154 protein-coding genes (2 of these 154 only partly in view) are annotated in these 230,686 nt (G+C 44.0%); 56 read left to right on the top strand and 98 right to left on the bottom strand.

Going from position 1 to position 230,686, the window contains the following annotated elements; genetic code table 11:
* Positions 1-831 carry the 5' portion of a GntR family transcriptional regulator gene (locus C5749_RS12030; RefSeq protein WP_245893746.1) on the bottom strand. The gene continues 234 nt to the left of window position 1, outside the view, so only the first 831 of its 1,065 coding nucleotides appear in the window; its start codon is at positions 829-831; its stop codon lies off the left edge, out of view.
* Between the two features lie 392 nt (positions 832-1,223).
* Here C5749_RS12030 and C5749_RS19545 point away from each other — a divergent pair, with 392 nt between their 5' ends.
* The 3 genes from C5749_RS19545 to C5749_RS12015 all read left to right on the top strand — a co-directional run bounded on the left by C5749_RS19545 (position 1,224) and on the right by C5749_RS12015 (position 6,857).
* Positions 1,224-1,460, top strand: a complete 237-nt coding sequence (locus tag C5749_RS19545) for a hypothetical protein (RefSeq protein WP_146113747.1) — start codon at positions 1,224-1,226, stop codon at positions 1,458-1,460.
* A 203-nt stretch (positions 1,461-1,663) separates the two neighbouring features.
* Positions 1,664-5,368: a hybrid sensor histidine kinase/response regulator transcription factor gene (locus tag C5749_RS12020; protein WP_181151383.1), complete on the top strand. Its 3,705-nt coding sequence runs from the start codon at positions 1,664-1,666 to the stop codon at positions 5,366-5,368.
* Positions 5,369-5,423: 55 nt separating this feature from the next.
* Positions 5,424-6,857 (top strand): glycoside hydrolase family 28 protein, encoded by a 1,434-nt coding sequence (locus C5749_RS12015; RefSeq protein WP_245893745.1) that lies wholly within the window; start codon positions 5,424-5,426, stop codon positions 6,855-6,857.
* Positions 6,858-6,918: 61 nt separating this feature from the next.
* Here C5749_RS12015 and C5749_RS12010 read toward each other — a convergent pair whose 3' ends face one another.
* The 19 genes from C5749_RS12010 to C5749_RS11920 all read right to left on the bottom strand — a co-directional run bounded on the left by C5749_RS12010 (position 6,919) and on the right by C5749_RS11920 (position 41,510).
* Positions 6,919-8,265, bottom strand: a complete 1,347-nt coding sequence (locus C5749_RS12010) for an FGGY-family carbohydrate kinase (protein WP_105726348.1) — start codon at positions 8,263-8,265, stop codon at positions 6,919-6,921.
* Between the two features lie 82 nt (positions 8,266-8,347).
* Positions 8,348-9,622, bottom strand: coding sequence for a sugar isomerase (locus tag C5749_RS12005; RefSeq protein WP_105726346.1), 1,275 nt, complete (start codon positions 9,620-9,622; stop codon positions 8,348-8,350).
* 26 nt (positions 9,623-9,648) lie between these two features.
* Positions 9,649-11,757, bottom strand: a complete 2,109-nt coding sequence (locus tag C5749_RS12000; protein ID WP_105726344.1) for a bifunctional aldolase/short-chain dehydrogenase — start codon at positions 11,755-11,757, stop codon at positions 9,649-9,651.
* 28 nt (positions 11,758-11,785) lie between these two features.
* Positions 11,786-12,859 (bottom strand): L-rhamnose/proton symporter RhaT, encoded by a 1,074-nt coding sequence (gene rhaT / locus C5749_RS11995; RefSeq protein ID WP_105726341.1) that lies wholly within the window; start codon positions 12,857-12,859, stop codon positions 11,786-11,788.
* Between the two features lie 163 nt (positions 12,860-13,022).
* Positions 13,023-15,359, bottom strand: a complete 2,337-nt coding sequence (locus tag C5749_RS11990; RefSeq protein ID WP_105726339.1) for a DUF5703 domain-containing protein — start codon at positions 15,357-15,359, stop codon at positions 13,023-13,025.
* A gap of 297 nt (positions 15,360-15,656) precedes the next feature.
* Positions 15,657-17,072, bottom strand: coding sequence for a sialate O-acetylesterase (locus C5749_RS11985; protein WP_105726337.1), 1,416 nt, complete (start codon positions 17,070-17,072; stop codon positions 15,657-15,659).
* A 14-nt stretch (positions 17,073-17,086) separates the two neighbouring features.
* A complete protein-coding gene (locus C5749_RS11980; protein WP_105726335.1) occupies positions 17,087-19,108 on the bottom strand; it encodes an aceric acid hydrolase in 2,022 nt (673 codons plus the stop codon).
* Between the two features lies 1 nt (position 19,109).
* Positions 19,110-22,505: a glycosyl hydrolase gene (locus C5749_RS11975; RefSeq protein WP_105726333.1), complete on the bottom strand. Its 3,396-nt coding sequence runs from the start codon at positions 22,503-22,505 to the stop codon at positions 19,110-19,112.
* 24 nt (positions 22,506-22,529) lie between these two features.
* Positions 22,530-25,817 (bottom strand): glycoside hydrolase family 2 TIM barrel-domain containing protein, encoded by a 3,288-nt coding sequence (locus tag C5749_RS11970; protein ID WP_245893744.1) that lies wholly within the window; start codon positions 25,815-25,817, stop codon positions 22,530-22,532.
* The gene (locus C5749_RS11965) at positions 25,795-27,954 is read right to left on the bottom strand and encodes an alpha-L-rhamnosidase-related protein (protein ID WP_105727021.1); all 2,160 of its coding nucleotides are present in this window, start codon (positions 27,952-27,954) and stop codon (positions 25,795-25,797) included. The genes C5749_RS11970 and C5749_RS11965 overlap by 23 nt, the downstream gene beginning before the upstream one ends.
* 1,264 nt (positions 27,955-29,218) lie before the next feature.
* Complete coding sequence (gene fucP, locus C5749_RS11960) at positions 29,219-30,508, bottom strand: L-fucose:H+ symporter permease (RefSeq protein ID WP_105726329.1); 1,290 nt, start codon at positions 30,506-30,508, stop codon at positions 29,219-29,221.
* 12 nt (positions 30,509-30,520) lie between these two features.
* Complete coding sequence (locus tag C5749_RS11955; protein WP_105726327.1) at positions 30,521-30,973, bottom strand: MaoC/PaaZ C-terminal domain-containing protein; 453 nt, start codon at positions 30,971-30,973, stop codon at positions 30,521-30,523.
* A 40-nt stretch (positions 30,974-31,013) separates the two neighbouring features.
* Positions 31,014-32,102 carry a Gfo/Idh/MocA family protein gene (locus tag C5749_RS11950; RefSeq protein WP_245893743.1) on the bottom strand — a complete coding sequence of 363 codons (1,089 nt, stop codon included), beginning with the start codon at positions 32,100-32,102 and terminating at the stop codon, positions 31,014-31,016.
* The gene (locus C5749_RS11945) at positions 32,093-33,316 is read right to left on the bottom strand and encodes an extracellular solute-binding protein (RefSeq protein WP_105726325.1); all 1,224 of its coding nucleotides are present in this window, start codon (positions 33,314-33,316) and stop codon (positions 32,093-32,095) included. Before C5749_RS11945 ends, C5749_RS11950 begins: the two co-directional genes overlap by 10 nt.
* Positions 33,309-34,451 (bottom strand): CaiB/BaiF CoA transferase family protein, encoded by a 1,143-nt coding sequence (locus tag C5749_RS11940; protein ID WP_105726323.1) that lies wholly within the window; start codon positions 34,449-34,451, stop codon positions 33,309-33,311. The genes C5749_RS11945 and C5749_RS11940 overlap by 8 nt, the downstream gene beginning before the upstream one ends.
* Positions 34,452-34,453: 2 nt before the next feature.
* Positions 34,454-35,605, bottom strand: a complete 1,152-nt coding sequence (locus tag C5749_RS11935) for a CaiB/BaiF CoA transferase family protein (RefSeq protein WP_105726321.1) — start codon at positions 35,603-35,605, stop codon at positions 34,454-34,456.
* Positions 35,598-36,764 carry an ABC transporter substrate-binding protein gene (locus C5749_RS11930; RefSeq protein WP_105726319.1) on the bottom strand — a complete coding sequence of 389 codons (1,167 nt, stop codon included), beginning with the start codon at positions 36,762-36,764 and terminating at the stop codon, positions 35,598-35,600. Before C5749_RS11930 ends, C5749_RS11935 begins: the two co-directional genes overlap by 8 nt.
* A gap of 38 nt (positions 36,765-36,802) precedes the next feature.
* Positions 36,803-38,356 carry a RagB/SusD family nutrient uptake outer membrane protein gene (locus C5749_RS11925; RefSeq protein ID WP_181151381.1) on the bottom strand — a complete coding sequence of 518 codons (1,554 nt, stop codon included), beginning with the start codon at positions 38,354-38,356 and terminating at the stop codon, positions 36,803-36,805.
* A gap of 31 nt (positions 38,357-38,387) precedes the next feature.
* Complete coding sequence (locus C5749_RS11920) at positions 38,388-41,510, bottom strand: SusC/RagA family TonB-linked outer membrane protein (protein ID WP_105726315.1); 3,123 nt, start codon at positions 41,508-41,510, stop codon at positions 38,388-38,390.
* Positions 41,511-41,832: 322 nt separating this feature from the next.
* Here C5749_RS11920 and C5749_RS11915 point away from each other — a divergent pair, with 322 nt between their 5' ends.
* Positions 41,833-42,618, top strand: coding sequence for an IclR family transcriptional regulator (locus C5749_RS11915; RefSeq protein ID WP_181151378.1), 786 nt, complete (start codon positions 41,833-41,835; stop codon positions 42,616-42,618).
* Here the strand turns inward: C5749_RS11915 and C5749_RS11910 are convergent.
* From C5749_RS11910 to C5749_RS11670, 49 genes are all read right to left on the bottom strand, one after another.
* Positions 42,615-43,988, bottom strand: coding sequence for a glycoside hydrolase family 88/105 protein (locus tag C5749_RS11910; RefSeq protein ID WP_219847973.1), 1,374 nt, complete (start codon positions 43,986-43,988; stop codon positions 42,615-42,617). The genes C5749_RS11915 and C5749_RS11910 overlap by 4 nt on opposite strands.
* Positions 43,989-44,017: 29 nt before the next feature.
* Positions 44,018-45,598: an SLC5 family protein gene (locus C5749_RS11905; protein ID WP_105726311.1), complete on the bottom strand. Its 1,581-nt coding sequence runs from the start codon at positions 45,596-45,598 to the stop codon at positions 44,018-44,020.
* Between the two features lie 7 nt (positions 45,599-45,605).
* The gene (locus C5749_RS11900) at positions 45,606-46,679 is read right to left on the bottom strand and encodes a Gfo/Idh/MocA family protein (RefSeq protein ID WP_105726309.1); all 1,074 of its coding nucleotides are present in this window, start codon (positions 46,677-46,679) and stop codon (positions 45,606-45,608) included.
* A 9-nt stretch (positions 46,680-46,688) separates the two neighbouring features.
* Entirely contained in the window at positions 46,689-49,199 is a 2,511-nt protein-coding gene (locus tag C5749_RS11895) for an L-rhamnose mutarotase (RefSeq protein WP_105726307.1), read from the bottom strand.
* Between the two features lie 62 nt (positions 49,200-49,261).
* Positions 49,262-51,598 carry a glycoside hydrolase family 2 TIM barrel-domain containing protein gene (locus C5749_RS11890; protein ID WP_181151376.1) on the bottom strand — a complete coding sequence of 779 codons (2,337 nt, stop codon included), beginning with the start codon at positions 51,596-51,598 and terminating at the stop codon, positions 49,262-49,264.
* A 76-nt stretch (positions 51,599-51,674) separates the two neighbouring features.
* Positions 51,675-52,775, bottom strand: a complete 1,101-nt coding sequence (locus C5749_RS11885; RefSeq protein ID WP_105726303.1) for a glycoside hydrolase family protein — start codon at positions 52,773-52,775, stop codon at positions 51,675-51,677.
* A gap of 7 nt (positions 52,776-52,782) precedes the next feature.
* Positions 52,783-55,416: a family 78 glycoside hydrolase catalytic domain gene (locus C5749_RS11880; RefSeq protein WP_181151374.1), complete on the bottom strand. Its 2,634-nt coding sequence runs from the start codon at positions 55,414-55,416 to the stop codon at positions 52,783-52,785.
* 274 nt (positions 55,417-55,690) lie between these two features.
* The gene (locus C5749_RS11875; RefSeq protein ID WP_105726299.1) at positions 55,691-57,193 is read right to left on the bottom strand and encodes a RagB/SusD family nutrient uptake outer membrane protein; all 1,503 of its coding nucleotides are present in this window, start codon (positions 57,191-57,193) and stop codon (positions 55,691-55,693) included.
* A gap of 37 nt (positions 57,194-57,230) precedes the next feature.
* Entirely contained in the window at positions 57,231-60,179 is a 2,949-nt protein-coding gene (locus C5749_RS11870; protein ID WP_105726297.1) for a SusC/RagA family TonB-linked outer membrane protein, read from the bottom strand.
* 43 nt (positions 60,180-60,222) lie between these two features.
* On the bottom strand, positions 60,223-61,602 hold the full coding sequence (locus tag C5749_RS11865; protein WP_105726295.1) for a four-carbon acid sugar kinase family protein: 1,380 nt from the start codon (positions 61,600-61,602) through the stop codon (positions 60,223-60,225).
* 10 nt (positions 61,603-61,612) lie between these two features.
* On the bottom strand, positions 61,613-62,863 hold the full coding sequence (locus C5749_RS11860) for a ribulose-bisphosphate carboxylase large subunit family protein (protein ID WP_105726293.1): 1,251 nt from the start codon (positions 62,861-62,863) through the stop codon (positions 61,613-61,615).
* Complete coding sequence (locus tag C5749_RS11855; protein ID WP_105727018.1) at positions 62,856-64,202, bottom strand: bile acid:sodium symporter family protein; 1,347 nt, start codon at positions 64,200-64,202, stop codon at positions 62,856-62,858. Before C5749_RS11855 ends, C5749_RS11860 begins: the two co-directional genes overlap by 8 nt.
* Positions 64,203-64,212: 10 nt before the next feature.
* Complete coding sequence (locus C5749_RS11850; protein WP_105726291.1) at positions 64,213-64,875, bottom strand: aspartate/glutamate racemase family protein; 663 nt, start codon at positions 64,873-64,875, stop codon at positions 64,213-64,215.
* A gap of 34 nt (positions 64,876-64,909) precedes the next feature.
* The gene (locus C5749_RS11845; RefSeq protein ID WP_105726290.1) at positions 64,910-66,409 is read right to left on the bottom strand and encodes an FGGY family carbohydrate kinase; all 1,500 of its coding nucleotides are present in this window, start codon (positions 66,407-66,409) and stop codon (positions 64,910-64,912) included.
* 1 nt (position 66,410) lies between these two features.
* Positions 66,411-67,394 carry an ABC transporter permease gene (locus C5749_RS11840; protein WP_105726288.1) on the bottom strand — a complete coding sequence of 328 codons (984 nt, stop codon included), beginning with the start codon at positions 67,392-67,394 and terminating at the stop codon, positions 66,411-66,413.
* An 8-nt stretch (positions 67,395-67,402) separates the two neighbouring features.
* A complete protein-coding gene (locus C5749_RS11835) occupies positions 67,403-68,908 on the bottom strand; it encodes a sugar ABC transporter ATP-binding protein (RefSeq protein WP_105726286.1) in 1,506 nt (501 codons plus the stop codon).
* A 1-nt stretch (position 68,909) separates the two neighbouring features.
* Positions 68,910-69,569: a DUF2291 family protein gene (locus C5749_RS11830; RefSeq protein WP_105726284.1), complete on the bottom strand. Its 660-nt coding sequence runs from the start codon at positions 69,567-69,569 to the stop codon at positions 68,910-68,912.
* Positions 69,556-70,503 carry a D-ribose ABC transporter substrate-binding protein gene (locus C5749_RS11825; RefSeq protein WP_105726282.1) on the bottom strand — a complete coding sequence of 316 codons (948 nt, stop codon included), beginning with the start codon at positions 70,501-70,503 and terminating at the stop codon, positions 69,556-69,558. Before C5749_RS11825 ends, C5749_RS11830 begins: the two co-directional genes overlap by 14 nt.
* Positions 70,504-70,556: 53 nt before the next feature.
* Positions 70,557-71,519 (bottom strand): transketolase family protein, encoded by a 963-nt coding sequence (locus C5749_RS11820; RefSeq protein ID WP_245893741.1) that lies wholly within the window; start codon positions 71,517-71,519, stop codon positions 70,557-70,559.
* 18 nt (positions 71,520-71,537) lie between these two features.
* The gene (locus tag C5749_RS11815) at positions 71,538-72,374 is read right to left on the bottom strand and encodes a transketolase (protein ID WP_245893739.1); all 837 of its coding nucleotides are present in this window, start codon (positions 72,372-72,374) and stop codon (positions 71,538-71,540) included.
* Positions 72,361-73,773, bottom strand: coding sequence for an L-fucose/L-arabinose isomerase family protein (locus tag C5749_RS11810; RefSeq protein ID WP_105726278.1), 1,413 nt, complete (start codon positions 73,771-73,773; stop codon positions 72,361-72,363). The genes C5749_RS11815 and C5749_RS11810 overlap by 14 nt, the downstream gene beginning before the upstream one ends.
* Positions 73,774-73,815: 42 nt before the next feature.
* Entirely contained in the window at positions 73,816-74,586 is a 771-nt protein-coding gene (locus C5749_RS11805; protein ID WP_105726276.1) for a DeoR/GlpR family DNA-binding transcription regulator, read from the bottom strand.
* A 90-nt stretch (positions 74,587-74,676) separates the two neighbouring features.
* Positions 74,677-76,131 (bottom strand): glycoside hydrolase family 28 protein, encoded by a 1,455-nt coding sequence (locus tag C5749_RS11800; RefSeq protein WP_105726274.1) that lies wholly within the window; start codon positions 76,129-76,131, stop codon positions 74,677-74,679.
* Positions 76,132-76,162: 31 nt separating this feature from the next.
* Positions 76,163-77,059, bottom strand: coding sequence for a sugar phosphate isomerase/epimerase family protein (locus C5749_RS11795; RefSeq protein WP_105726272.1), 897 nt, complete (start codon positions 77,057-77,059; stop codon positions 76,163-76,165).
* A 1-nt stretch (position 77,060) separates the two neighbouring features.
* Positions 77,061-78,449 carry an alpha/beta hydrolase family protein gene (locus C5749_RS11790; RefSeq protein WP_105726270.1) on the bottom strand — a complete coding sequence of 463 codons (1,389 nt, stop codon included), beginning with the start codon at positions 78,447-78,449 and terminating at the stop codon, positions 77,061-77,063.
* On the bottom strand, positions 78,446-80,008 hold the full coding sequence (locus C5749_RS11785; protein WP_105726268.1) for a sodium:solute symporter family protein: 1,563 nt from the start codon (positions 80,006-80,008) through the stop codon (positions 78,446-78,448). The genes C5749_RS11790 and C5749_RS11785 overlap by 4 nt, the downstream gene beginning before the upstream one ends.
* Positions 80,009-80,047: 39 nt before the next feature.
* Complete coding sequence (locus C5749_RS11780; protein ID WP_105726266.1) at positions 80,048-81,157, bottom strand: four-carbon acid sugar kinase family protein; 1,110 nt, start codon at positions 81,155-81,157, stop codon at positions 80,048-80,050.
* Between the two features lie 6 nt (positions 81,158-81,163).
* On the bottom strand, positions 81,164-82,189 hold the full coding sequence (pdxA, locus tag C5749_RS11775) for a 4-hydroxythreonine-4-phosphate dehydrogenase PdxA (protein WP_105726264.1): 1,026 nt from the start codon (positions 82,187-82,189) through the stop codon (positions 81,164-81,166).
* The gene (locus C5749_RS11770) at positions 82,182-83,120 is read right to left on the bottom strand and encodes a dihydrodipicolinate synthase family protein (RefSeq protein ID WP_105726262.1); all 939 of its coding nucleotides are present in this window, start codon (positions 83,118-83,120) and stop codon (positions 82,182-82,184) included. The genes pdxA and C5749_RS11770 overlap by 8 nt, the downstream gene beginning before the upstream one ends.
* Positions 83,121-83,123: 3 nt before the next feature.
* The gene (locus C5749_RS11765; protein WP_105726260.1) at positions 83,124-84,275 is read right to left on the bottom strand and encodes an iron-containing alcohol dehydrogenase; all 1,152 of its coding nucleotides are present in this window, start codon (positions 84,273-84,275) and stop codon (positions 83,124-83,126) included.
* 17 nt (positions 84,276-84,292) lie between these two features.
* The gene (locus C5749_RS11760) at positions 84,293-85,444 is read right to left on the bottom strand and encodes a sialidase family protein (protein ID WP_105726258.1); all 1,152 of its coding nucleotides are present in this window, start codon (positions 85,442-85,444) and stop codon (positions 84,293-84,295) included.
* Positions 85,434-86,078 (bottom strand): DUF3826 domain-containing protein, encoded by a 645-nt coding sequence (locus tag C5749_RS11755; protein ID WP_105726256.1) that lies wholly within the window; start codon positions 86,076-86,078, stop codon positions 85,434-85,436. The genes C5749_RS11760 and C5749_RS11755 overlap by 11 nt, the downstream gene beginning before the upstream one ends.
* A gap of 4 nt (positions 86,079-86,082) precedes the next feature.
* Positions 86,083-88,824, bottom strand: a complete 2,742-nt coding sequence (locus tag C5749_RS11750; protein ID WP_105726254.1) for an alpha-L-rhamnosidase — start codon at positions 88,822-88,824, stop codon at positions 86,083-86,085.
* A gap of 111 nt (positions 88,825-88,935) precedes the next feature.
* Positions 88,936-91,707, bottom strand: coding sequence for a glycoside hydrolase family 2 protein (locus C5749_RS11745; protein WP_105726252.1), 2,772 nt, complete (start codon positions 91,705-91,707; stop codon positions 88,936-88,938).
* A gap of 12 nt (positions 91,708-91,719) precedes the next feature.
* Entirely contained in the window at positions 91,720-93,162 is a 1,443-nt protein-coding gene (locus tag C5749_RS11740; RefSeq protein ID WP_245893737.1) for a sialate O-acetylesterase, read from the bottom strand.
* Positions 93,163-93,187: 25 nt separating this feature from the next.
* Positions 93,188-95,011: an exo-alpha-sialidase gene (locus C5749_RS11735; RefSeq protein ID WP_105727015.1), complete on the bottom strand. Its 1,824-nt coding sequence runs from the start codon at positions 95,009-95,011 to the stop codon at positions 93,188-93,190.
* A gap of 21 nt (positions 95,012-95,032) precedes the next feature.
* Entirely contained in the window at positions 95,033-95,947 is a 915-nt protein-coding gene (locus tag C5749_RS11730; RefSeq protein WP_105726250.1) for a glycoside hydrolase family 43 protein, read from the bottom strand.
* On the bottom strand, positions 95,947-97,365 hold the full coding sequence (locus tag C5749_RS11725) for a glycoside hydrolase family 140 protein (protein ID WP_245893735.1): 1,419 nt from the start codon (positions 97,363-97,365) through the stop codon (positions 95,947-95,949). The genes C5749_RS11730 and C5749_RS11725 overlap by 1 nt, the downstream gene beginning before the upstream one ends.
* Position 97,366: 1 nt before the next feature.
* A complete protein-coding gene (locus C5749_RS11720) occupies positions 97,367-100,498 on the bottom strand; it encodes a DUF6298 domain-containing protein (RefSeq protein WP_245893734.1) in 3,132 nt (1,043 codons plus the stop codon).
* 247 nt (positions 100,499-100,745) lie between these two features.
* Positions 100,746-102,302, bottom strand: a complete 1,557-nt coding sequence (locus C5749_RS11715; protein ID WP_105726246.1) for a pectate lyase family protein — start codon at positions 102,300-102,302, stop codon at positions 100,746-100,748.
* 159 nt (positions 102,303-102,461) lie between these two features.
* On the bottom strand, positions 102,462-104,360 hold the full coding sequence (locus tag C5749_RS11710; RefSeq protein ID WP_181151371.1) for a RagB/SusD family nutrient uptake outer membrane protein: 1,899 nt from the start codon (positions 104,358-104,360) through the stop codon (positions 102,462-102,464).
* A gap of 42 nt (positions 104,361-104,402) precedes the next feature.
* Positions 104,403-107,528 carry a SusC/RagA family TonB-linked outer membrane protein gene (locus tag C5749_RS11705; RefSeq protein ID WP_181151369.1) on the bottom strand — a complete coding sequence of 1,042 codons (3,126 nt, stop codon included), beginning with the start codon at positions 107,526-107,528 and terminating at the stop codon, positions 104,403-104,405.
* A 203-nt stretch (positions 107,529-107,731) separates the two neighbouring features.
* Positions 107,732-108,685, bottom strand: a complete 954-nt coding sequence (locus C5749_RS11700) for a hypothetical protein (protein WP_146113745.1) — start codon at positions 108,683-108,685, stop codon at positions 107,732-107,734.
* Between the two features lie 46 nt (positions 108,686-108,731).
* A complete protein-coding gene (locus tag C5749_RS11695; protein ID WP_105726238.1) occupies positions 108,732-110,639 on the bottom strand; it encodes a RagB/SusD family nutrient uptake outer membrane protein in 1,908 nt (635 codons plus the stop codon).
* Between the two features lie 17 nt (positions 110,640-110,656).
* Positions 110,657-113,869, bottom strand: coding sequence for a SusC/RagA family TonB-linked outer membrane protein (locus C5749_RS11690; protein ID WP_181151368.1), 3,213 nt, complete (start codon positions 113,867-113,869; stop codon positions 110,657-110,659).
* Between the two features lie 62 nt (positions 113,870-113,931).
* Complete coding sequence (locus C5749_RS11685) at positions 113,932-115,551, bottom strand: DUF4957 domain-containing protein (RefSeq protein ID WP_105726235.1); 1,620 nt, start codon at positions 115,549-115,551, stop codon at positions 113,932-113,934.
* A gap of 548 nt (positions 115,552-116,099) precedes the next feature.
* Positions 116,100-116,390 carry a hypothetical protein gene (locus tag C5749_RS11680; protein WP_146113744.1) on the bottom strand — a complete coding sequence of 97 codons (291 nt, stop codon included), beginning with the start codon at positions 116,388-116,390 and terminating at the stop codon, positions 116,100-116,102.
* A 266-nt stretch (positions 116,391-116,656) separates the two neighbouring features.
* A complete protein-coding gene (locus C5749_RS11675; protein WP_105726231.1) occupies positions 116,657-116,977 on the bottom strand; it encodes a Bor/Iss family lipoprotein in 321 nt (106 codons plus the stop codon).
* Positions 116,978-116,999: 22 nt separating this feature from the next.
* The gene (locus C5749_RS11670; protein ID WP_105726229.1) at positions 117,000-117,644 is read right to left on the bottom strand and encodes a hypothetical protein; all 645 of its coding nucleotides are present in this window, start codon (positions 117,642-117,644) and stop codon (positions 117,000-117,002) included.
* Positions 117,645-117,871: 227 nt separating this feature from the next.
* On the opposite strand from C5749_RS11670, the gene C5749_RS11665 reads away from it, so the two are divergent.
* Entirely contained in the window at positions 117,872-119,788 is a 1,917-nt protein-coding gene (locus C5749_RS11665) for an ATP-binding protein (protein WP_105726227.1), read from the top strand.
* Positions 119,789-119,882: 94 nt separating this feature from the next.
* Entirely contained in the window at positions 119,883-120,512 is a 630-nt protein-coding gene (locus C5749_RS11660; RefSeq protein ID WP_105726225.1) for a response regulator, read from the top strand.
* Here the strand turns inward: C5749_RS11660 and C5749_RS11655 are convergent.
* A complete protein-coding gene (locus C5749_RS11655) occupies positions 120,509-121,105 on the bottom strand; it encodes a Crp/Fnr family transcriptional regulator (RefSeq protein WP_105726223.1) in 597 nt (198 codons plus the stop codon). The two genes, C5749_RS11660 and C5749_RS11655, sit on opposite strands and share 4 nt — an antisense overlap.
* Before the next feature lie 130 nt (positions 121,106-121,235).
* Between C5749_RS11655 and C5749_RS11650 the strand changes: the two genes are divergently transcribed.
* A complete protein-coding gene (locus C5749_RS11650; RefSeq protein WP_105726221.1) occupies positions 121,236-121,958 on the top strand; it encodes a LytR/AlgR family response regulator transcription factor in 723 nt (240 codons plus the stop codon).
* Positions 121,959-121,969: 11 nt separating this feature from the next.
* On the opposite strand, the gene C5749_RS11645 is transcribed toward C5749_RS11650, so the two are convergent.
* Together C5749_RS11645 and C5749_RS11640 are read right to left on the bottom strand one after the other, a co-directional pair.
* Positions 121,970-122,773, bottom strand: a complete 804-nt coding sequence (locus C5749_RS11645) for a hypothetical protein (protein WP_105726219.1) — start codon at positions 122,771-122,773, stop codon at positions 121,970-121,972.
* 2 nt (positions 122,774-122,775) lie between these two features.
* Positions 122,776-123,471: a carboxypeptidase-like regulatory domain-containing protein gene (locus tag C5749_RS11640; protein WP_105726217.1), complete on the bottom strand. Its 696-nt coding sequence runs from the start codon at positions 123,469-123,471 to the stop codon at positions 122,776-122,778.
* Between the two features lie 174 nt (positions 123,472-123,645).
* Here C5749_RS11640 and C5749_RS11635 point away from each other — a divergent pair, with 174 nt between their 5' ends.
* Complete coding sequence (locus C5749_RS11635) at positions 123,646-124,161, top strand: hypothetical protein (protein ID WP_105726215.1); 516 nt, start codon at positions 123,646-123,648, stop codon at positions 124,159-124,161.
* A 130-nt stretch (positions 124,162-124,291) separates the two neighbouring features.
* Complete coding sequence (locus C5749_RS11630; RefSeq protein WP_105726213.1) at positions 124,292-125,611, top strand: OmpA family protein; 1,320 nt, start codon at positions 124,292-124,294, stop codon at positions 125,609-125,611.
* A gap of 120 nt (positions 125,612-125,731) precedes the next feature.
* Here C5749_RS11630 and C5749_RS11625 read toward each other — a convergent pair whose 3' ends face one another.
* From C5749_RS11625 to C5749_RS11595, 7 genes are all read right to left on the bottom strand, one after another.
* A complete protein-coding gene (locus C5749_RS11625; RefSeq protein ID WP_105726211.1) occupies positions 125,732-127,348 on the bottom strand; it encodes a polysaccharide lyase in 1,617 nt (538 codons plus the stop codon).
* A 3-nt stretch (positions 127,349-127,351) separates the two neighbouring features.
* The gene (locus C5749_RS11620; RefSeq protein WP_105727013.1) at positions 127,352-128,989 is read right to left on the bottom strand and encodes a polysaccharide lyase; all 1,638 of its coding nucleotides are present in this window, start codon (positions 128,987-128,989) and stop codon (positions 127,352-127,354) included.
* Positions 128,990-129,180: 191 nt separating this feature from the next.
* The gene (locus C5749_RS11615) at positions 129,181-130,824 is read right to left on the bottom strand and encodes a polysaccharide lyase (protein ID WP_105726209.1); all 1,644 of its coding nucleotides are present in this window, start codon (positions 130,822-130,824) and stop codon (positions 129,181-129,183) included.
* Positions 130,825-130,944: 120 nt separating this feature from the next.
* On the bottom strand, positions 130,945-132,120 hold the full coding sequence (locus tag C5749_RS11610; RefSeq protein ID WP_105726207.1) for a DUF3826 domain-containing protein: 1,176 nt from the start codon (positions 132,118-132,120) through the stop codon (positions 130,945-130,947).
* Between the two features lie 166 nt (positions 132,121-132,286).
* Complete coding sequence (locus C5749_RS11605; protein ID WP_105726205.1) at positions 132,287-134,320, bottom strand: RagB/SusD family nutrient uptake outer membrane protein; 2,034 nt, start codon at positions 134,318-134,320, stop codon at positions 132,287-132,289.
* 19 nt (positions 134,321-134,339) lie between these two features.
* A complete protein-coding gene (locus C5749_RS11600) occupies positions 134,340-137,609 on the bottom strand; it encodes a SusC/RagA family TonB-linked outer membrane protein (protein WP_105726203.1) in 3,270 nt (1,089 codons plus the stop codon).
* Between the two features lie 89 nt (positions 137,610-137,698).
* On the bottom strand, positions 137,699-138,364 hold the full coding sequence (locus C5749_RS11595; RefSeq protein ID WP_219847971.1) for a DUF3826 domain-containing protein: 666 nt from the start codon (positions 138,362-138,364) through the stop codon (positions 137,699-137,701).
* A 578-nt stretch (positions 138,365-138,942) separates the two neighbouring features.
* Between C5749_RS11595 and C5749_RS11590 the strand changes: the two genes are divergently transcribed.
* Positions 138,943-139,818: an AraC family transcriptional regulator gene (locus C5749_RS11590; RefSeq protein WP_105726199.1), complete on the top strand. Its 876-nt coding sequence runs from the start codon at positions 138,943-138,945 to the stop codon at positions 139,816-139,818.
* Positions 139,819-140,219: 401 nt separating this feature from the next.
* On the opposite strand, the gene C5749_RS11585 is transcribed toward C5749_RS11590, so the two are convergent.
* From C5749_RS11585 to C5749_RS11565, 5 genes are read right to left on the bottom strand one after another with little or no spacing between them, the layout of a single operon-like run.
* Entirely contained in the window at positions 140,220-143,711 is a 3,492-nt protein-coding gene (locus tag C5749_RS11585; protein ID WP_105726197.1) for a malectin domain-containing carbohydrate-binding protein, read from the bottom strand.
* Positions 143,711-146,503, bottom strand: a complete 2,793-nt coding sequence (locus C5749_RS11580; protein WP_105726195.1) for a glycoside hydrolase family 95 protein — start codon at positions 146,501-146,503, stop codon at positions 143,711-143,713. The genes C5749_RS11585 and C5749_RS11580 overlap by 1 nt, the downstream gene beginning before the upstream one ends.
* Before the next feature lie 6 nt (positions 146,504-146,509).
* Positions 146,510-148,093, bottom strand: coding sequence for a glycoside hydrolase family 28 protein (locus tag C5749_RS11575; protein ID WP_105726193.1), 1,584 nt, complete (start codon positions 148,091-148,093; stop codon positions 146,510-146,512).
* Positions 148,090-149,631 (bottom strand): MGH1-like glycoside hydrolase domain-containing protein, encoded by a 1,542-nt coding sequence (locus tag C5749_RS11570; protein ID WP_219847970.1) that lies wholly within the window; start codon positions 149,629-149,631, stop codon positions 148,090-148,092. The genes C5749_RS11575 and C5749_RS11570 overlap by 4 nt, the downstream gene beginning before the upstream one ends.
* 14 nt (positions 149,632-149,645) lie before the next feature.
* Positions 149,646-152,396 (bottom strand): alpha-d-galacturonidase, encoded by a 2,751-nt coding sequence (locus C5749_RS11565; protein WP_105726191.1) that lies wholly within the window; start codon positions 152,394-152,396, stop codon positions 149,646-149,648.
* A gap of 312 nt (positions 152,397-152,708) precedes the next feature.
* Between C5749_RS11565 and C5749_RS11555 the strand changes: the two genes are divergently transcribed.
* The 21 genes from C5749_RS11555 to ilvA all read left to right on the top strand — a co-directional run bounded on the left by C5749_RS11555 (position 152,709) and on the right by ilvA (position 180,490).
* Positions 152,709-153,305: a hypothetical protein gene (locus C5749_RS11555; protein WP_146113743.1), complete on the top strand. Its 597-nt coding sequence runs from the start codon at positions 152,709-152,711 to the stop codon at positions 153,303-153,305.
* Between the two features lie 495 nt (positions 153,306-153,800).
* A complete protein-coding gene (locus C5749_RS11550) occupies positions 153,801-157,052 on the top strand; it encodes a SusC/RagA family TonB-linked outer membrane protein (RefSeq protein WP_245893733.1) in 3,252 nt (1,083 codons plus the stop codon).
* Between the two features lie 11 nt (positions 157,053-157,063).
* Positions 157,064-158,533 (top strand): SusD/RagB family nutrient-binding outer membrane lipoprotein, encoded by a 1,470-nt coding sequence (locus tag C5749_RS11545; RefSeq protein WP_105726185.1) that lies wholly within the window; start codon positions 157,064-157,066, stop codon positions 158,531-158,533.
* A 25-nt stretch (positions 158,534-158,558) separates the two neighbouring features.
* Complete coding sequence (locus C5749_RS11540) at positions 158,559-160,106, top strand: DUF5689 domain-containing protein (RefSeq protein ID WP_105726183.1); 1,548 nt, start codon at positions 158,559-158,561, stop codon at positions 160,104-160,106.
* A 100-nt stretch (positions 160,107-160,206) separates the two neighbouring features.
* Positions 160,207-162,204 (top strand): calcineurin-like phosphoesterase C-terminal domain-containing protein, encoded by a 1,998-nt coding sequence (locus C5749_RS11535; RefSeq protein WP_105726181.1) that lies wholly within the window; start codon positions 160,207-160,209, stop codon positions 162,202-162,204.
* A gap of 30 nt (positions 162,205-162,234) precedes the next feature.
* Positions 162,235-163,644 carry a calcineurin-like phosphoesterase C-terminal domain-containing protein gene (locus C5749_RS11530; protein ID WP_105726179.1) on the top strand — a complete coding sequence of 470 codons (1,410 nt, stop codon included), beginning with the start codon at positions 162,235-162,237 and terminating at the stop codon, positions 163,642-163,644.
* A 318-nt stretch (positions 163,645-163,962) separates the two neighbouring features.
* The gene (atpD, locus tag C5749_RS11525) at positions 163,963-165,465 is read left to right on the top strand and encodes a F0F1 ATP synthase subunit beta (RefSeq protein ID WP_105726177.1); all 1,503 of its coding nucleotides are present in this window, start codon (positions 163,963-163,965) and stop codon (positions 165,463-165,465) included.
* Positions 165,466-165,499: 34 nt separating this feature from the next.
* Complete coding sequence (gene atpC, locus C5749_RS11520; protein ID WP_105726176.1) at positions 165,500-165,748, top strand: ATP synthase F1 subunit epsilon; 249 nt, start codon at positions 165,500-165,502, stop codon at positions 165,746-165,748.
* Positions 165,749-166,069: 321 nt separating this feature from the next.
* Positions 166,070-166,960 (top strand): branched-chain amino acid transaminase, encoded by an 891-nt coding sequence (locus tag C5749_RS11515; protein ID WP_105727010.1) that lies wholly within the window; start codon positions 166,070-166,072, stop codon positions 166,958-166,960.
* On the top strand, positions 166,944-168,644 hold the full coding sequence (gene ilvD / locus C5749_RS11510) for a dihydroxy-acid dehydratase (RefSeq protein WP_105726174.1): 1,701 nt from the start codon (positions 166,944-166,946) through the stop codon (positions 168,642-168,644). Before C5749_RS11515 ends, ilvD begins: the two co-directional genes overlap by 17 nt.
* Before the next feature lie 24 nt (positions 168,645-168,668).
* Positions 168,669-170,411 carry a biosynthetic-type acetolactate synthase large subunit gene (ilvB, locus tag C5749_RS11505; RefSeq protein ID WP_105726172.1) on the top strand — a complete coding sequence of 581 codons (1,743 nt, stop codon included), beginning with the start codon at positions 168,669-168,671 and terminating at the stop codon, positions 170,409-170,411.
* 11 nt (positions 170,412-170,422) lie between these two features.
* Entirely contained in the window at positions 170,423-171,013 is a 591-nt protein-coding gene (gene ilvN, locus C5749_RS11500) for an acetolactate synthase small subunit (protein ID WP_105726170.1), read from the top strand.
* 7 nt (positions 171,014-171,020) lie between these two features.
* The gene (locus tag C5749_RS11495; protein WP_105726168.1) at positions 171,021-171,488 is read left to right on the top strand and encodes a DinB family protein; all 468 of its coding nucleotides are present in this window, start codon (positions 171,021-171,023) and stop codon (positions 171,486-171,488) included.
* A 37-nt stretch (positions 171,489-171,525) separates the two neighbouring features.
* On the top strand, positions 171,526-173,007 hold the full coding sequence (gene ilvC, locus C5749_RS11490; RefSeq protein WP_105726166.1) for a ketol-acid reductoisomerase: 1,482 nt from the start codon (positions 171,526-171,528) through the stop codon (positions 173,005-173,007).
* An 88-nt stretch (positions 173,008-173,095) separates the two neighbouring features.
* Positions 173,096-174,493: a 3-isopropylmalate dehydratase large subunit gene (gene leuC, locus C5749_RS11485; protein ID WP_105726164.1), complete on the top strand. Its 1,398-nt coding sequence runs from the start codon at positions 173,096-173,098 to the stop codon at positions 174,491-174,493.
* A 10-nt stretch (positions 174,494-174,503) separates the two neighbouring features.
* The gene (gene leuD / locus C5749_RS11480) at positions 174,504-175,088 is read left to right on the top strand and encodes a 3-isopropylmalate dehydratase small subunit (protein WP_105726162.1); all 585 of its coding nucleotides are present in this window, start codon (positions 174,504-174,506) and stop codon (positions 175,086-175,088) included.
* Complete coding sequence (locus C5749_RS11475; protein ID WP_105726160.1) at positions 175,088-176,539, top strand: ATP-binding cassette domain-containing protein; 1,452 nt, start codon at positions 175,088-175,090, stop codon at positions 176,537-176,539. The genes leuD and C5749_RS11475 overlap by 1 nt, the downstream gene beginning before the upstream one ends.
* Positions 176,540-176,552: 13 nt before the next feature.
* Positions 176,553-177,626, top strand: coding sequence for a 3-isopropylmalate dehydrogenase (gene leuB / locus C5749_RS11470; RefSeq protein WP_105726158.1), 1,074 nt, complete (start codon positions 176,553-176,555; stop codon positions 177,624-177,626).
* A gap of 98 nt (positions 177,627-177,724) precedes the next feature.
* Complete coding sequence (locus C5749_RS11465; protein WP_105726156.1) at positions 177,725-178,879, top strand: 2-isopropylmalate synthase; 1,155 nt, start codon at positions 177,725-177,727, stop codon at positions 178,877-178,879.
* 3 nt (positions 178,880-178,882) lie between these two features.
* A complete protein-coding gene (locus tag C5749_RS11460; RefSeq protein WP_105726154.1) occupies positions 178,883-179,248 on the top strand; it encodes a YraN family protein in 366 nt (121 codons plus the stop codon).
* Between the two features lie 3 nt (positions 179,249-179,251).
* Positions 179,252-180,490, top strand: a complete 1,239-nt coding sequence (ilvA, locus tag C5749_RS11455) for a threonine ammonia-lyase IlvA (RefSeq protein ID WP_105726152.1) — start codon at positions 179,252-179,254, stop codon at positions 180,488-180,490.
* A 2-nt stretch (positions 180,491-180,492) separates the two neighbouring features.
* On the opposite strand, the gene C5749_RS11450 is transcribed toward ilvA, so the two are convergent.
* From C5749_RS11450 to C5749_RS11435, 4 genes are all read right to left on the bottom strand, one after another.
* Positions 180,493-182,898 (bottom strand): S9 family peptidase, encoded by a 2,406-nt coding sequence (locus tag C5749_RS11450; protein ID WP_105726150.1) that lies wholly within the window; start codon positions 182,896-182,898, stop codon positions 180,493-180,495.
* 40 nt (positions 182,899-182,938) lie between these two features.
* Positions 182,939-184,408, bottom strand: a complete 1,470-nt coding sequence (locus tag C5749_RS11445) for a S41 family peptidase (protein WP_105726148.1) — start codon at positions 184,406-184,408, stop codon at positions 182,939-182,941.
* Between the two features lie 169 nt (positions 184,409-184,577).
* On the bottom strand, positions 184,578-186,074 hold the full coding sequence (locus tag C5749_RS11440) for a RagB/SusD family nutrient uptake outer membrane protein (protein WP_105726147.1): 1,497 nt from the start codon (positions 186,072-186,074) through the stop codon (positions 184,578-184,580).
* Between the two features lie 5 nt (positions 186,075-186,079).
* Entirely contained in the window at positions 186,080-189,250 is a 3,171-nt protein-coding gene (locus C5749_RS11435; protein WP_105726145.1) for a SusC/RagA family TonB-linked outer membrane protein, read from the bottom strand.
* Between the two features lie 633 nt (positions 189,251-189,883).
* Here C5749_RS11435 and C5749_RS11430 point away from each other — a divergent pair.
* The 4 genes from C5749_RS11430 to nrdF all read left to right on the top strand — a co-directional run bounded on the left by C5749_RS11430 (position 189,884) and on the right by nrdF (position 193,680).
* Complete coding sequence (locus C5749_RS11430) at positions 189,884-190,117, top strand: glutaredoxin family protein (protein ID WP_105726143.1); 234 nt, start codon at positions 189,884-189,886, stop codon at positions 190,115-190,117.
* Between the two features lie 25 nt (positions 190,118-190,142).
* Entirely contained in the window at positions 190,143-190,550 is a 408-nt protein-coding gene (gene nrdI, locus C5749_RS11425) for a class Ib ribonucleoside-diphosphate reductase assembly flavoprotein NrdI (RefSeq protein WP_105715188.1), read from the top strand.
* Positions 190,510-192,615: a class 1b ribonucleoside-diphosphate reductase subunit alpha gene (gene nrdE, locus C5749_RS11420; RefSeq protein WP_105726141.1), complete on the top strand. Its 2,106-nt coding sequence runs from the start codon at positions 190,510-190,512 to the stop codon at positions 192,613-192,615. The genes nrdI and nrdE overlap by 41 nt, the downstream gene beginning before the upstream one ends.
* A gap of 81 nt (positions 192,616-192,696) precedes the next feature.
* Positions 192,697-193,680, top strand: a complete 984-nt coding sequence (nrdF, locus tag C5749_RS11415; protein WP_105726139.1) for a class 1b ribonucleoside-diphosphate reductase subunit beta — start codon at positions 192,697-192,699, stop codon at positions 193,678-193,680.
* 74 nt (positions 193,681-193,754) lie between these two features.
* Here nrdF and C5749_RS11410 read toward each other — a convergent pair whose 3' ends face one another.
* Entirely contained in the window at positions 193,755-194,393 is a 639-nt protein-coding gene (locus C5749_RS11410) for a hypothetical protein (RefSeq protein WP_146113742.1), read from the bottom strand.
* 450 nt (positions 194,394-194,843) lie between these two features.
* Between C5749_RS11410 and C5749_RS11405 the strand changes: the two genes are divergently transcribed.
* Genes C5749_RS11405 through C5749_RS11385 form a run of 5 tightly spaced genes read left to right on the top strand, consistent with a single transcriptional unit; the run spans position 194,844 to position 200,138 of the window.
* The gene (locus C5749_RS11405; protein ID WP_105726135.1) at positions 194,844-195,455 is read left to right on the top strand and encodes a fumarylacetoacetate hydrolase family protein; all 612 of its coding nucleotides are present in this window, start codon (positions 194,844-194,846) and stop codon (positions 195,453-195,455) included.
* A gap of 10 nt (positions 195,456-195,465) precedes the next feature.
* Positions 195,466-197,196, top strand: a complete 1,731-nt coding sequence (locus tag C5749_RS11400; RefSeq protein WP_245893732.1) for a M23 family metallopeptidase — start codon at positions 195,466-195,468, stop codon at positions 197,194-197,196.
* A gap of 5 nt (positions 197,197-197,201) precedes the next feature.
* Positions 197,202-197,669 carry a thioredoxin-dependent thiol peroxidase gene (gene bcp, locus C5749_RS11395; RefSeq protein ID WP_105726133.1) on the top strand — a complete coding sequence of 156 codons (468 nt, stop codon included), beginning with the start codon at positions 197,202-197,204 and terminating at the stop codon, positions 197,667-197,669.
* A 46-nt stretch (positions 197,670-197,715) separates the two neighbouring features.
* A complete protein-coding gene (locus tag C5749_RS11390; protein WP_105726131.1) occupies positions 197,716-199,185 on the top strand; it encodes a glycine--tRNA ligase in 1,470 nt (489 codons plus the stop codon).
* Complete coding sequence (locus tag C5749_RS11385; protein ID WP_105726129.1) at positions 199,185-200,138, top strand: D-2-hydroxyacid dehydrogenase; 954 nt, start codon at positions 199,185-199,187, stop codon at positions 200,136-200,138. The genes C5749_RS11390 and C5749_RS11385 overlap by 1 nt, the downstream gene beginning before the upstream one ends.
* 104 nt (positions 200,139-200,242) lie before the next feature.
* Here C5749_RS11385 and C5749_RS11380 read toward each other — a convergent pair whose 3' ends face one another.
* Entirely contained in the window at positions 200,243-201,721 is a 1,479-nt protein-coding gene (locus tag C5749_RS11380; protein ID WP_105726127.1) for a meiotic nuclear division 1 family protein, read from the bottom strand.
* A 115-nt stretch (positions 201,722-201,836) separates the two neighbouring features.
* A complete protein-coding gene (locus tag C5749_RS11375; RefSeq protein WP_105726125.1) occupies positions 201,837-203,735 on the bottom strand; it encodes an alpha-L-fucosidase in 1,899 nt (632 codons plus the stop codon).
* Between the two features lie 115 nt (positions 203,736-203,850).
* On the opposite strand from C5749_RS11375, the gene tpx reads away from it, so the two are divergent.
* Positions 203,851-204,348 carry a thiol peroxidase gene (gene tpx / locus C5749_RS11370; protein ID WP_105726123.1) on the top strand — a complete coding sequence of 166 codons (498 nt, stop codon included), beginning with the start codon at positions 203,851-203,853 and terminating at the stop codon, positions 204,346-204,348.
* Positions 204,349-204,412: 64 nt separating this feature from the next.
* On the opposite strand, the gene C5749_RS11365 is transcribed toward tpx, so the two are convergent.
* On the bottom strand, positions 204,413-205,597 hold the full coding sequence (locus tag C5749_RS11365) for a trans-sulfuration enzyme family protein (protein ID WP_105727008.1): 1,185 nt from the start codon (positions 205,595-205,597) through the stop codon (positions 204,413-204,415).
* A gap of 209 nt (positions 205,598-205,806) precedes the next feature.
* Here C5749_RS11365 and C5749_RS11360 point away from each other — a divergent pair, with 209 nt between their 5' ends.
* The 3 genes from C5749_RS11360 (at position 205,807) to C5749_RS11350 (ending at position 208,839) form a co-directional block, all read left to right on the top strand.
* Positions 205,807-207,033, top strand: coding sequence for an OmpP1/FadL family transporter (locus C5749_RS11360; RefSeq protein ID WP_245893731.1), 1,227 nt, complete (start codon positions 205,807-205,809; stop codon positions 207,031-207,033).
* Between the two features lie 5 nt (positions 207,034-207,038).
* Positions 207,039-208,340 carry an SGNH/GDSL hydrolase family protein gene (locus tag C5749_RS11355; protein WP_245893730.1) on the top strand — a complete coding sequence of 434 codons (1,302 nt, stop codon included), beginning with the start codon at positions 207,039-207,041 and terminating at the stop codon, positions 208,338-208,340.
* Between the two features lie 82 nt (positions 208,341-208,422).
* The gene (locus C5749_RS11350) at positions 208,423-208,839 is read left to right on the top strand and encodes an OsmC family protein (RefSeq protein ID WP_105726119.1); all 417 of its coding nucleotides are present in this window, start codon (positions 208,423-208,425) and stop codon (positions 208,837-208,839) included.
* Here the strand turns inward: C5749_RS11350 and C5749_RS11345 are convergent.
* The 3 genes from C5749_RS11345 to C5749_RS11335 are packed head-to-tail and all read right to left on the bottom strand — an operon-like array spanning position 208,836 to position 211,157.
* Positions 208,836-209,774 carry a hypothetical protein gene (locus tag C5749_RS11345; RefSeq protein WP_146113741.1) on the bottom strand — a complete coding sequence of 313 codons (939 nt, stop codon included), beginning with the start codon at positions 209,772-209,774 and terminating at the stop codon, positions 208,836-208,838. The two genes, C5749_RS11350 and C5749_RS11345, sit on opposite strands and share 4 nt — an antisense overlap.
* A 16-nt stretch (positions 209,775-209,790) precedes the next feature.
* On the bottom strand, positions 209,791-210,060 hold the full coding sequence (locus C5749_RS11340) for a PqqD family protein (protein WP_105726115.1): 270 nt from the start codon (positions 210,058-210,060) through the stop codon (positions 209,791-209,793).
* 56 nt (positions 210,061-210,116) lie between these two features.
* The gene (locus C5749_RS11335; protein ID WP_105726113.1) at positions 210,117-211,157 is read right to left on the bottom strand and encodes a DUF2157 domain-containing protein; all 1,041 of its coding nucleotides are present in this window, start codon (positions 211,155-211,157) and stop codon (positions 210,117-210,119) included.
* A 140-nt stretch (positions 211,158-211,297) separates the two neighbouring features.
* On the opposite strand from C5749_RS11335, the gene uvrA reads away from it, so the two are divergent.
* Complete coding sequence (gene uvrA / locus C5749_RS11330) at positions 211,298-214,147, top strand: excinuclease ABC subunit UvrA (RefSeq protein WP_105726111.1); 2,850 nt, start codon at positions 211,298-211,300, stop codon at positions 214,145-214,147.
* A 3-nt stretch (positions 214,148-214,150) separates the two neighbouring features.
* Here uvrA and C5749_RS19540 read toward each other — a convergent pair whose 3' ends face one another.
* Positions 214,151-215,674 carry a TPM domain-containing protein gene (locus C5749_RS19540; protein ID WP_146113740.1) on the bottom strand — a complete coding sequence of 508 codons (1,524 nt, stop codon included), beginning with the start codon at positions 215,672-215,674 and terminating at the stop codon, positions 214,151-214,153.
* A gap of 149 nt (positions 215,675-215,823) precedes the next feature.
* On the opposite strand from C5749_RS19540, the gene mutL reads away from it, so the two are divergent.
* The 5 genes from mutL (at position 215,824) to C5749_RS11300 (ending at position 222,505) form a co-directional block, all read left to right on the top strand.
* On the top strand, positions 215,824-217,713 hold the full coding sequence (mutL, locus tag C5749_RS11320) for a DNA mismatch repair endonuclease MutL (protein ID WP_105726109.1): 1,890 nt from the start codon (positions 215,824-215,826) through the stop codon (positions 217,711-217,713).
* Positions 217,714-217,738: 25 nt separating this feature from the next.
* Positions 217,739-218,455 (top strand): rhomboid family intramembrane serine protease, encoded by a 717-nt coding sequence (locus C5749_RS11315; RefSeq protein WP_105726108.1) that lies wholly within the window; start codon positions 217,739-217,741, stop codon positions 218,453-218,455.
* 15 nt (positions 218,456-218,470) lie between these two features.
* The gene (locus tag C5749_RS11310; RefSeq protein WP_105726106.1) at positions 218,471-219,355 is read left to right on the top strand and encodes a rhomboid family intramembrane serine protease; all 885 of its coding nucleotides are present in this window, start codon (positions 218,471-218,473) and stop codon (positions 219,353-219,355) included.
* A gap of 2 nt (positions 219,356-219,357) precedes the next feature.
* The gene (locus C5749_RS11305; protein ID WP_105726104.1) at positions 219,358-220,467 is read left to right on the top strand and encodes an endonuclease/exonuclease/phosphatase family protein; all 1,110 of its coding nucleotides are present in this window, start codon (positions 219,358-219,360) and stop codon (positions 220,465-220,467) included.
* Between the two features lie 88 nt (positions 220,468-220,555).
* Positions 220,556-222,505: a tetratricopeptide repeat-containing sensor histidine kinase gene (locus tag C5749_RS11300; RefSeq protein ID WP_181151366.1), complete on the top strand. Its 1,950-nt coding sequence runs from the start codon at positions 220,556-220,558 to the stop codon at positions 222,503-222,505.
* Between the two features lie 5 nt (positions 222,506-222,510).
* Here the strand turns inward: C5749_RS11300 and C5749_RS11295 are convergent, their stop codons facing one another.
* Positions 222,511-223,137, bottom strand: a complete 627-nt coding sequence (locus C5749_RS11295; RefSeq protein WP_105726100.1) for a response regulator transcription factor — start codon at positions 223,135-223,137, stop codon at positions 222,511-222,513.
* A gap of 279 nt (positions 223,138-223,416) precedes the next feature.
* Between C5749_RS11295 and C5749_RS11290 the strand changes: the two genes are divergently transcribed.
* The 6 genes from C5749_RS11290 (at position 223,417) to C5749_RS11260 (ending at position 229,466) form a co-directional block, all read left to right on the top strand.
* Positions 223,417-223,599 carry a hypothetical protein gene (locus C5749_RS11290; RefSeq protein WP_105726098.1) on the top strand — a complete coding sequence of 61 codons (183 nt, stop codon included), beginning with the start codon at positions 223,417-223,419 and terminating at the stop codon, positions 223,597-223,599.
* Positions 223,600-223,665: 66 nt separating this feature from the next.
* On the top strand, positions 223,666-225,249 hold the full coding sequence (locus C5749_RS11285; RefSeq protein WP_105726096.1) for a fimbrillin family protein: 1,584 nt from the start codon (positions 223,666-223,668) through the stop codon (positions 225,247-225,249).
* Between the two features lie 297 nt (positions 225,250-225,546).
* Positions 225,547-225,744, top strand: a complete 198-nt coding sequence (locus C5749_RS11275) for a hypothetical protein (protein WP_105726092.1) — start codon at positions 225,547-225,549, stop codon at positions 225,742-225,744.
* Positions 225,745-225,804: 60 nt separating this feature from the next.
* Entirely contained in the window at positions 225,805-227,361 is a 1,557-nt protein-coding gene (locus C5749_RS11270; RefSeq protein ID WP_105726090.1) for a fimbrillin family protein, read from the top strand.
* Positions 227,362-227,545: 184 nt separating this feature from the next.
* Positions 227,546-229,069, top strand: a complete 1,524-nt coding sequence (locus C5749_RS19755) for a tetratricopeptide repeat protein (RefSeq protein ID WP_219847969.1) — start codon at positions 227,546-227,548, stop codon at positions 229,067-229,069.
* A 1-nt stretch (position 229,070) separates the two neighbouring features.
* Positions 229,071-229,466 carry a hypothetical protein gene (locus C5749_RS11260; RefSeq protein WP_105726088.1) on the top strand — a complete coding sequence of 132 codons (396 nt, stop codon included), beginning with the start codon at positions 229,071-229,073 and terminating at the stop codon, positions 229,464-229,466.
* A 35-nt stretch (positions 229,467-229,501) separates the two neighbouring features.
* On the opposite strand, the gene C5749_RS11255 is transcribed toward C5749_RS11260, so the two are convergent.
* On the bottom strand, positions 229,502-230,686 hold the 3' portion of the coding sequence (locus C5749_RS11255) for a S41 family peptidase (protein WP_105726086.1). It continues 426 nt past the right edge of the window; the window shows 1,185 of its 1,611 coding nt (coding positions 427-1,611); its start codon lies off the right edge, out of view; the stop codon is at positions 229,502-229,504.

Below are 230,686 nucleotides of genomic sequence, written 5' to 3'. Positions count from 1 at the left end.
TTCGGCCAAGTTGATATAACATGTTCCTTTTTTTATTTGCTCTTCTTGCAAATCGCCGACCAATAGGTGATCAAACGCGTATTCTTGGCAGAATTTATAAAAGCCCTTAATGATAGCTTTCGGATAGTCGCTATTATCCGGAAATACCAATTTAAGCATACTATATTTGGAGAGCGGCTCCCGAATCGATTCTAGGGCATCGTATATATCTCTCTCGTGATTTTCACAAACAATCGGAAAATCTCCTTGGACACCTTCAACATCCCGCCCCAACAATAACAGCTTGTCGGTTGGGATAACAGACAGTACTTCTGCCGCTTTTTCTCTCCCCTCCTTAAAGTAGGGAAAAATCACATAATAATCATACGGCTGCGATAGGTTTTGCAATAGCGTACGTAACTGAGTAATATCACTATTGTATACAAAGAGATCTATAGAAGCTTCGTTTCCTAATTTGGTTGCTAATGCATCGTAAACAATCTTCTTGTGTGCGCTTAACTTGTTTAAAAACACAGCTGTCCGCAAGCGAAAAGATTGTTCTTTAGCAACAAAATAGCCCTTCCCCGGAGAAGATTTAATGATCTCTTCCTGACGTAGTTTACGGTATCCTTTCTCTACCGTATCCCGTGCAATTTGCAGTTGATAACTTAAATCATTAATAGACGGAAGTGCATCCCCAATTTCAACCACCTTTTGCTTAATAGCCTCGACAATAGCATCGGCTACCTGCACGTATTTAGGTGTCGCAGAAAAATCGTTGATCTTAATCATCTTAATGAGTGCGGCATTTATGGTACCGCGTGCACGCGAAGAAATATATAATGTTTCCATGTTACTATAATTTAAGGTTGGTTAACAAATCCTATTACTTTATTTACATGATGTTTAGCTTACAGTTTATATATTAGGCCATTCTATACCGTTACATTTACACATGTAAAGTTGCCGTTAGCTTAAAGCAACCGGTATGGTGATCAGCGTATTACAAAGCTATCGCAGTCCGTGAAGCCTAGGCAGTAAAAATTGCTCAAATTCCCGGTAAAAACGTCTCAAATACCACAAAACAGTCTTTAACGTGAAAAAAGAAGGTTTTCTTTATGCAACTTTTTTTAGAAAAAAGTTGCTCAAAAAAGCGTCGCTGAAAACCTTTGGCATTTGGGATAGTGCTAAAAAGGGTATTCTTACAGTTGCCAAAGCTTTTGAGGCGACATCAAGGGTTAAGGATGGATTGGTACAATCTTGCCAGCGGTTTGGATTCCGGTCGGTTATTGCTAGCGTGCGGAACGGCATCAAGGTCTCCTTCCCAGTGGCGGGCAGACAGGGACAATGCTTGGGGTTTTGAGCGAGGGGTAAGGCATGACAATCATGATCGAAACCCATCCCAAAGAGTTTCGATCGCGATTATAGCCTTGACAGGCATTTTCCCGGTGTGGGATGGGCTTGTGCGACAGGCCACCTGAAGGAGACGAAGAGTTTTTGCCTCCTTTTTGCTCTCAAAAAGGAGGGCCATGCCCTGGCAAAGGGCAACCGAGTATGCGTCAGCCAGTAGTCCAGACAGGACGGGACGGAGTTATTATGCTTTTTTTGTACTTTAGATTATTATATTGAGGCAATGCTAACCGAAGGTATCACCATTATCAAAACAATTGTATTTGTGCTCCTGATGAGCATAAGATTACCTAGCTATGCACAATTTCTGCAACTTAAGTTTGACCACATTACATCCGAAAACGGCCTACCTCAAAGTACTATACACGGCATTGCAAAGGATAAACATGGTTTTATGTGGTTTGGAACCTGGTCAGGACTTTGCCGATACGACGGGTACAATATACGTGTCTATCGGTATGACGCCCATAACCCAAAGAGCTTAATCAACAATCGTATACACAATATTTTAGCTGACAAAAACGGTGATTTATGGATCTCGACGTTCGATGAGCAGTACCTCTGCCGTTACCGTTATGAGACCGATGATTTTGAGCGTCTCCCCATAACAGATTGTCCGCCGGAATTAAAAGATAAAATAAACCGGCGTAACCACCGTCTTCAGGTTAGCTTCAGCTACCAAAAAACGCGGTGGCATTTGGATAACCTCTCTACCACATTAGTGGAAACACATCTTCCCTCAGGAAAGCAGAAAACCTACACGGTTGACGCGGGGAATCCTTGGTCTATAAATGATGCTTATGTCAGCGATATTTTTTTAGACGACCAACAGGTTATCTGGTTAGGGACCTATAGCAACGGTATCAACCGCAGCTATCTTGATGCCAGCCCCTTCCATTACCTTTATCATTATCCCGACCGTGCCAATTCCCTTGCCGAAAACATTGTGCGATCTATATGTGAAGATCAACAGGGAAATCTCTGGGTGGGGACGCGCAGTAAAGGTGTGACGCTGATCAGGAAAGACGGGAAATACCAACATTTTCAACATGACCCTGCGTCCTCACACGCCATTCAAAGTAATTATATCAAGAAAGTATTCTGTGATTCGGATGGCTATATCTGGATCGGAAGCCAAAGTGGGTTAGATCGTTACGATCCTCGTGGGGAAATCATCGAGCGAATCGGACTTTCAGCCACATTAAATGCTGGTGTATATGGCATGGCGGAAGATGCTGATGGGGATATATGGTTAGCAACCTGGAATGGCATTTCCAAATTCGATCGCCACAATCACAAAATAGAGACGTTCGATCTCGGCAGCGTCCTTACAGAGCAACACGTATGGACTATCTTTATCGACAGTAAAGGACAAATTTGGGCGGGGACAGAAGGAGCAGGTATATTTATTTTTCGAGAAACAACCGACGGAAAGCTGAAACTTAGCCGGGCGCTAAATCATGGAAATCCGACTTCTACTCCTTTAAGTGATAACCGTATATACAGTATATTTGAAGACAAAGAAAATCGTATATGGATTGGGACGGGTAATGGACTCGATTTTTATGACCCTAAAACGGGAGGGGTGAATCAGCTTTCTCAGCTTGGAGATCTTTGGCCGAAAGGGACCATAGCTGGCGTTACCGAAGACAATAACGGCTTTATTTGGGCTAGTCACAAGCAAGGCATATCGCGAATAAATAAAAAGACGCTCGATATTCGTACATTCTCAAAGCAAGACGGCTTACAAAGTAACGAGTTTTCGGACGGCGCCGTGTACAGAAGCCTTCAAGAAAACAGGCTCTATTTTGGAGGCAACAAGGGGATAAATCATTTCTGTCCGGATAGTATACGCACCAATAAGACGCCGCCTAAAGTTGTCTTAACCGAACTTCGCATTCTTAACCAACCGGTAGAGGTTAACCAGCAAATCAATGGCCGAGTGGTGCTGCAGCAGCCCCTTTACCTGAGTCCGTCCATTACACTTACCTATGAAGATAAAAGTATCAGTATTGAATTTGCAGCGTTACATTTTGTTAACCCTGCGGGGAATCAATATGCCTATATGTTGGAAGGCTTTGATAAGGATTGGATATACAGCGATGCCAATAAAAGAGTAGCCAGCTATTCCAACTTGGCTCCCGGGAATTATACTTTCAAAGTAAAAGCATCTAACAGCGACGGCGTATGGTCTACTACTCCAACTGAACTGTTTATTTCCGTTGCCCCCGCTTTCTGGGCTAGCACAGAAGCTTATATCGTTTATGCACTCATCTTCCTGTTATTATTGTACATGTTTTATTATTACATTACCCGATATGCAAAACTAAAATCGAAACTCAATTATGAAGCGATTCTCCACGAAAAAGAGCGAGAACTCCACGAAAGCAAGGTGCAGTTTTTTACAAATATCTCCCACGAGATAAAAACGCCGCTTACCTTAATACTTTCCCCGATACAGCAACTAAAAACCTGGACAGAACAAGATTTTCAGATTCAAGAGCAGCTCCAAACGATGGAAACGAATGGTCAACACCTTTTAAAAACGGTCAATCAATTATTAGATATACGTCGTTTTGAAACAGGAAACGAAGAGCTCCATATTGAACAAACGGAGCTTCTCTCCTTGGTACAAAAAGTGGTCAATTCGTTTTCCCAGCAAGCCCGTCAAAAGAAAATCCGGTTGAGGGTGGTTTCGTCAAAACCAGAAATCTATGCGACACTCGACACTGATAAAATGGAGAAAGTACTTTACAACCTCTTATCAAATGCCCTTAAATTTACCGACAGCGGCGGTATGATCAAAGTCCGTGTCCAGCAAGATGATGAACATTTACGCATAGACGTTATAGACAACGGGAAAGGTATTTCTCCCGAGGATCTCGATCGTATTTTTAAACCTTTCCTTCAGGGTCGATCTACCGTTCCGGGGGGTACCGGACTCGGACTAAGCTACAGCAAAACGCTGGTAGAAATGCACGGGGGGAGGCTGATCGCACAAAGCCGTACCAATACCAAGCGAAATAATTTGACGATATTTCGTATTATGTTACCTATCGTGCAAGATAGTACGAGTACGAATGCGGCAGTGACAGAAAAGGCCCCTCCTACACATGGTAATGGCCCTGCTCCTACAATATCGACGGAACTATCGAAAGACAACTTAGAACAACTTCCGCTATTACCACGAAAATGCACGTTACTTCTAGTAGAAGATAACGACCAAATGCGGGGCTATTTAGCGAAATTCTTTCGTCAGGATTATGACATACTGGAGGCAACCAACGGTGAGCAGGGGCTAAAGCTCGCCAAAAGACATGTGCCTGACTTGATTATCAGCGATGTCATGATGCCCAAGATCGACGGCATATCCTTTACACGCCAGGTAAAGTCTGACATTTTGCTGCGGCATATTCCGGTTATCCTCCTCACTGCCCGGACTTGGGTCGAATATGAGGTGGAAGGATTGGAAACAGGAGCAGATGATTATATGGTCAAACCATTTCACTTGCCCATCCTTGCATTAAAAGTACGGAACCAACTCTTAACACGTTTTCATATACAAGAAAAGTTCAAACAACAGGTTACTATTGAACCAACAAAAATAAATCCTCGATCGCCTGATGAAGTACTGCTTCAAAAGGTGTTGCTCTATATAGAAGCACATGTACAGGATTCCGATTTAAAAATTGATGATGTTTGCCAAGCAATCGGGCTGAGTAGGGCACAGCTTTACCGTAAGATGAAGGCGTTGACAGGTTATAGCATGAACGATTTAATCAAAGAGATCCGATTGAATCGTGCACAACAATTGCTACAAGACCAGAAATTTCAGATCAATGAAATCGCTTATATGGTTGGGTTTAATGACCCTGAGTATTTTAGAAAAACCTTTAAAGCAAAACACGGATGCTCCCCGAGTGCATATGCCAAACAACATTATTCAATTTCAAGCGATTTCCCACAGGACGGCACATAACGCGTTTAAGCAAATAATCTTATAAATTGCACATTCAACTCGTTATATATCGTCTATGATGAAACCTGCATATATTTTTCTTCTGCCGTTTTTTATTACACTGCTTGGCTTCTCAACGGTTGTCGGCCAACATGCAATATTTCCAGATTGGCATACTAAGGTGGGTGCCCAATCAAAACCATCAAAAACAAAGGAGTTTGTTGTTAACGATTACGGAGGACAACACGACGGTATTACGCTAAATACAGAAGCCATTCAGGCAGCCATCGACGACTGCGCAAAAGCAGGTGGAGGTATCGTGCGCTTCCAACCGGGTTCTTACCTTACCGGATCCATATTTGTAAAGAGTAATGTTCATCTTATCATAGACAGCAATGTTACCCTTTTAGGGAGTCAAGATATCCATGATTATATGGTCATTGATACACGTGTAGCCGGCATTGAGATGGAATGGCCTGCAGCGTTAATCAATGTGTTGAATCAGGAAAATGCTGCCATCAGTGGAACAGGCCTTATCCATGCACAGGGAAAACCATTTTGGGAGCAATATTGGCGCATGCGAACCGAGGAATATGAACCAAAAGGTTTACGTTGGATTGTTGATTACGACGCGCGCCGGCCGCGCACTATTCTCGTATCCAACGCAAAAAACGTAACGTTAAAAGGCCTAGAGATACAACAAGCAGGCTTTTGGACGGTCCAGGTTTTATATTCCACTTACATTACGATCGATGGCCTAACCATTAACAATAACGTGGACGGTCATGGGCCTAGTACCGATGGTATTGATATAGATTCATCTTCCTGGATTCTGGTACAGCATACCGATATTGATTGCAACGACGACAATTTTTGTATCAAAGCCGGGCGCGATGCTGACGGTTTAAGGGTTAATAGACCGGCTGAATACATTGTTATTCGGGATTGCTTTGCTCGTCGGGGGGCAGGCCTGCTTACATTAGGGAGTGAGACCTCTGGCGGTATCCGTCATGTTTACGCTACCAATATTCAAGGTTCCGGCACGAAGAATTGTCTAAATATCAAATCCGCAACGACGCGCGGTGGTACCGTGGAGCATATTGTATTGGAAAATGTGAAGATGGATAGCGTCGGAGTAGTGTTGCAAGTAAACATGAACTGGAACCCGAGCTATAGCTACTCCAAATTACCCGAAGGCTATCATTACAACGAAATACCAAAACATTGGAAAACACTATTACAACCTGTTGAACCTGCCGAACGGGGTATTCCGATTTTTCGGAATATCACCATGCGCAACATACAGATTAAGGGTGCCAACAGAGCGATCAATGTTGAAGGGCTTCCCTCATCGTGGGTAGAACAGATCACATTGCAAAATGTGTCGATTCAAGCAAAAGAAGCTGGAAAAATTCGCTACAGTAAAAACTGGGAAGTGCTCGATTTTAAACTCGATGTTAAAGATGGGTCACCCGTTGAAAAACGACATACAGCAAATATCTCATTATAAAAAAGCGCATAGACCTTACATCTATACGCTCTCCTAAACACAGTATGAATATTAGATTTTATTAAGCGCGATAATAGCGTAGTTCGATAATATCGCTTGGCACAGGTTGCGTATTCCATTGGTCGTGAATCACCAATGCAGCACCGATAGCCGTAGCCTGCGCCATAGAAGCTGCGTATATTTCGATATTACCAAACGTTCTAGCAAGCAAATTCATAAAAATACTGTTTTTGCTAAACCCACCGTCCACAAAAATGCGCTTGATTCTCTTTTCAGCCAAAATAAGACGAGTAGAAGCGACTTGCGCTGCCACTAGGTAAATTATAAATGCATGATAGGCTTCAATATAATCAGCGTAGCTATTCAAATCTACCTGACCGAATGCATCTAGATTGACTGGAATTTCTTTTCCGGTGCTTAACTTGTCGATGATCTTCCAGTCTATCTCTATATGCTTAAAACGGCCGGTCGTTACCTGAAAATGTTCTGCAATACGTTTTGTCTGAACTTCATGCTCATAACCCGCAAACAAGCGGGACGCCTTAACGGGTGTGCCCGCATAGGTCATATAGAATAGACAGTCTTTTTCCAACTCCTCTTTCGTTAGGTTCTCGTCATTAAAGGGGTTTAATGAAATACACCAAGTACCCGTAGAAATTAAAATAAAGGGTTCATGGAAATTCAGTAAATACGGAATGAGCGCCGAGGAACTATCGTGCAATCCCACACCCACTTTGTAAGTGCTTCCCGGGAATGCTGCTGAAAACACTTCGTCTCCTTTTACAATGGGTGCCAACTTTTTTTCAATACCTGTTTCTTTTACCCAATGGTGGTATGCATTCTTTGAAAAATCCCAAAGCGCCGTATGGCAGCCTATACTTGTCATATCCGAATATACCTGGCCCGAAACCAAAAAACTGAGATATTGCGGAAGATGTACGGCGTATTTCACTTTTTCGTATACGTCCGGTTTCTCCTGTTGCAAACGATATAGTTGCAATCCTGAGTTCAAACTTCCTAATGCCGGAGAGGCTGTAGCAAGAGAAAAGGCTTCTACCCCGCCATATGCGCTATGCAAACGCTCTTCCAATGTTTTGGGATAGGCTTTGAGGTAATTATATAAAGGCGTTAATGGTCGCCCACTTTCATCTAGATACACAAAACTGGCGCCGTAGGAAGTAAAGTTGATCGCTTTGATATCAAACTCACCCAAACGAAAAACTTCATGAAGAGAATCGAATACAGAAAGTCGAAGACTCTCCAAGTTTTCACACGGATCCCCGTCTTCGTCCACTGTTTCTAAAAATCTGGCGGAACGCTCAAAAACAATGTCGTAATGTTCATCAAACAAAAACAATTTTTTATTTGTCTTCCCTACATCGAAAATAGCGACAACTGGCGTACGCATTTTAAAAATTTAAATTAGCTAAGATGATCCGCCAGCTGGCGGATCAGTTGAAAAAATCGTAAATTTATTGTTCGTGATTAAACTATAATCCCGTCGCTACCGTATTGCTACCGCGCTCTTCGATCAGCTTATTCCGAATATCCAATTCACGGAATAACGCGACCGGATTTATGGCAGCCCCCTGACGTAAACGTGCTTCAGCTACCAATGGACGTACATCGGTACGGAAGGCGTCTTGTAGAATTTCCTGTGCACGCACGATGTTGTTTTGTTGTTGCGCCTCTTTTAACGCTTTACGATCCACCAATAAGGCCTGTGCGTACGCAATTTTAATAGCTTCTACCGATTGTAACAAGTCCACCAATGGATCTTTTAAGTTATGTGATGCGTCGATCATCCAACCCAAGCCAGTAGCGTGCTCGATTCCACGAACATCCATTCCCTCCACCAGTTCACTGAAAATCAAGAACAATTGATAAGGCTTGATGCTACCAGCCGTCAAATCATCATCAGCATACTTACTATCGTTAAAATGGAAACCACCTAGTTTGCCTTCCATCAACAACAAGGAAACAATTTGCTCTATATTCGCATTAGGCAAGTGATGTCCTAAATCCACTAGCGTATAAGCCTTGTCGCCCAACTTACTGGCTAGTAATAATGATTGCCCCCAGTCTGCAATCGTCGTCGAATAGAAGTTTGGTTCAAAGGCCTTGTATTCGACAAACATTTTCCAATCGTCCGGCAAATGGTTGTAAATCTCTTTCAAACTTTCTAAAGTATTTTGGAAAGCCTCGCGGAAATTAAGCTGTCCGGGAAAGGAAGAACCGTCAGCCAACCAAACGGTCAATGCCTTTGATCCTAGCGCTATACCATGTTTAATAACGTCGATATTATGATCGACTGCTTGTTTACGTACCTTGGGGTCTACGTGGTGCAAGGAACCAAATTTATAGCTATGTTCTTGTCCGGGTTGATCTTGAAATGTATTGGAATTGACCGCATCAAAACCTAACCCATGGGAAGCGGCAAGCTCCTTAATCTTCTCCGCATCGTCTGGGATATCCCAAGGAATATGGAGGGAAATAGCGCCACTGGAACGGTTCAACGCATGCAACAAACCGACATCCTCAATCTTCTGCTCCAGTGTACCCGGTTCGCCTTTGCCCGAAAAACGGCCAAAGCGCGTCCCACCTGTCCCTAATGCCCAACTTGGAATAGCAATCTGGAACTGTTGCAGTTTATCCAATAGCTCTTCGACATTCGCTATATTTTCGGCTGTATAGGAGAAAGCACGTTGGTGCTTCTCCACAAATTGCCGATTATGTTGTTCTATCGTCTGATTATCTAGTTTCATCGCTGTCTATAAAGTTAATCAAAAATTTACCGTACAAATGCCATTGCAACACCGCCATCGACGTTGAGCACATTACCGGTTGATTTGTTCAGGTTACCACCAACAAAAGCGAAGCAAGCATTGGCAATATCATCCGGCAAAATAATTTCGTTTAGTAAGGTACGTTTTGCATAATAAGCTGGTAACTCCTCGACGGTAACACCGTATGCTTTGGCACGGCCTTCCGCCCATCCGCCTGCCCAAATGTTGCTATCAGAGATAACCGCATCTGGATTCACTACATTCACGCGAATCTTCGCCGCTCCCAATTCAGCTGCATTCAAGCGGCTGAGGTGAAGTTGCGCAGCTTTCGCACTACCGTAGCCGGCATTGTTTGGCCCGCTTACCAGCGCATTCTTGCTTACAATATTGATAATATCGCCACCGATACTTTGTGCTTTTAAAACTTTAGTAGTCCCTTGCGTTACTAAGAACTGGCCTTTTACCAATACATCGTACAATAAGTTCCAGTCTTTTTGTGTGTGGTCTTCGATCGATTTAGAAATAGATAAACCGGCATTATTCACAACGATGTCCACGCCGCCGAATGCTAACGCAGCTTCTTTTAATGCTTCCTCTATTTGCTCTTGATTGGTAACATCGAGCACTGCAGTAGCCACTGCATCCTTCCCAAACAAATCGATAAACTCTTGCTTCGCCCCTTCGAGACGTTCTGCGTTCAAATCGTTCAATAATACTACGGCACCTTCATTTGCGAATCTCTTTGCAATCGCTTTACCGATTCCACCTGCGCTTCCCGTAACCAACGCGATCTTGCCAGATAGCGCCTTCGGTTTTGGCATACGTTGTAATTTCGCCTCCTCCAGTAACCAGTATTCAATATTGAAAGCTTCTTGACGAGGCAAAGAAGTGTACTCACTAACAGCCTCTGATCCCTTCATCACGTTGATCGCGTTGATGTAAAATTCCGCTGCCACCCGTGCGGTTTGTTTGTCTTTCGCAAAAGCAAACATCCCCACGCCAGGGTACAGAATGATCACTGGATTTCTATCGCGAATAGCCGGGCTGTTATCGTGTTTACAGGTTTCATAGTATTCGGTATACATCGCTCTGTAGTCTTCAAACAACGGCTCTAACTGCGTCTTTACGGCTTCAATATCGCTCAAGTCAGCATCTTTATCCAAGTTTAGGATAAGCGGTTGAATCTTAGTCCGTAAGAAGTGGTCTGGACAACTCGTGCCTAGCGGAGCCAAACGCTCCAAATCGTTAGAATTAATATATTCCAGTACTTTGTCATCATCGGTAAAATGGCCGATCATATGGCGTTCGCTGGAGCAGAATCCTCTTAACACAGGAGCTAGTTGTGCTGCTTGCTCCCGACGCGCGTCTGCTGATAAGCTTTCTATCTTTTGTCCGCCGAAAACGGGTCTATTTTTGCCATAGTTCTGCGCTAAGTATTCCGCACAGGTTTCAATAACATCTAATGAGTTGACATAACTCTCATAAGCCGTATCACCCCAAGTGAACAGTCCATGCGAACCTAACATGATGCCGCGAATACCTGGATTTTCGTCCAGACAAGCCCGCAATTGCAATCCGAGATCAAAGCCAGGCTTCTGCCATTCTACCCAACCAATCGTACCATTGAACAGTTCTTGCGTAATTTGTTTACCATCTTTTGCTGCGGCAATAGCGATAGCAGCATCAGGATGCAAATGGTCGATATGCTTAAATGGAAGAAAACCATGCAATGGCGTATCAATAGATGGCGCTTTAGAACTTAAGTCAAAGATACAATGGTTAAACAGTTCCACCATCTCGTCTTCGTGTTCAATACCACGGTAAACATTTTCCAAGTTACGCAAGCGCTCCACATAAAGCGCTGCCAATCCGGATTTCTTCAATGTACCAATATCTCCACCGGAGCCTTTAATCCACATGACTTCCACCTCTTCTCCAGTCAACGGATCTTTATCAATTGTTTTACACGATGTATTACCACCGCCATAATTTGTAATTCGCAAATCTGACCCCAATAAATTGGAGCGATACAACAACAGAGCAACTTCATCACCTTCTAATGATTTTGCTTTTTGTTCATCCCATAGATAGTTTACATGCTTGTATTCTTTCACGGCTGTATAAATTTTGATGTTATTTTTATTATTCTAATGTTTTCGCAAATCCGACAATACAAATAGAGAGGATAATGGTCACGATACCCGCGATAATAGCGGTATAGGTCGATTTATTTACCCCCTTCCATTCTTTCAGTACCACGCCCCAGGCATTGGCTATCAAGATGATAAATGCCATGTGCAATATCCAGGAACTTGCTCCGTTCCCAAGACGGCTTTCCCCCATACCATAAAAGAAAAATTGCAGATACCAGGTTGTTCCAGCTAAGGCACACAGCAAAAGATTCTTTCGCAGTGGCGCGGTTTTCTTCGTATAATCTGAAAATGTTTTGTTTTTGGCCAATAGGTAGAGACACCAGATGACATTGGTCGTAAAACCTCCCCATAGGATAACGACATAGCTCACGTTGTTTTGGTAGAGGAATTCCCCCTCATTAGGATTCGCCGCCTTCCATATCTGATTAGCAACATCTGCCATCGGTTTCCCAGCTTCGATCCCAAAGTTAAAACAGGCACTCAATACACCCGAAACGATTGCCACCACAATGCCTACCCCAAAATTATAACCTGATTTTGCCTCAGCAGAGAGGGTGGCTAAGCTTCTTTCTTTTAGAAAACCGGCTCGACCGCAGAGGTATATCCCAACGATACACACCACAAGACCAATCATCACACAAATTCCTGCATTCGTTGTAAAGAAATAATCAATACTATGCTTTCCCGGGGATTGATTGAAAAAATAATAAATAGCAGGCATTAACGAACCAAATACCATGCTCAAACCCAGCATAACGCTACTTCCTAACGAAACGCCGAGGTAACGGACACCGAGTCCATAAGTCAGACCACCGATTCCCCAAAGCAACCCAAACAGGTAAGTATAGCCAAGTGTTGAAGTTCCCGCTTCGCGGATAATATCGCCAAAATTCGGAATAGTGAGCCATGCCGCTAATGGCGGAACGATAATCCAGGAAAAGAGTCCGCCTAGAATCCACATGGACTCCCATGACCAACCTTTTACTTTTTTATACGGGACATAGAAACTTCCCGACGCGAATCCACCGATAAAGTGAAACAAAACACCTGCTAATGCATTCATAAATTATGTATAAATAATAATTAGATATTCAAAACATTGTTCTAAGATAAAGGGATTATTATAGAAAACTGTTATGTTCTGTCATGTATTGATCTGATCCATAACGCGGGGTTACCTTCGACAAGCCCTCCAGGGCTCGGCGTTCGCAACTGACGATTCTTTATCAATCGTCAGTTAACATATTCACCACATCCTTTGCCCGTTCTTTCGGGAGCACCTGCAAATCGACTAACTTGCCGTTTCGTAGTTTACCTTCTACCGTTGTTTGCTTCGGTGCATGAAGTTTGAAATCAACATCCCATTCTGCTGGCCACGCAGGAAAAAGATAAAGCTTGTCGTCAACAGCTTGCAACAGCATTTCTTGCAGGCCGATCATACCTGAGCCTCCCCAATTGTGGTCGGGAACCCAATCGAAACCCGGTCCCCAAAAAGTGGGAAAACGTCGGTCAGCATTCTTTAATTTAAGTGTCGTATATTTTTTAGCTTCTTCGGTTAAACCTAAACGTGCCGCGAAAATATTATCCTGCTTCCAGCCTACATGGCTTCTAAATTTTAATACATCGGGATCGTGATGAAAGGTATTGAGCGCCAAATTTATATCAGGTCTTCCCACGCCGTAAATTCCCCATGGATATACGCCATACAGTTGTGGTGCTTCGGTATTGTTGATCCGAGACCATATTTCTGCCGGGGCCAGCATCTTTTTCCCATCCAACTCCCGCGTAGGCAGCGGTGGGATTTTTTGTTGAAATTCTTCTAGATAGGTTCGTAAAGAGTCATTCACTTCGGCAGAAGAAAGTGACAACATACGGCGCGTAACTTCTTGCAACGCAGCCACCGTAGTGGAGGCGTTGTATGCCATTTTATAGGTTTCCGCAGAAGATCCAGGATAAAATATCAAATGTCCGTTTTGATCCAGTATTTTACTACCAAGTTGCTTTGCTCGATATTGGTAATGTTCATCAAAGAAACGCAGACAACTCTCTATAAACGGAATATAGGGGCGAATATCGGCATCACTATAATTTGCTGTTTCCAGCATCATCATACAAAACTCCAATACCGTGTCCCATTGGTGCTCCAGCCAAGCGTTGTACTGTAATCCTTTGTCGTGACTTTCTGGTCGTTTCCAATTATATTCTGCTGGATTAGGCAAGCCGAAATTTTCGATCTGTTCGGTGAAACTTGCTCCTACATGCCCCCAATAGACTTTAGAGCGCCATTCCGCATTGCCTTGTATCCGTTGGTAAAATTTAAATTGGGCAGGCAGCATATCGAAATCGCCACTTTTTAACATCGGCCAATATACCAAACGTTGGTTCTGTGCCGTGTGTGTTCCTCCGCCCCAATTTCGAAAATCGGGCGTAAAATTCATGGTGCTGTCAATGGACGATGGATCGTACGTGAACAATCCGCCGTTAAACTTTGTCGGATATTCACCATAAGCATTCGCCGCCAGCATAAAACGGAAAAGCTGATAATTACGCCCCACCTGCCAACTTTCATCGTGTTGGTTAGGGTTAGCCGGCTGTATACGAATGTAGCTTCTGTTCCAAAAGGCACGCCACCAGTCTAGGTTTCGGTTCTTGATGCGTGTTTTGGGTTCGCGCGGGCTAGACAACGTATTCAATTGTTGTTGCCATGTGGCGACAGAAACCGGCCCTGCGACATGTAGTGAGGCTTGCAGCGTGTGTTTAGTAGCCGGTTTCTTACTTTTCAGCACCCAAGCCTTGTAATCGGTGTCCATGTATTTGCCGAAGCGTTCTTCGATAAAATGAAAATGCTGACCTTGCAACACACCTCCTGATATCAGGTCTGCCAGCGGATTATACAAAGAGTCCTTAACCGCTTCCATATCTTGTTGCCGTACGACGATGTCAAACACCGTACTATCGGTATTTTGGTGAAAGAAGACAACTTTATCATCTGCAGCATGGACACTATCACGCTTGGTCACCACCTCGTGGGGAGGTGCCCATTTCCAGGAGTTAGCGTTATTTTCGCGCTTCTTCGGGTAAAGCTCCTTATACCGCCAATTTTCATAGGAAGCTTCCACATCAATCTTTTTATTCGCTTGCACGTCCACATAGATATTTGGATGTTCTACATCTACCCATAAGGACACTTCAGCCTTTACGCCGTTACCTTCTCCCGAAATAACAACCTGTCCCTTGTCTACTTGCAATTGCTGCTTGAATGCGGTACCTTCAAACGGATTAGGGTAAAGTTGCAGCCGTACCCTACCCAATTTTAATAAGGTGTTGTTTTCATCAAAAGCACCCGATTTGCCTAAATAAAAAAGAATATCGCCATTTTCCACCCATACGTTTAGACCGACATCCCCTCCACCCAACGGCATAGACTCTCCGGAATGTTTACTCGGTTTATCCCAGGTGATATAATAATCTTCCCACTTAAACTCCTGTGCATGTACCGTCGTGCTAAGCTGCATACAGCCGATCAATAATACTATCGCAGTATAGGTTAATCTATTATTCATCCTTATTTCATTTTTCGAGTCTGTTCGCTCTATTTATTACACGTCACGAATTGTACTTCCTTCATTTTTTTCTTAATAAAAATGGACGCAAAAAAGCGCAAGGTCGTTTTAACCCGCATAACGGTGAGGCAATATTGATCGCGTTTATTTACACCTATGCACCTGCCCCTCCTTACCCTTTGATGTCGCCTTGGAACTTTGACAATTGCAGAAATCCTTTCTTTGCACGAACTCTCCTGTCAAAGATTCCCAGCGACGAGTTTTTTGTTTCTTTTTTACGGAAAAAAAGAAATAATCTCACCAATCATCCGTGCGGAATGAACTTACCGGAAGTCCATTGACACCAAACAAATCTCCCACCACAAAATCTTTAAAGGCATAACGCACAGCAACAGGTTGCGAAACCTGCGGTGAGGAAATCACAACGGTTTTGCCTTTTACAATTGCACTTGCCGGGCGGAAGACTTTGTCTTCCCCAGCAATTTCAAACGTGTTGATTTCTTTTCCAAAGGATGTTAGCCCCAAAGGCGCATCATCAAAATGTACGACAACAGTGCTTCCCTGTATCTCTATATTTTTGTAGCAAGGGCTTCTATGATTCAGTCCATTTATACCATAAGTATCGCCTAATGCCAATAGTGCCAAGCGGTCGGCTCCTTCTCTTTTTCTCGCCGGATGTATACAATTGACCTCTCCCAAGTCCATCGTAACCGCCATGCCCGAATGCGGTATTTTCGCTAGGGATTTCCGCTGGGCATCCCTTATAAAAGCGGAATTATATTTCCCACCGACATGGTACGGCGGTAGGGACGCATAGTCAAAGGGTGCAATTTGTGTATAATAAAAAGACAAGCTATCATCCTGCCACAATTCACGGTACTTCGCTACCATAAGCGGGAATAATGTTTCATACTGATCAGGCCTTTCGTAGTTAGATTCGCCCTGATACCAGATGACGCCGTTTATACCATAACCTGCTATGGGGTTGATCATACCATTGTATAGCATCGTCGGTTGCCTATTCTTATCTTTAAGCCCTTCTTCATCTGGAATGTCAACACCTTCCATATCTTTCAGCCAAGCAGCGTCCATCCAGGCTTCTACATTAGAGCCTCCATAACTGCTATGGATAAGCCCAACGGGCACCTTTAATATTTTCCGTAGTCGTCGCCCAAAGAAATAGGCTGTTGCACTGAAATTAGCAACATTTTCCGGAGCAGCTTTCTTCCATGCCGAGGGTTTACTATCATCCGCTGGCTGTAGTAAAGGATTCCGCGGCACGGTATATAAGCGTAACTGTTCATCTGACGATTCTAGAATCGCCGTCGTACTTCCCATGATTGGCTGCGACGGATAACCTTTCATTGGCATTTCCATATTGGATTGCCCTGAACACAACCAAACCTCGCCAATCAATACGTCGTTTAGCACTACCGTATTCTCTTCAGAAATTGTAATATTATAGGGTCCGCCTGCTGCGGGTGTTTGGATAAACAAACGCCAAGCGCCTTTTGCATTGGCCTTTACCTCATATCCCTTCTTATCCCAAGAAGTTTCTACGCGTACGATAGCGCCATTTCTAGCCCATCCCCAGATCGGTACGCTCTTTTGCTGCTGCAGTACGATTCCATCGGTAAAAATAGCGGAAAGGCGAATCTCTGCTCGCAAGCTTAAAGAGGCGGATAATAATAAAAAGACAATTAAATATTTCATTATGCTTTCCAATATTAATTTTTACGCGGTAGCCAAACGGCCATATCACCGAATGTCCGATTTCCCCACGCAAAATAGGGAACAAGACGAATAGCCACCTCCTTTTGATCCTGGGCGGTTACTTTTCGATACAAGGAATCCCATTGCTCCGTATTATCGGTATATGCGTTTCCCTTAAGGAAAACAATAGATTGTCCTAGCACCGATTCTTGCACAGGTTCGAAGTTATCAGCGGCTTTTACTTTTAAATCAAATAAATCGAGATCCGCCGGGATATCTTCTTTTTCCAGACAATAAACAACTGGACCACGCATTACTGCGATCTCGTTACGTGCTTCCTCGACTAGAGGGTTTGCTTCCATAAATGTCACTTGCATGGGTAAACGCAACGTGATACGGTCTCCTTTTTTAAACGATCCCGCTAATTTAGCATATCCCTTTTCTAGCTGAAAGTTTACCTTTTTATTGTTTCGCATGATTTCCGCATCCTCGGCCCAACCGGGTATACGCAACTTCAATGTATAGTTCGCTGGCAACTCCTCAATAACAAACGAAGCATCTCCGTCCCAAGGGTAATTGGATTCTTGCGTCAATTTAATTTTCTTCCCTTTATATTCCGTATCCAAGACATTTCCCCCAAACAGGTTTACCCATACGGCATCGTCCGAAACACTATAGGCATAACTGCTAACCTCAGCAATGGTACGTACCACATTGGGCGGGCAGCAATTGGATAAGGAAATATACGGGACACGTTTTTTTGACCAACGTTGTTGAAAAGGCAAATTAGACGAATAACTTAATGGGTTGGTATACAAAAATTTGTCACCGTCTAAACTAATTCCCGACAGCACACTATTATAAAGCGCCAATTCAAGTACGTCTATATACTTCGCATCACCCGTGAAGGTTGCCATACGCCAGTTCCATAACATATTGCCAATATTTGCACAAGTTTCGTTATGAGCCGTCAAGTTTGGTAGTTGATAGTCTCTTCCAAATGCCTGGTGTATCTTTTGTACATCAGCGGGGTTGTAAGACGTTCCATCTGGTGAGGTACCATCATACAACGAGCCTAGCCCGCCGGTAATATACATCTTGTGTTTTACGACATCATCCCAAATAGCAAAAAGCCGGTTGCTTAACGTCGTGTCCTGTATTTCTGTAACCAAGTCCGTAACGCCCGCGTAAAGGTAACTCGCTCTTACTGCATGCCCGATTGCCTTATTTTGTTCGCGGAACGGCACGCGGTCCTGGTTATCATCTGTACCGTCTTCAATTTCTCCCTTTATATCGATCAAATGTTGTGCTAACTCCAAATACTTCGGGTTCTTTGTGGTCCGATATAGCTCTATCGTACCCATGTAATGGGATGGACAAATAGCGTTTCTGGCGAGGGTTGGATTTGATTTTTTATAGAAACCGTACAAGTAGTCTGCGGCTTTGATCGCTATATCTAATAGATTCTTGCTTCCTGTTACCCGATTGTGAATACATGCGGCAGTCATTAAATGGCCGATATTATAAGCTTCAAAGCTTAAGCGATCCTGAAACTCGATATTTTCCCCCGAATTGCGCTGATCGATTGTCGCCTTTGTATAGATATAACCATCTGCACGTTGGGATTTCGCGATCACAGGGGTTACCTCATCGATCATCTGGAGGAGTCGTTTGTCTTTTGTTTGTGCATACAAAGCACATACCGCTTCTAGCGTTTTATAAAAATCGCCGTCGTGAAAAGAAGGCCCCTTATGTTCCCCTTTCTCTAGTCCCGCGGCAATTTCGAAATTTCGGTATGCATGACTGATATCTGCACTCGTGTAGACGTCCCACAAATGGGGTACCATACGCTCATAACAAACCGTTGTTCGTTCTGCCCAGAACCCTTTCGTCCAAGAGACATCGCCCATATCTACCGCCTTTTGGACAGCAAAAGGGCTCTCACCCGTATTCGTAATCGCTTTTTCCTGTGCTGCTATCTGTCCAACAAACAGCGCAGACACCGCCACTAGCAATAGGTTATTTTTTGTCTTCATCTTACTTCATTTTTTGGTACCATATCAATTTGACATCACCTTGTAATCCCGACTCCTGCGGATCTTTCAAGAATTTTGGCGTTGCCGTGGTTTTGATTATTTTCTCGTTGGGCTCTTTGTGTGTCTCGTACCAGAAACGATTGCCCCAAGTGTTGTATACCTTTATTTCCAGCTGGTTTTCTCCTGACTTTAAATAGTCAGTTACGTCAATCGCCAACGGATATGTCCATATCACACCAACTTCTTTTCCATTTAGTACTATTTCCGCCAAGCTCTCTACTTTGTCAAGTTTCAACTTAACGCGCTGCCCATTTATTTGTTGAGGTTGGTCAAAAGTGAGCGAGTAGGTCCCTACTCCAGAATGGTACCGCACCTCGTCTACTTCCGAAACTGTCCAAAAATCGGGCTTATGCTGTACGATCGGTTCATGCTTTACATCGGTCAGTTGTAGATTCCAATTACCCTTTAACGTCTCTGTTTTTATCATCTCCCAATGGGGGATATAGATTTTATTTTCGCTAAAAAGCACAAAGAACGACTGAAAAGGCTCAAATGTCAGGTTCAATTCTGTACGTTTATTTTTCTGTATCGAAGAAATGGGCAATAATCTGTCCTGCAACACATCGTACAGGTAGGTATATGGTGCCGTCGTTCGGAAGGAGAAATGTGCGTCCTGTTGTATACTATCTTGATTGGCCACGAAATAACTGTCTCCCCCGTCAAAATTTCGGTGATTCCAGGAAATGGCGGCATTGCTCTTGTTGTTCACGATCACGTCTTCTTCAATTCCCAATGCAGCGAAGCTCTCCGCATGATAAGTTCCTAAATATACCCTACCTTTTCCAAACGATTTATACTGTAGGCCACCGGACGTTTGCATATTGCCAAAAAGGTCATTAACCAGTGCTTGAAAAACCAGTGAGTCCTGCCTCGTGCCAATACCATGTAAATCTGTGGGCTTATCATTGAACAAAACAGTCGCACCCTGCTCCACTAAATCAGCAAACTTCTTCAATGTCGCCAATGAAAAATGAGTGGGCGTCGGATTCATAAGATGCTGTCCTGGCACAACCAACAAGCGGTATGCAATATGATCGGCGAATATGACCGCTCCGTTTTCCACTTTCGCTTGATGGAGCAAAACATCGGGATTAAAGGAGTCATAGGCGTATCCCCGTAACGGGTCAACCCACTCAGCAGGATTATACATATTCGCGCTCGTTGTCACACTAGCTACTTTCTGTCGCGGCCAGCCTTCATTACGCATCAACGAATCTGTTCGCTCGACTCGTGCCTGTCCTATAATACCCGGCAGTGTTTTTGTCAAACGGTCGGGCAATATTGACCGTCTCGGCATTTCCTCACCGATAAAAACGGCTATATCACGTACCGGTTTCCCGTTTTGCAACAACTGTTGTGCGCGTATGGCATAATCAACCCAAGACTTTCCGGGTTTCCACCAGGTTTGATCACGTTGAAAATAAAGTCCAATTCCATCTAGGGTCATGCCCGGTTTACGGTCTAACCAAGGATTATGTACGTAAACATGATATACCAAACTATTAATGCCCAAAGCAAAATTCCTGTCTTGAAGAGACTTCAACAAACGCGGATGTTCGTCCCACTCCATGCGGATCTGCGTGAAAGCTTCCGCCATGATATTATTCTTTCCGTAGACATGGCCGCCCGAAATAGCGTCCAAAATATCGTTGGGCTTATCATGCGAGGGACTTCTAAACCAAAATTCCCCCATTGGTCTGTGCGTCCATCCGAAATGTTCCATACCGTCACTCAGCATGATGGGAGCCGTCATTTCCGCGGTGAACTCCACACCATATTCGTCTGATTTTTTGCGGAGTGTTTGAAAACCTTTTTCTTGCAATAGTTCCGAGATTGTCCCCCGGAAATCATGCAGAAAAGCTTCTGACTCTTCCACGCTGTTGACGATATAACCTGCCAAAACCGGTAGGTAGGGTACTATTTCATATCCTCTCCGTGCTTTGAATTCTGCTGGCATTTGTTTCGTCCAATTTTGGCTACCCGATTCCCAAGAATCAATATGATAAACGGTCAGTACATCCTTGGCTAATTCCGGTCCCACCATTTCATAAGCTTTTCCAAACCACTGCTCGAACTGGAAAGCAACCGTTTCGGCATTCAGTTTATCACACTCCAATCCCTTTCCTGCTCCTGCTGTCTCATTTTTATGTCCTGTGGTCGTATGTCCAATTCGCAGGATTTTCCAGCTACCTTTTGGCAACGCCGTCGAGAGTTCATCTCCACGGATAGCCGCTGGGTTCAGTGCTATTGCTCGTTTGCCATCTATAACATACGCAGAATTAACGTCTTCTTCGTTGGTAGGCAGCGAAACTCGCCAAATCTCGCCCGTCTTACCTTCGTACTGATGGACGCGCGGTTCTTCAAATAAAGTAATCCCTAAAAGATTAATCGAAGGCTTCCATTTCGCGGCGTCTAGGTCTTCTGCTCCCGGTTCAAAATTCGCAGGATCAAATACAAATCGGAAGTATTTTGCTTCTGTATAGGGAATGGTATGCGTGACACCGTTGTCCCAATCCAGCCAGCCTGTTCGTGGAGACTTTAGCTGCGTTAATTCGTCAAAGTTAACCCCGTCGTTACTCACCAATATTTTCAATCTATCCGCACCATAATTGTTTGCCCGACGCTCCACTTTCAATGCATTGCAAGGGAAACGCTGCTCAAACGTATATTGAATCCACCCGGGTTGGGATGTCGCAAAACGCTTATCATTACCCTTTTGTGCTAAATATTGTAGATCTTCCTCATAGCTACTGGTAACCATAGGGGATTCCTCATCACTACGTCTATATTTTTTGGATACCGGAATAGCAAAAAGCTGGATATCTTCATAATAGTTGTAACGCTTTTCCGGTTGTGGCAAACGAATATGAACTTTACCCCGACGATTGACCGTTATGGTCGTATCGGCATAAACCACTTTTTGCATCGATTTTTCCGGTGTGATCCAAGGACCACCAGCGGTAGCAAATCCATCATTGGGAAACATCGCGATCTGTATACCATATTTCTTGGCTTCCGCTACCAGATGCCGAAACATTTCCCACCATTCCGGTGTTAATGTTTCCGCTGCCGGCTCAAACAACGGCGGATCTGTCTTTGCTTTGATTGGCGTAAAATAGGCTCCGGCGATATTATTTTCTGCCATCGCTTTTAGATCGGCTGTGATCCCTTCTTTTGAATAACTAGCATGCATAAAGTACCACACCACCCACGGTTTCGCTTTTTCATAGGAATCTGTTGCAAGCGGAACAATGTGGCCGGGAATACCTTTTATTTGGGCATGCCCTACAAGCCAGCTACATAATATACCTATACTGATATAAAACCTTAATTTCATATTTTCTTTTTAAATCTCCCGTCGCTACTTTATATATTGCTTTACGTCTGCTTCTGCATCCATAGGTATCAGATGAAACGAATAACGGTAGTTTTGTGCTGGAATTTGATATTTTTCTAATGGCGCAGATACATCTGTCCAACTGTCATTTCCGCCTACCCCCATTTGTTTCAAGTCCACGTTCAACGTTATTTTATCTTCTTTTTTCAGCTTGAACCAATGTTTGCTTTCTTCTATTGCTTGTTGCGAGAAGGGCCATGCACTCATGTACAATGGCTGATCGCCTATAACCAAAAGGCCTGCGTTTTTCTTGTTCTGCAATTGAAACCAACGTACATCCATCCGATTACCGTTTTCCTGTGGAACCAAATATGGCTCCATAAATTCTTCGATATCCATGGCGTATACACCTAAATCAAATCCGTAAGCCCTATCGGGATAATTTTCCATAAAGCCTAGTCCATAATATTGAATCTGCTCGAACGTGGGGTTGACACCTAGCTGTAAACCTACTTTAGGAATGTTTGGCAAACCGTCTTTTACCTCCAACTGGAAATTGACAGACACGATACCCTGCGGGTTGACAGCATAACTGACCGTCACGTTGGCCGAATCGCCGGGCAATGCATAACGAGACTCTATATGTATGGCATCTGCCTCTTCTCGCATGCTCATGTTGACTAATTTTTCCTCGTGATACCAGTACTTCAATTTTCTGTCTGGTTTCCATCCTCTGCGGTCGTTCTCCGTTGCCGGACGCACGAAATTCGGCAATACGGCCTCATTGATGATTTCCTCACCGTTGTATGCCAATCGTTGTAACGCACCCGAAGATTTACCAAAAACCGCTTCAAATGCGGTTCCGGCAACGCGGTATTCCGTCTCGTTTTCTTGTACTTTTAAGGCCTTCCCGGTAGGTTTCAATGGCTTCATTACGCTCCCTAACTCCTGCCACCGCACCTGTGAGGAAGAAACGACAAAACCTTCAGGCGCCCAAAGTTCGTCCGCCTTTAAACGAAACTGTATATCCAGTTGATATTCTTTTTCTTTTTTCGGTTTGACCGGAATATAGGAGAGCAAATCCATTTCCGTGGAATCACCCGCAACCAGATCGATATCGGGTAATACCACTTCGCGCACTACTTCTCCATTTTCTCTGATCAGCATGAAAGGCTGATAGTAATTCAGATTACGTTCTACAGCACGGTTCTTTATCCTAACCCGTGCTGTTTTCCTGTCTAATAAGGTAATCTCTGCCGACTGATAAATCCGTTTATTGTCATACATCGCGGCCTTTGGACGGTTCCAAGGGTCCACAATGCCATTTAAGTTAAAGGCTCCGTTATGAATCTTTTCTCCAAAATCCCCGCCATAAGCCAAGACTTTACCGTATACGGAGTCTTGCCGTATAAGTCCCTGATCTTTATAATCCCAAATAAAACCGCCAATTAGCCGCGGATGTGCGCGGAAGATATCCCAGAAATCTTTCATGTTTCCGGTTGAATTTCCCATAGAATGGGAATATTCTACAAAAAGAATCGGGCGGTTATCTCCGTTATCCTGTTCCAACAACAGCTTCGGCGTAAAAATGCCTGGGTAAAACCTTGATACCATATCGACATAATACTGATCCCGCACGTTCTGCAACCGATAAGCGTGTGCATTCGATTTGGGATAACGTGGGTCGGAAGGATCTATATAGCCCGGCAGCTGATGACTTCCCATCGCCGGCTCATAATGCAATGGCCGTGTAGTATCGAAATCATGTATCCACGCCGCCATCGCTGCTGTCGTTGGCCCTCTACCCGATTCATTTCCTAATGACCAAATGACGATCGAGGGATGATTCTTATCACGCTCGACCATCCGGGTGACGCGCTCCATGTGGGCCGCTAACCAAGCTGGATCGTTCATCAGTTTTCCGCCTAAACCATGCGATTCCATGTTTGCCTCATCCATCACCATGATGCCATATTGATCACACAGTTCATAAATGTAGGGGTCGTTCGGATAGTGCGACGTGCGTATGGCGTTAAAGTTAAACTGTTTAATCTGTCGGATATCGGCTTCCATATCCGCTCGTGTCAATGCTTTTCCTCGTTCAGGATGGTGGTCGTGCCGGTTAACGCCGTAGAGCTTTGTCAATTTTCCATTGACTAAAAAGGCACCCGTTTCTTTAGAAATTTCGATACTTCGGAAGCCCACGTTACAGCTCTTCGCTTCCAACAATTGACCTTGTTTATCATACAAAGTAATAACTAATCGATATAAATTGGGATCTTCTACCGACCATTTTCTGGGATTGGGAATATGAGTTTCTAACAGTCCGAATTTTACATTATCCAATCGAGGATATATCTCATCGAAAATCTCTCCTGCATCTCGATGCATCTCTTTTGAGAGAACGGGATTATTATGCTCGTCATATAATTGTGCCTTCACTGTAAACCCATTAATGCTATCTCCTGAAAAGTTGTCGATCTTTGGTCTTAAAGAAAACTTAGCATCTTGATAAGCGGAGTCAAGCGTAGCTTGCCAATGGAAATCTGCAAGACGTACCGTTGGTTCGGCCATTAAAAACACATCGCGATGTATACCACTCAGCCGCCAGTGATCCTGATCCTCTAAGTAGGATGCATCGCTCCAACGAATGACTTGTACCGAAATACGGTTCTTGCCGGGTTGTAAATAAGGCGTTGCGTTAAACTCTGAAGGCAAATGCGAGTCCTCGGCATAACCGACATATCGATCATTTATCCACAGGTGATAAGCTGACGAAACCGCACCGAAATGCAACGTGACATTCATACCGTCCCAATCGGTCGGCAAGTCGAATGTCCGCTGATAAGAACCGACGGCATTGTAATCGGTCGGTATACGTGGCGGATCGATCGGTAGAAAAGGATATACTGCCGAACGGTAAATCGGAATATCGTATCCCTTCATCTCCCAATTTGAAGGCACCGAAATCTTATCCCAACCGTTTACCTCCGAAAGATGAAAATCCTTCGGTGCATCCGAAGGCTTAATAGCAAATTTAAAATTCCACTCGCCATTCAGGAATAAAAGACGTTTGTTTGCTTCACGGTCGTTTTTCAATGCTTCCGCTACCGAAGCATAGGAATAAGCCGTTGCACGAGCCGGTTCCCTATTGATTGCTGTTATGGTCGGATCTTCCCATGCGGAGGCGATCTTGCCATCTGGGATCGGCGGAATGACAGCAGGCTTCCCGTCTACGGTCTGCCCCTGTACATGCACAGAATATAACAATAGCAATAAGCCTAAAGCACTACCCCTCATATTCCACTTCATAATCAATTCCTTTTTCCAGTTCCAACGTATAGGTATTTTCAGACACTTTTTTTATTTCCCCATGGTTTGTCTGTGGCAACGATTTACTGACGATCTTCAGTGTACCGCTGCCAATAGGAGATTTCACTTTGATATTCTTTTTCGATACAAAGAGTTCTATTTCGCCAAGTGGCGTCGGTACTTTTCCCTCCATCCATTCCTGCGAAGCCAAATACGGCGCTACCGTGTACGTTTCATAACCCGCAGACGTTGGTTCTACGCCTAAATAATATTTTCCTAACAAATAAATTGGACTTGCTCCCCAAGAGTGGCAAAGGCTCTTGCCGAATTCCCGACCATACATGGTGTAATGTTCTGCGCCTTGCTTTTCGGGGTTATATTCTTCCCAAAAGGTTGTTGCTCCCAACTTAAGCATGCCACCCCAATAGCTTTTCATTTCATCCATCACATAATCTTTCTCTCCCAATGCACAAAGTGCCTCTAGCTCGTAATAACGCATATAGGGGGTCACGATCTTTTTGATATTATCGTTGAGGAGCACGTTCTTTTTAACCCCTTGCTGCTGCTCTGCGGATAGGTAATCGAAAAAGATCGCAAACATATTCGTGTAGCGCGTTACCTCTTCCGTTTGTTTTCCGTCGATGCGGCTGTGGACAAATGCAGTTTTTTGATCATTCCAATAATAGTCGAAAAATTTCTGTTTTAATACATCGGCTTCTTTCGCATAAAAACTTTTGTCTTCCGGTATCTGCAGCAAATCCGCGCATAACGCCATCGTCTCCAGGCTCCGGCATAACAGCAGTTGCTCAAAGCTGACCTCTCCTTTTTTACTCAATCCTTCCGCCCAATCGATAAAGACCCAATCGCCAGCCAAACCTTCCATTAAACCAGCTTGATTTCTTCTGTTTAGACAAAATTCCATCAAGGTTTGCATTCTTGGGTATACCGATTCGATAAACTCCTTGTCGCCTGTATAGTGGTAATAATCGTATATACTCAAAAACCAATAGAACGTGTAATCCATAATGGTGTTGATATGACTAATGGTAGGTTCTTTTCCACGTAGTGCTAAGATGGTACGCTTCACCGTCTCGGAATCAAATCCCAGATAATAGTTCATGGCATACGACTGGTAGGCATCACCACTCCATATCCAACGGTCGCGTTTGATACCATCAATATAAAACTCCCGGGATGTCAATTCCATCGTATATTTCGCGACTTCCCATATTTTATTCAATTCTTCATCAGAACTCCGGAATGTACCTCTGTCTTCCACTGGCAAGTACTCGTATTGCATCGAAACCTGATCAAACTGTACATTTCCTTGCGGTTCGATATAGACGTACCGGAATGCTTTAGAAAGATCCAATGTGCTATCTTGGGCAGTCGACAGTGCCACATCTAATATATCCAGCGTTTCACAGGTCGTTGTTGCCAACGCTTCCTCTTTCGATTCACCATAATAAATGGCTACGTTTCCTTCTCCCTGTAGCTTGTGCAATGTTAGAAAACCAAATGTATTCTTGCCGAAATCTACCAGGAAGCCGTTATCATGGGCAGTTTTACGCAACGCTTGTTCAGGTCGGGTAGGCAGTTTAAATTGAGATGGCTTTTCATTTGGATCGTCCATATTCCAATAGCCTGCTTTAACATACGTGGTCCCCGATTGGTCAGAAGCTTTTCCGGTTTCATCAATCCACTCCTTGTCCTCGAATGTTACTAGCCATTCTTTGTCTGTATGGACATGCTTACCGGTAACATACAATGCGGGTACGTGGGCCTGATTGTATACTTTGATATTAATCTGTTGCTTTCCTTTCTCCAACTTTACTGTGGAAGGCATGCCGGGCAACATCTTACCGTTCACTTTTACATTATATTTTCCTTCAGCATGAATCGTAATTTCATCGGCTTCTGGCAAATCGAATTGCTTGCTAAACTCAACTAGTACATAATGGCTGTCCATCTTCCAAAAGGGAGGAAAAAAGGTACCCCGCTCCGTCCTGCGATTTTGCATATCGTTACTAAGCCAGACCTCAAAATCTCCCGGATACCAAATCCAAGTACTCGCCTGTTGCGCAAATGATGTGACTGCTGCAACTAAACAGCCTACAATTAAAATTAATTTCTTCATCCTATTCTTTATACTGGTTGAAAACGCATTTATGCTAATATCGTATAGGGCATTACAGCTTGTTACAACGTTGACTAGATACAATACCATTATCTTTTGGCACATTTAGCACCAATTACAAACATACCTTAAAAGTAGGCGGAGACCTTATAATATTTTCTCTAGGTATTATATTATGTTAGCTTATTGTCTATTGAATCCCATTTTATTAGAAGCATTATCTTCTCGAATATTTAAATTCTATGAATGCGATAACAAAAACCCCTCCCATTTCCCCTTACAAAAAGATCTTCGGCTAAGAGAAATAAACCTCCCCATCTCCCTTAGTTACCATGCTTCCGGACTCAAGGTAAAGGACATTGCCGGTTCGGTGGGATCAGGCTGCACTGCTAACCTCGCCGGCAAGATAGTCCAGCGTCAAGCCCAGTGCCGAAGTGATTTTCTTTGCCGCCTCGATGGAGGGTACGGCCTCACCGCGCTCCTACTTGCCGACCATTTCCCTTAATACACCCAGGGGGGTACTGCGGTTACGGATTACGGAACCAATGTCCTAAAGAAACCAATGATCTTTACACGGGGTATCTTGTACGGTCATCGTTCAGCTACTGCTAATCGTACTACAGATAGTGAAAAAATTAGTGAAAGCCGCAAATATAGGAAGGTGCGTCTCCTAAGAAGGGGGCTATTTGGGTCAATTTCGCATCCAACACCGGATAGTTGTGACGCGATTAGCCCCCTTGGAGCAAGTTTTAGCTAAAAAACCGGGTTTACAGCCTGTGAACGCCTGTTTTTAGGTAAGTGATCACTAACCAATGTGTCGTAACTTTGCGTCAAAAGCAATTACTTTTGATGTAAAAGCGATTACTTTTCGACCATCTGTATATCAAGATGACGCATTTGTCATAACAGTTGGGATAAATGCATATACGTTTGGCTGACAAGTGAATACTTTTCGACTATTTGCATATCAAAATGACGTATCGGCATATACTTATAACGCAGCAGTAAGACGGAATGGCCTATCTGTATGACAAGCCGGATCAAAAGTAATAGCCTATGGGCCAAAATATATACAGAATGCGACAAAAGTATGTACGAATGAACCAACTACATATACAGTTGCGTCAACTACATATGCTACTGGGATAAAAGTATGTCGCGCTGCCTCAGAAGACCCGCTCACCTAACACGATATAAGTTTTCCGATGAAGCATTTTTTGCTTTCTTTAATATTGCAATCCCTGTTACAGTAATACACATTGCGTTACGATGGCGTTTTATATCCCCGTAATCCAAACCATAGAATAATGAGGTAGCAGACGAAAGGTACAACATACCCAAATTGCGCATTGTCACCGGCGATATCAATAATTCCTCCTGTAATGTAAGGAAAGATCGCTCCACCGACAATCGCCATGATCAACCAAGACGAAGCCTGCTTGGTATCTCTACCTAATCCTACAATTCCTAACGAAAAGATAGTAGGAAACATAATCGACATAAAGAACCCTAAGCCTCCCAATGCGTATAACACAACCATACCAGAGCCCAAAATCGCGACCCCAGCCAATACAGTACATACTAAGGCGTATAATGCTAACAAGCGATTCGCCGTCGTATAGCGCAGCAGGAATGTTCCTACGAATCTACCTACCATAAAGAGCAATCCGTATACGCCTAAATAATAACCTGCGGTTTTCTCATCGACCCCGGCACCTTGTTGCGCCATACGAATAAAAAAGCTTGTTACACAAACCTGCGCACCAACATAAAAAAACTGCGCGATGACTGCAAAAGCCAAATGTTTATGCCTCAACACGGAAAAAAGACCAATTTTAGTGGCTTCTTCGGAATTTGTTTCATCTTCCTTAATCTCCGGCAGCTTTACAAAAATAAACACCACCGCTACAAGCAACAGAATCAGTCCTAAAACCAGATAAGGTGCTTTGACGGTAGATGCCTCCTCCATAAGATAGGCCGTTCTTTCCACCTCAGCCATGGAGCTCAGTTCTAACTCAGAAAAACTTTTGCCAGATAGAATAAATGTCGTTCCAATGATTGGTGCAACCATAGCCGCCAGACCATTAAATGATGCCGCAAGATTAAGGCGATGTGTCGCCGCTTCGGGTTTACCCAAAATAGCGGCATACGGATTAGCTGCTGTCTCGAGCACCGCCAGTCCACATCCGATGATAAACAGAGCCAACAGAAACAGCTCGTACATGCGGTGGTCTGCTGCAGGTATAAATAAGAATGCTCCTATAGAAAAAGCAATCAATCCTAAGATGATGGACAGTTTATATCCCCACCGTCGAAGCAGATACCCGGCCGGCAATGCCATGATAAAATAGGCTAGAAAAACAGAAGTATCTACTAATGCCGATTGACTGTTGTCCAACTGACAGGCTTTTTTCAAATGCGGAATCAAAACGCCATTTAAATTATGCGCCATCCCCCATAAAAAAAACAAACTGACAATCAGAATAAAAGGAAACAGATAACCTTTAGATCCTCCGTTGGTTAATGTTATATTTTTTTTTGTACCGAGTTCCATGAGGTAAATAAATTACGTAGTGGCTTCTTTACGTTTAGCAAGTAAAATATGGTCTGCCACCAAAACCACTTCACCGTGTTGGTTGATGATCTCCACATGCTCTACGACCGTTCCAAATTCCGGCTTTTTGGCATCGGATTTTTCGGAAATCGTCACTTCTGCATGTATTGTATCGCCAATAAAAACAGGCTTCACAAAACGCAGGCGGTCGTACCCCTTCGAAAATGCCTCCGGGTTGATAACAGACGCCGTAAGGCCTATTCCGATAGCGAAAATCATAGTACCATGAGCAATCCGCTGGCCGAACGGCTGTGTCTTACACCACTCGGCATCCATATGGTGCGGAAAGAAATCTCCGGTGTGTCCGGCATGTACGACAAAATCCGTTTCTGTAATCGTACGACCTAATGTCGTCCGTTTATCTTCTAATGTATAATCTTCGAAAAAAATAGATTCAAAATGCATGTCTTAAGATATAAGTGATGAATTATGAGTGATGAGTTATTTATCCTTGTTTTCTGTAGTCGATGGGTTGTCCTCCGGCTTCGCTACTCTGATAAGCTGCTTCAACCACGGCCATGGTGTTGATAACATCCTCCACAGCGGCAGGCAAAATATCTATTTCGCCAAGCTTATACCGCATGAGGCTACCCATACTGCCGATGAACGCATCGGGGAACCAAGTGCCTTCAATAGGGTATTTAACCCATTCTGGCGTACTACCATCTTCCGGTCTAATACAGTATTCAAATACATCGGGCACGCCGTGTGGGTAATCCTGCAACAGTCCCATGGTCGCCTTTATTGCGCCTTTGGTTCCTTCCCATTTGATATAACTTTCTTCGTGATGTGGTCCGAACTCATGGTCGTGGTTGGTGTTGACCACTGCATGCATGGTATCACCGTAATCAAACAAGAGCGTTGTCCGGCTCGAAGATAGGGCTTTCGCTGGGTGTTTCAATGTTTTGGCGTATATCGACTGTGGATCGCCTAAAAAGGATCGGATCAAGTCGATATAATGCACACTGTGATACAATATCTCCAATCGCGGGTGTACCATCACATGAGGAAACAACTGCCAAGGTGTGTGTACTGTTACACGGACTTCCATATCATATAACTCACCAATATATCCTTGTTCGATTAGCCAGCGCGCTGCGTTTACAAAAGGTGCCTGCCGGAGCTGGCAGTTGATAGCTGCCACTAAACCCTTGCGTTGGCAAACTTCCAAAATGGCTTTACTTTCGGGATAATAATCACCCATGGGTTTCTGGATCAATACCGCAGCGCCGTCAGGCAACGCTTCCAATGTCTCGATAAATTTATTGGGCATAATCGTGATATCGTATACGGTTTCTGCAGGTGCGTTCAATACCGCATCCTCAACCGTATCATATACGTGAGGAATATCAAACTCCTGAGCCAGCATTTCTGCTTTAGACTTCGTACGGTTCACAATGCCATGTACGTTAAAGCCCGCTTTGCGGTATGCCGGCAGGTGGGCATCTTTCACAATGCCCCCCGCTCCGATGATAACGATGGGCAAAGCGGTTTTGGGCAATATGGTTTTATATTGAATGTCTATCATATCCATGCATTTATTTTTTGTTGTGCCTTCGCAAGCAGCGAAAAACTATCTTCTTCCGTTTTAATTGCTGTCGAAACCGCTTCATCTATAATATGGGCAATTTGCGTCCAGTTAGCTAACCTAGGGAGCGTACGAGCTGTTTCATGCAATTCGCCAAGTTTATTATAAAAGGGTATAGAAGCATTAATGTCTGCGTCGTGCCAGGTAGAATACCGGCACCCTACACCGCCTGCTAAAGTCAGCCTTTTATCGTTTATCTTGTTCACTGCAAAACGGATAAAATCGTAGGCCAATGCTTTATGACGGCTGCCTTCCGGGATAGCGTATAACCAGTAAACATTCAGTGAGGGGGATAACCCCTCCTTGGTGGACGGAATAGACGCTATATCCACTTTTCCCTGTACAGCAGACGCATCGTCGATCTGTGCCCAAGAAGCGAACCCAAACCAATTGACCATCATCGCCACTTCGCCACGGGCAAACGCCGCACCGGCCTGAACAGACTCATAAGCGGTCGATTTTGGATGTAAGCCTGTAGGCTCTCGAAACAAACGCCGATAAAAATCCAAGGCCTCTACAGCAAGTGATTGATCCAGCTTGACCGGGATTCCATCGTGGGATAGATCACCTCCTCGAGACCAAAGCTGAATGCAGAAGTCAAATACGGCATTATGTCCATCAGGATAGCCGGCAAAGACCGTACCGTACAAGTTATCATCCGGTCGGGTAAAAAATTCGGCAATCTCGACAAAATCGCTCCATGTTTTCGGCGGCACCAAGGCTTTACCATAACGTTCTTGAAAGCGTGTCTGCTCGTCCTTATCTTCGAACAAATCTTTACGCAAGACTAAACATTCCGGCCCATCGTGAAAAGGAAGTCCATAGGTATGTCCATCAAAAAGTTGCAAATCTTTCAAGCTAGCCGGCCAAGCGTCACCAGCATCTTCAGGTGGATTTCGGGCAAGCAAATCATCCAGCGCAAACAAACCCTTTGTTTCATAAGCGCGTGTCACCCAATCCGTATTAATATGCACAATATCCCAATCACCGTTATAAAGCCCTTTATTGTCAAAAAAAGCCTCCGTCAACTCTTCCAAATCCAACGGCACAAATTCTATCGCTATCTCCGAAGGATATTGTGTTTGATAGGCTGTCCAACATTGTTCCATCGCCCGCTCAAAGGGGTCAAATTTGCGAACGGCAAAACGTAACTTAGCCATATAACTCCTCCAATATTTTTTTCGTATGCTCTCCTAATTTCGGTGAGCCTTTTGTAGATGTTAGTAATTCCCCGTCTATGCGGATCGGACAGCGTGTAGTTTCGTAGCGGAAGTCATCTCCCATGGACACTTCCTGCATCATATTCAAGACCTTAAAACCATCGTGCTCTGTGAGGCGACGCCAGTCTAAAACGTCAGCGCACCATATATCGGCCGCTTCGAGAATCGCCAACCAGTGCGACGTTGACCTAGCGGCTAGGTGTTTCGCTAGAATGGCTTTAATGGCATCTCGTTCTAGGAACGCCTGTTCGCCATCTGCGAAATTTTCGAGTTCAGCACAATCCAACAACTTTCCTAGGTAGGGGATTGACCCCATCGCCAAAGCCAAAAAGCCATCGTCTGTACGATACACACCGTAGGGCGCCGCTAAATAAGCATGGGCATTGTTCACTGCACTCCGCTGCGGCAATAACTTTCCGTCTCTAAAATAGGTTGTTACTGTTTCGAACTGTATATCTACAGCCGAATCAAGCATACTTACGTGTACATGTGCGCCAATCTCTTGTACAGCACGACGGTATAAACAAGCTAGTATTCCACTACAAAGATTTGATCCGGCAAACATGTCTACAATAGAAAGTCCCATCGGAACCGGTCCATTCGAGGCATTTCCATTAAGCCAAGTCATCCCCGTAAGGGATTGTAACAGCAAATCCTGTCCCGGTTTAGTAACCCAAGGCCCTGTTTTTCCGTAACCTGAAATCTCCCCGTAAATAACCGTCGGATTGATCTCACGAACAGCCGCATAATCGAAGCCTAGACGTTCCATTACCCCCGGACGAAAATTATGCATGACCACGTCGGCTTTGCCCAACAAGTCCCATATCACTTGTCTATCGGCATCTTTTTTTATATCCAACACCACACTTTCCTTATTTCGGTTGATCGCATGAAAGACGGTGGATGTACCGTTTAAAACGGTATCCGACGTATACAACTGTCGGCAGATATCGCCCGTTTCGGGCTTTTCTATTTTGATTACCCGCGCCCCAAGATCAGCTAAGCGAAGACTTGCTAACGGTCCTGAAAGGAATTGGCTAAAATCTATAACGGTATAACCTGCTAATGGTAACATATTTAATCTACTAAGTAATCGTTCACAATTTTTTCATTATCCTGCCCTACTTTGGGTGCCGGCTTATCGGCATACAACGGCGCTCCATCGATATAATAAACGCTACGCGTAGTTTTTAACTTCGTTCCATCTTGCAACGCAACCTCCTGCGTCATACCTGCATGCAGAAAGCCCTCTTCTTGAAAAAAGCGGTGATAATCGTTTACTGGTCCGCACCAGATACCTACTGCTTCCAGAATTCCCGTCCATTCGTCGGTTGTTTTCTGAAGCAAAACGTCGTTAAATTCCTGTAGTATTTGATCTCGTTTTGAAAACCAAGCGGATGCATCGCGATATCGTTCGCTGGGTAACCCGATAGCCCCTGCTATTTTTTCGACATTCCCCATGGCCAACGCCAAGTAGCCGTCTGCGGTTTTATATACGCCATAAGGGGCGCTTAAATAGGCGTGTGCACCACCACGAACGGCGGATCGTTGCGGTAATTTTCGGCCATCATTGAAATGCGTAGTTAGCACCTCGAATTGCATATCCAGTACCGATTCCAAGAGACTGACTTCTACCAATACACTTTGCTGCGTACGCGAACGCTTTAACAATGCGGCTAAAATGCCTTGTGTCAGGTGCGTCGCGCAATACATATCCACTACTGCCAAACCAAACGGTACCGGTCCATCACCCTCACTTCCAGACAGCCAAGAAAGGCCGGATAAAGACTGTACTAACAAGTCTTGCCCAGGCTTTTTGGCCCAAGGTCCATCGTTTCCGTAGCCGGTAACCGTCGCATAGATAATCTTTGGATTAAGCGATTTTACACTTTCGTAATCCAATCCTATCTTTTCCATCACACCGGGCCGGAAATTATGGGTAATGACGTCCGCTTTTTGAATTAGTGCCTTGATATCCTCCAGATCTGCTTCATTCTTTAAGTCTGCTGCGTACGATTCCTTATTTCGGTTTATCGTATGAAAAACCAAACTACTCTCGTCGACAAAAATATTTTTAATGGCAATCTGACGCCCTCCCTCGCCCTTCTCCGGACGCTCAATCTTAACAACACGAGCGCCCAGATCCGCTAAACGCAAACCAGCTGTAGGGCCTGCCATAAACTGGGAAAACTCCAGCACCAATAATCCGGCTAACGGTTTCTTATCCATGTGCCTTTTCCCCTACTAATGATTCCCGATACATGCGATTTAATTCATCCAATACGATCTTTTCACTGCCTCCATGCTTTAAATAATTCACCACCACATCGCCTGCATGATCTTGAAAATGAAGGTGTCCGTCGTAGCGCGGGCGCAGATAGGCCCGTTCAAAAGCAGGTAGGGTGTTTTTAAAATAGTCGGCGGTATAGGCGTTCACCTTATCACTTTTCCAAGCTCTTAAGTGCCCCGGTTGTCCACCGTTTTCGGTATACAAGGTTTCTTGAATTTCGGGCGACGCCACAAAACGCGCGTAGTCCATGGCCACATCGATATGCTTACCCTGTGAGGAAACGGCTAGACCAGCGCCACCCAAGGTACTAACCAGCGGTTGGTTGTTCAACAACACCAAATCGTGAAAATGCAAGACCTTGCGGGCATAGCCTTCCCTAGCGTAGTTCGAGTAACCATAAGCGAACGGACAGTATACGATCTGGTCACGTTGGGTCATTTCTTCGAATACCTTGAAAGGGTTCTTTTCGTAAAAAGCAGGATCCAGCTCATCGGCTAGCGTCTTTAACAGTTGCAAAACTTGTGTTCCCACCGCGTCACTGATGACCTTATCGTCCTGTTGGCATGGCTCTTCGCCCAGGGAGCAGCAGAAACCGTAGAAACTCATTAATACATCGATCGGTAATAAGGAAAATCCAACACGGCCTTTTTTCGCAAGCGCGAGAAGGTCATCAAAGGTACGCGGAAGTGCTAAGCCCATTTCTTGTAAAAGGTCAGGGCGACTTGCCGCCACGGGTGTTGCCGCATCCGTGGGAAGGGCCCACTGTTTCCCTTCAAAATTATAGCTCGCGTACGATTGCCCTACACTATTAACCCGTTGGTCTGCCAAAAAATCCGCTGGCAAAAAATCATCAAAAGGCGCAAGCATACCTTTTGCAGCTGCGTGTCCGGTCCATGGATGGTCAATGACCATGAGGTCGTATTCTTTCGCCAAATCCGTAACCGACTTATCCGCAAACTCTTGCAATGTACGCTTCTTCCAAACGATTTCGACTTCTGGGTGTAACTCTTCAAAACGTTGCGCAGTAGCAACCATCGGCACAAATCCTCTCGTATGCCCCCATGTAATCCCTTTCAGTTGGATTTTCTCTTTCTTCATGTATTAAAATTATTATTTTTTTGTACTACAACAGGATATTACTTGTATCCGTCATTTTGTTCTAGTTGCGGGTTGTTATCCAACTCTGTAATGCTAAACGGCAGTCGATAATTATGTTCTCTAAACACATAAGATACACCAGACGGATTTTTCAACGTTGGTAATAAGGTGTGAGCTATTTTCCAACGTTTCAAATCGTTATATCGATGTCCTTCCAAGGCAAATTCGATACGGCGCTCGTGCCGGATGTAATCGCGTAGATTGTCTTGCGAACTATATTTTGCTCTATCCACATCAGGCAAGTCCACGCCACTTCGTCCCCGAACCAGATTAAGTTGATTATACACCACTTCCACAGGACCGTCCAATTCATTCACAGCCTCAGCATACATCAATAAAATATCCGCATAACGGAGATGGATATAGTCTTGATCCGATTGACGGGCCGTCTCATTTACGAACGGCAGACGACGCAAATCTACCCATTTTTTTGTATGAAATCCCGTATATGTATTGTAAATCTCACCGGTTTCCCCGGTAACCGGGTTTACCCACTCATCACTTGGTAACTTGACCGTAGCGTATAGTCGCGGATCTCTATTTCGGTAGGGGTTTTCGGCATCATAATACGTAGATTCTTCCGGGCGTTTACCGTCTTTCATTTCGTAATCGTCCACAAGGTTTTTGTACGGCTGCATCAAGGCAAACCAACCCAGTTCGATGTCTAGTCCACCCGCGCCTGGACGAAGGCGGTGTACGCTATTCGGTGCCAAATATTGCGTAGCAAACATAATCTCCCGGTTCACAGAAGCTTTCGCCTGCCCATCCGTCGTGAACAGATCTTCATAGCTGTCTGCCAATGAAAATGTATTATCAGCAATGATTTCTTCTAGGAGCGAGCGGGCTGCTCCCCAATTTTGCTGGGTCATATAGACACGTGCTTTGATACCTTGTGCGCTGGCTTTCACGGCATGTCCTTTATAAAGCCCTGTCGGTAAATGTGCTATGGCAAAGTCTAAATCTTCATGAATAAACGAGTAGACTTCTTCCTCGGAGGATTTTTGGATGCGTATGTCTTCCAACTTCGTTAGAAAATTACGGTACACTACTACACCACCAAAAGACTGTACCAGATCAAAATATGCTAACGCACGGAGGAACCGGGCCTCCGCTTTATACACATTAACAAGCTGTTCTGCGAGCGGCGCTCTATCCACATTATCGAGGAAATAGTTGGCACTAGAAATTAATTTGTAAGGCGTGCTATATATATTGGGTAACGCACCTCCCAGTCCCGGTGAAATGCCGCCCGTAGTCATGACACTTAGATTCGGCTGTGTGTTGTTGCCAGGATCTGCAAAAGCGTTGTCCGTAAGAGCATCAAGATACACTCGCTCATAGCCCAGAAAATTTTCCTGCAAACGATAATACACTCCCGCCAATGCCGTTTCTACATCTTTTTGGCTCGTCCAAAAAACCTCACTTGACACACTATTTTTAGGATTCTTATCCAAAAAATCCTTATTACAGCTTCCTCCGAATAACATAAAGGAGGCGACCGTTGCTAATGTTAATATTTTAAAACCTTTCATGGTTAAATTCATTTGAGTAAATACTTTTTTACTAAAACCTGATATTAGCCCCGATATTAAAAATTCGAGCCTGTGGATATTGGGCAAAATTACCTGAAGTCGAGGAACGTTCGGGATCGGCGCCCTTATAATCAGTAATGGTAAAGACATTATCTGCCGATACATAGATCTGTGCACCCTTTAATTTTGCCGACTGCAACCAGTTCGATGGTACGTCGTAGGATAGCATCACGTTCTTTAACCGCAGGTAAGATGCATCGCGTAAATAATAGGTAGAGCCCTTATAAGCTGCCACGCCATTATATCCAGCTACATAAACCGCGGGTAATTCGTTGCTTCTATTCTCCGCTGTCCACGCATTCCGCCATTCGGTCGTCGGCGCAGTTCCCTGCATAAACGGATCAATACCCCAGTTCTCTACTCTGTTTTTTAATCCATCAACACCCTGAAAAAATGCACTTAAATTGAAATTTTTATACCCGACATTCAAACCAAAAGAATACATGTAGTTCGGATAAGCGCCATCTACAACGACCCGATCATTGGCGTCGACTACCCCATCGCCGTTGATATCTTTCATTTTTAGATCTCCGGCTTGCGGGTTAGGGTTTAACTCGTGTGCCGGTACGTCGGCACCGGGTAAAACATCTTCTTCCTGGAAAATACCATCCCATACGTACAGGTAATGTGCATCATATGCATGACCAATCTCCCGAATACGCGTTCCATAATTGGGCACGCGAATATGTAACAATTCATTGCGCGCCGTAGAGATCATACCGTTCACACTATAGGATACTTCTCCGATACGGTTGTGGTGCGCTAAAGCAAGTTCGACACCTCGATTTCGCATTTTCCCGTCATTGGTTACAGGACTCTCCAATCCAAGACTTGCCGGTACTGGTTGTCGAGCCAAAATATCATAGGCAGTTTTGTTAAACCAATCAAAGTTTATTTCCAATAATCGGTTTCTTGTTGCAAAGTCAAAGCCGAAATTAAATACGTTTGTCGATTCCCACTTAAGGCTTTCATCATTAAATACGTTAACTACTGCTCCAGAACTTAGTTGTTCATTATCGAACGAATAATAAATATCCCTGAGAGTAAGGTTATTGTGATAAGCGTAGGCTCCGATATCTTGATTACCAAGAATACCATATGAAGTCCGCAGTTTCAACTGTGACACCCACGGCAAAGCTTCTTGGACAAAGTCTTCGTGAGAAACCATCCATGCACCCGAGAAAGACGGGAACACTCCCCAGCGATATCCAGGAGACACTTTGGATGTTCCATCGTAGCGTAGGTTAGACTCTATAAAATACTTTTCTTTGTAGTTGTAACCCACCCGGCCAAAGAAAGACTGCAAGGCCCATTCTGAAGGTGTAATCACACCCGGCAAGCGCGGGTGGTTAAAGTATAATGTCTCCCCAGAAGGTAGATAGCCCGTCAGATCATCTAAATCAGGGTAAACGCCCGAAATCCTCCGTCCCCTCAGGCTCTGCGTTCGATACGAAATCTGCTCATAACCCGCTAAAGCAGAGAAATTGTGGTCACTCCCAAATGTTGTATTGTAGTTTAAAACCGAATAAATGGTGGGAGTCAATGTTTTTGCATATTGATCGGTCACGCCTAATATATCGGGACCAAAAGTGGACCGTCTGTAATCTCCTGTCTGTGGATCGCGCTCCTGCAACAGGAATGCATCGTAAGGAACTTGATGCATCTTGTAAAATTGGTCTTCATAATTTAATGCAAATTTTGTTGTCCACACCAAGTTTTTAAAAGGTGTTACATCGATAAAGGCTTGCGCATTCACGTTATAATCTCTTGTGAGTTGGTTGCCCATCGCATAATATTCTTGAGGGTTACGGTTTCTACCTTCACGTTCATATGCTCTGGAAACTACCCGACCACTCCCATCCGGTAAAAATGGACCGTATAACGGCCCCGACGCATAAATGGATAAAGCCATATTTTCTCCGGTGAATGGGGGTTCCCGTCTGTCACGATACGTGGCGTTTACGATGGTTCCAACTTTAACATAGTCCGAAAGTTCATTCGTATAATTCAACAGGGCATTGTAGCGTTTAAAGTCATATCCTTTAATCATCGCTTTCTGGTCAAGATAGCCCAAAGAAAGATTAAAGGTGTTTTTCTCAGCGCCACCACTTATAGAAAGGTTATGATTATGTGTGGTAGCCGGATTGATATAATAGTCTACCGCATCGAAATTTGGATACTGTTCTCTATCTGTTGCATTCCGATAAGCTTCTATCCATTCTGGTTCAAAGTTAAATTCTATTCCTGAACGTTCCGCCGCTTGATTATACATTTCCATATATTCCGCTGAATTGGTAATGAAGTCTGGCAGTGCCGTGGGGGTATGCCGCGCTACATTCACGCGGTAACTCACCGTAGTCGCTCCTTTTTTGCCGGCTTTGGTGGTGACCAGAATGACACCATTTGCCGCTCTCGATCCATAGATCGCTGCTGAAGACGCGTCTTTTAGTACCGTTATATTTTCAATATCGTCTGGCGATAGCGTATTTAAGGATCCTGCTACACCATCGATTAAAACCAACGGGGCCGTACTTCCGCCAAACGATCCCCGTCCGCGTATCAATAAATTGGGGTTATCCCGACCTGGTTCCCCAGAAGGCTGGGTTACCTGTAAACCCGGAATCCTACCCTGTAGCATATTGGCAGCATTAGGTACGGGTCGTTCCGTAAGCGTTTTCCCATCGACGGTCGCAAGTGCCCCAGAGACGTGGGATCGGCGTTGTACACCATAGCCAACCACAACTACTTCGTCCAACGTCGCTCCATCCTCCTCTAACACCACCGTCAATTCCGCATCTTCTGTTACGGACACCGTCTTAGACGTATGTCCAATTGCCGAAAACACAACATTTCCCGGCGTCGTTAAACGAACGCTAAATCGACCGTCCTGACCAGCAGATGTTTCCGCACCCCCGTAATGAATGGTTGCACCTGCGACCACACCTCCCGAGGAAGACAATACCTGCCCGCTTACATTAATAAAATCTTGTGTTTGCACGGTAGATGTCTTAGCCATACCGAGCATAGGGACAGCAACGCTCCATACCGTAGCACATGTCGCATAAAAAAGCCATCTTCTTGTTGATGTTACCATAATTAAATTGTGTTTATAATTTTTACTCCCCTTGTTTTCGAGACGTTAGCTACATCAGAAAACACGATTTATAATATTCAAATATAAATACAATATTTGAATATAAAAACACATTGCCTAATTTTCCAGAATGATCTAGGTTCGTAACGTACTCTTTTCTACATAACATGGAGGCAAACGCAACGTACATCACTGAAAATTTGCTGACTTGCATAAAGTCTACATGCGCTGTGCGCCTCCATCAGGGATATACGCTTTTTACACATAGGAAGTAGGCTTTTTTTTATATCTTTAACACTATCCGATAATCATGCAACAGATTATGTCATCAAACAATGTCGATAAGTACAAAGCACCAGCTCTTGAAAAAGGGCTCGCCATCATAGAATACCTCGCACTCCAACCTGCTGCCCAATCGCAATCGGAAATTGCTATTGGCTTGGACAAAAGCCCAAACGAGATTTATCGTATGCTTGCTTCTTTGGAAAGCCGGGGATACATACAGCGCGACACCATTTCTTCGAAATATTCCCTCACGCTCAAACTTTATTATTTATCTCACCGGCATTCTTTAGTAGAAAGACTGCGTTCGGCGGCATTGCAACCAATGAGGCAGGCCTCTGCTGTCATACAGCAGCCTTGCCACCTTTCGGTGTTATTTAATGATAAGGTTTTGGTAGTGGCCTACAGTAAAAGCCCTCGCCCAATAGCGGTAATGATTGAGGAAGGTAATTTATACAATGTTTTGAGTACAGCTTCGGGAAAAACTTTGCTTAGTTTTTTAGATGACAGTAGTAGAGATCAGCTATTGCAGCAGGATTCGAATTATCAAAAACTATCCAAAGCCCAAAAAAGAGATTTCCAAAAAGAACTCATACACATCAGGAAGCAGGGCTACACAGCAATGCCCAGTTCATATGCACAAGGAATCGTCGATTTTTCTGTTCCCATAGGTCACACGTCATCCGACATTACGGCTTGCCTCACGGTTTCTAAGCTGCTCACGCTAGCGGATGAAAATGAGCCTTCACACGATGACATTATTCAAGCATTACACACCTGTAAAAAAGAAATTGAAAGCAATCTCGGGTTGGTGTCTCTGCCTTAACGATCGTTATCATTCAACCGTTCATATTCAAGAGAAGCGAGGATAAATGTTCCTATGGCTTTTCCCTCATTTTCCACAATGGTGACATCCTTTCCGGCAAGGTAATAGTTAATTGTTCCTGTCCGAGATGGATCTTTAGCTGGCCCTAATCCGGCGGAAGCACAGCTTTGCACAATATCAATCTTTGAGCTGTTTGGCTGTTCCTTAATAAAGGTTTCCAATATACCATGATAAGCTTTTTCCGCGGTAGGGAGATAAATCGCTTTATCCAGTATCCCTAACCGAATACCTTTGAGATAGGCGTACGTAAAAATACTAGAGGCCGATGATTCGAGATAATTTGGTGCATTTCCGATGTTATAAACTTCTCCAACAACAGTATCCCCTTTGCCATCTGCAGTCATACTGGCATCGTATTGTAACAACTGATACCAGAGCCCCGACCCATCGTCTTGCCAACGTTTTAGTCCAGTAGCGACCTGATTAGCTATATCTACGATTTCGGGGTAGGAAGAATGATTTTTCGGCATAAATTCAAGCACATCGATCAACGCTGCAAAATACCACCCCATGCCGCGTGCCCAAAACTCTTGGCTACAACCAATGAAAGGATCTCGCTGATTCGCCCAGAAAGAATTAGAGTCTGCAGGTGTCGCTGACCAAGCATGGTAATTCAGTTGCTTATCTGCATTATACGTTTTCTGATGAATGGTTTTAAATTGCAGGGCGATATCATTCCAGCTTGCCTTATTTTCTACAGAATCAGTTATTCCAAACGTACTTTCCCACTGTGCGTAGATCGGAGAGCCCATATACAGCCCATCAAGCCACATCTGATTGGGATATACGGCCTTGTGAAAGAAACCTCCTGCTCCCGGTAATCCCGTTGCGATCCGGGAATGGTCGTATTTTAACGTATTCCGGATCAGATCCACTGCATTGCGATAGCGTTCAGCATCCTTGGTATTACCTTTACGCAATTCTTCTTCATACAAGGTAAAGTAGATACGACCAGCTGGAAGATCATCGATATTACTAGGACGAAGTGCAGAGCCGCCTTTGCTGTTCATAATCATGGTACCATCTTCATTTAAATTCAAATCGGCAAAAGCTTTTACAGATCGGTAGTATTCTTCTTTTTCCGGATACTGCTTCCATGTTTCCAGCACAGCACCAGCCACTAGCCCCGATACATAATCCCACCCTGTCGAATCCAATTTGGACTGATAATGCCTATTGCAGTAAAAATCACCCAAACCATGTGAATCGACCATTTTATGCGACCACAACGTGGCTTTACTATCCTGATGTTGACGACAAGCCGTGAAGAGCAAAGGTAGTAAAGCAAATATTATATATTTTTTCATCATCTATTTTTCAAACAAGCTACTACATTACATTAACTAAAAACCAAATATAACAATACCATCACAGCGAACAATATGCCCCAAGCCCATTTTACTTTAGCGGTTGGCTTTTCCATCTGAAAGCGAAAAGCCATTTCATTTTCTTTTTCATACACCGATTTTGGAACCGTCAACGATAGGATGACACCCAGTATCAGTAAAGCTAAGAATAGGTAAAACGAAAGCAACAGGTAGTGTGGCCAAAAGGTGTAGACATCTTTTGGAAAAATCCAGAGATAAGCGACACCCGTTCCAAGGCTTAACACCGCACCAAAAGTCAGCAGGGTATTTACGGCCATTTTGTTCGTTCTCTTCCAGAGAACAGCCATCAAAAAAATGACGGCAAGAGGAGGCGCGATAAACCCTAAGATAGACTGAAACACATCAAAGAGGTTCAAGCCCTTTATTTGGTCAATAGCTATTGCAACTAAAACAGAGATAAAGCAGCCTACAATAATCGTATAACGTCCGACTTGTGTTACCCGGCGGCTATCTGCATCAGGATTGATATGTTTCAAATAGATATCCATCGTATAGACAGTACTCAGGGAATTGAGGGAGGAACCAATCGTACCAACTAATACAGCTATTAGCACTACAATCACCAATCCGTTCAGACCTGTCGGAAAAAGATTCGTTACCATCGTCATATAAGCGAGCGACGGATCATCCAATCCAGGAAAAAGGATATAACAGATAATGCCGGTCAGAATGAAGAGTGGTAAAGAAAGAATTTTCAACCATGCTATAAAATTCACCCCGAGCTGCCCTTGCTCCAGGTTTTTAGCGCCTAAAACGGACTGTACCATGGCTTGGTCTGTACAGAAAAACGCAATGGCAGCGACAGGATACCCCAACGCAATAGCATACCAGGGATAATCTGGGTCGTTTGCAGGCTTGATCAGCGACCAATAACCATCCGGCGTCCTATCTGTCAATGCCTGTAACCCGCCTATCTCCGATAGCCCCAGGAACGTCAGCAAAGCAGAGACCCCTATTAACAATATCATCTGGAAAATATTGATTTTCGCGACCGTGCGCAATCCTCCCGTATAGGCAAACACACCGGCCAAAGCGACTAGCACAATGACGGACTGCCACATGGGGATACCCAATATCTGTCGAACGAGGAACCCGCCAGCAAACAAACTTAGCGACAGCCACGATATCATCATTTTGACCAAAGAGTACCATGCCAGAATCGTTTGGGTCCCTGGTCCGTATCGTTTTCCCATAAATTCCGGAAGCGTGCGCACGCCTGATGCCAAATACCGTGGAGCAAAAACTACAGCCAACAGAAAAAGGTATACAAAGGCATACCAATCGAAATTAACGGCAACAATCCCCGTGGTATAACCAACCGTGGCAAACGCCAACAACATCGATGGACCGACATTTGTTGCCCACATATTGAAACCTATACTGTACCAACTTAACGATTTCCCTGCTAAAAAATGCGCAGCCCCTTGTTCTTTTGTACGGGATGAAAGCAGACCGATAACAATTAAAGTAACGAGGTATACGACTACGATTCCATAATCGTATATCGTCAATTTGTCCATGAGGTTATTCATGTGCTTATTACAAGTTTACGCTATAGGTTGTTAATAAATCTTTTGGACGAATCGGTTTGCCTGTGCTTAGTGATTCATCCATGGCCTGCAATAGCGCAATCGTACCAATTCCTTCTTTCATATCCGGATATGCCGGCGTATCCTCGCGAATCGCTTTGGCAAAATGCTCCAGATAGTTTTGATATTCGCCAGCATGGTGGCTCTTGCCTTCGAAGCGAAAATAATGCTTCAGTTTATGCTCCCAAGTTAACATTCTTTCCTCCCCGGTACGATCCGTGATGGCATAACGCAAATCCATATAATCTGCCTGACTACATCCTTCAGTGCCTCGCAGGATACAGCTCATCTCGCTATCGCGGGTTACAGGTTGTACCGGTCCGGTATAAGCGCCGCTTACACGGGCTACCCGACCATCGGCAGCTTTAAAAATAAAATGCATCGTGTCGGCATTTTGCAACCCGCCCTTTCGGCCGTTGGCACTCAACATGCCATACCCCATCACTTCCTCAATATCAGGGAGGTACCAACGAATAAAGTCCACGGGATGGCTGAGTCCTCCATACAACCATTTGAAGGATGACTGTAAAGACCAAGGTTTCTCTAAAAACCAGCGATGGTCGGCATGATAATAGCCTTCGATGGTGATTAAATCTCCAATCAAGCCTGCCTCAAAATCGGCACGTTGCTTTTTCATCGGTTCGAAAAAGCGGGAACTCTGTCCGACGAAAACTCGTTTTCCAGTCTGTTTAGCCAAAGCCAGCAGTTCGTTCGCGTCCGCTAGGTTGTCAATAAAGGGTTTAGTGCAAATGACATGTTTACCATGCTCCAAGGCCTGCTTGATGTGTGTGGCATGCAGATGATCTGGCGTATAGATAGCGACGGCCTCTAGGTCAGGGTTTTCTAACAAATCTTCGTAGCGTTTAGTATACGCATGGAAATCGAATTCCTTCATGCGCTTGCGTCCGAGTTCTTCATTCAAATCGCAAACTTGCACTAATTCTATATGTTCACTTTGTAAAGCCGCAGACATGGTGCTCCTTCCTTCACCAAGGCCTAGAATACCTAATCTTAATTTCTCCATTTTTGTATCTTATCTCTTATAAAAAATCCACGTTTCGTTTGCGGCTGTGCCCGGAACACCTTCTTGATAAGTGCTCATCAGTTGGTTCCACTTCACTACCCTAGGATTATCTTTGGTCGTCAATGTATCAATCTCGGCAAAGTCTTTTCCTTTGGGAAAAGAAATATATAGTAACAGCTGCCTTCCGCTTCGGTATAACAATACCTCCTGAAAGTCCGCCTGACAAAAACCCGCCGCTACTTCCGGCCATTCTTCGAATTGCTTTTCATGATATTCGAAGTATTCCTTTTGCTTATTTTCATCCTCTACCAATTGCGCTGTCAAAAGTACAAAATCGACCTCTTCCGCCTCTTCCTGATTTTCACAATATTGGCGGTCAAAGGTATAAAATACATCGTTGAACATGTTGACCGTTAGCTGGGGATAATTCGCCAACATGGCGCTTGTCAGTTTTTTTGCGTGTTCGTCATCCGTTTTTAACAACATATAATCGCCCCATGCATATATTTGTGGATGTGCTATCCCCTGCGTCTTAGCAAACGATGCTAATCCATCTTTCGAGAGTGATTGCTGCTTATCGTGCACTTGAACAAAAACAGGTTTCGTAAACGGAACGTACTGGTTAAATGTATAGCCATCTTTAACCGTTTCTTTCCATTTAAGCAGGTCCCGAAACGGCTTTTCCAAACCTGTGTTAAATGCTGTTCTATCTGCTTCAGGACCGTTATTTTCCCAAATGACACCGGGACCATTTGCATTTTTTAGAATCTTATTTTCAGGAAACCAGTTATCGGACACATCCATGTAAGCAGATCCTTCGTCGGTATATAAATAAAACCAATGGTCTGGGATATGCGCGTAGGGTGATACATATATACTGTCTATTTCATTCTCTCTTATTTTGGTGCCCGGCTGTGCTGAAAGCGTATAAATCCCGGCGACATCATACATAAACTTGCCATACCGTGTTATTCTATTCCGCTCCACCGTATTGTTCTTCATCACATTTACAGTTGGCGTCCATCCCCATCCCAAACTGATTCCTGAATAGGCGATATCACTGATATCATTATGAGAAATATCCACGCCCTGCACAAATCCCGCTCCTATACCCACGGCACCCCAATCTTCATTTGCCGTGTTATGAATGAGATTATTTCGAACCACAATTTCACGTGTAACCTCTCGTTCATCTTGTGGTTCATAGGGTAGATGTGCTTCAAATTGATCGTCCGAAAATTTCCCGATAAGCACTGCATTCCCACCGATATCATAAAAGATATTACCCTCTAGACGGTCACGAAAATTGCCTTCATAAAAGTCAAATCCTGTCGACGCTAAACGGCTAAAGGTACATCGCTGAAACTGTACATAACTTGTATTTTTGAGTACGACAGCGCTTGCAGGCCGTCCTACCCACGCCTGATTTTCCAGTCCGGCTTTATCCGGTGTACCCGGCCTGTCCAATTTGTATGCTTCGTGAAAATACATCCCTGCCTGCAACGCAACATGACCATGTGTATTGGGTCGGAACCATGCGGCATGAGAAAAAGACACACCCTCAACCTGTATATGAGAAACTGGATCTTCTAATGTACCTTCCAACTGCACGATAGTCTCTAGATAGGGGAAAATCACCTGTGCTTGTTCCATATCCTCATCGTCGCGTTTATAATAATATACTTTCTCTTCGTCTTCATCCAAAAACCATTCACCTGGTTTATCCAAAAACTGCAACGCATTAACCAAACGAAAAGCTGAATTTCCTGATTCTTTCGATAGCCATGGTTTAGGCCAAGGATGTTCACTTTGGATTTTGCTCTCCGGTTGATGAAAATAGACTTCAATACTATCCTTATGCACTACAGCATTTTTTACGCGCAGCTGTGCAATAGCCCACCACTGATGAATAAAAAACTCCATCCCTTCCGTCAATTTGAACCCGTTAAATACGTTCGGAATAATAGCAGTTTGTTTATCAAAATCCCAATTCAAGATACGCGGCAGCTCCAAATCACCGTGACTTTCTGCGCGGATAGCTTTTTTGTCGTTCACCCATAGCTGACGGAAGTTAACACGTTTCCCTCCTACTTTCGGTGCATCTGCCACGTAAATATGCCGGGCAACTGCCGATGGGATGTCCCGGTGTTTACCCAGCTTCGTCCAGCCCGATATTTTTCTTCCACCAGAGAACACCACCTTATCGCCTGCTATGGAGCGTATCCGTGTAGGGCTTTCCGGTGTGCCACTGTCTTCGGGACGAAGTCGAATCGTTTGTGCAGGAAAATAGATTCCTTTCTTAATCCAGATATTGATTCCCTCGGAGATGCTAGGATCATTCAATCGACGAAGCTCCCTAGCGTGGCGTATGGCGTCTTCTAATGCGTTATAAGGACGCTCCATAGAGCCGTTGCCAGTAATATTATTGCTGTTTTGCTCCACGTAAATATCTGCAGCGTGCAACGAAACAGCAACACAGAGCATACACGTTAACCAAATGATCTTCTTGCTTATATTCATATTTTCAATATCCTGTATTTTGATCAGATCATGTAGAATAGCGATAAAGGCCGCTTGAAAACCTACTTAATTACTATTTCTTTTATAATTGTATTGGCTTTGACGATTATCTTTGCCTCTTTTTCCAAGCTATTTTTTTGAGCCATTGCTATGGCCAAACCTTTATACGTTTTTCGTTTGGGGCTACTTAGCGAATTCAAGTCAGCTTGATAACCATTATCGGTACCTCTGATCGTTAGATTTTCTTGAGGCAAAAAAGACACCTCCACATCACTATCCGGCACAATAGTACCATTTTTGTCTACTAAGGACACCGTCAGAAAATGCAAATCTGTTGATCCATCTACGGCATAACGATCATGCTCGACATCAACAACGATATCGACAGGTTTACCTGCTGTTTTTTTCACAGCCTCTTGTACCACTTTCCCGTCCTTGATCTTCACTACTTTTAATTCGCCTTTCTCAAATGGCACATTCCAGCTCGCATGCAATACCTCGTCAGTTTTTGACCGGCGACCAAGACTACGACCGTTCAAAAATAACTCGACCTCATCCGCATTGTTATAGTAACACCACACATCCACTTCCTCCCCTTCTTTCCAATTCCAGTGCGGCAAAAGATGCAACACTTCCGTATCTGTCCACTCTGATTGGTACATATAATACACGTCCTTAGGCAGTCCAGCTAAATCTACGATACCGTAATAAGAACTACGCGCCGGATACGGATAAGGTACAGGTTCCCCAAGATAATCAAAACCAGTCCATACGAAAATACCACCTAAGAAATCGCGTTTCTTCACCTCCAGCCAAGCTCGCTCGTGGCTCGTCCCCCAATAGGCTGCTACGTTATCATAGGCGGAAACGGTAAAATCAGGATTGCCGTTGGTCACGAACTTATCCGCAGACGAAGCCGGCCATAACTGGATGGTATCGTGTAAGGCGTCATACACCCCTCGAGTTTGCAGCGCAGAAGTCGTTTCGGAAGCAATCAACGGGACCCCTTTAAATTCCGTCGGCAACTTATCATAATCGAAATATTTATAATTGAAGCCTAACACATCCAATACGCCTGCTTGCGCAATAAAGTTTTTTTCATAGTTGGTTTCGGTTAATGCAGCAGTTACCGGACGCGTCGGGTCTAGTTTCTTCACCACTTCTGTCATCCCTTTTGTGAGTTCAATCCCTGTATCGTCAAATTGTTCGCGGATCTCGTTTCCGATACTCCACATAAAAACAGAAGGATGATTACGGTCACGCTTCACCAAGGTAATGAGGTCAACTATATGATGTTCTTTGAAATCGATGTGATAGTCAAATTTGTTCTTACGTTTTGCCCACATATCGTAAGCTTCATTCTGCACCAAAAAGCCCAATTCGTCACACAGGTCCAAAAATTCTTCCGCAAATGGATTATGGGCGGTACGAATAGCGTTTACGCCCATGTCTTTCATGATCAACAATTGTCTTTTAGCCGCCGATTTGTTGAATGCCGCGCCCAACGCACCTAAATCATGGTGAAGACAGACGCCTAACAGCTTAAATGGCTCGCCGTTCAAAGCAAACCCATTTTCGTCAAAGTGAAAATACCGGAACCCCACTTTATACTTTAATTCATCCAATAGCTTGTTTGTATTATCCAGCACAGTAATGCTCAGCTCGTATAAGGTTGGATTATCAGGAGACCACAACGTAACCCCACCTACTTGCAATTCGTCATCAATTTGGCTATCGGAAAACAACACTGTCTTTTCGGCAATAGTCATCTTATTTTTATCCCGCAATTTCAGCACCACCCTTCCTGCTTTTCCAGACGCAGCCTGGCTGAGCACCGATTGCACACGTACGGAGCTTTTCTCCGTTGACACCTTAGGCGTTGTTATATATGTTTCTGCGGGTAGCAAATGAACAGGGGCGCGTTTCTCCAGCCGAACATCTCGATATATACCCGAACCAGTATACCAGCGGGAATTGGGTTGCATGCTATTATCTACACGAACGGCGATGACATTTTGCTCATTTCCATACCGTAAATAGGGCGTCAAATCACGTTCAAATGAAAGGTACCCATTGCTATTTTTTCCTAAATACTGATCATTCAACCAGACTTCGGCATACCGATACACACCGCCGAAATATATCGTATAATGGCTGCCTTTGTCATTTTCCGACAACTGGAAGGTTTTTCTATACCAGCCTACACCACCAGGAAGCGCACCACCGGCATTACCTGCAGGATATTCTTCACCGAAATCGAAGCCTATACTCCAATCGTGCGGCAATGAAACCTTTTTCCAATTTACGGGAGAAAAGGTTGCTCGTCTGAACTGTAAATCATCTTCTAACGTGAAAGACCAATCTCCATTAAAATTAATTACTTCCCGTGGCTGTGCCATGCTGGACAGGACGGTAACAAACAAAACTAGAAAACACACGAACTTACTAAACATGGGTATTATGATAAGATGTTATTTAATTCGATTCAAACTTTACTTTACTTTTCCCTTTATCTTTAGACGTTGCCAGCGCGATGCCGCGGTTTCCGTCCTTATCAACTGCACAGTAATAGTGATAAACGACTCCTTTATGCTTAATGACAAAGGATTTATGGGCATACTGATTATCAAAGTCTTCAGACGACTCAATGAGGTTATCACCCTGCCAGTCGGTCCAATGGATCAAGTCCTTAGAGGCGGCAAATCGATTGAATGCACCTTCCCGATCTTTCCAAAACGCACCAAAATAAAACATCACCCACGTATTATTGATGCGCTGAATCATGGGATCACCAGTAATTCCCTGCGGATGATGCACAACAGGTTCTTCTAGATAGCGTTTCCAATTTTTCATGTCGTCAGAAACGGCCATACCGATACGTTCGTACCAACGTGTAGGTTTGTTGTTCTCCAGCGAGTCACCTACGGCATTATAATACATAATAAAGCGGTGTCCCGTATTTCTCTTCTTATCTTCCATCACATAACTTTTAAAAAGTTTATGTCGGTTTTCCCACCAACGGACATCCTCATCCTCACTGGTCAAAACAGGTTTATCCAATCGCAACCACTCCATGGGTTTTGTGGGCTTCTCAGCGGTATAGGCCATTCCGATTGCTAAGGGCTCTGGTTCGTACCCAACAGAAGATCCTCCGAAATAGGACATCCAATATTTTCCTTCGTACTTATGGAGTTTATAGCTCCCGCCCCACTTTGTATCGATTAAAGCATTGTATCCCGCACGTTGCATGCTATCCCATTTATCACCGCTCTCTTTTGACATTTGTTTGCCGAGCACTTTCCAGTCCAATAAATCGGCACTCTCAGCCAACCATGTTTCGTATCCCTCTCCATCAAAGACGATATAGGTCATATACCATTTCTTTCCTTGCCGATACACAGTTGGACAATCCATCAAGTCTCCTTTTTGGTTGGGTGTCAAGACCAGACCATACTTATAAGGCGTCTTCACTTCTTGATAAATCTTTTCCATCTCCGTTTCAGAAATTGTTCCGGGCTGTGCCGCCCCCATATTTCCGATCCATACTAGACACAGCAATAGCCATATTTTTCTCATTACCGTATTATTTTATATCATATTTTCCTGAACCCAACTGAATTTCAACCCCAGCATCTGTCAACCGATATTCATAAGCGTCTAATTTCTCTCCATTGATGCGATAATCGACAGATTTCGGGAGCACCAATGTACATCTACTGTTTGCCGGGATATCGACATGGAAGCGTTCCCCATCATGCTCAAACATCACCGACCCGTATGGACTTTCGTATGTTACTGCCCGCTGTTTAACCACGTCGAGCATTTTAGGCGCTATACGTATATGTTTATAAGCAATCGATCCCGTCTCCTGTCCGAGGCCTCCTAGTCGGGTATGAAACCATTCCATCAGATGTCCGAGCATAAAATGATTATTCGATACCGTTGGCAAAGCTGCCCAAGATTCAGTCAAGGCTGTTGCACCCTGACGTATCTGGTAGCCATACCCCGGTCGGGTATCATCCCTGTGCATCGCGTAAATCAAATCGTCTCGTCCTGCTTGCTGTAAAGTCTGCAAGAGATATCGGTGACCAATATCCCCTGCTGTGAAGCTTGTATCCCTATCGGCAATATCTTTTATGAGATTCGCCAACACCTTATCCTTATTCGCTTCGTCTACCAGTCCCACATATAAAGGCATAGCTAACGCCGTCTGGCTTCCGGAGCCATACACCGCATCACGCTCGTTATAAAACTTTTCATTAAATGCCTGATAAACTTTATTTTGAAGTGAATCAGCGTAGCTTTTATATTCATTATCCCCCAACAGCGCAGCAATCTGACTCAAAATCTTCAAATTATAATAGTAGATAGCGGTGGCGGTAATACCCGGAGTGGTTAGCTGAGAAAAACCGGGCCGCTCTGGTCCGAGATCGTACCAATCGCCTAAGCCATGATAAAGGACATTATCTTTCGCTTTTCCTTGAAGATAATGCATATACTTTTTCATCATTTCATAGTTATCCGTCAGGAAGGCTTTATTTCCATACCATTGATAAGCATACCATGCCAATATAATCGAACTCGACCCCCACTCCGGCGAATCACGGAACACATCGCCGCCCCAATCGAAATGAACATACTCCGGTGCCGTTTCGGGCACCAGCCCTTCTTCCGTTTGCGACTGGCGCATATCAGCCAATGATTTGGCAAATAACCGCTCTACATCAAAATTGTATTGTACAGAAGGTCCCATGAGGTGCAGTTGTTCCAGCCAACCTAGTTTTTCACGATGTGGGCAATCTGTGAAAACGCTGACCATATTGCTCTTTATTCCCCAATTAATCAACGTGTGTATTTGGTTAAACAGCGTGTCGGAAGACTGAAAGCTGCCGACCTGTTGTGCACCGTTCCGAATATGTTCAGCCGTGATCTTCTGTATTTCTATTTCTTTGTTTCCGGCGGGCATCAACCTAACCTCGGCATATCGAAACCCGTAATAGGTGAAACGGGGACGCCAACTGATTTCACCATCTTGCGCAAATATATACTGATAGTAATACGGACTTCCTGAATGCTTTTGGTTCGCACGTCCTTCGTCATTCAGGAGCTCTGCAGGATAGATCCGCACTGTATCTCCCTGATTGCCTTTCATCTCCACATGTACGATACCTGATGCGTTCTGTCCAAAATCATATACCCGTGTGCGTTCGTCGATACGGTCTACAGCTTGTGATTCAAATCGCTCCATAATACGAACTGGCTCCGTCTCCTGCGCACGCAGGGGGGGACCTTCCACCAACAACACGTTACCCCAAGCTGTATCGTCATATTCTGGCTGGCTCCATGATGTTGGCAAAACATGCTCATCATAGTCTTCGCCACCATACATACTCGAAAATGTTATTGGCGATTGGTGTACTTTCCAAGTACTGTCACTGTCGATTGTTTCTTTACTGCCATCGTCGTAGGTATTGACGACTTTCATTTTCAGCTTCGGTAGTCCAAAGGCCACTTTATGTTTTTGGTAACGTCCCTTAATAGGAGGGATATAGTAGAACCCGTTTCCGAGTAACACACCAATCGTATTCTTTCCTTGCTGCCAGCGGTCTGTCAGGTCGTAGACGACATAGTAAGCTTCTTTATCATACTTTGTCCAACCCGGTTGCAGCATGGCACTATCTACCGGCTGGCCATTCAGCAGCAGCTCGTAGTGACCCAAACCGGAAATATAGGCTATAGACGACGCCACTTTTTTATCGACATTTACATTCTTCCGAAATACAGGTAAATCGTAATTTTTATCGATGCGCAGTTTGCTCGAGCTTAACGGCAAAGGGTTTATCAGAGAATCTGGCAATTTTTCTTTTGTGATCCATTGTGCCCTCCCCCAATCCGCTTCCGAGAGCAGTCCGGTATGAAAGCTTTGTACAGTACTCTCGGCAACATTTCCTTGGTTATCTTTTACCGCTACGCGCGCATAATAGGTTGTCCCTCCGTCGAGATCCTTTCCGTTATAAATATTATATAAGGACTGATCTGTAGACACCCAATCCGAATCCCATACGATCTCTTGTAGTTTTGACAAATCCGCATCTGTACTCACCGTGATTCTATAATCGGTCTGCGTCACGTTATGCCCGTCGCTCCGGAGTTGCCAACTAAATGAGGGTGTGAGGGTATTCATGCCCAATGGGTTCACCCGTCCTTCTATCAACACGTTTTCAACGTATAATTTCTTTGATGCAAAACAACCTGACAGCCCTGTCAAAATAAAGGTGACAAATATGTAAAAAAATACGCTTCGATAATTTTTAACCCCCTTCATTTTATATAAAATTTTCATTTATCTATATCATCTTATCACGCTTTCCAGAGTCTAGGAAAATAAACGTCAGATTCCGGTGAAAGTATCAAAAGGCATGTATATCGCCATCCTGTAGCGTCCTGTTTGTTACAAACGAAGGGATCGGCCTAAGTGTTGACCATCTAAATCAAAAGTCCGGATTTTGTGTCAGATTGTCGTTTGCTAAAACATCTGCAGGCGGGATAGGGTATAGTAAATATCGTACATCGCTCGCCGGCTTAAGATGCCATTCATTTAAAAATTTTCCGTAGCGAATCAGATCCTGACGTCTATGACCTTCCCAAAAAAGCTCCCTTCCTCTTTCCTCCAAAAGATTGTCTAAAGTTAAAAAATTAAATGGCGAAGCCAGCCGGCTTTCTCGTATTTTATTAACGTACAGTAGGGCATCTGTTTCTCTCCCTATACGCATTAATGCTTCCGCTTTCATCAATAGCACGTCGGCATAGCGTATCAAGACAATATCATTGTCTGCGTTAGCATTCCGGTTGCCATAATCAGGGATATATTTTACGGGTCGATAACCGTCGTATGATCCCGCGCCGACTAAAGTGGATATCTCCTTTCGGAATACAACGCCATTTAAAGGACTGCCGTCAGGTCCGTATTGTTGTCCGGTAAGAAAGCCAGCGTTATACCCGTGCGGCCTAGTAAGCGGATGCGCATAGTACCGTCGGATGTCACTCTCCTCGAATAAATCGTACAAGTCGCCCACGGCAGCGAAGCCATTCCATCCACCACCCGTAGGTAAATTAATTTCCGCCGGAAAAATGGCATGCAGCCATACCCAAAGCGAATGAGAACGCACGCCTCCCCGCCCCTCAACGGTGAAAAGTAGCTCAGAAGATGCTTCGTTATTGTTCGGCACAAAGTTATCCCAATAAAAATCGATTTCCTTTCCGCTAATCTCGTCCGCATATTGGATGACCTTCTCCATATCTTCGGTCGCAAATTGCGGTCGCGCGCGGTCCGCATATACCCCTCGGTTCAGATAAAGTCGTGCAAGGAAGCCGCGTGCGCCATTTTTAGATGCACGATAGGCCGGATTATTGTCTGGCAAGTCCGTCAGTGCCGCCTCAACTTCCTTGATGATAAAGTCAATAGCCTCCTTCCCTACGAAAACCGTAGGCGGCTCTAACAAGTTGTCTCCAGGATTGCGAAACGGCACCTGGTTATATAAATCCAAGATGGCAAACATAAAATAAGCTCTTAGAAACCTAGCCTCAGCAGCGACATCCGGCGACGGGTTAAACCCCAGTACATTGGTTGAATTGAAGACACCTCGATTCAAATTTCTCCACACCGATTGGACGTAGTTATTCTCGGGGACCCAACGATGCGCATGAAGCTGCCGGTATAGCCCCCCATTGTCCCATCCCGAGGGCCGGGACGGAACGATAGCTCCATCCGCACTCACTTCCTGCAGCAACCATACGCTCCCTTCATGTTGCAAAAACACGTTGTCGAAATCACGATAGGCACGCTCCAACAACGTCGAAACGTCCGTATTCTCATTTAAGAACTCTTGAGCTTGCTCTTTCGTCAGATCTGAATTCAGTTCTTCATTAAGGTTTGTGCAAGACATAGCAAGCACACCTATGGCAAGCAGATTAAGGATATATTGGCTTTTCATTGTAATAAATTGTTCTTTAATGGTTGCGTTTTATGTTTTAAAAAGATGCCGTTAACCCGAGCATAAATGTTCTCGCTGTAGGATAAGGTATGTACTCTATACCTAGAGAGGGCACACCATTCACACCCTTGTTCGTATTCACTTCCGGATCAAAACCGGTGTACTTAGTCATGACAAACAAGTTTTGGCCGGTAAGAGATAACCTGACATTCTCGACCCAATCCCTATAAGACCCTAAGTTATAGGACACAGACACGTTCTGAAGGCGAAGGTAATTGCCACTTTCCAAGAAACGGGTAGACATGACGTTGCCATTCGCGACGCTTTCATTGCCCAGACCAATGGTGGGCGATGTATTTCTGCCCAATCCGAGGTTCGCCGCCGTAACGATAGCATTAGCGGTGTTATTGTAAAGCTGGTGACCAAATACGCCGTTGAAGCTTGCCGAAAATGACAATTTCTTATAATCCACAGATGTCGAAAGCCCCATCAAGAAGTTCGGATTGGGATCGCCGACGATTTCGGAAGTTTCACTGTGGCGAGACAGTCCGTTGTCGTCGAGTCCCTCAAACCGAGGCATATAAAAGACAAATAGCGGTTGGTTATTGAGCAGCTGCTGCGAATAATTACCAGGTAGGCCGCTACCATGAATCTGCCCAGTTAAAATAGGCGCTCCAGCGTAGCCGCTGAAGCGGTTTTGTAACACTGTCGCATTGGCTCCGATATCCCAGACCACATTTTCATTCCGGATGGCCGTATAATTTAGCGTGAGCTCCGCACCACTATTTCGAATGGTTGCTGGCAAATTCGTCCAGAACTGCGCAGCGGGGGCTGGTTGTAATGCTGGGAGCTGGAACAATAGGTCATGGGTACGCTTATCAAAGTATTCGATGGAACCATTTAAACGGCTTTCAAATAAAGCGAAATCAAGCCCGATGTTATAGGTTTCGGTTGTTTCCCATCTTAAGTCCGGATTTGCTACATTATTTAACGAGATTTGCTGCAAACCGAAGGAGTAGCGTTCTTGCGAAGCTCCCGCCGGAAATTCTTGGTTTCCCGTGCGGCCCCATCCCAGACGAAGTTTCAGATGATTTAGCCCCTTGGCGGCCTTAAATAGTGATTCTTCCGACAGGACCCATGCCGCTGCCAACGAAGGAAAATAGCCATACTTGTTATTTGCACCGAACTTGGTGGAACCATCAGCGCGCATGGTCGCTGTTAGGAGGTACTTATTGGAAAAGGCCATATTTAAACGTCCGAAATACGATTGCAACTGATTGGTAGGGTCTTTGAAGGAACTAACTCTGATATTGTCACGAGAAGGGTTTTGGAGAATATTCGATCCTTTGATTTCAAAGGATGAGAACCCCGTTGCCTCAATATTGGTATACCTATTTTTATAATCTTGGAATTCATAACCAACCAAGGCATTCAGTCGCACACGATTAAATTCTTTTTCATAATTCAACGTATGAGTTAGGGTCCGGCTGTCGAGCTGACTATTGCTGACGACGGTCTGCCCGAGATCTGTCACCAGATTTAAAAATAAGTCGCCAGAAATATCAACAGCGCGATCACCTTTGGCATGGTTGATACCTAAGCCAAATTTATAATTTAAGCCATCCATAATACGGAACGTTACGCCCATGCTCCCCAAGATATTGGTCACGTTTGCTTTGTCACTGTAGTAGTTAATTAGTGCTAAGGGATTAGTCGGCAAGCCGGGCACACTTTCGTATTGCCGCTGTACATAGTTGCCCTCCGCATTTTGTAGCGGTACGGTCGGATTCCACTCCAGCGCATTACTCACCAAGCTACCATAAACATTCGAGGTCTCCGCAATAGGAGCACCCGATTCGGCTGTATTAGAAGCCATTAAATTAACATCCAACGTGAGTCGATCCTCCGGCAGGAACTTATAACTGGACGTATAGTTACCCGTATACTTACGTAATCCGGAGTTCTGGATGATACCCTCTTGATCGTGATAGCCAGCGGATAAGCGATAATTCCCCTTTTCATTTCCGCCACCTACAGACATATTGACGATATTGGTTTTGGCTACCCGCGTTACGGATTTCATGGCATCCACATTTGCCCCTCCGTCATACTGCGAAAGCTGCCGATTTGCTAGCGCATTCCTGAAGCTGCTGGCATCCATCATCTCTGGCACACGGAAAATGCTGCTGACACCGGTTTGTGCGTCCACTATCAGGCTTGGTGCGCCCGACTTTCCTTTTTTTGTCGTGATGATCACCACACCGTTGGCTCCCCTGGAACCATAAATAGCCGTAGCTGAAGCGTCCTTCAGGACATCGATACTGGCGATATCGTTTGGATTGATAAAGTTCAAAGGATTGGACGCCTCAGCATCGCCCAAACTTGCGGTAAATGCACCCGGCTTCGTGGATCGACCATCAATGGGGACTCCGTCAATAACAAAAAGAGGTTGATTCCCCGAACGAACAGAAGAGTTGCCCCGAATCCGGAACGTGACACCACCTCCAGGCGAACCGCTGTTGTTTACGATGTCGACACCCGCCGCCTTTCCTTGGATCAGCTGGTCTGGGGATGTCATCACACCACGGTTGAAATCATCCTCTCCAACTCGCGCAACAGAACCTGTTAAATCGCGTACGCGACTTGTACCATAACCAACCACGACGACGGCATCTAACTGTCCTACATCTTTAACCAAGGCGACGTCTACCTGTGATCGCTGCTGCACGTCTACATCTAAAGCTTCGTAACCAACATAGCTGAACCGAAGTGCCTGTCCACTTTCTTCAAGCTTCATGGTAAATTGTCCATTTCCATCGGTATAGGTTTGGTGATTGGTGCCAATCACGGAAACACTGACGCCCACAAGCGACGTCCCCGTTTCCGAATCCGTTACCTTCCCGGTCACCGTTCCATTTTGCGCACGCGAGGGCGTACAAAAACATGCCAAAAACACTAATGGCATAAAAAAACGAATAATATGCATAATTAAGATCTATATATGTTTATAACTATCTTGGTTATTCTCGTTAGGATGTTCCCCGTTCTAACTGAAGAAAATAATCCAGATTCCCAACCTGTCCGCCTTTAAAATTAATGGTGATACCGTTTATGTATTCTTTTTTTGCGTGTATACGGCAAAGGGGGGCACCAGGTACAATTGGTGACACCATTTCTACAGCATCGATACCCAGATGACGGGCAAATAAACTGGATGTATCGCCTCCTGCAACGACCAGGCGCTCGAGTGCGAAGGATTTTGCGATATGATCGGCAATCTGTGCCAGTGCTTTACCGTATAAGGCAGCAGTATAACTGTTAATTTGCTGCGTGCTAAATCCGCGTTGCACAAGGATATCCCGTGTCCGTGTTATCCGTGGATCGTCCGGCCCGATACTGGTATGCACGACCACACTTCTCCCCTGTCGCATATTATCCAGCACCTGTTGGGTTATCGCAGCAATATGGGCACTGGCGATGTCCGATAAAAGTTGTTCCCCATCCACGGCAACATCCGCAAAACCGTGTTTCAGCGCATGCGTAATTTGCCTACCGGATACCAATGCACCACTCCCAGAAAGCACCAACAAAGGTTTCGCGCGGTTAATTGCCGGCCAATCCGTACGTGGTGTAAGCATACCATTTTTTTTCCATTCCGCACATAGCGCTTTGGACACCGCGGAGGAGCCTACGGAAAACAAAGGCTGTAGATTCGTGGATAAGCCCTCCAAAACCGCACCTATCTTTTCCAGATGCTCTTCCGTCATCACGTCAAATAGTACGACCGTTTTGACGTTATCCCGGTTTTCTTCAATCCAATCGAGTATATCGGCTACCGGCTGTTCAAGCTGCGTTACATCGACGAGTATACTCTTTTGGCCTGTCTGTCGCGCTAAATGTCGGCGCAGATCACTTTCTTCCGCAGGCGTAACTGGATGCTTAGACATACTAGGGTGTCTGTCTAGACGAAAAACCTCGCCCGTTTTACCTGTTCCCATACGCGCAAACAAATTGCCAAAAGCACAGAACCTCCCCAGATAGGGCGCGCCCACGACCAAAGGAACCACCTCGCTGGAAAATGCAGCTGTTCCAAGATCCACGGCCTTACCGATACTTCCTACCTCTGGGGATGAGTCGAACGTGGAACATACTTTATAGTGGAAATGCCGTACATCCATTTCCGAAAATCGGGCAAACACCTGCTGAAGTTCCGTTTCTACTTCTGCCGTCGCCATAGTCCGGGTCATTCCAGCAACACCTATAGCTTGCTTGTTTCCAAACGCTGCCAACTGTTCCGAAGTTGGCACTTCGGTAAACAGCACCGCTTGGAGTCCCATTTCTTCCAATGTTTCCAAGGCATCAGTCGATCCGGTAAAATCATCTCCGTAAAAAGCTATTTTATATGCCATATGCTTATTACTACTTGGACTTTCCAAATTTCTCCACTGCCTGTTGCACTGCCGGATACTTTTGTGCCGCTTCGGCTAAGGTCAATCCTGTTACCGCCGCTTCCCAAGCCTGCTTAATAGCAGTTACGCCACCGTTAATGCCGCCGGGATGTGCCATAATACCGCCACCCGCTAGATACAAATAATCGGTTGTCCGGGTGAGCTTGTAGGTGTCTATCGCCTGACCGCCCCATTGTCCCGAAGACAGAACCGGCAAAGCCGGCAATATGCCTTTCATAGGTGTCAAACACGCTTTTATGGAGTTTATGACCGATTCATCAGATTCCCAGAATTTATTGCGGATGCCATTAACGTGTAATTGATCCACGCCCGCCAGACGCCATAGCTTTTGATACGCCGAAAACGTCACGCCTAACAACGGATGCCGATTTAACATCCCCCATCCATTGCGATGTCCATGTATAGTCAGTTGTCCAATATCTGCAATACGTTTTACGGCAGTTAATCCGGCACTATACAAACTAACCATTGCACAACTCCCTCCTGCATTGACTATCGTGTCATAGTTTCGGAGCATATTATCCATTTCATCACTGATGTTGAACGCGTACATCACTTTTTTTCCGGTTTTATCCTGATGCTTGTTCAGCACATCCATAACAGCCTGAACCCGGCCCTTAAACGGCGAATTAGCTGCGGAGCCCATGAGCTCGTCATCCTTAATGAAATCAATGCCCGCTTCGACAAGCTTCCTGACAATCTCCGCTGTATCGGTAATCGATAAACCCACACTCGGTTTAATAATCGTACCGATCAACGGGGGTTTAGCTTCCGGTGAGATTAGGGCAGCGGTTCCGCTAATACCAAACTTAGGACCGCGGAACTGCTGTGTATAACTATCAGGAAGTTGTATATCAATCAACTTGAGACCAGTAAACTGCCGCAATTCATATAGATTACCCATCAGCGTAGAACATAACACCGGCAGATTTGCTCCAAAATTGGAAAACGACCAGGAAAGCGTAATCTTCCCCCGATAATACTTTTCAAAAGGTAACTGCTCAGCGGATAACGATGGGGCTGTCGCGGTTTCTAATTCCTCAACATGTTCCACACGCGCAGCATATTGTAATTTTAATTCTTCTGTTTCGCCCGGTATAGCCACAAATGTACCCGACGATTGCTCGCCCGCCATCACCGCTGCGGCATCCGCTAGCGGGTAGGGTGTTTCTACGTAATAAGTTGCTTCAATCCTATCCATTATCTTCTTTTAATTCTATTCGTTTATAGTCGCTTTTTATTTCTTTATCTGATTGCTTAGTCTGCAAAGCTATCCGCTCCTGCTTTCTTCTCCAATAATTAGCCAATATGGACCCCGAGATATTCATCCAGGGACTAAATACCGCAGCAGCTAAGCCAAGTGTTCCTAACTTGCCCATGCTCCCTGCCAATCCGCTGGCCATGCCACCATTCTGCAGACCAACCTCCAGCGCCATAGCACGCGCCGAATAGGCATTCAACCCAAATAGCCGACTGAACCAATAGCCAAAGAAGTAGCCTGCAGCATTATGGATAACCGCAGCCAAGAACAATAAAAAACCTATTTGCATCAAATATTGCTGTCCTGCAGCGGTCGTCACTGCTGTAAAATAAACAATTCCAAACATAGAAAAATACGGCATTTTCTTGTCCAAAAAAGGCCATTTACGTGTAAGCACGTGATATCCAAAACCAACTGGTATAGCGCCCAATAAAAAGAGCAGCCCCTCTATAATGGCCACACCAGTAGACGTAAAGCCGCTGATAAAGAATGGCCAAAGGTAACCGATATTAATCAACAGCAGCAACACGATAAATACGGATGTCATCCCTATAGTACGATACATAGACCGAGGTGCTGTTTTCAGGTAATCGTGTAATAATCCCGCCCCAATGGGCACGATCATAATCTTTATAATTTCCATTGCCATACTCAAGACACTGACTTCCACCATCGTCCCAGCGTAAACCTTCATCATCAGCGGCGTCATCAGTGGTGCGGCTAGTGTTGTCAAGGCCGTTACGGTCACCGACAACACCAGATTGGCTTTCGCAATGTAAGCCATAACGTTTGACGCTAAACCGCTAGAACAACAGCCTATTAAAATGACACCCGCTGCGATTTCCGGTTCAAAGCCAAACCCTCTTGTCAAAAGAAATCCGATTAGGGGCATGATCGTAAATTGCGTCACTAAACCTATTGCAACCCCCTTTCCAGACGCTCCGATACGTGTAAAATCTCGTAATCTCATCTGTATTCCCATACCGAACATGACGAGCTGAACGACCACGAGAATCAGCCACTTGTTGCGCATGTCAAATTCACCTACGTGCAATATACGATCAGGAAAGGTCATCCCAGCCACCACTGCCACCACAATCCACATCGTGTATTGGTAACCTTTGGTCGCACTGAACGCGCCCATTCCAATTGCACCCAACATAGCGGCCAAGAGCAACGCATGCCGGCAGTAGAAAAAACCTTCTACAAAGAAACCAATAGCAGCCACCGCTAATACGACACCCGATGCCACCAAGCTCCATCCCTTCATTTTATGCATAATAGCACGATTAGGATTGTTCACATAGTGCCACTACGTGATCTACCGCGATACCCGGACTACTGAATATCGGCACCTTCCGTTCATGCGCAGGCATCTGATCCACTACGCGTGCCATGGAAGCCTGTGCCAATAGAATCACATCAACCTGATCGGATAGTTCGCGAAGTGCTTGCATAACCATTTGGTCATGTTTGGCAGCATCTCCACCCATCAGGGCTTCAAAAGCACCTTCACATAGCCTACTCACGAGCTCCACATCCTTCCCCGCTTTTTCCGCCCTGCGCAACACCAAATCGCTTGTGGGTTCTAAGGTGGTGGGCAATGTTGCTACCACACCTATCCGTTTCCCTTCAGCAACGGCACGGTCCGCCATAGGTTGATCCACACGAATAACAGGCACACCAGCCTTCTGTGCTGCTTGCTCTACTGCTCGACCGATAGAAGAGCATGTCACCATAATCAACTCGGCTCCGGCATCCTCGGCTGATGCCACGTAATTCATGACACGCTCCGCGGTTTTATCTTCTAGCCGTCCTTTTGCAATGACGTCCTTAATCAAGCTATCATCAACAATATTAAAAACTTCTGCTTGGACTTTTTTTTCTTGAAACAACTGTTGAAATACCGGCACGAGTGTCGCCGAAGTATGAACTAATCCTATCTTCTTCATATCTATTTATTATTTTATTGTGTGTTTCTGGACGCTATGTCAGGTTAACAAAATGATTGACATGGTCCAGCCAGTTCTTATAATTTTTCTCTACAGTCTCCCTAGAAGCGCTAGGGTAGTAAATGTTTGTGTTGCCGTCATCCTGTGGCAAAATGGCATTTACCGGTTTATCCCATACACTTATAGCAGCTAAGCGTGCACATCCTAACGCCGAAGCATCTGGCATAGCGCTGCACAGCACAGGTTTGTTCAACACGTCCGCTAACAACTGTACTACGAAAGCGTTCTCCGACATCCCGCCATTAACCACTAATTGGGATAAGCTGAGTTGGTGTTCGCTCTCCGTTGCCATGATGACATCCTTTATTTGAAAGCACACCGATTCCAGGGCGGCACGTATCAGATGAGACCGATTGCTAGCAAATGTCAAGCCTAGGATAGTGGCCTTCGCGTCTTTTTTCCAATAAGGCGTCCCCATACCGCTAAAGGCGGGTATCACGGTGACCCCGTGGTCCGCTGGCACCCCACGTGCGATCTGCTCCAATTCCCGCTCATCTGCAAATAACCCCAGCTGCTCTTTCAACCAGGTTATCGTTGCCCCGCAGGAAACAATAATGCCCTCCGCGGCATACACCACGCCTTTTTCCGTACTGTAATAGATGGCATCAACGGTGTTTTCGCCCTTATACCTCAACGCTGCCCCTACAGCCATCATGATGGAGCTCCCTGTACCTAATGTTGCTTTGGCTTCTCCTCTTTGAAAACATCCTGCGCCCAATGCGGCCGCCTGCGAATCACCGACGACAGCAGAAATGGGTAATGGCTCGGAAAATAGTCCTTCAAAAGTGGACCTCGTGTATTCATGGGCCGAAGGTTGTACCTCTGGAAGCTTTAAGCCCCGCAGTCCAAATTGTTCTAATAGTACATCATCCCACGCCAATTCATAAATATTGAATAACATGGTTCGGGAGGCATTGGTATGATCGGTCTTATAGCATTTGCCGCCGGTCAACCGATATAATATCCAGGTATCTATGGTTCCGAAAAAGACATTTCCCTGTGCTAATTCAGCCGCAATGGCCGGTACATTTTCAACTAACCACATCAGCTTGGTTGCCGAAAAATAGGGATCAATAAGCAGTCCGGTTTTCGCCTTCACCAACGCCTCTTTTCCTTCTTCTTTTAGGCGATCACAAATAGCCGACGACCGCTTACATTGCCAGGACACGGCGTCGTACAATACTTTCCCCTCCCTATCCCAGAGCACGAATGTTTCCCGTTGATTAGTTAAGCCAACAGCCACAACCTGGCTTGGCGATACGCCTAGTTGTTGCAAACCATCGCGACAAGTCGCGATGGATTGTAACACGCTGCGATAAAGCTCCTCTGGGCATTGCTCTACAAAGTTATCTTTATAATGGATATCAAGCTTAGCGCTACCCCGTGCAACCACACGTCCGTCTTTGTCAAACGCCAGCGTCTTTGTACTGCTCGTGCCTTGATCGATCGCCAGTATATACTGTTTACTGTCCATCTTATTTTTTGTCTTTATGCTGTGAGCGGTCAATAATGACCGCAATCAAAATTACTGTTCCTTTCACCACTTGCTGCCAAAAAGGTGAAACGCCAAGTAGCACCAAACCGTTGTTTAGTACACCAATGATAACGGCCCCCAAAACAGTCCCCATAATGAGCCCGCGTCCACCCGATAAAGATGTTCCGCCGATCACTACAGCTGCGATCGCATCCAATTCATATCCTTCGCCAGCATTAGGCTGTGCTGAATCTAAACGGGAGGTAACCAATATACCACCGACTGCCGCCAACATGCCCGATAATACGTAAACTAGTGTCTTTACCCGATTGACTTTGATACCGGACAGGCGTGCTGCACGTTCGTTTCCGCCAATAGCGTAGATATAACGACCAAACCGTGTCTTCTTCATGACAAAGACCGCTAAAGCGGTCACGGCCGCGGCGATCCATACAGGGATAGGCACGCCTAGAAACCATCCGGTACCTAGGCCCGCGAAATCGTCGCCCAGCGAGCTAATAGGATAACCCTGTGTCCATAGCATTGTCAGCCCGCGCGCAATAGTAAGCATAGCCAATGTGGCGACAAAAGGCTGCACCCTAAAATAGGTGATTACCCATCCATTAATCCAGCCTAAGGCACCTCCCATCAGTATTCCTATCAATATCGCACCCACAGGTGTAACACTTAGATATACCCCGAAAACGGGAATTTCAGCTCCCATACTCAAAAACGAGGCTGTAACGGCGCCTGCAAAAGCCAAAATAGAGCCCACGGAAAGATCTATGCCAGCGGAGATGATAACTAAAGTCATCCCGACGGAAATACAGATATTGACTGATATCTGGCGCATGACATTCCAAAGGTTAGTCATAGACAAAAAACGATCGGAAAAAATAGCGATGACCAAGCACAATAAAAACAATGCAATCAAGGGTTGCAGCTGCTGTAAACGCTTCTTATATGCTAATACGGAGATGTTCATATACAATATTATTTATCGGGCAATGCTGCCTGTAGTATAGCTTCTTCTGTAGCTTCCTCTGTTTTAAATTCTTGGGTGATACGACCGTCGCACATGACAAGAAGACGATCTGCAATGGCAAACAACTCGGGCAGTTCGGACGATACCACAATGACGCCCAATCCCGCCGTGGCCTGCTCCCGGATTAAATCATAGATTTCGCCTTTGGCATACACGTCGATTCCGCGGGTTGGCTCATCCAACATCAGCACTTTCGGATGCGTCGCCAGGTATTTGGCCAATACGACCTTTTGTTGGTTTCCGCCGCTCAAACTACCGACCTGCTGTTGGTCATTTGCAGCCTTGATACGCAGCCTATCCACATATTGTTGGCAGAGCTCCTTCTCCTGTACGTCCGCCAACACACCCAATGTTTCCAGACTCGACAGTACGGACAGGCTTAGGTTCGAGCGTACATCCATACCCAACACCAAACCGTCTGACTTTCTATCTTCTGGCACGAGCGCTAAACCGCAACGGAGTGCTTCGTTAGGTGAGCTGAAAAAAGGGGTACCTTCCCCATCGAACGTAAAATCACCCAAAGCCGGTTTACCACGCAGACCAAACAAGGTTTCCAACAATTCCGTTCTACCCGCACCCATAAGTCCGAAGATGCCCAATATTTCCCCTTTGCAGAGCGCAAACGATACCTGATCGAGCAACATGGCATCTTTTTCAGGATGTGTCAGTGATAGGTTATGCACTTGCAGCACTTTCTCTTCTGTCGTGCGGCAAGGACATTTCGTTCGTTCCCCCAAGGCTCTTCCCACCATCATATTGACGAGTTGCTGTTCATCAACTTCCGCTATCTGCCCTTGTCGAACCAGCTGTCCGTCCCGCAACACGACATATTCATCCGCCAGCGTAAAAATTTCCTTCATTTTATGCGAGATGTAGATAACCGTGGTACCCGACGCTTTTAAGTCGCGTATGATATCGTACAGGGCATAAACCTCGGACTCACTAATAGCCGAAGTCGGTTCATCCATGATCACCACATCACTTTCCACCAACAACGCCTTCGCAATCTCGATCAACTGACATTCGCCAACTTTCAATTGCGAAACCGGTGCGTCGAGATTCAGCGTTAACTTCAGGCGGGCGAGTAACTTTTTAGCGATAGCTTTCATCTCCGTCCTGTCCAACGCCCCCCAAGTCGTGACCAGCTCTCTTCCTAAGAAAATATTCTCCACTACACTCAGATGCGGAATAAGGTTTAGTTCTTGATGGATAATCGCGATACCTTGATCCTGCGCGTCGCGTGGTCTTTGAAAACGAACCGACTTGCCTTTATATAAAAGCTCTCCCTCATAGTCGGGATAAACGCCGCTTAGGATATTCATCAGCGTGGACTTCCCCGCACCATTTTCCCCAATCAAAGCAACCACTTTCCCTGCTGGAAAATCGATACTAACATCGCGGAGCGCGTATACGCCATTAAACGTTTTTGATATGTTTTTTAATGAGACCACCATATTAATCTATAAACTGTAATCGTATAGGTTTAATCTCCACATCGGGATCCCAGCCTAATCGTCTATTCAGCGCAAAAGCACCTTGCATCTGTATAGTCTTACCCACTTTTACAGTCTTCAAGAAAGGCGCCACTACTTGCGTGCGCACACGTTCGTTGATCGACTCCGATAGGCTATTAAACGTAGGTAAGCTGCCAACTTCCTTGAGCTGTAATTTTCCGGACGCATCCCGGATTTCATTACCGAAGATGTAAACCGTCGAAATACGGAATGTACATTCCGCATCTCCCTCACCGAAAGTCACGGTGATAAAATCGTCTTGTACCGTCCTTATCCGTCCTTGACCACTGACTAAAAAATAGTATCTGTTCCCGATAGCGTTTTGCTGCCCATATTTCTCCCAACCGCTGCTATCCTCTGTTTTCAGCATCTTCGATAAGCTGCAGGGCTCAGGCGCATCCAACATCACCGCCGGCAGGGTTTCTTCAAAGTAGACCGCTACCATTTCGGCGACCTCCTCGCCCGCGTTCGTTTCTGCTCGCTCGTCCAACGGCACGATATCGAAAGACAAATACAATAACACCAAGCCAATCAATGCGGATATCCCGTACATGAGTGGCTTTCGTTTCTTAGGCGATCTATATGTTTCATTCTTTACCATAGCTCGTATATCTATCTACGTTGGTGGGTGTTACCAGTTCAACATCGACCAATGTTTTTTGTTGGAACTCGGTCTTTCCCTTAAAATATTCGTCCGAAAATGCGACTGCGGTTTCGGCAATCTTTTGTGGAAACTGCATGACCGTCGCATCCAATCCGCCGGCCTGCACGGATCGTACCGCATCTTCCGACCCATCGAAGCCGTAAACACGGATCGCTTTGTCTTTCCCCGCAGCGACCAATGCTTGCTGAGCGCCCATAGCCATCGCATCGTTTCCGCAAAACACGGCGTCTACATCGGGATGTGCCTGCAAGATCGACTCCAATACTTCCATCGCTTTGTTCCGATCAAAGTCCGCACTTTGCTGCGCCACCATCTCCATTTCGGGAAACTGATCAACAACGGCATGGAAACCCTTCGATCGGTTCCAGGTATTATTGTCACCCACCAATCCAAGCAATTCGACATACTTTCCCTTTCGTTTTAGGGAACGAACGAATAAACCGCCCAGTTCGACACAGCCAGAATAACTATCGGATACAATCTGCGAAGTCGCAGCATCGGGATTATTCAGCTCCCTGTCCATGCAAAACACCGGAATACCAGCTTCCATCGCTTTTTTTGCATTCGCCACTGATCCGTCGGAATCTGTGGCATTCAGTAATATGGCATCGTATCCCAGCGCCACGGCATTTTCAAAATGATTTGATTCCAATGAAGTATTGTTCTGTGAATCGAAAATACGGGCGACATACCCTCGGTTTTCTGCCTCTTCTTTAGCCGTTTCAGCCAGAAATACGAACCAGGGATTATTGAGGGTAGACACAATAATCGCAATCTGCTTAGCTTTACCCTTCTCCGACTCGTTGGAGCCGCAGGAAAAGCATAGCAACAGGACCAAGCATACGCATAAACATCTGCCAATGATATACATCGTGTATTCGGTTTATTTTTTGTTTATAATGGCGCACTAAAAGCACGCGTATTTTATGCCTTTTCGGCGGCATTCAAAAGCTCCAAGGCTGCTGTCGCGATTCCCGCACCATGGATGCCGTAATGATCGAAGATATACTGCTGCGAACCGGTGACGGTATATTCATCAGGAATCCCCATGATGTGGAAGGCATTGTGATGGCGTCCTTGTAGTAAGAATGCCGCACAGGCTTCCCCCAGACCACCGTTCACACTATGCTCCTCTACGGTAAGTATAGGCATTCCTTTTTTTCCCAGCTCGGTGAGCAACGTCGTATCCAGCGGCTTTACCGTGTGCATACTGACGACCATGGCTTCCAAGCCTTCAGACTCCTGGAGCATTGCTGCAGCATCCATCGCCGGGTGTACCGTTTCACCGGTAGCCAAAATAGCCATATCCTTGCCTTCGCGCAGTACCCGACCTTTACCAAACGTAAACGGCACATCCTCTCGAAGTATGGGCATCGGTCGCTTGCCAAAACGTATATACACTGGGTGGTCAGACGCTGCGGCTTGTTGCACCGCTTCTCGGGTCTCCACATTATCTGCCGGTGCGCAAACCACCATATTGTGAATTGCTCGCAGTGCAGCATAATCGTGTAGACTATGGTGTGTAGAGCCTAATGCGCCGTAGCTGACCCCTGCGCTTATCCCAACCAACGTAACCGGATTGTCCGAATACGCCACATCGTTCTTGATCTGCTCCAACGATCTTGCTGTCAAAAAACACGCTGGCGATACGGCAAACACCTGTTTTCCTGTAGATGCCAAACCGGCGGATATTCCCACCAGATTCTGCTCCGCAATGCCCACCTCGACCAGCTGGCGTGGAAAGCGTTGCGCAAAGGGCACTAGTTTTCCCGATCCTCTGGAGTCACTTGTAACCACCAACAGTTCCTTATTTGTTTCTGCAATCTGTTGCAACGTCTCCGAAAACACCTCCAGATTCGCTTTTCCCATTTTAATCTCCTTGTTCATATCCAAGCCCATTTTTAATTAAAGCGCCAAAAGAGCGTCATCCAATTCCTTTTGTGCCTGTTCATATTCTTGTTCACTTGGCACACCGTGGTGCCATTTCAGTACATTTTCCATGTAACTGATACCTTTACCTTTGATCGTATGTGCGATAACCAGACTAGGTTTTCCAGCGGTTAGCGGGAGTGAACGAAACGTTTCCTCCAATACATCAACATCATGTCCATCCACTTCGATCACCTCCCAGCCAAAACTTTTAAACTTATCAGCTACTGGGTCTGTATTACACACCTCTCGTGTGGGGGCCGAAATCTGCAACTGATTATAATCTATGATCGCACAAAGGTTATCCAATTTATAATGCGCAGCGGTCAGCGCGGCCTCCCAGTTCGATCCTTCTGCCAGTTCGCCATCACCCATTAGGGTGAATACTTTATAATCTTTGGCGTCGAGTTTTCCGGCAATTGCCATGCCGACACTCAAGGAAAGACCGTGTCCTAGCGCTCCAGTATTCTGCTCTACACCCGGCACCTTTCGTGTGGGATGCCCGATGAAATGAGAACCTCCTTGACAAAGATTTTCCAGTTCGGCTTCGGGAAAGAAACCCTGATCGGCCAGTACAACAAAAAGCGCCTCCACACAATGCCCTTTGCTCTGGACATAACGGTCCCGATCGGGACTATCAAAGTTTGAAGGTCCTACATGCATAACCCTATTATAGAGCACATTCAATATATCTACGCAGGATAGACTTCCCCCTGTATGCCCTGCTTTTGCTTTATAAATATATTTTAGAATACGCTTTCGGTATTCAATAGATTTTTTTTCTAACGATTCCATCACCTTATCCTTTATCATGGTTATAGACTTCCCAATCGAAGTAATTCCCTAATGCTTCTTCCAATATCTTCGCTGTTCGAGAGGCATTCATGACCACATGATGCTCGAAGCCATTACGGCATACGTACTGCATCAGCCCCTGTAGATCCGGAATGCGTGCCACGGCACGGTTACCGAACGTATTTAATTCATCGTCCGTAAGTTCCCCTTCACCTATATACACTTTGATCTTGCCTTGCATATCGTCGGTACTGATTCGTCCATACGTTAATGGCGATGCCGGCGTACGTCCGTCCAATGCCCCCCACGTATTTTCTACACCCAAGGACGATCCTAAAATGGGTGCGTTGCTGATTTCTATATCCGGTAAGAATGCCTTTGCCCAATTCCCACAGTGAAACAATACGGTTTTATTTGGGTCGTCGGCATAGTTATTATTCCAATCCACCAACGCACTTGGCGAACCAGACGCCAATTGCATAGCGTACATGGTCAAGGTGCCGGTAACATCAACTTCACAAGCGCTTGGAAGCATATTTTCACTCATCATGCTCATGGAAGTACATACATTACAACCAAAGTTTTGTTGCAACGAGGTCCAACATTGCAATGCCGTAGCATCCAAGGCATGTTCTTCGACGAACTCCTGCAGCACAAAATCCAACTTGGCCATCTGCACCAACGATTCATCCGGCGTCAGTCCACGCTTAGCATAATTGGTTATCGCTTCTATCCGTTGCTTCACAATCGTATCATCATCTTTGATTCGGTTTGCACGACCCAATATTTCGGAGAGATCGGCCGTTACAACGGTGATGCCGTTGCGCTGCAATATCTTTTCACTGTAGCGTACGGTATTGAAACCGCCCGGACGGGCGCCGATTGCTCCGATACGCATACCTTTCATGCCCCTAACGACGCGACATACGGCCGCGAAGTCGCTTACTTCTCGTTCGAAACCCGCGTTATCCGGACGAATAACATGTTGGTCCGTTAAACTGTATTTTATGCCGTACTGGTATAGGTTGTTGCAAACGGAAATCTTCCCACACCAGGCGTCGCGCCGACGGGCAACATCCAGTTTGTCAAGATCGTCTGGATATGCTTGCACGAGCACGGGCACATCTAGCCCCGACAGTCGAATGGTTTCTGCCATTCCGCGTTCGTCGCCAAAATTGGGTAATATCACTAATATCCCCATAATCTCCTCGCGATGGGCTTTAAAAAGGTTAGCACATTGCTGGGCGTCAGCGAAGGTTTCCACTCCGCCTAATTTCGTATCAGACTCCGCTAACATAACATAGCCCAAACCGAGCTCATCCAACACCGCTTTCACCTCTTTTCGTGCGGTTCCCACCAGATGGTCCGGAAAAAAATCACGATTTCCAAAAACGACACCAAAAACTCCTGTATTCATTTGCTCTCTCTATTTGAATTTATAATGTATAACCAGCTACACCTAACCGCCGGCGATAATAATATCAATCTCGTGGTCCCGAAACATATTTTTATGTAGCTCATCAATTTCGGAATCCGTTACCAAAAAATTAACAAGGGACATCGCGCCCAAACTGGCAAACGATGTCTTGCCGATTTTGGTTGAATCTGCAACCAAGTAGGTGGTTTGCGCAGCGTCCACCATCGCCTTTTTTACGATAATATCACTAATACTTGGGTAGGTGAGGCCGGCTTTCAGCGACACACCTGCCGTAGCTAAAAAAAGCTTCTGTACATTGATCCCCTTAAAAAAATCGGAGGCCTTCTGGCCAGTCAGAGACAAGGTAGGAGGTTTGAACTCTCCCCCCGTCATGATGACTTCAATACCCGGCTCGGCACCAAGCATCAGGGCAATGTTAAGTGCATTGGTAATCACGGTCAGATTTTTTACGCCCTTGATCTTGCGGGCAATCGCTGTGGTAGTAGACCCGGAATCCAAAATAATCGTATCCCCATCTTCGATAAGTTCTACGCATTTTAATGCAATCTGTTCTTTTTTAGTGATGTTTTCGTATTGATTGGCAAGCGAAAAATTCCGTACCTGATCTTCGATATTGCGTAAATAAGCTCCCCCATGATCCCGGGATATGAGTCCTTCTTTCTCTAGCTTCTCTAAATCCTGCCGGATGGTTGCTTCAGTCACCTTAAAGAGTGCTGCTAAATCGATTACTTTCGCTGCCCCATCCTCTTTTAGCAAAGCCAATATTTTTTCTCGTCGTTGTATTGGAAGCATAATAACTTAGTATTATAATATTATAGCTTCGTTAAATATCGAAAATAAAACGCAATAAACAAAGAAAAAAGAAAATAAATGAAAATCAACTTACCGTTGTACTACCTGCACTCGCTCCGTTTTAAAGCCCGAGACATGAACGCTATCGACCGCACATTCTTCGCAATGTACTTCACTATCTTTTAGGACGAAATTATCGACGTCGTTTAGCGTGAGGTAATTCTTGCCGGTTGCGTGGAGGTTGGTTATTTCCACATGCTTCAACGTTGATTCGGGGATGCCTTCCACGTTGATGCAGTTTTCTGATGATTCGATTAATACATCGCTGATCTTAATGTTGGAAAATTCCGGCGTCAGCTCATTGATAGCAACCTCAAAATCCCGACTTGCTTGCGCCCCAACATGCGTGGCGCTTCCCAGCATATCCCAGCGCAAAGCCGAATGGACAACGTGCATACGGATATTTTCGAAAGTAATGTCTTGTCCGCCACCACCGCGCGGGCGACGCGTTTTAAAGCGAATGCCTACGTCGGTTCCGTCGAAAGCACAATCGTGTACATATAAGTTTTTGATCATGCCCGCCGTTTCGCTGCCTAGCGTTAAACCACCATGCCCCGTACCCGCTAGGCAGTAACGTACCACAATATTTTCAGAAGGCTTGTTAACCCGTAGCCCGTCATATCCCCGGCCCGCCTTAATAGCAATACAATCGTCGCCGGTATACAGGCTACAGTATTCTACCAGTACATTTTTAGAGGATTCAATATCAATTCCGTCACCACGCTGTATACCTTCCGAATACACCTTTATGCCACGGATAACAACATCTTCACAATAGGTGGGCACAACGTTCCAAAAGGCCGAACGCTCCAGCGTCACCCCCTCGATAAATACCTTTTTACAGTTGATCGGCGCAATCAAGGCCGGCGGGAATATAAAAGATGCCGTTTCCCCATCGTAGATACGCTCGTTGACCGGAAGGTCTAAATTGACCACCTTTTCGATGACCTCATGTGTCATGGTCAGGTCGCGCACCGAGCCTTCTCCGGGACCTACTAATTTACCTTTTCCTGTAACAGCAATATTTTCGGCATCGCGCGCATAGATACAGGCGCCCAGCGAATAAAGCTCTATCCCTTCGTTTCGAGTAAACACCACCGGCAGGAAATCCGCTAGTTCGCTTTTAAAGGTAATCACCGCCCCCTCTTGCAGATGTAGATTGATATTTGATTTTAATTCTATTCTCCCCGACAAATAGTCACCTTCGGTCAACACCAAGGTTCCACCTCCGGCCACGGCCAATCGATCAATACCTTCCTGGATAACATCCACGCCAGGGAATACGGAATCCGTGCGACTGGGGAACGTTGGTCGTTTAAAATCATAGTCAAAATAAGGTGATCGAATGGGAGCAATCGTATCGGGCATTACATCTGCTCCTACCTCGTCATATTGCGGCAATGCCGCGTCTAATCGTTCTTGCAGAGAGGTTGACGCGCATGCGCAACACAAAAGCGCAACCAAGCTGATCCATATTGCTTTCATCTGTTTATTTTTTTAAACGACAATGAAGTCATTATCCTTGAAAAATAGATTTTACGTATCTGGTATTTGCGCCAAAGTTTTCTTTCACCATACGTGGCGATATACTCGCGTCTCTTGATCGCTCAATAACCAGCCAGCCTCTCCATCTCATTTTGTCTAGCGTTTCTTTCACTTTTGGCATGTCTAAACGGGTATTGTTTTCCAACCACACACCGTCTTCGTCTGTGCAGTGGATCTGCGCAATGCGCTTTTTACCAAGAATTTGTATTTCTTTGATCAGATCACGGCCCTCCTTCAATGGATTCGAGAAATTGAAATAAATCTGGATATTTTTGGAACCGATTTCGTTCAGCAGTTCGACCTCTCCGCGAGCGTCCAATGCCGTCTCAATACCGATGATAACTCCTGCCTTCCTCGCCATTTTTCCGACTTCCTTTAAACGTTCCACAATTGCAGGACGCAATTCAGGGTTCTTCACCAAGTCTCCTTGCACACCCAAAGGCAAAAACGCGACCCTTGCGCCTAGCAATTGACAAGTCTTTAAACAATCGTCGACCATTTGCTTGTAGGTAGGTCTTGTTGCAAAAGATTGCGCATAGAAACCGGTCATGGCTACTGAAGCCACTTCTATCCGGTGCTCTTTCAAGGCGTTAATATAATCCGTCCGAAATTCTTCATCAAAAAACTTATTATCGAAGGTATCCCGGTTACCCAGTCCCCCCATATCGATCTCCAGTCCGTCTGCACCAATTTCACTGGCCAGTTTAACCGCACTTAGTTTTTGTCTTTTTAAGATCATCAAATCAATGACCGCTACTTTATAGCGCTGTTCTTGCCCCTTCCATGCCCAAGTTGATTTCGGCAACATCAAGGTCGTTGCGCCAAGTACAGCGGTCGTGATAAATGCTCTTCTATTAATTACCTTCATGCTATTCGTCTTTAAATAGTTTTTCTAAATTTTCATAACCATGTATCGCATTAGATGGCAGATTCTCCCCATGGGGTCCAAAAGCGTACAATGCATTTTCTTCTTCTATGACACAGCCTGACTCATCATAATCACCTGTTGCATTTTTAAGCCCTTTCGTATCCAGATTAAAATGCTTGCTGATAAAATCATAAACAGGTTTGCGTTTGGAATAACCGAAATCGTGACCATCCTCCGGAAGGTGAACATTTTCAACCAATTCGGTTTTCCCGTAGTAGCCATATATTTTCTGGAGATAAGGGAAATCATGTTGGGGCATGTGTGCCGTCCAATCTTTGCCGTCTGAGATTACCAACTGCGGTCTGGGCGCTGCCATAGCAGCCAGTTCGACATTATTTGTCCCACCAGCACTCGCATGTATCGGCATCCCGCTCTCGCATGGGCATCCCCCGTAGAAATAGGAAGATAGCGAAACGACCGGAATGCTCAACGTGATACGGTCATCCAACGCGGTCATCAGTACCGTTTGGCTTCCGCCACCGGAACCTCCGCAAATACCCACGCGTGCCGCATCGATCTGGCTATCTTGTAACATCCAATCCAGTATGCGTATAGCCCCCAATGTTTGAACGGTCAACGACAAGCTCTTGCGATGGTCGCTATACTGAAATTGTAAACCAGACTCCCCCCAACCAAAAAGATCGTAGCTCACGGCAACCGCACCCATTTGCGCGGTCATTGCGCACCGAATCTGCGCGTCCTCACGGAAACGATGACCAGCCCAGTGTCCGTCTGGACTCAACATCAGCGGCACTTTACCTTTTGATTTCAAGGGTCTGTATATGGAACCGTTAACATACAAGCCGGGCATGATCTCCAAAGCAAAATTCTCCACGGTATAGTTCTTAAACTTCCGTTTTTTTGTAACCAAAGGTGCAGACTGCGGTCTTGGGGGTAAAGGGGACAGCTTCAACGCTTTGTACAAACCCGGACGAATCTGCTGCTTCCGTTGCTCCCAGCTGTCCTCATCCTGATATTGCAAAGCCAGTTTATCGAGGTAATCCCATCCATCCTGGGGCTCCCATCGGTAATATTCATATTCTTTGAGCTTATATTTACCTTCCCCTTCTTTATTCACCTTTAAATCTAGTGGGGCCAATAAATTGCGAAGGGTCTCATCCACATCTGCACGGAAACGCCAGGCGGCGTAATTCAGCGATTTACCCGCTACAAGTTTTTGATCATACTTGATGTGAATACCGTATCGCTCTTCCACGATATGTATAACATCCTCTAATGGCATTCGATATCTGTCATCCGAATTTTGTGCCCCACTAAAGTGGATAAAACAGCACAGGTATACCAAAATAATAACAAAGATTCTTCTCATGATTCTATTCCCCTTTCTCGGTCAAGTTTGCGATTTCTTTTCCACCCTTTATAGTATAGATTGGAATCTAATACGGGTTTTGGAAAAAATAAACTAGCCAAATAGCCAACACCAATAACGACCAAATGGCTATATACCCCCAGCATCATTTTATGATGCGTAAAATTATATTCACCCAAATCCAACAAAAGAAACGTATTTCCTCCAAATTCAATCTCGGTACTGGTTAAAAATGCGTAAGCAGTAAACAGCACACACACCGCAATCGCAATATTTATCCCTTGGCTATTCGCGCGTTCGGTGAAAATACCCAATAAGAAAATACCGACGATACCGCCCGAAAATATCGCGTATAGTGTAAAGATGATACCCAAAATACTTTCGCTACCTAGTTCCACGTATATAAAACCAATAATCATGGAAATGACTCCCGCAATGGCGACCATCCAACGACTAGCACGGAGATATTCATTATCCACGCGCTCGGGGCGTAGTTTTTTATAGTAATCTTCGATGCCCACTGCTGCTAACGAGTTGAGGTCAGCACTAAGGCTACAAATAGCCGCGGAAATCATCGCCGCCAGGATAAATCCGACCACGCCCACAGGCAATTGAGTCATGATGAAATAAGGAAACACACTATTGGGACCGACATTATCGGGTAATGGTTGCTGCATATAGTATACAAAAAGCGCTGTACCAATAAACATAAAAAGAGACCATACCGGGACCGTTAGTAAAATTCCCATTAACGAAGCACGGATCGCCGATTTATCTGAACGTGCGGTTAGATATCGCTGAATGACGGTTTGATCTGTCCCATACTTTTGGATTGCATAAAACATGCCGTTGATGGCCATCACCACAAAAGTCAGTCGTGTAAAATCCAGATCATACGGCCCGAATCCTGTCCTCCCGCTTTCGGAGGCTACCCGCCACACTTCCGGAAAACCACCATTCACGGAGAAGATAATAACGAGCAAACATAAAATTCCACTGGCGAAAAGCATGAATCCCTGAAATACATCGAGCCAGATGACCGCCTCAATACCACCAAGCAAGTTCACGATAACAATGATACTTCCCACTACGAGGATAATCCAATACGTGTTGATGTTCGTCATGCTCGATAGTGCCACCGCGAGAAGATATAGCACCGTTCCCATTCCAGAGAACTGACGCAGGACAAACGCAATGGAGCTATAATAGCGCGCAACATTGCCAAAACGCTTCTCAAAATACTCATAGGTACTCAATCCAATTACCTTTCGGTACAACGGTACAATAAACCATACGGTACCCATCAATACAATAGGCACCATCAGCCCTTGAACCAGTAATATCCAATTATTAGCGTACCCTTCGGCGGGATACCCTAGAAAAGTGACACTACTAATCAAAGTTGCCAACAACGACATACCTATCGCCCAAGACGGCACACGCCCTTTGGCTGAAAAATAGGCTTCGGTAGACTTCTGATTTTTTGCATATCGAAGTCCAAAGTATAAGGTAATCAATAAAACGGCTATAATTATTCCGTAATCAAATATGCTCAACATAAGGTTTATCTATCATTATTCGACATTACATCGATTGGGCTAAAATACCCATAATTCTTCTGTCCACGGATAACTTCCTGGCTTCAATGTTACCGTCAATGCTACTTCCGGCACATGATTCCGAATAACGCCCTGCCCATATTCCCATATGGGCACGAGTGTGTCAATACCTAACACTTCCAATATTGCCCGAGCTGTTGCACCTCCCTCAATGATCAGCTCATGCAACGCATATTCCTGATAAAGAATAGCGAGCACTTGTGCAATATGCTCCCGGACTATCGCTGCATCGCAACGCACCGTGGGAGCTACGGCTAGTATCACTTTGCCATATTTATCCATCTTACGACGAATAGTTTTTGCCACTTCTTCTTCTTCACCAATATGTGCCCAATATACCACTTTATCAGTATTAACCGTCGCAATACGTTCGATACTGCTTTCATGACGGGAACCACACACATATAATACAGGCGTTTGCGGCAGGGGGGCCAAATTATTCGATACCGGACGCCGCTCTATCTGCCGACGAAGCAAGGCGTCAAAGAAAGCAGCACCTCCAGCACAGATCCCAAAAGATATTCCTATAGAAGCCCAACTATTCAAACCCGCCTCGTCTTTGACTGCGGGGACTATGTATGATGGCTTCGCTGTCGATAATGTCTTTACATCGTCCGCCATATGCCAAGATTTGGCATCAAGAACCTCCAATATATGACTTTTTGTTATCGGAAATTCTGGATCTTGTGCGAAGTCGGTTTCCGCAATAGGCCTGCCATTAACCCAATACACGCCATCTTCAATGATACGTCCTAATGCCGGATTAACGGGACAAAAGATCACATTATCCTTTTGGAAAATTGTTCGATAAAAGGATATCTCTTCTTTGATATGCCCACGGAGTGCTGAGTCAAACTTGAGGTATATCCAATCCCATTTGAAGCCTTGGTCTACCAGAAATACCCCTTGCAGGTGGAGAAGCGCTTCATCCGCTTTTAGCGACCGTGTATTGGTATTCAGAATTCGAACATCTTTACTTATTGGTAATGTTAATGTATGCACGATTTCTACCGATAACCCGTAACGCAAGACCATTCCGCCTATTTCGGCAGCACCAGTCAAATCATCCGCAATTACCAATATCGCCATTAGGTTTTATTTATTTAAAGCCAATTGTACGGCCGACTCAATGGCTAACACCATGGCATCTGGACTCGCCACGCCTTTGCCTGCAATTTCAAATGCTGTTCCGTGGTCGACGGACGTCCGAATAATAGGCAGCCCCATCGTAATGTTCACACCTTTCACACTATCCATTTGTTTTTTCTCCGCATTCCATTTAAAACCCGTTAACTTAAATGGAATATGTCCCTGATCATGATACATCGCAACAATTCCCCCGAAATATCCGGTTGCCGCTTTGGAGAAAAGCGTATCCGCAGGTACGGGTCCTTCTACGTCATATCCCCTTTTACGTGCTTCTTCTACAGCCGGTACAATTTCCTCATCGTCTTCCGTACCGAATAACCCTGAATCTCCAGCGTGTGGATTAAGCCCCGCTATACCTATTTTGAGGTTAGTTTCTCCCAGACTTACCAATCCTTGATGCAGTAATTCCGTGACCTCCACAATACGGTCTTTCTTCACCAAATCACAAGCTTCGCGCAGCGGCACATGCGTGGACACGTGAATAACTTTCATATTTTCTTCCACGAGAAGCATCGCATATTTCTTTGTCTGGGTGTAATGGGCATAAATCTCTGTATGACCCGCAAAATGATGGCCTGCTTCGTTTACAGATTTCTTATTTATCGGCCCGGTTACAGTGGCATCTATTTCTTTTTTCAGGGCTAAATCTATCACCTTTGTGACCGCTTGAAACGAAGCACTTCCCGCTTCCGCCGATATCTCTCCAAACGTTATTTTAGCTAAATCCGTGTTCTTCAAGTCCAATACATCCGCCTCTCCCAGAGCAAATTGAGCGTCCGAAACCTGATCAATGGCGTGAACGTTGATAGGTAGCTGCAGTTGCGATATGATTTGTTGAAAAACAGCCGCATCGCCCACCAAAATAGGTCTACAAATATCCTGCACACGTGTATCCAACAATGCTTTTAATGCGATTTCGGGACCAATGCTTGCCGGATCTCCCATGGTAATCCCAATAATTGGCTTATACATGACTAATTAAATTCAGTTTAATGTTATCTTTTGTTATCAAAGCTTGAAAAGCTTCCACAATATGCGTTTCTTCTTGTTCGCTCAAAGTGTATAAAGGGGGCATCATAAACGATTCACATAAACCCAATTGTTTCATTAGTACCTTAAGTGCCCACAACGATTCTCCCAAAGACTTATTTGACTGATATAGCGCTCCTAGATCATCCGATTGCTTTTGTAAAGCGTAAGCACTCTCCAAATCACCTTGTTCCGCTGCGCGGCACATATCTCGGTATATCGCAGGAGCGAAATTCGCTGAACTCGGCACTACGCCATCACTACCGTTAATTAGAGAATGTGCAGATGCTCCCGCCCAGCCCATATAGTGTTTGAAATCCGTCCGATCACGCCATAAATCCAATGATTGGTCTATTCTTTCCATATTACGCTCCGAATCTTTCACCGCAACAATTTTGGGATGATGGCTCAGTCGTTCTAACAGATTCAGCGGAATAGACATGTGTGTCGTCGCAGGAATATTATAGGCGATCAAGTTGGGTTCAATAGCCTCCGCTAAATCTAAGTAATATTTCTCAATCTGTACATCCGATAGTTTATAATAGGTGGGCAATGTTGCCGCTACTTCGGAAACGCCTAATTCGAACGCCAAATTGGCGAAGGAAATAGAGTCTTCGAGAATATTAGATGAGATACCCACATACAGTTTTTCCCCTTCGGGTCTATTAACAACAGCTGATCTTAAATATTCTTCTTTAAAGGTGTTAGACAACGATGCTGATTCGCCGGTAGTACCTAAGATAAAAGGCGTGGCTCCATTCGCATACAAATAGGAAAATATACGGGATACCGCATCTTCATCTAAACTTAAATCTTGTTTCAACGGTGCAACCACCGGAACAATAGTTTCTTTTCTTGTTCTTATTTCTTTCATTTTTTAATAGGCAGCATTAAATATTGATATGGCATCTTGCAATGTAATCTCTCTAGGGTTGTTGACTAACAACCTCGTAATCTTCATGGCGTCCTCCGCCATTTTGGGAATAGCTTCTTTCGGTATTTCTACATCGCGCAGTCGAGCAGGGACGCCGCAAGCATCGATTAGTGTCCTGACTCGTTCGATGCCCGCCCGAGCGGTCTCTTCGTCGGTAGCTAAACGGCTGCATCCTAAAGCAACCGCCACTTCGGCATATTTTTTAGGTGATGCCACGTAATTATATTCCATAATATAAGGCAGTAAAAGGGCGTTGGAAAGGCCATGCGCCAAGTGAAACATGCTTCCCAACGGATAAGACAAAGCATGAACCGCTGCCGTATTCACCGGACCTAAACAGAAGCCCCCCAGCATACTTCCCATCGCAACATGATATCTCGCTTCTTCGTTCTTTCCGTTATGAACAGCTTCTTCCAGGTTCTCCGCTATCAAGCGCATGCCCTCATAAGCGTACATATCGACAAAAGGTTGTGAAAATTTATTGGTATAGGCTTCCAAGCAGTGCGTCAAGGCATCCAAACCCGTCGCTGCGGTAATAGCCGGTGGCACACCAATCGTAAGCAACGGATCTACATACACCTTATCCGGAACCAAATAAGGACTGATGATTCCTTTTTTCTGATTTTCGTCATCCACCAGAATCGCATTCGGGGAAACCTCGCTTCCCGTTCCAGCGGTAGTCGGTACACAAATAAGACCTTTATTCCGGCCTTTTACTAGATCTTTTCCGACAATCTCTTCCAACGATTGTGTACTGCCTAATTGCGCCGCAACCAACTTTGCTACGTCTAATACACTTCCACCACCGATACCGATAACCGCATCCGCCGGTACCGCTGAAAGTTGCTGCAATACCTTCTTCACATCTGAAAAGGCAGGTTCTTGTTCAATACTGGTATCTATCGACACGTCTATCTTATTCCGTTCCAATATGGCTACAAAATCAGCTAGCTGCCCTAAAAGTGGCTTAATTGTCATGATAATGACAGCTTTATACCCCTGCGCCACAACATCTTCGGCTAGCTGCTTCAGTACACCATTTCCAAAAACCAAGCTCCCCGGAAAGCTAACCCTTGTTATCCGATCTATTGACATATTATTTCGACAATTAATTATTCTTCTTCTGCTTTATAAGTTTCTAACGTTGGTAACTCATAACCCTTCACTTCAGGCCAAGCACCGTCCTTTATCACTCTTTTCTTTAATTTTTTCGGGTTGACGACCACATGTTTCATTTTTTGTCTCCTCCAAGTATAAGCGAAATGCAGTAAACCATCACTTGTTTGTATAACTGCCGGGTAAGAGTACTGACTGATCGGCGAATCTTCTAAGATCAATACGGCATCCCATTTCTTACCATCTTTCGATATGGAAACATTTAACGGGGTTCGCGGCCCTTTCGGATTCTCCGGCGGTGGCAATACGTGATTGTACACCAACACATGTGTTCCGTTTTTCATCGTAACAGCATCCGTGCCCGAGTTATTATTAGGCAAACCTGTTTTACGTAATGGCGACCAAGTTTCACCATAGTCATCTGACCATGATTCCACCAGCGCCCAGTTACGGCTTCTTGCCAAAATCTGCAGTTTGCCGTTTCCGTGATCTAAAACACTGGGTTGAATCGCCTGGAGGTTATCTTCTCCCGTTGCGATCGGTCCGACCTTGCGCCAAGTCTTCCCGAAGTCGGGTGTAATTTCAAAATGAATATTCCAACCATTTCCTTCCGTACTGCTTGGACAAATCAAGTTGCCATTGCTCAGCAAAACAGGTTTATTCTTAATGGGTCCAAGAAATCCTTCGGGTAATTTTTCTGCGTCCGACCATGTTTTTCCACCATCAGTTGAGCGTTTCAACATGCCCCACCATTCGGATGGTTTGGGTCCCACTTTATAAAACAGTAGTAAATCGCCATCGGGAATCTGATACAGTACCGGGTTCCAGGTAGGCAAGCGGCTTCCGTCTTCCTGCACACCGTCAGCAACAGATTGTGGCCCTGTCCACTGGCCGTTTTCATACCGGCAGATATAGATTTCTACGTCGGGATTACGTTCCCTCGTTCCGCCAAAAAGGGCGTACACCAAGTTGCCTGCCGTCGTTTCCACGATACTCGCCGAATGACAAGAAGGAAAACTGGCTTTATCATAGATAAACTCATCGGTCACCATACCTTTTTGCCATTTGTGTAGCGCATTTTGCTGTGCTTGTGTCCCAACGAGAAACAAAAAACTGATAATAACGGATAGACCTATTTTATTTTTCATTTGATTTTCTTGCTTTTTCGGCTTTAGCCTTATTCACGTAATCTTTATATAACTGCCTCCAACTTCTGCCGTTGGCGTTCAAATATTGCTCTGATTTGGTTTTATAAATCTCGAAAATGGCAGAGATCTGCTTCATGTTTTTGTAGTCGATCGCCATTTCCCTCGCCTCTTCCAAATTAGCTCTGATCACTTTTTCCTCTTCCGTGGTTAAATCGGGCACAATGGCTTTATAACCCTTCATTGTAAAATCAACCTTACCAATGGTGTATTTGTCTAATATAAAAGTCACTTGAGCAGTATCCAATTCTTCGCTTAAACCATCCATTAAGGTTTTATGAACGGTCTCTGGCATAGCCGAGTCGGCAATAATGGTTCTATCGAGCTCACTCAATTTCTGACCGGTTAAAGGATTAATTCCTGCTGGAACAGTGCTTGCTGGATGACTATTATGCCAATCTTTAACGGCAACCAGATGGTTAAAGATTAACGTCTTTACCCGCTCTTCTTTTCTAGTGTCGTTAAGTTCAAGCGCGGCACTCCACTCAGCAGCCCGTTTCTGTTCTCCTGTATTATCCTGGGCCTGTAAATTCACGGCTAAAAAGCTCAGAAGAAAAATAATAAATATCTTTTTCATGTGTTTATAATTTAGTTTTGAATTGATAAGTTCCCGACCCGATCGCTATCTTCACCCTATCCGCATCCGCTGACAGTATGTTGATATCTTTATGCGTACTTAATTTTTTGTTGCCTTCGGTAATCGACGATATTTCTTTTGCAGGTAGATACACCACGGCTTTCGCGTTTTCTGGAATGACGATCTTCCATTCAAAGGCAGATTTATGTTTTGTCCAGTTTGAGGCAATTTCGCCATATAAGCTCTTGTACCTAGCATCCACATGATCCAAGCCGGCAATCAGCTCCGGTTTCATCACGATGGCTTGGAACCCATTTTCTTCGGATTTAATACCAGCCAGGTTTTCGTAATACCACACAATCAAATCACCCAGCATCATGACGTGGTTTTGCGAGTTCATTCTTGGATGGGCTGTATTGCCATTCCATAGTTCCCAAATCGTTGTCGCACCGTGTTCAATCATATAACCCCACGACGGATAGGACGTATTGGTGGCTAGTTTATACGCCAAATCGGAACGTCCCATATCGGTCAACGTGCGCATAATCCATTGTGTTCCCACCACGCCTGTACTCAAGTGTCCGTTATTTTCCTTTTCGATAATCGTTACAATCCTATCAGCCAGCTTTTCCTTATTCTCGTCTTCTACCAAGCCGAAGTACATCGCCAATAAATTCTCAGTCAGCGTATTTTTGCCGTAATAGCCCGCCGCGTGGTAAAACCGCTTATTAAAATTTTCTTTCATTTTTTCGGCGGCCTGCTCGAAGGCTACTCGGTCCTGTCCGTTTTCGTTAAGTTCCGAAAAGCGCGCCATCATGTTCAACAAATGATAGTAGTATGCTGTTGACAAGAGTGGGTTTGGATACTTCTTGTCTGCACTCTTCCCGCGTCCTTCGTCTATGGTTGCAGGCGGCGCACACCAGTCTCCGTAGCTATCCTTGGTGATAATCCCTTCATCGTCCATATAACGCGCCTGCATATAATGCATCCAGCGTTTCATGGCCGGATAATGGTCTTGCAACACGCGTATATCTCCAGTCTGTTGATAAAGCATATCTGCTATAATCAGATACGTCCCCGGCCAAGTCATATTATCACTATAATACCGCCAGAAAGCCGGCGCGACATCCGGTATTGCACCATCTTCCTTTTGAGAGAGCCGAATATCTTCTAACCATTTGAAATAGAAATTCGCATTATCGAACATGAAATTTTCTCCGTAAGCGCTGATTGGACGGTCGCCAAGCCAAGCTTGGCGTTCGTTCCGTTGCGGACAGTCTACCGGAATACTTTTGTAATTGGAAGCGATTCCCCACCAAGCGTTGGTATATATCTGATTCAATAATCCATTGGATGAGCTAAACGATCCCACGGTCTCCATTTCATCGTATACCAAACGTCCTACAAAATTGTCCGTAAGTGCCTCTCCGGGGTACCCCTCTACCTCCACATACCGGAACCCGTGATAAGTAAAGCGAGGTTCCCATTCTTCTACGCCGTCGCCTTTTAAAACGTAGACATCCGTTGCCTTTGCAGCCCGCAGGTTGTCGCGAAACAGCGTACCATCTTCATTTAATGATTCGGCAAAGCGCAAGGTCACTTTCGCTCCGCTTTCACCCTGCACACGCATCTTCACCCATCCCGAGAAATTCTGTCCGTAATCAATAATATACTTACCATCCCCTTTTGTTGTGATAGAGACCGCTTTGAGATCTTGCATCACTTTCATGTTCCGATTTAGCTGTGCTTCGTAGTTCCCTCCGGGTTCTTGTACGTATTCCGCTGTTCTCCATGCACCGTCATCATAACCCACCGTTGCCCAATCTCGTAATTCCTTACGTGCGTCATAAATCTCCCCATCGTATTCGTTATTGGACAGGATCGGTCCTTCCGTCGTACCTTTCCACGTATCATCGGTATGTATCGTCTGCTGTGATCCGTCGGTATACGTAACCCGAATCTGCATCTGCATTTTTGGGAACCCAAAGTTTTTCACTTTATACGGCTTTTCCTGTCGTATCGCATAGTAGCGTCCGTTTCCTAATATCACGCCCAATGCGTGTTCCTCGCCGCGAAGTGATTCCGTAACATCGAACACGTTGTATTTGACATTTTTGGTATAATCGGTTAAACCCGGTGCTAGCACCTGATCGCCTATCTTCTTGCCATCGATATACAGCTCGTATAAGCCGAGCCCCATGATGTAGGCTGTTGCTTGCTGCACTTCTTTTGTTAGAGAAATCTCCTTTCTGAAATAGCGTGCACTAAGGTAACCAGCGTCTTTGTCATCACTGTCGAAGTATCCATCAAACCCGATCCACCGTCGATTCCAATCCTTATAATACAATAGCCCTACCCGCCATGACGCTGGTGCCGACCACTCGGATTCTCCTTGATTGGTGGAGACTTTTACTTTCCAAAAAACCTCCGTGTCACTCTTTAATGCTTTCCCATCATAGAACACGGAAATAGAATTATCGGATATTTGTTTACCTGAATCCCATAGGTCGCCGATATGCTGTGCCAGTTTTTCAGGAGAAGATGCCACCAGAATATGATATGCCGTCTGGACAACATTTCGTTCATCCGCACGAATTTGCCAGCTTAACCTGGGGTTTGTCTTATCTATACCAATTGGATTGGTCAACAGTTCACACCGCAGTACGTCCACACGGGGTTGGGCAAAAGCTGCTAAGCTTAAACACAACCAAACGAGCATCCCTGTTATCTTGACTATTCCTTTCATCTGTTATTTTTCGTTTTTATCTGTCAGATGGAGCCTTTGACGATTAAAATAATCATTCCCATAAGCGTTTAATGATTATTTTGATCATGTGGGGTTCATTACGTTATTTCTTTACTTTTGGACCGAGAAATCAAAATACAGCACCATATGTAAGGCACGGATCGGCTCTTTCTCAAAATCATAATACACGTGCTTCATACCCATTGGTCCCGTCGTCTCCGGCTTTTGCGTCTTCGTACCGATTGCAGAAATACCATTCATAAAAGAGATGTCTCCGTTCGGAAAAGTCGGCTCCATGTTCTTCCAGTCGGTGTCTTGTTGCTCCCGTGGCGTAAACAACCGTAAGAATACATCTTCTCTATCGGTGAATACCAAAAACGACTGCTCATCCGTAATGAACTTCGTCCAATACATATTACTGTGGTATCCTTTGAATTCCGGATATTCAAACGGGATCTCACCCGTTGCCGCGTCATTATAATCTTTCTTCCATACGCCAAACTGATTGCCTTTCATCCGATTTTTCCACACCCGGTAAGGCCCCATGCCCATGTATTCCACACCTTTCATTTTATCCTCGGGAAACGAGAAATTGACTCCCACGAATTTGGTAAAGTATTCTTGCGGAAAGTACTGTACATGCATTTTCACTTGTCCCGATGCGTAAATCTCCCATGTCAATGTATTATAGCTTTCTTTCTTATCGAACGTTGACGCAATCACTACTTTATCGTCCTCTTGCTTAACCGTGAAATTCTTGAAATTGGTGACAGCTTCCTGTATAGTAGGCCCGTTGTTAAAAGGGATGGTACCTTTCGCATTTCTGACCTCTTCCAATAAGCCATTTTCTTTATTGATGCGTACCGTAACACCGTTTGCAGAAACCACAAAATTGGAAGCTGTTTCTTCCACGTTTACCGCGTCTCCGGTTGTTTGCAGAAAATTCGCTGCCACTTGGTTCGGACGACTTATCGGAAAACTCCATGTATAAATTTCCAGACCGTTTACATCTTTTGCTGTAATGTACAACACGTCGTAATCTTGCCAGTCTGCCGGAAAGTCCAGCTTTAAAACACCTCGATGATACGGCTCGATAGCTGGAGCAGGGATTGTTCCGGTTTGACTTCCTTTGCTTTCCCCATATTGTCCTAGCTTCTTTAATTCGTAACTGAACGAACATTGGTTGGTATTCGTAAAAGCGTATCGGTTCTCGATATGAAATGCACCATCAAAGCCGGCGGTCATTTCCCTCTTTTCGAAGAAAATAGGACTCCAGACTTCCTTGATGGTATAGAAACTACCCTCTTTTTCATAATAAGGCCCCACGATACCGTCAGCACCGTGGTTGCCATCGGTATCGATGATATTGTCTTTATCCGTTCTTACTAGACCCTGATCTTGAAAATCCCAAAGGAAGCCTCCGGCAGATAAGGGGTTCGCCCACATCGCTTTCCAATAATCTTCGATTCCTGCACCGTGACCGCCGTCCCACATACCGTGTAAAAATTCGGTCGGCATAACAATATTACGACCGTGGTCATAAGTTCCTATCCCGTAATTATATTCCCGGTAGTGCGTTGTTTCGAAACCACCGTATACCGCCCAAGGATAGATCAATGGGCGTTTTTGAATATCATTGGTAAAAAAGATACTGTCCAACTCCGGATTGTGTCCCCCCTCATTCCCGTTCGCCCAAAAAATAATCGAAGGATGGTTTTCCGATACCACCATCATCTCTGTCAGAAGCTTTGTGCCTGTTGGTGTATCGTAATGGCCATGCCAACCGCCAAGCTCATTCATTACATACAAACCCAAAGAATCACACACTTCTAGAAAATGATTGTCGGGCGGGTAGTGTGCCATCCGGACGGCATTCATATTCATTTCCTTGATCAGCTTCACATCGTGAATGCTGATTGCTTTGCTTGTTGTTCGGCCTGATTCAGGATGAAAGGAATGCCTGTTTACCCCCTTAAATTTAATTTTTACACCATTGATATACACACCGTCGCGTTCTTTCACTTCGACCGTCCTAAAACCAAATTTCTGTATCTTTTCATGTACTTTCTTTCCTTTTCTCCACAATGAAATATGCGCTTGATAAAGATTAGGAAATTCGGAAGACCATAAATCGGGATCGGAAAACTGACCTTTCAGTTCGGTTTTATCCTCTTGAAAACGTGCGGATAGCTTATCGCCATAGGGCCGACCATTCGAATCGGTTATTTGGATTTGAATTTCGTCTGCTTCACCACTTCTTTCTACCATACTACGAAACTGGCCGTCTGCTTTCGCGTCGATCGATACCCGGTGTATATGACTTTGTGGTAGTGCTTCCAAATAAACCGGACGATAAATACCGCCAAATATCCAATAGTCCGCTTCCCGTTCTGCCGCATTCACCGACTTATTCTCCGAATGCTTCGCTACGGTCACTTCCAACAGATTCTCTCCTTTGTAGTTTAATAGTTTCGAAACATCGTATTTAAATACATAGAAAGATCCCTGATGAATCTCTCCTGCCGACGTTCCATTTACCTTCACTTCCGCATCAGTCATCACGCCTTCGAAGACCAGGTTCACCACCTGTCCTTTCCATGCTTTATCTACGGTAAATGTATATTTATAAAGCCCTTTCTCTTTCCCTTTTTTTTCTTCTTTGTCAAACCCATAATTGTATTTGCCAAAACCATGCAGTTCCCAATTGGAGGGCACTGGAATTTTCGACCATTTTCCCGCCTTCATACCATCCGTAACAAAAAAATCCCACAATACGGTGTCATCTTTTCCGGTACCAGAAAGGTATTTCCGAGCCGTTTCCTGTGCATGTATCGTCAGATGTGCAAAAAATGTCAATAATATGGTGGATATGTATAATTTCATGGTGTTTTCGCGTTAATTTAATTTCAGTTTTTGGTACGGATTATTGCTACGGAAAGATAGAGCCGGAAGTCCGGCCTCATTAACTAGATTAGGCTGCGCCGCTTCGTCCCAAGCAAAACGTATTTCGGTAATTTTTTTTATAGAAGGGGCGGTTAGCTCGACCATGTCTCCTTTAAGCTTGGCCGCTGCGTTCACGAAAATACCATCCTTACCTGCGACCTCAAAACACGACAACGACTTGCCATCACGTGCATGTAGGCCTTTGGCATGATCAAAATAGACGTGCGCTTTGCCCCCTTTTAGACGTACTTTCTGAAAAGTCGGTCCGTCTGCTTCTATCGGCTTATGACAGGTTTTTGCCAAAGCTTGCAAAGCCAGCCGACGACCAATTTCCCATTTGTAAGACGGATGCAGATCGGTAATATGATCCACTAGGTCGGTTGTTGTGACACGTCCGGTATGTGGTAACTGGAGCAGGAGGCTCTGTGCTTCCCAAAATTCGGGTAATACCGTGCGCGCCATGCGTTCTTTTCCTTGTTCATCCAAGGAATATAGGAAAGGAACAATCTGCGTAAAATAAAACGGCAGGTTGTTGTCATTCCAAAGCTTGCGCCAACTTTCAATCAACACTTTCTGTTTGTAGGCATAGCTGATATTCTCCTGGAGAAAAACATTCGATTCCCCTTGATACCAAAGAAAACCTTTCATAGTATACGGTGCGAGGGGGGCAATCATCGTATCAAAAAACTTACCCGGGTCTCCTGTTAATTCTTTTCCGTGAAAATACGGTTCTTCGCGCAGCGCCTGCTCAGGCAGCCAAGGTTCAATACGGCTTCCGCTCTGCGAAGAAGAAATAACACCTACCGGCACATCCAGCTCCTCCTGTAGGTTTTTCGCAAAGAAGTAACCTACGGCAGAAAACTGGCGTAATGCAGCACCTTGCGCTACCGCCCAGCCATTATATTGCCCATTTGGTCTTGCTAGGGATTTCCGACGAACGAGAAAGAGCCGTATATTTGGATTATTCGCTTCCTCCACCGCATTCTTCGGGAAATAAGCATCCTTTTCCGGAGCCGATAGTTTAGCCAATTTCCGCATCTGGTATTCCATATTGGATTGCCCCGAGCATAGCCAAACCTCACCTACCAGTACATCGTGCAAGGTGATGGTATTTTCTCCGGCAATTACAAGATCCTGTCCTACGGCGTTTGCTGCCATCGGTTTTAGCGAAACCTTCCAGTTTCCCTGCGCATCAGCCATCGTGCGCAGCACCTGCCTATCAAAGCTAACCGTGATCTTTTCCCCTTGGCTAGCTGTACCGAAAATAACTACAGGTTGATTACGTTGCAAAACCATGTGATGTGCAAAAATATTCGGCAGCAGGACCTCCGCGAAGGACGGCTGCAGTATCAGCACCCACAAACAACAAACAAATAGTAATTTTCTTATCAACATACCCTACAGTCTCTGCATATGATTATTAATCTAACGTCTCTGCACTAAAGGAAGTAATCCCGTAAGCAGCCTCTTTATCTACGCCATCAGCATCTTCCACATCAAAATCCTGATCCGTTGGTGTATCGGCATCTGGGTAACGGCGGACATCTCCTGTCCGAAACGATACGCGACTAATCTCACTAACCGGCTGGAAAAACAAACGCGTTCCTTTTTCTGTTCCGTTGATGTTAACTTGATAGGAACGTGTCTGTACATCTACCGTCAACTCGATATGATAGGTTTTTCCGGCGTCATAAGGTTGTAAGCCAGACATCCGATAACCGGCCTTGTTTTTAATCTGTCCATCTGCATCAAACACCATACGGGCCGCCGCTTGTCCTAAATCATTGACAAGCTCGATCTGCAAGCTGCCGTGATCCGCCTGTTGCGGTATAACCGTAAAAGCAATTTTTACTTTTTCCGAAGATGCAATTACCCGTTCAGCTTTCGCATAGTCAAACTTATCTCTGTCCCGTAGCATCAAAGCATCGTCTTCTAACTTGGCTGATGCCCATAGGGGGCTATATATATTCCATTGGTTGAATATCTCGGTTGCATTTTTCGAAAAATCGTCATGTACATTATCCTTAACGACGGCAGTAATCGGTACCGGCACTTTCGATACCCACATATCTTCTTTGTTTATGCTGTACGTCACCCACATATTACCGTCTGGCGGCACGCCGTTTCCCTCCTGTATACCTCTCGGGTACTGTGGTCCATACGACTTATAGTTACCGCCGTAGCGCATGGTGGTGATTTCACCGTTGATCAATAGCAAATCGGTATAGGTCAAGCCGTCGTTGCTTGTGGATACTGCTAAAGGCCAACGAAACTCCGATGGGTTGTAAACAGTGGCAAAGCGATTATCGGATGTCCGTTGGCCCCATATTTTAGCGTTACTGTTTACAAAACCTGGTGCACGCAAAGGATTGTACGCCCAAGTTTTGCCTTTATCTTTACTTACCGATGTCAGCGCATGCTTCCACATACCCACCACATCGCCGTTATCCAACGTATAATAAGCAAACGCCTTTAGCGGACGATTGTAAGGAATCAAAGGATCGTCACGATCGGCCTCTTCTACCCACTGTTGCATTTGCAGGGGTTGCTCCATCAGCTCTTTGCATGCCTGCACAAATGCCTTGTCTTTACTCTTGGTATACAGGGGGTATATTGCTAACTTTTGGTCAAACGAAGAATTAAAACGAATGAAATAAATAGGCCCGAACGAACCGTCTTTCTTAATTTCTCGGACGACGCGTCCCACGCCATGTCCGTCGTTGGGGCTATCTTTTGCATCGAGCGCTACCCCGTAATATCCAATAGTTAACAGTTTGCCATTTTTAGCGGTATAAAAACCCATACGCTGATGCATAATTGCATACAAGTCCTTCCCAGCTTTATCAGTTCTGCCCGGTTTGCTAAAACCTTCCGGCACCGGATAAGGTGGAAAAAGCTCGACAGGATCCGACCAGTTATAGCCATCCTTGGAGGTTTGGAGTACGGATTTACCTTTGCCGATATGCTCCCCTACAGGGTTACCTAAAAACTGTAAATAATACGTTTCATTCCAGTACGCTAAAAACGGCTGATGATTATAGGTGAAATCGTGTCCGCCCGCTCGTTCGGGATACGCTCTGCTTGCTCGGAAAGTCTGTATATTGTGTGTTCCCACAACGGGTTTCAATTGCCCGTGGTGATAGTCTACGTTTGACAGGGTCTTTCCTACGTATTTCATCGTATCTTGTGCCATGGCACCATACGACGCACATAACAAGGTAATTCCTAATATCGCTGCTCTCATCTTTTTATCACTCATAACTTATCACTTATCCAACAACCTTTTCAAATCCTTTTTGGAAGCTTTGAAGATCGTTCCGTGTTTATGTCCTTCTGGGACACTAATCTTATCGTTAGCTTTTTTGAACGTTTTAAAATCTGTGGTTGACACCGCTTCATAGCTTTTGCTACCATAGGAGTCAAAATAGATCAACCACTCATCCCCCAATTTGATCACACTCGGCCCTTCTGTTTTAAAATCAGAATACGGTTCCGACACATTTTCGTATGGACCAAGAGGATTATCCGAAAAAGCAACTTTCAAATTCCGATTCGGACGTGTATTGTCTTTTAATACCAATACATAATCGTTCTTATCTTTCTTTACAATCACCGCATCAATGATGCTGAAACCCGGATCCGCAAATAGTTTGGTTTCTGTAAACGTTTCGAAATCCTTGGTTGTCGTGTAGTACATCCGATGGTTATTTCTTTCTTCCTCTTCCCCTTTCGGAAAACGTTCTGGAATAGTGGATGCCCAAATAATTATAAATCGATTTTCATCTTCATCGTAGAACAGTTCAGGCGCCCATATATTCACGGTCGTAGCTTCGTGTTCCATAACGGGCACAATCTTTTTGTTTTCCCAATGGATAAGATCTTTAGATGAAGCATATCCGATACCTTCATTTCCTTGCCAACCGATTGTCCAGACCAAATGATAGATACCTTTATCATCGCGCACCATGGACGGGTCACGCATAATCTGCTGTTCGCCTAATTCGGGTTTCAGAAAGATACCATCAATTGCCGTCCAGGAATAGCCATCTTCACTATATAGATAGCGTAGCCCTTCATCGGCGGGTTCACGAAAAGAAGTGAACATGTAAACATCCCTCTGGCACGAAGCCAAAAGGGATGCCGCTAACACAACAACTAAAAGATTTAATTTCGTTCTCATTATAAACTATCTAAAATCAGCACCCAATCATTCCCATCTTTTGCTTCACCCGCTGGTTTGAATGTTTGTACACCTGTATTTTCTACCTCACCAATAACGGTCTCTTCGCCATTTCGCGGATTGAACCAAGAGGCTTTCACTTTGTCTCCTTTAATTTTACCCATATTGATTTTCATTTCTCTACCGTTGTAGTTGTAGATAAATGCATAATTATCCGTACGGGTTGCTAACAATCGGTTATATTTTTCACCATTTTCAGCAATCAACGTCTGGTCCGGAACGCGCTCAAAATAGGCATCTCTAGACAACATCAGATCTTTTAAATACTGCATTTGCGATGCTCCCGGTGCATTTAGTCCTTCCGTCCAGAGCTCCGACGAGCCGTAAGCTGTTGTCGAATCGGTTGCCGAGTGCATCTGCATAACCGAATTCTGTCCATAAGTATATCCAAACGCGCCCGCAAATACAGACCAATATCCATAGCGGCGCACATCGTGGTCTTGCCAACGCGGTTCTTTAATATCATGCAAACCTTGCGGGATTCCCTCATACGACGGTTCACCATCAATGGTCGGCTTTACAGGACTTAACGCCCAGTCGACCTCCATAAACTTCCAATTGTCCTCGCCATAGTGTTTGTTTTCATTGCTGGAGGTATCTTGATCGTAACGTCGGTGCCCAGATTGCACCATATTAAAATCTAACCACGGTTCGTTGTGAAACCAATCCGAAGAAGCCGTTCTGCCCCGTGGATGAAAAGTCATGAGGTGGTTATGATCAATCGCCTTAATGGTTTTTCCCAACTCCAACCAAGCGGCGGTGGAATCCGAACCGTGGATATCGCCCCCGTTCAACCAAATAATATTCGATTTATCTTTCCAGCGTTCGGCTAAAAACGTGCCGTATTCAGTAGCCTGTTTTACCGACATCATTCCAGCTTTTACGGGCGATCCCCATACCGGTACGACAGCCATGTAAATACCTTTTTCTGCTGCTTTATCAATAATATAATCGACGTGATCCCAATAGTCATATTCTTCGTCCACATCCGGGTTGTTCCCTTCTGTCACGAGTGGACGAGCAATATCCTTATTCACAACCGACGAATCACCATAGACATTTACTGAGGGAACCGTATGTAATACCATCGCCTGTACCACATTGAACCCTTTTTGTTTTCTATCGTCCAGATACTGTTCTGCCTCATCCCTGTTCAGTTTGTTAAACAGCAACCAACCTGTATCGCCAAGCCAAAAGAAAGGTTTACCATCGTCAGTGGTCAGGTACCTTCCGTTTTCCGACACCTTTAACGCAGGCATTCCGGTAGACGATATCTCTTGATTAGAAGAAGAAGTGCAGGACGAAAAAAGAGCTCCCGCGCATAAAAATGGTAATAATTTTTTACGAATAGACATCATATTACTGCTTAGTTATCCAGATAATTTCTGGGCTATTTTTAAACGTTTTTAAGGCGACGCGCGTTCCGGTTTTTACACGTTCCGATCCCAAAATTGCGCCGGTTTTTGGATGGATATGATACGCTTTATAATTTCCTTTCCATGCAGGCAAATCCACATCGAGTGATCCTTTACCGACATTATAAAAAATGGCAGCGTCGGCTCCTTGTAAGCACCACACACTGTCTTGCATCTTAGTTTCCATACCGGACGCTTCTTTATAAAAATCCGCGTGTGCCACCCTTGGTACGTTCGCCATCGATCCGCCGGCCATAAATACCGCCCATGCGTGTTCAGGATAACTGCTACTATGATAAACGACAGCTTTATCGGGAAATTTGGTGCGGTATTCGGAAACTGCACGATATACCTGCTCCGACGTAGTACCACCTCCCCTCATTTTCCGGGAATGTTGCCGCGGCGCCAAGTTCTTGCCACCTTCTGGTGCGTAGACCGTTCCATCTTTTCGATAATACCAATACCGGATATCGATTACTTGAATCTCGCTGGCACGCTCCGCATCCGCTAAGATAGCATCCTGCACATCTTTGGTAGCGCTGAGTCCGATCATGGGATTGTACCCCGTTTCGGCCTTCCATTCCTTGATCACATCTATCCAAAACTGAACGAAATGTAATGGCCCGGTATATTCCGCACTGATCAATTGGATGACACCTGTATTGTCTTTGAAGTTTTCTAAACATTGGCGGATATACGCTCTATGCAATTCGCGACGCGCAAGATGGGTAACATCATAAAATTGTTCCGCCATAAAAATCCGCTTATCGCCGGCATACGGTACAGGTTCTGGGAAACCTACATTGTTGATGTTATTTGCCGTCCGCCAAGGGGAATCCGTGTAATGTGCCCCTGCTTCCAAAATATTGTGTTGAAAATAGTTCTGGTGCAACAGTACCAGTCCATTTTGATCTGCTAAATCTGCGAATTGTTTAAGGCGACCCCAATAGAAAGGGTTGTATTTTGTTAAATCATATTTCGATAAACCATCATACGCCAGTCCCTGCCCACTTCGGGCAAAAGGCAATTCATAGAACGGAGGCCATACTTCGCCATCCATCCGGCGTATCCGCTCGTGGTCATCCCGACGGCGATCATACCATAAACCATAGTTATGATCTATACTCAAGACATGGTTCACCAACATGCTATCCACCACTTGTTGGAGATCATCCGTCAGACCGGTTCCGGTCTCTCCGGGAACATAGCGGGTAATATGCGGCTTAGCATCCTTCAGTCCACGCGGACGAATATTGCCATTCCACCATTGAATATCGTGTTTACGCCCCACGAGCACCTCATCACCACGTACCAACCAGCCATTTTTGATGGTCATATCGGGTGTTTTTACCACATTCTTTTTCTGCGGGACATCCTTCTCTGTTAATATCCTTATACCGGCAACGTCTATGTCCAATGGTTGGCGTTCCGATACATTGGTTATCAAATCTTTCAGTTGCAAAGCGGGTTCTTTCGCCATTTCAGTCAATTCCTGAGCCTCAGCTATCGTCGGGCTCGTGGATGCCTCAGTCGTCATCGGCAACAGCACCGTCCTTTCTTTAGCGGACTCTCCTACTCGCTCTTGCAGTTGCGCATAATACAAGCTCCGCGGATTAATATGGCTATTTGATTCCGCCCAATAGGCGTCCCCCTGAAACTGCGCCCAGAGACCGAATCCCCAGTTCTGTGCAGTCGGCGGCTGTACACTTTCTATCAGTGCTGCCGTAGATTGCCACAAAACGCTATTTGCAGCTGTCCAGCCAGCACCTTTCCCATCTTGTCCGCGGTTACCATAACGCAGCGCTTGTGCATCGATATCCACAATATCAAATAATACACCAGAAGCCCAGCTGTCGATCGCACCACTAAAACTGTACGGTTCTACCGCCTGACATTGTACAAAAGCATTCGGACCGGCAGCTACAAAACCTACTGCGAAATCATGATAACCTTTTTCCGAATACAGTCGCTGGAACAACGTCTGTTGGCCTCGGGTATAAAAGGTATATCTTCGCTGTCCGCCGATTTCCGAAACGGGATCTCTCGATATACAATCTTCGACGGTCAGCTTACTGGAAGTTTCTTTTGCGTACACGGCTGATCCCGCAAAGTAGCGGAACTGCATACGCCTAACCCATACATTCGTTGCATTTTCAACCGTAATAGCCATCCATCGATGGTCTTCATCTTTTGGATTCGACGCGTTAAAAGTCGATTCCAGCTGTATATTTTCAATACCGACCTGCTCAATCCGGCCGTTCCAAGTATACTTCTCCACCGTAGCACCACCATAACGTTCGTCTATAGCTATCGTGAGAGGAACATTTACCTCAACTAAGTCTCCTTCGATACGAACGACTGTCCGATCCCAAGTTGTATTCCAGTAACCTGGCTTCCAGCCCAAGAACGACATCCCACCTCCAAACTCTTCCGCTTTCAGCGTCTTAATCCATGCGTCTGTTGACGGACGGGTAATCATAATGCGGTCGCCCGTCCGCAAATCGCCAGCATTATCCACATGGAACGTCCGCGCATTTACAGGAACATAAGCGTCCCGAACCTGTCGTTTTTTTCCACGGACGATATCATTCTGTCCTGCTACACGGATTAACGTTTCTCTGGTTGTGCCTTCACCTATCAATAAGGTGCCGTTTTCTGTAAAACCGGAACCTCTCAACACTACACCGGAAGTATGCAGCTTCAAAGAACCCGATAGACGGTATTCTCCCGATTGCAACAGCACTGCTCCACGTAATCCTTGCTCATCCACAGGTAATTGCGACACATAATCAATCGCGGCTTGGATACGTGCCGTAGCGTCGCCCCCTTGTATTGGTACAACCATTTTCACTGGTACCTCGGGAATAGCTTTGTTACCACCCGCATAGCCTGCATGCGAAAAATCAGGGATACGGTTGCCCAGTGAGTCTGGTTGGTAGACTAATTTTCCTTCCTTCCAGACTAAAGGTTTAGTGGCATCTTGGGCATATCCTACAAAACAGCCGACGAAAAACAACGCGAATCCCAGCAATAATCTACTCGGAACCCATGTACAAAATGTATGTTTATTATTCAACTTCAATACCGTTTAAAAAAGATCTACAACGCTTTAAATAAATCAGTTAGACATCTCGACCATAACCTGAATATTTTATGTGTAAGCTTACTTATCGTTTATACAAACATAGCGAAAAGGCCGTAGTCATGTTTATAGTATTTTCTCTAGCTATTGTATCATTTTGTCGGCGGACGGGAGAATTGTGAAATAACACAAACGCTCGTCTACTTGCCGTAGACGAGCGTTTCGTTAGGGTAATTGTGTGCTAACTTATGGTATCCACGTTGTTACCAAGATTCCGGTAATCGATTTTCTCTTTCGGATTCGTTCCGTTCAGATACTCCTCCACATTGGTATATCCATCGCCGTCGGCGTCCTTAGCACCATCCGAGGGATCGTTTGGATCCAAACCATATTTTATTTCCCATTCATCCGGCATACCGTCGCCATCGGTGTCAACAAGCACTTCCGCGGGGTCGTAAGTTAACTCCGGGTAACCGCCCACTTCATCCACAGTCTTGATAATGCCTGTTTTGGTTGTTGGCTTTCCCGTACGCACCGTTTCCACTACGCGAGCATCAACCACATCTCTTTTTGGCAGGGTGGCTCCTGCTTTCGCCAATACGGCTTCGAAAGCATTTTCCGCCGTTTGATGTGGTGCCACCGGCCACCCCTCAAATGGCGTGTACACACGCGCGTACTTTTCTCCTTCGCTTTCATTGGGAATAATCGATCCTTTTGTTTCTTTCATACGCATACCCGCCCAATTGTTTTGGGTAACCTCTTCGTTGTCGTGCATGACATTACCGGCCACGTACCATTTTCCTGGACGGTTTACCTCTTTCGGATACCAATCACCTGCTGCCCATGCATTGCCAGGTGAGTACATACTACGTTGTTCAATACGCGCTATGATACCACGCATATTATCATTCGTCGCCGGACCCGGCTTGAAATAGTTATTAATGATATTTATCATCGACGTCTCATCGCCACCGTCTATCGTCCGATGACGCCAGTTGAAAAGCACATTATATCGAAAATCAAACGCGCCCGACATACCAATAGATGGGTTTCGCGCCGTATTGCTCGCAAAGAGATTATGATGAAATGTAGACGGTGTCCCTCCCCAGGTCGCTCCAAAAGCATGTCCTTTAGCATCTAGTGCCTCGCTAGAAATCGTCCATTGAATAGTAATATGCTCCGCGGGATCTTTAATCTGCGTGGTTCCGTCTGCCGACGGACGCATGTGTCGATATAAGGAAATATTTTCGTCCATCCCCCAACTCGTTGAACAATGGTCAATGATAATATGATGATGTGGATTTCCGCCGATGTTGTCATCGCCCTGTCCTCCAACCGGAACGCCTCGACGTACCCGTAGATGCCGAACAATAACATTGTGTGTATTGATGTTTAAGGTTCCGGCAACACAAATTCCGTCACCGGGTGCAGATTGCCCTGCAATGGTAATATCGGGATGATCGATATTTAGGTCTCCATCCACTTTGATCGTACCGGCGACGCGAAAAACAACAATACGCGGTCCCTTTGCTTCTAAAGCAGCACGTAAGCTACCCTCGCCGCTATCGTTGAGATTCGTCACTGCGATTACTTTTCCTCCGCGGCCTCCTGTCGTAAACATCCCCCCGCCCCAAGCTCCGGGAAATGCCGGAATAACCTCTTCGGGTAATCTTGGAGGATGTGGAGGGATTTGTCCGCGCTCGGGCTGTCCTGCTTGTTGCGCATGAGCACCTGCTCCAGCGGATAACAATGCTATCAAAAGCAAGCCCTTTATTGATCTGTGTGAAAATGTCTTCATATCCAAAGTTGATTTAGTTATTCATTTACGCTAAACAAACATAATAAAAAGAGCCGGACCATGCTTATAACATATTTTCCGGCTCTTGTATTATGTTAGCGGTTGATCTCAGGGATTACCTTCGGTGAGATCTCGTATTCGATACGTTTCTTGGCTCAATCAATAATTCGGATTTTGTCCGAATTCCTGTGGATTTGCAATAGCATCCATAAAGGACTGCGGAATTGGGCGTACCGTGTGTTTATTAGCATCGAAAAATCGAATATCCGGATTCGTCGTCTGCAAATAATCAGCAGTTAGTTTTCCCATTCGTTTTAGATCATACCACCGTATTTGTTCTCCTGCCAATTCGCGACCTCTTTCAGCTAATATAAAATCTAGTGTCACCTCTCCAGCACCCACCTCCATTTCACTTTGTCTTGACGTAACCGCCGCTCTTCGGCGAAGTTCATTGACGTATCCCTGCGCTTTACTCGCATCTCCGTTAGCTAGCAGAGCAGCTTCCGCAGCAATCAAGTATACTTCGCCCAAACGGATAATTGGGATGTCGCCCAGCCAGTATTGCCGATCATACACATATTCCAAACTCGAAAATTTCTTCAAAGAGGGATAAATTTCGCGGGTATAAGTCGCCATACTATTACTTTCCGGCTGTACCCATCTCCCGTCAGCCTGAAACCAGTCCGAAGGATCGACGATCCAGAACGGAAGATCTCTTTTCTCGGCCGCCGACATCACCCAATTCGGTGTAAATACGGACAAACCGTCCAACCACCCGTCCTTGTCTTCATCCGTCATATTTACCAGCCCCATGTGGTTGATACCACGACCTCCCTGTACCAAGCTGGAACCGGTTGCTGCTGTATTTTTTATCACATGGCCTACTAAATTCGGATTTTTTCCATACTGTGTCACCATACCTTGATCAATCGTTTTGTCCACCCAGGTCGCATTATAGTACTCGTAGAAAAATGTCTCCTTAAAACGCGTATCTGCAGGATCGGCAACAGGTTCGAACAGTTCCGTCAACAAGTATTTTGTTGGCTTGAAGTTACGGCTGTTAGCCCGCCCTAGCCAAGCATCATTTTCCTGTGTACCCCACGGTGCCCCGGTCGTACGTGCATCCATCAAATAATACTGTCGTGTTCGTCCACGGTTCCACCCTTCTGGATTTCTTCCTTCGGTATGGTCCACTGCTTCGATGAACAAAAATTCGCTATTATTTTTATTGTTGGCGCCACTCCAAAGCTTGCCGAAACCAGATTGCTCGTCGTCGCTCTGGTACAAAGAAACACCATAGGTACTCCCGTTGGTTATCAGCTCTTCAGCTGCTTCCAAAGCCAAGCGGGCATTTTCCTGCACATCGCCTAGACGCGTACGTTGCAAATAAGCCTTCGCCAACATCGCATAAGCTGCCTTTTTGGTCACGCGTCCTCTTTCCCCCTCTGGTCTATCGGGCAAATGTTCCGTTGCAAATATTAAATCCGAAATAATGAGATCGTAGAACGCTTGTTCGCTTGCTCTGACAGGACTATTGACCGGACCGGTTTCCGTGGAAGGAATAGTCGTCAGCGATACACCGCCAAATTGCTCCACTAAGTGCCAGTTCGCCCAACCCCGCAGGAAATATGCTTCAGCTACTTTTGCATTTCGTTCTCCTTCTGATCCATAACCCTCCACCTGATCGGCATAATAGATCGCGGTATTGCAGTAATTCACTGTCGCATACATGCCGTTCCAGATCGTTGCTAGTGTTCCTAGCTGCGCGTTCATATTACTATTGTACAGAATAAAACCTGTCTCAGCATTAGCCACATTCGCCCAAAGGTCGGTCCCCATTTCCATGGCGCCGATACCATCTATCTTCCCATAGAAATAATATAGGCCGTCGTAGCAGTAATTGACCAAACTCTCGTACCCGTCTCTATATTTATAGCCTGTCTCTACGTCCACAGTAGAAGGATTCCATTCATCCAGTGTACAAGAACTGATTCCTACCGCCATCAACAGTCCGAAAGAAATTTTATATCCTAATCTTTTCATTGTCGTATTTTTCATCTGATTAACTTTTTTGTTGATTATCCCCATGCGGTTCTCCTTTTAGAAAGACATGTTCACGCCGAAAACCATTTGTCTATACAACGGAAAAGAGTCTGACGCTCCTGTTTCGGGATCCATCCCGCTCAGCAGATGGCTTCGGGTAAAGATAATCGGATTATGCATCGTCGCATATACGCGGAATCTGGAGAGCTTGATGTTATTGCTTACATTTTCAGGTAAGGTATAACCTAGCGTAATATTCTTGATTTTAATGAAGGAAGCATCGACCACATTCATACCTAGCAACGGATTACTGTGATTTGCCGACGTCCTGTTGATATACGGCCGTGGGTAATCATTGGTCGGATTGTCCGGTGTCCAGTAATCGTATACCGCCGGAATATTTCTCGCGCCATAACTATTCATGTAACCCAATAATTCCGCATCAATATGATGTCCCCAGCGCGCAATTGCAAAAATATTTAGGTCAAATCCTTTGTACTGAAACGTGTTCTGCCAGCCCGCTGTCCACTTCGGCGTTCCCTGTCCGAGGATGACGCGATCGTCGGGCGAAATCGAATAGGGGTTCTCTGCAGAATACTCCACGCCTTCTTCATCCACCCAAACGCCATCGCTTACCTTAGTGAGGTTGGACTGCGTTTTTACGTCTCCCGGCAATAGCCCGAAAGCCGCAGCATCCGCCATTTCTTCGGTTTGCCAAATACCCAGTTTTTTATAACCAAATAAGGTATTGCTTGGTCTCCCCATGAATAATCCCAATGAAATCAGATCGTCTACGCTGGTACCGCTGCCTAGGTCAATGGAGCGAACCTGCTCATTGTTATGGGCAAAGGTCACCGTGGAGTTCCATTTGAACGCATTGCCATTCAGTATATTATTACCGTTTAAAGTCACTTCGACGCCGCGGTTATTCATGCGCGCAATATTGTCGGTCATCCGATATGGAATCTTCGGGGTGAAACCACCACTAGAGAAGGGTAAATTACGTGCGTACAATACATCACGTGTATCTGTATCATACCATTCAATAGCACCCGTTAAGCGATTGTTGAATAACCCAAAATCTAAACCTAGATTAAAATTGTATGATTTTTCCCATGTCAATAAGGGATTACCTACCGCTTGGGTTAATACACTGACGGGCAAAACCCCTCCACCAAGGTTTATTTGGTCCAGGCCTGTACTGGTCACCTCTGTCAATGTGGAATATGGATCAATTCCCGAATTCCCCGAAACACCGTACGAGGCTCGGAACTTCAGTTCATTAAGAACATCCCGTGTACCGTCCATAAAGCTTTCGTCACTTATACGCCATGCACCGGCTGCAGCCATAAAGGTATCCCATCGACGTGCTAGTTGCGATACTCCATCGGTACGTTGGGTCAATGTCAACAAGTAGCGTCCTTTATAGCCATAATTAATCCGCGAGGCAACGGACATCCGTTTGCCCATGGTATAGCCTGTTCCTACGAAGGGCACCGTCCCCGATCCCAAACTATAGTATAGATATTCATCATATAAGAACCCTTGATTGCTCGAGTTCGAATTCTCATTTTGCGTGTGCGCCCAGGAAGAAACTAGCGTAGCAGATAGATCGTGGTCCTGTGCAAAGGTTGTTTGATAATTTAAGATATTCTCCCACACGTAGCTGTATCCGAGCCGTGTCTGATAGTTTGCAGTACGCTCCTGCGCACCGCTTCCGGATAATTTCATATACGTCCGTTCACTTTCAAACTGTCCCGTTCTACCGCTACTCAATGTAGCGCCTAATATGGAACGGAATGTCAAACCCTTCATGATGTCTACATCAATATGGGGGTTGACGGTCAGATTTAGCTGCTTCGAATTGTTCCGTAAAGTATTCGGAATCTCATCGGCTAATAAGCTCGGCTCTGTCAATCCTTCGATTGGCCACACATTGATATTTCCAAACTCATCATAAACTTGTCCGACGGGAGCAATACTGAACGTATTGTTCAAACGGCTTGGACGGGTTTCGTTGTCTCTCCAGGTCAAGTTGGTCACAATACCTCCCTTAAACCATTCGGTGATTTTATTGGTTGCACCGGTACGAACAGTAAACAAATCCGATTGGTCGTTCCGGTATATCCCTTTCGTCGAGTTATAGCCCATCGAGAAAAAGCCTTGCGTCTTCTCGGTTCCACCGTTTACAGACAGCGTATAATTTTGTTGCACTCCCGTCCGCAAAGTTTCATCTACCCAGTTAATCCATTGGCCGTTGTCGATGTAGGGATTAATCTGCTCTGGGTTCAGATTCCAAGCACTTAGCAATTCATTTCGATCGGCGGGTGCTTTATTAAAGGATGCCACAAAAGCATCTTCAAGATACCGCAGCCAGTCATTTTGTTGTAAAGCGGATGGGTACCTAGCGTTGGAGTTAATTCCCGCATAGGCATCTAAGTTCACCGAGATCCTGCCCGCCTTAGCCTGTTTTGTGGTAATAATAAACACCCCATTTGCACCGGCAGAACCATAAATAGCCGTAGAAGCGGCATCTTTCAGGATGTCGATCGTTTCGATATCATTTGGGTTGAGATTCGTGATGTTCCCCGGAATACCGTCAATAATGTATAAAGGCTGACTACCGGCCGTCAACGATCTATTACCGCGTAGCAAGATACTGGAGTTCGAATTTGCTCGCCCCGACTCACGGGCAATATCCAATCCTGCCACGCGTCCTTGCAATGCTTCAATTGGATTGGCTACAGGCGCCATCATGATTTCTTCCGACTTGACAGAAGCGACTGCCCCTGTTAGGTCTTTTCTTTTCACCGATCCATAACCGATAACGACCACTTCTTCCAATGTGGATTCTCCAGCCTGCAACACGACATTAAGCACGGTGTCCTTCGTCGCCGTTATCGTTTGTGGCAAGTACCCGATAGCAGAAATCAACACCGCTTGGCCACTTTTCGTCCGGATATCGAATCTTCCCTCATTATCTGCAGATGTTTCGCCGCCACCATAATCTATCGTAGCGCCCGCGACCCCCTCTCCTTGCGAAGATTGGATTTGTCCCCTTATTTGAATTGTGTTTTGCGTTTGTTCGGCTTGTGCCTGTGCCTTTCCGGATATCGGCCGTCCTATAAATAGGGCTGATACACACAACGTACACAAAAGACTTTTTTTAATTGAAATTACCATAGTTAATACATGATTTATAACTACTTGCATTCACCCGGCAGCACCCTGTGCCGGATTAGCTAGCGTATAGCTTACAAAGGTAAAAAGGGCAAATACAGTATATTTATACTGTATTGCCCTTTAATTATAAAATGTTATCAGCGATTTATGGTAAACGCTGTGTTAAGGATTTGTTATTTTTTTTTTATAGATTTCGCTGCACTTTATTTCTGGATTTTTATGTCTACGCTCACATACTGTCTATTTTGTTGGTCGCGTGTCGCTTGATTCACATACATCGCTCCGTATTTCCCTTCCGGGGTTCGGAAATAAATCAGACGCGCTGCCGCTAGACCTTCACCGGATAGGATTCCATCCGTCTGTTCTTTATCAATCGTTTGATTTTTTGCTATCTCCTCAATTTTGCTCGAAGACACTAATGTACGGGTAAACGTATTGTAGGAACCCGAAGCTGACATCGGTGCGCTGAACTTCGTTTCCCGTTTTGTCCATCCGGAAACATCGTAGTAGGGAACTGGATACTCATCCACTGTTAACGCATACAAATTATATGCGAAGTTGCTCTCGTAACCTGCCCGAGTATCTGCAATGGTATCAATCCCAAAATCAATTTGATCGGAAACATTTGCAGCGTTACTATAACTATACGTTTTTCCCGTAGTGAGTGACAAAAAGCTCGGATTGTCTTCGCCCTCAACAGGCGCATACAAACGTCTGTCTGGAAAAAGTGTGTAGCTCGGAGCTCCCTCCACTGTTATTGAAGTATAGCCATCACCTATATACACATTGTTATCGTTCAATGCATAAAATCGGAAGTTCATTTTTCCATCACGTTGCATTTTAAACTTGACGACACCCGAATAGGCACGACGATCGGGTCCTGTCACCTCTATTTCTCGTCGCGACCAAGTCCCGGTACCATTGGTGCTGTCTACGACCACAGTCATCATATCCTCTTTCGCTGAGGTTATAGTAAAGTAGATATGTACACTATCACCATCATTAACTATTGCATCTTCCACAATAGCATACTCACTATCTTTTTGGAAGGTTACTTTTACGTCGTCAAACATCGTAAATATATTCTCCGACTCCACCTTGCAGGCGCTGAACGCCAGGAGCATCGATAAAAGAGAGATCAATTTTGTTATTTTCATTTTCGTTTTTGTTAAAATAATCTTACAACGGTTTCCACCCCCAGACTTAATCGTCTAACGGATCAAAGGTTCCGCCTTCCCATCCGATAGTCGTCTCGATATTTACGCCTCTGCGCACGAAATCGTTGTGGAAAGTATAGAAATTATGATATTCAGGAATATTCATCGCCCTAAAGCCCGTTTCTTGAGGTCGGACTACGTGGGGACGAAAGTATTCTAGGTAGACGTCACGGTTATTTATATCCAGCGTTTCACGGAACGCCTTACCCGTGTTTGGATCAATAGCTTCCAGTTTCCCAATAGTGCTCCGTCGCGCGTCATCATTATCTCCTACCACTAACAGCTGATAGGTTTCTAAAAATTCACCTGTTAACTTATGCCAGTTTCGCGTACGTCGCAGGTCGGCATTGCGTTTATTTTCAAAAGCAAATTCCACCATGCGTTCATTGAGCAACAATGCACGCATCTGTACTGCACTAGCGATGTTTCCCAAGCCGTAATCATTGCTCCCTTGCTCAATACCAGCACGCTGACGGATTTGACGAACCATCTCTTTAGCAGTAGCAAGGTCGCCAGATTCGTTCGCACAATCAGCATAGTTGAGCATTACCTCTGCAAAGCGCATCTCAATCCAATCCATACCATTACCGCCTATTCCGTCGGAATATGCGGTACTCGATTCCGATAAGCTCGGTATACTGAATTTCTTACAATAGACTGCCCAGTTTGCACTTTCTTCGCGTCCGTTGTTTCTTGCTCCTTCATAGTTCCACTGGCGTCGCCCCTCTTTTCCACTCAACTCCCATATGCTGCCATTATACGCCATAGTAGCTTCGAAACGTGGATCCCGATCTTTCCAGAACAGCAACTCATCATAAGTGTAATCACCGCCTTCATCTATGCGATTGCCATCTTTCATAGGATAGGCACGGAGCAACTTCACGGTAGCACGATAACCATTGTGTGGCGATGCATTTCCATTTTCGGAGCGCGGACGCGATTTTCGTTCTTCATCATGGCCTCGTCTCGATATTGAGCTAGAATACGGACGAGAGATCACTGCTTCTAGGTTTTTATTACCATCAGTCTGAAAAATCATACCATAGTCTTCTACCAAACGGTGGCCGGCCGCCAAACAAATATCATAGGCTTCTTTATTCGCTACGAGTGCCTCTTGCCAGCGTGACGCATCATGGGGATGTTTCGGGTCATCCAGTGGGTTAAACTGTGGACTTGCCCAATACAGCAACGCCTTTCCTTTTAGCGCCGCAGCCGCGGCATAAGTAATCCGTCCCCAGTTATCCGCAGACCAAGTTACGTCTTCTAAATATTGCATCGCATGATCGAGGTCATCTATGATCTGTGCAAAACAGGCTCGGGCACTGGAGCGGCCGTCCGTCATCACATCATCAGGGTCCTGCGGTTCCAACACCAAAGGCACCCCTCCGTAGACTTTTACCAATTCTAAATAGACCATCGCCCGCAAGGCGTAATATTGTCCCAACATGGGGTATTTAACCTCATCCGGAATTATACTTTCGGGCAAATATTTAATTCCGTTATTACAACGAGCAATATCCATATAACGGTTGTCTAGATAATTTTGGTTATAACTATTTCCTGTATAACGTATATCGTGGTTATTCAGCGGGTTGCCAGCAATTCCTAAAGCTTGGGCACCATACGATCCGTTCGAAGCAAAAAAATGTTCATCGCTGACCAAGTGGATATCAAACCGAGAGGGTACCGTCTGCCAAGGAAATCTCGGGATAATCAGCTCATAGGCTTTATTCAGGTGCATGTTCACCGCCCCTTCTATATTCCATAAATCAGCATCCAGCCCTCCTCTATCCGGCAAGATAAAGAAGTCGTCATTATTACAGGAAATCAGCATTGCAGAAGACAGTGCGACCATTAGCCCATTCCTAATCCTTGTATATAAATTCTTTTTCATCTTTGTTGGTATTAATCTTATAAACTAGCACTTAAGCCCACCGATATCGTCCGTACTGTTGGATAATTATACACGATAGACGTATAAGGGTCCTTGTAATTGAACGGATTCACCAAGGTCCAGAGGTTGTTACCCGTCAACAAAATTCGACCGTTTGCCAGGCCGATACGACGAGTCACATCGGAAGGGATGTTATAGCTCACGGTCATATTATTCACCCGGATGGTTGTACCGTTTAATGCCCAAATATCAGCTGCATCGTTAACATATGGATCGTCTGCCCGCGGATATTTGCCGTTCATCGGGTCTTCCGGTGTCCAGCGATCACGCCAAAAAATCGGTACATTGGTCTCAAAATCTGGTTTGGTTCGTGCTCTACTATCCACAAAGACCTTCCCTCCAAAACGTGCCATAATGTTTGTTCGTAAGCTAAACGATTTATAGCTCACACCCAAATTGATACCCGTCGAAAAGACGGCGTCTGTGCGATCGAATAGAATAACTTTATCGAAGTGGTTAATTACCCCATCATCGTTTGTGTCTTCATAAATCATCCAGCCCACTTGCGGCACGTTACCGTTAATCGTATAGTTTGGGTTTTCAGCCAAGAAAGCGTCCACCTGTTCCTGCGTACGAAACATACCCTGCGTGCGATATCCAATGTTAGAACTGTTGTAACGTCGCGGATCAACACCAAACTTGGTTCCTAACCAATCGCCATCTGTACGATCCCTTTCCAAAAAAGCGTTATGGTTATAAATCATCTTAGTCACGACAGAATTACCCCAACCGAAGTTCATTCCTGCGTTGATTCTCCAGTCCTCCGCGACTCTGGTATTATAACCAATTGAGAACTCTGAACCCCAATTGTACACTTCACGATAATTGACGGCTGGCGCTACAAGACCGGAATATAGCGGATTCATTTCATTTACCCCTTTGTCGAACCCGTCGTAGGTCTTATTCTGAAAAAATTCTACGCCTATGTTCAAGCGATTATTCCACATGGTTGACTCGACCCCGAAGTTAATAGAACGCTTTTTCTCCCATGTTATATTCAAATTGGGATACGTACTCGGATTGAGACCAACACCATATTTGTCTTCACCAAACATGTAACCATTATTAGCATCTATCAAATAACGTTCCTGCCAAAGCCGTTCATTCACCCGGTCATCACCGGTAATCCCCCAATTTGCTTTCAACTTCAAGTGGTTCACAAAAGTGACATTATCTTTAAAGAAATTCTCCTGGCTAACAATCCAACCAGCCCCAACACTAGGCGACCAGCCCCAACGGTTACCTCTGGCAAAGTTAGAGGATGCATCCAAACGTGTTACTATCTGTAAAAGGTATTTCTTTTTATAATCATAGCTGAGGCGTCCGAAAGCTGATCGCTTGGTTGTTTTATAGATAACTCGTGTCGGACGATCGGTCCGATTTTGGTCAAAAGCCCAATAATCCATGGATTCCGGAATCAATTGATTTATCCACCGAACGCCCATATTTTCATTGTCTGAAACTGTTTGCTCTGCACCCACAACCACATCGAGGCTATGATCTGCAAAGGAACTATTGTAATTTAAAGTCACGAATCCCTGATAACCGCCATTTTTCCCCAGCGTTGACGACAATGTGGCACTCTCTCGTGTTCTCCCCCATATAAAGGGTTCATCCGCAACTATCAAGCTGTTACTATATAACTTATCATTGTTGCCCATCCGTGCAAAGTCCCAAAGTTGATAGGGCGGTTGATAAGTCTCATTGCTAGAATTTCCTCCTCTTTGCGAAACCTGAAGCTTCGCCGAAAATCCTTTCAAGAAAGAAGGCGAATAAGTCAGACTGGCATTTATACTATAGTCTTGATATTTCTGTGTTTCTAAATACCCAGAGTTCAATATAGCTAACGGATTGCTGCCCCCACCACCTGAATTAACCGGGAGCCCGTCAATATACATCGGAACCCAATCCGGCGTAGATATTATCCGTTCAAAAAACGATGCGTCCGTTTGATTACCGAGCTGATTCTGACTTTCACGGAGGTTGTGATTAAGGTTAAAGTTTATATCGGCCTTTAGACCTTCGATGATTGTTGTGGTCAGACCACTACGCAGCGAATACTTATCCTCTTTCATACCAGCATAGTTCGCGTTCTGGTTTTGAAAGCTGCCCCCAACAAAGAAAGTCGTCCGCTCTCCTCCACCAGAGATACTTAGATTATGACGTTGCATAACCGCGGGCTGCCAGAGTTGGTCATACCAGCTATCCACATCCAATCCCCTCAGATAAGCTAAATCTGCATCGGAGAACATATCGCTTTCGGGTTTATTGCCCATGAAAGCACTTTCGTTAAGGAATTCTGCGAGTTCGTATGCTGAGAGAAAATCCGGTTTTCTGGCAGCGTCAGTTATCCCCAAATAACCATTGTACGATATGGTTGGCTTTCCCTGCTTACCACGCTTTGTGGTAATAAGCACAACCCCTTTAGCCCCGGCAGCACCGTAAATCGCTGCTGATGCATCTTTCAGGAAGGTGATTTCTTCAACCATAGACGGGTCAAGGGCGTCAAAGACATCACTTGACACCGTAATTCCATCCACAATATAAAGCGGTTCAGACGTTGCTCCCATACCCGCGCCTTGCTCACTGGTAGAAGCACCACGAATGTTCAGAGATATTCTCGCGCCGGGACGTCCGGAGGCTTCGCTCACGCCTACACCGGCTATTTGATTACGTAAAGCCCCGGCAATATTTGGCGCCGGAATATCCATGAGCTCCTCTCCCTTTATCGTAGCTACCGATCCCACAATTTCGGAACGCTTCTGCGTGCCGTATCCTGTTACAACGACTTCTTCAATCGCATCGCTGGATTCCAGCGTAATGATAATGCTGGTCATCCCCCCTACGTTGACTTCCTGTACCTTATAGCCGACAAAGCTCACTACCAATTGTGTGTTTCCTTCAGGCAGGTTTATTCTAAACATTCCGTCTTTATCGGTCTGCACACCAGACTTTGTTCCTTTCACCAACACGGTGGCGCCCACAACCGGATTTCCATCCTGATCGATGACTTTTCCTGTTATATTGACAAGTTTCTCGATTTTCGTCAGCTCCCGAGCGGGTGTCTCGGCTGCTTCCACTCCCACGAAAGGAGCGACGAGCAAACAAGCCAACAACACATTCCGTGTTCCCCTTAGAAAAGTTAGGGGCATATCAGCACGACTCTTCATATATCTTATTTTAAGTTTATTCATTCTAAAAATAGGTTTCATCTCCATTGTTCTCCTCTCACTTATGGTCTCCAACGTGGGTCGCCGACAGTAAACAACGCTGCATCGATAATGGTCAAATCGCTATTGGCATAGTTGGTCTTATCCGGGTTAGCAAATACTTGTTCTGAGGTTCGTCCATAAGCGATTACACCTTCTATCATCCTTTGTTGCGTATTTGATCCCCAAGTAATGTCAGAAGTTGCATAACTATTCGACACGGTAATCGAATTCGGCATCACGCGATTAAAGGAACGCCCGCCCGATGTATAACCGATGAGTGTATTACGAACCGTTAGGCTGCCAATCTCACCACGGCTAGCATCAATGATGTGGCGGTTGTCGCTTGGCGAATGGTACAACGTGGTATTTTCGATGAGCATGGAATTCAGACTAGCATTCACCGAACCACCATGACGCAGCAGGTATTGCAAATTGATGAAGGTTGAGTTTGTCCACCTGATATCACGCACACTCGCGTCGTTATGATCTATCGTGAGCGCATTGTAATTCCCAATATTCTGCACGATGGAGTTGTTAATCACATATTCATTCACCGTTTTCGCCCCTTCGGACTGCAGTCGCATCACACCGCGTAGCTCGGACATTCTACAAGCTTCAAATTCAATTTTGTTAATCGCAGCAACTCTACTGATGTTAAACACATAACTACCTCCGATATCGCCAGTAAAATGTACATCTTCGAACTTAATCAGGTTGATCGTTCCTTCTACATTAAAGGAAGAGGACATCTCAATACGGGCTTGCGGTCCGAAGCCTGGTTCGGATACCAAGGTTACGCCACGATCCAACGTAAAGCCGCCCATAGTATACGTCATACCGCGTTTTAGGGCGATGACACTTCCATCAGGTACCGTATTCAAGGTGTTTTGCAGAATTTGCGGGTCGGAACTTCCTCTGAGGTCAATATAACCCGCCTCCTCTACGGTTGGCTTGGTAGTGAACGTCAGTTCTCCCAAAGAACGGTCATCGTGACGAAAAAGCCGGGCGACATAATTGGTGTTCGAGGTCAGTCCGTCCAATTGCAAGGAAATCAAGTCATCAGGTGACACATTGAATTCCTGGGAATCGGTCCCATCTGCTTTTTCTACTACCATTTTTGTCAGTTCGCCATGCCTTCCGAAGTTCAGCACTACCGCTTCATGCGATAACTTCCATACCTTAATGGGCGTAAACAGCTCGATTGGCCTCACTTGGAAACGTGAAGTACGCATCCAAGGAGAATATCCTGTTCCGGTACTTGAGACCGTGCGCACCCGAGCAAAATACGGCTCCAACGGCGTAAGCTCTTGATCACTCAAGAAAAGTGAGGTAGAATCGGTGACAAAATCGAATACATTCTGAGTCGCATCGTTAAAGGTGGAATCTGATGACACTTGCACCTCATAAGATACTTCAGCTCGCCGATTATCCCCTTCCCAGGCAGCTAGCCCCGGACTCCATGACAAGACAAGCGAGGTATCGGCATGCGCGATATCAATATTACTACCCATCTCCGTCAAACTCGTTGGCGGCCCTTGCACCGCATCCTTATTGCACGCGTAAAGACACGCGACCGACAGAAAGAGCAAAATCATCCTGCCAAACGAAAATACACTACCCGTAAAGTTCTTATATCTCATCTTTTTAGGTTTTTGTTACTAATTATATTATACTTTAGGTTATTAAATTACATTCCCTTAATTAATTCACAGCCACATCGTGACAACATGCCATAATCAAGAACCATCCTATAAGATAGTCGATTATGTATTTACGGAACACTTATTGACTATATTCCGAACTGCCAATATTGTACAAAAGACACTAAGCGCGACTTTTATTTTTTTTATATTACGATTTTCAGTTATTATTCCTCTGTTTAGCTAGTACTAAAAACGTTTATAATGTTACTTCTATTCTTCTCTCTATACATGTCCTACTACAAACATGCTATAACTACTTACTATAATCGCTAGTCGTTGTAACAAAATTGATAATAAACGCACTGTAAATCTTATATGGCATTACCTTCTTATTATGAAATATTATCATATCAATCTTATTGCGATTGGTAACCTAGCTTTGCCTATAATAAACCAGCTGTTTAGTCAAATAAAAAAGGGGCTCTCCTGCTTCTCGGCTAGCCCCCTAATTATCGTGTTACGCGATTGATCTCAATCGCCCATTATCAATCTTTCATCGAATTTCTCGACAGACTCAAAAAATCGGCTGCCTGTTCGTTCAGATCTGTATAAGCGTCAATGATCGCGTCCATTTCTCCGTAGTATTTCGCTTCCTGTTTTTTAACAAAGCCTAACACGCCCCTAAAATCGTCCAGATCTGCATCAAAGAAAACCATATCAACAGAACAATCTTGGTAATGCGCAAAGATTTTGTGAAATTGCGGATGGGCAGTTTCCTTCCTCCATTGATCCTCTGCAAATATATAATTGTAATAATCTTCTGTCAGTGGATACAAATTTTTTAAGAAAACCCAGAAAGACAACATAACAGCGTAAACGATCTAATCAATATCTGTCGCGTATAAATTTTACCAACTTATAGCTTAGCAGCGACGACACAAGGAACAGGAAGAGGTTTCCCATGAGGAAGCCCATCCCGTAGGAATTAAGGCTTCCTTCATTAAAATATAATGTATTAAATATCTCGACCGCGCTTATAGACGTCAAGGAGAATAGCCCTGTTAGCACCGTTCCACGTATCGCGTCTATTACCATACGGTTTTTAAAGACGCTGCAGAAGTTCATCACTAATTACAAATTCATGGTCCGCAGCGTATACACCTAACGTCACAGCAGATAGCAAACCATTAAGAAATGTTCGGTCAGTTTCGAAACAATCCCTTTCTGGCTCCACCGGCACAGCATCTGTACACGCTTTTGACACGGGTAGCAATCCATATATGGAATAATGATGTAAAATTATCTCTTTCTCATCTATCGGCGGATAGAGGTTACTATTAGTTAAATCCGAACTACAGGAACACAACAACACAATGGTAATCAGCCCTAAAATAAACAGCTTGTAAAATAGCGTTATTTTCATTGAATTGATTTTAAAATCTCTATTAAAAATTCTTCGATTTTAATTGCCATTCTAGCGGAAAATATTCAATTTCTTCATCGTTTATACGAACATATCCCATTCCTTCCATTTTTATGATTCCTGATGACAAGCTAATGAAATAGTCCGCATAGAATTGCGGATGAGACGAAGCCGTGTGTCGTACTTTATAGACATCCGTAAACGTCTTCCCCATGGCCACTGCAGTGATGTTTGCCTCTATCACTTTATAAGTAATTGTACCTGAAAGATCATCTTCCTCTGGATCTAAAGGAGCTGGAACAAAATATTCCCAACGGTCTCCAACCTTACTATCCTTTCCTAACATCGTAAATTTCAGATCATTATCGGGCCAACCAGTTACCATCGTAAATGTCTGTTGATCGGCATACCAAAAATGGTCCATCGCAGGCAGTTCTGTATCTACAAAGCTTAATAGTACCTTAAAATAGCTTTCTTTAGTTTTATCTACTATTTTATAGCTGATTTCTGTCTCCCCGGCTTCGGTTATCATCCTGTAGTTCCATTGATTGCCCACTTTCATAAAGGGGAACGTTGGTTTATCTGGCTCCTGCTGTTCGTCGCGTTTACAGGAAAACAATGTTAATAACAGCAGGCCAGACATAAGAATCAATATAATCTTCTTCATAATATATTTTTTGCGAAGTTACGTGGATGTTAAACTGAAAGGAACTGTAGTAAAACCGATTAGCCAATTTTCCGTACTGCTACGGATGTCATGCATCAAAATTCCATTGTATCTTAGTCGCTCGCTGATACACTTTGTCGAGCAATAACAACTTTAGTAGAAAGAGATGTACAGAAAAATTTAAACGATCTATATTTCAACTTAATCAGGATATTACCAGCATACCTATGTATACACTTTGTTTATTTCTTTTTATCGCCCTGCCGTCCGAAGTTTCGTCTTTTGTAGAAAAACAAGATACGTCTCGAATTACGCACTTAGTGGAAATCGCGAAACAAAAACAGAAGGAGAGGCTTCCGGATTCTGCTGAATATTACTTCAAACAAGCCGGCGATCTTGCCCATCAATTGAACTCCGAAACTGGCAAGTTGTTATTCGCCGGCAACTACAGCGTCTTTCTGTATGACCAGGTGCGATTTGACGAGGCTATGGAATATGCGCAACTCGCCCTAACCATAAGCTTACGTCTAAACAATCGTCCGAAGGCGGCGTCGGCTTATAATAATATTGCCTTACAGCATCAGGCCAAAGGACAATTAAAAGAAGCTGCCAACAACTTGATCCGTGCATTGGAAATTTCCAACGAGATCAAACATCCAACACACAAGGACTTGTCTGATAGAAGAAAATACCTTAATAACTTGAGCTCCCTATTGCTGGATCTCCAAGATCTCGACAAAGGCCTGCAATATGCATGGCAGTCTTATGAAATAGCCCGGCAGTTGAAGGATACGATATCTATGGGCAATAGCCTTGTCAATGTGATGGTTGCGGAGGCTATGGCAGGCAAATTGGCCGATGCAGTACGTCATGGGAAACAGTACTTAGCCATAGGACGTTCTTATGGGGACCTGCAGATGGAAATCAAGGCCCTGAATAATCTCGCCGATGTATACCGTATGCAGCAGCAATATCCGTTGGCACTCGAGACATTCTCCAAAGCGCTGGCGATCACGCCGAAATCTATGCCCGGAAATGAGGTTTATACCCTATCGGGAATGTCGCGCATATTTAAAGAAATAGGTGATGCACAGGCCGCAAAAGAATATTTCGAAATGGCTCTTAAACTAGCGACAACGGAATTGGCAACACCGCAGCTTGTCGATTTGTATAAAGATGGGGCCGATATCAACGAAGCGCTTGGTGACTATAAGCAGGCGCTGGATTTTCACAAAAAGCATGCACAACTAAAAGATTCGCTACAGAGCCAAGAAACACAAAAAACAATACAAGAACTTGAAGTGCGATATGAAACGGCCCAAAATAGAAAGCAGATCGCCGAACGAGACCTCAAAATTGTAGAGCAGGCTGCCGAACTCGACCGTAAAAATAAATGGTTTATTATCTTTATCTTTTCGATATTTTTGTTGGTATTCGGATTGGTCGTCATACGACTGTTAAATAGACAAAAACGAAAGGCTCAATCTACAGAATTGCAAAAGAAGCTGATCGAAGCGCAACTGGCAGGTGAAGAACGGGAACGGGAACGGACAGCAAAGGAATTACACGACGGTGTAGCCAGTATCTTATCAGCTGCAAGGCTGCAAATCAACGCGATGACCGAACCCCAGACAACATTCGAGGACGTAAGTCAGCTGATAGAAATAGCCGTCCGCGAAATACGAAATATCTCGCACAATCTTGCCCCAGAAATGATCCTCAACGAGGGGCTTGGCTATGCCATTCAATCGTTTTGCCAAAGAATAAATAAGCCGGATTTTCAATTGCATTGTTATGTCATAGGTGAGCTTCCTGAACTGGACAAAAGTTCCCAGTTAACCATTTATCGTGTCGTTCAGGAATGCGTAACCAATGTCGTGAAACATGCACAAGCTACTGAAGGAATAGTACAATTAGTTGAAGAACAAGGGCGCCTAATGATCACCATCGAGGATAACGGAAAAGGATTCGATACAGAAACCCTTTGGGCCAATGGTATTGGCTTTCATAATTTGAATAATCGTGTAAAATCACTGCAGGGCAACATCGATATTCGATCTTGCATCGGAAAGGGAACTTCTGTATTTATCGAGATTTACTGCCCTATGACCGCCTGTTTGGAGAAAGCAACTGCTGATCATTAAACGTATTTAATACGATAAGACGTTTTACGTACTAATACGGTAAAATATCGTCCTAATTATTTCTTCTTTTGTACAATAAACAACGTCAGCATATATGATAACTATTGGAATAGTAGACGACCATTCCTTGATCATCAATGGGCTTCTCAAAATGCTACAAGATGAACCGGCGTACCAAGTCCTCTTCACCGCTCAAGGCGGTGCCGATTTATTACAGAGATTAAGTGAAGAAATTCCAGATGTACTCTTGTTGGACATTGAGTTACCGGATACAAATGGAATCGACCTTTGTACAAAGTTACTTACTTTATACCCAAAGCTTGCCATTATTGCGCTGACTAACCATGACGACGTGGTTTACGTTCGAAAAATGATGCGGAATGGTGCCATGGGCTATATACTTAAGGGCACCGAAAAAGAATCTCTTCTTCAGGCTATTGAAATGGTTGCAGCAGGAGCACAGTACATTGATAAGCAGATTGAACAACAAATCCTACAACAATCTATTCATGGCAGAAAAGCGACAGCATACGTTAAGCTAACCAATAGGGAACTCGAGATCCTCGCTTTGATAGCGAACGAATATTCCAATCAGGAGATTGCAGACAAACTTTTCCTAAGTATCCGTACGGTAGAATCTCATCGACACAGTCTCAATCAAAAGCTGAATATAAAAACCACAGCAGGACTTGTTAAAGAGGCTTACCTCCGCGGTCTCATCTAACTCCGTTGTGCCAGATTTTTACGTATCCTGCTTAAACTATCCTGATGTATGGCCAAAAAGGATGCAATATACTTTAACGGCACTTGCTGCACAACATGCGGTTGGGTTTCTATTAAATGGATGTAGCGTTCTTCTGCCGTCATACAGATGGAATTGATCTGGATATCCTGCAACCATTTGAGCAGCGTATCCATGACGGCCAAATCCATGGCTTCCATCTTTGGAATATGTTTTTTCAAGTAGAGTGCACTTTCCTTGTTCCATATCAACACATCGATCTCACTCAATGATTCCAGAGAACAGGTAGAAATCTCGCCACTTTGCAGATATAAGGGCGTGGATAAAAAATAATGACCTGAAACAATACCCAGTGTATGATCCACCCCATTATGAACGCGGTATAATCTTGCAATTCCCCGATTGAGAAAATACAGTTTATCCACCTTTTTACCTTGTTCCATGAGTACGGTATGCGCAGGTAAGACTTCACATTTGGTGTGGGTGCGTATAATATCAAATTCATCAGGAGTGAAGTGTATATTATAGTTCCCAGCAAAAGCGCATACGTGTTCAAAATGGTGTCGCAAAAGCATATCGATTCTCCGCCAAATTGTATGAAGACGAAGATAACAAAAATTATACGAACTTCATTTTCTGACATTTGTCAGTTCTAAATCACTGCTTCGACGTCTATTTTTGACGAAACTTGGTAATAAACGAAATATGAGAAAACAAACTTTGCTTATCGTGGACCGGGATTGTTTGTTTCGTAGGCAACTTATTGATGAAGTGAAGCAAAATCGGTATCCCGCTACTTTTTGGGAAGCCTGTAACGGTCTGGAAGCTTTACGGCATATTGACGCACTTCAGCCAGATGTGGTGTTCATCAGCGTGAGACTGCCTGGCATCAATGGGTTTGAGGTACTGGATAGAACAGAACATTCACCCGCAGTCATCCTCACTTCTGAGACGCCAGCCGACGCAGCCAAAGCTTTTGAATATGATGCAGTAGACTATCTACTCAAGCCGCTCACCACAAAACGCTTACAGGCATCCTTACATAAACTTGAATGTAAGAACAACGAGGTCGGGAATCCATTTGATAAGAAATCAACCTTATATCCGCGACGTATTCTGGTGGAAAAGGGAAATCGTTTGACCTGTATCCCTGTTTCCGAAATCACGCATTTAAAAGCGGACAAAGATTATACATGGATCTATACCCTTCACAACGAGTCTTTTCTAAGTACGCAGGGAATAGGTCAATTTATGCAAAGACTTGACCCACAACAATTTTTACGTATTCATCGATCATACGTCGTGAACCTGGATCACCTAAAGGAACTATACAAGGACATTCACAAAACGTTCATCACGCTACCTAATGATGTAGAGCTGAACGTCAGTCGGAACTATCTTCCGGCCATCAAAGAATTGATGTATTAGCTTTTAACATATCACTTATACGCTAGCAGTTCTTGTTTCAATGCGGTAATTTCGCCTTGCCGGATACCGTGGCCATCGGTGATCTGCCAGATCAGCCCCTGAATTCTACTATGAATCTTCATCCATTCCGGCGTAACATAATCCGGTTCATGGGCTTCCACCGGGTCCCAGTGCCGGGTTATCCTCAATTTCGGATGCTCTGTTACCATATCGATAAACTGTAACAGGTTTTTATCATTAGTTATCAGAAAATCCTGAAAGTTATTGCGCGAAATAGGATATCGCTGTTCCTCTCCTTCATTATCATACCAAGGCATGGAGCGCTTTTCATTTAAGCATGCCATACCTATATAGATGGTCGTGGTGTCTCTTCCGCCACCGATTCGCTCAGTGGGCGGTACTGGGACAAGGAACCTTTCTATGCTTATTCCATTTTGTTTATCGTGGTCCATGCTCACCACGATCAGACCGGCCGGGAACTCGACAGTTACGGGTGGCGTGCCGGACATACGGTCATTGACCAGATTAACATCAACATAGAAAAAGTTGGTATGCGCATATAGCTTGCTGATATCGGGGTCAAACTTGTGATGTCTCCGCTGCACGAGACGTATGCCTTCCGGCAACTTCAAGGGCTGTCCTAAAGGATAGGCGCCGCTTTCTCCTAGTCCAGGCTGTTCTCTTGATGTTTCGATCACGATTTTATAGTCGTCGTCGGTTCCGGGAAAAGGTTCTGTCTCTTCTGTATCGCCCTTACAGGACATCAGAATAAATAAGGAAGAGAAAAATAGAAGATTAACAATCCAGTTATACATCGTTATTGATTATATTCTAACATAAAACAGTTATCACATTGTCCAGCAATCTGGGGTTCGAAATCGAAAGTCAGCGTCTCCTGAAATGCATCATCGCTGTTCCAACGTCGCAGTTTCAACCGCTCAGCTCCATAATACGCAGTTAACGTATATCGCCCGATTGGTATGTCTTGGATTTGATGTCCATCTAGTGCTTTTCGTGTTAGTTCCTCTCCTGATGAACCGTCTATTAACTTTCCTTGAGGCATAAACCGAAACTCGATTTCTTCGCTTTCTAGATATACACCGGGAAAATTATCAATGGAAACTAAGCCCCCATAGTAACCCGAAAGAGGTTCGGTTTTTTCCCCCGTCAGCTGCCAGGTGAAGTTGCGTTCCCCTCCCTCCCCTCCGAAACCAGTGGGATTATCCGGATGTAGATAGAGCTTATATTGACGGCCGTGATAAGTTTTGTGCAACTGTGCAAAAGCATACCAGGAACCTGTTGGCACCGTTAGCGTATACCGCCCCTGCGCATCCGTCTTCGTTGACAGGTGGCTATTAAAAAAAATGCTGTTGTCTACGAGGATTGTTACGTCGGCTAATGGCGCACCCCCACGATCTTGCGCGCGTCCCTTAACAATACCAGCCCCATCGATATCCGTGTCTTGCGAGCAAGCACAGTTTAATATAAATAGGCTTAAAATATACCATTTCATATCCACAAAATTATAAACCGATGGACGGCCTACCTATCGTACTACCTCGTAATATTCCATATCCGTAGTGTTACGGTCATACTGATTTTTGGGTATTCCGTAGTAGCACGTAAATTCCAACCTGCTTCTTCATCTAATTTTGTCGTGACAAAAAAATAAAACTTAAAACAAATCATGACTAAGATTAAAAACATTGCATTTATTACATTGGCGTGCTTTTTATACGCCACAACCTCCACAGCGCAATCTTTTCAAAAAGGCGACAAGATGCTTAATATAGGAGTAGGTATCGGAGGTGGTTTCGGTATTCCTGTTGGATTAAGCTATGAACAAGCTGTTTCTGACCGAATCAGTGTGGGAGCTTACGCAGCATTTTCAACTAAAAAAGAGTCTTTTGGTGGTTATGGAAATTGGAAGTACACCCATATCCTGGCCGCAGCGAGGGGGTCGTACCACCTGAAAGTAAATTCAACAAAATTCGATCCTTACGCGGGAATAATGCTCGGCTATAATATTGCATCGGTTAAATGGGACGGAGACGATGATGCTCCTTTCTCTGCTTCTGCCGGTGGCTTCTTATGGGGTGGACATATCGGATCTAGATATTGGTTTACCGAAAAAGTAGGCGCATTCGGAGAGATAGGTTACGGTGCTGGAATATTGAACCTTGGCGTGACTTTTAAACTTTAATAACACGCCACTGCATATTTTATCGATCAAACAACAACATAGAACGCCAAAAATAGCCGTTTGTCGAAAAAATAGTTGGTAAACTATATACTTAGGTAGATTTATCAAAACTTATTAACAGTATATTAAGATGGAAAAAATAGTGATATGGACAAGAATCATGCTGGTCTTCGCGGTACAATCGGCATGTGTCATCAGTCCGCTCTATTCTCAGGGAATATTGAAGAAAGTAAAAGGTAGGATAGAAAACACGGCCGTGAATAAAATACTAAACGAAACAGACAAAGCTGTTTCCAAAGGAATCGATAAAGCTATAGAATCGACTTCTTCTGCCAACGGACAGGAGACTGTTGCAGACGACAAAAGAACAAGCGGCACACCTATTGAATCACAAAATATAGATCCTCTTCAGTCTTACAGTAAATACGACTTTATTCCCGGCGATTCCGTACTATATGCGGCAAATTTTGCCGACGATCCGATTGGAGAATTGCCTTCAGGATGGAACAGCAATGGTAGCTCGGTTATCGTTAATTTAAATAACATCGAAGGGAAATGGTTACGCATGGCACAACGAAGCGTTGTCTTGTCCAGTAATGAACAAGGATTTGGCCAAGACTTTAGCGTAGAATTTGATATGGTCTTCGATATAGACTTTCAAGGGTGGATGGCTCCTGAGTTTAGGTTTGGTTTAATAGCCTCGGGCGAGCAATCCCCTACATCCAACAAATTGCTCAACGAACAAAATGGGGACAAGTCTTTCTATGTAAACATCTCACCGCACGCCAATTCGGGAACCTTTAGTTTAGATTCATACGAGAAGTATATCCGTTATTTCAACAGCCCGGCAAAAAATGACAAAAAGATAGAAACATGGTATGGACGAATCGCCCACGTAGCTATACAAGTTCAGAAAGAACGTCTACGTATTTGGATTGACGGGGATAAGCTGTATGATGCACCAAAGGGCATCGCAAAAAATGGGGAATTTAATCAACTGTTTTTCAAACTAGCGAGCAGCCCCTATAAAGATGAACAAATCGGCATCTATGTCAGCAATGTTAAAATAGCCAAGGGTTTGACACCGCCTCGCCAGCATCTTCTTCAAAATGGTTCATTTACGACAACGGGTATTCTCTTTGACACGAGAGCTTCACGTATAAAACCACAGTCGTTTGGCGTGATAAAATCGGTTGCTGATCTCCTGCAGGAAAACCAGCAATTACGTTTGCAGATCGTAGGACATACGGATAATGTCGGAGATGATAAAACAAACCTGACGTTAAGCGAACAGCGAGCGGCGGCCGTCAAGGAGATATTAGTGTCGACGCATAGCATCGCCGCAGACAGGCTAGAGACTTTAGGAAAAGGTGAAGCGGTTCCTGTGTCTCCGAATGACTCAGAAGCGGGACGAACCCAAAATAGACGCGTTGAATTTATAGCGCTGTAAAGGTTATACAAACATTATACAAAGAAATGAACACGGGGAGTTCATTAAAAGAGGCTGTTGCGATCGCAACAGCCTACTAAACTAACTAAACTAAACTAATAAAAAAGCGCCTTTAAGTGGTTAAAAAGGTGTAACAGTCTTCTTTGGAACGACACTGTTCAGGTAGTTCTCAATATGGGCGTATCCATTATCACTGATCTGTGCAGCATCGTTCGGGTTATTTGGATCTAGTCCCATCTTTACTTCGACCTCATCTGGAATACCATCATTGTCGGTATCCTTATAAGGAGTACCTTTGTATTCAGGATACCCACCTACCTGGCGGACATCCGTAATGATACCTTGTTTGTACGAATCCATCGGCAACCGACGTTTTACATAAGGCGACGGCTGTACGGGCTCAACAGGCTCTGTATAGAACACCTTACCGGTCTTTACTTGTTTTACAATACGTTCATCTACCGCATCTCGTTTCGGAAGGGTCGCGCCAACGTTTTTCAGCACATAATCATATGCTTTTTTTGCTGATAATATCTTGCCAAAATTAGACAACGGAAACGGGCTGTCTACTTTGATTTTCGCCAAATAAGGAGTAGGATCTCCGTCCACTGCCGGCTGTACACCACCATCCCAATTATCTTTCGTGACACGGCGATTGCCTTCCACGATATTTCCATGCACGTACGCTTTTCCAAACGTCCCGGCATTTTCCTTGCTCCTACCGGATTCTGGCTTTAAAAGCCGATAGGATATTGGTTTGTCTAATGGCGTAATCGGTCCCGGCTTGTAGTAGTTATTGATGAAATTATATTCCGAGCGGTGGTCTCCACCGTCTGCGCTCCGATTCCACCAGTTCCAGACTACATTATTGACGAATCCAAAATCGCCGTACATTCCTATAGAAGGATTACGGCTAATATTAGAGGCCCATAAGTTACGCATAAACGTGCTGTTGAGGCCACCGATGGTACTGCCGAAAGCATGGTTGTACGTATCCAGTCCCTCGGAAAAGATCGTGTTCTGAATCGTGATATTGACGGTAGGCAACTTTAGGTTTTGACCATCCCGATCATACACATGACGGTACATCGACATCACTTCATCCAATCCCCAGCTTGCTGAGACATGGTCTAGAATAATATTCCCTACACCATTTCCCCCTAAAGCGTCGTCACGTCTTGTCACGTCCGTCGCTCCTCTACGGAAGCGCATATAGCGCACAATGACATCATGGGTATCAATCAAGAAAGATTCTCCTGCGACGCAAACACCATCACCCGGTGCCGTTTGCCCAGCAATCGTGATATAAGGTGCCTGTATGATAATCGGTTTTTCTAATTGAATGATCCCAGCAACATTAAATACGATAATCCGCGCACCCCCTACTTCGCAAGCTTCCCGTAAGGTACCTGGACCGCTATCTGCGAGACTGGTTACGACAAATACTTTTCCTCCACGTCCACCCGGTGTGTAAGCTCCTCCACCCTCAGCTCCCGGAAATGCAGGAATATCTGCTTGCGGTAAATCTTCGGGTTTGGCCGCCCAAGGAATATAAGGTTTTCCTTCTTGTTCCATGACAGCTTTTGCTGTTTTCCAAGCTTTTTCAAGACGTAGTTCTTCTGCCTTTTCCCGCACATCGGCCATTTGTTGCAACGAATCGGGAATCACCGGATATTGTGCAAAAGATAAAAAAGGGAGAAACAATAATATCCCGGGTATAAATGATTTGATATACATATTTTATCCTTTTGAAGCTAATTCGTTCAAATAAATTTCAATGTTGGCGTAGCCCGATTCTGTGATTTCTGCAGCATCATTTGGGTTTTTGGGATCCAAGCCCATCTTTACTTCTACATCATCCGGAATGCCATCGTTGTCTGTATCTTTATAAGGTTTACCCTTATATTCGGGGTAGCCCCCAACCTGAGCGACGTCGGTGATAATACCCTGTTTGTACGAATCAGCGGGAAGCCTTCTATGTTTAAACTGATAAAATGACTCGGGCTCCAAACCGTCAGCATACTCCGGTTTACCGGTTTTCACGGTACGAATAATACGCTCATCCACCGGATCCCTTCTTGGCAACGTTGCCCCGGCATTATCCATGACGTGGTCAAAGGTATTATCCGATGGCAAAATGGTCATTTCCGGCATTGGAAATGGCTTATCATATTTGATCAATGCTAAATAATGTTGTGCCTCTTCCTTGCTCAGGCTTCCTTCTTTACCATTTAATTGCACGCCACCATTCCAGTTATCCGCTGTTACTGCAGCATTACCGTCAATAATATTTCCGGCAACATGCGCACGGCCATACATCAACGTATCCAAGCGCGACAATACTGCGTCAGGCCTTAAAATACGATGGGAAATATCTTTACCCACTGGGGTTACAGGTCCGGGTTTGTAATAGTTATTGATGATATTATATTGCGCGGTATAGTCGCCCCCATCGGTGGTACGATGGCTCCAGTTGAACACCACATTATTCACAAAATTAAAGATACCGTTCCAACCAATCGACGGATTCCTTCCAGCATTATTTGCCCAAAGGTTTCGCATAAAGGAACAATTTTCGCCCCCCAGTGTACTCCCTAGGGAATGGTTGTAGGTATCTAAAGCTTCCGAGAAAATACTATTCTGTATGGTCACATTTACCGTTCCTAATTTCACTTCTGGATAGTCTCCTCCCGGGCTATACATATGGCGGTAAATAGACATATTCTCATCTAGTCCCCAGCTGGCCGAAACATGGTCGATCATAATATTCCCAACGGGATTACCTCCGATGGCATCGTCTCGTCTACCCACATAGGTTTCGCCCCGACGGAAACGCATGTGTCGGATAACAACATCGTGGGTATCGATCCAAACGGACTCCCCTGCCACACAAACACCATCGCCCGGAGCAGATTGACCGGCAATGGTAACATAAGGCGCGCGAATCATCAGGGGTGTTTTCAAGCGAATAATTCCCGCCACATTAAACACGATAATGCGCGGCCCTCCTTGTTCACAGGCTTCTCTTAAAGTTCCCGGGCCGTTATCTTCCAGACTGGTGACCACAATCACCTTACCACCCCGGCCACCAAAGGAGTACTTACCGCCACCTTCAGCTCCTGGAAAGGCTGGGATTTCCGCCTGCGGTAAATCTGTCAAGCGAGAAGCCCAAGGAATATAAGGTTTCCCTTGTTTGGCATATTGTACTATAGTCGGCCAGGCTTTTTTCCAGGCGAGATCAGACTGCTCCTGTGCCTTCCGCATCAATTCATCGGTTTCCGTCTTTACTTCTGCTGGTATTTTCGGGTACTGTGCCCTTGCTTCTTGTATAGTGGCTACTGCAATAATAGCCACGAGTAATGACAATATTTTGTTCATATACATAAATTTAATGATAATATCTAGGTATATCACCTACAATTGATATCAGTGAGATCAAAGTTAGCGATATGACGGGCGATTTATCTATAATATCTTCACGACTATTTGTATCATATTATCCGAACAAAAACGTCTCCTATATTAGTCGGCGACAATATAGGAGACGTATAGTAAGCAAGCTGTTGTTTTTACTTCGCAGCGAGTTTGTTCAGGTAAATCTCTATGTTAGCGTACCCAGATTCGGTGATCGCCGCAGAGTCTTCCCCGTTATTTGGATCCAAGCCCATTTTCTTTTCTACGTCATCGGGAATACCATCATTGTCTGAATCTTTATAAGGTTTTCCCTTATATTCAGGATAACCACCGACCTGAGAGATGTGTGTAATAATACCCATTTTATAGGAATCTTTCGGCAGCCTCCGGTGCTCAAAATCAACTTCCGGATATTGCACGTCCTTTTCCGCCAACGGCGTTGGTTTACCATCTTTGACTTCTTTAACAATCCGAAGATCAACCGCATCACGCTTCGGCAAAGTCGCACCAGCATTTGCTAAAACCTCGTCATATGCTTCTTTAGCAGAAGTAACGCGGAATGCAGCATGTGGAATTGGCTTGGCGACCTGCATAGCCGGAAGGAAAGGTTTGGCGTCTTCATAGCTCATCAACTCACCATCCATACCTTCAAGCTGGATACCACCAGCCCAGTTATCTTTCGTTACGGTAGGATTATCGGCAACCACGTTTCCACTTACGTAAGCTCTCCCGAAGACCTTGTGATCCAATTTACTACGGCCGGATTCTGGTTTTAGGATACGGTAACGTATAGGCGCTTCTTTCGGTGTAGCCGGACCTGGTTTGAAGTAATTATTGAAGATATTGTACTGAGCCGTATAATCTCCACCATCAATAGCGCGGTGCACCCAATTGTAAATGACGTTATTGGCAAAGTTGAATACGCCGTTCCAGCCTATCGACGGATTCCTAGCTGCATTATTCGCCCATAGGTTACGCATAAAAGTACAGTTCTCGCCGCCTAAGGTACTACCGAATGCGTGATTCCAAGTATCTAAAGCTTCCGAGAAAATAGAGTTTTGGATCGTGATGTTGACCGTTCCAAATTTTTTCTCCTGCGATCCAGTGCTATCGTTGTACATGTGGCGATACATAGACATGTTCTCGTCTAAACCCCAGCTCGCAGAAACGTGGTCGATCATGATATTGCCAATCGGATTTCCACCGATCGCGTCATCGCGGCGCCCAACGTACGTCTCACCTCTGCGAAAGCGCATGTGGCGGATTAAGACATCATGTGTATCGATCCATACGGATTCCCCTGCTACAACCACACCATCCCCTGGCGCTGACTGGCCAGCAATTGTGATATAAGGGGCCCGAATAACCAACGGTGTCTTCAAGCGGATAATACCCGCCACGTTAAATACAATAATACGTGGCCCGCCTTGTTCACACGCTTCGCGAAGTGTTCCTGGCCCGTGGTCTTCCAAACTAGTCACCACAATCACTTTCCCACCTCGTCCGCCGAAGGTATATTTACCGCCGCCCTCGGCACCCGGAAATGCTGCGATTTCTGCCTGTGGCAGATCGGTAGGACGGGATGCCCACGGAACATAGGGTTTTCCTTGTTTAGCGTATTCTTCGATAACTGGTAGCGCCTTCCCCCAAGCGATATCCGAGCGCTGACGGGCAGTCTCCATCATCTCATTTGTCTCCTTTTTGACGTGCTCCGGGATCTTCGGATACTGGGCCTTTACATTATTTACCGCGACCAAACTGAAAACGGCAATAATAAGTATTGACAATCTATTTCTCATATTATATGCTGTAATGATAATTCTATACAATAGTTTAATCAGTAATCCAAAATTCGCAATATATATCCAGTATAAAATATACTATATTCACGAGAGAATATAGGATATTACCCACCTGATTTATTTGCGTCTCTCTTTCGTTCTCCGTTCCAAATCTTCTGTCGCCTTCCGCAAATCATATCCTTGCTTAGACAGATAGTTATTCGCTCGCCCTCGATATTTAGTGAACCACTGGTTTCGTTCCCTATTTGTTAATACGTTCAGCGCGTTTTCACGTGCCTCTTTTAAATATTCAATTATCGCAGCTTTATGCTCATCCGTTAGCTGCGGCAGCAGCTCCTCAAAGCGCGAGAGCTCTTTTTGAAAGCCGTTATAAGTCATTTCATCCTTAACCAATTCGATTTGTGTTTCGGTTAATAATAACGCTAGTTTTTCGAAAAGTTTATCGCGTTGTGTGTCCAAAGCTGCTTTGCTTTCTTTCCATATTGCCATAGCCCGGTCTTCCTTTGCAGTTCCGTCCAGTGAAGCTTGCTCCATCGTTGTTGTTTCCGACTTCTTTTTGGCATAGATCTCGTCCATCTTTTGATATTGATAGGCTAACAGGTTTCTAACCTGCTCGGCTTGCCATTCATCCGATAAGGTCAACGTTTGCATTAGCCTATTTGATTCGGCAATACAATATGCTGTAGATTCTAGGCTCCTTCTTTCAGCCCATTCTTCGCCCTCTTTTTTCAAATTGTATCCACACGATGCCAGTTGATTAGCAATCCGTCCTTTGTATTTATTGAACCATGCATGTTTCTCTTTCGCTGAACCACCGTCCATCGCATATTCCCGTGCTTCCGTCAAGTTTTTATGGATCATGCTCAGTTCTTCATCACTTGCAAAAGGTAACATCAGCTTATAGTTATTATAGGTTTTGGGGACGGTATGGTATGTCATCCCATCTTTTATCTCCTCGATCTGTTCTGCTGTAATCAATGCTCCTAACGACTGGATATACTGACGATGTTGTGCTGCTATAGCTGCATCGGCATCGGCAAGTACCTGTTCTTTAGCGGCCCCAGCGTCGCCTAATTTACGGTCTCTCTCGGCGTGGATGTTATTTAGGGCAATGTATTGATCTGCAACTAAATCTCGGGTTTTGTTTCTTTTGTCAGTAGCTAAAGCAGGTTCTACTTTCTCGACAATCTTTTTTGCCCGTTCCATGGCAACCTTCCGATATTCGGAATCCACTTGCCCATGTGCAAGCGACAAGTTCCCCAGTACTAAAAATGTTAAAAGTCCTCTTTTCATTATAAAATATGGTGTAGTATAGGTTTAAAAACCAAAACTATAGATACTTGTAAAACTAATGTTATACTATTTTATCTGCTTTATAACAATTCTTAACTAGCAATACATTATAAACGAAAACACCTCGCTCCGAAGAAGAGCGAGGTGTTTTCTGCTATTTTTTCCTTTACTGTAACGGATCGAAGGTTCCAGCACCATTCATGCTGTCCCAACCTTTGGTTTGCTCTAAGTAAGGAGAAGTTTCCAATAATTGCTGATGCAGCCCAAAGTAATAATATTGTGGGTACCATTTGAATGTCCACTTCGGCTGTAAATCCGTACGATCCATATCGTCGCGCACCTGCACTTCAAAATAGTTGTCATAAAGATAATCGACATATTCCTCTTGTGTACTCACCCCAGCCGGATATTCAGTTTCAGCCGCATCTCTGTCGATCACAGGAGCGCCGTCGTCTGCGGCACGCAATGGATCTTCATCACCGAAATATTCATTTCCATTTTCCTTCACGATGATTCTATAGCCCGTTCGACGCGTACCGTTCAATACCGGAATACCCAACCGATCATTCATTCCCGTAGCATTGTCGAACAACATCCAGCGTCTTAGGTCATGAAAACGCTTGCCCTCATAGGCAAATTCCACCTTCCGCTCATCCAGTACCGCCTTGAAAAGCTTATTGCGATCGCCAGCAACACCAGCCAGCCCAAAGGAACCATCTTTGTTTTCGATACCTGCCCGCTCCCGGATCTCTTTAATACCTTCTAGGCCTTCATTAAGCTTGTTGACTCCTATTGCTGACTCGGCTAAATTTAATATCACTTCCGCGAAACGCAGTTCTATAAAGTCCGTGCCGCTCTCTTCAAAGTTATTGATTGCGTTGTTAGCTGATAAGTTTGATGCTTTGCGGATATATATTCCACTAGCATTGGCACCTTGGGTTTCCGTAGGTGTATACGACAAATCATCACTGTTTCTCACCTTCCAAGAATAGGTCCAGACAGTATACTCCTCATCGCCACTGTACGGCCAAATCGCGCCATTGTAGGCAAAGGATTTGTAAAAACGCGGATCCCGGTTTTTATAAAATTTATTTGCGTCGTATGCGTAATCCGAGGAAGGATCATCAATCGCCTTTCCGTCTTTCATGGGAAAAGATTCCACAATCTGACGCGTCGGCGATACTGAGCCAGCACCATTGATATTCCGTGGACGGATGGCCTGCTCCCAGCCACTGTTTTTCGTAAAGTTTCCTCCTTTGGCAACCTTATTAAAACCATAAACGATAACCGCTTCGGGATTGTCGACCTCCTGTGACCATATATTTCCCCAAGCTTCTCCGTTTTCAAGACGACCTGTTTTATATAGGCCAAAACCATTTTCCTCCAGTAAATTCTTGGCAGCTAAATTCGCATCGTATGCTAGCTGCCAACGCTGTACATCGTCATTCGGGTTGAAAACAGGGCTCGCCCAAGTCAACAATACCCGCCCTTTGACTGCCGCAGCGGCACCACTGGTAATACGCCCCCAATCTGCTCCACTCCATCTGCCAGGCAACAGCTCCATCGCCATATCCAAATCCGCCAGTATTTGCTCAACCGTTTCGGAAGTGGAACTTCGAGGTACGGAGTTTTCTTCTATATTCTCAAAAGTCGGGTTTTGGGCTGTAAGTACCAATGGCACGCCGCCGTATAGCTTCATCAACTCATAATATTGCCAAGCGCGCCAGAAGTACATCTGCCCCTTTAACAAATTCTTGGGTTCTTCCGGCATATCGTACTTATCGACTTCGGTCAAGAACATATTGATCTGACGAAGACGCGTCCAGGTATTGTTCCCGACACTTGTTCCCATACGCTGACCGAAATACTTATTTACGTGGTTATTCCTATAAGAAATCTGCCCCCACTCCTTATTGAAATCTGTTTCGCCAGCAAGTTCGTCCGTAGTTTGTGCAAAAACATTATTATAGGATCCATTCTCCGAATTATTATTCGTCGCAATAAAACCTGTTCCATTGTTCGCAGGCAAGAACAACCCATAAACGTAATCGATATAAGCTTGTCCCAGCACCGGGTCCTGAAAAACTTCTTCATTGACAGCACCTAAATCTTCTTTCTCTTGCAAAAACTTATCGCTACAGGCCGTGCCTAATAAAGCCAAGGCGAGGAGCATTTTTATATATATATTCTTCTTTTTCATTGTGTCATCCATTTTCTGTTTACAAAGTCAGGTTAAGACCAAACGAGAAGGTCTTGAGATTGGGATAACTATTCCAAGCGCCCCCATAAGTGTCTCTATAACTATATGCCTGATATAATCCAAGTGGATTGATGGCTGAAAAGTACAGTCGTGCATTTGACACTTTTAAGTTATCTAACAACTTGGCAGGTAATGAATAACCTAGGTTCAAACTGGTTACTTGCATACGGAATGGACTAACTTTCCAGAAATTCGAACTCAGATTATACATATCTTCCCAGTTCGGATTCGGCATTGTACCATTAGGATTCAACTCTGGATCCCATATATCGTTCCAAATGATCGGACGGTTATCATACACCCGTGAAATGTCATTATTCAGTTTCTTTCTTTCGGAACCGCCGATTTCAGCCCAGCCACCAAACGAACCAGCAATCACCGTCTCAAATGAGAAGCTCTTGTATCCGGCTTTCAGGGTAATACCAAATCCATAGTTGTTTGCTTCCCTGTCGCTCAGCTGCACCCAGTCATTATCGTCGATAACACCATCCGGTTCGGCAAAGGTTCCATCAGCTTGTAATGGCCCGCGGACATCACGGTAGTACAACATTCCCGGCTTCAGTTGATCCACCGAGGTTCCAAAGACAGAAGTGATATTATACTCACTGACATAGGCATCGATTTCCTCTTGACTTTTAAACATTCCCAAGTAATCATGCCCCCATTTCCCCACATCTGCAGAAGTTCCTTCGGAAGGTACCCACGGATAAGCTTGATCGGCAGCAGATTTGTCCATTGTAATAATTTTGGAATCACCCCATGAAAAACGCGTGCTGACGCCATACCGAAAATCTTTACCTATACGGTCATTCCAGCCTAAACTAATCTCATATCCATAAGAATTGACCGCTGCATAGTTTTCTGGTGCGATAGATCCTCCCACTGTTACCGGCATATTACCGATACGTTCCAGCAAGATATTAGTTCCTTTATTAAAATATCCATCTATTGTGGTAGATAGGCGACTGTTTAAAAAACGAGCTTCTATCCCTAAATTATTCTTAAACTCATCACTCCAGGTCGCGTCCCGGTTCGGAGATCTTCCCATGGACATACCTGTATTCGCATTTTCGTCACCACCGAAAACCGGGCCTTTTCCAACTTGGTAGGAAAATCGTTGTCTCCAGGCCCAAGCCGGAAATTGATCATTTCCCATCAGTCCGGCAGAGTATCGGAATTTTAGGTAATCAATACCTTTTACACTTTTGAAGAAATCTTCCTCACTCACCACCCATCCAGCAGAAAGGGAATAAAACCTACCCCAATAGTTTTCTGGCGCAAACTTGGTGGACGCATCTGTACGGAATAAAAATTCTGCCAGATATTTCTCGCCATAGCGATAGTTTACACGCCCGATATACCCTAAAGAGCCAGATTCATTAGCAAAAGTACGACCATCAATCTCGCCAAAAGCCGTACCGAACTGTCCGTTTGTTGTCTCTAATGGATCTGATTTCCATACATCCTCCTGTTGCCCTTCTGCCTCCCCTCGCTCTACGGAGAACAGACCATTAAAGTTATGTTTCCCTATTTGTTTTTCGTAGGTTAAAAAGAAGTTTATCTGTGTGTTGTTTCCACTTCTATTGGAATAGAACAAACGGTTACCATTACTTACCGTGATCGGTCTATCCAAGGTCGCTCCGTCGTAAATGTGGTTATGTTGCCCTCTTCCAATAAACTGATATAAATCGTACTTGGTCCCAATCTGACTACCTACCGAATGCCGCGTATTACGTGAATAGGTGCCTCGTGCTTTCAGACCTTCCAAAAACGGTGCTTCGTACTCCGCCGAAATGTTGACAGAGAAGAAGCGGGAATCCGTCTCTGCTAAGTTGCCTAAGCGCTCAATTTCGAAAAAATGATACGCTGACAAATCGTTGGCGGTTCCTGGTAATTTCGCCGGCATGCCGTCGATGAATGCAGGTACATATGGCGCTGCCAAAAGGAGATTCCGATAGTCGTCCTCGGGTCCTTCTCCAGACACTTTGTTAAAGGTCTTATCCAGCTGATCCTCATTACCCGAAACCTGCAACGCGACTTTAAAATTAGAAGAAACCTTCACGTCCGTTCCGGCTCGGAAATTCCACTTATTATAATCTAAAGTTCCCAAGTTTCCGTTTTGCTTACTATAGGTAACACCTCCAAAGTAAGTAGCACGATCGCTTCCTCCACTCACGCTAAGCGCATGGCGGGTATTATAAGAAGCCTTCCAAGCATCGTCCAACCAATTGTAATCTATCGTTTTAAAATGCTCCAGTTCGTCTTCGCTAAAAATCCGGTTGGGGTAGTTATCATCCGTCGGCAAGATATTGGCTCCATTTTTACCGTTCATGATATTGAAGTACTGACCAAATTCATATGCATTCATCATTTTGGCATGCGAAACGGCATCATTGATTGCATACGATCCATTGTAGGAAATTTTAGGCTGCCCTTCTTTTCCTCGCTTGGTCGTTACCAACACAACCCCATTCGCACCACGTACACCATATACGGCGGCTGCCCCATCTTTTAGGATCGAGATGCTTTCAATCTCCGAGGGATCTAAGTTGTTAAATAACGTCGATTCAGGCACGTTTTGCTCGTTCACCTGGATCATACCGTCAATCACGTATAATGGTTCTGTCGTCCCGGCGTCCTTTCCGAAAGGGATGGGCGTACGAACTTCTAATCTCGCCTTGGAGCCGGGTCTGGCCGTTCCTCCAGACACCCCTAATCCGGCGATACGCCCCGTAAGTGCTGCCCCGATATTAGTCGCGGGTAAATCTTGGATGGCTTCCATGTCCACCGTCTCCACTGCACCCGTCAAGTGGGCTTTTTTCTGTGTCCCGTATCCCACTACCACGACTTCATCCAATGCGTCAACAGGTTCTAAAGTTACGGATACGTTCTTCTGGTTGTTTACCGGATACTCTTGGGTTTTATAGCCCACGTAGCTAATCACCAATATCTCATCTCCCTGAGGCAGGTTTATTCTAAAAACACCATCTACGTCTGTTTTAGTGCCCGTCGTTGTCCCTTTTATAGAAACAGTAGCTCCTATCACCGGATTTCCCTCTGGGTCTACTACCTTTCCTGTGACGTTCACAAAAAGTTCCGAATGTATTGCTGCACGATGAAACGACTCCGCCGCGATCGCTACTTGCAAAGAAAATAGAGCAAATAAAAGGCAAAGCAACCCGACTCCTCTTCGCAAAAGTTTCCTCCTAAAAAAATTTTGACTCTTCATGGTTTATCTGATTCTCTGTAAAATAATATAGGTTTAACGCTAAATTTATAGTTGCTGTGTGTACGTAAGTTTACTTTTAGTTTGACACCTTACTTAGCTCCTGTTTTCTCTTTTTCCCGGCGCGCTTTCCATGCATCACCCTCTTTTTGCAGATCGTATCCCCGTTTAGACAGGTAGTTATTAATACGTCCTTTATATTTACCAAAAATCTGATGTTTTCCCTTCGAATCCGGCGCGTCCATTGCCAGCTCACGTGCTTCTGTAAGCCAGAGTAATACCCACGCCTTCTCTTCGCTCTTCAATGTCGGAATCATCTCCTGAAATGCACGATAGGTTAGCGGTAATACGCCATAGGTCATTCCGTTTTTCACGCCTTCAATCTGCATAGGTTCTAGCACATCTTCCAACTTCTTAATAAATGCTGCATGCAATACCCGCAGCCTCGCATCTTCTTCCGCTTCGTAAGCCGCACGTGTCTGGTCGAGCAACGCTTCCTGCCCAGCGAACTTCTCTTTAATTTTTTTAATCTCCGCCTCTCGCGCTTCATGATGTGCATTGATCGCCGCATATTGGTTTACGACAAGCGCCCGCGCCTGATAATAGGCTATAGAATCTAGAATACCCAATTCTGCAATAATCTTGTCGGACCGCTCAGTAATTACCTTGATATACTCGTCTTGTTCTGTCTGTGCAAAACCTTTACTCACAAAAAACACAAATAGTATCCCTGCGAACCATTTCATTCTAATTTTCATGTATATAAATGATTATATTGTCTTCTGCTATATGCTGAAAAGAGATCTGTTAAAAACGTACAATAAATGCTACACCTAACTAATAAATAGTCAGTGATAGCATAGTACTAACATACCACCTCTAAATACATTCAACAATCTAAAAAACAACCGATTAACACTAAACAAATTCACCATAGCTCAAATAAAGCTAATCGTAGGATCAAAATAACGTAACATTATCGTGTTAATAATGTGTTAATTTAGCCAATTAATATAATATATTATCATCAATCTATTTTACCACTTAGATTCGTGCAGAACCTTGACTTCGTTATCAAACTAGAAAAAACGAAAATACCGATCAAAAGGTTGCACATTATATTAATTGAAAGCCCTTATATTTGCACTGAATTTAGTCACCAACGATTAGTACTAGCGCGGCGCCAATACCTATTAGAAAATTTATATACCTATGTAACAATCTCCTTTCATTGTAGCATATTGCCATTTAGAATCGAAGAAAAACGCTATATTCGAAAAATTAAATGATAATCGTACATAATTCATAAACTTCATGCATAATTAGTAGGTAGCATATGAAGCCTTTATATCGAAAACTTCCTGCAGAGTTAGAAAACTCATTTTCCGCCCGACATGACATCATGCCCAATTTTGGGAATGTATGGCATTATCACGCTGAACTGGAGTTACATTATACCATCCGTGGTGAGGGCATTCGTTTTATAGGTGATAATATCAGTCAGTTCGCGCCGGACGAAATTATCTTGGTAGGCGAGAAGCTTTCACATGCCTGGCGGTGCAAGGACGAATATTTTCAGAACAATCCGGACTACAATATCGAAGCGATTGTGTTACAATTTCTTCCAGATTGCCTAGGTAAACAGTTGCTCCAACTCCCAGAGTCTTACTTGATTCCGAAATTATTTGAAAAAGCTAAAAGTGGATTACTCGTTAAAGGCGAAACGAAACGTATAGTTGCTCAGTTGATGTACGAGTGTGTGAACGAAACGGGGCTCGGCAAGGTAATTTCTTTATTGCAAATTTTGAAAACACTCGCTGAAAGTGATGAGTTCGAAACAATTGTCAAAACACAGACGACCTTCCATCAATCTAATGAAGCAGATAACATTCGCTTGAATAATATTTTTAACTACACCCATACGCATTACAAAAACGATATCACACTCGAGGAGGTTGCGAATATTGCGAACCTGAGTATTACTTCGTTTTGTCGGTACTTCAAAATGATGACGCGCAAGACGTATTACGATTTTCTGGTAGAAATCCGTATTAGCCATGCTTGCCGGCTGTTAGTTGAAAATAAGTTGCCGACAGAGGTTATCTGCTTCGAATGCGGGTTTAACAACGTATCTAACTTCTATCGCCATTTCAAAAAGGTTATGGGGTTGACGCCGTTGGAGTATAAGAAGAGGTATCTTAATCGCAATTAGTTTATGTTCTTTTTTCCCTCAAAAAAGAACCAAAAAACCGACCAAAGGGAGCTCATGAATACCAAAATACACTCGAATTCATAAATCGTCGCTGCGGATCTTTGACAGAGGGGACAGTACTAAGAATGAATTTCTACAGATGTCAAAGTTCCGGAGGCGACATTTAGTGTCAAAAAAGGGATAGTACAATACGTAACATATTGCTTCGCGATTACGCCAGTAAAACGGCCTTGTATTGTTCGGCGGCCATCTTTGAGCAGACTATTCCGTTAAAAACAGAATAATGTCTGAACGAAGTGAGTTTTATTCTGTTTAAGAATAGTCAAACAAAGATAGCCGAACCATACTCAGCCTTGATTTTTTTGCTTCGTTTTTTTATCAAGAAAAAAATGAAGAAAAGACTACTTCACATCAACCGCATCAATATAAATATCCTTTGCATCGATAGACTTTACCCTGACTCGGTAGGTACCTGCATTGATCATCGTACCGGTATCGGTATCGATATAGTTCCATTTACCTGCTCGAGTAGGCTCTAAACGAACGCGCTCCTCGGATTTCAGTACCACATCATCCATCGTGATCAGTTCAATAGTAGCTTCCCTCGTCTCGCCGAATGGGTTATGGTATTTCAACATGAGGGCGTACACATCGGCTACTCCAACCTTAATCTCGAATTCCACCCAACCGTCGTTTTCCGTATATTGTAAACGTTCTTGCTTCTGGAAATCTATTTTTTTCATTTCCTCATAAGCCGTAGCTTGATTCGCTTTATATGTCACCGATTCTTTGAGATCAAACGCCGGTTGCAAACCACTCTGCTGCTGGAATACCACGAGCTCGGCTTTGGTGTTTTTTGGTAAGTGCCACTCTTCTTCGTTATCCAATACCTTACGGTATACCTGCAGATATTCGCCTTTGTTATTCATTATGGAGTCTCCCATAAACTCGTATCCGGGTTGCTCTTCATTCGAGAGGAGATAGAAGTTTGTCGGCTGACGGAAAGAAAACGTAATATCGTCTTCCACGTCGCTGATTGGAAAATAGTCTGCACCATAGAGATATCCAGGCAGTTGTTGAAAAGATAACTTTTGTACGGAGTCATACGCTAGTCCAATATCCATCCAGCGTTTTATGCTAAGATTTTCTCCGTCTTTCAGCACCGCATTAAAGTGTGTTAATTTCTTGTCGTTGGCAGGCTGCGTCTCTGCCGAAGCGATAGCAATGGCTTGAATCACGGCTTGCCCGGCCGCTATATGTGGAAAATGAACTGTCAACTGCCCACCTTGCACGGTTACCTCATAGACACGCTTTAGAGCCGCGTCGTGGCCTGCTTCCTTCCATATGTCGAGATCTTTTTCTTGTACGACATCATTGATAGCCACATCAAAAAGCCGCATCGCGGTGCCGTCTTTTAATCCTGCTCCCCCCACCCACGGTTCGGCAAAATACAGCTCTACACGATATTTCCCATCAGGTACGTCAAAACGGTAAGCTAATTTATCTAGACCATAGCGAAATGTTTGAAACAGCGACCAGTCGGCTACACCCTTAATTGGGTCAAAGATGCGCCGTTGGCTTGCAAAAATAGAGGAAATATCTTCATAGCTGTCTGCCCAAGATATCGACCCCCAACCTGTTTCACTTGTATACGGCTGATCGGCCATCCAATGTTGCTCAAATCTATCGGTATAGGCTGGGCCACCACTGTTCACCCGATATAGATAATGCATATCTGCTTCACCCTTCAACAATGTTGACGAAACATCGCGCATCTGTTCAAAATTCGGGCTCTGCGGTAAGTTGAACAGAACAATAGTGTCCCGGACGACGGTCTTACCGCCATTTCTTCCTTCTGCGTATAACACGTTATACTGTATATTTACTCCATTGAACTCAAATGGCCTACCAAATCCTGGGTGCTTTTGCACGCCTAAGGAAACATCTTCCAGATCATTGAAGAGCTCTACCTCTTCACAATTGGAGAAGATGCGGATAGCATCTTTAATACCGGCCGTCAACCAACGGTTGGGCCATGTATGAGATGCGATGTGAACCATCGGATCATGCTTATCACTGTAATGTGCACGGTACATATAATACGCATCCGTCGGTTCCCCCCAGGGGGTCAACAAACCTTTATAATTGACCGGCCCAATTTTATCCAGATCACGAAGTCCCTCGCCCCCTTGTATTCGGCCGGGATTATCATGGGAATTCCACAACCATTGGTAATGCCCGATGGCTTCATTTTTCACCGAGTCGGCTAGCCGCAGTTTGGTTTCTAATATTTCTGTAAAACGCGCCTCGCTGTAGACCGGATGGTTGGGGAGATAGGGTGGTTCGGCATGTAGTTCCAAAGTACGCCATGCACCGTATTCGCCTACTAACAGTTGGCGTTTTAAGTCTTCACCATACGTATTATGGTCGCCGCCGTACGTGCCTGTCCAATTTTGCGGCACATCCCAGTCGGTACCGCTTCCACCGTTACAGGTGGTCACCAATCGCTGGATAGAGGCTGTAGGGTCTAGTGATCGGATGATCTCCATGCACTCCCGTGTGAAATCTTCCGGCAAGGTACTTTCGTTTTCTATACCCCAAAGAAAAACAGAGGGACTGTTTCTACGCTCTTTTACCCAATCGCGCAGCAGGTTTTTAAAATTGGTCCGGAACGCTTCGTTGTCGAACCAGATATGCGCTGCCATTTGTGTCCACAGCAGAACACCGTTTTCATCCCAAAACTGTTGGTATCGTAAATTATGCGGTTGGTGCGCGTCTCGGAAGGAATTGAACCCTAACGCTTTCATATCGCGGACACGCGCAGCTATTTCTTCAGCGGTAAAGGCATGTGAACCGCCTAGTTTATGCTCATACTCTGCAATGCCATGGATGAACACCGGTTTCCCGTTAACGAGCAACTGATTCGTACCGATCGGTTTTAACCCTTTCGGCCAGCGTATCGAACGTATTCCATAAGGTGTTTCCACCTGATCGAGTACACGACGTCCTTCCTTTACAATAGTTTCCATGGTATACAAATACGGATCTTCCGTATCCCATAGCGATGGTTTAGCCACATGAATGGCCGACAACTTAAACGCATTCGTTGTATGCGCACCGATTTGCTGCACATCTTTGCTGCTATATACCTTTTTACCCTTTGCATTACGCATGTGCGTCACAATGGTCAACTGTCGGGTTTTATTTGACGTATTCTGTATCTCTACCGTTTGCTGTATGTCCGCTCCGGTTTCGTCCGCCGTTTCATCATTCCAATAATGCACACCAAAAGGCGCAATATTGACATCATTTTTTACAATGAGGCTGACTGGCCTAAAGATTCCCATAGGTTGAGAACCTTCGGAAAATCCACGCTCAGCAGATCCGCCACCGTCTACCCAAGGTAGGTCCCGAATCAGCGTCGGATGATCGGCACGCACGGCCAATAAGTTGGGGCGTCCATCCGTGTAAATCGCATCGGTCACATCCAGCGTGAACGTCGTCCGTCCACCGGCATGATACCCTACCTGCTTTCCATTCAGCCAAACGGTAGCATACGACCCTACCCCTTCAAAGAAAACGTAGAAACGCTTTCCCTGGGGTTTCTGCCGAATGGTAAATTCTTTACGGTACCAAGCGTATCCGAATTGGTTTCCGCGAAGCAAACGTCGGTATCCGCCATATTGGTCCCAATTATGCGGAACGTCTACGGATTTCCAATCCCCAGTTTCTACGAAGGATGCTTGCTCGAAACCTTGATAACGGGACGAATCTTGTTCGTCCATAATCGTTTGCCAACCTTCGTCAAGTGATACCGTTTGACGCGGAGATTGGGCAAAAGCGGAGGTTATGAAAATAATAAACAGAGAAATACCGGCAACAATGTTACGCATTATTTTAAGAGATTAAGTTCGGTATCGAACATATACGTTTTATTCTTTTTTGTGGGAATCTCGACGACCTTCCCGTTGAATCGAAGTTTGAGCGGCTTACCTCCAAGCGAACGCAAAGACAGGGATGTTAACTGATGATTTTCCCACGCAAGGTCAATTTCAAAATTACCCCGCGCTTTGAGCCCACTCACTTTTCCCTGAGAAAGTTCCTTGGGAAGGGCGGGTAAAATATCTACTATATCCGTATGGCTTTGCACTAACATTTCACCAATTCCAGCTGCTCCGCCAAAATTCCCGTCTATTTGGAATGGCGGGTGAGCATCAAACAAGTTTGGATAAGATCCACCTGCACTGCCGGCAGGCCGCAACAGCATTTTTATCATTTTATACGTATGCTGTGCATCTTTTAGCCGCGCCCAAAAATTTATTTTCCATGCCAAACTCCAGCCAGTGCCATCATCGCCACGCATAATTAAGGATTGCTTCGCGGCTTCAACTAGCTCCGGTGTCTGGTCCATATTAATTTCGTTACCAGGATGTAACCCCCATAAATGGGAAACGTGCCGATGTTTGTTATCTGGATCATCAATATCCTCCAACCATTCTTGCAACTGCCCATATTGACCAATTTGGTTCGGCGCAATCTGCGGGATCATCGTTTGTATGGAATCCCTTAGCGACGCATCTTTATTCACCAGTTTTGAAGACTCCGTGAAAATACGGAATAATGTCCGGATAATCTGATGATCCATGGCAGGTCCTTTTACTAATCCGCCATTCTCCGGAGAATTGGAAGGCGTACTGACCAACCAGCCGGTTTTTTCGTCTTTGATCAAAAAATCTTTAAAGAAAAGGGTTGCGCCTTTTATGACATCGTAATATTCGGCAAGAAATTTTGGATCTTGGTTGAACCGATAATGCTCCCATAAATGAGTAACCAACCATGCACCTCCAGTCGGCCATATGCCGTGGTTCGAATTGTTAATTGGAGCTGTTCCTCGCCACAGGTCCGTATTATGGTGATGAACCCACCCTCGTGCGCCGTAATATTCGCGGGCTGTTTCTGTTCCTGCTTCACTTAATTCCCGGATCATTTGAAACAAAGAATGATGTAATTCGCCCAATTGGAGCATTTCTGTGGGCCAGTAGTTCATCTCCAAGTTGATGTTGGTGGTGTACTTGCTTCCCCATGAAGGCTCTAGCCAAGGGTTCCATATCCCTTGCAGATTGGCGGGACGGGTCCCTTCGCGCGCGCTGGCTATCTGCAAATAACGCCCATATTGTATATACAGTGCGATCAGATCGGGATCTGCTCCGGTTACAAATCGTTCGAGACGTTCATCAGTGGGCATAGCGCGAGCCTCTGTTCCACCGAGATCTATATTAAAGCGCCCGTATAACTGTTGGTAATCATGCTCGTGAGCACGCAGTAATTGGAGAAAACCTTTTTTTCTTACGTTCTGGTGGTGGTCCTGCGCCGCGTGTTTATAGCCGGGGACCAAGGTTTTGTAGTTACCATAGTTGGTCGCTCCTGTTAGCAGGATATCGGCGGTGGTCGCTCCTTGTACCTGCAGTTGACCATCCTTCTCGGTCATCGTTCCGCCCTGCAACTTCACCGTAAGATAGGAAGTACCTTCTAAGGCTCCACCTTTGACGTAAACCGTCATAGCAAGCGTTTGATCATCCACCTTCCAGACACGGTGTTTTTCGTGCTTCGTTTCCAGTGCTAGCGCGAAAGAAACTTGCTGGGGCTTATCTGCTGCTAAACGGATAGCGATTACGTTATCAGGGTGACTCGCAAAATAAGTGCGGGTATATTCCACACCGGCTTGTCGGTAGCGAACTTCCGAGACCCCGCGCTCTATATCCAACCTACGTTTATATGCTTCGGTATCTCCTTTGGGAAAACGGAATTTCAATACACCGAAAGGTTGATATGACGCTTGAAAAGCGCCCACCTTAGGTACATCGGAATCTTGTATCCAATATTTCCACGGTCCGACCAAGGAAATAAACTTTCCTGATGCATTTTTTATGCCGATGTGGTTCGTGGTGTCTTTATACCCCGCTATCCCCCCCTTTCCCGTAAGATTGATGATCTGGACCGCCACAACATTCTTACCTTCGCGAAGAATCTCCTTCGGGATGTTGTATAGACGCTTTGTGTGGTCTCCATGTTCATGTCCGACCAACTGTCCATTGATGTAGGTATAGTCTTCTTGCCTAGCTTTATTTAAATCCAATTGCCAGTCCTCACCAGCAAGGTCTTCCGCAGTCAATTCAAAGGTCGTTCGGAACCAAACAGCGCCATCAAGTGCCTCCAAACCAATTTCCTCCCAGCCCTCGTAGCTCGGTACCGGAAAGGTGGGCCATCGGCTATCGTCGAACGCAAATGTATACGCTCCGTTTGGCTTTTCACGCTCTGCTCCTACACGATCTAACCATGGTTTCGGGTCTTCCGTTTCACTCTTCAAGCCCATAAACTCGCGCATGGCCAGCTCTTCTGCATCCTGTTGCTTGCCTTGTTCAAGCAGGAGTCTAATGGTATCCAGGTATTGTCTTGCGTTAGTCTTGTTGTAATTCCGCGGCTCTCCCGTCCAAAGCGTCTCCTCGTTGAACTGGACTTCTTCTACCGTATCTCCCCCAAATATCATCGCTCCCAAACGTCCGTTTCCGATGGGCAAGGCTTCTTCCCACTGCTTAGCTGGTTCATCATACCATAGCTGGTGCTGCCCATGCACGTGCAGGCTTGTCGTCGTTATTACAAAAAGGATAAAAAACGTTAAACGCATGTTATATTATTTCTTTTGTGCTTCGATATTGTTGGTTAAAACAGCAGACGTCGTAGAACCCGTGACGGTGTTTTCTACATGCATAAAATTATTGCCATGTATAAACACTTCGCTGTTTTCATCCCCAATAAGCTCCAAAAATGAATTCGTTCCTAGGCTTGGGTAATTTTGCTGTATATTCGCTTTTTGCACCCCTTCAAACACCAACATTGGCCGGTCTGCTTTTGGTGTATTATTTTGGACACCGGTAATGTGTAAACCTTCCATATTCTTCGCCGTGATGAGTGATTCATCCGCGACATCTACCTGTACGTTATTGAACGAGATATTCTTTGCATTTTCAATCGAAAAACCCGATTTCGATTGCATATTGATGTTGTTAAAGCTCACATTTTCCACCGGCATCTCTTCCAGTCCAAGTATTAAACCCACGCGATTGGCTGTTCCGGCCATATCACTGATATAGACATTTTTAAACAACGGAGTGCGTTCCGAAACGGGCTCCTTGTCCGTTTTTGCATACTGCATGTTTAATACAATTGCTTGATCACGTATGTTGCGCATGACGATATTGCTTACCCGAATGTTTTCCACCACACCGCCACGACCTCGAGCTGTTTTTAACCGTATACCGCGGTCTGTCCCGTCAAATATACAATTGGAAATGACGATATTCTTCACGCCGCCTGACATTTCACTGCCAATGACTACACCACCATGCCCACGCAACATCGTACAATTGGTGATGGTGTAGTTTTCTGCCGGAATATTCACTTTACGACCGGAGCGATCTTTTCCGGACTTGATGGTGATACAGTCATCCCCTACGGAGATATGACAGTTAGCGATGTGCACATTGCTGCAAGATTCCGGATTAATCCCGTCGGTATTTGGTGAGGGTGGATTGTCGATGGTCACCCCATCAACGGTTACATTGTCACAATATTGCGGATTGACCGTCCAGAAAGGCGAGTTTTGAATTTTGATGTCTTTTATTTGTACATTATTACAATGCAGAAACTGTATAAAAGGCGGACGTAGAAAGCCGCGCTCAACCCATCCCGGCAAATCTGGAGCTAAAACGTCCTTGTTTAGGCGTTTAAACTCTTTTTGCCATTTGGTTAACTCGCCTTCTTTTTGTTCACGAATAGTCACTTCGGAGTATCCCCACCATTTCTTGCCGTGTCCATCAATTAAACCGCGGCCAACAATAGCTATATTTTCGAGATCTTTACCGTAGATTAGTGGAGAGAAGTTAGTCACTTCAGTGCCTTCCCAACGAGATTCCACCATCGGAAGATAATGATCGAAATCGTCGCTGAAATGTAGCTCTGCGCCCGCGTCAATAAAAAGGGTTATGTTGCTTTTAAAATGGATGGGCCCGGTAATATACTTACCTGCTGGAAAATAAACCGTCCCGCCCCCTTTGCTCGCGGCAGCATCAATGGCTTTGGCAATAGCGTCGGTGTTAAGCCCCGTACTGTCGTTGCTTCCGCCGTAATCCAATACGTTATAAAATTGTTGTGCCTGCACCGACAAACCCATAGCGGCAACAAACAACCATAATGCAATAATTCCTCTCTTTATCATCTTAAGTTAACTTTTAACGATTTTAATTTTTTAGACTTAGCAACACGCTTGCCGTCTACGTAGACTGTCAGTCCTTTTCCTTTTCCGTACTGTGAGCCATTTTTATCCCAATAGATATCTACGACTTTATCCTTATAGGACACCCCCTGAAGGGTAAAATAGGCCCATTGATCTTGTGGGATAAGGGGCTTTAATTCGAAACTGTTACCCAGCTGCGGCTTGAACCCGATAAGATCTTGAATAACCACATCCGCGAATGTCGAGTGATTGTAGAATTTGCTACGGGGATGGTCTCCTTTCAACCAGTAGCCCGTGCGCTCGTCTTGATATTCACCAATATAAGGCTTACCATCCATGACGTGAGATGCGGCATACTGATGCACGGCTTCATAAAAATCGTCTTTCGTGATGGTGTTGCCGCGTTTGTAGTCAGCGAGAAAGTTGGCCATCCCCCGTAAAGTTTGCGTACTGGCGAACGGCCAGATAGCGCCGTCCCACTCACAGCCATGACCGGAACCTCGCGTGCGGAAGGTTGGTTCTCTGCGTTCAGCGGTGGTGAGCCCCCAAGGCGCCTTAAACCCCGCTGTATCAATAACCTGCGACCATGCTTCCGCATAGGAACGATGGTCAGGCACAATATGAAAGCTCCAGGGAATAAACCCGATAGCTTCCCGTGCCGGGTGTAAACCTTTACCTTTTTCTACGCGTGTCTTAAAGAAACTGTCTTTTTCATCCCAAAGTGAATCTACCAACAATGTGGCTAGCCGCTCCGCCTTTGTTTCATAATTACGCTTCAAGCTATCATTTCCGACCATTTCCGCGATCTTCGACAGTGCTCGTGCATTGGCAACCATATAGCTGTTGATGGTTGGTCGCATGTTTTCTTCTCTGCGCCCGCCGGATACGGACTCTTCCATACCGTCCTTCACATCATGCTGCCAAAATAGACCGTTCGGCAATTGGCGTTCTTCTTCCCATTTCAAATAGTCTTTATCCAGATCGTTCAAACGACTGGCTAAGTATTCTTCATCGTCTTGCACCATGTGATAGGCTAGCAAAGCATCCGGCAACCAAGAGCTAAATTGATGAAAACGCGGCCTGCTTTCACCTTTATCAGCATGATATAACCAAAAGTCAACATACTCTTTCAAAAAATCATTGTTCCGCAGCCATCTTCCTTCATAGATATGATGACCCAATGCACAACTAATAGCATTATATCTAGCAGCGTGTTTTACGGGTTCGATAAATTCCGTGACAATCGTCCCCTCCGGCGTTTCTTTGATGTGTTTTCGGTAAGACCACCACCGGAAATAATAAATTTCTTCTATCGCACTGTCCGGACAGGCAAATAACGGAATGTTTTCTTTCATCCATGCGGCGGAACTCTTGTTGTCAATCTTGTTGATGACCGCCTCGTTGTCTTGACTATTAAATTTATCAACGTAGGTATCAAGCTTCCTGTTCAAGTCCTCCTGGGCAGCTAGGGCTCCAGGTAATAAAAACAGCAGTATACCGGCAAGTTTATTCATTTTCATTTGTTTTCTTTTTATTATAGTTTAGTCTCTTCATAATAACCGAAGAGGTCATCCATATCATCGCCCTGATTATCGACATCGGCGTTATACGCGTGTTGAAGCGCGTCGTCTGCCACAAAACCTAAAATCAAAGCTTCTCCTTTTGGGATTTTCAGCTCATTTTTCCCTTTCGGAAACGAATAGGTGTGGATATCGAGCATTGGCATATATTGTACGCGCAGCGCGTTGCGAATTTTAGCTTCTGCCTGCCCATAATCATTCGCAGAGGCATCAATTTCCAATACTGGCTTAGGCGCAAATACTTTATCTGTATTATTAAAGTATCCTACCAATACTTTTACGTTTTGATCACTTTCAAATTTCAACGTTGTGCCATTCAATTTCTGCTCTTCTGAATTGATCATCACGGCTTTCATCCCTTCCAGTTCGTTAGCCAAGTGTGTAACAACCAATTCTTGGTCTAAATGCAATTTCGCACCTTTCTTTAAAACCGTATACTGGACATCTGCTTTTACTGCAACTTCTTTATCGTTGAGCAGCTTCCGCTCTTTTTTAGGTTGACCAACGGTAGCGGCTATCGAATCTATTGCCTCCTTAAAATTATGCAACTCGGTCTCGAAGACAGGCAACATCTCTGTCCAATGTTTGAAGGTGGCATCTACACCACGCATCGGGATTTTCCGTTGCTTTGTCTGCATACTATTGGCGTACAAATAGGTATCTTTTGTCAAATCCGTCAATTTTTTGTAGGCTGCTACACTTTTTTCAAAATCGGGCAGTGCTTTCCGAAGCGATGCTAAGTCCGCGGTGTACTTGTATTCCAACAGCTGAATAGCCGCTTTTACTTTACAGCTATAGTGCTCGGCAAGCGCTTGGTGTATATAGACATCATTTATCAGACGCTGAAACTCCTCTTTATTCTTGTTCGCAGCCCGCTCAATCTCTTTTACTGCCTGTACGGCTTTATTTGCATGTGTTACAATCTCGTCCGCAACACGCATGGGCGTTTCACCGGTATGCTGTTCATCTTTGAACTCCTTTTCCGCATAATCAATGATCATCTCTCCTTCCGGTGCTTCTGAGTCATAAAGCAAGGTAAAGAGCCCGTATCGATATGGGTTGATAAGTTGTGTCATCAACATGCCCAACGAAGAGGTTTGGCGATTACCATCTGTAATACCAAAACGACGGAGAATCTTCGGCGATATTTCTCCAACTTCGTCCAATGCGGTTAAGAGATTGGTTGCATCTTTCGCTGAAATACCGTAATAGTCGCTCAATAAAGATGACCAATAGGCTTTTTCTTCCGATTCGGGGCGATCAGCTTTCCATGCATATCGTGCCCAAGCTTTATACCACATCCAATCACGTTCGACTTGTAACAAGCGCTTTTCGGTCTTATCTGCCGTATACGGCCAATCCCAGTAAGAAGCTTGAGGATATAGATGCAGACCATTTGAAAAATGGATGTCGTGCATTGATTTCACCGATTTCTGTATGAAATCGGGTGCCGCATACCTGAACGGCTCCAGATTTGCTAAGATATGTACATTTTGTATATGTACGGTTCCAATACTACCCAACGTTTGATGTAGCTCCGCCCATTTCCCTCGCGTTTCATAAGTGGTAAGAGCTTCGCCATTAAACTTCGCCATCGTGTACAAATTCTTATAGATTGGTAACGCCTCCTTCATCACGGCCGGTGCGTCGGTATCGTGCGCCCGCAAAATAATCGGTGGCTCCAGTTCACTATATATAGCACTAAGACCGTCTTTTACTCCCGGAATAATCGTTTTTGTGAACCAATCGATATCGTCCTGTCCGACGCCTTCCATTGCTTCCCCCAATGTAACGAGTAGCCCGACGTTCGGATATTTTTCGACAAATGCAGCAATGGATTTACGTGTATAATCTTCTATGAGTGGCGTAATGACCCGGTTTCTTTCCTGGGTCTTCAGACCATGTTTGTCTGCAAAGGGTTTTGGAAGCAGAATATTGTAAAACATCTGAATGACCCAGATCCCTCGTTTGTTCGCCTCTTCTGTTAAAAATCGGTAGATTTCTTCATTCTTAGCGAAAGTTTCGTCGTCCACCTCCAGCGCATATGGGTAATCTTTCAATTTCACCAACGACGAAAAAGGATGTCCGTTCCACAAATACAACGTATTGTAACGGTTTTCCAACATCATATCCAGATACTGCACCCATAATTCCTTGTCATAGAACCATGGAAACAAATCTTCGGTATAAGGATATTCGTATACATCACGTCCCGGTAGATATTTGGTTTTCTGCATACCTATAGCCGTTCCACGCAGCACCATTTCGGGCGCGTCGGCAAAGGAAACAGGATCCTCCCCGTAGAAGGTATTTTTGGACGCCTCCTCACAGCCATATAGCAGCCCGGTTTCGTCCTTTCCTAGAATAATAAGGGGTGATGTTTTATCTTTTCTATAAATAATGAAAGACTCCTTGCTTTCGAGGTTTTTTAATAAAACCTCCGGTACCAACGTTTCCCACTGCGCTCCTGTACCCAACAGCCCAAGCACAAGATCATCTTTTTGTAGCTTGGTTTCTGGAAAGTGGTATACGTCTGCCTGTAGTCCTGTAATCGCCGCTATTTTATCTACCGCATACTGTAATCGTTGTTCATTCGCCACAGCGTCCCGGACGTAAAGGATACGGAGAGGTCTGGCAATTAGATCTGTCAGACCCGCCAATCCACATAAACAAAACACCAAAACATATCTATAAACCCAATTCATTTTTTTCTATTCCCCCTGTTAAATGCATCCGCCAGGGCAATAACGTGTCCTACACAAAATTTAAACGCTAATGCACCTTTATATTGGTTATTCAAAACAACAATTAAAATCGCAATTATTCCTCTGTATAATTATCTTATTATTACAGAATATTATCATCGCAACCCTTTATAACACGGAAGTTACAAACAAAAGAAGCAAACATGATATAAAAAATATAATATCGAAGAGCAAAAATTTGCAAATACATTATTTATTTTTCAACTTTAGCGCTCTATTTAAGAAGAAATTATTTTAGATACCTCCATGTTTATGTTAAAAAAACTCGTGTTTTTCGCTTTTATCGTATTGTCAACTACGCTTTTCGGACAACAAAAACGCATGTTGCCCTACGCCATACAAGAAGGCACATTGAATGAACAGTTCACTAACCTCAGCAATATGTCTAGATCGCAGGCGGGCGATTTCAAGCTTATCCGTCGGACGAATTTAGAAATTGTTCGAAAAAATGTACTGGACTCCATAGCACGGTATCAAAAAGAGATTACGGCACTAAAAACAAACACCTCTTCATCGACGGGCACGATTAGTGCCTTGCGAGATTCGGTTACTACATTGGATGCTGCGTTGCAAACGGAACGACATAAGACGGATAGCATTTCTTTCCTGGGTATTGATTTTGCCAAAGGATCTTACCACACCATGGTGTGGAGTATTATTATTGTCTTTTTATTGGCCTTTTTAATAACGCTAGCTTCCTTCAGAAAGGCAAAGGTGGACACAAACGAACACCAAAAAACTGCAGCTGAATTACAGGAGGAATTACAGAATTTACGCAAGAAATCACTGGAAAAAGAGCAACTGCTCAAACGCCAATTGCTCGATGAGCAGATGAAACGCGGTTCTTAATATACCGTTTTCTCAATATTTTCATACAGAAGCACGCCAGGATTGGCGTGCTTCTGTATTTTTACCCACTCTATATCAACCAATTACCCCAACAACCACTAGTAGCCCCAATTTGATCTTGTCGTAGCATTTTTATGTCACAACGGGTTATGTTACTCCTTGGTGTCCATTCGCATTATCATATAGTTACATTACACTTTCGAAAAACAATAAACAAACTTTCACTTGCCTACGATTATATATTTTTTAGTTACGAATTATTGCGTATTAACTTTTTTATGATTAACATTGTATTTCAAAACTGACTATTTCTCTGATAAAATTAAAGAACAACAAATAAGCCTCTGACAGATAAACTTAATAATAAGACGAAGACAGCAATATATTAGGAACTAAATGAAAAGCTTTCGTAGAGTTTCGTTTCAAAAGGGGACTTACGTTAAAATGACTACACTAGTTTACACGCTAACTCGAATAATAACAAAAAACACCAATATGATGAGAATTTTACTCGACCAAAGAGCAAAAAGCCACCATGTAATTTCAAAAAGAAATTGTATGCTGCGGTTATCTGCGTTCTTATTACTCGCTCCACTGGCTCCGGCAGCAGCGAATAATATCGAACGAACGCACATCAGCTATCAGAATCAAGAACAAGTAACGCTGCAAGGAAAAGTGTTAGATGCCACCAGTGGCGAACCCGTTTCATCAGTCACGATTACCAGCCAGGGAAGAACGCTGGGTACAACCGATGCTTCTGGAAATTTTTCCATTAGCGTACCGCAAGGAAACGAAGTAACTTTTTCCAGTATAGGGTACACCGCCCACACACAACGTGTTACTGCGGGGGGAGAGATTACTGTCCGTTTAGCATCTAGTATGCAAGAAGTTGAAGAGGTTGTGGTAACAGCATTGGGAATAGAGCGGGAGAAAAAAGCGTTAGGCTATGCCGCAACCGAGTTAAAAGGGGAGCAACTTACCGAAGCACTTCCCAACAACTGGTCGGAGGCATTATCCGGTCGCGTTGCTGGAGTAAACCTCGTCCGTTCGGGAGCCGGGCCTGCCGGATCTAATAAAATCATCCTACGTGGGGAAAATAACTTAACCGGATACAATGAAGCTTTAATTGTAGTCGATGGGGTTGTCATATCTCACAGTAGCGGAAATCAGGTCGGCACAGGTCATGGAGCTTACCTAGGCGGCGATTCACCTTCCGATTTCGGTACGGGCATCAACGATATCAACCCAGAAGACATCGAGTCACTAACCGTATTAAAGGGTGCCAATGCAACGGCATTATATGGACAGCGCGGAGCCAACGGCGCGATTGTTATCACGACAAAGAAAGGCCGTTCAAGAAAAGGTGTTGGTGTTACAATAACTTCTAACGCTACTATGGAATCGATTTCCAGATGGCCGGATTATCAATTTGAATATGGCCAGGGAACAGAGGGGGTACGCTATTATTCTTTTTTAGCTGGACCAGATGGCGGTAGTACGCGGAGCACGAGTTCAGCATGGGGTCCCAAATTTGACGGACAGTATTATTTCCAATACGACCCCTTAACGCAAACACGTGCAACAGAACGAACTTTATGGCAAGCCTACCCGGATGAGCGCAAAAAGTTTTTCAATACGGGCACGACGTTTACAAACTCGATCAGTCTAGATGGCGGCGACGACAAAACTCAGTTCCGTTTCTCCCTTACTGACTTACGAAACAACTGGATTATTCCCAATACAGGATATGAAAGAAACAACGTTTCCCTGACGGCAAACCATAGCGTAACCGATAAACTGAAAATACAGGCAAGAATTAATTATCGTCAAAACCGCAGTGATAATTTACCTTCTACAGGATATAACAACCAATCGCTTATGTACTGGAATATGTTCTGGCAGCCTAACGCTCCTTTGGATTGGTTACGACAATATTGGCAAACCGGACAAGAAGACCAATTGCAAAACTATCCTTTCAGTAGTTTAGTAGATAATCCATTCTTGATCGTCAATGAAATGCTAAATAAAAACAAGCGCCATGGATTAACAGGTAGCGTAGAAGCATCGTATCAATTCTCAGACAACTGGCAATTGATGGCACGTACTTCCATGGATCTAAATGCAGAACAACGTAGCCAACAACGGCCATACGATACGGAGAAATTCCGAAAAGGTATGTTTCGCACACAAACAATAAACAATACGGAAATTTCCTCAGATATCATGCTAACATATAACAAGGAAATCAATGAAGATATCAAAATTAGTGTAACTGCCGGGGGTAGTAGCCTGCGAAACGAAGGTTTATTGGAACGTAATGCTGCAGATTCATTAGCTTACCCCGGTATCTATAATTTAGGGAATGCAGCAGGTATATTAGTAAGCACCCCCTACCGTTCTCACTATGCATTCAATAGTATATATGCCTTAGGTACTATATCCTATAAAGATTATTTATTTGCGGATCTTTCATTTAGAAACGATTGGTCAAGTACCCTTGCATCACCGCTAAGTAAAGGAAAACCGTTCCAGTACCCGTCTTTCAATCTTAGCTTTGTACTATCCGATCTTGTGGAATTGCCTAGGCAGTTTTCTCTTATCAAATTTAGAGGGTCAGCCGCAGAAGTTGGCAGCGGTTCGATGACACCTTTCCGAACATCTTACAATTATACGGTCGATCCTACGTTTCCCGGCGGACGATCCAACCCGACCTCCATGCCAAATCTATACTTACAGCCGTTGTCGACGTGGAGCTATGAAGCTGGCACAGATATTAATATGTTCCAGAACCGCTTTTCGCTAAACATGACGTGGTACACGGCCAAGACCTCATATCAGCATCTAACTGCCCAAGTAGACCGTTCTTCCGGTGCAAATAGTGTCCTTGTGAACGCTGGCCTCCTGCAAAACACCGGACTTGAAATCGAATCTAGAATCGTTCCGATACGCATACAGGACGGCCTGCAATGGACGGTGAGCCCCACATTTAGCACGAATAAAAATAAGGTGCTTGAATTAACGGATAATCTAGACACCGAGATGATACTCCAAAATGGACCTGGAAGTCGCGGAACGATTCTTGCCCGCGTAGGCGGCCGCATGGATGAGTTATGGGGTCGTGGCTATAAACGTGCACCTGATGGACAGATTATCTATGAAAATGGGCTGCCCGCCATTACCGAAGAGGTACAATATATCGGGCAGACCAATCCTGCTTGGCGTGTTGGATTGCATAATGAATTCCAATACAAACAGTTTCGCTTAGGATTCATGTTTGATGCTGCTTTTGGCGCCGTGGGGTACTCCCTTACTTCTGCCGTATTGTCCGAGCAGGGAAAAACGAAAAACACCCTTCCAGGTCGCTATAACGGTATTATCGGGAATGGGGTTATTGACAATGGCGATGGCACATATCGTTCAAACGATGTTATTGCGACCAATGTATGGGATTACTACAATGCCCATTTAGGACGCGACAATGTAGAAGGAACATCCTATTCCACAGATTTCTTAAAGCTTCGCGAAGTACGTTTTGATTACAGCTTAAACAAGACGCTACTTAGTCGTATAGGCTTACAACGTGCGACGGTAGGTGTTTTCGGCAGAGACCTATTCATCTGGTCTGATTGGCCAGCTTTCGACCCTGAATTTGGTACACTCGGAAATGGAGAGATTACACGTGGGTTCGAATTAGGGCAGTTCCCGGCTACACGTACGTTCGGCTTTAATTTAGTAGTAGGTTTATAATAAATACTGTTATGAAAAAGAAATTCATTTTTAAAACGATATATTTTCTCGGCATCGGTTTGGCCAGCATGATCTTATCGATATCATGTAATAAGGGCTTTCAAGAATTAAATACCAACCCGAATACAAGCCCCAAAGTACAGCCCGAAAACCTGTTGGCTCCTGCGATTACAAAATCCGTCAGTTATGGCATGAGCCGAGCCCAACGTGTCACCAACGAACTCATGCAGGTAACGGTAAACATGGGCGACGGTGAAGGTAGAATATTTCGATACGACATCAGGGAAACAGAAGCGGTTTACCTTTGGAACAATCTGTACCTCCAGTTACGAAACTTTAGAGACGTCTATGAGTTCGGTAAAGAACTCAATCAGCCCGAGTACATGGGGATCGCGCAGATATGTGAAGCTTGGCTATTTTCCATATTGACGGACACCTACGGTGACATCCCTTTTTCCGAAGCTCTACGAGGTAAAGACCTTAATAATTTCACTCCTGCATTTGACAAACAAGAAGATATTTATCCGGCCTTGTTTGAGAAATTAGAAGAAGCAAATGAGTTGTTAGGTGGCCTAGCTCCTGATTTCAAAATTTCAGGGAATGCAGACCCGATCTTCGGCGGTAGTGTTAGAAAATGGCGACAATTCGGAAACTCTCTTTATCTCCGGTTAGCGTTACGCTTGTCCCATAAAACAGAACTAAATACACCCGCCATCATCACCAAGATTGTAGATCAAGCCCCACTAGACTATCCTATCATGATCAGTAACGATGATTCGGCGATTCTACGATGGACAGGATCTGCGCCATATGTATCACCCTTTGCTACGTGGCGGCCAGCGGATTGGTACGCTCCCAAATCCGCTAGCTTTTTTGTAGATAACCTTAACGAAAGAAGTGACCCTCGGATAGTAACTTGGTTAGCGTTAGCTGGTGGTGACTATTTCGGTGTGCCGAGCGGATACCCAATTGGACAACCTCCCGTGGCTGGTTCAACGCTTCATACGGGACTATTGTCACACCCCCTAATGGGCAATATTCTCAATTACGGCGAGCTTCAATTTATTCTGGCTGAGGCAGCAGTTAAAGGATGGATAAGTGCTAAATCAGCCCAAGAGTATTATGAAGAGGGCATTATATCCAGCATCCATCTTTGGAACCACGAAGTACCGTCCTTTTACCTGACAACAGAACTTACCGCGTGGGATGATGGTTACAGCGAATATGAAAAAATGGAGTTAATCCATCTACAAAAATATTACGCGCTGTTCTTTACAGATCTGCAATCTTGGTTTGAATACCGGCGTACTGGACATCCAACTTTACCTATTGGCCCTGGGCATCTCAATGACGGAAAAATGCCGGCACGCTTGATTTATCCAGTATATGTGCAAACTGCAAATCGAGAAAATTATCAAAATGCGGTAGCGGAACAAGGTCCAGACGACATCAACACTTTGGTTTGGTGGCAGCGACCATAATTTAGATGAATAAAAATTTATACAGATGAAAAAGAAATTATTATACATACTTCTGTTGCCTGTCTACCTATTAATCATGCAGTCGTGTGAGAAAAGAGACTTTATCAATGGCACCCCGAGTCCCTATATTGCCATCGAAGATCTGAGGCAAATACATAAGGGCGATGATGTACAGATGACAGCGGAGAAGCTTTCCGAAGCACATATGACGACTGGCGTAGTTATATCCGACTACGAATCGGGAAACACACCCGAAGGCATCATTGTCGTGCAACAGGCTAAACCCGGTAAGTTACACGGAATAGCACTTAAGGTCGGCAGCATCGCATCTAACTACCAACAAGGCGACTCCATATTGATTCATGTACAAGATAAACAACTGAAACGAGAAGGATTTTTACTTATCGATGGTATTACCGCATCGGATATTGAAGTGGTCAGTAAGACGTCCGCTTTATACGGTCGCAACGTCACCGGATCGGCGATTTATCAGCGTCCGAATGAATACGAAAGCACTTTAGTAAAAGTCGTCGGGGGTGAGATATTCCCTCGTCCGCAAGCCGGACAAACCTTCAGTGGTGTAAAAAGAATGGTAAACGGTGCCGATACTTTGAACATCCGAACCTTATCCTCTGCGCCGTTTGCAGACATGGTGGTACCTCGAAATATCAATGTACGGGGTATCCTCTTAGGAGACACCGATACAGAAGGCGCCATGGCGATATGGCCGCTATATGCCACGGATATCGAAGATATATCTGACCCAGAAATTCCTGGCGACCTCGGCGATATGCCGCTTGTCTTCACCGGCTATTGTGCCGATCCTGAGGGAGGTGATGGTAACTATGAGTACATCCAACTTCGTGCAAACGCCGATATTGATTTTTCTGCAATACCGTTCTCCGTCGTTACGACCAACAATGCGGGAGGAAATCAGCCAAATGCAGGTGCGCCTCCGGGAGCCGGATGGGCCACAGGTGGCATGCGTACGTTGAAGTTCAACTTAACCGAGGGTTCTGTTAAAAAAGGAGAATTCTTCTATGTAGGCGGACACCAAAAACGTATCAATGGAGCGAACTCTACACAAATTACCGAGCTAAATTGGATTAGAGCTATTCCTTATGCGACAAGTGGCGGGGATGGATTAGGTGATGCCAACGCCAACATATTGGCCAATAGTGGTCATCCAAGCGGCATGGCATTATTCGTTGGAACAAATATTAACGAAGCAAGTGTGCCGATTGATCTCGTGATGTTCGGTGGCACGGGCACTGTTACAACTATTGATTCCATCAATAACTTAGGCTATCGCGTAGCAAACAACGACCACTACAGTCCATTCCACAGAGAGACGGGCGACGCGCAGCCGTTCTTTTCTATGGGTACCAATCAATATCGGGTGCCGCACTTCTTGCCCGCAAATATAGGAATATTCGTACAGCTAGGAGGAGTCTTTAATATGACTACACGGAAATGGGAAACTCCTAGAAGCTACAATGGATACGTATTGACAAAACAGTCCTCGGCAAGTGAACTTGAGGAGGGTGAATTTACCACACAACAAATCGAATAACTAGAAACAAATTAGATTCGGAGATACCTGTTACGAAAAAACGTTGACAGGTATCTTCTTTTAATAATTATGAATAACTAAAGTTATACTAGTCAAAAAAATGAAAAAAGAACACTTACGTTATAAAACGTACCGGCTTTTCCATTTGTTTATATTATCCCTGTTTATCTCGTTCTCAATCATTTCGTGTGAGAAAACAACCACAAAGCCTGACGAAGATAAAAATCCACCGGAACAAGTAGACAGACTACAACTATCCGAAGTTTCTATTCCGGCTGTATTTGATATAAAAAAAGATACAGAAGCGAGAATAAGCGGCAAGGGATACCAAGCTGACGATGTCATTACGCTTACACCCCTAGATGGGTTAACGAAATCGTATACGATAACTGTAACAAAAGTAGAAAGCAATCACATTCTCGTCGTTTTTCCCGAAGACCTCCTTGAAGGAAGGTACACTTTAGTGGCTCAACGTGGGGATCTAAGCCAGACATTGGGGACGACGACGTTCAATTATGTATTACGTACGGATATTCCTGATCGCGAAGGTAAAAACGTGAAAGGCGTCGTGCACATAAATGGCGAAGGCCTCGCCAATGTCGTTGTCTCTGACGGTTATGATGTTACAAAAACTAATGAAGAAGGTGTGTATTACCTTCACTCCAATAAAAGAACAGGGTATGTCTTTATTTCTATTCCCGGAAATTTCGAGGTAGTCAGCACAAACAACAATCTTCCTCAGTTTTATCGTTATTTGAACGCGAACCCTAATATAATTGACACCAAAGATTTCGAGCTAAAACCTGTTGCTAACGACAACCACATATTGCTTAGCTTGGGAGATATGCATCTAGCCGCTAGAAATGACGATCTAGCTCAATTCCAGCATGGTTTTTTGAGCGATGCAAATCAACAAATAACCCACTATCAAGCACAAGGAAAAAAAGTGTATGCACTGACGTTGGGAGACCTCACCTGGGAAACGTATTGGTACAGTAACAATTTTACACTGCCCGAATATGTACAGCAGATCAGCAAACTCAACGCTCCCGTATTCAATGCGATGGGCAATCATGATAACGATCCTTACTTTGCTAGTGATTGGCTCGCTGAGAATGCTTACCGTCGTACCCTAGGACCTACATATTATTCTTTCAATCTAGGCAAAGTACATTATGTGATACTGGACAATACCGAATACATCAACACTGGCGGATCTACAGGCAATGTTGGACAAAGAAACTATAATGCTAAAATCGCAGACCAACAGTTGACTTGGTTGGAAAAAGATTTAGAAGCAGTCAATTCTTCAACGCCCATTGTTATCGTTACACATATCCAATTGCACAACGCACCGTCGGCTAATGGGAATACACCTAACTACCGCACAAGCAATGCGCAGCAGCTTGTGGACTTATTAAGCCGATTCAATGAAGTACATGTCATGACCGGCCATACCCACGTCAACTACCGGGTACTGAGGGGCGATAAATTTATGGAACACAACACGGCAGCAATCTGTGCAACCTGGTGGTGGACAGGCCGAAACGGTTATTCCGGCAATCACATTTCTCCCGACGGCAGCCCAGGAGGATACGGCGTTTGGGAAATGAACTCCACCAACATTAAATGGCATTATAAATCCATCGGCTACGAAAATAAGTATCAATTTCGAACCTACGATCTTAATAATGTCCATATAACTGCTGACAAATATACCTCCGCTGCAAATAGCCAACATAAAAGTTTGGTTCCCCAATATGCATTTGACTTCGCTACGGAAAACAACAATGACGAAGTATTAATCAACATTTGGGGCTACGATCCTAAATGGAACATTTCAGTTACGGAGAATGGATCATCATTGACCGTACAGCGTATTGATTCGCGAGATCCCCTGCATATTATATCTTATGCTATGCAACGACTAAACGTAAATGCTGTACCCACTTTCAATTCAGCAAACACGTCACATATGTTTAAGGTAAAGGCAAGTACCCCTAATACCACTTTAGACATACAAGTAACAGACAGGTTCGGGAACGTTTATTCCGAAACAATGGAAAGACCCAAGGCATTTAATTACAGTATGCGATAGAATTTTTCTTACATTAAAGCGATTGTTAAAATGAACAGAAGACACTTCTTAAAATCATCCGGACTCCTCATCGGCGGGCTCTACCTTTCGGGTAAAGCTTTTGCTGTCATACTACCGCAAGATCAGGGCAAATTAATCAAAGGACGCATAAGAGCCCACCGAAGAAATATCGCCAATGTCGTCGTATCCGATGGATACAATGTGGCAGTAAGCGACAGAAGGGGAAGATATACCTTACAGCTGCACAACAGCGCTAAACATATTTTCCTTTCGAATCCATCGGGTTATAACGTAAAGAATGCAAACGGTTTTGCTGCAATCTACCGCTTACCCGAAACTGGATACTACGATTTCGAACTAGAAAAGACAGCGTATAACGATAATCACCACTATTTCCTTGCTTTAGGCGATCCCCAGATACGGGATAAGGAAGACGCCCGGCAATTTAGGGAAGAATCACTTCCGGACATAGCACAATTCCTCACGTCCATGCCTCAGGAAAAATTTCACGGTATCAGTTTGGGGGATTCCATTTGGGATAAACCAAAGTTGTGGCAAGATTACAAAGAAACGATAGGCAAGGTAGGTATTCCTTTCTTTCAGACAATTGGAAACCACGATAAACAGGAAGTAACAGCCGATGAACCCGATGACTCAGCCTTATTCAAGGAGCATTTTGGTCCTTCCTATTATTCCTTTAACCGGGGAAAGGCACATTATGTTGTATTGGATACTATTCGCTACACCAGCATCAAGCAATACGACGGTCATATCAGTGCCAAACAGCTCTCTTGGCTGGAAAAAGATCTGCAGCACGTCCCCAAAGACCGCGTGTTGATTATTAGTGTGCATATCCCTATCTACAATAGTATAAAAAACCGAGATGAGCTGTACACGCTTCTCGAGGGTTTTCAGCAGATCCATGTTCTTTCCGGCCATACCCACAGGAACGCCAACCATGTTAGCGGGCACATCTACGAACACACCCATGCCACATTATGTGGTGCCTGGTGGACAGGCCCTATTTGCACAGATGGTACACCCCGTGGTTATGGTGTTTTCGAGATAAACGGCACATCAGTAAGCTGGTTTTATAAATCCATCGGTAAAGACCGCAGCTATCAGTTCCGTAGCAGCGTCCAAAAACTTAACGGCGGCATGAACCGCGTGATGGTCAATGTATGGAATTACGATCCTGCTTGGAAAGTGACCTGGTTTGCTGATGGCGTGGACAAAGGCGAATTAGAACAAACGAAAGGTTTTGATGAACTGGCTGTTGCCCTATATAAAGGTAAAGAGCTACCAAAAGAACGCCGAGGCTGGGTTGAACCCGGGCGTACCGACCATCTATTTTACACCCAAACCGATGCTAAAATAGTGAAGATTATGGTCACCGATCGGTTTGGCAATGAGTACACGGAAGATATTAAACTCGTTTAACCGCTCAATACAATTGAACGATACAAGATTATCAAGGCTATTGAACTATACAACATTGCACTATCTCTCCTTAACTCTATAGCTCGCATCAAAAATTTTGAAATCTGTAGAAACTCATGCTTAGTATTACCCTATCCTTTCAAAATTTTTAAGTGACGATTTTTTTTGTTTCTTTTTTGGGGGTAAAAAAAGAAAAATAAAATATTATCAATAAGCGTTTTGCTTTTAATAAGATATAGCTTATTTTTGCCATCCAAAATGTGGATGTATAAAAATCATCTGCTGTAAATTGATTAATAATTATTTAGTCCCTATAATATGCCCAATATTGGTAAAATAGCGCAAATTATCGGCCCAGTAGTTGATGTCAACTTCACCGATAATGAGAATCTTCCTAAGATTTACGACGCCTTGTATATTGAAAAAGACAATGGACAACGCATCGTTCTAGAAGTACAACAACACTTAGGCGAGGATCGTGTTCGTACTATCGCGATGGATGCAACTGAAGGTTTGGTACGTGGAATGAAAGTGGTTGGCACTGGTGCTCCGATTAAAATGCCTGTTGGTGAAGAAATCAAAGGTCGCGTATTTAACGTAGTTGGTGGTGCCATCGATGGTATCCAAGACTTGGACACAACAAACGGACGCCCGATCCATGCCGAACCACCTAGATTCGATGAATTATCGACTGAATCAGAAATACTATTTACAGGCATCAAAGTTATTGACTTGCTGGAACCTTACGCAAAAGGTGGTAAAATCGGTTTGTTTGGTGGTGCCGGAGTAGGAAAAACGGTATTGATACAAGAATTGATTAACAATATCGCTAAAGGGCATGGTGGTCTTTCCGTATTTGCTGGTGTTGGAGAACGTACGCGTGAAGGAAATGATTTATTGCGTGAAATGCTTGAATCCGGTATTATTAAATATGGTGAGCACTTCATGGAAGGCATGGAAAAAGGCGAATGGCCTTTGGACAAAGTGGACAAAGAATTACTTAAAGACTCAAAATGCACGTTCGTTTTCGGCCAGATGAATGAGCCTCCAGGAGCACGTGCTCGTGTAGCATTATCGGGATTGACCGTAGCCGAATATTTCCGCGATGGAGATGGAGAAGGTCAAGGACGGGATATACTTTTCTTTATTGACAACATCTTCCGCTTCACCCAAGCAGGTTCTGAGGTGTCGGCTCTTTTAGGTCGTATGCCATCAGCGGTAGGTTACCAACCAACCTTAGCAACAGAGATGGGTCTGATGCAAGAACGTATTACCTCTACTAAAAATGGATCTATTACGTCAGTACAGGCAGTATACGTACCTGCCGATGACTTGACTGACCCTGCACCAGCGACTACTTTCGCTCACTTGGACGCAACAACAGTATTGTCACGTAAAATTGCGGAGTTAGGTATTTATCCAGCGGTTGATCCTTTGGACTCCACTTCTCGTATCTTGACTCCAGCAGTATTAGGCAATGAACACTACAACACGGCTCAACGCGTAAAAGAAATTTTGCAACGTTATAAAGAACTTCAAGATATCATCGCTATCCTAGGTATGGATGAGTTATCAGAAGAGGATAAACTAACCGTCCACCGCGCGCGCCGTGTACAGCGTTTCTTATCGCAACCGTTCCACGTAGCAGAACAGTTTACGGGCTTAAAAGGTGTGCTTGTCGATATCAAAGATACGATCAAAGGTTTCAACATGATTATTGACGGTGAGGTAGATGAGTATCCAGAAGCGGCATTTAACTTAGTTGGTAACATCGAAGAAGCTATCGAAAAAGGTAAAAAATTATTAGCGGAAGCCGTTTAAACACGTTATAGAAGCAAGTGTATATACTACAAACATGAAATTAACAATTATTACTCCAGATAAATTAGCATACGAGGGCAACGCTACAGCGGTAACAGTACCTGGCAGTGCCGGTTCTTTTCAAATTTTGCAGGACCACGCTCCTATTGTGTCTACGCTGGAAGACGGAAAAGTTATTATTCGGGAGGCGCAAGGCCAAACTGTTTTCGTCATTCAAGGTGGTGTTGTAGAAGCAAAAGACAATAATATTACTGTCTTAGCAGAAGGAATCGTGGAAGAATAATAGTTAAAAAAATACATTTTAATTTTGTAGCCCACGGTTTAAACCGCGGGCTACTTTTTTTAACTTTCCTCCGACTTTTGTCCATTTTAAGAAGAATTTTGCACTTTTTTGATAAAGAAGCTATTTTGAACAGCTATACCAATTTTAATTCTAGTCTACCATCGAAAAAATATTAAACCATAAAAATCGCGTATTTAAAAACAATATTCTACATAAATATTAAAATCAAAATATTAAACTTTTTAAAAATACTTTGCTTTCCTATTGTAAAGAATTTTTAATAGCGCTAACTTGACCATAGCGAAAAGGGGAGGCTCTAGCATGCAATATTATAATCAAGACACTTACATTTATTTGGACGGAAATTTTGTAAAGGCCACAGATGCTGGAATAGATTTATTCGGTCAATCGTTGCATTATGGGTACGGCGCTTTCGAAGGATTGAGAGCATACAGCACACATCATGGCACAAGAATTTTTAAAGCAGAAGAACATTTCGCACGTTTACAGCGATCATGTGATGCCATCGATCTTCCTTATCATTGGAACGCTTCGGTATTGATAGAAAAATCGTACGCTTTATTAGAGGTCAATAATCTGCGGTCTGCTTATATCCGTCCACTTGTGTTTTCTGGTTCAAACATGCACCTTACTTCGGCAAAAGATGCACATATCATGATTGCTGCGTGGGAATGGGGACCGTATCTAGGGCAAAACCTTCTCCGCGTGTGCACTTCTAAGATTCAACGCCCCAATCCAAAGTCTTTTCGGATAGAGGCAAAGGTGTCGGGGCAGTACATCAATGCTATCCTCGCTTCAAGTGATGCTATCAAACAAGGATTTGATGAAGCACTCATGTTGGGCCAAGATGGATATATTGCGCAAGCCTCCAGTGAAAATCTTTTTATCGAAAAAGATTTTAAGCTATACACACCACCATTGGATCATGTCTTCCCGGGCATTACCCGGCAGACCGTCATGGAGTTGTGCAAGAACTTAAACATTGAAGTGGTGGAAAAAAAATTGACCGTTCAAGATGTCCACGAAGCAAACAGTGCTTTTTTGTGTGGCACCGCAGCTGAGATTATCGGTATCAAGGAAGTGGACGGCATTACGTATAGAGAAGACTGGGAGCATACCATAGGTGCTTCCATACAAAGGAAATATAAAAAATTAGTTTTAGAAGAAGAGAATTATGAAGTCATCATCTGACGACAAAAATGTCATGAACAAGTACAGTCGCATCTTTACGCAAGATGAAACACAACCTGCAGCAAAAGCTATGTTATACGGCATCGGGCTTACGGATGCCGATATGGATAAAGCGCAAGTGGGTATAGCCAGCATGGGGTACGATGGAAATACCTGCAACATGCACTTGAATGATTTGGCCCAATTGGTAAAACAAGGTGTATGGAGTAGTGATTTAGTCGGACTTACTTTTGGAACAATCGGTGTAAGCGATGGCATGAGCAACGGTACAGAAGGAATGCGCTATTCGTTGGTATCACGTGATGTCATTGCAGACAGTATAGAAACAATTTGTGGCGGTCAATATTATGATGGTGTGGTAGCAATTCCTGGTTGTGATAAAAACATGCCGGGCGCCATTATGGCGATGGGTAGATTGAACCGTCCTGCTATTATGGTATACGGGGGCACGATAGCTCCAGGCCATTATAAAGGTGAAGAATTAAATATTGTATCCGCTTTTGAAGCCTTAGGCAAAAAAATAGCGGGCACCATTTCGGATGAGGACTATGATGGTGTTATCCGTCATACTTGCCCTGGCGCAGGTGCTTGTGGCGGGATGTACACCGCTAACACGATGGCCTCTGCTATTGAGGCTTTGGGCATGAGCTTACCGTATTCCTCTTCTAACCCTGCCATATCGGAGGAGAAAAAGAAGGAGTGTTTAGCCGTCGGAAAATACATGCACACGCTTTTGGAAAGAGACATCAAACCCACTGACATCATGACGCGCAAAGCGTTCGAAAATGCGATGCGTGTGATTGTTGTTATGGGTGGGTCGACAAATGCGGTCTTGCATTTTATCGCTATCGGGAAAGCAGTGGGTGTTGATATCACACCAGATGATTTCCAACGGATGTCGGATGAAACACCTGTGTTAGCAGATTTCAAACCATCAGGCAAATTCTTGATGCAGGATCTACAACAATACGGCGGCACACCTGCCGTCATGAAGTACCTCTTGGATGAAGGTCTATTGCACGGAGACTGTTTAACCGTTACCGGAAAAACAGTAGCAGAAAATCTTGCGGATATCAAATCGATCATGCAATACGATCAGTCGATTATTCAGCCGTTGGATAATCCTATCAAGAAAACAGGACACTTACAAATTCTTTACGGAAACTTAGCTGAACAAGGTTCGGTTGCGAAAATTTCTGGTAAAGAAGGGGAAAAATTTACCGGTACTGCCCGCGTGTTTGATGGAGAACAGGATTTGGCAAAAGGCGTCGCTTCGGGCCGTGTTAAACCAGGCGATGTTATTGTCATCAAAAACGAAGGCCCGAAAGGTGCACCCGGCATGCCGGAAATGCTGAAACCAACCTCTTTGATTATTGGGGCAGGTCTCGGGAAATCCGTTGCTTTGATTACGGACGGCCGTTTTTCTGGGGGTACCCATGGTTTCGTCGTCGGTCACATTACTCCTGAAGCATACGAAGGCGGACTTATTGGTCTCGTCCAGGACGATGACATCATCGAAATTGATGCGATAAACAACACCATTAATGTAAACTTGTCGGATGACGAGATTGCTGCTCGCAGAGTAAACTGGAAACAACCGGCCTTAAAAGTAAACAAGGGTGTATTATATAAGTATGCGAAGACCGTTGCCAACGCTTCACAAGGCTGCGTAACGGATTTGTAATTCTAAAATCTCAATATTAAAAAAATGAGTACACTAGAAAAAACATTAGCTAAGCCACAAGAACCCAAAGCTCCCATCACCCAAATCAGTGGGTCGCAAGCGGTATTGGAAGCTTTGATTCAAGAGGGGGTAGATACCCTATTTGGTTATCCGGGGGGGGCGATTATGCCCATATACGATGCATTATACGATTATAATGACAGACTAAAGCATATCTTGGTCCGCCATGAACAGGGAGGAATTCATGCTGCTCAGGGATATGCCCGCACCTCCGGCCGTGTTGGCGTCGCTTTTGCGACCAGTGGCCCGGGAGCAACTAATTTAGTTACCGGTCTAGCTGACGCCATGATCGACAGTAATCCTATTGTATGTGTTACGGGGCAAGTCTTTGCTTCCTTATTGGGAACAGATGCCTTCCAGGAAACAGATGTTATCAATATCACCACACCCGTCACTAAATGGAACTATCAGGTTACCGACGCGACAGAGATCCCAAGTGTGCTGGCAAAAGCTTTCTATATAGCAAAAACCGGACGCCCCGGTCCTGTTTTAATTGATATTACGAAAAATGCGCAAATACAATTATTTGATTATAAGGGGTATGAAAAATGTGATCATGTTCGCAGCTACCGCCCCTCCCCTATTGTGCGCAAAGAATATGTGGAAAAAGCAGCTGAGCTTATAAACAGCGCAAAAAAACCTTTCGTATTATTCGGACAAGGTATCATTTTGGGTAAGGCAGAACAAGATCTCAAAGACTTCATCGAAAAGGGAGGTTTTCCGGCAGCGACGACCGTAATGGGATTGAGTGCGTTGGAAACGGACCACCCATTACATGTCGGCATGTTAGGTATGCACGGGAATTATGCCCCTAATGTCATGACCAATGAATGTGATGTATTGATCGCCATAGGGATGCGCTTTGACGACCGCGTAACCGGTCGATTGGACAAATATGCCAAACAGGCAAAAATCGTCCATTTGGATATTGACCCGGCTGAAATTGACAAAAATGTGGTAACCACCGTGCCGGTATGGGGTGATTGTAAGGAGACCCTTCCTATGCTCACACAACTAATCCAACGGCATGACCACAGCGCGTGGGTAGCGGAATTCCGGGAATTAGAAAAAAAGGAAGTTAAAGAAGTCATCCAGGATGAATTGAACCCAACATCAGATGTTATGACGATGGGAGAAGTGATCAAGGTTTTAAACGAACTAACCGGCGGTGACGCCGTTATCGTCACAGATGTAGGACAGCATCAAATGGTTACTTGCCGCTATGCAAAATTCAATAAATCGAAGTCGAACGTTACTTCTGGAGGATTGGGCACAATGGGTTTTGGATTACCTGCGGCTATCGGCGCATGGTATGGAGCCCCCGAGCGTGATGTCGTAGCGATCATTGGCGATGGCGGAATCCAGATGACCATCCAAGAGCTAGGAACGATCATGCAATTCGGCGCAAAAGTCAAAATTCTCATCCTCAACAACGAGTTTCTAGGTATGGTACGCCAATGGCAGCAGTTATTTAACGATAAACGCTATTCATTTGTCGACATAACGAGTCCAGATTTTGTAACTGTGGCCAAAGGATATCATATCGAAGGAAATAAGATCTCCGAACGTAAAGATCTACGTTCAGCATTAAAGACTATGCTGGACCACGACGGGTCATATTTATTGGAGATTATGGTTGGCAAGGAAAACAACGTTTTTCCGATGGTTCCACAAGGTGCATCGGTATCGGAAATACGTTTAAAGTAAAAACAAAGAAAATGGAAAAACAAGAATATACGATCACGTTATACACAGAGAATTCTATCGGTATGATAGGACGTATCTCTGGCATCTTTTCCAGAAGAAAAATCAACGTAGAAAGCTTAAACACCTCACCATCAGAGGTAGAAGGTATCCATCGATTCACGATTTTAATTAACGAGAGTGAAGATGTGGTCCGCAAGCTGTGTCGACAGATCGAAAAACAGGTGGAAGTTTTAAAGGCCTATTACAATACGGATGAAGAATTAATCTGGCAAGAGCAAGCGCTTTACAAAGTCCCTACAGAAATCATTGCCGAAAAGGCGTCTGTGGAACGTTTGCTCCGAGAGTACGGCGCCTCTGCCGTGGTCATCCGGCATGATTATACCGTATTTGAAACAGCAGGCCACCGCGAAGAAATCGACCGTCTGACAGCCGCCTTGGGTGAATATGGACTTATCGAATTTGTACGTGGTGCGCGTATAGCGATTATCAAAGACAGTGCTGGCTTCCATACAAAAATAAAACAGTTTGAACGCGAAGAACCTTCTCCAGAGATCGTGGAAAATGAATATCTTGATCAGCAGGAGAGAGTGTTTACTATGTAGAAAGAAGATGACAGAAACATTCAAATTTATCCTAGACACGAGGAAGGCTTTTATCCAATTACTAGAAGGACTTTCTTTAGAACAAATCAACCAAATTCCAACGGGCTTTAATAATAACATCATCTGGAACTTTGGACATATCGTTGTGAGTACACAAACCTTGTGTTATGTACGGACAGGTATTACCTCCGATACGTCCTCCGTCAAATATCTGGAAGCCTATAAAAAAGGCTCAAAACCCACCTATTTTGTTTCGGAGGAAGAAGTAGCGGAACTTAAAAATCTCGCGCTTTCTACGATAGAAAAAATCGACGAGGACTATAAAAAAGGGGTATTCCAAAATATCCAACCATACGATACAGCAACTTATGGAGCAACGTTGCACAACTTCGCGGATGTACTGATCACCACTTCGGGGCATGATAACCTACATTTAGGTTATGCCATAGCGCAACGGAGAGCAATTAAAAAATAAATCAATCAAAAACAAACGTATTATAATAACAGAAACAATGGCAAATTATTTTAACACATTACCTCTAAGAGAGCAATTAAACCAATTGGGACATGCTGAATTTATGAATTCAAATGAATTTTCAGATGGCGTCAACGCTTTAAAAGGTAAAAAAATCGTAATCGTAGGGTGTGGTGCTCAAGGCTTGAACCAAGGCTTAAACCTTAGAGATAGCGGATTGGACGTTTCTTATGCATTACGTAAAGAAGCTATTGAACAAAAAAGAGATTCTTGGAAAAATGCCACGGACAACAACTTCAATGTAGGAACGTATGAAGAATTGATTCCAACAGCAGATTTAGTGATCAACCTAACACCTGATAAACAACATACATCGGTCATCAATGCTGTTCAACCATTGATGAAACAAGGAGCTACGCTATCCTACTCACACGGTTTTAATATCGTAGAAGAGGGTATGCAGATACGTAAAGACATTACGGTTATCATGGTAGCCCCTAAATGTCCAGGTTCTGAAGTGCGTGCCGAATATTTGAGAGGTTTTGGTGTTCCTACGCTAATTGCGGTACACCCAGAAAATGATCCGGAAGGTAAAGGATGGCCTTACGCGAAAGCATATTGTGTAGGCACAGGTGGGCACCGTGCAGGTGTATTAAAGTCTTCGTTTGTAGCCGAAGTTAAATCCGACTTGATGGGCGAGCAAACTATCCTTTGTGGTTTATTACAAACCGGCTCAATCTTATCCTTTGATAAAATGGTAGAAAAAGGTATCGAGCCAGGTTACGCTTCCAAATTAGTACAATATGGCGTGGAAGTTATCACAGAAGCTTTAAAACATGGAGGTGTGAGCGGTATGATGGACCGTTTGTCCAACCAAGCAAAAATCAAAGCTTTTCAAGTATCTGAAGAGCTGAAAGACATCATGCGTCCGCTATTCCAAAAACACCAAGACGATATCATGTCTGGCGAATTTAGCAAAACGATGATGGAAGATTGGACGAACGGAGACGCCAATCTATTAAAATGGAGAGCAGAAACCGGTGAAACGGCTTTTGAAAAAACACCTGCCGGCGATGTAAAAATCAGCGAACAGGAATATTTTGATAATTATTTGTTAATGGTTGCTTTCGTAAGAGCAGGCGTCGAATTAGCATTTGAAACGATGGTGGAAGCAGGTATTAAACCGGAATCGGCTTATTACGAGTCATTGCATGAAACACCTTTGATTGCAAACACAATTGCTCGTAAAAAATTATTCGAAATGAATCGGGTCATTTCAGACACGGCTGAATATGGGTGTTACTTATTCGATCAAGCATGTAAACCATTGTTGGCAGATTTCATGAAAAAAGTAGATACCGATTTAGTTGGCAAAAACTTCAACGAAGGAAAAGACGGCTCCGTAGACAACGTCCAGCTTGTACAAGTGAACGAAATCTTACGCAACCATCCTGTAGAAACCGTGGGCGTTAGATTACGTAAAGCGATGACAGCGATGAAGGCTATCAAAACGATTTAAGAGAGCGTTAAGGAGACAAAGGGTTACAAGGTTACGGGAATAGCAGTCTATCTCGTAACTTTGTAACTATATTACAAAAAAAAGAGAAATGGGAAAAACATTAGTAGAGAAGATTTGGGATGCGCACGTCGTCAAGCGTCAAGAGGGCTTCCCAGATATTTTGTATATAGATACGCATTTGATTCATGAGGTGACTTCGCCCCAAGCATTTGACGGACTACGGAAAAGAGGATTACCCGTTTTTCGTCCGAATCAAACGGTGGCCACCGCGGACCACAACGTGCCTACACTCAATCAACACCTTCCAATTCAGGAAGAACTTTCGCGTTACCAAGTGGATATGTTGACCAAAAACTGTAAGGAATTTGGTATCGAGTTGTATGGCTTGGGGCACCCCTATCAAGGCATTGTGCACGTAATCGGGCCGGAGCTAGGTATTACCCAACCGGGAAAAACAATGGTATGTGGAGACAGCCATACTTCTACACATGGGGCTTTCGGTGCCATCGCATTTGGAATCGGAACATCGCAGGTAGAGCAGGTATTTGCTACACAATGTTTGTTACAACAAAAGCCAAAAACGATGAAAATCGAAGTTAACGGTGAGTTGGCAAAAGGCGTAGGTGCGAAGGATATTGTCCTATATATCATCTCCAAAACAACCGCTGCGGGTGGTACAGGATATTTCGTAGAATTTGCGGGTTCAGCTATTCGTTCATTGAGTATGGAAGGTCGGATGACGGTCTGTAACATGAGTATAGAAATGGGTGCCCGCGGTGGACTTATCGCTCCGGATCAAACGACATTCGACTATGTTCATGGTCGGGAGTTTGCGCCTAAGGGAGAAGAGTGGGATAAGGCTCTTGCCTATTGGCAGACACTATATTCCGATGAAGATGCACAATTCGATGCGGTGCTGGAATTCGATGCTGCCGACATTCAACCGATGATTACCTACGGTACAAATCCAGGAATGGGGATTGGCATCTCTGATGCTATTCCGGCGACTTCCAATCAACCCGAATCAGAACGTCCATCTTTTAAAAAAGCATTGGATTATATGGGCTTCCATGATAATGAAACATTATTAGGGCATCCAGTAGATTATGTTTTCATAGGGTCTTGTACCAACTCCCGTATTGAAGATTTACGGGCCGTTGCTTCATTTGTACAAGGGAAGAAAAAAGCAGATAATGTGGAAGTGTGGATAGTTCCGGGTTCTAAACAGGTAGAAACGCAAGCAAAAAAAGAAGGTATCGACAAAATATTTGAAGAGGCTGGTTTTGTGCTTCGTGAACCTGGCTGTTCGGCATGTTTGGGCATGAATGAAGACAAAATCCCAGCTGGAAAATATTGTGTTTCGACTTCTAACAGAAACTTCGAAGGCCGGCAGGGTCCGAATGCCCGCACCATGCTTGCTAGCCCACTGACCGCCGCCGCTGCTGCAGTTAGTGGTAAGATTGTTGACATTCGGGAATTGATTTAAGGAGGCTGAAATGAAAAAATTTGAAAAATTAACATCTACGGTAGTTCCGCTACCTATCGAAAATATCGACACCGATCAGATTATCCCTGCACGTTTTTTGAAAGCAACCACCAGAGAAGGGTTTGGCAACAATTTATTTCGTGACTGGCGTTATGATAGTGACGGACAACCGAAAGCGGATTTTGTGATGAACAATGCTACATACAGCGGAAAAATATTAGTAGCCGGTAAAAACTTTGGTTGCGGTTCTTCCCGCGAGCACGCCGCATGGGCTATCCAAGATTATGGCTTTGACATCGTTATCAGTTCATTCTTTGCCGATATCTTCAAAGGCAACGCGCTAAACAATGGTGTATTACCTATAACCGTCCCCGATGAATTTTTAGAACAAATATTCGACAGCGTATTTGCAGATCCCAATGCAGAACTAACGGTTGATTTAGTGGCGCAAACAGTAACTATCAACGCTACTGGAGCTAGCTTTGAGTTTGAAATCAACCCGTATAAAAAATCTTGTTTAATCAATGGTTACGATGATATCGACTACATCTTGAGCCATAAAAACGTGATTGAAACATACGAACAACAACGCTAATGGAACAGCCTGTCGTCCATATCGCGCAATTGAATCTCCAATACACCGGTCAGGCGGTATTGTCAGATTTCAATTGGGATATATACCTAGGCGAAAATTGGGTTATCGGCGGAAAAAGCGGAACAGGCAAAACTTCTTTAGCCAAAGCAATCGCAGGCGAAGAGAAAAACAGCGGGACGATTACCTTTCATTTTAATGAACATAGCGCGTGCCCGCCGCGCGCATACTATGTTTCCAACTGGTATCAATTTACCAACTTGGAGGGAGATCGTAACTTCTACTATCAGCAACGCTATAATAAATTCCAAAAAAACGATACACTGACAGTCTACGCTGATCTCATCCATTTCGGTCAGAAAAATGGTCTGGATTATGTGGATGCCGAGCCTATTTTGTGGGCATTAGGTTTCGAAAACTGTAAAGATACACAGCTGATCGAACTGTCTAGTGGCGAGCATAAAAAGCTGCAATTGGTACAGGCTCTCTGGCTTAATCCGCAACTTTTAATCATTGACGAACCGTTTACGGGACTCGACAAACAGTCGAGAGCCAATCTTTTGGATATTTTCAATGAAATTGCTCATGGAGGAACAACGTTGATCTTAATTACGAACGATTCACAACTCCCCTCTTGCATCAATCGTTTTGCTGAAATCCAAAACGGTCAGCTCAATATAGTGGAACAAGCAAAGGATTTTTCGAGAGATGACGTTCGCGAAAAGAAACCCCTTCCTTATTTTTTACAAAAGGAGCCAGAAATCATTAGCCAAACGATAGTCGAACTGAAAGATGTATCTGTTCGCTACGGAGACAAAGTCGTATTAAAAAATGTAAATTGGAAGGTAAAAACAGGTGAAAAGTGGCTGTTGCAGGGACCAAATGGTTCGGGTAAATCCACTTTGTTGAGCTTATTGAATGGCGATCATCCCCAAGCCTACGCTTCTGACGTTTGGCTTTTCGGAACCAAGCGCGGCTCAGGCGAAAGCATTTGGGACATTAAGGAAAAGATAGGTATTATCTCGCCGGAGATGCACTGGTATTTCGACCGAAATGCTACCGTATGGCATACGGTGGCATCTGGCTTTTACGATAGCATAGGATGGTTTATAAATGTAAAGTACGAAGAGAAAAAACGTATGGAGCAGTTGTTGGACTTCTTCGATTTGTTACCGTATAAAAACCAGTTGCTTCATACGCTTCCGCTAGGAAAACAGCGTTTGGCACTTTTGGCAAGAACTATTATCAAAAATCCCCCGCTGCTGATACTTGATGAACCCTGTCAGGGATTGGATGTCGCCCAAACCATGCACTTCAATGCGGTGGTAGACGAGCTGTGTACATATGGCAATACATTGATTTATGTTGGTCATTATGAATCACAAATGCCGTCTTGCATCGAACATAGGCTTGTGTTGGAAAAAGGTGAAGTAGTAACAGAAGTAACGGTATAAATAACATATATAAATGAACAAAAATATTTTAATCATCCCCGGAGATGGTATTGGACAAGAAGTAACGACATGGGGAAAACAAGTGTTGGAAACAGTTGCAGCGAAATACGGTCACGAGTTCCGCTTCGACGAAGCTATCATGGGGCATACGGCTATCGAAGCAACTGGTAGCCCGTTACCCGACGAAACACTGGAAAAAGCCAAAGCATCTGATGCGATTCTGTTCGGTGCGATCGGACATGCAAAATACGACAATGATCCTTCGGCGAAGGTGAGACCGGAACAAGGCCTATTAAAAATACGAAAAGAATTAGGTTTGTATGCCAATCTGCGCCCAATATTGCTATTTGACGAATTACTAGAGGCATCGAGTCTAAAACCAGAGGTTTTACGCGGAACGGATATTTTATTTTTCCGCGAGTTGACAGGCGATGTCTATTTTGGAGAAAAAACACGCAGTGAAGATAATACCTTTGCTTCGGATTTAATGAACTATCACCGGTACGAAGTGGAACGTATTGCCCGTAAAGCTTATGAAGCAGCACGCACGCGTAACAAAAAGCTGTGCTCGGTAGATAAGGCGAATGTACTGGAAACATCGCGGTTGTGGCGAGATGTTGTACAGGAAATTGCACGGGAATACCCGGACGTGGAGACGGAGCATATGTTTATTGACAATGCAGCAATGCAATTGGTGAAAAACCCTAAAAAATTCGATGTGGTATTGACAGCCAATCTTTTTGGCGACATTCTGACAGACGAAGCTTCTCAGATTGCGGGTTCTATGGGTATGTTGGCCTCTGCATCTATTGGTGACGGAACAGGCTTTTTCGAACCTATTCACGGTTCCGCACATGATATTGCTGGGCAGAATAAAGCCAATCCGTTGGCGTCTATATTATCAGCAGCCTTAATGCTCGATATCGCATTCGGCCTACAGGAAGAAGCCAAAGTAGTAACCCAAGCTGTTGCGGATACATTAAAAGCAGGCTGGAGAACAGGCGACATTGCTAATGCAGAAACGCCTCTTACCCATGTCTTAGGCACAAACGAGATGGGAGCTAAAGTATTGGAATATTTGAGATAAGGAAAAGATTTTTTAACTTTAAACAGAGCTTTAGTAAGCTCTTCGATAATTTTTTACCGGTCCGCCGTGGCGGATCATCTTTAGATAATTATAAGACTATGTTACACGATCCTAATCATTTATATATTTTCGATACGACCTTACGCGATGGTGAACAGGTACCGGGTTGTCAATTAACTACCCCGGAAAAGGTAGAAATCGCAAAAGATCTAGAACTTTTGGGAGTTGATATCATTGAAGCGGGATTTCCGGTATCAAGCCCGGGGGATTTCCAATCTGTTGTCGAATTGTCCAAAGCAGTGGACGACGTTATTATCTGTGCGCTTACGCGTGCGAATAAAAACGACATTGATGTTGCTGCCGATGCATTGAAGTATGCCAAACGTCCACGTATCCACACCGGCATCGGTTCATCAGATATGCATATACAATACAAATTCAATTCCACGCGCGAGGAAATTTTGGAACGTGCCGTTGCGGCGGTAAAACATGCTAAGTCTTACGTGGAGGACGTTGAGTTTTATGCAGAAGATGCAGGACGGGCAGATTTAGCCTATTTAGCCCGTATGGTAGAAGCGGTCATTGGAGCTGGAGCTACGGTTGTCAACATACCGGACACCAATGGCTATTGTTTGCCCGATCAATATGGTGCAAAAATCAAGTACTTAAAAGAACATGTAAAAAACATCGATCAAGCTATCATTTCAGCACATTGCCATAACGATTTAGGATTAGCCACGGCCAATTCTGTCGCTGCTGTTCAAAATGGTGCTCGTCAAGTTGAATGTACCATCAACGGTATCGGCGAGCGCGCAGGGAATACCTCATTGGAGGAAGTTGCGATGATTATGCAAGTGCACGCCAGTCAATTTCCGGGGTTAACCTCCAACATCAACAGCAAAATGTTTACGCATATTTCCCGTAAGGTGAGCGCTATGATGCGTATGCCGGTGCAACCGAACAAAGCTATCGTTGGGAAAAATGCATTTGCACACAGTTCAGGCATACATCAAGACGGGTTCTTAAAGCATCGTGAAAATTACGAGATTATTCGTCCGGAAGATGTAGGCTTGGTAGAAGCCGATATTATCCTGACTGCTCGCTCGGGCCGCCATGCATTAAAACACCATTTGGAGCGCTTGGGCTATCAGCTGGACAAAGGTAATCTTGCCGTAATCTATGAAAAGTTTCTCATCATGGCAGATGCAAAAAAAGACATCAATGACGAAGATCTACACACCTTGTTAAAATAAAAAATGGCTAGCCATCTAGAATTTGGGAGGCATGGTGAATGGGAAGCACAAGCGTTCTTACGCACCCAGGGCTACCAAATTCTACAATTAAATTGGCGGTATAAGCGATGGGAAATAGATATCATTGCCAAAGAGGGAGATATACTCACATTTATAGAAGTGAAAAGTCGCAGTTCAACGCAATATGGTGAACCGTCTCAATTTGTTGATTTAAAAAAACAGAAAAATATTATTCGGGCAGCCGGTGTTTTCCTAAGACGAAGCAACCACCAGGGCGATATTAGATTTGATATTGTTTCCGTTTATAGTCATAACGGCAAAAAAGATATTTCACTTGTTAAAGATGCCTTTTGGGGCAGTTATTCTTAAAAAATGACCTTAAATATAGATTCATTGCAAGCGGCGGAACGCATAAAAGGTATTGTGAACCGCACGCCTTTGCAATACAATATACACCTTTCGGAAAAATATGATGCAGCGGTATACTTAAAACGGGAAGACCTACAGGTCGTTCGTTCGTATAAGTTACGCGGTGCGTATAATAAAATTGTCAGTCTGTCAGCGGAGGAAAAGTCCAAAGGTGTTACTTGCGCTAGCGCAGGCAACCATGCGCAAGGTGTCGCTCTTTCCTGTAAAAAATTAGATATTAAAGGCGTTATTTTTATGCCTGGTCCTACGCCTCGTCAAAAAATCACGCAGACGGAGATGTGGGGCAATGGCAATATCGAAATCGTATTAACTGGCGATACGTTTGATGACTGTCAGAAAGCGGCATTGGAATACACAAAAGAGCACAATATGACGTTCATTCCTCCCTTTGATGACGAAAAAATCATCGAAGGGCAAGGTACCGTCGCCGTAGAAATATTGGAAGATCTTCCGGATGTAGACGCCGTCATTATTCCTATAGGGGGAGGAGGATTATCATCGGGGCTGGGTTACCACATGAAAAAACATGCTCCGCACGTGAAACTATATGGTGTAGAGCCTGAGGGAGCGCCGTCTATGATTGCCGCCATACGGAATAATGGTCCGATAGAATTGGAACATATTAATAAATTCGTGGATGGGGCCGCTGTCAAAAAAGTAGGTAACCTAACGTACGAAATTAGCAGTAAATTATTGGATAGCGTGAAGCCAATACCAGAGGGCCAAATCTGCACGACTATTTTACAGCTTTACAATAAAGACGCCATTGTGGCGGAGCCAGCAGGTGCCTTATCCATCGCTGCTTTAGCGTTTCACAAAGAAGAAATAAAAGGAAAAAAGGTCGTTTGTATTGTCTCGGGCGGCAACAATGATATCGATCGTATGAGTGAAATCAAGGAAATGTCCTTGCTCTACGAAGGTTTTAAGCATTATTTTATCGTTCGCTTTCCACAACGCCCGGGCGCTTTACGTCTACTGGTAACCGAAGTACTCGGACCAAAAGATGACATTACCCGTTTCGAATATATTAAGAAAACAGAACGGGAAAGAGGTCCGGCATTGATTGGTATAGAACTAAACGATCCGAAGGATTATACCATTTTTATTGAAAGAATGAAATCTTACAAATTCGATTTCATTGAGGTGAATAAGGATCAGACGTTGTTTGAGTATTTAGTATAAAATTAATTCTTCTTTAAATACTTTTCTAAGAACTGGTCCTGTTCCCACAAGGTATGCAAAATGCTTTCCTCTGCGGCGTATCCGTGTGACTCTAGCGGAAGTAAAACCATACGAACGGGCGCTCCCATATTCTTTAGTGCCTGAAAGTAACGCTCGGTCTGCAACGTAAATGTGCCAGGGTTGTTATCCGCATCGCCATGAATCAGTAACATTGGCGTCTTCATCTTTTCCGCGTTCATAAACGGCGACATCCGATTATACAAACCCGGATCGTCCCAATAGTTACGTTGCTCCCTTTGGAAGCCAAACGGTGTAAGCGTACGGTTATAGGCTCCAGATCGAGCGATTCCAACTGCAAACAAGTCCGAATGGGATAACAAGTTTGCCGTCATAAAAGCTCCGTATGAATGTCCTCCAACGCCGATCCGATTTTTATCGATAAATCCCAACTTGTCCACCGCATCAATAGCGGCCGCTCCATTGGCAACCAATTGCTCAATAAAGGTATCGTTGGGTTCCTCATCCCCCTCTCCTATTATCGGGAAAGCAGCATTGTCTAAAACAGCATATCCTTTAGTTACCCAATATACGAAGGAGCCGTACGATGGGAACGTAAACGCATGCGGATTCGCTGTGCTTTGTCCTGCCGTGGTCCGGTCTTTATATTCGGTGGGATAAGCCCAGATCAACAATGGCAGTTTATCTGTTTTTTTCTGCCGATCATAACCTGCCGGAAGATATAGTGTACCTGATAAGTCTACACCATCCTTTCTTTTATAATGTATTACCTCTTTATATACACCTTTCAAGCTTTGGAACGGATTTTTAAAATCCGTCAAAGCAGTTACTTTGTTCTTCCGAATATTTTTTAAGTAAAAATTGGGATATTCCGTTTGTGATTGGATTGCAACTAAAATATCTCCCTTCTTGACATCGACCAACGAAACGATATCTTCCTTTTTACCGGGGTTGTCTACAGTATAAACGTTCTTTCGGTTCAACGTACTCCAGTCCATCTCAGCAATATAGGGGAACTGGCCATCTTTCGTATAACCATCGCTCACCCAATAGCTCTTGTTCTTATCCATATATATTACATGTCTACCGTAGTCATTACGCGCGGTATATACGTCCCCCGGTGCTTTGTATCTATCCTGTGAATTTCTTTCCAAAACCAATCTATGGTCTTTCGCTTTTGGGTTCAAAGCAAAAATCTTCTCGCTCCGCGTATCATACCAACTTGTATAAACCAATGCATGCTCTTCATCTCCCCAGATAACGTTAGAAAAACGATCGGTGACCTTAACTAAGGATACGGGATTCCCATCAAATGGGGCATCCCAAGAAAATAATTCGTCCCGGTATGTTGCAACTTGTGATGCGTCCCCGCCGTCCAATGCCTCAACATAATATAACGAGGCAGGCTTATCTCCGCGCCAGTACATATGCCGTTTCCCTTTTCGTGTAGAAGAAAATCCTTTAGGTTGAATTTCGTTCAACGGCACCTCATTCACCACTTTAATTGGGTTTCCTTCTAAATCGTACACGGTGGTTTCCTGCGGAAAACTACGTAGTGATACCACATAGGAGAAAGGTCTTTTGATTACAGTTACCAATAAATATTGTCCGTCAGGTGAAAATGCATGCTGATGGTATATCGCTTTGTCGAGAAATTTAGACTGCTGACCTTCCAGATTTACTGTATATAATTCCGACTGGGCTAATGTTTCAAAGTTAGCCTCATCTTGCGGATTCTTCAACAGGTCTTGATAGGTCCGCAATTGCGAAATCTGTCCATCGCTGGTAGACACTATAGGCCCTACAGGCAAGTCCTTACTGCTATCGATAAGGGCAGATCTTTCTGCTGGAAGCTTGCTGATCAATAACGCTTTGCCGTCGCTGTACCAAGTATAAGGCCTACCCATAGCCGCGTTTAAATCGGTATCGGTCAATTTTCGCGCTTGGGCAGTTTCCAGTTCTATCACCCACAATTCAACCCCGTCGGCAGCTGTGTGTGTCAAGGCCAAAAACTTATCATCTGGAGAAAAGCTCATATTGGCTATCCGAGGATGCTCCGGCAAGCCGGATATCTCCACCTCTCCATCTTCGCCCAATCTCTTCAAACGGATATCGTTAATATACGTTACCCGGCTCGAAATATTCGTTATCGGATTGATACGCAGTCCCGCTAGCCGAACCTCTTTCTGGTTTAATTCATCCAGACTTTTGTAAGTAGATCGATAAGATAAAACCATCCATTGTTTGTCTGGACTCAACATTACACTGGGCGGACGCTTAAAATCGGCTAAAGCTAAAATTTCCTCGCTAGGCTTTTGATAGGTGATATTTTCTTGTGCGTGTGCTAATCCAAAAAAAGATAACAGCAATAAACCAATAGATAATCTCATATATACTTAATGATGTCTAAATAAAATCTTCAACAACTAGTCAGTCCTTTTTCTTCAACATATTCCGTTCTTTCGGCTGATTGATGATGCCTAATTTTACCCCACGTTGTGCGGAGCTCGTTTTCCGGGACGAAGCTCGCAGGCTAGTAGGAATAGAGACCCCTGCCGTCTCCAATGCTTTCGCTATCATATCCTCTTCGGGATCACCGAAATCTTTGAAGATATAATCATTTACGCCCGATATATCGACTTCCATCCCATCCCAATAATCGGTATAGCCTCCAGCATTAATCGTCTTAAAAGACGTTGCCCATAACGTAATATCTTCAATCTCCTCGGCGAAGAAACCTACAGGTTTGCCATACGTCCTATCCGTTTCAGCGATAAGAACTACATTTAAATACGGCTTAAGCACACTGATAAGTAATTCAGCTGCGGAAGCCGTTTGTTCTGTCACCAAGACATAGATATTCTCCAATTTCAGTTGGTTGGTTTGATTTTCAAAATAAACATCTTGAAAACTGCTCCGATGCTGCGAGGATGTAGCTAAATATTCGTTCACTACATATTTGAACATTAATTTATCATGATTTGCCGCATTAACCATTTTATTCGCTAAATATTCAGCGGTACTCACATAACCACCAGTATTATAGCGTAAGTCCAAGATAAGGTCTTTAATGTTGGCTCCTTTAAAAGAGGCAAAGATTTCCTCAAGCTTTATATAGTTTTGATGTGTATTTGGCCACACCTCCTCAAACGAAGAATACGCCAGGTAACCAATATTTTTATCGGGGTAAGTATAAACCGAATCTAAAATAACGGGGTCAATTTCATAGGAATTCTGATATCCTATCGTAAACACTTTTTCCTCTGCACTCGCTGTCTCCACTTTTAATTTCAAGGTGTTCGCTTCCAATGCAGCTTCCAACTTTGCTCCAACACGTCGTACATCGGCTTGGTTTAGATTACTGCCATTATATCCAACGGTAATATCCTCATCATCATTGACCGCATATACGATCGATCCTCGTGTTACACCCTCCTTCTGTGCAGGAGAGCCTCCTTCAACAAAGAAAATAACGGGATAGGCTACTGTTGCCGAAGAAGAAAGTATCCCCCAACCATAATAAAGTCCGTACCCCTCATTGGTATCCATCCGAAAACCATCTGCATAACTTAAATTGCCTTCTGTATTAGATTCGTCTAAAAAGGAAAAGCGGTCAATGCTTCCGTTATACCCTGCATAAAAAGGTGTCATATTTTTTAACGCAGCCAATAGATTGTTGTTAGAAGAATACTTCTTCACAAACTCCAACCGCCCTTCCTCATCAAGATCTGGAATCTGCTCTGTCCACAATGAATATTTATTAAAATAATCGTAGATGTCTGCCTTAATGTGGTCATCTTCGGTAGGTTCTGGTCCTGGTTCTACAGGCGGTTTTATTTCCTTCTTACAAGCAAATAAAAGCCCTAAAAAAAGGAATAATAAATATTTATATAGGCTCATTAACCATCGAATTATCGGTTACTAAGATAATGGTTATTTTTTTAAAAAACTACATTTACATGCTCTCGTTAAATGTTAGCTCACGAAACAAGAAGCCAGTTCAGCAATCAAAGAAGGGTGTAGTCAAATTCGACCACCCCCTTCTTTCATTACATATCCATAAATTCCATTAATTTGTTTGCGGATTTTGAACAATGACACCGTTGGAATTGTTAATTTCATCCTGCGGGATAAGCCACTGCCAATTGAGTGTGCCTACAGATTCCTCTATTTTTATGGCCAAAGTTGCATCATGGTTTCCGCCACGACGAGTCAATGGCGTTTTCGTCCGCTTTAAATCGTAGAATCTAAATCCTTCCCCCCACAATTCGCTACGACGTTGAACCATAATTTCATCAACAAGTGCGGTACCGGTACTCGTTGAACGTGTATATGCAGGGTCCCGCTTTATTACATATTCATACAATACATCTGCCGCACGTCCATCGCCATCTCTCGCCAGCGCTTCCGCTTCAATCAGATACATCTCTGCGGCACGCATGTATGGCACATCACCAATGCTCATCGATTCATTAGCAACCTTAAATTTACGACTATGATACTTAAAACGCCTGAATGTACTTGCTGGTAAAGGAAAATCTACTTCATTCTCTCCTGTCGGATCCCATAATTGTTTACGCACATCCGTATCCGATATCTGGTCGTACAAACCGGAAAAAATTAATCTTGGCGTGCCACGTATCAAACTAGAGCTGTAGTTAAGTGACATGTGTGCGAAGAAAGAATAGAAATAACTGGTTTGGTCGGCTACGATTCTTGAAGACCACATCCATTCGCCGACAGTGTAGTCATTGAAGCCGGAAAGATAGTCACTTTCACTCATCAATGGAAATCCTTCTCGAGCCTCCTGTGCATAAGTGGCGGCATCCCCATAATTTTGTTGCGTCAAAGCTACCCTAGCCATCATCCCCTTCACCACATTCTCATTCAATTGTGATTTATCGGTACCACGTTCATAGCCATCTAACAGCGTCAATGCGTCAACGAAATCGGTATTAATCTGCGCGTATACTTCTGCAACAGTATTTCTTGGGAGCGGAGAAGTGCTAGGCTCCGTCACAATAGACACCGCTAAGCCGTCGTTAGCAGCTCCCTCCATATAGGCTTCACCAAACAATTGGACCAACTGAAAGTAACTCCATGCCCGATAAGCCAAAGCCTGTCCTTTGATAAATGCCTTATCGACTTCAGATCCTTCTGCAGCATCCACATTGGCAATAATCATATTTGCATTACCGATGATCACATAGTAAAATAAATAATTATACCGTACCGTATAATGTGATGGATTTCGGTGATCCACCCATTGGTAATTACCACGCAGCCAGCTACTACTACTCGAGGCCAGCACCACATCCTCTCCCATCACGTCCATCATCATCATGTTACCACTCTGTCCTCCAAGTGGCTGGCTACCAAAAATCTGTGAATACAGAATCCGGTGTATCCCGTTTAAAGCAGCCCAAGCGTTATCTACGGTCTCAAAGACAGTAACCGTGGAAACCTGATCTGTTGGTGCCGTCTCTAAATAATCATCATTACACGATGTCGTACATAGGATAACGGTAGTTACCCATGTTATAATCGAAAAAAAACTGTTTCTCATCTTGCTTAAAATTTAATCCGTGTACCAACGGTAAACAAACTATTAAAATTATACGAGTTGCTGACCGTCCCATTAAACGATCCCACCACATTCATCCCCTTTCTTGCTGAAAGTAAGCCAAGGTTCTCTCCGGAAAGGTATACATAACAATCTTTCATATTAATCGCACCGAGCACAGATTGTGGTAAATTATACCCCAAAACAATCGTGTTGAGGTTCAGATAAGATGCACTGGTCAAGAAACGTGTACTCTGTCCGTTCAGATTTGCTGTAGCACCAGCATCCATCCGCGGAATATCGGTCACATCACCGGTTTGCTGCCACCTATCCATAATATCAATATGTTTCGCATTTCCATAACCACCGGAACTCATTAGAGAAGCATAACCGCTGTCATAAATATGACCACCGAGTTGGAAAGTAAACATAAGGGATAAACTGAATCCTTTATAACCGAGATCATGCCTCATCGAACCATAAACATCGGGAATCGCTGTTTTATCAACATAACGAAGATTAGCCTCGCCCAGCACCGTGGTCAGGGTATCATTTCCAATAATTCTAGTATTGTCCGTCTCTTGATTGGTACGGTATAAGGCGTCTCCATTATCCGGATCTACACCGTAAAACTCCCGCAGGTGGAAATCGTAAATGGAATGACCAACACTAAGACCTTTTGTCCCATTTTGAATCAGCGGTTGTCCTGGAGGCATCTCCGTGATCTTGTTTTTTTGATGCGTCAAGTTCAATGTCGTGGAATAGTTAAAATCTCCTCCACGCACAACATCAGCTGTCAACGTTAGCTCCAGCCCCCTATTGTACATGTTTCCGATATTTTGATCAACAGTATGGTAATAAGGATCAACATTGATAACCCCTCCATGTATCAAAGCCATAGGAACCGCAAAGATTAGTCCGTCGGTCTTCCGATCAAAATATTCTACACTACCTCGTAGACGACGATCCAACACCTCAAAGTCAATCCCTATATCGAAGTTTTTACTGGTTTCCCAGGTGATGCTGTCATTTGGCAAAGAACGCTGTGTAAGCCCCGGCTTATCGGCGTTGTTCCTGCCCAGCGTATACAAGGCCTGATAGGGATAATTACCAATCCCCGCATCGTTTCCAACCGTTCCGTACGAAGCACGAAGTTTTAGAAAATTGATCTTATCGCTATTGATGAAATCCTCTTCACTAATATTCCAAGCACCGCCAATCGACCAGAAAGTTGCCCAGCGGAAATCCCGGTGAAATCTGGAGTTACCGTCTCTTCTAAGCGACCCGTTCAACACATACTTTCGATCAAAATCGTAAGTTCCCCTGCCAAAGAAACTTTCTATTGTCCGGTTGTGCTCATAAGAAGTTGTTCCAAGAACAGAGGCAAAATTTGGCAATTCGGTAATGCCATCCACAATCATTTCCGAACGGCTACCGGAAAGATAATTATACTTGTAGGCATAATTTTCATGGCCTGCCATTACATTAACACGGTGTTTGCCGAACGCTTGATCAAATTCCAGCAACTGGTTCCAAGTATAACTGGTTGTTCGATAAAAATAATGATAAGCACGCCCTGCCGGGGAACCATCACCGATAATCGGATTATCATACAACCGTTCATGTGTATCCTGAACATCCAATCCTATATTGGTCGTTGCTTTCAACTGAGGCAGGATTTGGAACTCCAAAAAGGTACGGCCTCCGAAAGCAGAACGAATATCATTTTGCGAATCCAACTGATTTTCATAAATGGTATTCCGCCCAGGCGTAAATGGTCGATTATCTCCAAAATCATACTGTCTGTTTCCAAATTCATCCAACACGTAGGCTCCCGTTACCGGATCGTGCTGATGAATAGGGTAAATAGGCCCGATGTACCGTGATACATAGAAGGGGTTGATAATGCTCGTATTACCATCTGCATTATCAAACTTATTATCAGAATAATTAGCGGTTAAGTTAAACCCTCCACGCAGCCAATCGGTTGCTTGCGTATTTACATTTACGCGCCCTATGATACGCTTTAAGTCTGACTTCAGTAAATATCCCTGATCGTTCGTATATCCTAAATTCGCATAAAAAGTTGTTTTATCGGAACCACCATCATAAGATATACCATAAGCCTGCCGTTGTCTTCCTCCCGTCTGAATAGCCTTTGCCCAATCCAGATCATCGCCGTATAAAAGCTGGGCGTTAGGATTCATCATCCCCCTTTCATCTACAATTTCATTATTGGGGACATTAAAGGGATTATAGCCTAATTGGCTATATATGCCGGAATAAGTATTCCCCTCGTAAGAGGTCGTATTGCCGCTGGCAATACTGCGAGCCACATCATCCGGCACGCCTGCCGACAACAAACTATTTTTAAGGGACTCCCACATCAGAGGATAGTAATCAAACGCATCGATACGGTCATATTCTGGCAAACCCCGACGTATAATTCCTGCGGATGCATTGACCGTAAAATTATTCTGGTTGACTTTACCTTTTTTGGTCGTCACCATTATAACGCCGTTGGCACCCCTGGAACCATATAACGCAGTAGTCGCCGCGTCTTTTAAAACAGCTATCGATTCGATGTCGTCCGGATTGAGATTGGCTGTTCCCGCATCATACGGGATACCGTCGACGACATAAAGGGGATCATTACTGGCATTGATTGACCCGAAACCTCGCACGCGTATCCCCGCGCCAGAGCCGGGCGCACCACCAGAAAGTGTTCCTTGAACACCCGGGGCAGATCCCACTAGTGCACTGGTGACGTTTGTCAAGGGTCTGTTTTCGAATTCTTTGGAGTTGATTTGAGCTGATGAGCCTACGTGGGAATGTTTGTCTACCGTACCATAGGCCACAACAAGAACCTCATCTAACGAGGTCTCTAAAGATTGGAGCGTGACGTTAATCGTTGACTCGTTGCCAATAGTTACTCGCTTAGCGGCGTAGCCGATGCTGGTAAAGGAGAGCGTCCCCCCATTCGTCACAGAAACTCCGTAATCTCCATTTTCATCCGTCTGCGTAGCCGTCGACGTCCCCACGATTGCCACAGATACACCCGAAATAGGTGTTCCGTCACTAGCGGATGTCACTTTGCCTCCCACTTGTCGGGTTTGCGCCAACGAGTATCCTACCAGGCAGGTCAGTACAAATAACATACTGAGTAATTTTTGCTTCATGTTCGCTGTTTGTTTAGTTAAAAATCGTTAAATCAACAGTAAACATAAAAAAAACAACCGAAAAAGCCTCTAATTTTTTTAAAAGCACCAACAAATAGGCCAAAAAAGTCATTATCATAATAATACAAATCAAAAAGAAAACAAAACACTTGCTTTTGTTAATATTTTATGAAAATTTTATACCAAAAAAAAGAAATATCCACCGACAACTACATCTTACTACACCATATTATTGGCAGGCATACAATCCTCCCCTTCCAAAAATTCCCCTTCAAAAAACAGCCAACTGATTCTGTTCCAGAACAGGTGAAAAATACGTCAGAATTTAGTCAGTTTTACACCTAAATTTACCATATAATTTTTATCGAAAATTTGTGTAAATTTTAGTCTGCAAAGTTGTTTTTAAAGTTATCAACATCCAAATCAATAGCTATAAATCAATATTTTACACAAAAAAACAAGCGTAGAACGCGGTTTATTCTATCTGTCTGTTAACCATGTGGAAAAGTATCACTACCGCTCCGAATTAAAATATTGGATATTTGTTATGCTTGAGATGCAGACCCGCCTCAAGTCTCGTGTTTTAACTTCTTGGAGATGGTAACATCTTCGCAAATTTAAACTTACAACAACATGGCAAGAATCATTAAATTCGAAAAAAATGACTGTGCGCCATGCGCACAAGTGTCCGCCTTCTTAGACAACAGAGGGATTCCATACGAAACCATTAACCCGTTCGACCAACCTGATCTAGCTGCTAAGTTTAAAATCAGAACGGTTCCAACAGTTCTGGTCCTCGACGACGAAGAAGTACAACAGCGCATCATCGGTTTCAAACCCGAAGAGTTGGCGTCAATAGCCCTTTAATTGTTTCACCCTAACGGAGCGAGATATGGTTCATCTATATTACGATTCAAAAACTGGAAATGTCCAGCGCTTTATTAACAAAGTTATCCAAATAACCGGATGGCAAGCGCATAAAATTGAAGAAAGCTTGGAAATCCAAGAATCTGGGCACTTGGTTACGTATACGACCAAGCTAGGATCTATGCCGGAAAAAACGAAGATGTTTATGGATAACCATGCGGAGAAAATCTATTCCGTGACCTCCAGCGGCAACAGAAACTGGGGCAGAAATTTTGGGCTAGCAGCCGACAAGGTATCCGAAGATTACGATATTCCACTCGCCATGAAATTCGAGCTTTCTGGCACGATGGAAGATATCAATCAATTTATTGAAATTATAAAACACCAATACAATGATAGCAAACGAGGTAGCAAAAAATTGGATATTGCTTAATAACGAAATCATGATTAAGCATGATGAGGAGTACAGCTTACATAAAGACAAAGAAGCTGTACGCGCCTATTTCTTGGAACATGTAAACAAGAACACAGTCTTCTTTTATACGTTAAAAGAAAAGATTGATTACTTAATTGAGCACAACTATTATATCAATTTCTACGAGTGGTTCACCTTCGAAGAAATGGAAGAGGTGTACAACTATGTACACGCAAAGAAATTCCGTTTTCAATCGTTCATGGCAGCGTTTAAGTTCTTCCAGAGCTACGCATTACGTGACGACACAGGCGAGAAATTCTTAGAGCGCTATGAAGACCGTGTGGTTGCTGTAGCACTTTTCCTTGCTCGAGAAGAAGGTGTACAAAAAGCTATCGAGTATGCTGAGATCATGATCAATCAAGAATATCAACCTGCTACCCCGACATTCTTGAACGCTGGAAAAAAACGTTCCGGCGAATTGGTATCTTGTTTCTTAGATGAGATTGGTGACAACCTAAACGGTATCGGCTATGCTGTCGACTCCGCAATGAAACTATCTTCTATCGGTGGTGGTGTTTCCTTTAACATTTCCAAAATCCGTGCGCGCGGAGAAGCTATCAAAGGCGTGGACGGACGTGCTGGCGGTGTCCTTCCTATTATGAAGATCATGGAAGATACGTTCTCTTACGCCAACCAACTGGGACAACGTCCAGGTGCAGGAGCGGTCTACCTCAATATCTTCCACGCCGATATCGAAGAATTTCTGGATTGTAAAAAAATCAATGCCGACGAGAAGGTACGTATCAAATCACTTTCTATAGGCATCGTTATTCCAGATAAATTTATGGAGATGGCCGAAAAAGACGAACCTTGCTATCTTATTTATCCACATACTGTCATGCAGGAATATGGCAAATATCTAGATGATATGGACATGGATAAGATGTATGATGAATTGATCACCAATCCAAACGTTAAAAAGAAAAAAGTTAATGCGCGCCACTTACTGGTACGTATCGCTCAAATTCAAAAGGAATCGGGTTACCCCTACATTTTCTTCAAGGAGAATACCAATAGAGTACACGCCTTAAATGGCATAGGTCAAGTGAAATTCTCTAACTTGTGTACGGAAATTATGCAGGTTTCCGAAGTTTCGGATATTGAGATTTATGGCAGAGAGGATACCATTCGCTACGGTATATCCTGTAACCTCGGGTCGCTCAATATCGCGACCGTGATGGACAACAAACGCATTAAAGAAGCGGTAAAAACGGCAACACGCGCCCTAACGGTAGTAACCGATGTTACGAACATTGAAATGGTTCCATCCATCGCTAAGGCCAATAGAGAATTACACTCCGTCGGACTAGGAGCTATGAACTTACATGGCTTTTTGGCGAAGAGCTTCATAATGTACGAATCTACAGAAGCGCTAGACTTTGCCAATACATTCTTCATGATGATGAACTACTATTCTTTGGAGGCTTCGATGGAAATTGCTAAAGAGCGTGGTAAAACATTCGTGGGCTTTGAGAAATCAGCTTATGCAGACGGCACTTATTTCGATAAATATACAGCGCAAGACTACGCGCCTACCACCGACAAGGTGCAGGAGCTGTTTGAAGGTATTCATGTACCAACAAGACAAGATTGGGAAAACTTAAAAGGACAAATACAGGAACATGGTATCTACCACGCGTATCGCCTAGCTATCGCGCCAAACCAATCTACTTCCTATATCATGAACGCGACTGCTTCGGTTATGCCAGTAGTGGATATTATTGAGGTACGGGAGTATGGCGACAGTACCACCTATTATCCGATGCCTTATTTAACAAATGACAACTATTTCTACTTCAAGTCGGCATACGATATGGATCAATTTAAAGTGCTGAAATTGATTTCGGTAGTCCAACGTCACATTGATCAAGGAGTATCCACCATCCTGCACACCAACTCGAAGGATTCGACAAGAGATCTAGCGAAATACTACATCTATGCGCATAAGCTTGGTTTAAAATCGCTGTACTATACACGCACACGTAAATCAACCGTAGAAGAGTGTATTTCCTGCTCTGCATAATTAGCGGCTAGGTGTGGGTCGAGAAGTAAAGACAAACGGAATAAAAAACACGGACAACTGTCCACTGAAGACGATTTAACGATGAAACAATATAAAGCGGTAAACTGGAATACCCCTGAAAACGATTATGTGTTAATGTTCTGGGAACAGAATATTAAACAATTCTGGATTGATACGGAATATATTCCTTCCAAAGACATCGACAGCTGGAAAGGATTGAGTTGGGACATGAAAGAATGCTATAAGAAAGCATTAGGCGGGCTAACCCTACTAGATACACTCCAAAGCCATACAGGTATGCCCAAAATCATCGACCATATCAATTCTTTGCAGAATAAAGCTGTATTGTCTTATATGTGTATGATGGAAGCCATACATGCAAAATCATATTCCACTATTTTCACGACGGTATCAACGACAAACGAAATTAATGATGTATTCGGCTGGGTAAAAGAAAACAAGTTCTTACAATACAAAGCTGCAACTATCGATAAATATTACCGTGCCATTGACAAGGAAAAAATTTCTGATGAAGAACTCTTCATGGCGCTTGGCGCATCAGTGCTACTAGAATCTTTCTTATTCTATTCGGGCTTCTTCTTACCGCTTTGGCTATGTGGTCAGGGCCAAATGGTAGCTTCCGCAGACATTATCAAAAAGATCATTGCAGATGAGTCCATTCACGGCGTATTTGTTGGTTTGATGGCACAAGAGGTATTCGCCAAACTTCCGAACAAGGAAGAAGTGAAAGCACGCTTCTTGAATTTGTTGAATGACCTGTATGAAAACGAGATTAAGTATACCGAAGAATTGTACACCGTCGTGGGCTTAACGGCAGAAGTGAAAGAGTATGTACGTTACAATGGAAATAAAGCGTTAATGAACCTGGGCTTCGACCCTATTTTCGAAGTTAAGCAGGTAAATCCCATTGTATTGAATGGGTTAAATACAGAAACCACGCAGCATGATTTCTTTTCGAAGAAATCTACAAACTACGAGAAAGCCATGGAGATTGTTCATTTAAAAGATGATGATTTCAAAATGGACGTCTCGTTAGAAGTATAAAGTTTAACAAACCGTATCTATTTAAATAAGCCTTTTTCAATATTGAAAAGGCTTATTTTTTTATCCGATCCCTCCTACTCAACGGCCCCGACATAAACCGAGTCCGACAACTCTTCCGTATACGCATCTACAACGCCCATATATACATATAGCGCTCCTTTTTTATACGTTAACAAATCACACATCATACTATACTCACCTTTATGCACATCTTCTTCCGCAATCTTAAATACAAACGCATGATCAATATCGTAAACTACAATATTAATTCTGTAGGTGTAACTACCCCGTACCGCTTCATAGTTCCACTTAAAATATAATGTGTTATTTTCTTGCCAAACCGAACAGTCTTTCGGCGGGTTCAAGCTGCCGCGGAACACACGTACTTTTTCCGGATTGACATACGGCTTACCTTTCTCGTCGATCTCCAAACATTCTTTGAAAATATGTGATTGGGCCAACTGTACGGCTCCTACCCGACTGCCTTTGGGAGCTAGCTCTCGATATCCGTAACGAAAACAGGGAACTAACATGGTAGCAAAATGACTGGCGGCCTTCATTTTCGCTCGGTTCAGAAGCATATCAGGTGTAGGTTTCTTTGTAGATGGTTTCCGCTTTCCCCGGATAATGTTCTGACCATTGAGTACATAGCCATAAACACTTCCTACTTTTCCGATATAAGCTCCGTTGGGTCCGTCTTTCTGTATAGCCATCTTTCGTTTTAATTTCGTTATCATTTAATAGGTATCTCAATATACGCAGATTATCCCTTAAGTGCAACTTTATAGGGAAATTAGAGGGTATTAATAGGGATATAATCTCTATTAATACCCTATTATACCCCTACTAACCCCCTGTTAACTCCCTATAAATATATAACAAGTATACAAGGGTGTTTAGACCTGCGAGCAAGCCTTGGAGCTGCAAGCAAAGTACAGCGGGTCTCAGCTTGCGAGTAGCAGGTTTAAAAGTGAAAGCCCTATGCAGAGAATGGTGTATTTAAAAATTGATTGGTGAATATGGTGCATTTTATTTACGTTTGTTATTAAACGGTCAAACGCAATAGTAATATATATGAAACCGAGATATAAATAATCATTAACACACAGGGAATGATTATTTGCTCGGGCTCTCATCAGCCATTAAGAAAAAATTTTAAACGGATGAAAATCATCGCCATAGGTAGAAATTATATCGATCACGCTAAAGAGTTAAATAACCCCGTTCCCGACAACCCGGTGATCTTTATGAAACCGGATACCGCATTACTAAAAGACAATAAAGATTTTTATTATCCTGAGTTTTCTCAGGACGTGCACTACGAAGTCGAAGTAGTATTTCGTGTTTGTAATGAAGCGAAGCATGTATCCCCTAAGTTTGCCTATAAATACGTTGATGCTATAGGCTTAGGCATTGATTTCACTGCTCGTGATATCCAATCCATCCATAAAGAAAAAGGTCTGCCGTGGGAGTTGGCAAAATCATTTGACCATTCTGCTGTTATCAGTCCACTTTTTCCAAAAGAAGACTTCCCTGACCTTAAAAACATTGCTTTCTCTTTAAAGAAAAATGGTGAAACAGTTCAATCAGGAAACACAAAAGATATGATTTTCGACATCGATAGCTTAATCGTATTCATTTCAAAATATATTACATTACGCAAAGGAGACCTTATCTATACCGGAACACCTGTAGGTGTAGGTCCCATCGTCGTAGGCGATAAATTTGAGGGATTTATACAAGATAACCCTGTGTTCAGTTGCCAGATAAAATAGAGATTCCGATATGATGAACAAGTATAAATTATTATATATCTGCTTAGGACTTGCCATAAGCATACAAGTACAGGCACAACATAAAGACATCATTACTTCGCGCAAATATCCCCAAGGATATTTCCGTAATCCGCTCAATGTAGCTATGGATGCATCCGGTACCTTCGGAGAACTGCGCTCTACCCATTTCCATGCTGGCGATGACTACCGCACACAGCAACGTATTGGCTTACCTTTACATGCAGCCGCTGAGGGGTATGTCTCCCGAGTACGTGTACAAATTGGCGGCGGTGGAAATTCTGTTTATATCGACCATCCAAATGGATACACAACGGTTTATTTGCACATGGATAAATTCAACGATGCGCTAACCAATATTATTAGAGCGGAGCAATATAAGCAACAACGATTTGATGTGGATGTCACGGTAGACTCCGGGGTGGTAAAACTGACAAAAGGACAATATATCGGGAATGCCGGCAATACGGGAGCATCCGGTGGTCCTCACCTACATTTTGAAATCCGCGACACCAAAACACAACGTCCCCTTAACCCACAATTGTTCGGGTTACGGTTCAACGATCGCTTTCTCCCTACCATCAACAACATCATGGTTTACGACCTAAACGATGATTTGTTCAACGAACATACACCGCGACAAGCTATGCAAGTAAAAGCGATCCGAAACGGTATATATACATTAACGCAAAACACACCGATTAAAGTAAATGGAAAATTTGGGCTGGGCATCAATACCATCGACCGACACCGTGCTGGAGGTTTCCGTAACGGTGTCTACTCCATTGAACTCTTTATCAACGGAGAAGCTATTTCGACGGTCGTCTTTGAGGAACTCGACTTTAACACCTCACGGGGCATACATTCCTATATCGACTATCCATATTGGCGAAAAACGAAAGCAAAAGTTCAAAAAAGCTTTAAAGATCCGGGTAATCCTATCGAGATATTTAAAGTCTTAAAGAATGTGGGTGTAATATCATTACCCGATGATAAAGTGTACGATGCGAAATATGTTGTTAAAGATATCGCGGGAAATTGCAGTGAGCTGAACTTTAAAATACAAACCGCTGCAGTTGCACAGCGCACCCAACAAAAACGCCAAGGTGCCCAATTATTCAAATACAATACGGAGAACACATTTGAGAACCAAGATATCCGGATAAATATGCCAACAGGCGTTCTCTATAGTGATTTAGACTTTACGTACAATACCGCTCCCCAACCTGCAGGTGGATACTCGGTGATCCATCGGGTACATAACAACTTAACCCCGTTATTTAGCACATATAATTTGCGCATCAAGCCCACGAACCTGCCCGCCCATTTGGAAAGCAAGGCTCTTCTGGCTTCTGTCGAAAATGGTTCAGAAGGTGGTAAGTTTGAGGATGGATGGGTAACGGTCAACACGCGAAATCTTGGAAGTTTCTACGTAGCTGTAGACACAGTGGCACCTACAATCACACCTCGCAACTTGAGCAATGGAAAAAATGTAAGTGCACAGAGAAAAATAGATTTTACTATTCGGGACAACTTTTCGGGCATCCAGTCTTTTAATGGCTATATAGACGACAGGTGGGTACTGATGGAGTATGACCCCAAAAACAAACATCTATGGCATACGTTTGACTCTTCTCTTTCCAAAGGACAGCATACCTTTAAATTGATGGTGAAAGACTGGAAAGACAATGAACAGGTATACGAAGTGAAATTTATTAAATAAGTACCATGACAACACTACAAATCGGCGATAAAGCGCCGGAAATTATTGCAAAGAACCAATCTGGAGAAATCATTAAATTATCCGATTTCAGTGGTAAAAAGGTTATTCTTTATTTCTATCCAAAAGACAATACGCCGGGATGTACCACCGAAGCTTGCAATTTTCGAGATAATTATCAATCATTAGTACAAGATGGGTTTGAAGTGCTGGGCGTGAGCATCGATAGCGAACAATCGCACCAAAAATTTATCAGCAAGTTTGACCTGCCTTTCAATTTATTGGCTGACGAAAATCAGAAAATAGTAAATGATTATGGTGTATGGGTAGAGAAAAATATGTATGGACGAAAATATATGGGAACGGCGCGAACTACTTTTGTGATTGACGAGCAAGGTATCATCCAACATATTGTTAAGAAAGTAGATAATAAAAATGCATCACAGCAGATTCGAGATTTAGTGACAAAGGATTAAATCTCTATTGTCTAATATCTAATATCTAATATCTATATTTGCGATTATGAGTAAGCAAACAGACGACTTTTTCAAAAACATTATATCACATGCGAAGGAATACGGGTTTGTATTCCCTTCAAGTGAAATTTACGACGGCCTAAGTGCTGTATATGATTATGGTCAATTGGGTTCGGAGTTAAAAAACAACCTCAAGACCTATTGGTGGAAATCCATGGTGCAATTAAATGAAAACATCGTCGGCATTGATGCGGCGATTTTCATGCACCCCACAACTTGGAAAGCGTCTGGGCACGTGGATGGGTTTAACGACCCCATGATAGACAATAAAGATTCGAAGAAACGTTATCGCGCGGATCAACTTATTGAAGATAAAATAGATCGTTACGAAAAAGACGGCAAAACCGACAAAGCAGCACAGCTTCAGCAGGATCTCGATGACGCTATTACCGCTGATGATTTAGTCCGTTTGAAGGTCCTCATTGAAGAGCATAATATTGTTTGCCCGATTTCGGGAACAAAGAACTGGACAGAAGTACGCCAGTTTAACCTTATGTTTGCTACGCAAATGGGTGCGATGGCAGAAGAAGCAGAAAAAGTATACCTCCGTCCCGAAACCGCCCAAGGTATCTTTGTAAACTTCCTTAATGTACAGAAGACTGGTCGTATGAAGATTCCGTTTGGAATCGCACAAATCGGTAAAGCATTCCGAAATGAGGTTATCGCTAGGCAATTTATCATGCGTATGCGTGAGTTCGAACAAATGGAATTACAATTTTTCGTTCGTCCCGGAACAGAAATGGAATGGTACGAAAAATGGAAGAAAACACGTTTGAAATGGCACATGGCTTTAGGGGCCAATCCAACCAAATATCGTTATCACGACCATGTTAAACCCGCACACTATGCGAACGCAGCTGTCGATATTGAATATCAGTTTCCGTTTGGATTCAAAGAAGTAGAAGGAATACATTCGCGTACAGATTTTGATCTGAAACAACACCAGGAGTACTCTAAAAAGAAAATGCAGTACTTCGATCCGGAAATCAATCAAAACTATGTTCCGTATGTGGTTGAAACTTCCATCGGTTTGGACCGCTTGTTTTTAACGGTACTAGCGAATTCTTTGGTTGAAGAAGATTTGTCAACCGAGGATAAAAAGGATTCACGTGTTGTGTTGAAATTCCACCCTGCTATTGCTCCAGTAAAAGCTGCGGTATTACCCCTCACCAAAAAAGACGGACTCCCTGATAAAGCACGGGAGATTATGACCAAGTTGAAACTAGACTTTAATATCCAATACGACGAAAAGGACGCTATCGGAAAACGTTACCGTCGACAAGATGCAATTGGTACACCGTTCTGTATTACGGTCGATTACCAAACACTCGAGGATGATACCGTAACGATCCGCCATCGCGATAGTATGGAGCAGGAACGTGTTCCGGCAGCTGACCTCCGCAATATTATTAGTGGACTCGTTAGTTGGAATAACCTATTGGAACAATTGGTATAATGAAAATTGTAGTTTTAGATGGTTATACGCTCAATCCCGGTGATCTAACCTGGGAATCGCTAGGAGAACTGGGAGACCTTATCGTCCATGAACGCACTTCAGAAAACGAAATTGTCGAGCGTGCTGTGGATGCCGATGTGCTTCTCACCAATAAAGTACCGTTGTCCGCAGAGGTAATCAATGCTTTACCGAAGCTAAAATACATCGGTGTTACTGCTACGGGGTATAATATTATCGATATGGAGTGCACCAAAGAACGAAATATAACTGTCACTAACGTTCCAGGGTACAGCACCGCTTCGGTTGTACAATTGACATTTTCCCTTCTTTTAGAATTGTGCTACCGTACGCAACGTCATAGTGATGCCGTAATGGGAGGTAAGTGGTCGTCAAACCCAGATTTCTGTTTTTGGGACTACCCGCTAACCGAGTTATCCGGAAAGACCCTCGGTATTATAGGATTTGGAAGTATCGGACAAAAAGTAGCCGATGTAGGCCTAGCTTTCGGCATGCCTATCTTGGCATCGAGCCGCACAAGAACCGATCAATCACATCGAAAAAACTTTCAATGGGTTAATCGAGAAGAACTCTTTGCACAGGCAGATATCATCAGTTTGCACTGTCCGCTGACACCGGAAACCGAAAACATCATCAACATGGAGTCCTTGTCGCAGATGAAATCCTCTGCCAAGCTCATCAATACCTCAAGAGGCGGATTGGTTAATGCCCAAGATCTTGCTGATGCATTGAATGACGAACGCATAAGTGGTGCAGGATTAGATGTATTGGCAACGGAACCTCCATCAACTGATAATCCACTTTTGAAAGCGAAAAACTGTATCATCACGCCGCATATAGCTTGGGCAACCAAAGAAGCTAGATTTCGTCTGATGGACACGGTGATAGGAAACATAAAAGCCTTCTTGCAGGGTGACCCAGTAAACGTATTGTAAAAAGGAGACGCGATGAACCGAGAGAGCACTAAGCGGGCTCGCAGGCGGTAATCGCGTCTCTAATCAAAATCAAATTATAACTTGTCTTTACAAAAATTATTTACTTAATTGAAGTCAACTTGTTTTTCGCCACTCCATTTTTCATTTAAGCGAACAACAAATTCGCCATTAGGTGTATCCAACAACTTGCCACGAAACAGTAGCTGCATATTGTTATGGATTTCGCTCTCAACTTCGAACCTCGTTATCAATTTATCTGCTATATCATAAGCTTCCACAACGTAGCTTAACTGCGTGGGAACTATCGTATTTCCAATAAACTGATTAAAAAACAGCTCCTTATCGTCCCTAAACTCAGGAAGGATAACAATTTCCGAGACATCTTGTACAGGATTGTCCATCGCGGGATGAAAAGGTGCATAGAAGTTTGGCGCATGCCCCTGCTTGATGACAAGCTTGGCTACATGTGACATTTCTTGCGTATCTGTAAATGCAAACCTGATCTCGCTATAATAACGGTTCAACTCGATCTCCTTATGCATATCTCCATTGACAGAAAAAGTATCTAAAACACCAAAAATCTTCGCCTTATGATTGGCAAACGTATTGGCAATAAAGTATCCGTCTGCATTTCCGCTTTCGGGAATACTTAATGCTGCATTGGACACATTCGTTACGAAGGATGCAATATAATCTCCCGAAGGGAGTACTAGTCGGAAATCCGATAATTCCCCTTCTCGGAAATGATCAGCTCCAGAGAGCACCATATTTTTGGTTGTCGCATCAAAAATATGATAGTGCACTCGGCGTACGCTAGCATCAGCTAGCTCTTCGGCGATTCCAGACAACCGGAAATTATCGACACGTACAATACCGGTAACCTCGTTATAATCACCTGCACTTCCACGGTTGCCAGCTTCGGGAATCAATTTCACATATAAATCCTTTGAAAAATCCAGTGGTAGTTCTTCCAACGAAAAAGTAAATGGATTTCTTGCTTGCGGTGTATTTGTATTGGCAAATTGATTATCCTCTTTAAGCACAATATAACTTTCTCCATCTTGAGAAAACAAAAGCGAGAAGCCTTTTGGTCCGGTCCCGGACGAACTCACATCAAAAGCTAATTCATGAACCTCAAGCACCTGCGCTAATGGCATTTTGAAAATTAATTCGTTCAAGCCTTTTAACGATAGCGCTCTTCCAGCTGCATAGCTTTCGTAACTCCAACCAACAGCAAACTCATCGGGCATCAGTCCCTGATTATAGGTAATATTCCAATGTGTACTGGGATAAATATCAGGCATCAAGGTTTCCGTATTGAAAGACCAATAATAAATATAGCCCTCTTGCGTGTTTTTGATAAAATTGTCAGCAATAGCGCGTTTTCTAACATCGTCTGCTGTCTGTACTTTTGTTCCCAAAGGGGAAACTAGGTCCTCAAATTCCTGGAATCTGAAGCCTATGGTATAGTTTTCTTTACCATCATTGGGCTCTACTGCATCTTTCTTGCAGGAAGCCATGTTAAGCATGATAAACAAGATGGAAAAACTATACCAAACCGAATGGATTGGTCTTTTCATCATAGTTCAGTTATCAAGTTATAATTCAATTGATAACCAAATATAAATAACGTGCATAAGAAAACCAAATACCATTTGATTTTCTTATGCTGCTGACATCATTAGCTTTTATCTTATCCTATTCACTGAACAATATAAACGATGCTACAGAAAACGTTTTGCCTATTGTCTCCACAGGGACAAAACGCAGATATTTATCTTCAACTGGTGTGATTAACATAATCGTTTGCTCAATAGGATTTGCCTGAATATTCGAAAATTCTCCGGTTTTAATCGCTTTCCATTCTTTACCATTTGCACTTGTCGCAATCTCATACTTCAACACAGTACCGTCTTTCTGTCCGTCTTGACGTGGCAAATAACTTATTGCAGAAACCGGTTTCTTCAGTTCAAAGACAATTCCTGCTTGAATTTCGGAAAGTGTTTCGAAAGTCTCCGGATTATTGTCCACACCCTTAGGCAAGCCATTACCCGTTTGTATGTTAAAATCACCGACGGCGAGTCTGGTTTGCCCGCGGTTGGCACCCTCGTCAAACGCAAACGGTTCTTTAAACTCTTTGAACAAACCGAAGTCACTTAGCGTCGGTGTTACCGGTGCGTGCAATTTGACTTTCAACTTCGTTGCTCTTACAGGTTTCGCTAAGCGAATAAGCCGATTCGCACCAATACTTGTTGCCAATGCCAGTGGTGTCCATTCGCCATCTTGAAAGATAGCTATCGATACACTGTCCAATCGCTGTCCCAACTTAATATTTTCACGTAGACGAATGATATCAAATGTTTGTTCCGAGGATAATGTAATCTCTAGCTCCGGTTCCAATATTCCGTCATCAGGCGCATAATAGCTATAGCGATCATCATCTAGTAACCACTTTGTACCAAACTTATCCGCGTTACCACGTGTATTGGAAGCGTTGATTGCGGCCCCTTTGGCTAGGTTCTGCCCAAACGTCCTTTCTATCTTTCGACCGAAAGCCCGCAAAGACTTTACATCGTTGGCGTGCAAATAACCCGCCGGCATCGGCGCTAACCCTAAGTTCATGTTTGCGCCACGTCCTACCGACTTGAGGTAAATCTCAAATAATTGATCCGGAGTTTTCACTTCGTTGTCTTGATCAGGATGATAGAACCAGCCAGGACGATGGGGCACATCACATTCTGCCGGGATCCAATGTTCACCGTTGCGCGTGCCTGTAGTGGATTCCGCGTAATCTGCGTCTCCCGGCACAGCTGGACGGCCGTCTACTCCCCTTGGCGTATAGGTTGCCCAACTTGTTTCCGCTGCAAATCCTTTTTCATTACCGACCCAGCGCATATCCGGACCAACATCTGAAAAAATCATCGCCATCGGCTGCTTTTCTCGTACGATTGGCCATGTTTTTTCATGCCATTCGTAATAAGTTGAACGGTCAATAATCCGCTTCTCCTTCTTTCCACCGTAATATCCATCTCCACCATTTGCTCCGTCGTGCCATGACGTAAATAATTCACCATATTGGGTCATCAGCTCCATCAGTTGCTCGCGGTAAGCTTCTGCATACGCTGAACTGCCGTAGCGCGTATCATTTCTGTCCCAAGCAGACAAGTATACGCCAAATTTCATTCCGTGGTCGTGAGTAGCTTGCATAAATTCCTTTACCATATCCCCCTTCCCATCTTTCCAGGGGGAACTGGCTACACTATAATTTGTTGTTGCAGTAGGCCACAAACAAAAACCGTCGTGATGCTTTGCTACAGAGATCAACCCTTTGAACCCTGCCGATGCTGCAGCAGCTGCAATTTGTTGCGCATCAAAATGCTGCGGGTTGAAAATCTGAGGATCGGCATCGCCAAAGCCCCACTCCTTATTTTGAAAGGTTGTCGGCGTATAATGAATTAAAGAATACATCTCCATTTCGTGCCAGCGCAGTTGGCGTTCTGTCGGTACCGCCCCGTAAGGTTCGGGTTCAGCGACCTCTTGCATACATGCTGTCACAGGCAAAATAAAAGATAGTAAGAGTACTCTTGATTTTTTCATGTCCTAGTCTTTTGTACTATACTTCGTGAAAATAATAATTTAATTCGATACCATCTTAAGGTAGAAAGTTATTTAAATTTTTGTACCTTAATAGTCGCATTTAAAATTAGAAATCATGGCTAAAATTACATTTAAAGGGACAGCAGTACATACGCAAGGTGACCTACCCGCAGTTGGATCTTCTGCCCCCGACTTCAAATTAACCGCAGGCGATTTATCAGAAAAGAGTTTGAATGACTTTAAAGGAAAAAAAGTGGTCTTGAATATCTTTCCTAGTATCGACACAGGGACCTGTGCCATGTCGGTCAGAACATTCAACGAGAAGGCTTCGGGATTGGAAAATACAGTCGTACTCTGCATCTCACGTGATCTTCCTTTTGCGCAAGGACGATTCTGTGCTGCAGAAAACTTGGACAACGTTGTTACCCTTTCCGAATATAAAGACAGTAACTTTTCAGATGCATATCAACTAAAGTTCGTGGATGGCCCATTGACCGGCTTATTGAGCCGCTCAGTTGTCGTCATTGATGAAGAAGGAAAAGTCGTCTACACCGAACAGGTTGCTGAAACGACAGAAGAACCGGATTACGAAAAGGCTTTAGCAGCCTTATAGAAACTGGATGTCAGGAGCTAGGTATAGAAGTTAGAAATTTGATTTTACCCTAGCTCCTAGCACTTTATCCGTTTTTATCGCTAGACACTTCCAAAGCCTGTACGATATCCCCGATGATATCGTCTTTGTCCTCAATACCTACCGATAGGCGAACACTTCCGGGTTTAATACCAAGGCTTAAACGCTCCTCTTCGCTCAACTTTGAGTGCGTAGTCGAACCTGGATGTGTAGCGATAGAACGTGCATCACCAAGATTAGAGGTATACAAAATCATTCGTAACGCATCCAAAAACCGAAATGCGCGCGTTGCTCCGCCTTTAACTTCAAAAGTAACAATACCGCCACCGGCTTTCATCTGTTTAATCGCTAGGTCATATTGCGGATGTGATGGCAAAAACGGATACTTCACGTCCGTTATCTCTGGATGTCTTTCCAATGTTTCAGCTAATGCAAGCGCATTGCTGCAATGTCTTTCCATACGCAAGCTTAAAGTATCTAGACTTTTTGATAACACCCACGCATTAAAAGGAGACATTGCCGGACCCGTATGTCGTATGAAGAACATCAATTGATCAATTAGATCCTGTTTACCAACGATAACACCGCCTAACACACGCCCTTGTCCATCCATATACTTGGTCGCAGAATGAATGGAAAGATCAAAACCATATTGCAATGGCTTCTGTAAATAAGGAGTTGCAAAACAATTGTCGATCGCAAAAATAACATGGGGATGTTTTTCTTTCAACGCCCCTAAGAATGCTAAATCGGCTAACTCCAAACCGGGATTGGAAGGAGATTCAAGAAAAACTATTTTCGTATTTGGTTGGATAGCGCGTTCCCATGCTTCGTTATCGACGGCATCCACATACGTGTGCGTTACTCCCCAGCGCGGGAACAATTGTGTCAAAAGTTGATGGGTGGAACCAAACAACGCCCGAGCCGAAACAATATGGTCTCCCTGTCCGATGAAACCTGCAAAAGAGGCGAAAACAGCCGCCATCCCCGAAGAGAATGCTAAACCAGCTTCCGCATCTTCCATGATGCAAACTTTATTTATAAATTCCGCTGTATTAGGATTTGCATAGCGCGAGTAAACCATTCCGGATTCTTCTTCTGCAAATATAGCCCGTCCCTGCTCTGCATTATCAAAAATAAAACTCGATGTTAAATATAACGGAACGGAGTGCTCTCTACTTGCTGACCGTGGCGCTTGTTCTCTTATAATTTTAGATTGATCTTTTTTCATCTGTATAATTTCTCTTTCAATGGTGATGAAGCTATCAGATTTATTCATCCCCCTGTGTGATTTGAATAAACCATGATGGTCATGAGCAGCAAAGTTAAAGTTTTTTCCATATTTTCAGGACACAAAATATTATGCTGGCATATAGTTTGCTATCTTTGTTAATTAGGAATCTATAAACCTATTAATGCGTTTTATGTAAAACACAGTTTATGCAGATAAAAAAACTACTACTCGGATTGTTACTTGCCAGCCCTACCGTACTATGGGCACAGGGGTCGCAAGTAAACACACAAGGACAAAAAGCCGTCGGTATGGCTGGTGCCGGGTCAGCACTTTTTGTAGACGAAACGTCCATCTTCTACAGTCCCGGTGCACTGTCCAAAATGGATCATAATGCGGTATCAATAGGAGCTAGTGCCGTTATGTATCGTTCCGCATTTCGCGAGTTTAATAGCAACGACGTACACCACACGAAGTTTAAGATTTCGCCTCCATTCTCCGTCTTTGCAACATTTGGCCCCAAAAATTCTTGGTGGAAAGCCGGTCTTGGCGTATACACACCATTTGGCGGTTCTGTTGATTGGGGCGATCAGTGGCCTGGCCGTTACGAACTGAATCACCTGCAAATGCGGGCTATATATATCCAACCCACATTAAGTTTCAAACTAACAGAAAACTTTGGTATCGGCGGGGGTTTCGTCTACAACGTGGGTTTAGTTGATCTTTCGCGCTCCATTCCTACAGCGTCGGCTGACGGCGCACCTGGACGAGCAGAGCTTTCTGGAATGGGAACAGGTATGGGTTTTAATGTAGGCGTACATTACCATTTAGAGGACGAGTTCGCAATCTCGCTAAGCTACCGTTCTAAGGTCACCACTAAGCTTAAGGATGGTGATGCAGAATTTACGGTGCCGCCCGCTTTAGCAACCTCCTTTCCAAACACAACATTCGACGCAGAACTTCCGCTACCGAGTTCGTTCAACATAGGGCTTACATTCCCCGCTAGTGAACGCCTGGATATCGCCGCCGACGCTACTATCATCGGCTACAGTGTATATAAAGAACTCGTTTTCGACTATAAAGACAATACCCCAGTGTTAGAAGACACAAAACAGGAGAAAAAATACGAAAATGCACTATCGGCTAAAGTGGGGATCAATTATGAAGTATGTGACCGCTTTGATTTACGAGCAGGAGGAGGCTATGTCTATAGTCCTGTGCGGGGACCTTACGTATCGCCTGAAACCCCTGACAACAATAGAATTATGGGATCTATAGGCTTTACATACGATCTTAATGACCGATGGGACCTTACGGGTGCATATGTTTTTCAGCGCATCCTAGAACGGACTGTAACAAGTGCGAATACAGGACTTTCTGGTACATATAAAACAAATATTCATGCTCCTGGCATATCCTTAACTTATAAATGGTAATGATAATGAAAAGAATATTCAAAAATATAGCGCTATATATTGGTGTTTTATCCACGTTTGTAGCCACCTCCTGTAAGCCCGAGATCGAGGGCTTTCAGACCACGCCAGGAGAGGCCAACTTCTCAAAATACATTGCTGTTGGAAATTCTTTAACAGCAGGTTTTGCCGATGGAGGACTATACCTTGAAGGGCAACAGGTGGCGTTTTCTAACCTCATCGCTGAGCAATTGCGACAAGTAGGCGGAGGTGATTTTCGAAGTCCATTTTTCTCTGAAAATGAACGTAATGGCTCAGGATATTTACAACTTAAAGATCTTGTTAACGGACAACCGGTAATGGAAAATGTTACCGATAACTTGGCTTACCGTGAACCGGGGAAACTGAGCAAATACACCGATGATATTGAAAACCTAGGCGTCCCGGGGATGCGGTTGGATCTTTCTACCGAAGGGTGGTTTGGAAGCATGAACATGTATTTTGAGCGGCTTTTATCAGATTCCGACGTTGGAATGAAAACTTATATGCAATTTGCCACAGAAAAAAACCACACATTTTTCAGCTTTTGGCTAGGAAACAACGATGTGCTAGGTTACGCCATGAATGGTGCCGTAATAAACCCGAACGATCCCACAACGGTGTTGACAGCAACAGCTACGTTTAAGCAAACATACAGCGATTTTATCGCCGAACTTACTGGAAACGATCGGAAAGGTGTGGTGGCGACTATTCCGGATGTAACAGCCATTCCTTTTTTCACTACGGTGACACGAGAATCATTGATTGCTGCCGTGAAAGCGCAGAGTGGTCAAGATATCCAGGACATCTATATCGAAATTGGCACAGGTACATCCAGAGCAGCATCGGACGATGATTTGTTCATACTGCCCTTTGCGTCGGCAGGATTACTGGGTAATACATCAGGGGAAAATCCGGCACCTTATGGTCTGCATCCGTCCAATCCCGTCGAAAGCAAATACGTATTGGACAGCGATGAGGTGATGGCTATTCAGGCTCGTGTAAAGGCGTTCAATAATATCATTAAAGAGATCGCTAAAGCAGAGGGATTGGCGTTGGCTGATGCGCATGCTTATCTCAATCGTGTTCAACACCCAGGTATCCTCTACAATGGAGTCGCCGTCAACGCATCGTTTATTACCGGGAACGCGTTTTCATTGGACGGGGTACATCTTACACCAATGGGAAATGCGCTCATTGCAAACCTTTTTATTGAAGCTATAAACAAACAGTATCGTAGTAGAATTCCAAAAGTGGACGCTTCAAAATATCGCGGAGTGAGGTTTCCCTAGTCACAACGCACGTTAATTAACCCAGAAAGCTTACTTTTGAATAAAATTGTTAGCAATAATTATATTAAAGGAAATTGAATAGATGAAAATCCATTTGCAACGTAAAAACGAGGCCGTTCATTTTGAGGGCTCGAGTGAGCTTGGCAACGTCAAAGTAAATATTGATGGTTCTGAGAGTATAGGCGGAGAAGGCAAAGGTGTACGCCCCATGGAACTGGTGCTGATGGCTTTAGGTTCTTGTAGTGTATTCGATCTTTCTAGCATACTTAAGAAGCAACGTCAAATCATAGAAGATATACAGGTTGAGGTAGAGGGAAAACGTCGGGAAGAAGTTCCCAATATTTTCACCCACATTCACATCACTTTTACGTTAAAAGGACAACTTGACGAAGCAAAGGTATATAAAGCGGCGGAACTGGCTGTAAAGAAATATTGTTCCGTTCATGACATGTTAGCTGCAGGCGGTGTAGAGATTACATATAGTTTGAAATTTGCTTAAGCCACGACCTCATCACTGTTTTTTTCATAAAAAAGCGCTTTATGCGACATCTTGGCGGCATCGGCATCGGGTAAGCATTCCAAATGCCCCACATTGACCCGGTCTACCAATTGCGAGAGCGTATCTGTCATCGCGTTGAATAAATCTTTATTCCAACGAAGAGCGGTACAACTTGGAAGGACAGCAATTAGACCTTCCATGCCCTTTTTCCGTGTAAACCTATTCAATGGAGCTTGTTCTAACCGTACAAAACCTTTAAGCTCTACACGCTTATCTTTGTAACACGGTGTTTTTCCACTCCAGGGTGTTCCATATATCATAACCTTTCCGTCTTCCTCAAGCCGCACGACAGGATTATCATCGTTTAGCAATTCCGTATTTGGAATATGTTGAAGCCAAAGTCTACTATGGGTACTCTTCCCCGTACCACTCTTTCCCAAAAATGCTACACCTTGCTTGTTCTTGTAAGCAATAACGGAAGCGTGAATCAAAATAAGCTGATGCTGTAATCCCACCTGACCAAAAACCACCATTAATAACCAACTGACAAACTCGCCCATACGCGGATCTTCCGATTTGCCGTATAAGACGGATTCTCTGAAATCTTTCGTACTCTTCATCATCCACTGCTTATCCTTCACATTGTGTTTTATCAGTGTAACAAATGCTCCTTCCTGCTCATAGAAACGAAAATTATCGCCCCACACAAGAGAAATATCACTTCGAAGTGCACCCCATTCTTCCTCCGAGGGTACTTCCTCTTCCTTAAAGGTCACGACTGCTACAGATGTTCCGTCCCCCCGATCCTTACGAAAACCGACAAAGGAAGATAAAACATTATCCAGATTTAATGTTGAGGGAAAACGTAATTCTAATTGTAAACCGGCGATTTCATAATAGTGGTTTGTCAATATTGGCTTTTTTTCGGCTTCCATATCTTTATACATCTACCTACGCTTCCAAAAGACCAGCTTTATCAAATTCTTGGATTAAGGATTCCGCATCGGCTATGGCCTTCTCTCGCGATACGTCATAGCGTTCACATAAGCGTGTAGCTATCTGCTCTACGTTGACTTCCTTTCCTGTCAATTGTTCCCAGAGCCAAGCAGCGGTCTCATTAAGGGTATGGACTTTGGAAAGGTCTACCATGCCCTGACTTGGATCTACCATAATATAATCGTCCCCGACTTTTCTAAGGACTAAATCTTGTCTTAACTTCATAATGAAACAAAAATAATATTATTTCCGCTATAAAATAGCCTCTGATGGCAGATAAATCACTTCCCTTTACGCCATATCCGTTCTGCCCATCTGCCAACAAACCAAAATGACCCCGCTAATAGAAGAAAGAAAATCGTACGGTTGATATTATCCCAAAGGTATTCCACGAAACGGGTATAGAGGTTCAGGATAAAGAAAACAAACCCTATGTCGCGCGAAGCATGGTCTTTTGTCTTCATCCCGTACAACGCCAATCCCAACGAAAGCAAAATAGCGAGAATTCCCCAATAAAGGATATGGTATTGGCGAACCTGCGTCCAAGCATCGAAATCACTGTAATTTCCAAAAATAGAAAGGCACCACAAAGCGATCATCGTGTACAACAGCCCAACGACATAGCTTGTTGATTGAAATGGTTTCAGTGGCTTTATTTTCTCCTGTCCCCATAGCGCAAAGGTGGTCAAAAGCAATCCGAACAACGTAAATCGTAGTGGATAATTCATACCCCAAAATTTAAATCCCCAATTGCTGTGATGTGCGGTTTCAGTTCCAAACCAAATACCGAGTGCCACCAACGTAAATACCCAGATCAGTTTCGAATTAAGTTTGACGGATAAGACACCATATATAATAATTGACAAAAGGAAAAAGAGCGTATAATGACTTGTTGTCCTATCCAGTACCTGACCTAGAAAACCTATGCACGCAGCTGTTGCAAAGGAACCTGCTAGCATAAGGGTTTCATTGGAAAACGTTTTCTCGGGATATCGTTTTTTGTTTCGGAAGCCCAAGAAATAGAAAAGCACAGCGAGTCCAGCAAAAAATAGGCAAAAAACGATATTAGGCGTTTCATAAAAGCGTTCCACAAAACGAATCAATGCATCATCCGCGAAAAGCGAAAATACAGCAAAAATGAGGGAAACTAAGGCTATCCAAAACGCATAGCGCGCCAAATGTTTCCATTCGAACGCCCTTTCGTCGATGGTCTGCTTTAACTCTTCGATTTTGCTAGTTTCCAGCAAACCAGATGTCTGCCAATGGTCAAGTGCATTTTCAACGACATCTCGTTCCTGTTTTGTCAAATCCAGTTTTTTCACACGCTGCTTTGTTTTTATGCAACCAAGGTACAAATTACCTGGCAAAAAAATTATGTTATCTATTCCACCTTGATAGCTGATTACTAGTTAGTGACTAAAAATTCAGTACCTTTGTACCTTGCAAATTCAGGACACACAATATGAGCTCTATTAAGCAGCAAAACCATATAGATTTAGGAGAACAACATGAAATTGAGGTATTTGGTGCACGTGTACACAACCTTAAAAATATCGACGTGCGTTTTCCGCGCAACGAATTAGTCGTGATCACCGGGCTTAGCGGGAGCGGCAAATCTTCTCTAGCCTTCGACACCATTTATGCCGAAGGCCAACGTCGTTACATGGAAACCTTCTCCGCTTATAGTCGACAGTTTCTAGGCGGAATGGAACGTCCCGACGTAGACAAAATATCGGGATTAAGCCCCGTTATATCCATTGAACAAAAAACAACAAATAAGAATCCAAGGTCGACTGTAGGAACCATCACCGAGATATACGATTTCCTTCGATTGCTATATGCGAGAGCAAGTGAGGCATATTCTTATGTCACGGGCAAACTCATGCAGCGGATGTCAGAGGAGCAGATTGTCGATCGGATATTGGCAGAGTTCAACGACGAACCGATATATATTCTAGCGCCTATTGTCAAGGGCCGTAAAGGACATTATCGTGAGCTTTTTGAACAAATTCGTAAACAAGGCTATACCAAAGTGCGCGTCGATGGCGAAATTCTGGAGCTCACGCCCAAAATGCAGGTTGATCGCTATAAAATACACGACATTGAAACGGTGGTGGACCGTCTATACGCAAGCGAAGGAGATAAAAAACGGCTATATACATCGGTGATGCAAGCCATGAAGGCAGCAAAAGGTATTATCAAAATTGCGAACAAGGACGGACGGGAGCACTTTTTCAGCCGCTATCTTATGGACGCAGAATCTGGCATTTCCTATGATGAACCGCAACCGAATACTTTTTCTTTCAACTCTCCGTATGGCGCTTGCCCAAAATGTGATGGACTCGGCTATATATTCGAAATCGACAAAGACACGGTTATCCCGGATAAAAAATTGAGCATACAAAAGGGCGCCATCTTGCCACTAGGCCCATCGCGTGACTCTTGGACATTTCAAGTGGTAAAAGCGGTGGCCAAGAAACTCGATTTTTCCTTGACCAGTCCTATTGAGAAACTAAGCGAAGATCAACTGGATACGCTTCTCTTTGGAGGAGAAGAACCCCTAAGCCTTGCCGTCTCTTACGGAAGTTATGGGACACGCGAATACAAAATACAGTTCACGGGTATCTTCGATATGTTGGAAGAGATAAATGGAAGAGGCTCAGACGACGCACTCGTCTTAGAAGATTTCCGAACGAAAGTTATGTGTCCGTCCTGTAGCGGAGCTCGTTTGAAACAGGAATCGCTCCACTTTAAGATAGATCAGAAAAATATCGCTGAACTAGCAGGTATGGATATCAGCAGCTTGCAAGATTGGTTTGAAGGCATAGAAGCCCGTCTCAACGAACGTCAGAATACCATCGCGGCCGAAATTTTGAAGGAAATCCGCGCCCGGATTGGCTTTCTCTTGGATGTAGGATTAAGCTACCTAACTTTAGATCGCTCGTCCAAAACCCTTTCCGGTGGTGAAGCCCAGCGTATCCGATTAGCGACGCAAATAGGCTCTCAACTCGTGAATGTTTTATATATCTTGGACGAACCGAGTATCGGACTACATCAACGAGACAACGAACGATTGATTAATTCGCTGAAAAACCTGCGCGATATCGGTAATTCCGTATTGGTAGTAGAGCATGATAAGGATATGATTCTACAAGCTGACTACGTGATTGACATGGGACCAGAAGCGGGCGTACACGGTGGACGCGTTGTCACGCAGGGAACGCCAGAAGAAATCATGAAGGCAGACTCGTTGACCGCTAGTTACTTGAACGGACAGAAGGAAGTTGCTATCCCCGTTAAACGACGTAAAGGCAATGGCAAAATATTATCCCTTAAAGGCGCAGCAGGCAACAATTTAAAGCACGTGAACGCCGATTTCCCATTGGGGAAATTAATTTTAGTTACTGGTGTATCCGGTTCTGGAAAATCCAGCCTTATTACGGGCACACTCTACCCTATCCTGAACAAGCACTTTTTTCGTGCAAAAAGCACCCCACTACCTTATAAAAAAATAGAAGGAATTGAGCATATCGACAAGGTTATCGAAATCAACCAAAGTCCGATAGGGCGTACACCACGCTCCAACCCATCAACTTATACGGGGGTATTCTCCGATATCCGTACGCTGTTCGTACAATTACCGGAAGCAAAAATTCGGGGCTACAAACCCGGGCGGTTTTCCTTTAACGTTAAAGGAGGGCGTTGCGAAACCTGCCAGGGAGCGGGTATGAAAATTATAGAGATGAACTTCCTGCCAGATGTACAGGTTCCTTGTGAGACTTGTCACGGCAAACGATACAATCGCGAAACATTGGAAGTTCGCTATCGCGGAAAGTCTATTTCCGATGTCTTAGACATGAGTATTGATGAGGCAGTGGATTTCTTTGAAAACATCCCTTCCATTTATCGGAAGATTAAAACTTTACAGGATGTAGGATTGGGCTATATTACGTTAGGTCAATCGTCTATCACACTTTCGGGAGGAGAGGCGCAACGCGTAAAACTCGCTACAGAGTTGTCAAAAAAAGACACGGGCAATACTTTCTACATTTTAGACGAACCTACAACCGGTCTTCATTTTGAGGATGTCAATGTTTTACTAGGTGTCATCAACCGTTTAGTAGACCGAGGAAACACGGTATTGATTATCGAGCACAATCTGGATGTTGTGAAAACAGCCGATTGGGTAATCGATATGGGACCAGAGGGCGGAAAAGGGGGCGGGCAATTGATGTTTGCTGGATTACCGGAAGATCTTATCAAACAAAAAGGGAACGAGACGGCTAGGTTTTTGAAAGCGGAGATGAGCTGATCATCACCATCTCCCGCCTGCGCCTCCTCCTCCTGATGAACCGCCACCAAAGCTTCCTCCGCCTCCACCACTAGATCCGCTACCACCAGAACTACCGCCGCCGGAGCTTCGCACTTTTTTCGGGACAATTCGCGTACCTTTATCTTCTTTATGCTTACAATGTAGGCAATGGTCATATACCTCTTGCAAACCACTACTACTATAGGTAGCTCGTTTTAAGATCTTTCCCTTCTTTCCCTTTTCGTAGGTTCTAAACCCACAAACCGGACACACCGAAAACTGCTTTTTCCCATTCCAACCAATTATCTTTTTCTCACCAGTTTGCCTGTTAATCCATATTTCGTATGAACGGGAGCGAATATCCTCTTCTTTCAGCTGTCCTTCGCTGAGGTAAGCTTTTACTTCACGCACCTTAACATCATCTCTATTTATACGTTCCCAATTTCCCGAGTCATCCGGTGGGACGAAACGTGTACGACTGTTTTTCCATTTCCGCATCCCGTTAAAAAAACTAAAGAGCATCAATGGACTTAATAAGTAGGGAATAAACGTAGCATACCGGAATCTCCGTAACGCATCCAGCCTATTTTTTTCATCCCGATAGCCTTTTTTAATTCGATCCGAAACTTCGAAAATTTTCATCATCACAACATAGCTCCCCCACAACGCTAAGACATACGGAAGTACCGATATCTGGAACATCCGATTCATATCGTTGATGACAAAAGCAAAAATCAGCATGATAAACAACATCGTGAATACGGTGCCCAAACCACCGAGAATAATATAAGCAAACCAACCACTACAGCCTTTTTTTTGTTTCCGTAGACGGTTCTTAGACACTGGATTCTTAACCCATTTCTTGCCAGCGCCCCCCACCCAGTAATACAGTCCAACGTATAATACGATAACAAGCAACGCATTCTTCAAATGGACATTGCGCAAACTAAAAAACGGTGTCGCTTCTGGCATCATCCGGCGCAATTCTGCTTTCACATCAGGAGCCATCAAAGCTTGCTGAATCGCTTGAGATGCTTCCAACACACCGTTGTCATAATTCGCTGCCCGGAAATGAGGAACAAGGTATTTCTCACCAATACGATGCAAATACACATCTGGAAAGATAGCTTCCATGCCGTATCCGGAAATAAACCGATATTCCCTCCTATCCTTGGCTACAAATAATAACAAACCATTGTTTTGTCCGTGCTTCCCTATTCCCCATCTGTTGAACAGCTTCAGTGCAAATTCGAAAACATCATATCCTTCAAAATCATTAACCACGACAATAGCATATTCTACACCGGAAGTTTTATCAATCCCTGTAGAAAGGTTGTTTAACGCTCGTACCGTTGGGGTAGATAACACCGCATCAGGATTGCTAACGTAGAAATCCTGTCCAGCTTCCTTCGGGCTAGGCAGCGACTCTACCGTATATAAATGTTGAGCAAAACCACTGGGAACAAATAATATGGCCAGAAATAAAAAAAGAATATCCCGCCGACACAATGGGACAAACTGTTTCATAAGCTTATATATTTATTCGAATATACAATTTTTGGTCGAGAACAAGCCCCCGGAACCCGAAGACCTCATCTTGAGATAACCGAGTTTGCGAGTTCACCAAAGGTAATCACGAGTCACGACACATAAAATTTTCGTAACTTTGCTCTTGTATGTCAGATATTATACAGTTACTGCCTGATTCGGTTGCTAATCAGATTGCTGCAGGAGAAGTGGTACAACGACCGGCTTCTGCGGTAAAGGAACTTATTGAAAACGCGATCGATGCAGGCGCGGATAAAATTAAACTTATCGTTAAGGACGCTGGAAAATCCTTCATACAAGTTATTGATAATGGTTGTGGTATGAGTATCACTGATGCCCGTCTTTGCTTTGAAAGACATGCAACGTCCAAAATACGCCAAGCAGAAGATCTATTTGCTATCCGTACGATGGGCTTTCGAGGAGAAGCCCTAGCCTCGATAGCCGCCATTGCACAGGTAGAGCTTAAAAGCCGACGCGTTGAAGATGAACTCGGCACAATTATAGAAATCGAGGGTTCCAAAGTAATCAGTCAACAACCCGAAGCGCTTCCCTCAGGCACAAGTATCGCAGTCAAAAATCTTTTTTATAACATTCCTGCCCGTCGTAATTTTTTGAAAAGCAATTCGGTAGAAATGCGTCATATTATTGATGAATTTCAACGTGTCGCGTTAGCGCATCCAAGTATATTTTTCAGTATGCACAGTGATGGCCATGAACTTTTTCATTTGCCGTCCGAGACTTTGAAACAACGAATAGTACATCTCTTCGGAAATAACTATAACCAACGTCTTGTGCCCGTAGAGGAAGACACCACGATTATCACGGTTAGCGGTTTCGTTGGTAAGCCAGAATTTGCAAAGAAAACCCGTGGCGAACAGTTTTTCTTTGTCAATAAACGTTTTGTCAAAGATCCATATCTCCACCACGCGGTCATGAATGCCTACGAAGATATTCTTCCGGTAGACACCTACCCTTTGTATGTTCTATTTATTGAAATAGACCCGTCCAAAATCGACATCAATGTTCACCCAACCAAAACAGAGATTAAGTACGAGGATGATAAGGCCATGTACGCGATTCTACGGTCGACAGTTAAACGCTCGTTAGGCCGTTATAACATTACGCCGACATTGGATTTCAACCAGGAAACAAGTTTTGCAAACCTCATTACCAATAAACCACTAGAAGAAATTCAAGCACCGACGATTTCTTTTAACCCGAATTTCAATCCTTTCGAGGAGACGAATTCATCTTCTGCGAGTTCCCGGTCTTCCAGTTATGCCGCAGGGCTTGAGAAAAAATCCGGTATTCCGCAGAACTGGGATTCTTTATATCAAATTACACAAAAGGACGTTTCCGAGCAATTATCTTTACACGAGGAAGAGAAAACTTTTTCGGGTGTATCGGCGGGAGAACGCACATCCTCGTCTCCCATTTCTGCCGACACTATTAAACAATTTTTTCAGTTGCACAACCGGTTTATTGTATCACAGATTCATTCCGGTTTTATGCTGATAGATCAGCAGGCTGCCCATGAACGAATCTTGTTTGAACATTACATGGAATTATTAGAAAACCACCAAGGTAGTAGCCAACAGAGCTTGTTTCCGCAGACGGTAGAACTGAATCCAGCCGATTATGCATTAATGGAAGATATTCTTCCTGAAATTCAAACTTTAGGTTTTCAAGTTCGACCTTTCGGGAAAACGACATTTATTGTCGACGGTATTCCTGCTGATTTAGGACAGGGCATCAACGAAACACAAATTTTGGAACAGCTTTTAGAAGATTTCAAAAACAATAAAGACGAATTACAACTTAATAAAAGAGAAAACTTAGCACGTAGTCTTGCGAAAAATGCGGCCATTAAACCGGGAACAGCGTTAGACAATCAGGAAATGTCTGAATTGATAGACAAACTCTTTGCTACCCAATCACCGAGTATATCGATACACGGTAAGCCGATTGTGGTTACGATTACCTTGCAAGAACTCATGGAGCGATTTAATAAAAACTAAGTATTTACGACCTACGAAATAATATATGAACAACCTCTTTTCGAATTTGACCCCTGTAGTTAAAAACCTGCTCATCATTAACGTGGTGTGTTTTATTGGCTCTGCGATTTTTTTGCAGGCACCTCGATTTTTTGGTGTGTACTATCCAGATTCACCTTTCTTCCATATATGGCAGGTAATCACGTATATGTTTATGCATGGTGGATTTGCACATATTTTCTTCAACATGTTTGCACTGGTGATGTTTGGGCCCATTATCGAACAGGTCCTGGGTTCTAAACGTTTCATAAATTTCTATTTAATTTGTGGCCTTGGAGCACTTGTATTACAATATGGCGTGCAAGCGGCGGAAGTTTATAACATCGTCGGTACTGTAAGGGCCTCCGAATTCATCCGTTTAGACATGTTCAACGAAACGATCAGTAGCAGTCTTCCTATATCGCAGGATGAATTAGGCACATTAGGTGCTATCTATGGTACACCGCTCGTTGGGGCCTCTGGCGCAATATACGGCTTATTGCTGGCCTTTGGCTATCTGTTTCCAAACATGTCGCTCTATCTCATGTTTATCCCTATTCCTATAAAAGCGAAATTTTTTATTCCGATTTTAATTTTAATTGAGATATATTTAGGCTTTTCAAATTCCGGAGGATCTATTGCTCATTTAGCCCATGTTGGGGGAGCGTTGTTCGCCTATATCCTTCTTAAAATATGGCGTGTTAGAAGAGGAAGTATGTATTAAAGAATAGTGTGACTGATGAAAGAGAGTGTTTTAAAAACTTTTTGGCGTGATACTTACCAGAGTAAGTCTCCCATCCCTTTTATCATATCGGTACAAGTTGTCATCTTCGTACTCATTCATCTTTTTGACCTTTTGAAAGAGGTCAATCTCCTTAAACTATCATTGTATGATTATGCCGTTGACTATTTAAGCTTACCTTTATCGTTTAGTCAGTTTCTGAAACAACCTTGGTCCATCGTGACCTATCCTTTTCTTTATACCGGATTGTTGCAATTGGTATTCGATTGTTTATGGCTATATTGGATGGGCAATATTTTCTTGAATTTTCTCAACAGAAGACAATTCCTATTTCTCTATATTAGCGCGACCCTTTTAGGAGCCTGCATTTATTTAGGTCTTGGCTTTATACCGATGCTGCAAAACAGCGTGCAGCTCTCATTCCGCACCTCGACACTTGCATTGGGGGCTTTGGTAGCCTCTGTTGCAACGTTAGCGCCTCGTTACGAAGTGCGATTGCTCCTGTTGGGTACAATTTCCTTGAAAACCATCGCCCTTGTATATGTTTGTATAGAACTGGTTTTTACAGGTCTGATGAACAAAGCCGGAGGCGCCACCTTTCTAGCGATGGCGTTTTGGGGCGTCTTATTTATCCGATCGCTGCAACAAGGAAATGATTTTAGCAAATTAAAACTAGGAAGACTGACAAAAAAGTCGAAGATGAAGGTCGTGCACCAAAGCAAAAACGCTTCTGTTAATTACAACAGTTATCGACACATCTCCGACCTTCCCAACCAAGAGGAAATTGATGAAATTTTGGATAAAATTTCCATAGGTGGCTATGAAAGCTTAACTTCACGGGAGAAAGAAGTGCTATTCAAAGCAAGTAAGGATGATACGTAGTCATGGCAAGGAGGATTCTCTTCAGAAAAAATCTAGGTTTCTTCAGTAAAGCGATATTTATATGCAATATGGTTGCTGTATTGTTCTTGATTTTGAGCTATGCAGCTTCGTTCATAAATCCTAAAACGGTTTGGTTGCTCCCTTTCTTTGGTTTAGGCTACCTCCCTATCTTAATAGTCAATATCGGCTTTATATTGTACTGGTTACTGCGCCGTCCGGTGTACACGCTCTATACCTTGATTCCCGTTCTTCTCGGCTGGAATTTGCTTACCCAACATATAGGTTTTCGTCCTAAGATCTCGAATTCGGCTAAAAATGAACAAGATATACGCGTCATGAGTTTCAACGCACACCTCTTCAACGAAGTAAATAAGGTTCCCTCTACAACCATCCGGAATGAAGTTGTATCGCTTATAAGCAACATAGACCCAGATATCCTTTGCATGCAAGAATTCTTTACAAAGATAAAAGGCACCAAACAAATGAGCGACCGTATTCTGGCGGAAAGCGGACTTCAAGATTATTTTTTTGAACCAGCAACCAAAAGTGAACATGAGGGTTACGGGCAGGTCATCTTTTCCAAGTATCCCATTATCCATTCGGGTACCATTACCAAAAATGAATATGGCATTAACCGCATTACCTTCGCCGATATTGTAAAGAACCAAGACACTGTCCGCGTGTATAACGTACATTTACGCTCTTTTGGGTTACAAACGGAAGACAAAGAGTTTATCCAGAATCCGTCCGCTGCGCCAAGTGAAGAACATGCCACCACACGCGTCGGCCGAAAATTGAAGTATGCTTTTGAACGTCGAAGCCGACAAGCAGAGGCGCTCCGCGATCATATTATGGCAACACACCACCCAATTATTATCATGGGCGACTTCAATGACACGCCGATGTCGTACAGTGTAAACCTCATCGGAAAGGGAATGAAAAATACCTTTCAGGAAAAGGGTCAGGGATGGGGCGTTACCCATTACGAGATGCTTCCACTTTTTCAAATCGACTATATCTTCTGCAGCCCACAGTTTCACGTCGAAAATTATCGGATAATCAAGCGAGAGCTTTCCGATCATTACCCCATTTTTGCGGATATTAGATTGTGAACGAATCTCTATGGGCCTATTATTATTTCCGAAGACAAAAATAACTAAATTTTATACAGTAAGCTTTTTGCTGCTTCTTAGTATTACCATGGTCAAGGCGAGCCAAAGCCTGGTACCAGCAAGACCGGACGACACCAGCACAGTTAGCCGGTTGAATGCCAAAGCGCTGGCATTTTGGTCTTCAAAACCAGATTCTACCATCATTTTGGCAACAAAAGCATTGGAGCTAAGTACAAAACAAGATGATTTGGTCGGCCAGATGCATGCTTTACGAAACCTAGGTATTGGCTATTACGAAAAGGGCGATTACAGTGAGGCCGTGCAGTCGTACAAAGATGCAATAGCACTGGCAGAAACGTTGGATGACGAGAGCTATAACGCGCAGATCAGAAGCAATTTATCTATGCCCTACCTCGCATTAGGTGCGCACGATGAAGCGCTGGAAAACCTATATATAGCCTTAGAGATTGCGGAAAGAAACAATTTCACCAATACGATAGCACATGCAAACCATAACATCGGCATGGTCTATCACTATCAATTCAAAAATGACCAGGCTATAGCTTTTTATGAAAAAAGCCGACACCTATACGAATCCAACGGCGACACCACACGCTCTACTTTCATACTGGGAAACATAGCACATCTTTATCTAAAAAAAAGCGATTTCAAAAAGGCCAAAGAATTCTACCTACAGTCGCTAGCACTAGCCGAAAAAAATGACAATAAAAAGGCTATGGGAAATGCTCTTCAGTCTCTAGGAGCTTTCTTTATGGAGCAAAAAGATACCGAAACCGCGCTACATTATTTCTTAAGAGCTAAGGAAACGCTAGAATCGACAGGAGAGCAAACCGAATATCTCCGACTGCTGGATAATCTGGCGACCTGCTACCTAAAAGTTGGAGATACGGATACCGCCTACGCTTATGCTGCAAAAGCTAACGAATTGGCAACCCAGCAGCAACAGTTCTATTATATCCAAACATCAGCCCAACAACTGAGCGATTTGTATGAAAAAAAGGGGAACTATCGAATGGCCATGCATTATCTAAAAAAAGCAGCCTTGGCATCGGATAGCCTCTACAGCCGACAAAATAGGGAGGAGCTCGTTCGCATGGAAGAAAAATATAAATACCAAAAAGATTTAGAGCAAACTTCTTTTTTACACAGCATGCAACTAAAAAGGAAAAACCAGTGGTTATATGCTGCCATCGTGCTCGTATGCATACTGGTTATCATTGCCTTGCTGTTTGCGAGCAATATTCGACAAAAGCGCAGGACAAATCTTATACTGAAAGAGACAAACCTTTTTTTTGAAGAACAGAACGCCAAGCTAGAAGCATCCAATCATTTTAAAGAACAGTTGATTTCTTTGGTTGCGCATGATATCCGCCATCCTATAGCCAGTCTACAAAACGTACTGTCCCTTTTTGAAAACAAACATTTGTCACCTACAGAAATCCAACAACTGATGTCCTCCTCGCATAAAGATGTGAATAACTTGATTTCTCTCATTGACGATTTACTTTTGTGGGTAAAGCTACAGCTTAATTACACGCAATTACAAAAAACAAGCTTCTCTATACAAGAGGTGTTACAATCCATCGTCGAACTGTATCAACAGAAAGCGCGCCATAAAAATATCAAATTAATAGTAGAACCTACGGTAAACATTCAGGTATATGCAGATAAAGAAGCTATAGTCACTGTCATTCGAAATTTAGTTGATAACAGCATAAAATTTTCGAATCCTGGAGGGAGCGTCCGTATCCGCACGACATTAACAACTAGTGATGGCCGTGTAACAATTCATATATCGGATACCGGCATAGGCATGTCGACAGAGACAATCGAAAAACTATTTACAACGCCCAACTACGCCCGCCGACTTGGCACTAATAATGAAGAAGGGTCAGGTTTAGGACTACAGATATGCACACACTACCTTCAATTGAATAACAGTAAACTATTTGTCGAAAGCATCCAAGGACGAGGAACAAGTTTTTGGTTCGAAATTGATACTGTAGAACAGTTCTAAAAAAATCAAATCAACTCGTTATCCCGAGCGTAGGTTAGCATCTGTGCAATAGTTTGCACATTGGCCTTCGCCATCATTTTTCTACGATGGGCGACAACAGTGTGCGGACTTAAGAACGTTTTGGCGGCTGTTTCCGCAATACTATTCCCTTGTGCGAAGTACTTTAGTAATTCGATTTCCCTAGGCGTGAGGGTCGCGGTTCGTTCGCTTCGTTGTATTAAAAACGGCTCAAACTGAGGATCAACATATGCTCTTCCTCCTTCGACAGTTTCTACGCATTTAACAAGATCCTGAATACCCGCAGATTTACTAAGTATCCCATTCGGTCTATACTGCAAGATATTTCTAATGACATTAGGTGCAATCGCACTGGTTATAAATATAATCTTCGCTTGCCTATTTATCCTCTTAATATCACTTAATAAGGAGAGTCCATTAGTTTCTGGCAGATAATAATCTAAAAACACATAGAGCTTCTGATTACCAAAAGATTGGAGGAAATCAAAAAATTCATCCGCTTTGCTGAAAGAAGAAACGACGTCAAAAGCACCGAACCTTTGCAACAATAACGCAAAAGAATCCGCAAATAATCGGTGGTCATCCAAAATGACAGCATGTGTTAATTCTTTCATAAACTGAACAAATATCCTTATTTTATACCTATGTTTTCCTAACACAGTCTATACAATTGCCAAATGTAAATTTTCATCTACAAATACTCCACCAACCATAACATGGTTTTGTTATACAGCATTAAAATCATAACAAATTCATGCTATCCATGACTTTCCCCATATAAATCTTCGTTTTAAAACAGCGTAATTCGCACCAAAATTTAGACGACACGTTCCTGATTAGGAATTTGGGTCATTACGAAATGGAAACAACATTAAAAATCAATAATAAAAGTCATGGAAATTAAACGTTCGACAAAAAGACCGACCATTAAATTAAGCTATGAAGCGCCTGTACTTCGTTCAATCGAAATAGAATTGGAATATGGGATTGCTTCTGGTTCAGCAGCACCTGCAGCAAGCCAGCAATGGAATACCACGGAAACACAAGCGCAAGAAGTACAAAACAACCACTGGTAATTTTTGCGCTGGTTATACTTTTACGTTCAATTTTATTTTAACATCTCAAATTCGAAACTATAAATAATGAAACACAATTACATAAAAACGCTATTGGCTTTGTTGATGATCGTTACGGTACTTATTTCTTCTTGTCAAAAAGATAATGGCACAGTAGATTTAGCTGCTGGACAAGCGACGATAACTATCAACATGAAAGGTATTGGTGCTAGTCCAGACAACAGTAATCCAGGTCTACGTGCCTCCGTTGGCACCGGTAAAAGCATCACTACACCAGCTGTACAACGCCAAATAGCCAAATTTAATGAACAATATAACGTTACGGCGACCTTAAGAGAAGTATCTCCTGCTACAGCACCGGTATTACGTGCTTCTGCAAACCGTGCAGAAACTACAGCTACCGGTACGGGAGAGATCTTGGCATTAGGCGCCGGTACAGCATATACCGTTCGGGTATACGACGGCGCTACGCTTGTAGATGAAAAAACATTTATACAAGGCGAAGGTAATGCTGAAAAGTTTACACTAGCGGGTGGAAAAACCTATAGATTCCAAGCATTTGCATACGGAAACGCTAGTGCTGAAGAAGGTTCCGCTGATAAGGATCCTTTGTGGTGGGAAAAAGAGATTGCGATAACAGCCGGTAGTAACACAGTTGATATAGTATTGGAGCATAAACTTACGGAAGTAACCGTCGTATTCAATGCAGGTACTGGACGCGAAATCACCGCTATTAATACTGGTACCCTCGCGCCAAATCACAACTATACATTTAACAAGGAAACAGGTGAAGTTACCTTTGGCTCAACGACAACTGCAGCAGCTATTAATTTCACAAACCAGTCCGCAGGTCAAACTTGGACAAGCGATCCAGTTATGATTGCTGTTGAGGATACAAACAATGGTACTGTGGAATTGAGCGATGTAACTATCAACGGTATTGACGGAGCTATTAGCAGCGACGGCTGGGTACTAAAAGCCGGTGTTCAATACATACTAGAATTAAATTTGGGCAATAAAGAAGAACAGGGAATTGATATCGGGGGTTCGATGTGGTCGTCAGGTAACCTTACTTATGATCCTGAAACCGATGAATACTATTTTGGTGAAGCACATAATGCAGCAGGAGACTATTGGTTCCCGGATCGCTTATTACCAAAGCGTTTAGACGGGACAAATCAAGGATCGGATGCTACAAATGGTGGGAACGGTGATCCTTGTGCCTTAGTTTCTTCAGGCTCATGGAGACTGCCAACACAAGCAGAACTACAGGATTTGTTGAACCGTACTGCGTCGGGAGGAGTCGATAATCCAGGTCCTGAATCATGGAGTCCTCCAGCGAGATATGTAGATCATTATGATGGCACACCGAGCACAGATTTGGGTATGTTTTTTGGTGTCCTAACGCACCCGGTAACACATCCAGGCGAAAACAGAGACCAGTATCTATTTTTTCCGTACGGAGGTTACTACCCAAATGACAATATCGGAGCCACAGTGGGTCGGGAAGCTGCCTACTTAACTTCAGCTACCGCTGGGGGATACATTACATTTCATTTAACAGGCGTTGCTGGAGATATTGGGTACGGTTCTGGTTGGAGAGCAGCTAGTGCTACAGAAGCAGTTCAAATCCGATGCGTTCAAAACTAAACTAGTAACAATATAATTTATACTATAAGCAAGGGGCTTTCCGAAAGGTTAGCCTCTTTTTATGTTTACTGTTTCCGATAAGTATCGTAGTAGTTATGATATCCACCAGCGGAACACCAAATCACAAACTCTCTATAAAAGACTAACAAACAGCGATTTAAGAAAGTGTGATATCTATGTGAATACCACTTTTTTTGCACTCGAGCATCTAAATACTATTATTGTCAGTAATAAAATTCGCGATAAAAATTTAGAAACGATATTTCACAAGACGCACGTTAACAAAAGCAAACAATAATGGAAAAATCAAACAAACCCGAAATGAAAGATGTCGACATTTCAGAAGCAAAACAGGCCTATATGTCGCCAACGATCCAAGTAGTATCGATCGCTATGGAATATTCGATAGCATCTGGATCTGGGAGTATAGGCTCCGGATCCGTTACCGAAGAATGGAATCAAGAATCTGTTCAGGGCAAGGAACTTAACTGGTAACTAACTCAATAATAACACACTCTAACGCAAGAAAACTTATCAAACCAAAAAAACAATTAAATGAAAAAAATATTACATCGGCCAACACTGAAACTAGCGATCGGCATGGTCATTACCTTTATATTGTTTACAGGTTGTTCAAAGGAAGAAAACACCATCAATTCGGATAAAGTAGCCAAAGTACAGGTATTCGTTTCCGGCATTGATAACGTAAAAACAGGTAGCCTAAAGGCCTCTTCTGCTAAAAAAACCACATCAAACAAATCCATTCCCGTTATTCAGACCGTAAGTGTCCGATTGGATAATGAGCATTATATGCAAGCAACCCTATCCAGAAAACACGGGAACGACCAAGTATCCGATGTGGCAGGCTTATCTAAGGCAAATGCCGCGAAGACTGCCGGGACAACATTCAAAGCAGCGGCAAATCCGTTACCAACGGGCGTCACCTATATCGTTGTGGTTTATAATAACAATGGAGATTATGTTGACCAAGCGGATTATACAATTGGCGGTAGTGCACCCGCACCATTTGAGCTCGCTGCAGATCAAACCTATACATTTATCACATATTCATTAAACAATTCGAGTCCCTTGCCTAGTGCCGAAACGGTTTCCTTATCTGGAGCGAAGCTGGAAGATATAGCCGGGACTGCCGATTTACTTTATACCCGGATTGACCAGATGGTCACCGCAGGACCAAACACCTTGAATATTACTTTAAAACACCTATTCAGCGAAATTACAACAACCATAGACGGAAGTCAAATTGGGTCCATTGATATTGCCGACAACTTCTATTTGGCTCCTCACTTCGATGACGTCGACTTAGCGCTAGCTGATGGTTCATTGTCATATCGAAACTTGAATAGCAACGGAGCTACTGTTCAAATGGGAGCAATAGGAGGCACCAGCATAACATCCCTACCGACCATGATTGCACATCCTAGCACCGCAAACGGCATTCTGAAAATCGGAGCGATAAAAATTGGTGATGTTATCAAGAATAATGTAGAAATCGGTGGGATTTTAATTACTCCTGGCGAACGTTATGATTTAAATATTACCATTAAAAAACACCCACAAGATGTCGGAGGCTTAATTTGGGCCGAAGGAGATCTGGTCTATAACACGAATACAGATGTATACAGTTTTTCGCAAAGCGCCGGTGACGGCAACTATTTTCCTTTCGGGCACCTTTATCCGTATGGTGATGGTCGAGAATTTGATCGCGCTGCAGCGAACTTGGGTGATCCATGCGCTTTGGTGATGGATGGTAATCAATGGCGTACACCAACAAAAGAAGATTTCGACATTTTAAGCGGTGAAGATGATATATCAGAACCTCGCGTTATAGACGGCATAGACGGTGCTTGGTATCCGACAATTGATAGCGAAGGCGTGTTTTTGCCAGAGACCGGTTACAGAGTACCTCCAAATTCAGCCATCCTACAACCAAGAGAAGGTTGGCGTTGGTCTACAACTTCCTTGTGGATTCTTTGGGCCGGAAGACATCAAGAAACAGGCGAGTGGTATAGTGTTGTTTCTAACCGCGACGGCGGATTCTCTACCGTAGACTGGGGCATGAAAATCCGTTGTGTAAGAGATTTAAACTAACTACCTACCGTATCAAACGACTTAAAAAAATGATTTTTAAGTTGATAATTGCATTTACTATTTGGTTGCGCTTGGCATGGACTTGTCCATGTCAAGCTGTTTATGAACTATACGTATTTTTAAGAGTTACTAATCTAACTAAATTTGTCATTTCAACGTAATGTATCGTTTCGAATGCCTCTATATGGATTACCCTACCAAAATATTTAACCATAATTTTACAAGATATCGACTGGTTTGCATCCTCGTTATCCTCTTTGCTCACATTATTAACACCAAGGCACAAACTCCTATTAGTGAGATTGATTTTCTTTTAGACAAAGCGTGGGAGCATCATGTTTCCGCGCAACTGTTGCCATCACTGAAAGAGGCCACGAAAGCTTTGGAATTGGCCAACACACGCCACTATGATAAAGGAAAAGGCGAAGCTCACTTTATGATAGGACACGCCTTACTGCATATAGGTTTGCTGAAGGAAGGGTTGAAACATATGGACGAGATCAAAAAAACTGACTATTATAAAAAGAAAGCAATTGTTCAGTCTGAAATCCACCGTTTGAGTGCCCAATTCTATACAAAGCTTGAACTCCATCAACTCGCACTAAGAGAGTATCAAAAGCAACAGAAATTATTGGGTTCTTTAGAGGGAGAGAAAAAAACAATGTCCTTACTCTACCTATATAGTAACCTTGCGTATACGTTCAAGAAAATGGAAAAAATAGATTCTGTCGAAAAATACACTTTTCGACAACTGGATCTCCTACACACGCTCGAGGAAAAGGATGAGAAGGTTCATTTGCAATACGTGAGTACCTACGACGATCTCGGTTCGCTCTTTATCCATAAAAAAGACTACGACAAGGCACAAGCCTATCTGGACAAATCCCTGACGACGGTTGAGAAGTACAATATCCCGATCTTCTTCAACACCATGATCTTTTTGGGAAAACTCGAAAAAGAACGAGGAAATTATAAAAAGGCAGTCATATATTATAATAAGGCAATAGCAAATACCATCCAAATAGGCGATCGGAGTGCTCTTCGAAATCAATACAAACAACTATCGGACTTTTATAGGGAGTATAGTCTTGGTCAGGAAGAGGCAAATCAATATTTATTGGCGTATAGTAGGCTGAACGACTCCTTAGAAACGGAGAATAAACTAGTCATTGATACAGCACTAGGTCATATATTAGACGCAAAAGATAAAGCCGAAAATAGAAATAGTAGTAGATACCGGAACGTCATTATATCCATTTTGATATTCGTTTTACTGCTATCTGTATACTTTCTTTGGCGAGCCCGGAAGAACCGCGATGTTTTAAAAGAGCGGGAAGTTATACTTAACGAAAAAGAAAAAATCAATAAAGCGCTTAGTGAAGCCATTCAAGAGAATAAATTTAACGATCTCTTGACTCTTGCTCGTAGCAATAGTCCAGAGTTTTTGATTTTGTTTACAGAGCTATATCCCGAGTTTATTCACGCACTGAAAAACCTTGATCCCAAGATCCGGAATACGGAATTAGAGTTTTGTGCTATGGCTTTCTTAAATTTTTCCTCAAAGAATATTGCCGAGTATACCTATGTAACGACACGAGCGGTACAAATCCGAAAAAACAGGTTTCGCAAGAAATTTGGTATCTCTTCGGATGTCGATTTCAATCTCTGGATGAGAGAACAGGTAGAACCTATCGAGCTAAACAGATGAGATGAAGTCTAAACAAGAAATTCAACTAGAAGCGGTAAACGCTATTCTTTCCGGCGAGCTTCTCCTCGAGGAAGCTATGGCAAAATACAATGTGAAAGACAAGCGTACCATGTTGGCGTGGATTAAAAAGATGATTCCACTCTTAAGATCATTGACATCGCAAACCGACTCTAGTACAGAGACATTAAGAGGAACAGCTAGCCGCAGGCACCATAACAATCTTGATACACATATATTGCAGGAGAACACCTTGCTACGGAAAGTCATATCGTTACAGGATAAAGTATCGGAACTTGAAAAAACAAACATGCAATTGATCCGCCATCGGAACCTTTTATTGGAAAAAATATCCCTCTTGGAATCCTGCTTTCAAATAAACCAAAAAGAATCTCCATAGCGACTCATTATCTTACAAAACGTTGTTTTTTCGCGTTACACCTCTTTTTTCGACAAAAATGCCAATGCCTTTTGCACAAAATTATCATTTCGATTCTTCACTTTGAAATAAGCTTCCCGTCCAAAATAAAAACGCCCTACTAAAGCTTCTATATCCGTTTCAATAAGGTCTCTTAATTCATTTTTCGTCCTGTCGGAGATCACAAACCCTTCTTCACGTACGAAGTCAATAAATGCGTGAAATTCGTTATCGGGCAAATGATAACCTTGTAAGAAATTCTCAATGGAATAAGCGGGTGCCTGTTTGGTAAACCGGGTATAGACAAATTGTTCGATAAAGCTGTACTGTATTAAATCCTGATAGAATAGACTCAATGCATTGGAATCCTGTGACACATGAATATCGGGCAGTATCCCCCCTCCGCTGTAGACCTGTTTTCCCGCCTTTGTTTCATAAGTTTTTCCATGCGTATATAGGGTATCGAGCGCCCATAACCCTTCATACATATTGTTAAAGTCGATCATATTCGACCAGTTTGCCATGTATTTCCTTTGTATGCTCCGCCCAAGCGGCGTGAAATAACGCGCGATGCTCAAGTTTACCGTGGAACCGTCCGAAAAATCAAATTGTTCTTGTACAATACCCTTTCCATACGAACGTCTTCCGATAATCGTTCCGCGATCCCAGTCTTGTATAGCACCCGCAACAATTTCGCTCGCCGACGCTGTATTTTCGTTAATGAGAATCGCTAATTCGCCCGTCGCGAAATTACCTCCCTGTATACTATCAGAAAAATATTCACGTCGTTCTTCATGCACCCCTTCGGTATATACGATAAGACGTCTATCGACGAAAAACTCGCTGGCTAACTTAATGGCCATGTGGAAATACCCTCCTCCGTTGTCGCGAAGGTCGAGAATAAGTTTCCGAGCCCCTTGCTTCTTCAGTCCGGTAATAGCTTGCCGGAATTCCTCCGCGGTATTAATACCAAAACGCCTTACTTTCACGTAACCAATACCCGGCTCAATCATATAAACCACATCCAGCGAGCTTACCGTCACTTGGTCACGCACCACGTTGATCGGTGTTTCCATCTCTTCACCATCGCGCTTCACGTGAATACTGAGAGATGTTCCCCGACGACCGCGAATCAGTTTCTCTACGCTTTCTCTCGAAATATGTATACCAGCTACCGGCTCATTACCAATCTTCAGCAATTT

Origin of the sequence: Sphingobacterium gobiense, from assembly GCF_002980575.1 — a bacterium.
GTDB lineage: Bacteria > Bacteroidota > Bacteroidia > Sphingobacteriales > Sphingobacteriaceae > Sphingobacterium > Sphingobacterium gobiense.
This window is presented reverse-complemented; position numbering and strand designations above follow the sequence as displayed.

Excerpts from the sequence above, each read along its gene's own strand:
- C5749_RS11810 (WP_105726278.1), bottom strand. The coding sequence starts at position 73,773 with ATGAATACAGGAGTTTTTGGTGTCGTTTTTGGAAATCGTGATTTTTTT.
- C5749_RS11905 (WP_105726311.1), bottom strand. The coding sequence starts at position 45,598 with ATGAATAACCTCATGGACAAATTGACGATATACGATTATGGAATCGTA.
- C5749_RS11925 (WP_181151381.1), bottom strand. The coding sequence starts at position 38,356 with ATGAAAGGTTTTAAAATATTAACATTAGCAACGGTCGCCTCCTTTATG.
- C5749_RS11710 (WP_181151371.1), bottom strand. The coding sequence starts at position 104,360 with ATGAAAAATACGACAATGAAAAGATTAGGATATAAAATTTCTTTCGGA.
- C5749_RS11970 (WP_245893744.1), bottom strand. The coding sequence starts at position 25,817 with ATGAAGTGGAATATGAGGGGTAGTGCTTTAGGCTTATTGCTATTGTTA.
- C5749_RS11295 (WP_105726100.1), bottom strand. The coding sequence starts at position 223,137 with ATGAAAGAATTAACACATGCTGTCATTTTGGATGACCACCGATTATTT.
- C5749_RS11260 (WP_105726088.1), top strand. The coding sequence starts at position 229,071 with ATGAAGTCTAAACAAGAAATTCAACTAGAAGCGGTAAACGCTATTCTT.
- tpx (WP_105726123.1), top strand. The coding sequence starts at position 203,851 with ATGGCTAAAATTACATTTAAAGGGACAGCAGTACATACGCAAGGTGAC.
- C5749_RS11865 (WP_105726295.1), bottom strand. The coding sequence starts at position 61,602 with ATGGCATATAAAATAGCTTTTTACGGAGATGATTTTACCGGATCGACT.
- C5749_RS11375 (WP_105726125.1), bottom strand. The coding sequence starts at position 203,735 with ATGAAAAAATCAAGAGTACTCTTACTATCTTTTATTTTGCCTGTGACA.
- leuC (WP_105726164.1), top strand. The coding sequence starts at position 173,096 with ATGGGAAAAACATTAGTAGAGAAGATTTGGGATGCGCACGTCGTCAAG.
- C5749_RS11670 (WP_105726229.1), bottom strand. The coding sequence starts at position 117,644 with ATGAAGAAGATTATATTGATTCTTATGTCTGGCCTGCTGTTATTAACA.
- C5749_RS11890 (WP_181151376.1), bottom strand. The coding sequence starts at position 51,598 with ATGGCACAGCCACGGGAAGTAATTAATTTTAATGGAGATTGGTCTTTC.
- C5749_RS11340 (WP_105726115.1), bottom strand. The coding sequence starts at position 210,060 with ATGAAGTTAAGACAAGATTTAGTCCTTAGAAAAGTCGGGGACGATTAT.
- ilvN (WP_105726170.1), top strand. The coding sequence starts at position 170,423 with ATGGAAAAACAAGAATATACGATCACGTTATACACAGAGAATTCTATC.
- C5749_RS11605 (WP_105726205.1), bottom strand. The coding sequence starts at position 134,320 with ATGAAAAAGAAGAATATATATATAAAAATGCTCCTCGCCTTGGCTTTA.
- C5749_RS11345 (WP_146113741.1), bottom strand. The coding sequence starts at position 209,774 with ATGGAAGCCGAAAAAAAGCCAATATTGACAAACCACTATTATGAAATC.
- C5749_RS11630 (WP_105726213.1), top strand. The coding sequence starts at position 124,292 with ATGGAAAAAATAGTGATATGGACAAGAATCATGCTGGTCTTCGCGGTA.
- nrdF (WP_105726139.1), top strand. The coding sequence starts at position 192,697 with ATGAAACAATATAAAGCGGTAAACTGGAATACCCCTGAAAACGATTAT.
- C5749_RS11285 (WP_105726096.1), top strand. The coding sequence starts at position 223,666 with ATGAAACACAATTACATAAAAACGCTATTGGCTTTGTTGATGATCGTT.
- C5749_RS11975 (WP_105726333.1), bottom strand. The coding sequence starts at position 22,505 with ATGAAATTAAGGTTTTATATCAGTATAGGTATATTATGTAGCTGGCTT.
- C5749_RS11980 (WP_105726335.1), bottom strand. The coding sequence starts at position 19,108 with ATGAAGACAAAAAATAACCTATTGCTAGTGGCGGTGTCTGCGCTGTTT.
- C5749_RS11610 (WP_105726207.1), bottom strand. The coding sequence starts at position 132,120 with ATGAAAAGAGGACTTTTAACATTTTTAGTACTGGGGAACTTGTCGCTT.
- C5749_RS11495 (WP_105726168.1), top strand. The coding sequence starts at position 171,021 with ATGACAGAAACATTCAAATTTATCCTAGACACGAGGAAGGCTTTTATC.
- C5749_RS11870 (WP_105726297.1), bottom strand. The coding sequence starts at position 60,179 with ATGCATATTATTCGTTTTTTTATGCCATTAGTGTTTTTGGCATGTTTT.
- fucP (WP_105726329.1), bottom strand. The coding sequence starts at position 30,508 with ATGGAACTCGGTACAAAAAAAAATATAACATTAACCAACGGAGGATCT.
- C5749_RS11615 (WP_105726209.1), bottom strand. The coding sequence starts at position 130,824 with ATGAGAAATAGATTGTCAATACTTATTATTGCCGTTTTCAGTTTGGTC.
- C5749_RS11730 (WP_105726250.1), bottom strand. The coding sequence starts at position 95,947 with ATGAGAACGAAATTAAATCTTTTAGTTGTTGTGTTAGCGGCATCCCTT.
- C5749_RS11450 (WP_105726150.1), bottom strand. The coding sequence starts at position 182,898 with ATGAGATTATCTATTGGTTTATTGCTGTTATCTTTTTTTGGATTAGCA.
- leuD (WP_105726162.1), top strand. The coding sequence starts at position 174,504 with ATGAAAAAATTTGAAAAATTAACATCTACGGTAGTTCCGCTACCTATC.
- C5749_RS11695 (WP_105726238.1), bottom strand. The coding sequence starts at position 110,639 with ATGAAAAAGAATTTATATACAAGGATTAGGAATGGGCTAATGGTCGCA.
- C5749_RS11625 (WP_105726211.1), bottom strand. The coding sequence starts at position 127,348 with ATGTATATCAAATCATTTATACCCGGGATATTATTGTTTCTCCCTTTT.
- C5749_RS11430 (WP_105726143.1), top strand. The coding sequence starts at position 189,884 with ATGGCAAGAATCATTAAATTCGAAAAAAATGACTGTGCGCCATGCGCA.
- C5749_RS11565 (WP_105726191.1), bottom strand. The coding sequence starts at position 152,396 with ATGAATTGGGTTTATAGATATGTTTTGGTGTTTTGTTTATGTGGATTG.
- C5749_RS11945 (WP_105726325.1), bottom strand. The coding sequence starts at position 33,316 with ATGGCTAAGTTACGTTTTGCCGTTCGCAAATTTGACCCCTTTGAGCGG.
- C5749_RS11275 (WP_105726092.1), top strand. The coding sequence starts at position 225,547 with ATGGAAAAATCAAACAAACCCGAAATGAAAGATGTCGACATTTCAGAA.
- C5749_RS11305 (WP_105726104.1), top strand. The coding sequence starts at position 219,358 with ATGGCAAGGAGGATTCTCTTCAGAAAAAATCTAGGTTTCTTCAGTAAA.
- C5749_RS11965 (WP_105727021.1), bottom strand. The coding sequence starts at position 27,954 with ATGAAGAAATTAATTTTAATTGTAGGCTGTTTAGTTGCAGCAGTCACA.
- C5749_RS11855 (WP_105727018.1), bottom strand. The coding sequence starts at position 64,202 with ATGCATAAAATGAAGGGATGGAGCTTGGTGGCATCGGGTGTCGTATTA.
- C5749_RS11400 (WP_245893732.1), top strand. The coding sequence starts at position 195,466 with ATGATGAACAAGTATAAATTATTATATATCTGCTTAGGACTTGCCATA.
- C5749_RS11465 (WP_105726156.1), top strand. The coding sequence starts at position 177,725 with ATGTTACACGATCCTAATCATTTATATATTTTCGATACGACCTTACGC.
- C5749_RS11405 (WP_105726135.1), top strand. The coding sequence starts at position 194,844 with ATGAAAATCATCGCCATAGGTAGAAATTATATCGATCACGCTAAAGAG.
- C5749_RS11830 (WP_105726284.1), bottom strand. The coding sequence starts at position 69,569 with ATGGTAAAGAATGAAACATATAGATCGCCTAAGAAACGAAAGCCACTC.
- C5749_RS11570 (WP_219847970.1), bottom strand. The coding sequence starts at position 149,631 with ATGAAAATGAATAAACTTGCCGGTATACTGCTGTTTTTATTACCTGGA.
- C5749_RS12015 (WP_245893745.1), top strand. The coding sequence starts at position 5,424 with ATGATGAAACCTGCATATATTTTTCTTCTGCCGTTTTTTATTACACTG.
- ilvA (WP_105726152.1), top strand. The coding sequence starts at position 179,252 with ATGACCTTAAATATAGATTCATTGCAAGCGGCGGAACGCATAAAAGGT.
- C5749_RS11590 (WP_105726199.1), top strand. The coding sequence starts at position 138,943 with ATGAAGCCTTTATATCGAAAACTTCCTGCAGAGTTAGAAAACTCATTT.
- C5749_RS11900 (WP_105726309.1), bottom strand. The coding sequence starts at position 46,679 with ATGGAGAAATTAAGATTAGGTATTCTAGGCCTTGGTGAAGGAAGGAGC.
- C5749_RS11585 (WP_105726197.1), bottom strand. The coding sequence starts at position 143,711 with ATGCGTAACATTGTTGCCGGTATTTCTCTGTTTATTATTTTCATAACC.
- C5749_RS11445 (WP_105726148.1), bottom strand. The coding sequence starts at position 184,408 with ATGAGCCTATATAAATATTTATTATTCCTTTTTTTAGGGCTTTTATTT.
- atpD (WP_105726177.1), top strand. The coding sequence starts at position 163,963 with ATGCCCAATATTGGTAAAATAGCGCAAATTATCGGCCCAGTAGTTGAT.
- C5749_RS11270 (WP_105726090.1), top strand. The coding sequence starts at position 225,805 with ATGAAAAAAATATTACATCGGCCAACACTGAAACTAGCGATCGGCATG.
- C5749_RS19755 (WP_219847969.1), top strand. The coding sequence starts at position 227,546 with ATGGATTACCCTACCAAAATATTTAACCATAATTTTACAAGATATCGA.
- C5749_RS11550 (WP_245893733.1), top strand. The coding sequence starts at position 153,801 with ATGATGAGAATTTTACTCGACCAAAGAGCAAAAAGCCACCATGTAATT.
- ilvD (WP_105726174.1), top strand. The coding sequence starts at position 166,944 with ATGAAGTCATCATCTGACGACAAAAATGTCATGAACAAGTACAGTCGC.
- C5749_RS11515 (WP_105727010.1), top strand. The coding sequence starts at position 166,070 with ATGCAATATTATAATCAAGACACTTACATTTATTTGGACGGAAATTTT.
- C5749_RS11535 (WP_105726181.1), top strand. The coding sequence starts at position 160,207 with ATGAAAAAAGAACACTTACGTTATAAAACGTACCGGCTTTTCCATTTG.
- C5749_RS11655 (WP_105726223.1), bottom strand. The coding sequence starts at position 121,105 with ATGCTTTTGCGACACCATTTTGAACACGTATGCGCTTTTGCTGGGAAC.
- atpC (WP_105726176.1), top strand. The coding sequence starts at position 165,500 with ATGAAATTAACAATTATTACTCCAGATAAATTAGCATACGAGGGCAAC.
- C5749_RS11595 (WP_219847971.1), bottom strand. The coding sequence starts at position 138,364 with ATGAAAATTAGAATGAAATGGTTCGCAGGGATACTATTTGTGTTTTTT.
- C5749_RS19545 (WP_146113747.1), top strand. The coding sequence starts at position 1,224 with ATGGATTGGTACAATCTTGCCAGCGGTTTGGATTCCGGTCGGTTATTG.
- ilvC (WP_105726166.1), top strand. The coding sequence starts at position 171,526 with ATGGCAAATTATTTTAACACATTACCTCTAAGAGAGCAATTAAACCAA.
- C5749_RS11300 (WP_181151366.1), top strand. The coding sequence starts at position 220,556 with ATGGTCAAGGCGAGCCAAAGCCTGGTACCAGCAAGACCGGACGACACC.
- C5749_RS11355 (WP_245893730.1), top strand. The coding sequence starts at position 207,039 with ATGAAAAGAATATTCAAAAATATAGCGCTATATATTGGTGTTTTATCC.
- uvrA (WP_105726111.1), top strand. The coding sequence starts at position 211,298 with ATGAGCTCTATTAAGCAGCAAAACCATATAGATTTAGGAGAACAACAT.
- C5749_RS11365 (WP_105727008.1), bottom strand. The coding sequence starts at position 205,597 with ATGAAAAAAGATCAATCTAAAATTATAAGAGAACAAGCGCCACGGTCA.
- C5749_RS11545 (WP_105726185.1), top strand. The coding sequence starts at position 157,064 with ATGAAAAAGAAATTCATTTTTAAAACGATATATTTTCTCGGCATCGGT.
- C5749_RS11540 (WP_105726183.1), top strand. The coding sequence starts at position 158,559 with ATGAAAAAGAAATTATTATACATACTTCTGTTGCCTGTCTACCTATTA.
- C5749_RS11895 (WP_105726307.1), bottom strand. The coding sequence starts at position 49,199 with ATGAATATAAGCAAGAAGATCATTTGGTTAACGTGTATGCTCTGTGTT.
- C5749_RS11700 (WP_146113745.1), bottom strand. The coding sequence starts at position 108,685 with ATGAAAATAACAAAATTGATCTCTCTTTTATCGATGCTCCTGGCGTTC.
- pdxA (WP_105726264.1), bottom strand. The coding sequence starts at position 82,189 with ATGTATAAGCCAATTATTGGGATTACCATGGGAGATCCGGCAAGCATT.
- C5749_RS11825 (WP_105726282.1), bottom strand. The coding sequence starts at position 70,503 with ATGTATATCATTGGCAGATGTTTATGCGTATGCTTGGTCCTGTTGCTA.
- C5749_RS11985 (WP_105726337.1), bottom strand. The coding sequence starts at position 17,072 with ATGAAATATTTAATTGTCTTTTTATTATTATCCGCCTCTTTAAGCTTG.
- C5749_RS11665 (WP_105726227.1), top strand. The coding sequence starts at position 117,872 with ATGTATACACTTTGTTTATTTCTTTTTATCGCCCTGCCGTCCGAAGTT.
- C5749_RS11955 (WP_105726327.1), bottom strand. The coding sequence starts at position 30,973 with ATGCATTTTGAATCTATTTTTTTCGAAGATTATACATTAGAAGATAAA.
- C5749_RS11725 (WP_245893735.1), bottom strand. The coding sequence starts at position 97,365 with ATGATGTCTATTCGTAAAAAATTATTACCATTTTTATGCGCGGGAGCT.
- C5749_RS11675 (WP_105726231.1), bottom strand. The coding sequence starts at position 116,977 with ATGAAAATAACGCTATTTTACAAGCTGTTTATTTTAGGGCTGATTACC.
- C5749_RS11385 (WP_105726129.1), top strand. The coding sequence starts at position 199,185 with ATGAAAATTGTAGTTTTAGATGGTTATACGCTCAATCCCGGTGATCTA.
- C5749_RS11555 (WP_146113743.1), top strand. The coding sequence starts at position 152,709 with ATGTTAAAAAAACTCGTGTTTTTCGCTTTTATCGTATTGTCAACTACG.
- C5749_RS11840 (WP_105726288.1), bottom strand. The coding sequence starts at position 67,394 with ATGAACATCTCCGTATTAGCATATAAGAAGCGTTTACAGCAGCTGCAA.
- C5749_RS11910 (WP_219847973.1), bottom strand. The coding sequence starts at position 43,988 with ATGATGAAAAAATATATAATATTTGCTTTACTACCTTTGCTCTTCACG.
- C5749_RS11920 (WP_105726315.1), bottom strand. The coding sequence starts at position 41,510 with ATGGTAACATCAACAAGAAGATGGCTTTTTTATGCGACATGTGCTACG.
- C5749_RS11350 (WP_105726119.1), top strand. The coding sequence starts at position 208,423 with ATGAAAATCCATTTGCAACGTAAAAACGAGGCCGTTCATTTTGAGGGC.
- C5749_RS11940 (WP_105726323.1), bottom strand. The coding sequence starts at position 34,451 with ATGTTACCATTAGCAGGTTATACCGTTATAGATTTTAGCCAATTCCTT.
- C5749_RS11915 (WP_181151378.1), top strand. The coding sequence starts at position 41,833 with ATGTCATCAAACAATGTCGATAAGTACAAAGCACCAGCTCTTGAAAAA.
- C5749_RS11850 (WP_105726291.1), bottom strand. The coding sequence starts at position 64,875 with ATGAAGAAGATAGGATTAGTTCATACTTCGGCGACACTCGTGCCGGTA.
- ilvB (WP_105726172.1), top strand. The coding sequence starts at position 168,669 with ATGAGTACACTAGAAAAAACATTAGCTAAGCCACAAGAACCCAAAGCT.
- C5749_RS11765 (WP_105726260.1), bottom strand. The coding sequence starts at position 84,275 with ATGTCAATAGATCGGATAACAAGGGTTAGCTTTCCGGGGAGCTTGGTT.
- mutL (WP_105726109.1), top strand. The coding sequence starts at position 215,824 with ATGTCAGATATTATACAGTTACTGCCTGATTCGGTTGCTAATCAGATT.
- C5749_RS11530 (WP_105726179.1), top strand. The coding sequence starts at position 162,235 with ATGAACAGAAGACACTTCTTAAAATCATCCGGACTCCTCATCGGCGGG.
- C5749_RS11660 (WP_105726225.1), top strand. The coding sequence starts at position 119,883 with ATGATAACTATTGGAATAGTAGACGACCATTCCTTGATCATCAATGGG.
- C5749_RS11770 (WP_105726262.1), bottom strand. The coding sequence starts at position 83,120 with ATGAAAGAAATAAGAACAAGAAAAGAAACTATTGTTCCGGTGGTTGCA.
- leuB (WP_105726158.1), top strand. The coding sequence starts at position 176,553 with ATGAACAAAAATATTTTAATCATCCCCGGAGATGGTATTGGACAAGAA.
- C5749_RS11845 (WP_105726290.1), bottom strand. The coding sequence starts at position 66,409 with ATGGACAGTAAACAGTATATACTGGCGATCGATCAAGGCACGAGCAGT.
- C5749_RS11860 (WP_105726293.1), bottom strand. The coding sequence starts at position 62,863 with ATGGATAGGATTGAAGCAACTTATTACGTAGAAACACCCTACCCGCTA.
- C5749_RS11950 (WP_245893743.1), bottom strand. The coding sequence starts at position 32,102 with ATGGATATGATAGACATTCAATATAAAACCATATTGCCCAAAACCGCT.
- nrdI (WP_105715188.1), top strand. The coding sequence starts at position 190,143 with ATGGTTCATCTATATTACGATTCAAAAACTGGAAATGTCCAGCGCTTT.
- C5749_RS11715 (WP_105726246.1), bottom strand. The coding sequence starts at position 102,302 with ATGAAGACATTTTCACACAGATCAATAAAGGGCTTGCTTTTGATAGCA.
- C5749_RS11460 (WP_105726154.1), top strand. The coding sequence starts at position 178,883 with ATGGCTAGCCATCTAGAATTTGGGAGGCATGGTGAATGGGAAGCACAA.
- C5749_RS11885 (WP_105726303.1), bottom strand. The coding sequence starts at position 52,775 with ATGAGAAAAATATGGCTATTGCTGTGTCTAGTATGGATCGGAAATATG.
- C5749_RS11780 (WP_105726266.1), bottom strand. The coding sequence starts at position 81,157 with ATGGCGATATTGGTAATTGCGGATGATTTGACTGGTGCTGCCGAAATA.
- C5749_RS12020 (WP_181151383.1), top strand. The coding sequence starts at position 1,664 with ATGAGCATAAGATTACCTAGCTATGCACAATTTCTGCAACTTAAGTTT.
- C5749_RS11745 (WP_105726252.1), bottom strand. The coding sequence starts at position 91,707 with ATGAAATTATACATATCCACCATATTATTGACATTTTTTGCACATCTG.
- C5749_RS11805 (WP_105726276.1), bottom strand. The coding sequence starts at position 74,586 with ATGCTTCCAATACAACGACGAGAAAAAATATTGGCTTTGCTAAAAGAG.
- C5749_RS11740 (WP_245893737.1), bottom strand. The coding sequence starts at position 93,162 with ATGTTGATAAGAAAATTACTATTTGTTTGTTGTTTGTGGGTGCTGATA.
- C5749_RS11580 (WP_105726195.1), bottom strand. The coding sequence starts at position 146,503 with ATGCGTTTAACGTTTTTTATCCTTTTTGTAATAACGACGACAAGCCTG.
- C5749_RS11390 (WP_105726131.1), top strand. The coding sequence starts at position 197,716 with ATGAGTAAGCAAACAGACGACTTTTTCAAAAACATTATATCACATGCG.
- C5749_RS11815 (WP_245893739.1), bottom strand. The coding sequence starts at position 72,374 with ATGATAAAGGATAAGGTGATGGAATCGTTAGAAAAAAAATCTATTGAA.
- C5749_RS11750 (WP_105726254.1), bottom strand. The coding sequence starts at position 88,824 with ATGAAAGGAATAGTCAAGATAACAGGGATGCTCGTTTGGTTGTGTTTA.
- C5749_RS11875 (WP_105726299.1), bottom strand. The coding sequence starts at position 57,193 with ATGAAAAGCCAATATATCCTTAATCTGCTTGCCATAGGTGTGCTTGCT.
- C5749_RS11600 (WP_105726203.1), bottom strand. The coding sequence starts at position 137,609 with ATGAAGAGTCAAAATTTTTTTAGGAGGAAACTTTTGCGAAGAGGAGTC.
- C5749_RS11800 (WP_105726274.1), bottom strand. The coding sequence starts at position 76,131 with ATGAAAGCAATATGGATCAGCTTGGTTGCGCTTTTGTGTTGCGCATGC.
- C5749_RS11475 (WP_105726160.1), top strand. The coding sequence starts at position 175,088 with ATGGAACAGCCTGTCGTCCATATCGCGCAATTGAATCTCCAATACACC.
- C5749_RS11410 (WP_146113742.1), bottom strand. The coding sequence starts at position 194,393 with ATGGCTATACAGAAAGACGGACCCAACGGAGCTTATATCGGAAAAGTA.
- C5749_RS11435 (WP_105726145.1), bottom strand. The coding sequence starts at position 189,250 with ATGAAGCAAAAATTACTCAGTATGTTATTTGTACTGACCTGCCTGGTA.
- C5749_RS11310 (WP_105726106.1), top strand. The coding sequence starts at position 218,471 with ATGAAAGAGAGTGTTTTAAAAACTTTTTGGCGTGATACTTACCAGAGT.
- rhaT (WP_105726341.1), bottom strand. The coding sequence starts at position 12,859 with ATGAATGCATTAGCAGGTGTTTTGTTTCACTTTATCGGTGGATTCGCG.
- C5749_RS11650 (WP_105726221.1), top strand. The coding sequence starts at position 121,236 with ATGAGAAAACAAACTTTGCTTATCGTGGACCGGGATTGTTTGTTTCGT.
- C5749_RS11645 (WP_105726219.1), bottom strand. The coding sequence starts at position 122,773 with ATGTATAACTGGATTGTTAATCTTCTATTTTTCTCTTCCTTATTTATT.
- C5749_RS12010 (WP_105726348.1), bottom strand. The coding sequence starts at position 8,265 with ATGCGTACGCCAGTTGTCGCTATTTTCGATGTAGGGAAGACAAATAAA.
- C5749_RS11735 (WP_105727015.1), bottom strand. The coding sequence starts at position 95,011 with ATGAGAGCAGCGATATTAGGAATTACCTTGTTATGTGCGTCGTATGGT.
- bcp (WP_105726133.1), top strand. The coding sequence starts at position 197,202 with ATGACAACACTACAAATCGGCGATAAAGCGCCGGAAATTATTGCAAAG.
- C5749_RS11795 (WP_105726272.1), bottom strand. The coding sequence starts at position 77,059 with ATGAAGGTAATTAATAGAAGAGCATTTATCACGACCGCTGTACTTGGC.
- C5749_RS11930 (WP_105726319.1), bottom strand. The coding sequence starts at position 36,764 with ATGAAGAAAGAGAAAATCCAACTGAAAGGGATTACATGGGGGCATACG.
- C5749_RS11835 (WP_105726286.1), bottom strand. The coding sequence starts at position 68,908 with ATGGTGGTCTCATTAAAAAACATATCAAAAACGTTTAATGGCGTATAC.
- nrdE (WP_105726141.1), top strand. The coding sequence starts at position 190,510 with ATGATAGCAAACGAGGTAGCAAAAAATTGGATATTGCTTAATAACGAA.
- C5749_RS19540 (WP_146113740.1), bottom strand. The coding sequence starts at position 215,674 with ATGAAACAGTTTGTCCCATTGTGTCGGCGGGATATTCTTTTTTTATTT.
- C5749_RS11685 (WP_105726235.1), bottom strand. The coding sequence starts at position 115,551 with ATGAGATATAAGAACTTTACGGGTAGTGTATTTTCGTTTGGCAGGATG.
- C5749_RS11790 (WP_105726270.1), bottom strand. The coding sequence starts at position 78,449 with ATGAGAAGAATCTTTGTTATTATTTTGGTATACCTGTGCTGTTTTATC.
- C5749_RS11755 (WP_105726256.1), bottom strand. The coding sequence starts at position 86,078 with ATGAAAAAGATATTTATTATTTTTCTTCTGAGCTTTTTAGCCGTGAAT.
- C5749_RS11575 (WP_105726193.1), bottom strand. The coding sequence starts at position 148,093 with ATGATAAAGAGAGGAATTATTGCATTATGGTTGTTTGTTGCCGCTATG.
- C5749_RS11315 (WP_105726108.1), top strand. The coding sequence starts at position 217,739 with ATGAACAACCTCTTTTCGAATTTGACCCCTGTAGTTAAAAACCTGCTC.
- C5749_RS11690 (WP_181151368.1), bottom strand. The coding sequence starts at position 113,869 with ATGAAGAGTCGTGCTGATATGCCCCTAACTTTTCTAAGGGGAACACGG.
- C5749_RS11705 (WP_181151369.1), bottom strand. The coding sequence starts at position 107,528 with ATGGTAATTTCAATTAAAAAAAGTCTTTTGTGTACGTTGTGTGTATCA.
- C5749_RS11760 (WP_105726258.1), bottom strand. The coding sequence starts at position 85,444 with ATGAAAAATAAAATAGGTCTATCCGTTATTATCAGTTTTTTGTTTCTC.
- C5749_RS12005 (WP_105726346.1), bottom strand. The coding sequence starts at position 9,622 with ATGAAACTAGATAATCAGACGATAGAACAACATAATCGGCAATTTGTG.
- C5749_RS11380 (WP_105726127.1), bottom strand. The coding sequence starts at position 201,721 with ATGATGAAAAGACCAATCCATTCGGTTTGGTATAGTTTTTCCATCTTG.
- C5749_RS11620 (WP_105727013.1), bottom strand. The coding sequence starts at position 128,989 with ATGAACAAAATATTGTCATTACTCGTGGCTATTATTGCAGTAGCCACT.
- C5749_RS11440 (WP_105726147.1), bottom strand. The coding sequence starts at position 186,074 with ATGAGAAACAGTTTTTTTTCGATTATAACATGGGTAACTACCGTTATC.
- C5749_RS11635 (WP_105726215.1), top strand. The coding sequence starts at position 123,646 with ATGACTAAGATTAAAAACATTGCATTTATTACATTGGCGTGCTTTTTA.
- C5749_RS11290 (WP_105726098.1), top strand. The coding sequence starts at position 223,417 with ATGGAAATTAAACGTTCGACAAAAAGACCGACCATTAAATTAAGCTAT.
- C5749_RS11990 (WP_105726339.1), bottom strand. The coding sequence starts at position 15,359 with ATGAATAATAGATTAACCTATACTGCGATAGTATTATTGATCGGCTGT.
- C5749_RS11785 (WP_105726268.1), bottom strand. The coding sequence starts at position 80,008 with ATGTTGAGCATATTTGATTACGGAATAATTATAGCCGTTTTATTGATT.
- C5749_RS11640 (WP_105726217.1), bottom strand. The coding sequence starts at position 123,471 with ATGAAATGGTATATTTTAAGCCTATTTATATTAAACTGTGCTTGCTCG.
- C5749_RS11935 (WP_105726321.1), bottom strand. The coding sequence starts at position 35,605 with ATGGATAAGAAACCGTTAGCCGGATTATTGGTGCTGGAGTTTTCCCAG.
- C5749_RS11820 (WP_245893741.1), bottom strand. The coding sequence starts at position 71,519 with ATGAACAAGGAGATTAAAATGGGAAAAGCGAATCTGGAGGTGTTTTCG.
- C5749_RS11360 (WP_245893731.1), top strand. The coding sequence starts at position 205,807 with ATGCAGATAAAAAAACTACTACTCGGATTGTTACTTGCCAGCCCTACC.